This is a genomic window from Bacillus sp. 5B6, assembly GCF_000259405.1.
In the GTDB taxonomy this organism is placed as follows: Bacteria; Bacillota; Bacilli; order Bacillales; family Bacillaceae; genus Bacillus; species Bacillus velezensis.
On record NZ_AJST01000001.1, the window covers coordinates 5,001 to 235,686 of the forward strand.

The following is a 230,686-nucleotide window of genomic DNA, read 5'->3' on the forward strand; positions in this document are numbered from 1 at the left end:
TGTATGCTTACTGTTATCTAGTTTTGAGAGAACACTCTCAATGGTTTGGTGGCGATAGCGAAGAGGTCACACCCGTTCCCATGCCGAACACGGAAGTTAAGCTCTTCAGCGCCGATGGTAGTCGGGGGTTTCCCCCTGTGAGAGTAGGACGCCGCCAAGCTATCTTAACCCAGTTCATCATGAACTGGGTTTTTTATATGAAAGATCACATAGATATATATAGCAGCTAATGCCTTTCAAAGGCATTAGCTTTTTTGTTTACATTGATTTTGCTTTGCTGTTGTGATGTTGAAGATTGTTTGATTTTATTGTCTCGAGCATTCTTAAACTGAACACAATCAGCAGCATAAGGAGCATCAGTGCAGTAAACAGCCAGAACGCAGTTTGTACGGGATATTCATCTAAGCTCCAGCCGACGGCGATCGGAAGGAGTGAGCCTCCTAATCCGTTTGAAGCGAGCAGAATACTGGTAGTCGTTTCTGTCTTTCCGGGATAAAAATGATTCGTGATGATTAGGGCTATTGCAAACATGCCTGCCATGAACAGCCCTAAAAAGAAGCAAAGGGCAAAACCGAACCATACGTTTTTGCTTAATGCTAATACGGTAAGTGCAGCCAGACCGCCAATGCTTATGAGACGGAGATAACGATGATATGTCAGCTTTTCTGATACCGGGCCTGTTAATAACCTTCCGATGATCATGCCCGTCCAATACACTGTAACTGTTATCGTTGCCAAAGAGTTGGGGATATCCCATTTCTCAGCGAAGATGGAGGGGATAAAATGTACAATGGAAACTTCACTGCCGCCGTAAAAGAAGAAGTAAGCACCCGCCAAGGCAATAAACAGCAATCCGTGTGACCGATAACCGGGGCTTTCTTTTTTAGTGTCATCGGAAGAGACCTCTTTGCGGATGAGAAGCTGATCAATACTGCCGAAACTCATCTGCTTCCATGCGATTAATAGTGCAAAACTGGATAACCCTAATACTAAAAAAGCAATTGTCCACATGTGGTTGTTGATAAGAAAGCCTGAGAGCAGAGGCATGAACAGCGCACCTAATCCGTAGGCCACTTCCATCTTGCTCATGGCCACAGCCTGTCTTTCTTTAATAGCGGTGAGGATGATCGTGCCTACGCAGGATTCCACCAGTCCGGCGCCAAGCCCTGCGATGCTGACGAGAAGAAAGAGCAGCGGCCAGGGCGGCAGGAAGGTGATGAACATTTCACAGCTGATGAGGGCCAGGCCAAAGATAACGACGTTTTTGCGCCCAAGCTTTTTCACCATGTAAGGCATTCCGATGACACCGATGAGAAAGCCCATGAACTGAGAGAAGACCAGTACTCCGCCATTACTGTAGCTTTGTGAATAATGTGTGAGTAACTCAGGCAGTACGGCTCCCAGAATAACAAGTGTAAAAGCAATCGATCCATAAGAAAAACAGCTTATCCACAGCAGACGAGTTTTCATCATTTTATCTCCTTATTGGTAAAATCATATTTCTCTCTACTCGTATGACATGATGTTTTTACAAAAAATCCAAGTATTGTTACTATATCACATAACTTTTTCTCGTACATCCCTTATGGTAACGTTAACAAATTGTTAACATTTTTTACAAGAAAGAACGTTGACATTATTTTCAATTATTAATACGATAAAAAGCGAAATTCTAATAATTTCATAGGGGTGGTATTTGTGGGAACGAAGGAAATCACGAATCCAGACAGCTTGTATTACAGTGTTGACGATGTAGTAATGGAGCGCGGAGAAGGGATTTACCTGTACGATCAAGAGGGAAATGAGTACATTGATTGCGCCTCTGCCACGTTTAACTTGAATTTAGGATACGGTAACAAAGAGGTCATTGATACGGTTAAAGAACAAGCCGATAAGCTGATCCATGTAACATCATCTTTTCAAACAGACGCCGTAAATAAACTGGCAGAAAAACTAGCAGAAATCGCCCCCGATAATCTCACAAAAGTACACCCTAAAGTCAGCAGCGGTTCCGGTGCAAATGAAGGAGCTATTAAAATGGCTCAGTATTACTCCGGAAAAACCGATGTCATCTCCTTATTTCGAAGCCACCTCGGACAAACGTATATGACTTCCGCTTTGTCCGGCAACTCATTCAGAAAAGAACCTTTCCCGCCGCAAATTTCTTTTGGCCTGCAAGTCCCCGATCCCTATTGCAGCCGCTGTTTCTATAATCAGAAACCTGATTCATGCGGTATGCTGTGCGTAGAGAGAATTAATGATTTTATTGAGTATGCGAGCAATGGAAAAATTGCCGCCATGATTATTGAACCGATATCCGGAAACGGTGGAAATGTCGTTCCGCCTAAAGAGTATTTTAAACAGCTGAGAAAGCTTTGTGATGAACATGATATCGCTCTGATTTTTGATGAAATTCAGACTGGATTCGGACGGACGGGCAAAATGTTTGCCGCGGACCACTTCGATGTGAAACCTAATATGATGACGGTAGCAAAAGGGCTCGGGGGCACAGGCTTCCAAGTCGCCGCCACTCTGACGGAGGACAAGTATACCGGGCTTCCGGGGTATACGCACTCCTTCACGTACGGCTCAAATGTGATGGCCGCCGCTGCCGCGTGTAAAACCATAGATATTATGCAGCGCCCGGGATTTTTGGAAAATGTAACGACGGTCGGTCATTATATTATGGATCGCTTAGAAACGATGAAAGAGGATTTCGCTTTTATTTCTGAGGTAAGAGGCGTCGGTCTTATGATCGGTGTGGAGATTGTTAAAGAGAACAATGAACCGGATGTGGAGCTGACCAATTATATTGCTAAACGGGCAATGGATTACGGGCTGATTCTCCGGACATCCCGTTACGGATTCGGAAATGTATTTAAAATCCGTCCGCCTTTAACCATAACACTTAGTGAAGCCGAAGTGCTCTGCTACAGACTTCGCAAGCTATTGGAGGAAATCAAGTGAGAGACTATATCATTGAGCTTGGACAATTTGTTTATCAAAAGGTGAAAAATCAAAAAGGCACGCTGAAAAACCGGCTCGTAAACGGCTATTCCCCGGGAGGCGACGCCCAATTTAACATAGACGCCGCTGCTGAGGAGGCGGTGCTGGATTATATTCAAGAAAAGGGCCATCCGGTTGCTTTTTACACGGAGGATGGCGGCCTGAAGCTGATTGGAGAAGATCCGCAATATATTTTAATTGTAGATCCGATAGACGGAACGCGCCCGGCCGCCGCGGGACTTGAAATGTCGTGTATTTCGATTGCGCTTGCTTCGTATAAGCCAAACGCAAAGATTAAGGATATCGAATTTGCTTTTTTACTTGAATTGAAATCAGGCGCTTATATGTACGGTGATATATACAGCGATGCCATTCATTTTGAAGGGTATCATGGAGAATTGCCGAATTTGAGCGGAGTTCGGGATATTAAAAATATGTTTTGGAGCCTTGAATTTAACGGGCATCCGGCGCAGCTGATGACGGACGCATACGGCCATCTGATTGACCAGTCAGCCAATAATGGCGGGGTTTTTGTTTTCAACAGCGCTTCTTATTCGATTTCACGAATTATTACGGGGCAGATGGATGCTTATGTGGATATCGGCAATCGTCTGCTGAAAGATGATCCGAAGCTGCTTTCAGATTTTCAGCAGGTCGGGAACGGGCAGGTGCTGCATTTGTTTCCTTATGATATTGCCGCAAGCGTCTTTTTGGCGAAGAAGGCGGGAGTGATCATTACGGATGCATACGGCCGGTCTTTGGACGAAACACTTCTGACAGATTTAAGTTATCAGAATCAGCAATCATGTATTGCGGCATCAACGAAAGAGCTTCATCAAACATTGTTAGACCAAATCCGCTGGGGCAGAAAGGAAGAGAAATATGAAGGCGTTGGTCTGGACTCCTAATGATAAGCTTGAATATCAAGAGGTGGACGAGCCTCAAATTCGGAAATCCAATGATGTGAAAGTGAAAATTTTCGGCACTGGTATCTGCGGAACGGACTTAAATGTGCTGAAAGGAAAAATGAATGCAACCCATCATATGATTATGGGGCATGAATCGGTGGGAGCGGTCGTGGAGATCGGACCGGACGTGACAAATGTAAAAGTCGGAGACCGCGTCGTGATAGATCCTACGCAGTTTTGCGGGAAATGTCATTATTGCCGGAGAGGGCTGACGTGTTATTGCGAAACCTTCGAGGATTGGCAGCTCGGAATCGGGGCGCACGGAACGTTTGCGGAATATTACGTGGGGGAAGACAGGTTCATGTACAGAATTCCGGATTCAATGGAATGGGAGCGGGCCACATTGGTTGAGCCTCTCTCCTGTGTACTGAATGTTGTGGACAAGGCTTCGATTCAGCCGGAGGACTCGGTCTTGGTTTTGGGGTCCGGACCGATCGGACTGCTTGTGCAAATGATGGTGAAAAAACTGGCGCGATTGACGGTTGCGACTGAAATAGGCAGTTTCCGAAGCGAGGCGGCGAGCCGGATATCGGATTATGTCTATCACCCTGAAGCATTAACCGTGGATGAAGTGAAACGGATTAATCAAGGAAGAAAATTTGATGTGATTTTTGACGCCATCGGCAACCAGCTTGATTGGGCTTATCCTTTCATTGAAAAGGGAGGCAGAATCGTGCCGATGGGCTTTGATGATACGTATGAGATGACGGTCAGGCCATACCAGCTGCTGTCAAACGGCGTGACGATTGTGGGCACAGGTGAAGCCCGCCAGATCATGGAAGCCGCGTTAGCATGCGCGTCCGACCTTCCGCAGCTCTATGATCTTATTACGGAAAAGACGGAACTGAAGAATTATGAAGAAGCCATTGATCATCTCATGGGCATCGACCTGGTGACAAAAGAAAGAAAAGATATCAGCGCAATAAAAACGATTCTTGTGTCTGATCCGGAACTTTTATAAAAGCGGAAACGGCTCCAGTGAGAGCCGTTTTCTTTTCTTATTTATACGGTCTTGCACATTTCTTTAAAGTTTAATATGATACTCTTTGTTAACAATTCCTTTCCTCAATGACATTATACTCTGAGCGTGTCCTCTTTTTCCCCGTAAGCTTGCCTCATATTCCCCAGATGAAAATCAATGTTTCCAACTGATAGGGTGCGGATTTTTATAGTGAAAAGGAGTCGTTATCATTTGAAAGATTATACGTTACAGCAGCAATGGTTCGGGAATGTCCGTAAAGACATTCTGGCCGGTATTCTGGTTGCTCTCGCTCTGATCCCTGAGGCGATCGGATTTTCAATTATTGCAGGTGTCGATCCGATGGTCGGCCTTTATGCATCATTTTGTATCGCGATTATTATTTCTATCTTCGGCGGCAGACCGGGAATGATTTCAGCCGCTACGGGTTCAATGGCGGTTGTCATGGTGACATTGGTGGCTGATTACGGGCTGCAGTATTTGTTTGCGGCAACCATTTTGACAGGTATTATTCAATTTATTCTTGGTGTCAGTAAAATAGCGAAATTGATGAAATTTATTCCGCGTTCGGTCATGATCGGATTTGTGAATGCTTTGGCGATCTTGATTTTTTCTGCGCAGCTGCCGCAGTTCAAAGGAGCTTCATGGGTCATGTACGCGATGCTTGCCGGATCACTGGTTATCATATATCTATTGCCGAAGGTTACGACGGCTGTGCCGTCTCCGCTGGTGGCGATTATTGTCATGACGATCATTGCGGTGGTCTTCCATGCGGATGTCCGCACGGTCGGTGATATGGGTGGGATTACAAGTTCACTTCCGCATTTCTTGATACCGGATGTTCCGTGGACGTTTGAGACATTGCGGATTATTTTCCCATATTCTCTGGCGCTTGCATTCGTCGGATTGCTTGAGTCGTTGCTGACAGCCCAGATCATTGATGAAATGACGGATACGGATAGTGATAAGAACAAAGAAAGCCGCGGACAAGGCATCGCCAATATTGTGAACGGATTTTTCGGAGGCATGGCCGGATGCGCCATGATCGGCCAGTCTGTCATTAATACGAAAGCCGGCGGACGCGGCCGGTTATCGGCTTTTACGGCCGGAGCGTTTTTAATGTTTTTAATTGCCGTATTAAGCGGTATCGTCGTGAAAATTCCGATGGCTGCGCTGGTGGCCGTGATGGTTATGGTGTCCATCGGCACGTTCGACTGGTCATCGATTAAAGGTTTGCGGAAAGCGCCCCTTACTGATTCGATCGTTATGGTTATTACCGTCGTGACGGTCGTCCTGACAAATGATTTATCAAAGGGTGTCTTCGCGGGTGTGCTGCTAAGCGCGATCTTTTTTACGGCGAAAATTTCTAAGCTGAAGATTGTGTCACATTCCGAACAGAAAGATGTCAGAACATATAAGGTAACGGGACAGATCTTTTTTGCTTCCGTGTCTGAACTGATGAATGCCATCGTTTATGATGAAGACGTGAAGCGGATTGTCATTGATTTGACCGATGCCCATGTGTGGGATGATTCGGGAGCGGCGGCTCTTGAGAAAATTGTCACCAAATGTAAAGAATACGGAATTGAGGCTGAATTAAAGGGATTAAATCAGAAAAGCCGAGATTTAATGAAACAAATGGCATAGAATTTGTGAAGTCCGGATGAATATATCCGGGCTTTTTTTCGGTTAAATTTGCCGGGGTGCATTGTTATAATGAATGAGACTTGAAAACCGTATATAGGAGACTTGCATATGATGTGGCTTCAGAAGTTGAACCAAGTGTTGGGGAGAATCATGCCGCTTTTGACTCCGTCAAGTGTGGCGGCGGGTGTGCTGTTATCTCAGCATATCAGCTGGATGGCCGGCGCTGTGCCGTGGATATTTGCATTTATTACATTTACGGGCAGTCTGAGTGCCAATTTTCAATCGCTGAAGCGCAGTATCGAGAAGCCGCTCCCGATGATCATGGCATTGTTTGTTCTGCATATTTTCATGCCTGTTTTTGCATGGGGAAGCGGCCATCTGATTTTCAGCGGTGACCCTTTAACTGTGACGGGTCTGATTATGGGTGTGGTGATTCCGACCGGAATTACGAGTTTGATTTGGGCTGCGATGTATAAGGGAAATGTCGGATTGACGCTGTCTATTATCCTGGTTGATACCGTACTTTCTCCTTTTGTCGTACCGTTAAGCCTGTCTGTCCTGGCCGGGGCGAATGTTCAGATGGATTTGTGGGGGATGATGAAAGGGCTGGCGGAGATGGTGGTGATTCCATCCATCGCAGGGATGATAGTCAACCAGTTTTCCCCGCCGGTAAGGACTCAAGCGATAAGCCGGTCGCTGTCTCCTTTTTCAAAAATCTGTCTGATGATTGTCATTGCCATTAACAGTTCGGAAATCGCGCCGTATGTCACGCACGTGGATATCAAATTTGCGGGCATCGCAGGCATGGTATTTTTTATTGCCATGACGGGTTATGCCGTGGCTTGGCTGATCGGAAGACTGATGAAGCGGAGCCAGGATGAAATCGTGTCTCTGATTTATACAGGGGGCATGCGCAATATCAGCGCCGGAGCCGTTCTTGCCGTGTCTTTCTTTCCGTCTCAAGTGGCGGTTCCGGTCGTCATCGGAATGCTTTTTCAGCAAATCCTTGCCGCTTTGTTCGGCTATTTGCTGAGACGCTTTGAACTTAAGCCGGTCGTGATGAAGTATGAAAAAAACCGCTCAGCTACGTGAGCGGTTTTTTTCGTACAGCCAGCTTAGTGCTGATTTGAATTGTCGTTTGAATGCTTCTTGATGGTGCACGGTGCCTTCTTCAACAGTGAAAGAGAGCTGAGATTGAGAAAAGCCTTTTTGCCTCAGGCTTTCATGCACGTCTTGATTTTGTCGGATCATGGTGTTTTGGATGTTGTTTTTATGCTCAGCTTCGCGGCTGCCGACAGACATATAGATACGCCGCCGTGCCGGACGCAAAGATGCGGAGCGGACATACTCTGCTGATTTTTCATACCAGAAGGAACCGGAAATACAGCCGATTCTGCCGAATATTTCAGGCTTCTGTAACATCGCGTACACCGAAAACAGTCCGCCTAATGACGCGCCGATCAGGCCTCTCGTTTCCGAATGTGCAGAAATGTGATGCATATCTTCTAAAGTGGGAATGATGGCATCTGTCAGCTCCTCGAGAAAGAGCCTCCCTTTGCCGCCGAAATCATGAAACGCAGGGCTCAGGGAAGGCGCGGGCCACGGCGTGTACTCATCGAGCCTGTCAGCCGGTTTGATGCCGATGAAAATCAATTCGGGAAGTGTTCCGTTCGCAAATTGGGATTCAAGCTTATCCATCTGTTCTAAAAACAAAGAACCCCCGTCCAGTACGTACACACAGGGTAAAGCCCCTGTTTGAACCGAATAAGAGGGAGGAAGATACACAGTGCATTCCTTTCCGTTTATCCGGTGTTCTGTAAGGGTGCCTCTCATGCATCCAGCCCCTTCTTCTGCTTAAACAGAAGAAAAAAGAAATAAGGAACGCCGAGAATCGCAAGAATAATTCCCGCCGGCACTTCTGAAGGCTGAAAGAACAATTTGCCCGCAAAGTCGGCGGATATGACGAGGAGCATACCGACCAATCCGCTGACCGGTAATGAGTATCTGTGCTCAATCCCGGCGAGCCTGCGGGAAATATGGGGCGCGATCAGTCCGACAAATGCCATGCTGCCCGCTGCGGTTACACATGCGCTGATCAAAGCGATGCAGGCAATGAGTAAAATCGTTTTTTCTTTATTGGTTGAAACACCGAGGCTTTTCACCGTGTCCTCATCGAAACGAATGGTATCCAGCAATGACGTTTTCGCCATAAGAAGAGGAATGAACAAGATCAGCCACGGAAGGATCGCCGTAATGGTCAGCCAGTTTGCCGACCAGATGCTGCCGTTTTTCCAAACCATCGCCATCTCATAATCCTGCGGGTCCATTTTTAATGAAAGAAATAAAGACAGCGCGCTGAATCCGGAGTTCATGGCGATCCCGACGAGAATAATTCTGCCCGATTCCAGATGCCCCCGGTGCCAGGCGAAAATATAGATCAGCACGGCCGCCATCAATCCTCCGATGAGGCCGAAGACAGGCATACCCATCGCAGAGGCAAGTGCCGTCGCTTCAGATTGTCCCTGAAACAGAAGCATAAACGTGACGATTCCGGCTCCGGCTCCTGCATTTATGCCCAAAATACCGGGATCGGCAAGACCGTTTTTGGTAATGGCCTGAATAACGGCTCCGGCTATCCCCAACCCGAGTCCGATGGCAGCCGCCATGACAATGCGCGGCAGCCTCAGCTGAAACAGCAAAATGTCATATTGCGGATTCGGATGGATGCGGAAAAGCGTACTGAGCAGTTCACCCGGCTTTGCGGAAAAAGAACCGCTTGTCATGCTGAAATAGCTTACGAGCAATATGAGAGCAATCAGAATGATATAAATTCCGGCCATTTTACGCACCACGCTGATCCCCTCCTTTTCTTTTAATCAAATAAAGAAAGAAAGGAACACCGATGATAGAAGTGACAACTTCAATAGGCGTCTCAAACGGATAATTGATGAATCGGCTGGCAAGATCGCAAAGGGTCAGGAAGACGCCGCCGATGATGCACGCGCATGGGATCAGCCTGCTGTAGTCCGATCCGACGAGAAAACGTGTGATGTGCGGAACGACCAAACCGACAAAGGCAATTTTTCCGGCGAGTGCCACCGAGCTTCCGGTCAATATGACAACGGCCGCCATCGCCATGAGTTTGATGGTTCTTTTCTGCTGTCCCAGACTTTTTGAAATGTCGTCTCCTAATGATACGGCAGTGACCTTTTTGCTGAGAATCATGGCCGTGATGATTCCGATCGCAAAAAACGGGACGGCCAGTTTCAAAAAATCAGGGTTCATTTGATGCAGTCTCGCACTGTACCAAAAACTGAGATCCTGCGAAATTTGAAAATAAATCGAAAGCGCAGCCGACAGACTGCTGAGAAGCATACTGGTCACCGTTCCGATAATGGCAAGCTGCACCGGGGTAAAACCGCCGGGAAGAATGGAGGCCAGCCCGAAAACAAGAGCGGCGCCGAATGCGGAACCGATAAACGAGTATATGATCATTTCAATGGATGTCGATTGAGGGAGCAATACCATGCAAAGGGTGATGATAAAAGCGGAGCCGTCCGACACACCCATGATCGAAGGCGAGGCCAGATAGTTCCGTGTGATTCCCTGCATGAGCGCTCCGGAAACAGCAAGGGCGGCGCCGATAAACATAGCGCCGGCAGCCCTCGGGATTCTTGAATGCCATATGATCTGATGGTCGGTATTCTCCGGATTAAAGTGCAGCAATGCGGAGAACACGGTATGGAAGTCAAGCTGCTTTGCACCGTATAAAACGGAAAGCAGCAGTGACAGAACAATGGCAATCGGTGAAGCAATGATAATAATGTGTGTCCGCCGTTTTGCATACATGTGAAAAACCTACTCTTTATTAGTCTTGAGTCAATTTGTCAGCCGCAACCTGTAAGAAGCGGATTTTACTCCAAGCGGTTCCGCCTTGGGCTAATGGATCGATCGTATTGACGTATACATGGTCTTTTTTGACTGCCGTCAGGCTCTTCCAGATCGGATTTTTCTCTAAGTCTTTCAAAGCGTCCGGCTTATCTGCGTTTTCGTCATCAGAGAATTGTACAAAGATGTGGTCAGGGTTCATTTCGCTTAATTTTTCAAGAGAAATCAGTTCTTGCGCTTTCGCCGCTTTGACTTCGTCCGGCGCCTTCAGGCCTAAATCACCGTAAAGCGTGGAGTTGAAATATACTTGTTCAGGATAAATATAAATATTGCCTTGTCTGATTCTGATGACCAGCGCGTTTGACTGTTTCGCTTTGCTGTTGATCTTTGTTTTTGTCTTTTTCAGGTCCTGTTCGTAATCTGCGATGATTTCTTTCGCTTTTTTCTCTTTATCTGTAAGCTGGGCGAGCAGCATCATGTTTTCTTTCCAGTTTGATGAGATATGAGAGACAGGGATCGTTTCGGCGGTGCCGCTCAATTTTTTCAACGTTTTTTCCGGGAATTTGGTTGATGCCAGAATGACGTCCGGCTGCAGCTCAAGAATTTTTTCCGTATTCGGCTGCATTTTTTCCCCCGTTGATACGGATTTATCTGTAATATCTTTAAACAGTTCCGGGGATTTGCCGGAGAAAGAAATTGCTCCTGCCGGATGAACGTCAAGCAATTTGGCGTCTTCCATTGACTCTACGCTGCCTGTAATGGCGATTTTGTCAGTCGGCGCTTTGACTTCATATGTTTTTCCGAGGTATTCGATTTTCTTTTTATCTGAAGAAGCGTCCTTTCCTTTACTTGCTGTATCGGATGTTTCTGAGCTTCCGCAAGCCGCGGCCGTGAAAGCCAAAAGCAAAATCATGAAAGCGAATGCCAATTTCTTCATCTATTGTTCCTCCTGTTCAATTGATAACTATTATCAATTGGAATTATAGAGAAGGAACAGGGATAAGACCATGGATAATTTCCGGTATTACCATGGACGATCTTCGGATAAAATGGAAATGCTTTGCTCGATCATCCGCTGATGTCCGCTTGGAGAATATTCAATCCATGGGTCAGATGATATGGGAAACACGCATTTATTGCTGACGGCTCTAAGGTTCTGCCATATTCCGGTCTGCTGAATCCGCTGAAAATAACGAAGCGTTTCCGGTTCTTTACAAGTGAAAAGCATGATGCAGTCAGCCTGGCAATCCGCCAGCATTTCTAAGGAAATCTTTTCGTCAGGAGCAAAAGATTCCGGTTTTGCGGAGGCAAAGCCTAAATCACCGAAGAAGACATCCTCAATACTGTTGTTATGGGCGATGTACATATTTTCTTTATATACACGGATAAATAAGAACCGCTGATGCCGCACGTGTTTAAGAGCATCTTTCGCTGAATGGGCGAGACTTTGATAAGCTTTAAGCCAGTGCCGCGCTTCCTGCTCTTCATTCAAATATGCGGCTGTGCTAAGAAACTGGTCTCTCCAATTCTCTTGAGCCGGAAGGTAAAAAACTTCAGTGATGTCATTCAGGCGCTGTTTTTCTTCTTCACTGACAGAATCAAGACTGAAAATGATGTCCGGGGCAGCTTGGGAAAGCGTGTGCAAGTTCTCTTCCCAATTTGCATTATAGCGGTAAGCACTCAGGTGAACCGGAATATCGGAAGAGAATTGTTTGTAATAATAGGCCGTCCATTTCGGGTGCAGCGCCGCAGCGTAAGGCACGTGATGCAGAGGAATCAGATGCCCCATCGTTTCTTTTCCGTAAGCGGCCATTTTTGTGCGCCTTTTTTTCATATAGCTTGTAGGTGAGCTGCCGGTATGTTTTTTAAAGATGCGGCTGAAATAAAATTCGTCCTGGTAGCCGATTTGATGAGCGATTTCCCGCAGTTTGCAGTTTGCCTTGGCCATCAGTTTTTTCGCATTGGTTATGCGGATGTCTGTGATATATTCAGTTACGCTCTGCCCGTATAGTTTTTTAAAGGTTTCACTGTAATGCTTGGGACTGATTCCCGCCATATGAGCGAGCTGGGTGAGCGTGATTTTTGTGTCGGACTGAGCATGTATGAATTGTTTTGTCTGTTCGATCGCCGCTTTCGTATTATTTTGATGGCATACTTTTGCGGCATAAAGGTCGTACATCAGCTGCTGAAAGTCGGCTGTATATTTCATTTTCTGCAATGCATCCGCCGATCGCACGTTTTCAGAAAGTGACTGAAGCCGGCTTGTCAAATGATCAACCGTTTGTAAATTCATTTGCTGAAGTCCGTGGAAGATGTCTTCCCCATTATCCGGAAGCATCGCTTCATCATCTGATGAAGAGGAGAAAACACGGAGTCTGACGATATACAAATGGATGCCGCCTGACGATATAGGGGCAATATTGAATGTCTCATCACAAGGACAGATGTAGAGCGTTTCCTTCTGCAGCGGAAAGCTGTCTGTTCCGATATCAATTTGTCCCTCGCCTTTCACATGAAAGATCAATACGGGGGAATCAGTGAGCTGATGCTCTGACAGAAGGTCGGCTGTTTTTTTTACGGAGATGATATCAATGGGCTGAAAGAATAATGTGTTTTTCATGAGAAACCACCTTTTAGGAAACATTCATTTAAATGATAACTGTTATCATTTAAATTGTACCAAATAAATGAATGTTTTCCTATAAAAAGCGGAAATGTGAAATGCGTCAAAATGTTACACGTGTAACACGAATGTTGTCAGTATATGAGGTATTGTTTTCTTAGAGTTTTGAATTGGTCCAGCCGGCGTTGATATGTGTTGGTGATGTCTTCAATGGAAGCGCCTTTTTCTATTTTTTTGCGTACCCAGCCGTTACCGATCAGCTTGTCAAAAGAGCCTGTCAGCAAGAAGGAAAAGTCATTCGGATATAAGTCATGCATGGTTTTCAGAATGGAAAGCCCTGTTTTTGCCGCTTCAAATGTGTTTCTGTTTGTTACGTAGACTTGAACGCCGTGGCACAGCTTGCCCTGGTGCTTGGAGAAGCTGGGGGTAAATGATGCGGCTCTGAAGGCGACGCCCGGAAGCTTGAGACTGTTCAGGCGTTCTTCGAGCTCGGTGCTTTTCATATAAGGCGCGCCGATAAGTTCAAACGGCTTTGTCGTGCCCCTTCCTTCGGATACGTTTGTGCCTTCGATTAGTCCTGTCGCCGAATATGCGAATATGCTGTCCGGGGTCGGGATATTAGGCGAAGGGAGGACGAACGGCAGACCGGTATCTTCAATCGTCATCGTCCGCTTCCAGCGCTTCATTTTTACGACGGTGAGGTCGGCGCCAATATGAAACTCTTTATTGAATAAAAGAGCAAGCTCACCGATCGTCATGCCGTGCTTCAGCGGGATCGGATACAGTCCGACAAATGAAGCGTAATCCGGTTCAAGAACCGGGCCGTCCGGATTTCGTCCGCCTTGCGGATTCGGCCGGTCCAATACATAAAAAGGAATGCCTTTTTCTTTGGCCGCTTCCATGGCATAGGCCATTGTATAAATGTAGGTGTAGTATCGTGTTCCGACATCCTGAATATCGAAAATCAGCACATCCGTATCTTTCAGCATGTCAGGCGTCGGTTTCCTCGTTTCCCCGTACAGGCTGTAGACGGGAAGCCCTGTTTTTTCGTCTATATAGGATGTGACTTTGTCTCCGGCCTGAGCATCGCCGCGGACACCGTGCTCCGGTCCGAATAATGCCGTTAAATGGATGTCTGGTGCCTCATACAGCACGTCAACGCTGCTTTTCAATGAATTGTTCACACCGGTCGGGTTGGTGATCAGCCCGACCCTTTTTCCCTTCAGTTCCTGTTTATAATCTTTCAGCAGGCGGTCGATGCCTGTTTGGATGCTTGGTTTCTTGGCGGTATGAAGGTTTCTGTCAGAAGCCGCCGAGACTGCCGTCATAGCACTGATGACGACTAATCCGGCAAGAAGCGCAGCCGTTTGTGTTTTCATGATCTGTCCTCCTGTTTAAAGCGGTTTTCCGGTCTTCAGATTGATACCGAAACCATAAGGATAGAGTGTCGTTCCCGGATGAGTGACGGAAGGAATGTCAGCGGGCAGCCTGCCTTGCGGTTTTGTCTGTCCGAATATCGCTTCAACGCCTGCCGGAATGTTTGGCTGGAGAAATTGTCCGTCTGTAAATCCTTTAAAGCCGTAGACTGCGATAAGGGCTTCAGCTTCTTCAAAGTTCGCAGCGTCATATGGATTACGCAGGCTCATCAGCACAAAGGGTTTTTTGTTCGATTGTGCGGCTTTCATGACGGCCCGCGGAAATGCAGTCGTCCACTTGCCGGGATCTGTGACGGAATCGTCAATGACGCCGTCGTTTACGACAGGATCATTTTTTACGACATATGAGCCTGTAATCACGTAATCAGCGTCGGATACCAGCTTTTTGTGCTCATCATGAAATGTGCGCTCGGCGAAGTTCATTTTACTGATGGTTACCGGCCGGATTTTTTTCTTCTTGATGAGCTGCCGAATGGTTTGCTCCATTGACGCTGTCTGATCTTCATAAGGAGCGGCAATGAGAACGCGGCTGTTCTTTTCCGGTTTGAATGGGAGCGTGCGGTTTTTGTTTTGTAAGACGGTGACGGACCTTTCCGCGATTTGTTTTTCAGCTTTCAGGTGATTTTTGCTGCCGACGGTTTTCTTTGCTTTTGCAATCTTCTTTTTCAGATTTGGCTCTTTCGGGGCGGGATATATCCCTCGTTTTATTTTCAGGGAAATGATGCGTTCCGCTGATTTGTTAATTTGCTGCAACGGAATTTCACCTTTTTGTACCGCCTTTTTTAAAGCGGAATGAACCCGGGCAAAGCGGTTTTCCGTTTGCAGCGATGTCACTTGGGCCGGCATCAGGGCAATATCGACTCCTGCTTTTACTGCCATGACGACCGCCTCTTCCTGGCCGAAATGATCGGCAATGGCTTTCATATTTAATGCATCCGTAACGATGACACCGTTAAATCCCATTTCTTCACGGAGAAGATGAGTCATCACTTTTTTCGAGAGTGTGGCGGGTACGAGAATGTCTGAACCGTCCAGCTTGCTTTTATAGGTTGTATCGTCAAAAGCGGGAAATTGCACATGGGCTGTCATGATCATATCAGCTCCGGCCTGAATGGCCTTCCGGAACGGATAAAGTTCAATCTGACGCAGTCTTTCTTGATTGTGGGTGACAAGCGGAAGGCCGTAGTGGCTGTCGACATCCGTGTCGCCGTGTCCCGGGAAATGTTTGACGGCGGCAGCGACATCCTGCTTTTGCTGAGCCTTCATTGAGGCAAGGCCGAGTGAAGCTGTCAGATCACGGTCTGAACTGAACGACCTGACGCCGATGACAGGGTTTCCGGGATTATTATTGATATCGAGAACGGGAGCGAAATTCGTATTAATGCCCAGTGCTTTCAGTTCTTTGCCGATAATGGCGCCGGTCTGGGACGCGTAGGCTGTTTTTCTCGCGGCTCCGAGCGCCATATTGCCTGGGAAATGAGTGCCTTCACCAAGTCTAGTTACGATGCCGCCCTCCTGATCAATGCTTAATAATAGCGGAATGTCAGGGCTCGCCTTTTGAAAGGCATTTGTCAGGCGTACCGTTTGCTCAGTGTTTTTTACATTTTCTGCAAATAAGAGAACGCCGCCGAACCGGTACTTTTGAATAAGCCCTGCGACTTCATCATTCATTTGGGTAAGAGCCTCAGGTGATGACTGCCCCTTTTTTTGCCAATTACGAAAGTCAGGCATGAGCATCTGCCCTAATTTTTCATCTAATGTCATACGGGATACCGCTTGTTCCGCCTGTGACGGAATGTCCGGTTTTGTCGATGCATGATGCGTGCCGAAAACAATGAACAACAGTAATACAGCTGAGATGACAAGTTTCATGATGGTGCCCTCCTGCCGTCATAGTTTGGACAAAAGACATGGGTTGTCATTCAATGGCTTCATAAATCGTTCTTATAACGCTGCCGTAGCTTCCGGTCGGGAAAAGATCCCCTTCAAAAACATTCGGATTTTCACCGGGACTGACGACGGGGGAATGCTTTTTATTGGTCAAAAGTGCGATCCCCAGCTTATAAGCGGGATCAATAATCGTGATGGTGCCGGTCCATCCTGTATGGCCATATGCCTGCCTGCTTGCATAAGGGCCGAACATCCACTCCATATCCGGGCTGCCGTTTTTCCGCCAGCCGAGAGCGAAAGTCGGATCAGAGGATGCCGCCGTTGTGAACAAATCGGCCGTTCTTTTACTGAAGAGAGAAACGTGTTTATAACTGCCTCCGTTCAGCATGACTTGAAGAAGGACGGCCATATCATCAGCTCTGGAAAACAGCCCGGCGTGACCGGACACCCCTCCCATGGAGTAAAATGCTTTTTCATCGTGAACTTCCCCCTGCAGCGTATACGTCCTGATGTGAGGGAAATGGATGACTCCGTCACGTGTGTTGCCTAAACGTTCAGTAGCTGCGAATGCTTTTTCTTTAAAACCTTTTTGCAGCGGGTTGAACAGTGTGTGCGTCAGTTTCAGCGGTTTGTACAGTTCTTGTTCCGCATAGGTATCAAGGGTTTTTCCGGTTATGCTTTCAATGATGCAGCCGAGAAGCATGTAACCGATATCGCTGTATACGTGTTTTGTTCCCGGTTTGTATTCAAGCGGGATTTGGGTGAGAAAACGGATCGTTTTATCCCGTTCTTGTGAATATAAAGGGCCTGCGGTGTCCGGCTGATAGAAATAAAAGCTTGCCGGCAGACCGGATTGATGCTGGAGCACATCGATGACGCGAATGCGGTCTTTTTCTTGAATCGGATCGCTTTTTCTGTCTTTGAAATCAGGAAGGTAAGCCGAGACTTTTTGATACACATCAAGCTTTCCCTGGCTGACGAGTCGCTGTAATGCAAAATTGGCCGCGTACATTTTTGTATTGGAAGCTAAATCAAACATGGTTGATGTTTTCATTTTTTTCGGACGGGATAAAAGGGTGTTCCCGTCATATTTTTTGCTGTAGCCGTATGCTTTCTTTTTGATCACCCGTCCGTCCTTTACGACGACGAGGACGGCTCCGGGGAATCCTGCTGCGATGTCTTTTTCAATCATTTGATCAACCTTTCTGAGCTTTGCTGCGTCGTATAATTTGGATTGGGCTTCGGCTTTGTGCTGCGGCAGAAAAGAGAGGCTGATGACCATTGTGAGTATGGCGGCTGTCAGTGTTTTCATATTCTGATCCCTCCCGGTTTATTCAAATTCAGCAGCCATGTCATCCTTAAATCCGAACGCATAAGTGAAGACAAAGCCCGCCGCGTAAGAGATGAAGAGACCGATGATATACAAAACGATTTGAGCCGGCTGTACGAGAAACGAGAGCGGAAGGCCGGAGACACCGATTGAAAAAGTAGCCACTTGAAAATGGGCTTGAAAGGCGCCGCCGATACCCGCCCCTAAACACGCCGTCAAAAACGGCCGGCCGAGCGGGAGCGTGACGCCGAAGATAAGCGGCTCCCCGATTCCGAGCAGACCGGATGGAAGTCCGCCGCCGATCGCTCTTTTTAATGAGGCTTTTTTTGTTTTCATAAAGATGGCGAAGGCCGCCCCTACTTGACCCGCGCCTCCCATCGCGAGAATCGGAAGAAGCGGGTCATCTCCGATTGATCGGATTAATTCCAAATGTACGGGAGTCAAGCCCTGATGCAGGCCGGTGACGACAAGCGGCAGGAAGGCGGCTCCCAGTACAAACCCTGAGAGCACTCCCCCGACATTCAGCAGCGACAATAAACCTGATGTAATCAGATCAGAAATAAAACCGCCTGCAGGGATAAAAACGACATATGTCACCAGCCCGGTGATAAGTAAAGACAATGTAGGCGTGACGATAATGTCGATGGATTGATGGACGTACTTTCTGATAAACCGTTCGGTATAAGCGATAAAAACCGCAGCGAAAAGAACGCCGATTAATCCTCCCCTGCCAGGGAGCAGATTCTCTCCGAACAAACTGATATTGGCGATTTCAGGGTTAAGGATCAATATACCCGCAAGGCCGCCCATCGCGGGAGTCCCGCCGAATTCCTTCGCCGCATTGATGCCGACAAGGACGCCGAGGTATGCGAATAAGCCTGAACCGATAACCGTTAAAATAAGTGCGATTTGGGATTCTTTCGGGAGCCAGCCGGCCTGAATGACGGCTTTCGTAATACCGGTGATTAAACCTGATGCAATGAGTGCGGGAATAAGGGGAATGAAGATGCTTGATATTTTTCTCAGAAACAGTTTGATGGGTGTGGTGTTTTTTCTGTTGAGATCGGCTTTTTTTCGTGAGGCGGCTTCTTTTAAATCAATGTTTTTTCCGGATGGCATAAGTTTTGCGAAAGCGTCGGCGACATGATTGACGACACCCGTGCCGAGAATGATCTGCAGTGTTTCAGCTTCGACGACACCTATGACCCCGTCCAGCCGTTTCAGCGCTTCAATATCCGTTTTGTCCTGATCTAAAGGCGTAATCCTCAGGCGTGTCATACAGTGGGTAAAGCCTGAGATATTCGATGAACCGCCGCAATTGTCCAGGATATCTTTGGCCAGTGACTGATAAAATGCCTCTTTGCTCATGGAGATCCTCCTTTTTCCGTACGATTTTTCCCGGGGAGCTGTGCCTGAAACGCGTCCTAAAAGCGCCTGCGCCGATCATGAAAACGGCGCGGGCTCGTAAAAGCACATTATTTTTCACCAAAGAACGATCAGCGTTCTTTTTCTTTTGAAAGGTGCTGTTCAATGGCTTTATCAATGAAGCCGTCTGATTCTTTGAGCAGTGCCTTCGCGTGTGTTTCATCCGAATTCGTCTTCAGCATGACGATTGCCGTTTTGACATGGCTGCCTGCGGCCTCAAGCATTTCTTTTGCCTTGTCGTACGGAACGCCCGTGATGCTTTGGATAATGCCGATTGCGCGTTCTTTCAATTTTTCGTTGCTGACATGAACGTCCACCATTAAATTTTCGTACACTTTGCCGCTTTTGATCATCACGGCCGTGGAAATCATGTTCAGAATCATTTTATGTGCCGTCGCCGCTTTCATTCGTGTTGACCCTGTAATCACTTCGGGGCCGACGACGACTTCAATGCTGTGATCGGCATAAGTGCTGATCAACGAGTCCTTATTGCATGTGAGTGCGACGGTTTTGGCGCCGATTGTTCTTGCGTATTTCAGCGCACCGGCCGCATACGGCGTGCGCCCGCTTGCCGCGATGGCGATCACGGTGTCTTCTGCGGTAAGCCCGATCGTTTTGAGATCGAGAGCGCCGGTTTCCTCGCTGTCTTCTATACCTTCAGCCGCTTGCAAAAAGGCGTCTGCCCCTCCGGCCATCAGACCGATGACGGTGTCGGGACTTACGCTGTATGTAGGCGGGCATTCAACCGCATCCAGTACACCGAGCCTGCCGCTTGTGCCCGCTCCCGCATAAATCAGCCTGCCGTTTCGCCGTAAGGACTGATGGGCGAATTGAACGGCAATCTGAATATCGGGCAGCACCTGCTGAACGGCTTCAGCCACTTTGAAATCCTCTTGGTTAATGATGCGGAGAATTTCCATCGTGTCTGCTTGATGGATTGAAGCGGTCTGCGGATTTCTGGTTTCTGTGGTCAATCTGTGAATGTTAAGCCGGTCTGTCATGATTGTACCCTCCCAAGTCGTTAATACTTGAAGTATATGGGCTTCTGAATAGATGTTTCAAGAAAAATCGGCAGGGATGAGATGAATAATCAAGCGCTTTCACAAAAAATGATGCAGAATGTGCTGTTCGCCGATGGGGCCGATCGTGCGACGACCTTTATCAATAAAACCGGAAGACCGGTACAGGTTCTTTGCACGATGATTGCGATGGTTCACAGCAAGCACGATTTCATCACACCAAGGAAAGTAATTTGCGACAAAAGCGGGGAGCTGCAGCATCGCTTGTTTGGCATAACCTTTTCCCTGATGCGGCGCATGTAAGGACAGCGCACTCAGCAAAATGGCAGACACATTGTTCGAATACGGGGCAATGGTTTCTTTTGAGGTATGTAAAATGAAAAAACCGACGGGGCGGTCTTCTTTTAAAATGACTGTCGGGTAGCGATCCCGGATGACGAGAGCCTGCGGCAGGACATCTATCGGCAGAGCTGTGAACTTTTTATCTTCTTCACTCAGCACAAACCCGTTCAGCCCGTCTGCATGCTCCGGTTTATAAAAGGACAGGGCTACATCCATGATATCTACTCTCCTTTTTTATAATTGATCCAATTCATCTTCTGATAGAACACGGCAGCCTGCCCGTTTTAAAAGAGCGGAAGTGATGCCGTCTCCGAGTATTTTTTTTCCTGAGAAAGTGCCGTCATAGATAAAGCTGCTGCCGCAGGACGGACTGTTTTCTTTAAGGATGACCGTTGCGGCGCCTATTTCTTTTGCGTATGCTAACGTTTTTTCCGCGCCGTCCATATATAAAGCCGTAACGTCTTCGCCTGATGCCGTTACGATTCTTGCTGTTCCGTTCAGCACGTCTTCGCCCGTACCGCCGATGATTTCCGCCGGTTCGCGGGGAGTGGTGAAGCCGCCCAAAAGTTCGGGGCAGACCATAACAGCTTTCTTTTCTTCTACGAGTCTGCGGATTTTTTCCGAAGCGGCGTGAGAGCCGTTATACCTGCATTCGATACCGCCGAGACAAGAGCTGACTAAGATCATCTGTGTCCATTCCCTTCAATATTTTGATACTTTCATCATAAATGAAATAAGAGAGAAGGGATGAGTTTTTCAGTTAAAAAACGGGTAAAAAAGTTTGAAAATAAAAAAAATAATTTTTCTCTTTACAAATGGGGTGCAACCTGTATATAATAACTTTTGTCAGCTCGACGCGGACACAACGGCCCGTTGGTCAAGCGGTTAAGACACCGCCCTTTCACGGCGGTAACACGGGTTCGAATCCCGTACGGGTCATATGGAGGATTAGCTCAGCTGGGAGAGCATCTGCCTTACAAGCAGAGGGTCGGCGGTTCGAGCCCGTCATCCTCCACCATATTTGCCGGCCTAGCTCAATTGGTAGAGCAACTGACTTGTAATCAGTAGGTTGGGGGTTCAAGTCCTCTGGCCGGCACTGTTTTCCAAAAAATACGGAGGGGTAGCGAAGTGGCTAAACGCGGCGGACTGTAAATCCGCTCCCTCAGGGTTCGGCAGTTCGAATCTGCCCCCCTCCACCATTTTTGGGCTATAGCCAAGCGGTAAGGCAACGGACTTTGACTCCGTCATGCGTTGGTTCGAATCCAGCTAGCCCAGTCTCAGACACCTTTTGCATAAAGGTGTCTTTTTTTTATCAGCATTTTGTTTCAATTTCTGATTGTTCATCAGATATACTATTTTTAAGCTGCTGTTAAGGCAGTATATTCTGTATTTTCCATCTACACCCTGCCTGAAATTTGGTAAAATAAATGTAATAAAAAAATGAAACCTTTTAAAACAAACAACGTATAGATACAGACCGGTGAAGGGCAGAGGTAAGATAAAACATGGAAAACCTGATTAAAAAAAGAATCAAGCAAGTCAAAAAAGGCGATCAAAATGCGTTTGCAGAAATCGTTGACCTTTATAAAGATAAGATTTACCAGCTTTGCTACCGCATGCTCGGCAATGTTCACGAAGCGGAAGATATTGCGCAGGAAGCTTTTATCAGAGCGTATGTCAATATCGACAGTTTCGATATCAACAGAAAGTTCTCAACGTGGCTTTACAGAATTGCGACCAACCTGACCATTGACCGAATCCGCAAGAAAAAGCCTGATTACTATCTGGACGCAGAAGTAGCGGGAGCAGAAGGGCTGACGATGTATTCGCAGATCGCCGCGGACGGGGTTCTCCCTGAAGACGCCGTATTGTCATTGGAGCTGTCGGACACAATTCAGAAAAAGATTTTAAAGCTGCCTGACAAGTACAGAACGGTTATTGTATTAAAGTATATTGACGAACTCTCTTTAATTGAAATCGGGGAGATTCTGAATATCCCTGTCGGCACCGTCAAGACAAGGATACACAGAGGCAGAGAGGCTCTTAGAAAACAATTGAGGGATCTTTAAGTGGGGTGATGAAATGAGCTGTCCTGAACAGATCGTGCAGCTTATGCATAAGCATCTTGATGGAGATATCCTTCCTGAAGATGAAAACGTATTAAAACAACATTTGCAGTCATGCGGGAATTGCAAACGGCATTTTCATGAAATGGAGAAATCCGTAGCACTCGTCCGAAGCACATCGCATGTCACGGCCCCTGCTGATTTTACTGCCAAAGTTATGGCGAATCTTCCAAAAGAGAAAAAACGCGCTTCTGTAAAACGATGGATCAAAACTCATCCGATGATTGCAGCCGCAGCGGTTTTTGTGATTTTAATGGGCGGCGGTTTTTTCAACAGCTGGCATAATGACCACAATTTCAGTGTGTCCAAACAGCCGAACCTTGTCGTGCAGAATCACACGGTCACCGTCCCTGAAGGCGAGACTGTAAAGGGCGATGTCACAGTAAAAAACGGCAAGCTGTTCATTGAAGGAAAAGTCGACGGCAATGTGACCGTCGTCAACGGAGAAAAATACATGGCCTCAGCCGGACAAGTCACCGGGCAGATTGAAGAGATTAACCAATTGTTTGACTGGGTCTGGTACGAACTGAAATCGGCGGGCCAGGGCGTCGTGAGCGCTTTGGACCCGAATGAAGATGAGTAAAGCGTATAATCGCTTTACTCTTTTTTTGTGCATCGCCGCGCTGGCTCATTTCACTTGAGAAATCAAAATGTGGTATAATGAGCACGCTATATGATGTACATATTGCTCATGCAGCACAATTCATAACAGAAAAACGAAATGACTGAATTCTTGGAGGACGAGGAAATGGCTTTTGAGGACATCCCATTTTTGCAATACCTCGGCAATGCCGTTGATATTCTCCTTGTTTGGTATGTGATATATAAATTAATCATGGTCATACGCGGGACGAAGGCGGTTCAGCTTTTAAAAGGAATCGTCGTCATCGTATTGGTCCGGATGGCCAGTTCATATTTGGGACTCAGCACGCTTCAGTGGCTGATGGACCAAGCGATAACATGGGGATTTTTAGCGATCATCATTATATTCCAGCCTGAGCTGAGACGGGCGCTTGAACAGCTCGGACGGGGCCGGTTCTTTTCCAGGAGCGGAACCCCCGTGGAGGAAGCGCAGCATAAGACAATTGAAGCGATTACAAAATCGATCAGCTACATGGCGAAACGCCGCATCGGCGCACTCATCGCGATTGAGCGCGATACGGGAATGGGCGATTATATTGAGACGGGCATCCCGCTTAATGCGCAGGTCAGCTCGGAGCTTTTGATTAATATCTTCATCCCGAATACACCGCTGCATGATGGAGCGGTCATTATGAAAAATAACGAGATTGCGGCGGCTGCCTGTTATCTGCCGCTTTCTGAAAGCCCGTTTATTTCAAAGGAGCTGGGGACGCGTCACAGAGCGGCTGTCGGCATCAGTGAAGTGACGGACAGCTTAACCATTATTGTATCTGAAGAGACGGGCGCCATCAGTGTGGCCAAAAACGGAGACCTTCACAGAGAATTGACGGAAGAAGCACTGAAAGAAATGCTTGAAGCCGAGTTTAAGAAGAACGCCAGAGATACTTCTTCTAACCGCTGGTACTGGAGGGGCAAGAAAAATGGATAAATTCTTAAACAACCGCTGGGCTGTAAAGATCATTGCATTGCTCTTTGCGCTGCTGCTTTACGTTGCGGTTAACAACAACCAGGCGCCGACTCCGAAAAAACCGGGGGAATCCTTTTTTCCGACATCAACGACTGACGAGGCTACGCTTACTGATATTCCTGTAAAAGCATACTATGATGAAGCGAACTATGTCGTCACCGGCGTGCCCCAGACCGTAAATGTCACGATTAAAGGCTCGACAAGCGCGGTGAAAAAGGCGAGACAGACGAAGAATTTTGAGATATACGCCGATATGAATAAGCTGAAGACCGGGACTCATAAGGTCGAATTGAAGGCGAAAAACGTATCGGACGGACTGACGGTCTCCATTAACCCGTCAGTCACGACGGTTACGATTCAGGAAAAAACGGCTGAGAGTTTTCCCGTGGAAGTTGAATACTACAATAAAAGCAAAATGAAAAAGGGATACACCCCTCAGCAGCCGATTATCAGCCCGAAAAACGTGCAGATTACAGGTTCGAAAAATGTGATTGATAACATTTCACTTGTCAAAGCATCCGTGAACCTTGAAAATGCAAATGAGACCATTGAAAAGGAAGTGAAGGTGACCGTCTATGACAAAGACGGCAACGCACTTCCTGTTGATGTTGAACCGTCAGTCATTAAAGTGACGGTTCCCGTAGCCAGTCCGAGCAAAAAGCTTCCTTTCAAAATCGAAAGGAAGGGAAGTCTTCCGGACGGGGTGAGCGTTGCGAGCATTGACTCGAATCCGAGTGAGGTGACGGTTTACGGCCCGCAGGATGTGCTGGATTCACTTGAATTTATTGACGGCGTATCTCTTGATTTAGGCAAAATTGATAAAGATACCAATATCAATGCCGATATCCCGCTTCCTAAGGGTGTCACTAAGGTATCACCGGAAAAAATCACGCTTCATGTTAAAGTGGACAGTGAAGACAAAAAGGATTTTGACAATGTCGGAATCAAGACGGTCGGACTGGGAGGCTCACAGCAGATTGAGTTTCTCGATCCTGAATCGCAGGCGATAAATATTACGGCCAAAGGCTCTCCCGCCAACATTAAGGCGCTGAAAAAGTCGGACATTGAACTGTATGCCAATGTCTCGGACTTGGATGACGGAGAGCACTCTGTAAAGCTTGAAGTAAACGGCCCGCAAAACGTCACATGGTCCCTGTCAAAAGACACGGTTAAGATCAAGCTGACTTCTAAGAAAAACACAAGTTCAAATAAAAATAACGGCGGTTCCGCTGATTCCGGCAATAAGAACGGCACAAGCGGAGACGCAGACAAAGACAAGAACAAGAACCGGGAAGACGACACTGACAGCGATCAGAATAAAAGTCAAAACCAGGATCAAAATCAAGACCAGGATGAAGACGGATCAAGTGCTGATTCTTCTTCAACAGAATGAAAAAGGAGCGATACAAAATGGGCAAGTATTTTGGAACAGATGGTGTAAGAGGTGTTGCCAATAGCGAGCTTACGCCAGAGCTGGCCTTTAAAGTTGGGCGTTTTGGCGGTTATGTCCTGACCAAAGATAAGCAGCGCCCGAAAGTGCTGATCGGCCGTGATACACGTATCTCCGGACATATGCTGGAGGGAGCCCTTGTCGCCGGACTTTTATCGATCGGAGCTGAAGTGATGCGCCTCGGCGTTATTTCTACGCCGGGGGTATCCTATTTAACGAAAGCCATGGATGCTGAGGCGGGCGTCATGATCTCCGCTTCTCACAACCCTGTACAGGATAACGGAATTAAATTTTTCGGAGGGGACGGCTTTAAGCTTTCTGATGAGCAGGAGGCCGAGATTGAACGTCTCATGGATGAACCGGAAGATAAGCTGCCGAGACCGACAGGCGCGGACCTCGGGCTTGTGAACGATTATTTTGAAGGCGTTCAAAAGTATCTGCAATTTTTAAAGCAGACGGCGGACGAAGATTTCACAGGCATTCATGTAGCGCTTGACTGCGCCCATGGCGCGACCTCTTCCATTGCGACGCACCTTTTTGCCGATCTCGATGCTGACGTGTCTACAATGGGGACGTCTCCGAACGGATTAAACATTAATGATGGCGTCGGTTCTACACACCCGGAAGCGCTGAGTGCTTTCGTCAAAGAAAAAAACGCCGATATCGGCCTTGCGTTTGACGGAGACGGCGACCGCCTCATTGCCGTTGATGAAAAAGGAAACATCGTCGACGGTGATCAGATTATGTACATATGCGCGAAGTATTTGAAATCAGAGGGCCGTCTGAAGGATGATACCGTCGTATCGACCGTGATGAGCAACCTCGGTTTCTACAAAGCGCTTGAGAAAGAAGAAATCAAAAGCGTTCAAACGGCAGTCGGCGACCGCTATGTCGTAGAAGCGATGAAAAAAGACGGCTATAATGTCGGCGGCGAGCAGTCAGGGCACCTTATTTTCCTTGATTACAACACTACCGGCGACGGTCTCTTGTCCGCGATCATGCTTGTAAATACGCTGAAGGCGTCCGGCAAAACCCTTTCAGAACTTGCGGATGAAATGAAAAAATTCCCGCAGCTCTTAGTGAACGTGAAAGTGACGGATAAATATAAGGTAGAAGAAAACGCTAAGGTGAAGGCCGTTATTTCTGAAGTGGAAAAAGAAATGAACGGAGACGGCCGGATTTTAGTGCGCCCGTCAGGCACCGAACCGCTCGTCCGCGTGATGGCGGAAGCGAGAACAAAAGAGCTTTGTGACGAATATGTCACAAAAATCGTGGATGTCGTGCGGACAGAAATGGGAGCGGAGTAGCGAAGTTTATAAGCAGAGAGCGAACAAGACAAGTGCGATCAGCATAATATGATAGTAAACATGATGCCGGGGCGGCAAAAAATAATTGACCGTCCTTGGCACATGCTGTAAAATCAAGCTTGTTCAGCCTTTGTTTTTCACTTGCAGGAAAGGCGGGATTGTTTGCATCTTTTATAATTACAGCGCCCGAACTAAGCGCCCGAAAAACGGCTTAGTTGACGAGGATGGAGGTTATCGAATTTTCGGCGGATGCCTCCCGGCTGATTCATTTAGATCACAGCCGTAAGGATTTCTTCAAACCGGAGGGGCGACTCTCCGAACAAAGAGAAATCACATGATCTTCCAAAAAAACATGTGGGAGGGGACGATTGAAAGTCCCCTTGTAATTTGACTTTCTTCGTCTCCTTTTGCACCTTTAGGAGGAAGAAAATATGTGTGGAATTGTAGGTTATATCGGTCAGCTTGATGCGAAAGAGATTTTGTTAAAAGGATTAGAGAAGCTTGAGTACCGCGGTTATGACTCTGCCGGTATCGCTGTGGCGAATGAGCAGGGCGTGCATGTGTACAAAGAAAAAGGCCGCATCGCCGACCTTCGTGAAGTGGTGGATCACACGGTTGAATCTCAAGCGGGAATCGGCCATACACGCTGGGCGACTCACGGCGAACCAAGCTTCCTGAACGCTCACCCGCATCAAAGCGCACTCGGCCGCTTTACACTTGTTCACAACGGTGTGATCGAGAACTATGTTCAGCTGAAGCGCGAATATCTTGAAAACGTTGAACTGAAAAGCGACACGGACACTGAAGTAGTCGTTCAAATGATCGAGCAATTTGTGGCGGGAGGACTTAGCACAGAAGAAGCGTTCCGCAAAACACTGACTCTGTTAAAAGGTTCTTACGCAATTGCATTATTTGACGGTGAAAACACAGACACCATTTACGTTGCAAAAAACAAAAGCCCTCTGTTAATCGGTCTTGGAGATACGTTTAACGTCGTGGCATCTGACGCGATGGCTATGCTTCAAGTAACGAATGAATACGTTGAGCTTTTGGACAAAGAAATGGTGATCGTGACAAAAGACGAAGCCGTGATTAAAAACCTTGACGGTGAAGTCATGACACGTGCGTCTTATATCGCTGAGCTTGACGCCAGTGATATCGAAAAAGGCACATACCCTCACTACATGTTAAAAGAAACGGATGAGCAGCCGCTTGTTATGCGCAAAATCATCCAAACGTATCAGGACGAAAACGGCAGACTGGCCGTGGCCGGCGATGTCGCTGACGCCGTGGCGGAAGCGGACCGCATTTATATCGTGGCTTGCGGAACGAGCTACCATGCCGGTCTTGTCGGGAAACAATATATTGAAATGTGGGCAAACGTACCGGTTGAAGTGCATGTAGCGAGTGAATTCTCTTATAACATGCCGCTTCTGTCTAAGAAGCCGCTCTTTATCTTCCTTTCTCAAAGCGGAGAAACAGCGGACAGCCGCGCTGTGCTTGTTCAAGTCAAAGCGCTGGGTCACAAAGCGCTGACGATTACAAACGTTCCGGGATCAACGCTTTCCCGTGAAGCGGATTACACATTGCTTCTGCACGCAGGTCCTGAGATCGCGGTTGCATCAACAAAAGCGTATACGGCTCAGATTGCCGTGCTTGCGATCGTTGCGTCCGTTGCAGCAGAACGCAACGGCGTTGATATCGGTTTTGATTTGGTCAAAGAATTAGGTATTGCGGCAAACGCCATGGAAGCCCTCTGCGACCAGAAGGACGAAATGGAAATGATCGCACGTGAGTACCTGACTGTTTCAAGAAACGCTTTCTTCATCGGCCGCGGCCTTGACTACTTCGTGTGTGTCGAAGGCGCCCTGAAGCTGAAAGAGATTTCTTACATCCAGGCGGAAGGCTTCGCCGGCGGCGAGCTGAAGCATGGAACAATCGCTCTGATTGAAGAAGGAACACCGGTCTTTGCGCTTGCGACACAAGAACATGTCAACCTGAGCATCCGCGGAAACGTGAAGGAAGTCGCGGCCCGCGGCGCCAACACTTGCATCATCTCGCTGAAAGGCTTAGAAGACGCAGACGACAGATTCATCCTGCCGGAAGTCAACCCTGCGCTTGCTCCGTTGGTTTCTGTTGTGCCATTGCAGCTGATCGCTTACTATGCGGCACTGCACCGCGGCTGTGACGTTGATAAACCGCGCAACCTTGCGAAGAGTGTGACTGTGGAGTAATATATTTAACCCCCTTTGGTTATCAGCCGGAGGGGTTTTTTAATGCGGAAATTTAGAAATACATACTCTTTGCGATTGTAAAGAAATCCCCTTTTATATATTGAAAAGGATTAACACCTGCTTTATAATACGAGATGCATTCCGGTTAAAATCCATAAATGTAATCATTAGTAAATTGTTTTGTGCGTGCCTCATCGGAAAGTAATCACCTCCAGTATTTTTCATCATGAATATCCATTATATAAACGTAATCAATCGATTACACATCCACATTATGCTTAAGACTTTAAAATCCCTTTTGTATTTGCCGGCTCCTGATCCATTATGAATTCCTCAACTAGATATAAAAATCACAACATTTTTGCAATAATCCGGTTCAATCCTCAAAAAAAGTCCTGACAGCAATGATAGGAGTGGAATGATGTCAAACCTTTTAGAAATCAGAAACATCAGCAAATCTTTTGGCCATAAAGCTGTTTTAAAGGATGTTACATTCAACGTGCCTGCCGGATCAATTGTCGGTTTTATCGGTGATAACGGCGCAGGCAAGTCAACAACATTTAAAACGATATTAGGATTAATCTCTCAGGATAGAGGTAAAGTGAAAATCTTTGGTAAAGAGAATCTGGATAAACATATAAAGTTCAAAGAAGATATTGGGGTCGTATTTGATGCGATGAATCTTCCTGCGCACCTTACGATAAAGCAGCTGAATCATGTATTTAAGAAACTATTCGGTGCTTGGGACCAAGATCATTTTTACCGGTTGGTTCATTCTTTCTCTTTACCTATGGACAAAAAAGTGAATACATTCTCGCGCGGCATGTCAATGAAGTTATCCGTAGCTGTTGCTTTGTCGCATAATGCAAAATTATTACTCCTGGATGAAGCAACGGGAGGGCTTGATCCCTCTTCAAGAGATGATCTGTTAAATGAATTAAAAAGCTTTGTGAGTAAAAGCAACGGGGGTATTTTACTTTCATCGCACATTATGACTGATGTCGAGAAGATAGCCAGCCATATCATTATTATGAAAGATGGCGAAATTTTATTAAATGAAGAGAAAGATAAGGTTCTTGAAAGCTATACTGTTATAGACGTTGATGAGGGCCGATTGGCTGAGCTTGACGAAGATATCGTTCTAGCAAAAAGGAATCATGGATCTTATTGGAGTGTGCTTGTATCGGATCAACAGAAATTGCCGAATGGCGTAACGGCCAACACCCTTTCCATAGAAGAAATCAGCGTCTTTTTAACGAGGAGTGAAAACATTGAAAGGTCTGTTACTGACTAACTATTACTTGGTTTATCGAAGTTTCTTTGCATACACGGGGTTGGCCATATTGGTATCAGCAGTCATTTTTTATTTTGGGGATGCTTCAATGCATCGTTTTGTTGCAATGCTGATTATTTTGTTTGTCGTTATGCCCGCACTTGAGGTTATAAAGTATGAGAGCAAGTCTGGCTATGACAGGTATGTCCGGACTTTACCGGTCAGCAGAGCAAATATTGTTCAAAGTCACTATGTCTTTTATCTTTTGATTGTTGTGATCGGAGCTGTAATATCTTATGGTATTTTCCTTGTATACAGCCTGGGTTCTGATGAACCAATTGACGGCATATTTAATATTGTCTCTTTTGGAACGTTCATCGTTCTCTTTGCCGGTGCAATCGTTTATCCTCTTCTCTACATGATAGGCCCGGAAAAATCCGATGCTATCGTGATTGGAGGAGCAATGGGGGGACTTTTTGCTACCTTTGGATTACAAAGTGTCGTTGGGGATGCAGCAGAACAAGTACCGCTGTCAATTTTGCACATAAATCCTTCTTTATATGTCCCGATTATATATCTCATGATCGGCGTTATCTTATATATCATTTCATTTTTCATTGCCGCAGCTATATATCATAAAAAAGAATTTTAGCAGCGTGTTTAATGATTTTATGCTGTGACAACAGGATAAGGCATGGCACGGGCTCATTAATTCACTTTAACTCCAAGCAGACAGCCGCCCGCCCAATGGGCGGCTGTTCTTCTAATTAAAACTGCGTTGTCACATCGTACTCATAATCAATCTTTAATTTCACATTTTTCATAGTCGATTTTGCTGTTGCGAGTGTGTTGTATTTAAAATTCCAGATGCTTGAGACTGAGAGGTTATCATCCAGTGTGATATCGTAATTTCCTTGAGTGGAGCTGTTTGCGAGTGCGCGGTGCCACACTTTATTCTCTTCTGACATTATGCAATGTCTTGTGTTTCCTTGGCTTGGTGTTTGAGTCGCGGCGGTGTTGATTCTTTTCACTTTGGCGTCTTTTGGAATGCTTGTTTGTTTGGTTAAGTCGAGCCTGAGAACGGTTGAATCTGATCCATTCGGACTGAGGCTTGTATTTCCTTTATTTTCAGCCGTGCCGGCGCGGATAAATTACAGCTACTGAACAAGAAGCAAGATAGAAATCTTTTAGCCTTTCCACCAGTCGGCGGGATTGGAATAGTGTACAGTGATTTGGCAAAGTTAATCCAAACTCATTCCTTTTATGCACTTGATTTTATTGAAGAAAATAAGAGAATTGAACAATATGTAGAGTTAATTTTAAACACACAGGCTGAAGGGCCATATCTATTATTAGGATACTCTAGAAAAAAGATAATGATTAATTCCTTTTATATAATTGGGAAGACTTTACTGAGAGAGCAGTGCATTATTATAATGGATTCGGGGAACATGGTGAAATGCTTTCAAAGGGTTATTTATCAGGAAATACGGCATTAATTAATAATATATTTAAAAAACAGAAGAACATTCATTACCTTATAAAGGAATATAACATTTAACACAGGAGGGAATTGATTTTCTCTTCCTTCCTGTTTTATTTTTAAATAATCCTTGAGAGCATGGTGAGCTATTTTTATAAGAAGGTGAGAAATTGGATAATATATATAAATTGCTGATTATAGAAGACGATAAGGATATGGCTAAGGCGTTACAAAATTTACTTGTTAAATGGAATTTTGAAACTGTTATATGCGGAGATTTTGATAATATTTTGTCAATATATGAAAAAGAAGAGCCTCACATCATATTATTGGACATCAATATTCCTTCATTTGATGGTTTTTATTGGTGTAAGAAAATAAGAGAAGTTTCAAGTGTCCCAATTATTTTTTGCTCGTCTAGAAACAGTAATATGGATATTGTCATGGCTATTAACAATGGCGGGGATGATTATATTCAAAAACCATTTGACAGCCATGTATTGGTGGCGAAATTACAAGCAATTATAAGGAGAACTTATGAGTACATAACAGCAGAATCTCATCTAATCGAATCTAATAATGTGATATTAAACCTTAACGATGCAAAAATATACTTCCAAGATCAGAGTTTAGAGCTTACAAAGAATGAATTTAAAATTCTAAAAACGTTAATGGAAAACAAAGGGAAAGTTGTTTCGCGGGATAATTTAATGAGACAGCTTTGGAATGATGATATTTACGTAAACGAAAATACGTTGACAGTAAATATAAATAGATTAAGGAATAGATTAGAGGGGATTAATGTTGATGACTTTATTTTAACAAAAAAAGGAATGGGATATATAATTCAATGAAATTAATTGATTATGTGAAAAATCATATATTATGGATTTTATGCAGTGCACTTATTCTGGTTGTAATCAATGGGATTTTGTTTGCGAGTACCTCTATTCATCAAAGTTATATAGACATTTTTTATATGGATTTGTTGATTGTCTTTATTCTACTGATCAACATTTTCTATGGATTCATCAAGGCAAAAAAGAAATACGAAGTTGTGTTTAATAGTTCTATCGAAACTTTAGAAAAAAACAAAGTTAGAAATGATTATTTTATAGATATGCTTATAAAAGTCTCCAAAAAGCAACAAAATAAATTTTTGAAAGCAGAAGAAGATTATAAAAACGGTATTAACGAAATTCAAGACTATACTACTCAATGGGTTCATGACATAAAAGTTAATATAGCTGTGTGTGAACTGCTACTGGATGAGATCAACTCAGAAAGCAGCAGAGAGCTGCGTAATCAAATTGAACAAATTAAATTTAGGATTAATCACATTTTACATGTGACAAGAGCTAATCACTACGATCAAGACATTTTAGCGGGAGTAGTAGATGTATGTCATATTTTAAGAAGTGCAATAAAAGAAAATGCTCTTTTTTTTATTAATAAAAACATTGAGATTGAGACTAATTTAAAACCATTTAGTGTTATCAGTGATGAACGTTGGATCTATTATATTTTTGGTCAAGTTCTTAATAATAGCAGTAAATATACACCTGAGGGGGGAACGCTGACTATTACAACTAAAGAAGAGAAACAAGCCTATTATATAATGATTAAAGATAATGGAATTGGCATTTCAAAAGAGGGTTTATCTAGGATATTCGATAAAGGCTTTACAGGTAAAAATGGTAAGATAGGAACGAAATCTACAGGGATGGGTTTATATTATGCTAAAAAAATGGCTGATAGACTAAGTATAGGAATTGAGGTAGACAGCGTAGAGGGTGAATATACTGAATTTCACATTATATTTTATAAACTATCCGATTATTATAAAGTGGCAAATGAGGCAATAAATAATTAGTTAAAAACAGGGGGTAATCTAATGAGAAGAAAAGCTAAAATATTTTGTATTCCATTTGCAGTGGGTCATCGATAGTTTATTCTAAGTGAAAAAAATTCATGGATCCACTTGTTGAGGTAAATGAAGTAGAGTTGGCTGGCAGAGGAAGAAGATTGAAAGACCCTCAATAGACAATATGGAAGAAATGGTTGAGGATATATATAATTATTAAGAATAATATAACTGAACCTTTTGCTATTTTCGAACATAGTATGGGTGGATGCTTACATATGGGCTTTGTCACAAATTTCGAAATGAAGGAAATAATGCCCGCGTGCATATTTGTCTCCGTAGAAAAGCTCCTCAATTGAAGGGAAGAAAACAAATAATACACAGCTTGCCAAAAAATGAATTTATTTCTGAGATTTTAAAATTAGATGGTACAGATAATAATATTTTTAGAACAAGGAGTTAGAAGATATTTTCTTGCCGATTTTGAGAACTGAGTTTAAGTCAATAGAAACCCATGAATTTACTCCTGAAAACAATTTACCAAATTCCGATTTTTCTGTTTTTTTATGGAGTAGACGATAAGACTGTTGATTTTGAAGAATTATTTTTTTTTGGAGAAAAGTAACCCGATTGGGATGTTGGATTTTTGCATTAATAGCTGAGATTTCTTATAAATGAATATACCGAACAGGAGTAAAAAAATCAATGAGACGTTAAATAAATTAAAAAATAATGAATCAGAAAGTAACAGTGTTTAGTTATTATGAGTTGATTAAAGTCATCAATTCGTTGGGTATAATTCTGTCTGCATTTTTACCAGTATATTTTGAAAAAAAGGAACAAACAGACCAATCACTTAGTAAGTAAAACTGATTGGTGATATAAGGTAAAAATCAATCCGCCTTTTATATAAGGAGCGGTGCCGCTTCTTATATCTGCTTAAAAACCTCACATACTGATTATCCATGGTTTTGTACAAAAGTCCTCTAACCCATCACCCCAACCTAACATGAATGTCACATTCACTTTTAGAAATGTAACCTAAATCGATAGCAGCGTTTTTTGCTCTAAATTATAATACAACTATAAGAATCAATGTCCTACACATGATCAGATTTTATGGGGGTTTATAGATGAATAAGATCGTAGAGGTATCAAATGTAATAAAGGAGTATGGTGAAATTGGCAGTACCTTTCGAGCGCTTAAAGAGGTAAGCTTAAATATCAACAAAGGTGAATTTGTTGGGATAATGGGCCCTTCAGGCTCAGGTAAGACAACATTGTTAAATATTATGTCCACTATTGACAAAGCTACTTTAGGAGAAGTTTTAATCGATGGTAAAAGAATAGATTATTACAAGGATGAGGACCTTGCAAAATTCAGGAGAGACACAATCGGATTTGTCTTCCAAGCTTTTAATTTATTAGACAATATGACAATTAGAGATAACATTGCTCTGCCTCTTGCACTAAACAATGTAAAACACAAAATCATCCTAAAAAAAATTGATGAACTAACTGAGCTCTTAGGAATTTCAAATCAGTTAGATAAGTATCCATATGAATTGTCAGGCGGTCAAAAGCAAAGAGTAGCTATTTGTCGTGCGTTAATTACCTCTCCAAAGGTTATTTTTGCAGACGAACCAACAGGGGCCCTTGACTCTAAGTCATCCTCAGAGGTTCTAGAATGTTTTAAAAATATTAACAAAACCATAGGAACAACCATCATCATGGTAACCCATGATGCAAACGCAGCAAGTTATTGTAATAGGGTTATGTTCTTAAAGGACGGTAAATTACACGGAAGACTAGACAGCAGCGGAGATAAAAAGGAATTATTTAAGAAAGTGTTAAACATGCTTGCCGTAATGGGAGGATCGGAAAATGAACTCCTTTAAAATTGCGTTTAAGCTTTTGAAGAACAATTTAAAAATATATGGATTATATTTTGTGGTTTTAGTTGTAACTGTGGCAACTTACTACAATTTTACTGCTATACAGTACAATGAAGTGTTTGTCCAATTAACTGAAAGATTTCAATCAGCTGTAGTGGCAAGTGCAACATCTGGCTTTGTTCTAATTTGCACAGTGGTCTTTTTTATGTGGCATGCCAATGGATTCTTTTTAAAGCAACGTCAAAAAGAAACCGGGTTATACATGCTAATGGGAATAAGTACGTCTAAAATTGGAAGAGTATTCGCAATTGAAAGTATTCTAATAGGCAGTTTGTCTCTATTAATGGGTTTATTGATCGGGATATTATTCTCGAAATTGTTCTTAATGTTATTAAGTAAGTCCATGACACTGGGTGGTGAAATTCCTTTTAGTATATCTGCACAAGCCATCATTCAGCTTATTATTGTGTTCGGGATCATCTTTGTAATGCTGGGAATGAAAAACTATAGAGTTGTGAAAAAAACACAACTAATTAATATGTTGAATGCTTCGAAAGCAAAGCCCTCACCTCCAAAATATAATTATACAAAGGGTTTTACAGGTTTAGTATTAATTGCTGCAGGCTATATAGTTGCACTAAACTTTAAGCAATGGGATTTGGATTTATTGCTTTCTGCGATGGGAATCTTGATCTTGGTCAGCACGGGGACTTATCTGTTTTTTGGAAGTTCTCTGACTATAATTTTAGGGAAGTTAACAAATTCAAAAAAAATTATTTATAAAGATGTAAGGTTAGTCAGTATAAGCAATACTTTCTTTAGACAAAAAGTTAATTATAGAAGTTTAGCGATGACGGCTATTTTAACAGCAGCTACCGTAACTGCATTCAATGTAAGCATTTCGTTCAAACAGTTTGAAGCAAATTATGACATCACAGCCTCCCCATACAGTTTAAGTTTTGAAAGCAATTCTGAAGATGTCAAAGATAAAGTCAAAGAAGTGATTCGAGAGTCAAAGCATGACTTAATCGGAATCAATAAGATTCACTTTTTTATTGGTAATGTCCAATACGACGATAATAAGCAAAATATTGATCCGAATAACAAAGCTATTATCACTAGTTACTCACAAATAAAGAAAACATTAATATTTTTGGATTATAGTAACAAATCGAGTATTTTGAATCAAATTAAACCAGAAACTCATGAAATTTCTTTTATTCTAAATGCTGATTCAATAGCTTCACCTATTTATGTTGATGGTAATAAAGTGAGCATTAATAATAATAATTTCCTAGTTTCTAAACATACACAGCTTCCTTTTACAGGGAAAATTAAAAAATATGGTGACAAAAACATTTATGTTTTAAATGACAATGATTATAAAGAATTAAGAAAGAAAAACCAAGAGATTGTATTAAATGGTGTGCGAATTACAGATGAAAAAGAAAGTAGGGAAGTGGTTAATAGAATCAAGGAAGTTGTACCAGGTGGAGATTTGAATGTAAATGGAAAGAATCAAAGCTTTACATGGGAGTATTATGCTTTAGGTCAATTTTTCTTTTTAGGCCTGATTATGTCCCTGGTATTCATACTAGCGACCTTTAGTACAATTTACTTTAAAATTTTAAGTGATGCATTCACTGATAGGAAACAATATTCAATGTTGAAAAAAATTGGTATGAGTAAAAAGGAAGTGCAGAGGTCTGTCTATCTGCAAGTTGGAATTGCATTTTTGCTGCCTGTGATTGTGGGGGCCCTTCATAGCATTGTAGCAATGAATATGCTGGAACAGATTATGAATGTAAAATTCACCATTCCAATTCTATGCGGCATCGGATTATTTGTTCTTATAATGGTTGCTTTTTATATAGGACTCTGTAAAAACTATACCAAATTGGTATATGAAGAGCAGTAAAAAAATGAGAAGGATTGTCCAGTAAATTTATAAAGAGAGAGGAGATTTCATATGTCATGGTTAACTAAATGGTCCTTTGCTAATAAAGCTGCTATTACGTTAACATCCATTATTATAATAGCCTGGGGAGTAGTCAGTTATCTTCGTATATTAGTGAAGAAATCAGAGTCGGTCAATCTTGTTTCACAAAGCTTAGCAGTTGTTGTTATTGGAGGTTTGGCAGTAGCAACCATGCTTACCTTAATAGTGATACCATGCGTATATGAAATATTTAATTTTAAAAAATCAAAAATGCAAAGGCTTGAAAAAACATTGAAAGATGATATAACAATTTAAATAAAATTTATTGATGTTTTTGGAACAGGGATCAGAACACTTTTCGAAGTCAGCTGTCGGTGATATGACCGGCGGCTAGTTATTTAGTTAGACGTCTATAAGAAAGCGCTGCAGCACGATCCTTTGTTGAAACATACGGCGGCAGAAGCGGCTGCCCATTACGGACAGGCGCTCACGAAGCTTGCGAGAACGGGTTATGATGCCATTCCTGATTTGGTGCTGTCCATTGAGTATAAAAACGGATCTCTGCGTGATGTCGGCCAAAGCAGGCAATACGGATCTGGGGATACAGATTGGCTTTCTGAATGGAAACGGGAGCTGGGTGTGCGTATATAAAATGAGAAAAAAGCTGACGAATGATGCCGTCAGCTTTCTATATGTCTTTTCTTAAAACTCCTCATACTCCGCCGGGTCTTGGCCGTTTATGCGTCCGTCGGGGCGGGTAAGCGAATCGATAAGTTTCATGTCGTTTTCATCAAGGGAGAAATCAAAAACAGAGATGTTTTCAAGCTGGCGCTCGGGCGATGCTGACTTTGGAATCGGGATGGCGCCCAGCTGGATATGCCAGCGTAAAATGACTTGAGAAATGGTTTTGCCGTATTTGTCCGCAATCCGTCCGAGTTTTTGATCGTTCAATACTTCGCCGGCGCGGGATAACGGACTCCATGATTCTGTCACGATGCCCTGTTCTTCGTGCCATTGGCGCTGCTGCTGCTGATTAAAAGCGGGATGCAGTTCTATTTGGTTGATGCCTGGCTTTACGCCGGTTTCACGTTCGAGCCGTTCGATATGCTCAGGCAGGAAATTGCAGACGCCGATGGATCGGATCAGACCCCATTTTTTCGCATCAATCAGTGCCTGCCATGCTTCCGTGTAGCGATCTTGTTTCGGGTTCGGCCAATGGACGAGATACAGGTCATAGTAGTCAAGACCGGCGCGGTATAAAGATTCTTGGATGGTTTGTACAGCTTTGTCATAGTCATGGTAGCGCCCGGGCAGCTTGGACGTCACGTATAGCTGTTCTCTCGGAACAGAGCTTCTGCGGATGGCTTCTCCGACCGATCCTTCATTTTCATAGTTATAAGCGGTGTCAATCAGACGGTAGCCGATATCAATGGCGCTGGTAATGGCATGAACGCCATTGTTTCCGTTAAGAGCGTATGTACCGAAGCCGATCGCGGGAATGCTTGTCCCATCCAGCAGTTTCTTTTGCGGAATTGCTCCAGTCATCATTAAATCCCTCCTTGTTTTCTACTTTACCATTATTCTTACAAATGAAACATAATAATGGAAGGAAATGAGATGATCCGCACATGAAAAAAGCTGACGGAGAACCGCCAGCTTTAAATTTGAAACATCCATGCTACAACGGGGCCGAAGACCGATCCTAACACGGCGCAGAGCGTCATGGAAACAGAACTCATGGAGACCGTTAATTCTCCGTACTCCATTGCTTTTGAGGTGCCGAGCGCATGGGAAGCGCTCCCGAATGCAATTCCTTTCCCGAGTGAGCTGCGGATGCGGATCCACTTGAGAAGCAGCGGTCCTAAGATAACGCCGGAAAACCCTGCGATCATGACGAACACGACAGTCATGGAAGGGACACCGCCGATACCGGACGCAATCTGTATGGCGACAGGCGTCGTAATTGATTTTGGGATAATTGACAAAATCAAACTCCGGCTGATGCCGAACAGCTCTGCAAATAGCAGGCCGCTGACCATTCCGGAGAATAAACCGGCCAACACGCCGCCGATGATCGGAAACATATACTTGATTAACACCCGGCGCTGCTTATAAAGCGGGTATGCCAAAGCCACCACGGCGGGGCCGAGCAGTGAATTGATCCATTGTCCGCCGATCATATAGTCTTTATACGAAATATGAAAAACAAGCAGCACGGCGATAATGAAAATCGTAGTCGTCAAAACCGGTATGAGAAAGGGATATGGAAAGCGCACATATAATTTCACCATAGCCAGATAGGCGGCGGCCGTGAACAAAATTATAAGGATTGCGATACATGCTTGCTGCACTTCTTTTTCTCCTTTCTCTGATTGGCTTTGTGCTCTAACAGCTGGCTGGCGTACCCTGCGGCGATCATTGTGACGATGGTGCTCAGCACGATGATCAGAAACAGAGCAGCCCCGCTGGCGGAAAACAGTGACGGGTAATTGATGACGCCCGTCATGGCCGGAATGAATAACAGCGGAAGAAAAGACAGCAAAAATCCGGCTCCGTCTTCAATCATTTTGACGGGAATGATCTTAACCGATAAACATATGATCAGCAGGATCAAACCGATGATACTTCCGGGAATGGGCAGGTGAAAGAACTGCTGAACGGCTCCCCCGATAAAGGAAAATGCGAATAAAATAATGATTTGCAAGATGATGCGTATGACTTTCACGACAATGCTGTTCTTTGGAGAAGAGCAGCTTCCCCCTTTCTTGATGCTTCGATATGTTTCTTTACTTTTTGCGCATATATTTGTACTATACAAATATATGTATGCAAAATCTTTCTATATGTTTTCTGAGTAAATGTGCATATGTTTGTATTATACAACTAATATTGCTGTTGTCAATTGTAAGGAGTGAGGCTGTTGTCAAAACAAGATCCGATTGAATTAATTGAATATGAGCTCACCACTTTTATCAGGAGAGCTGTTTATCTTGATAACTCCGACCGTAAAATCGGACATCTGGAAAGGGCTGCGTATTTGTTATTACGGCAGCTGGATGAATTCGGACCGGCGCGTGTAAAGGAATTAGCCGAATCTTTTAAGCTGGATATTTCCACATTGTCACGCCAGGCCGCGGCCTTGGAGTCGAAAGAGCTGATCCAGCGTTTTTCCGATCCTTCTGACGGGCGGGTCAGTCTGTTTGCGATTACGAAGCTTGGCAAACAGAGGTTAAAAGCTGATAAAAAGATGCGTCTTGAGCGGTATCATCGTATGCTTGACGATTGGTCAGGCGATGAAAAAGAAATGTTCGGCCGGCTTTTGCTGCGGCTGAATGAGGCGTTTATCGATTAATGCATGATTTTTGCCGGGTTAAGCAGGATTATGGCGTATACAAGGGAGAATGGAAGAGAGTAAGGCTTTACGCCATTCTGCTTAGCAAAAATAATATTGAATAGGGGGCGGAACATGTTTCTCCAGGGACATCCTGTTTCTCGGAGGCTGCGGCATTTATTATCTCAATATTCATAATTAAACAAAAATGAAAGCGCTTTATTTTCAGTCTGTTGGTTTAGGGTGCAAGGTGTTTACCTGAAAAAAACAATTGTATTTTCCACAGAAATTTATTATGATGGAATAAGGAAATTGGAGATTAAATAACAATAGAAAGATAGAATATTTCTAATATTGCGGGAAATGAAGAGTGAGTTAGGTTCAACAGGTGCACCTTCTGCTTCATTATTTCACATATATCAGAGCTGTTAAGAGGAGGAAGCGAAGTGGCAAACAAAGAATTAAAGAGAGGCTTAAGCGCGCGTCATATACAGATGATTGCGCTGGGCGGCACGATCGGTGTCGGTTTATTCATGGGGTCATCCAGCACGATCGGATGGACAGGGCCGTCTGTCCTGCTGGCTTATGCGATCTCAGGTATCTTTATTTTTTTTATCATGCGTGCGATGGGCGAAATGCTCTATGTAGAGCCGAGTACAGGGTCGTTTGCGACATTCGGCCATAAGTATATACATCCGTTAGCCGGCTATATGACGGCGTGGAGCAACTGGTTTCAATGGGTGATCGTCGGGATGTCTGAAATTATCGCCGTCGGTTCGTATATGAAATATTGGTTTCCTGATCTGCCGGCATGGATTCCCGGCATTATCGCCATGGCCATTCTCGGTGCGGCGAATTTAATTTCGGTAAAATCTTTCGGTGAGTTTGAATTTTGGTTTGCCATGATCAAAATCGTCACCATTATTCTGATGATCGTGGCCGGAATCGGGATTATTTTCTTCGGTTTCGGTAACGGAGGGCATGCGATCGGATTATCTAATTTATGGTCGCACGGCGGTTTCTTTACGAATGGTTTTTCAGGATTTTTCTTTGCTTTGTCTTTGGTCGTTGCGGCCTATCAAGGGGTCGAGCTGATCGGGATTACGGCAGGAGAAGCGAAGGACCCGCAAAAAACGCTGCGAAGCGCGATTCAGAGTATTATTTGGCGGATTTTAATTTTCTACATCGGTGCGATTTTCGTAATCGTTACCGTATATCCGTGGAATGAGCTTCACTCACTCGGCAGTCCGTTTGTTTCGACATTTGCGAAAGTCGGGATTACGGCGGCGGCCGGTTTGATTAACTTTGTTGTGATTACCGCTGCGATGTCCGGATGCAACAGCGGGATATTCAGTGCGGGACGCATGCTTTATACATTGGGCGTGAACGGACAGGCCCCGAAATTCTTTAAGAAAGTTTCTTCGAGCGGTGTGCCGATATTCGGTACGCTTGCGGTATTAATCGGACTTGTGATCGGTGTCGTGCTGAACTACATCGCGCCTCCGAAAATTTTTGTCTATGTGTACAGCGCGAGTGTGCTGCCGGGAATGATTCCGTGGTTCGTCATTTTAATCAGCCATCTCGGTTTCAGAAGAGCGAAGGGCGCTGAGCTTGATAAGCATCCGTTTAAGATGCCTTTTGCGCCGTTTACAAACTATTTGACGATCGCTTTCTTACTCATGGTATTGATCGGCATGTGGTTTAACAAAGATACGCGGATTTCTTTGGTTGTCGGGGTGATTTTCCTGGCGATTGTGACGGTCAGCTATTATGCGTTCGGTATCGGCAAGCGCGTGCCTGGTGAAAAATCGAAAATAGAAGACGCTGTATAATTCAAAAAGACACCTCTCTTACAGGGGTGTCTTTTTCGGCTTGTCCGCGAGTGGTATACTGGTTAAAAAAAGCAGAACCGGGGGAAACATCGATGAGTCATTACCGTACGTTATTATTTGATATAGACAATACGCTGCTGGATTTTACCGCTTCAGAAAACGATGCTCTTCAAAAATTGTTTCAAGGTTCAAAGCTGGACCTGACGGCAGAGGTGGAAGCCCGTTATAAAGCGTTAAATCAAGGGCTGTGGAAGGCGTTTGAAGAGGGGGAAATGACCCGCGATGAAGTGGTGAATACACGATTTGCCCTTTTGTTTAAAGAATACGGCCTCGAAGCCGACGGCGTGCTGATGAATCAGGCGTACCGCCAATACTTAGAAGAAGGGCACCAGATGATAGACGGAGCTTATGAGCTGATTGAACGGCTGAGTCCTTTATTTGATTTATACATCGTGACGAACGGCGTCTCAAGATCACAATATAAGCGGCTGGGCGACTCCGGTCTGTATCCGTTCTTTAAAGATGTGTTTGTATCTGAGGACACGGGTTTTCAAAAGCCGATGAAGGAATACTTTGATTACGTGTTTGCGAGAATTCCCGGTTTTTCTGCCGAGGGCGGACTTATTATCGGCGATTCACTGAGCGCGGACATAAAAGGCGGCCAGATGGCGGGAATGGATACGTGCTGGTTTAATCCCGGAAAGAAAGCAAATGAGTCCGGAATCATCCCGACATACGAGATTCATTCGCTTGATGAGCTGTATGATGTGCTGAACGTGGAGCGGAAAGCCGCCGCTCATTTGTAAGGAGAATACGATGAAGATTGCACATACGAAGTTACTGATCAGGGGTTTTGCATTACTATCAATCTTTCATGCGATTCTTCAGCTTCCTCCCGGCCGGGGGGAGCTGAAGGTTTTTTTGTCTGTGCTCGTGATTATGCTGACGGCTAATGACTGCCTGCGGCCGCTGTATATGAAGAGAAGGCCGGCTGTATATCAAGGCTCTTTTCTCCTGAGCAACGTTATCGCGGGAGTTCTTTTGTACAATGTCTATAGTGTGGGGGCACAGGCCGTAATGGTGCTTTTATTGGCGGAGGTGCTTATTACTGATAAGGAGATTTCGGCTGTTTTGTTAACGATGAATGCCGCCGCATTTGCCGCAGCTTTATACGCCGGCGGAGCGGGTGTCAGTGATATCGTGCCGCCATACTTCATCATGTTTGCGGTGATTTATTTATATCGGAAAAACCTGCAGGAGAAGTCGAAGGTTGAATTGCTGAACCGAGAGCTGAAGATCGCTAATGATACACTGAAGGAATATTCAGACCGGATTGAGGAACTGGCCGTTACGAAAGAAAGAACAAGAATTGCGCAGGAGCTGCATGATTCTCTCGGTCATTATCTGGCTGCTCTGAAAATGAATTTGGAATTTGCCGGGAAGACAGCCGGGCATCAGCCGGACAAAGTGAAGCAGATCATTCATAAGGCGCATGATCTTACGAAAGAATCCATTTTAAAGCTTCGCCAGGCCGTTATGCTGCTGCAGGGCTCTTTGCCGGGGCGGGGATTTGAGCAAGAGCTCCGTGACATTTTCAGCCATTTTCAAGAGGCGGGAGGCATACGCTTCAAGCTGGAGATGGACGCGGCGATAGAAGCGGAACAGCCGGATGTGAAGCATTGTCTTTATCAATCCGTTCAGGAAACGATTACGAATGCGATAAAGCATGGACATCCTTCATATGTTTCTGTCCGGATTCAAAAAAACCGAAACATGATATTGGCGCATATTCATAATAACGGCTCAGCCTGCGGAACGATCATAAAATCAAATGGTCTGAAAGGAATTGAGAAAAGAGCAGCCGCACTTGGCGGAGAGGCTGTTTTCTCGTCTGGGAAGGAAACGGGTTTTGACGTGAAAATAAGGATTCCATGCAAGGAGGAATAATCAAGTGAATGTCATGATTGCAGACGACCAGTCCATTGTGAGAGAGGGGCTGAAAATGATTCTGAGTCTTCACGAAGGAATTCAAATATCGGGAGAGGCTTCTTGCGGCGAAGAGGTTCTCCGGCTGCTTTCTCAAACCGAAACCGATGTGATTTTGATGGATATCAGAATGCCCGGTATGGACGGAATCGAAACGACAAAAGCGGTAAAAGCGCGATATCCTTCCGTAAAAGTCATCATTCTGACAACGTTTGAAGATGATCACTATATTTTTGCCGGGCTGAAAAGCGGAGCCGACGGCTATCTCTTGAAGGATGCTGATTCAGATGAAATTATCGCCTCCCTTCAAGCCGTTTATGAAGGGAAGATGATGCTGAATCCCAAAATCACGGTTTCCGTCGTAAAAGCGCTGAACAATATGGAGATCCCTGCTGTGCAGGAAGAGCCGCAGTCAAAGCTGACGGAGATTCTCACACCGAGAGAGCTTGATGTGGCGAAACACATTATGGAAGGCAAAAGCAATAAACGCATTGCCGCAGACTTATTTCTGACTGAAGGCACTGTGAAAAACTATGTATCCAGAATCCTCGATAAACTTGAAGTGTCAAACAGAACCGAGCTTACCTTATATTTACAAAAATTTCTATAACCCCGCTTCACCCTCCTCTCTCCCTTTTTATCACTAAACATATGACGAAAGTAATACCCATATCGAGTACGAAAGTGAATAGAAAACAAGGATTGCCGAGAGTAGAATAAGTGCAGACATGACACAAGGAGTGCTGCACGAATGCTCGAATTAACGGATTTGACAAAGAAGTACGGCGATTTTACCGCTGTCAATCATATATCACTGCGCGTCGAAAAAGGAGAGATATTCGGTCTGCTGGGACCAAACGGCGCCGGTAAATCAACAACGGTGTCGATGATCAGCACCGTGCTCCCGCCGACGGGCGGAACAATCTGCATTGACGGAACCTCATTACAGGAGCAGCCTGCGGCCATAAAAAAAGTGATGGGAGTCGTCCCACAGGAAATCGCTTTATATCAAGCGTTAAGCGCAAAGGATAATTTGGCTTTTTTCGGGAGTCTGTACGGACTTTCCGGTAAGGAACTTTGTAAACGGGTTGATGAAGTGCTGGACATCATCGAATTACAGGAACAGCGAAATCAAAGGATATCTGAGTTTTCAGGCGGCATGAAAAGACGGGTGAATATCGGGGCGGCGCTAATGAATGAACCGAAACTATTCATTTTAGATGAACCGACCGTCGGAATTGATCCGCAATCCAGACACCATATTCTTGAAACCGTGAAGACGTTAAATCAAGAAAAAGGGATGACCGTTATCTACACGAGTCATTACATGGAAGAGGTCGAATACCTCTGTGAAAAAGCGGCGATCATGGATCACGGCTCAATCATTGCCTGCGGGACGAAAGACGAATTGAAGCAGTCAGCCAAAGCCTCTGATACCCTGACCGTGAATGCAGAGGGGATGAATGATGATGCCGTTAAAAAAATCCGCCGCATTCCCGGTGTTGCCGAGGCTGCTGTCAGCCAGCAGACCATTACGATGCTCGTCTCTGCGGCAGATCGCAATATCCTTGATATTGCGGATGATATCAGGAAAACCGGTATCACCATTAAGGGCATTCATTTCGAGGAAGCCAATCTGGAAAGCATTTTCCTCCGGCTCACCGGCAAAACGCTGCGGGATTCATAGGGAAGTCATGAAAATATTATTCAGGCTGATCTTATTAGATTTTCGGTTATTGGCCGGAGCAAAGTCTTTCTATATAAAACTGATTCTGTTTCCGGCACTGATGATTTTTATTTTAGGAACGGTTTTTCACGGCGATTCGAAAGTGAAGCCATTTCAGACCTCGTTTTATAATGCGGATCACGCGGAGAGTTCTTTGGGCGACGTATTAAAGAATGATGTGCTGAAACAAACTGATCTCATCCGTGTAAAAGACATAGGCAGTTACCAAGAAGGGAAACAGCTTGTCGAAAGCGGCAAAGTCTCCGTTTTTGTATACGTACCGAAAGGCTTTGCAAAAGCGGCAGAACACAATGAAAAAACAAGTATCAAAGTCATCTCGGACCAACAAGGCTCTGTAAACGGAGACATTGTGGAAATGATGGCCGATTCGTTTGTCACTAGAGTAAAAGCGGAGATCAGTGAAGAAAAAGCGGTGCTGAAGAAGTCGGGACATCTGTCAAAGGGAGATGTCAGCAAAATCATCAGCGGCCTTTCGGGTGAGCGTGGACAGGCTGTCACCATTCCGAAACAGTCGGCTGGCAATCACGCGGCCCCGATTGATGCGATGCAGTATTATTCAATCGCAATGGTCGTCATGTTCTCCATTATGACCGCGTTTGCGCTCATTCACGGGATAGTGGAAGAGAGACAGCAGCACACGTTATTCAGAATCAAATCAATGCCTGTTTTACGTATCCAGTATGTGGCGGGGAAGCTTTTGGGAATCATGCTTGCCATCCTTATGCAAATGGCTGCCGTCATCATCGCAAGCAGCATCTTGTATCAGGTAAAATGGGGCAATTTGTTTGAAATATTGCTGGTTACGATTGTTTATTCATTTGCGATCGGCAGTATCGTGCTTCTTTGGGGGTTTACTGCAAAAAACCACGAGACCGTCTCAAGCATGGCGGCTCCCATTTTATACGGATTCAGTTTTTTAGGCGGAAGCTTTATCGCAAAAGACGGCTTGCCTGACAGTTTGAAAATCGTGCAGGAGCTGATACCGAACGGCAAAGCGATCAACAGCTATGTCAGTGTCACGCAGCATGCCGGTCTGAGCGGTATTGCGGCGGATTTGGCAGAGCTTGCCGCCATCGGAGTCGTGTTTTTATGTTTGACCATCTGGGTGTTTAAACGGAAGGAGGCTGTTTCATGACGCAGCTGTTATTCATGATCAGACATCAGCTGAAACTGATGCTGCAAAATCGGGCTGCCATCTTTGCGACGATTTCCGCCCCGCTCCTTCTCACATATTTCTTTTCCTTTTCTGCGGATGGCAGTCAGCAGAAGGAAGTATATGTAGCTGATGAGGATCAGAGCGCCTATTCAGCGCAATTTATGAAAATGATTCAGACAGCCGGCCATATAAAAGTCACGAAGGTCACGGAGGACGTATTAAAAACAAAGGTTAATCATCAGGATATATCCTTTGGATTGCTGATCGGCTCTCATTTTGAAGAGAAATTATTTTCCGGAAATGAATTGAACGTTTCATTTATTCAGAATGAAGAAAAGGGTGATGCTGTTTTGACAGAGCAGCTGATTGCGCAGCAGGCGGGCGCGCTGAAAAAAATAGTCCGCGATGCAAAAGTGATATCCCGCACGCTGCACACCGACGGGAAGCAGGCGGCAGCTGATCTCTTGAAGGATATTCAGGGGCATTCCGCCGTCAATGTTGACCGCCATCACGTTTATGAAGGCGGACAGGCAGCCGACAGACTTATCGGATTTTTAGTGATGTTTATCTGGTTCGTTGCAATCCAAAGCCTGCGATCATTTATAGATGAACAAGAAAATCATACATATGACAGATTGCTGAGCACACCCGTTTCCTATACGGCATATGCAATCTCTAAGTTTGCGGCGGCGTATCTTTTCGGACTTCTCCATATTATCGTGATCCTCGCTGCCGGAACATTCATGCTGCATATCCGTTTTGCTGATCATGTTTTTGCTGCGGGAGCTGTGCTTGCGGCCTGCTCGTTTGCGCTGACTGCTGTAACGATGGCCGTGATACCGTTCATGAAGAGCCAAAAGCAATTCACGTCGCTTGCTTCCGTTTTTATAGCTGTCACGGGTTTATTGGGAGGGGCTTTCTTCACATTAGACGCAGCTCCGGAGTACATGCGGATGCTGTCGTTGTTTACCCCTGAAAAATGGGCGATCGGCGCATTTCAAAACAATGGCGGAGGCAGCATGCAGATAGTGCCGCTGAGCCTGTTTCTTGCCGCCGGTGCAGCGTCATTGGTCTTATCACTTTATATGATAAGCCGTCATATGAAAAAAAACGGTTAGAAGGGTGGCTGCTTTGTATATGGCAGAAATGATCGGAATCATAGAATTGCTCGCGGGAGCCGCAATGAACGTATGGATCGGGAGGCTCGGAAAAACCTTTTTCGGTAAAGATGACAGAAGTTCGAGAGTCGTGTTAAGAATCTGCGGCATCTTTCTCATGATCAACGGCGTTTCCAGAGCGTTTCATATCTAGTTCACAAAGTGTTCCGGACTCTTTTATAAAATGTAATCTTTTTCCTTGTAAATCGTGTAAAATAGTATAGGATTCTACGAAAAGAATAAGAGGGGGAAGAAACATGAAAAAGAGACTCGTTATGCTATTCGCGGCGGCCGTTGCTGTTTTGTTGCTTGTGAGCGGGTTGTGGGCTCCATCAGCGTCTGCGGCGCCGGCTCCTGCTTTAACACAAATCCGTATTATCGGTGTGACGTCTGACGGTCAGAGTTACCAATGGGAAAATATCGGGCCGAACCAAATCAGCGCATCAAAACCGATGAAGGGTACAACGGGTTATTTAGCCGTATATTTCCAAGGGTATCCGAACAATAACACGATCCAGGCGTTTAACAACGGAACGAATATTACAAATCTTACGTCAAAAGCGCTGGAAGATGAATATACGAAAAACGGCAATATCGTTACAGGCTATATTAAATATTACAGTGTTCCTCTTTCTTATGTCAGTTCAGGAACGTTCTCTTTCTCCGCAACGGGGCTGAACGGGCCGTACACACCGTTAAGCAGCGGATTTTTCTCCATTCAGGTACAGAGTTAAAACAGCCGCCCGGTGCTTTCATGTATAGTTTTTCTCTCTTTCCGGGAAGCTATTCCTATAGAAAAGGGAGGGCTTACATGATGGACAGGACACTCGGATATTTGCGCGAGTCGCTTTCGAACCACTTGGAGCATGACGTGTGCCGGGGGATTTATAAAAAGCTTCAGGTGAAGCATTATGCAAATGAGGGCGAGTTTGTGAAAGATCTAAATGATTTGGAAATGGATGCGCTGAATCAGGTGCTTGAAAAGGAAATCAAATATGCTGAGAACGAGCAGGATGAGAAGCGCACGATGGAATTGAATGAAGTATATGAGCTCCTGTTTTAAAAAGCCTCCCGGCGGTCGGGAGGCTTTTTATTGTTTCGGAAACAGTTTACAGTATCATCCAACCCTTAGTATAATGGATAGTTGTGAAAAACACAGACGGAGGAGAAACATGAACGAAATAAAAAAACAGACGGTTCTTGAGTTGTCATCGGTTGAAAAAGCTTTGGTTTTTCTGGTGCCGCCATTATTGGGGCTGGTCATCGGATGGTTTCTGCCGGTCATTGCGAAATGGACCGTAACATTGGATTGGCTGCCTGTTATCGGGCCGCTGGAAATGATCGCTTCTTTTCACGGATGGAAGGCTGCGGCTGTCATCGCCGTTATCGGCTTAATCGGGGGAATGTGGCTGACGCGGACTGTTTTTAAAGAATGTCTTACGGCGGTCGTGACGGACAGCGAGGTGTCCTTAACCATATATAATGAAGAAAGCGTGTTTTCGAAAGACAGCATTTCCGGTGTGTTTACGGATGAAAAGCATCTTGTCTTATTGGGGACTGAAGGGCAGGAGCTTTTTCGGGAGAAGCTTGAGCCGGCGGTTGAAAAAGCGGCTGATGCGTTTCGCGCGCATGGGTATGTCTGGCTGGGGACGGAAGATCCTTTTAAAGAGGAATATAAGCGGTGGGTGCCGGACACTCCGGATTTGGAGCCGGGGGCTAATGCTCTTTTAAAAGCGAGAGAAAAGGCGCTGAAAGAGGAAGAAAAGGCTGACGCGAAAGAGCTGAAAGCGGAAATAACCAAGCTGGGCATTACCGTTCGGGATAAAGGCTCGCGCCAATATTGGCGGTTCTATCAAACGCCGTCTGCATAAAAAAAGCTGCCGCCGTTTGATACGGCCGGGCAGCCCGGAAACAGATTATTTCTTCTTGTCATCATAATATTGAACCGGGTACATGGAGCCTTCGGATACCATTTTGTTATCTTCAATATCTTCGGGATGCGGGTTGCCTGCTTTGTTGACGGGGAATGATTCAATATCCTGCTTCCCGGAGAGCGATGTTTTCATATTGCGGATAAAGTTCATCACCTTTTGGCGGTTTGATTTATCTTTGAGCAGGTAGGAAGTCACTCCGACAGTCGACACGGCAAGTCCTGAAATGAGCAGTTTTTGTTTCACGATAAAAACTCCTTTCTATTTCTGGCTTGCAGTAGTTATTCCCGCTTGACGGCTGTTTAAACATCTGAAGGGTAATTTTGGCTTTCCGCTTTAATGCGATAAAGATTGACAAAACTATTTTCAGAATAATATTATAAATATATGATAGCGTTGGAGTCATATTTTAATTGAAAGGTGTTAACTTTATGAATCAATTACATCGCAGAATGGGAACGTTTGCACTCATGATGGTCGGACTTGGGTCGATGATTGGCTCCGGCTGGTTATTCGGAGCGTGGCGGGCGGCTCAGATTGCGGGACCTGCCGCAATTATTTCCTGGATTATCGGTATGATCGTTATTTTATTTATCGCACTTTCTTACAGTGAATTGGGTTCAATGTTCCCGGAAGCCGGGGGAATGGTAAAATATACTCAATATTCTCATGGATCATTTATTGGATTTATCGCAGGATGGGCAAACTGGATCGCGATTGTTTCCGTTATTCCGGTGGAAGCGGTTGCGTCTGTTCAATATATGAGCTCATGGCCGTGGGAATGGGCAAAATGGACAAGCAATCTCGTTCACAACGGCACTCTTACGGGAGAGGGGCTCGGCTTCGCATCCGTATTACTGATTATTTACTTTTTACTGAATTATTGGACAGTTAACTTATTTTCAAAAGCGAATTCATTGATTACCATCTTTAAAATTATTATTCCGGGGCTGACAATCGGAGCGCTGCTGTTTACCGGTTTTCACGGCGGAAACTTCACATCCGGTTCAAGCATTGCGCCGAACGGCTGGGCGAGCGTGCTGACGGCGGTGGCCACATCAGGTATCGTATTTGCGTTTAACGGGTTTCAAAGTCCGATTAACATGGCCGGAGAAGCAAAAAATCCCGGCAAATCGATTCCGATTGCGGTTGTCGGTTCGCTGCTGGTCGCAACCGTCATTTACGTCCTATTGCAAATCGCATTTATCGGTGCGGTTGAACCTTCCATGATCGTTCACGGCTGGAGTCACCTGAACTTTAACTCTCCATTTGCCGATTTGGCGATCGCATTGAATATCAACTGGCTTGTCATTATTCTTTATGCGGATGCGTTCGTATCTCCGTCAGGAACGGGTATCACTTATACCGCTACGACGTCACGCATGATTTACGGCATGGAAAAAAATAAATATATGCCGAGCATTTTCGGAAAACTTCATCCGCTGTACGGCGTGCCGCGCCAAGCGATGATTTTCAACCTGATCGTATCGTTTATCTTTCTGTTTTTATTCAGAGGATGGGGCGTGCTTGCTGAAATCATTTCCGTTGCGACGCTGATTTCTTATATCACGGGTCCCGTGACGGTGATGACGCTGCGGCGGACGGCGGGGGATTTATACCGGCCTCTCCGTCTGAAAGGCCTCAGCGTGGTTGCGCCGCTCGGCTTCGTATTCGCGTCTCTCGTGCTGTATTGGGCGCGCTGGCCGTTAACAGGGCAGGTGCTGTTTATCATTTTGATCGGCCTTCCGATTTATTTCTACTACCAAGCGAAAGCGAAGTGGAAAGGATTCCGCAGAAACTTTAAAGGCGGCGTCTGGATGGTTTTCTATCTGCTCAGCATGATGGTCATTTCATGGCTCGGAAGTGAAAAATTCGGCGGTCTGAACATCATTCCGTACGGCTGGGATATGGGGCTGATCGCAATCGTTGCCCTTGCCTTCTATGCGTGGGCGCTGAAGAGCGGCTTCAAGACTGAGTATTTGAAAGACGCCAAAGCAATCAATGATCAATTAAAAGGCGGACAGGCGGAAGCTGCTGCCGGAAAAGAATAGTGATTGATAAAAACCTTGCGGTAACGTTCCCGCAAGGTTTTTTTGATCGGGCAAAAAAATCGATACAGACGTGACGATGAATGAGCAAGCCTAACGACAGGCAACCAAGGCCAGTATTCTTTTTTTCTCATGATTTCTCCGCCTTATCAATAACTGTCTTCCATACTAAAGAATGAATGTAAAAGATATGTTGGGCGACTATTAATCTTTTATGTTTCTTTCTTCTCCGTAACTTCATCCGTTTTCCTGTACTTCAAGTCAAAGCTTTAGAGACAAAACAAATAATTAACCACAGAAAAAATACAGTACGTAAGTCGAGATTACAATAATTGTATAATAAATTAAAATATAGGAGAATAAACAAATAGCAGGAGGTAATAAGTATGAAAACGCGAAAATTAGGACTGGGCGACTACCCTAGAGACATCAGAGATTCCAATTATACAAAAACTATTAAAACATTTTGAATTATTTTCACTCCCTAAGTTTATTTAGGGAGTCATATTATTTTAAGGAGTGAGATTATATTTGAACAAGATTAAGTGGCTTATTATAATTGGGGTCATAGTATTAATAGGTATATTTATATGTATCGGAACATTTAAATATACTAATTCAGTTTCTGATGTTAAACGAACTGAAACAGAAAAAGAAAAGAATTTCTTGAATGATAAAATTGCAGCTATATATTATTCAGCAACAATAGATTACCCTAAAGATGGGAGTTACACTGTATATATTGATGAAAAAGGAGCAGCAACAGCTGTAAAAGGAGATGCTATTGAGGTTGGAACCATTGCACAAGATGAAAAAAATATAGTTAGACAGGACAAAAAAGAAGTATATATGATAGGCGATAGCTTTAAGAAATTCCCGATGCAACATCAAGTACATACAAGTTATGGGCAGTCATCGGGTCATTTAATAAAAGGAAATATCTTTTATTTTTTGAATAATCAAGAAGTCGGTAAAAACCATTATAATAGCTTAATCAGATGGGGTAACAGCAATGGGTTTCACGAAAAAATTATTCCGGGTTTCTATACAAGTACCGGTAATGACGGTGAATATATTTACGTGATAAATGAAGATTCTTCAATCAAAACACCGACTTTCCAGGATGTTAAAATAGATAAAGATAAAGTTACAGTAGGGAAAGGAACAACAATTCCTATATTAAATGAAGAAAATTGGAGTGTTTATTCACAGATAATAGTTAAAAAAAGCTCAGCCTTTTTTATACTATATAACCAAACGGATAAATCAAACAAAGTACAATTCAAAGTAGCAGAAATTGATTTAAAGCATAATAAGTTTAAAGGGGCATATCCTTTAGGCAGTTATAATATCCCTGATGAAATTTCTCAACTGGCAATTCCTCTTTCCACTAATAACTTTTTTGTGAAAAATGACACTTTATATCATTTGGCAGCTAATTCAATACTTTATACTTTTGATCTGAAAAGTATGAAGCCGAAGAAAAAACTCCCATTACATAGATCAACAAAATTTGAAAACCAAGCAAAATTCACTTATTTTGATGAGTCTGAAATTTTCTTGTTAGAAATAAGCAAGGGTGGGAAATATGTGATTAATTCTTACTCTTATAAAAACGGAAAAAAATTAAAATCTACTCCTATCAGAGGACTTGAAAAAATTATTAACAACACCCATGTTTCTGAATATGACTTTTTTATGATTAAGAAAAACAAAGAAGTATGGGGTGATTAGATATAAATGGCTAGACAGCTGAGTGAGTATACTTAAGGGGAAATTAAATTCACAAAGGAGAATAATAATGGATGAGCTAGATCTTGCTTTTGGTATTTTACCACTTTCTATTATCGTCTTATCGATTATATTCACTTATATTTTCAAAAAAGTGTATATAATGCCGCTTGTCAGTATAGTTGTTTCTGTCATACTAATGTTTACTGTTTTTAATCTATCCTTTTGGGGATGGGTTGTTGTCTATGGTTTAGTATCACTAATATTATCATATATTACAAATAGTGTAAGAATGAAAATAGATAATAGAAATAAATAATTATATCCTTTTGTTTGTAAGGTATCATAGGTAATTCAAAATTACAGTGATACCTTTAATTAATATAAAGGTGAATGTAAGCTTTAATAACATGCTCCGCCCGCTACATAACATGATGGCGTTTGCATTATCGGGCAAAAACATGGGTTCGGCATCATCTCCGAACCCATGCTGGTTTTATGATTTGTATTCTTTTTTGACCTTTTGAAATATATCCGCATAGTTGGTAAACACACCGGTTACGCCCCAATTCAGCAGACGGCGCATGTCCGCCTCGCTGTTTACGGTATAAGGGTGAAGCAGAAGGCCGTGGCTGCGAATGTTTCGGACATTTTGAGCGTTCAGCGCTTTGTAATCCGGTCCGATTCCGACGGCATATGTTTTAATGTCTGTTAAATCTGCGTCAGTCATTGACGTCATCTGTTCCGCTTCAAGCAATTGGACGGCGGGAAGTTTCGGATCGAGCTGTTTGATTTTCAGAAGGCTGTCCTTGCTGAAAGACTGAATGATAACTTGTCCAAGTTTCGCATGCTTACCTGCCAATTTGTATTTTTTCAGTGAAGCGATCAGTTTTTCTTCCATACCCGGATATGTTTCGGGCGCCTTTGTTTCAATATAATAGTTTGCATGTCTGCCGAACCGTTTTAACACGTCATCAAGTGTGGGAACGCGAAGTCCGGCGTATTGCGGTTTTGCTTTTTCCGGATAGGCCTTATTGAACCAAGAGCCGGCGTCGAGCTTTTGAATCTCGGCTAATGTATGATCCTTCACCCAGCCTTGTCCGTTTGTGGTGCGGTCCAGTTTTTCATCATGCATGACGATCAGCTTGCCGTCTTTTGTCATTTGTAAATCCAGCTCAATATAGTCAGCCTTCATTTTTTGCGCAGTTTCATAAGAAAGGATCGTGTGCTCCGGGACATACCCCGAAGCACCGCGATGGGCAATGGTCAAAATTCTGTCAGGAGACAAGAGGTTTCCTTTTCCCGCTGCCGATACAGGCGTGACGATGAATGACAATAAACCGAGTGAAAGCAATACCAAAGCAAACAATTTATGTTTCCGCATGTTTTCTTCCCCCTTAAAAATCAATATCTGTCTCTAGTGTAGAAAATCGTTGTAAATGCTGTACTGCAAAAATATTAATCTTTTATGTTGTTTTCTTACACATGCTCCGCCCGCTTGCCCGTATTCCACGTCATAGCCAAGAAGACGATGGACAGCACGCATGAGGAGATAAGCATGATAAAGCCGCCGTTCCAGTCAAAGCGGTCTACGACATAACCCATGATGGCGTTGGCGAAAGCAGAGCCTCCGATGTAGCCGAAAAACCCGGTTAAGCCGGCTGCCGTTCCCGCCGCTTTTTTAGGCGCAAGGTCAATGGCCTGAAGCCCGATCAGCATGACAGGTCCATAGATTAAGAAGCCGATGCTGATCAGCGCGATATTATCGATGAGCGGATGACCGGCAGGGTTAAGCCAGTAGACCAATACAGCGATAAATACGCCGGCCATGAACAGTACGCCTGCCGGCGCGCGGCGGCTTTTGAAAAACCGGTCGCTGATCCAGCCGCACAAAATCGTTCCCGGAATTCCCGCATATTCATAAAGGAAATAAGACCATCTGGAGTCTTCAGGCGAGAATCCTTTCGCTTCCGTCAAATAAGTCGGAGCCCAGTCAACGACTCCGTACCGCACGAAATAAACAAACACATTGGCAAATGCGATATACCACAGAAATTTATTATTCAGCACGTATTTGAAAAGAATTTCTTTGGTCGTCATCTCTTTTTCCTGGTCTTTGAACGCATGTTTCGGATAGTCATTCCGGTATTCTTCAATCGGCGGAAGCCCGCAGGATTGCGGCGTGTCCCGAACGAGAAGAACAATCACAAATGAAATGACGATGGCGATAATCGCCGGAAAGAAAAATACGCTTTTCCAAGTAACAAACATGGCGATGCCGAGAGTCACGAGCGGGGCGAGAATACCTCCGCCTATATTATGGGCGACATTCCATATCGACATTTTCGTTCCGCGTTCACTGATGGAAAACCAATGAGCCATCGTCCGTCCGCAAGGCGGCCAGCCCATTCCTTGAAACCATCCGTTAATAAACATAAAAATGAACATAATCGTCACGCTTGACGTGACCCACGGCATGGAAACAAATAAAATGTTTACGACACCTGACAAAAACAGACCTGTCGCAAGGAAATATCTCGGGTTGCAGCGGTCAGACACCATCCCCATAATAAATTTACTGAAGCCGTAAGCGATTGATACGGCCGCAAGCACCAAGCCAAGTTCCCCTTTTGAAAACCCTTGTTCCTGAAAATAAGGAATAGCGAAGGCAAAGTTTTTGCGAAGCAAATAATACCCGGCATACCCGATGAAAATCCCCAAAAATACTTGCAGCCTGAGCCGTTTATAGGCCGCATCCGTCTTTGAATCATCCAATCTCTCAATATGCGGAGCCGGCTTAAACAATTGAAACATCATATCCTCCCCTTTGCTGAACGTCTATCATGATGTATGTATGACTCCTTTCCTTGAAAATGACAAAAAGAACCAGAAATCACCCTTGTAAAAGGGCAGGGTTTCCTGGTTCTCCTCATCTCCATCCAAAAATCATTAACTTGTGTATGATAGCGCTTTCTTAAATTATCACAGTCTGACGTGAATGTAAACGCTTTAAGGAAAGTTTTCATTTTTTTGAATAAATAACCGGAGGGAATATCAGCCGGAGAGCGAAAGATTTGAAGTACTCGATTTTGTACTCAGGCATAAGATGTGTTAGGCCGAACTAAGAAAAGCGAAGGGAGTGCATCTGTTGATTGATGAATTGGATTTTGCGTTCGGTGTTCTGCCGCTTTGTATCATCATCTTGTCAGTCGCCGGAACATATTTGTTTAAAAACGCGTTCATTATGCCGGCTGCCGCTTTGGCCGTTTGCCTTATATGCACCTTTACCGTATTGAATTTCTCGTTTATCGGGTGGGCCGTTGTGTATACGCTTGTCTCTTTCGCGTTATCGCATATTACGATGGTGGTGATCAGCCAAAATAAAAAATAGGATCGGCGGCAGCCGATCCAGCTATCAAAAGCAGAGATGCGCTCTCTGCTTTGTTTTATTTATGAATGTGCAGGAATTCCTTGATGACCGCGGTCTGTTCTTCTTTCGGGTAGCTTCTGTACAGATGGCTGGCTAAGCGGACGGGGTCACCGAAGAAGTACCGCTCATATTGTGTCTGTCTTGTTCCGAAGGGGCTCATGGTCAAATCCCATGCGAGGCGGAACACTTTTACCCGGTCTTCAGCGTTCAATTCGGCCGCCTGCAAATATTGGTCAAGGTCTCCTCTGATGTCAGAACGGAACGCTTTTTCAGTCGGCAAAGTCACCATTCCGCTTGCTCCGATCAGCTGAATGATTTCCGTGAAGCGCGGGTAGATATCGGGAAAAATCGCGCTGACCACACGAAGCGGAGCGACACTCGGACGCATATAACCCCATTCATCTGTTTCCGCATCATTCTCCGACTTTTCCAAAAGGGCTTTCATCGTTTCCAGACCGGTGATGATTTCAGCCATCTTAGCCTGAATATGCTGATATTCGCCCACATCTATCGCTTCGACAAGCGTTTGGGCGAGGCCCAGGAGAAACTCCGTCTTTACAATTTGTCTCGTGATAACTTGATGAAATGCGAAGGCGTTAAAAGAGCTTTTCATATTAAAATCAAAAGCCGCCTCGTAATTATTATAAAAAAATACGCGTTCCCAAGGGACCAAAACGTGATCAAATACAACGATAGAATCCATTTCTTCATATCTTGAGCTGAGCGGATAATCAAACGCTGATTTTCCGAGTACGAAAGATTCCCTGCAGATGAATTTTACTCCCTTTGTATTGGAAGGGATTGAAAAAGCGAACGCTTCATCCGATTCAAAATACATTTTAGGCAGAGAAACCACGAGCACTTCATCCGTCAGGCCGCCTTGTGTGGCTAAAATCCGGGCGCCGTGTATGATGAGGCCTTTTTCATTTTTATCGACGACTTTTGCCGAGATAGGTGTCGGCGATACGTTTACACCCATTTGTGAACGATTCACCTGAGGGGTGATAAACGTGTGCGTAAAAGAAAGATCCTGAGCAGCAGCCCGTTCGTACAGCGCTTGAACATGTTCCGGAAAACAATGCTCGCGGTCTTTCAAAAGCGCGGCGGAGGAGGCGAAGCTCATCAGCACGGTATTCATATAATCCGGGCTTCGACCCATCATTCCGTGCGTGTGTCTGGCCCAATGTTCGAACATGTTTCTTCTTCTTTTTACGTCTTCTTTCGTTTTCGGCTGCAGGTATGAAAGCCCGGCCCGTTCTTTTTTACCGGGAAGACTGTAAGTCATTTGATCTTTCATGTCCGGTTTCGTTTGCAAATCATAAAGAGAGCGCTTCGTTTCCAGAAGGCCCTTAAATGCGGGATGTTCAGAAATCTGTCCCTCGATCTTTTCACCATCGAGCCAAATCTCATTTCCAAGCTGATTTAATCGGTCAATGAACATTTTTCCATTAATGATACCCATCATGTCGCCCTTCTTTCTTTGCAGATCCACTACCTCATTATATTGAAAACGAAATTGGGTGTTCCGGTTATTTCCAAAGGGGAAGAGCCTTTTCTGATAAGGGGGGGGAAGGGTTTGCATAATAAAAAAACCCCTTAAGCAGAGGGGTTTTTAACTGATCATGTCTTTGTATCGTTGTTCGAGGACAAAGTCTATCATTCCGGTGATACGGGTGTTTTCAGATTTTTGTCTGAAACGGTCAGACACTTGGATTTTTCTTGAAAACGGAAATACAGCAATAATCCAAACAAGGCCGGCCAGGCCGAAAACCATCTGCAGAGCCATTTCAATCAATTCATTAAAATGAGTGCTGAAAAAAAAGATATATAACGTGATGAATGTGACTGTACATACAATTTTGACAGTATGTTGGAAGGTGAGGGGCGGTTCAGTGAAACACATTTTTATTTGATTCAGTGTGAGCGAATCTTGTTTCATTAAGTATGTAAGCAGTTCTTCGTCATTTTGACTTCGCGGAATCAAATCGGTTTCTATTTTTTGAACGGTTTCCTTGTATGTCTGCATATCAATCTTCATGCGAATCCTCCTTAAAAATAACTCCAAGAATACTCATTGAGCATTCCTGGAGCAAGGAGCTGCCTGTTCAATTATAGAAATAGTGATAAAACCGTGCGGAACAAGGCTGCAGCTCCTCCTAATTCAGGTGCTAAAACGACTAAAGCACCGATCCCTACAATAACAATAATTCCTGCGCCTGCAATAGCCATGGTATTCACGACAGAATCCCAATCCGGGGAGTACACCTCTTCGGAATCCGGCAACCTGAAACTCTTTTGTTTTATTTTAAATGTAATGGTAGTTGTTAGTCCAGTTGTAGCACTGTCACCGACCGGAATATCAGGTGTATAAATTTTAAATTGAATATTCAGCGATCCCGCAGCCGGATTGACATACACTTCTAAATAACCGTTGCGGACTGACAAGCTCAGACTGTTAAGCAGGTTTTGATAGGAATCAATTTGTGATGCTGTAAAAGAGACTTGTGAATCTCCCATCAGACCGGTAATATAAGCTCCCGGTTTGCCATTTGTAATGGTAACTGTGTTGGGAGAACCTTCGCTTGGCACTGTTGCCAAAAGTGAAGTAGATAAAAGAATATCCATTTCAGGTGATGCATAAATGGTTTCTGTCTTGTCGAATTCAAACATGGCATTCGCAAGATTCGATATATTTTCTAAAGCAGGAATGGTTGTTAAAATGTCCGTCAGTGTGCGCAGTCTTGCATCATACACAGGATCAGAAGGCGGATGGACGCTGCTTACACCTGAGTCTTTTCCGGAGTATCCGTCTTTGTCAATGGCGACTTTTCCCGCTCCGCTTCCGATCGTTCCTTCATAAAATTGATCAAAAGCCCAGTTTTTCGGCATCGGGTATCCGAGGTTGCCGCTGAATCCGGTCGACATGTTAGCCGTAAAACTATATTTGGTCAGACCTGCTTCTGACGTCCGGATACAAATGTTTCTCGGTCCGTATACCCCGATTTCATATTTCGGCGCAGTTGAGAACGCCTGCATTTTCATAAAAGCTGACTTGATTTCTTGAAAGTAAGGGATGATTTTATCTGTGACTTCATAATCATACGCATCGAAATCGACGGCAAAGTAAATGGTCGTTCCTGACGGGAAGCCTAATCTTCGGGCGGCTGATGCAGCGCTGTACGCATCTCTCGTTCCTTGGTCTTTTACAAAATAAGAAGATTCATAGCCGCCGTCCTGATAAATCGGAAACACGCTTAAGCCGGCATTGAAAATAGTGGAGAGTTCTTTTGACGTCAACGCCTTCGATGTCAGTCCGCTGCTTGTCCGCACATTTCCGGTCAGATATCTTCCCACGATTTTATAGCCATTCTCACGTAAAGTTTTGGCCGTATCTGCCGTCAAAATGGCAGCGGTGTCACAAGCTGAAGCAGCCCGGGTTGTGTCGCCTGAGCTTGATAATAAAGCTTTAATCGTCGGCATGTCCGCATAACCAGTCTGCGGCAGGCACATAAACTTTTGGAAAGCTTTCACTGCCGATACAACTCCGACGCCGTATTTTCCGTCGAATTCACCGGGATCAAACGCTTCCCCATTACAGTAAAGCGCGTATTGAACAATCAAAACAAAGCCTGTCCGTGAATCGCCGGGAGTCAAGGTAGGACATAAGCTGGTCGTTCCGTTCCCGAAAAATCCATTGGCGACGCTTGTGCTCATGCCTTCTTCTTTTTGCAGGGCATAAATGAGAGCCTTGTTTGTATCGCGGGCATATAAGCCGTCACAAGGCATCAAGCCGATGTAGTCATTGTAATCCCGGTTCAGGTTCTGCTGGATTTGGCGGATTTTTTTGTCGCCTCCCGCTACTAACCGAAAAGCGCTCATATCCAGCAAGGCCTTCATAATGAGTGCCGTGACGATGCCGTCTTGCTTAGTGAGCCCGGCCGCTTTTTGAAACTCTTTTACAGCGTTTTCGGTATTTTCATAGAAAACGCCTGAAAATCCGCCGGGGTTAAAACCTTTACACCACAGCGCCCCTTGCAGAATGTAATTCATGTTTGCCGGCTTAGAATCGGGAGCCTGCTTTTTCAACGGCTTAAACAATCTTTGTGTCGTCGGGCCGAAGTTATCGGCAGGTTCTGAAATACCAAGTTCAATTTGAAGCGCCCGTGTCAGACCGTAAATGGTATCCCAGCCCGTTTTTCCGTTTTCCGGTACTTTGTTGTACCCGTGTCTGCCTTTGTACGTTTCATTCAGCCATTGTTGTGTTTCCAGGACCATTTCGTCCATTGCAATCCCTCCATTAGGTGTAGTGTGCGTTCATTCATAGGTGGCAAACGTATGACAGTTTGTCATGGGTGCAGAGGTTTATCCAAGGAGAGCCCCATCATACAGCCGCAGAACAAACGCCGAAAGAGAGGCATTGATAGGAAAAGACCTCGATATGACAATTGATACAAAAACAACAAAATGGATAGCGGTTTAAAGTAACTTTATCACTTAATCAAAAATAACAAGAATCATAAGTAGTAGTCATATAGTCATTTTAAGGGCTGTTCACATCTCTTCCTGCAGTCAAAATGGTTAGTTGGACGGATTTATGATTGGCTATATTGTCATTAACATAAATAGGGTAAATAGTTACAGGAAGGAAGGGTTTTCTGGATGAAAAGCAAAAAGATTTTTAAGTCGCTCATCATTATTTTTACTCTTTTAATAAGCGGAATTGGTTTTATGGGTTTTTCTTCTCCGCAAAAAGCAGAGGCTAAAGACTGGCTTCATACTTATAAAAGCGGGTATTTCACTAACTATGTGATCAATACATATCATCCTAAATTCACTAAAACGACAAAAAAGTACAGCTTGAGAGCCGTGACTTTTAAATCCAACAGTAAAGGGAAGGGCACGTATAAAATATACGTCCAAAAGCAAGTCAACGGCAAAGGTGCCTGGAAAACAATAAAAACCGCCAATGCAAAGAAAAACGGAACGACTTATTTTGAAACACCTTCGTTAAAAAAAGGAGATTCATACAGATTTAAATTGGTCAATCAGGGTTCGAAAAAACGTGTCAATTATAGTGCAAGATGGATTGTATTCGCTTCATAATGCCGATTTTCCGGTCTATAAAGTTTTAGCTGCTGCTGCTGCGGCAGCTTTTTATTTTCTCCGGAGCTCAACCGCCAGGGAGCCCGCGCCTGTCTCTTCGGGCGTACGTTTGTATTTCACCGCATCATTCTGGATTATGCGGAAAGGTACATCGCTTCAATGATAAGCCAGTCCCGGGTTCTTTTGATTCGTTTGAAAATGTTCTGATATAAAAAAGGCGTGCCGCGGTGTAAAATGGCTATATTGATAAATATGGAGGTTGAGATGGATCAAGATTATATGACTGAGCTTGTCTCAGTCCAGCTGAAGAAAATTCGGTCGGAGAGAGGCTACACACAGGAGAAAATGGCGGATGTGATCGGCCTTTCTAAAAAGGCGCTGGTGCAGATTGAGAAAGGGCGGGCGCTTGCGGAATGGCCGCACGTTGTGGCGGTTTGCGCGCTTTTCAGATCAAGTGAAACACTGCAATCCGTATTAGGAGATGATCCGCTGGAGGTCATTGAAACGGTTGCTCACCGCACAATTGACAGGCCGAAGGGGAAGACGATGGGCGGCAAGGTGTGGTGGAAAGCCATCGAGAAAAAAGGCGAGTTCCGCTTGCAGCAGCATTTGATTTCCCACCATTACCGCATCCTTGATTCCTATGATGATCTGTGGTTCAGCAGTTTTGAAAAGGCAGAGGCTTTGGAGCGGCTTGATGAGCTGTTCTTGGAGGCGGAAGAAGCGAAGCGCTGACGCACCTCCGGTTGATGTATTTTCTGACAAGTGGGAAAATATATATAAATTCCAGCCAAAGGAGAGATTCGAATGAAGCCTGAAGATATCGTCCGAAGCGGCCCGAACCAGTACATATGCAAGGAAGGAATCGCAAAAGAACTTCCAGGGCTGCTGGAGACATTCAGAAAACCCGTTATTGTGACCGGAATCAAATCCTATCAGGCGTTCTCCGATTACAGCGGCGGTTCTTCCTGGGATGTGATTCAGCATAAAGGATACTGTTCACCTGAGGCGGTGCGTAAGGTCTGTGAGCAGGCGGAAGACGCGGATGTGATCATCGGTATCGGAGGCGGCACGATTTTGGATTTGGCAAAAGCGGCGGCAGACCGGCTTGATATTGAAGCTGTGATGGTTCCTTCCATTGCGGGGACGTGTGCGGCAAGTACGCCGTTAAGTGTCATGTATGATGAGAGCGGCAATTTTATCAGAGTGGATTATCATAAGCGTTCAAGCTATTTGACGCTTGTTGATCCGCTGTTTTTGCTTTCCTCTCCCATTGAATATATGAAAAGCGGGATCGGTGATACGCTGGCGAAATGGTATGAGGCCGAAGCGGTCATCAGAAATACGGGGACGGCGCCGCTGATGGCTCAGGCGGGGCTGAGGCAGGCGGAATATATCCGTGATCTGTTATTGCGTTACAGTGAAGCAGCCGTCGTAAGCATGGAGAAAGGTGAGCTGTCAGTACCGTTCATCCAGACGGCGGAAACGATTATTATGCTCGCGGGAACGGTCGGCGGGTATGGGGGCCGTTTGTGCAGGATGGCAGGGGCGCATGCGGTCCACAACGGACTCAGCTTTATTCAGGAGACACATCAGGTGCTGCACGGTCAGAAGGTTGCTTACGGCATATTGGTGCAGCTTGCGCTTGAGAATCGGAGACATGAGATTGAAGAGCTGCTTCCGTTTTACCGCCGGCTCGGTTTCCCCGTCAGTCTCTGTGATCTCGGCATCCTTGACAACCATGAGGAAACCAAGCGCCGTATTGCTTCTCACGCCTGCCGGGCGGAAGAATCGTTATGCTTAATGGGACAACATCGCGAGAAGGACGTGTCAGCTGCGATTGAATCGCTCGAATCAGCGCAAAAGACAGGATAGAGCTTGTCATCTATCTTGTCTTTATTTTTTGAATATTTCCGTTATAATGAGTGGGGTATAGAAAGGGAGGGGCCAAAGGACATGTATCAGGCTAAGAAGATGTTGTTATTAGGATCAGGCGAGCTGGGGAAAGAAGTCGTCATTGAAGCGCAGCGGCTCGGGGTTGTCACTGTAGCCGTTGACAGCTATGAGCATGCTCCCGCCATGCAGGCCGCGCACAAAAGCTATGTGATTGATATGCTTGATAAAGCGCAGGTCAGAGAAGTCATTGAGAAAGAAAAACCGGACTTGATCGTGCCGGAAGTGGAAGCCATTGCGACGGATGAGCTGCTGAAGCTTGAGGAAGAAGGTTTTCACGTCATTCCGAATGCGCGTGCGGCAAAGCTGACGATGGACCGTGAAGGCATCAGACGGCTTGCGGCAGAGACGCTTCATCTTCCGACTGCCGGCTATGAATTCGCGAATACATATGAAGAATTTAAAGAAGCGGCGGAAACAATCGGCTTTCCGTGCGTGGTAAAACCGCTGATGAGCTCTTCCGGAAAAGGGCAAAGCGTGTGCCGCTCGGCTTCCGGGCTGAAAAGCTGCTGGGACATGGCGATGGAAGGCGGCCGAGTGAAAAACGGCCGGGTCATCGTTGAGGAATTCATTCCGTTTGAATCAGAAATCACTCTTCTGACAGTGCGCGCGGCGAACGGTACATCCTTTTGCGCGCCGATCGGACATGAACAAAAAGACGGTGACTATATTGAATCATGGCAGCCTCATCATATGACGGAACAGCAGATCAAAAAGGCGAAACACATTGCGAAAAGCATAACGGACGAGCTCGGCGGATACGGTTTGTTCGGGGTGGAGCTTTTCCTTACTGAAGATAAAGTATATTTCAGCGAGGTGTCTCCCCGTCCGCATGATACAGGGCTCGTTACGCTTGTGACGCAAAATTTGTCAGAGTTTGCGCTGCATGTCCGCGCGGTATTGGGATTCCCGATTCCGGAAATCACTCAGCTGTCGCCGGGGGCAAGCCGTCCGCTGAAGGCGCCAAAAGAGCTTGCTGATTATGCGGTTGAAGGTGTGGAGAAGGCTTTGGCGGTAAAAAGCACTCAGGTCCGCGTATTCGGTAAACCCGTCACGAAAGTAGGACGCCGTATGGCGGTTGCGCTTTCTGCAGCCGAGACCGTTGAAGTGGCCAGAGAAAGAGCGGCTGAAGCACTCAGTCATTTATCAATTACATAAAATGATCTTAAAAGGCGTTTTTACCGTAATGGTAAGGCGCCTTTTTTGTTTGGACAGACTATATACTGGAAAACGGGGTTGTGAGATAATGTATGAGGCCGTTTTGTGCCGGCTTTTTTAATTCTTGAAACTTTTTATGTCCGCAATCGTTATATGTAATGTTCTCATTTCACGGAGAAGGAAATAACAATACATCATACGGCTTTTCATTCATCAAGAACGGACAATCCGGATCGCAGCATGGAATATTTAAGCAGGGCAATCCGGAATAGAGGAAACCATGATTGCTTACCTTAATATGAACGGCGAAAAAACAAAAATCACCAGATTAGATTGTTCAAATAACACCAAATGCTGTATAATAAAAGAATTTGAATGATAGCATTGAAAGAATTCCATTTTATGTTTCCGTAAAATGGAGTCTTTATGCATACGCAGTCCGATTTGATATGGTTTTAATTGGAGGTTTGTGTAAACTGTGAATTATATACCTAGTATGATTACAATTGGAAATTTCATTTGCGGGCTCTTATCGATTCATTCCCTTTTGTATCATAATATACACTCTGCGGTGATCTTTATTTTCACCGGGATGTTTCTTGATTTCTTTGACGGTTTGGCCGCTCGTAAGCTGAACGCGGTATCGGAAATGGGAAGGGAGCTTGACTCTTTTGCTGATCTCGTGACGTTCGGCGTAGCGCCGTCCATGCTCGCTTACAGTGTTTCACTATATACGCTTCCGTTCATCGGAATTTTAATCGCGCTTTCCTACAGCATCTGCGGGATGATCCGTCTTTCCAGATTTAATATTGAACAAAGCAAGCTGCCGACGTTTATCGGGATGCCGATTCCGTTTGCGGGTATGTGTCTTGTCATTTTGAGCTTTATCAATAACGCTTTTCTTCTGGGGGCGGGAACGATCGCGCTCGGTTATTTAATGGTCAGCAACATTAAATTTCCGCACTTTAAAAAACAGGCGCCTGAAAACCTGGAGAGCAGAAGATGGAATTAGTTCAGCAATTAATATCCGATTACGGATATATCGCGATTTTTCTTATGCTGACACTCGGTATTATCGGATTGCCAATTCCGGATGAAGTCATGATGACGCTTGTGGGCTACTTCGCTCATTTAAACGTGCTGAATTACGGGCTCTCCATTCTGATCAGCTTTATCGGAGCGCTCCTTGGGATGATTATCAGCTACTTCATCGGCAGAAAAGCCGGCCGGCCGTTTATTAATAAGTTCGGAAAATGGGTCGGTCTGAAGGAAAAGAGGATGGAGAAAGTAGACAGGTGGATGAAGAAATACGGGCCGTACACCATTATTTTAGGTTATTTCATCCCCGGCATCAGACACGTGACCTGCTACTTTTCCGGAATCGGCAGAATGGAATTCAAAACCTACTTATGCTTCGCCGCCATCGGAGCGTTTTTATGGTGTTTTATTTTTATTACTATAGGAAAATTCATAGGAGTAATCAATGTTTAATACTGCCGCTAAAGTTCTTTACCGTTCATTGATTGAACTGACTAATAATCGATTGACGTCTTATCTCATTAAAAACTTCTGTGAATCGAAACTGAGCAAGCCGATGATTCCGCTGTTTTCCAAACACTATCGCATCAACTGGAATGAAACGGAACGCACGGCTTCTGACTTTGATTCACTGGCGTCATTTTTCATTCGTGATATTAATTTGAATCTCCGCCCCGTGGCAAAAGAGAAGAACGCCATCGTCAGCCCGGTGGACGGCGTCGTTCAGACGGTTGGCATGATTAAACCCAATCAAACTTTCATGGTAAAAGGGAAGGATTATTCGTTCGCCGAACTGACGGGGTTTAAAAGCGCCGATCACAAGTATAACGGCGGGTGTTTTGCCGTGCTTTATCTGAGCCCGAGACATTACCACCGCTTCCATTCTCCCGTCAGCTGCACGTATCAGAAGCTGGCCGAGCTGGGGAAACGCTCCTATCCCGTTAATACGATGGGATTGAAGTACGGGAAAGATGTGCTCTCAAAAAATTACCGTTATGTGTACGAGCTGACCCGTGCTGACCAGCAGATGCTCATGATTCCGGTAGGTGCGATGAATATTAACTCGATCGTTCAGACAAACACCGGAAACAGGCTTGAGACGGGGGAAGAGCTGGGCTATTTTTCATTTGGATCGACCGTTATTTTAGTATTCGAGAAAGATATGTTTACCCCTTCGGATAACCTGACTGAAGGCCGTGAATTACAGGTCGGTCAGATCATCGGTTATGCGGAGTCACAGGAGGAGGCGTCCGCTTTATAAAAGCTGCTCCTCTTTTTTATATGGTGTAAGGAAGTGAACATTATGGAAGAAAAGGATTTGGCAAAGCTGATAGAGCAGTACCAGCATACAGGGGATCAGCAAATTCTTGAAGCCGTGCGGGACGCATGCCGGCCTGTCGTTGAGGCGCTCATCTCAGAACTGGCTGAAGACAGCGCCGATCTTCTGCGGGCAAAAGGCCGTGACCGTTTTCCGTTTATTATCGGCAAGTATCAGACCGCGGCCGGCCTTTCGCTTGAGACCTTTTTGCGCAACACGTATCGGTTTTATTTTCAGCAGGTTTTAAAAGGCGAAGCGTGACTGGAAGAAAGAGTCCGGACGGAAATGTTCATCTTTCGCCCGTTTTCCTGTATGATATAGTAGAGTGTGCGATCATTAATTTAATTGAACAGGGTGTATAAATCATGGAAAAACAATATAGAGTTTTACTTTATTATAAATATGTAAAGATTGATGAGCCTGAGGAGTTCACGGCTCAGCATTTGAAGTTTTGTAAGGAGCTCGGTCTGTTAGGCCGTATTTTGATTTCTGAGGAAGGCATTAACGGTACGGTGTCCGGAACGGTTGAACAGACGGAACAATACATGAATGCGCTGAAAGCTGATCCGCGCTTTGCTGACATGCCGATCAAAATTGACGAGGCTGACGGACATGCATTCCGCAAAATGTTTGTGCGCCATAAAAAAGAATTGGTGACGCTTCGTCTCGAAGATGATGTTGATCCGAATGTCACGACGGGCAAGCATTTGAAACCGAAAGACTTTTATGAGCAAATGCAGGATCCTGACACGATCGTGATCGACGCCAGAAACGACTATGAGTATGACCTCGGTCATTTCCGCGGAGCGGTCAGACCTGATATTGAGGCGTTCCGTGAGCTGCCGGACTGGATTGAAGAGCACAAAGACATGCTTGAAGGCAAAAAAATCCTCACGTACTGCACAGGCGGCGTACGCTGTGAGAAATTTTCCGGCTGGCTGCTGAAGAAGGGCTTTGAAGACGTGTCCCAGCTTGACGGCGGTATCGTCACTTACGGTAAAGATCCTGAAGTGAAAGGGCAGCTGTGGGACGGACAGTGCTACGTGTTTGACGAAAGAATCAGCGTACCGGTCAACCGCGTAGAGCACGTTATCATCGGAAAAGATTATTTCACGGGCGAGCCGTGCGAGCGTTATGTGAACTGCGCAAATCCGGCATGTAATAAAAAAATGATCTGCACACCTGAGAATGAATACAAATACATGCGCAGCTGCAGTCACGAATGCCGTACGAACGAACGCAACATGTATGTGAAAGAGCACGAAATGACTCAGGAAGAAATCAATGAACGCCTTGCTTTGATTGAAAAAGAGGATCATGCGGCGATTGATTAATAGAAAAGACCACCAATGAGGTGGTCTTTTTTGTGTTTACATACTTTCTGTCCGGGCGGTCTGGTCTGCCGTGACGGGTCCTTTATATTTGAATGCTTTTTCCCACTTGGACACGACGATGCAGGCGACCGCATGGCCGGGCACGTTGACGCCGGTTCTCGCCATGTCCATGACGCGGTCGACACCGGCAATGATGGCGACGCCTTCCGCGGGGAGACCGACAGCATTCGCAGTCGCCAGAAGCACGACGAGTGAGCCTGACGGGACGGCGGCAATGCCTTTGCTTGTCATGACGAGCACAAGCATCATCAGAAGCTGCTGAGATAGCGGCATCTCCACATGAAACGCCTGCGCCAGGAAAATACAGGACACCGATAAATAGAGGCTTGAGCCGTCACAGTTCAGCGATAAACCTGACGGAACCACAAAGGAGACGACCCGCTTCGGACAGCCGTATTTCTCCATCCGATCCATCAGCTGAGGCAGAATGGTTTCTGTGCTTGTCGTGGAGAAAGCGATCAAAAACAGATCCCAAATCATTTTCAGCACTTCAAAGTACTTGATTTTAAAGATAAGCCCCACGATCGGAAACAGAACGAAGAGTATCAGGAACAGCCCGAGGAACACAGTGCCGATCAGCTTCAGCATCGGAAGCAAAAGCGCGATTCCGAATTGTCCGACTGAGGCGGCCATCAGGGCGAGAACGCCGATCGGAGCGGTGACCATCACCATCTGCGTCAGCTTGAACATAATATTTGCCGTGGATTCGAAGAAACTCATGACAGGCGCGGAGGCTTTGCCGATGCCGGCTGCGGCAACACCGAATAAAATCGCGAAAAAAATGACGGCGAGAAGATCGTTTTTCGCCATAACGTCAATGATATTAACGGGGATAATATCAAGAAGCATTTGTTTCAGGTCGACTACTTTTTCCGTATAGCCGGAAAGCTCGTGAATATCTTTTTTAGCAAGATGAGAAAGGTTAAGTCCGACTCCCGGCTTCAGCACGTTCGCCAAAAACAGACCGAGCGCCAGAACAAGCGTCGTAATCACTTCGAACCAAATAATCGTTTTGATGCCGAGACTGCCCATTTTTTTCATACTGCCGCTGCCGGCGGCTCCGATGACAATGGTTGAAAACACGATCGGCACGACAATCATTTTAATCAGGCGGATAAATCCGTCTCCGACGGGCCGCAGCGCCATCCCGAAATCCGGGAAGAAATGGCCGATCAATGCTCCGATGGCTAAAGCGATCAAAATCTGGAATGCGATAAATTTTTTCAAGCGAATCCCCCTTTTACTTGCGCATTTCTTACGTAATTCGTGAAGCAGGCGGCAACCACCTTCCTATCAGCCATAAATTTGTCACATTATTGACTGTGCGATAGAAAGGATTGTTTTACATTATGTAAGCGCAATCATTTAATATGACAGAAAGTCCTCATTGAAAAAAATGAAGGAGCATAAGAATAAAGAAAGATTTCTGATGAAAATATTAAAAATTTTGATAATTATCCTCTTATAAGTGGTATATTTGATATGATACGGTCAACTGCATTCTCATATATCTGTGCATACACGATTAAGGCAGAGAAAACAGGCAGCTTATAAAAGACTGAAAATTTAAACAATTACAAGAAAGGTGTGCTTTTGTTGAATCAACTGATTGAAAGACGTAAGGTCACAGCAAGAAAAGAAAAACCGGATTCCGCTTCATTGGGATTTGGCAAGTACTTCACAGATTACATGTTTGTTATGGATTACGAAGAGGAGAGAGGGTGGCATGATCCGAGAATCACCCCTTATGAACCGGTCCATCTTGATCCGTCCGCATCCGTTTTCCATTACGGGCAGGCCGTATTTGAAGGGCTGAAGGCTTATAGGTCAGAAGACGGCCGGGTGTTGATGTTCCGTCCTGACCAAAATATAAAACGGCTGAATAAATCGTTACGGCGGATGAGCATGCCGCCTCTTGACGAGAAGCTGGCGCTGGAAGCATTGATACAATTGGTGGAGCTGGAGCAGGAATGGATACCGATAGAAAAAGGAACCTCTTTATATATTCGTCCGTTTGTAATTGCGACTGAGCCTTCTTTAGGCGTCCGGCCTTCAAAACGTTACAAGTTCATGGTTGTTCTGACGCCTGTCGGTTCGTACTACGGCGATCAGCTGAAACCGATCCGTATTTATGTGGAGGATGAGTATGTGCGTGCCGTCACCGGCGGAGTGGGCGACGTCAAAACGTCCGGAAATTATGCGGCCAGCTTACAGGCTCAGCGGAAAGCCGAAGAACTGGGGTATGATCAGGTGCTTTGGCTCGACGGGGTGGAAAAGAAATATGCCGAAGAGGTAGGGAGTATGAATATCTTTTTCATCATAAACGGAGAGGCCGTAACGCCGGCATTAAACGGAAGCATTCTCGGGGGCATCACACGCGCATCTGTGATAGAGCTGTTAAAAAGCTGGGGCATCCGCGTCAGGGAAGAACAGGTCGCCATTGATGACATCTATGAGGCTGCGATGAGAGGCGAGGTGTCAGAGGTATTCGGTACGGGAACCGCGGCCGTCATCTCGCCGGTCGGCGCGCTGCACATTCACGGAGAAACGATTGAACTGAATAACGGTTTGATCGGTGAAGTGTCAGAAAGGCTCTATGAAACGATTGCCGGCATCCAAGTCGGGAAGGTGCGGGATTCGTTCAGATGGGTGGTTGAAGTATAACCAAAAAAAGAACCCTTGCGCTGCAGGGTTCTTTTTTTGGTTATTGGGATTTTACGGCTTGCACGCGGGCTCTGCTTTTCCGGTTTTTCAAGTAATAAGCGCTGTAGCAAACGGCCATAAATGCAATTCCGCAATAAAGGGCGATGGCCTGGTTCGGATCAAAAGCGATGCCGATACAGGAGGCGAGGCATAGGAGAAAGGCCGCTATCGGTACGACCGGATATCCCGGTGTCCTGTATTTCAAGTCTGAAAGCTGGTGCCCTTCTGTAAGAAACCGTCTTCGGAACAAAAATTGCGATGCGGCGATGCTCATCCACACAGCCACTACCGCAAATCCCGAGACGGAGACGAGAACAAGGTAGACTGTATCCGCTGCAAATACGCTTGACAACAACGACAGAATGCCGCCGATCATACTGAAGATCAGAGCGTTAAAAGGAATGCCTTTAGAGGTCAGCCTGGCAAAGGCGGGATGAAGCTCCCCTTCTTTAGACAGGGACCACAGCATACGTGATGACGCGTACAGCCCTGAATTGGCCGCAGACAGAAGCGCCGTTAAAATGACGAAATTCATCAGATCGGCCGCATAAGGCACGCCGACTCTGTCAAATACCGTGACAAACGGGCTTTCAATCACACCGGCTTCCTTGATGGAGATCATCCCTGACAGCACAAAAATCGTTCCGATAAAGAAAAGCGCCAGCCGCCAGACTGTGGTCTTAATGGCGCGCGGAACAGTTTTTTCCGGATCGGCGCTTTCCCCTGCGGCGATTCCGATCAATTCCGTCCCTGAAAAAGCGAAGTTTACTGAAAGCATCGTCATCAGTATCGGGAAAAAGCCATTTGGAAAAAGGCTGCCGCCATCCGTAAAGTTCGACAGCATAGGTGCGGCCTCACCGCTTTTCATCGGGACGATGCCGAACATCGCCGCTCCGCCCAATAAAATAAACAGTAAGATGGCTAAGACTTTAATGCTTGAGAACCAAAACTCCGATTCAGCAAAAAATTTCACGGAGAAGGCGTTTAATAAAAAGATGAGAAGAGCGAATACCGCACTCCACATCCAAACCGAAGTATGCGGGAACCAACGCTGCATGAAAAGCCCGGCCGCCGTGAATTCAGAGCCTAGCGCCACCGCCCACGTCAGCCAGTACAGCCATGCGACCGTAAAGCCCGTCGCGGGCCCGATATAGGTCTTCGCATAGGTGTGGAATGCGCCCGTCACCGGCATGGCCACTGACAGTTCACCGAGGCAAAGCATGACAAGATAGACGATGCCCGCGCCCAGAAGGTAAGCGAAAATGGTGCCCGCCGGACCCGCCTGATGAATGGTATACCCAGAGCTTAAAAACAGCCCTGTTCCGATCACACCTCCGAGTGATAGCATAAAGAGGTGTCTGCTTTTCATACTTCTCTGAAAATTCGTCTCGTTCTTGTTGTTCATTGTTTTCCAACTTTCTGCGAGGGCCGTCCTAATAAAAAATCTCATGCCGGCGAACGGCACGAGATTCCGGCGAACCGGCTTTTTGAATAGAATATACAAACTATTCCGATTAGTCAAGTTGTTTTTAAGGTCTTGGCCCAATCGGCAATGGCTTGGATGTCCGCGGGTTTCGTCCGGCAACAGCCTCCGATCAGGCTCACGCCGTTTTCGTACCAGCTTTGCGCGCTTTTTCCGAAATGGTTTTCGCACGCTGCGCCTTTCCAGGTTTTTGTCACTGGGTCATATTGTTCGCCAGAGTTCGGATAGGCGATAATCGGTTTGGACGTTGCCCGTTTGATTTCTTGTACCAGCTGCGGAATATGTTCGATCGGTGTGCAGTTGATGCCGATCGCTGCGATTTGGCTGCAGGAGTCGAGCAGGGCCGCGCATTCGGAAATAGGCGTGCCTTCGCTGATATGCCGTCCGTCTTTGGCGCTGAAGCTGATCCATGCATAAGTGCCGGGGAATTCCTCCAGCAGCCTTGTGATCGCTTTTGCTTCTGACAGGCACGGAATGGTCTCACAGGCCAAAAGATCGGCGCCGGATTCTATGAGAGCTTTCATCCGGGGGCGGTGAAAGCTGATCAGCTCATCCTCCGTCAGTCCGTAATGCCCGCGATATTCTGAGCCGTCAGCGAGGCTCGCGCCGTAAGGTCCGATAGAAGCGGCGACCAAAGGTTTGGGCCGGTGTAAACGGTTTTCTTCATGCGCCCAAAATTCATCGCGTGCTTGTGCGGCAAGTTCAACAGATGTCTGAATGAGACGTATCGCATCGGTTTCCAGGATGCCGCGCGCTGCAAATCCTTCGATTGTCGATTGATAACTGGCGGTGATCGCGCAATCAGCGCCGGCGGCAAAATATTCTGCATGCACCTGTTTGATCAGTTCCGGCCTCTCCAAAAGAATTTTGGCCGACCACAGATCGTCATGTAAATCACAGCCCATCCGCTCAAGCTCGGTTGCCATCGCGCCGTCTATGATCATCACCGGGTATTCATTTAATATTTGTGAAATGGGATTCATAGGCCTTCCTTTCTGACTTTACTGAAAATATATAAAAAGGGTAATGGACGCTATTCTCTTTGTCAATGAACCGGCAGAAAAAAGGTGTTCAGGACGCTGCCCGAACACCTTTTGTTTAGGAAATGTGTTTGCCTTTCGCACTTTTCGCGATGCCTGAATACTCCCAGCAGTCGATCCCGTCATCATCAGGGAGCACATCTCTGTAAAAGACGGGGTCCTTTCCGGCTTTCTTTTGCCGGACATAATCGCTCAAAGCGGCAAACGCTTTTTTCGACAGAAGGAAAATCGCGATTAAGTTCACGACCACCATTAAGCCCATGAACAAGTCAGCCATATCCCACACAAGCTGGACTTTGGAAATACAGCCGAACAGTACCATTCCGAGCACACAGATACGGTAAATGAACAGCCATTTTTTGTTCTGGCTTAAAAATCCGATATTGGTTTCTCCGTAATAATAGTTGCCCATCAGAGCGCTGAAGCCGAACAAAAGCATTAAGACAGCAAGGAAACCGGACGCCCACGCGCCGACATGATCGCTCAAGGCGGCCTGAGAAAGCGCGATGCCGCTCAGTCCCGGCTGGTGATAAGCGTCTGAAAATAAAATGATAAGCGCCGTGCTTGTACAAATGACGAGCGTATCCGTCAGGACGCCGAATGCCTGAATGAGCCCCTGTTTCACCGGGTGGCTCGTCGTAGCTGTCGCCGCCGCGTTCGGAGCGCTTCCCATACCCGCTTCATTTGAGAAAATCCCGCGTCTTACACCTTGCATCAAGGCCGCACCTAAAGCGCCGCCCGCTGCCTGATCAAAGCCGAACGCATTTTTTACGATTAGCGACAGAACGCCGGGCAATTGGGTGATGTTCGTCAGAATGACAAAGAAAGCGACACCGATATATAAAACGGCCAAAACGACTACGATGTATTCCGCCATTTTCGCAATCCGTTTGACGCCGCCGAAGATTACGCCGCCGAAAACCAAGATTAAAATAATGCCCAATGTAAGCCGGCTGGTGCCGAATGCGTTTTGAAAGGCGACGCTGATCGTATTGGATTGAACGGAATTAAAAACAACCCCGAATGACAGTGTGATTAATACGGCGAACAGCGCGCCCATCCAGCGTTTCTTCAGGCCCTTTTCCATGTAATAGGCCGGGCCCCCGCGGAATCCGTTTTCATCTTTTACTTTATAAATTTGGGCCAGCGTGCTTTCAACAAAGCTTGAAGCCGAACCGATGACTGCGATAATCCACATCCAGAAAATAGCGCCCGGACCGCCGAGTGCGATCGCAATGGCGATTCCGGTAATATTCCCGGTTCCGACACGCGCCGCCATACTGATGCAAAATGCCTGAAACGGGGAAATGCTGTTTTTTGTCCGGGCGGCCGCGCCTTCCTTCAAAACCCGGATCATTTCCTTCAGCATGCGGACTTGCAGACCCTTTGATCTGAACGTAAAAAACAGTCCCAGAGAAAGAAGCAGTACGATTAACAGTTTTGACCATAAAAAATCATTTGCCGAGCCGATTACATTTTCAAGGAATTCCTGCATCCAATCACCTCTTGGTTCGTTTGATTAAAAAATACTGAGCTCCCACTCCTGTGCGATATGTTTCAGCAGCATGCCGCCGGTCAGGCTGTTGCCGTATTCATCAATGGCCGGACCGTAAATGCCGATGCCGCAGCCGTTATGAAAAGGCTGTTCTCTTCTGGCGCTTGGGGGAACCAATGCCATAATGCCGCCGGATACCCCGCTTTTGGCCGGGACGCCGACGAAAGCCGCATATTTGCCTGACGCATTGTACATCCCGCACGTCAGCATCAGGGCTTTGGCGAGTTTCGCGACATCTTTCGGAATGACCTGTTCCCGTCGGATCGGATGGTAGCCGTCATGCGCAAGTATCAATCCGATTAAAGCGATGTCCTCGGTTGTACCCTCCATGGCGCACTGCTTTAAATACACTTCAAGCGTTTCTTCCACATCCGCCTCGAGAAAGTTCGTTTCTTTTAAATAGTAGGCGAGCGCTCGGTTCCGATGCGCGGTCTGCCATTCAGAACGGAAGACCTCCTCGTGAATGTGAGGGCGTTTTCCTATTAATTTTTCAAAAACGGAAAAGAGATATTCTAATTTATCATGCGCCGTTTCACCCGGAAGCAGCGAGGCGACGGTAATGGCGCCGGCATTGATCATCGGGTTGAAGGGCTTCCCGGGTTTATGGATTTCAAGCCGGATGATAGAATTAAACGCATCACCCGTCGGCTCCACGTCCACACGATCCAGCACGTAAGAAATGCCTCTGTTCATGCAGGCGGCAATAAAGCTGATGACTTTTGAGATGCTCTGCAATGTGAACGGGACATTCCATTCACCGGCATGAATCATTGAGCCATCCGGCTCTAATATGCAAATGCCCAGCTGAGAGTCGTTGATTTCTCCAAGGGCGGGTATATAATTTGCGCTTTTTCCATTGACGGAAAACGGTCGGTAATGCTCCACCCAATCTTGTAAAAGTGAAGCCAGTTCCTCTTTTTCAAGGCGCTCTCTGACCATATCTTTCATAACATTCCTCCTCTATTGCAAGCCTGTCCGAAGCGGAACCCGGTCTTGGAAAACGTTTTCAAAAATAGCGTGTTCCATGTTAATGTATAATGACATCTACAGAATCATACAAAATACGACAAAATCATTCTTAAAATAAGCCGATAGATTTATAAATCAGCCGGAGTGTCCCGCCATTCGGGTCTAAAGAAATTTGCGGACTGTATCGGTCTTGTTCAAAATAGACAGAAGAAGGAAGTGATTATGATTAGGCTCGACTATTTACTGAAAAAAGACGGCTATCTTTTCGCTCTTATGCTGATCACCGTGCCGCTGGCGGGGGAACTGAAATTTTACCCCCTGAATGAGGTATATCGGATCAGCTTTGGCGCCCCGGCTTTTTTCTTTTTTCTGCTGCTGCTTCGGCATGTGCCGGCAGTATTGTCAGGGCTGTTGACAGGTGCAGCCGTTGTGGCATTCCGGATCGGCCTGGCGTGCTGGGGAGGAGAGCATGCCGGCTTTACGGAGGCTTTTTTCAGCCAATATCCCAGTTTCTTTTTTTACTTTACATATGCCTGCTTGTTTTATGTGCTGAAGGTCAGGCTTTTTTGGGATCGGCCGCTGATGATCGGGTTTCTCGGCTTTCTCATTGAAATTGCGTCCGATGCCGTTGAAATGACGGTTCAGTTTTCCGGCGGCCGGCAGATTATGATGCCGGACAAGCTGGCGGATATTGCGGTTATTGCTGTTTCTCACACATTTATTGTGCTGAGTTTTTTCAACGTGATGAAGCTGCACGAATCTCAGGTCAGGGAAAAACAAACGAGAAAGCAGCATGAGCACATGCTGATGATTGTGTCTAACTTATATGAAGAAACGATTCATTTGAAAAAAACGCTGAAAACGACGGAGCATGTGACGAAAGAATCCTATCAGCTGTATCGGGAAATGAGCGGGAACGACCGGGAGCTCGGGAGCCGAATGCTGCGCCTTGCGGGAGAAATTCATGAAGTGAAAAAAGACAATCAGCGAATATTCGCCGGCCTGTCGAAGCTGATTTCCAATGAGCGATTCCGGGATTACATGAATGCCGCCGCTCTGGTCGGCATCGTCATCCGAATCAATGAAAAATACGCTGAATCTTTAGGCAAGGACATTCAATTCCGGAGCGTGATTGAAGGAGAACATCCCGATTATCACGTCTTTACCGTCCTGTCGATCTTAAATAACCTGACCGCCAATGCCGTCGAAGCCATGGGTGACAGGGGTGAGATCCGCCTCGCGCTGCGCAGGGCGGAAGGAGAAAAGGCTGAATTTCAGGCGGAAGATGACGGTCCCGGCATTCCGGAAAAAATCGGAGAGGTCGTTTATGATCCCGGGTTTACATCCAAATACGATGAATTCGGCACACCTTCAACGGGCATCGGGCTTACTTACGTGAAGGAAATCGTAACTGAACTTGACGGAGACATTTCCTTTCACAACAAGCCAAAAGGCGTCATATTTACGATTAAACTGCCGGTGAAGCATTTGATTGCAGAAAGGATGAACTCATAATATGCGTTTTTTTATAGCTGATGATGACCGGGCGATCCGTTCCATTTTAAAACAGATGATCGAGGACGAGGACTTAGGCGAAGTCGTCGGTGAGGCAGAGGACGGAAGCCAGATTGAAGGGCATTATCTCCATTTTAAACAAGTCGATATTTTATTAATTGATCTGCTGATGCCGGGGCGGGACGGGATTGAGACGATCCGGCATCTTCAGGGGTCTTACAACGGAAAAGCGGTGATGATATCGCAGGTGGAGGCAAAGGAAATGGTGGGAGAAGCTTATTCTCTCGGCATCGAATACTTTATCCACAAACCGATCAACAAAATCGAGATCGTCACCGTTTTGCGAAAAGTAAAAGAGCGGATTGAACTGGAAACCTCGATCGGCGACATCCAACACTCGTTAAGCCGTCTTATTCAGCGGAATGAGCCGAAAAAAAGCGGGCCTGGGGGGATGCACGAGAAATCAATCAAAGAAACAGGAAAATTTCTTTTATCGGAATTAGGCATCGTGGGAGAAAGCGGGGCGCATGACCTCATGGCCGTCCTTCACTATTTATTTGAGGATGAACAGGCGGAAAGAAACATCCCGTCTTTAAAGCAGATGTTTACAAACGTCGCGATCCGGAAGCTGGGGCCTGCGGCGGCACAAGCCGAGGTTAACAGGGAAATCAAAGCCTCGGAACAGCGGATCAGAAGGGCCGTCATTCATTCGTTAAACCATTTCGCTTCATTGGGCACAACTGATTTTTCAAACCCCAAATTTGAATATTACGCCTCGAAATTCTTTGATTTCCCCGCTGTCAGCAAGAGAATGAAAGAAATGCAGGCTAAGGAAACCGTGCCGCTTTCTCCGGTTAAAGTGAATATGAAAAAATTCATTCACGTCTTTTTTTTGGAGGCGAAAGATTTACGCGAAGGATCAAAATTTGTCAGCGGAGGCAGCCGGTAAGCTGATAAATAGGGTTTACATATATAAGGCTTTTGTGTAATATAATGTTAACCAAGAAAGAACGGAGGGGTCCTGATGGCAAGTCAAAATCCGGTTTTCGCACTAATAAAATAGTGTCAATGTCTCTGCCTCGAGCGCGGGGAAACCGGGATTGTCTGCCTGAATAAAGGAACCTGAAGTAATAGTGAGGGGGCGGCAATTATGCCGCCCTCTTTTTGGCGTCTTCTCATATCTCTTTCTCCTCCGCCTCAGGCGAAGCTCTGTGTCAGTAAATAAGGGAAATGGGGAAACGAAGTGACAAAACAAAGGGAAATAGAAACCGTTCTGAACATCGCAAAGGAAAATGGCTTACGGTTAAAGTATGAAGGGGCGGACATAAATGAAACGGGTATGGACTTCCAAGTCGTATTTGCTGAAGATGACAGCGGCGTGACATGGGTGCTCCGAAAGCCGCGCCGTCCCGATGTTATCGAAAGAGCGGCTGCAGAAAGCGGCGTTCTCGCGTTTCTCCGCAGTCATGCCGCGGTATCAGTGCCCGATTGGCGGATTCATACACCGGACCTGATCGCTTATCCGAAACTGGACGGAATACCCGCTGCCGCAATTGATCTGGATAAGAAACAGTATGTCTGGAATATGGAACACGAGCCGCCTTCAGACGGTTTTGTCGGCTCGCTTGCTGCGGCATTAGCCGAGCTGCACGGGGCAGACCCGGATGCGGCCTCCAGATCCGGAATTGAAATCATAAAACCGGATGACGTCAGGCAAAGGGCGGCGGAATCAATGGATCACATAAAAAAAGAAATCGGGGTCTCAGAGCCGCTTTGGAAAAGATGGCAAACGTGGATAAATGACAGTTCGTACTGGCCTGATTTTTCCGCGCTGATCCATGGCGACTTGCATCCTCCGCATATTTTGATCGGCGAAAATCAGCGTGTGACGGGTCTCCTCGATTGGACGGAGGCAAAGGTTGCCGATCCGGCCAAGGATTTTGTCCTTTATCAAGTGATATTAGGAGAAAAAGAAACAAAACGGCTGATGAAGAGCTACGAAGCTGAAGGCGGGCGCGTCTGGCCGAAAATGCAGGAGCATGTGACAGAATGGCAGGCCGCTTACCCTGTGGAAACGGCGAAGTTCGCGCTTCAGACGGGGCAAGAGGAGCATATGGAAATGGCGCGGGACATGCTCGGCCTGTCCGATCCGAAAGGTTATTGACTTCCGCCGGATGACAGCGTATGATACATTTTAAAATAAAAGAACGGATGAACAATGCTGAGGAAGAGCAAGTACGCATCAGCGCGCGGGGTTCAGAGAGTCGGTGGCCGCTGTGAACCGATCCCCGTCCGGTGCCGAATGGGCTTCTGAATTGCTGCGCTGAAATGACAGTAGGCGGTGCCGGGATTCTTTCCCCGTTATCAAGAAAGGAGTATTGCAACCGTGTGTTTCTGTACTTTTTGAGAGAATGGCTTTTCAGCCGTTAATAAAGGTGGCACCGCGAAAACCTCGTCCTTTGATGGACGGGGTTTTTTTGTGTTGTTAAGGAGGTGATGGCCATGGAAAGTGACTGGAGACGGACAGACAATCAAAAAAGGAGGGATATTCATGGTGATCGCAACCGACGATCTTGAGCTCACGTGTCCGCATTGTGAAGGAACCGGCGAGGAGAAGGAAGGGACGCCCTGTCCGAAGTGCGGCGCGAAGGGCGTCATATTGACCGCTCAAGGAAACACGCTGCTGCATTTTATCAGAAAGCATATTGATCAGTGAAATCAAACGAAAAAGGCCGTTATCCGGCCTTCAGGCTGTCGAGAAAATCTCGACAGCCTTTATTTTTCCCTTAAAATATCCATTCCCCTGTCATAAAATAAAAGAAAGACAGAAAAAATGGCTTTCTCATGTTCCACACAAGAAATTTTTCTCAAAACACAGCCGAATTCGTTCTGTTTGACCAACTCGTCGAAGAGGATCACCTTCTTCGAAAAATTGATAAATACATAGACTTCTCTTTCATCGTGGAAAAGGTCAAACCTTACTGCAGCGCTCACTTGATCCGCTGATCTTATTCAAAATGATGTTGAAGATTGCCACATACCCAGCCAAGCAAGGCTAGGCATGTGGGAGTGCTTTTTCTGCACCTGAAATCAAATGAATATGTAAAGAAACAGCACAAAACAAAAAAGCTTGCAGAAAAAACATCATTTTCTCTACAAGCTGCTTTTTCATTCTTCAAAATAAGGATTCACATGGATGAGCACTTCTTCAACATCTGAAAAGTGTCTTTGGATTTCATTTCGGATTTCGCGGGCAATATCGTGTCCCTGCTTAATCGTCAAATCATGATCCAAAGATAACCGGACATCAAGCAATTTATAGTGGCCGTGTTCTCTTGCTCGGATTTTATCGAGCCGTTTGACTTGAGGGCAATGCAAAATAACCGCTTTATATTCCTCTATCAGTTCGGGATCAACACTTTTTTCCATGAGAACGTCAACAGACGGCCTGATTAATTCCATTGAAATCTTAAAAATGAGGTACGCCACGATGACACTGGCAATTGCATCCGCGTACAACAGAAAGGACCATCCGCGGGTGTTCCCGATAATCGCCAATAGGACGCCGATAAAAGCGGCAAGAGAGGCAACGATATCGCCTTTATGATCGTATGCAATCGCTATAATCGCTTTACTGTTCCATTTTTCCCCTTGTTTGATCGAATAACGATATAAGATCTGCTTAGCCACGTAGGATATCAGGGCCGCAAACAATGCGCTGTATTGCGGGATGCTTGGGCCTTCAACAAAGGACGAAATCGCTTCTATTAGAATATACACGGAAACGAGCACTAATATGATTCCTACAATCGCTTCGCTGATGACCTCAGCTTTGCCATGCCCGAAAGGATGGTCTTGATCGGGCGGCTTATTAGAAATGCCGATGACGGCCAGGACAGCAATTGAAGCCACGACATCCGCTGCAGAATGTATACCGTCGGCAAAAACTGCTTCACTATCGCCTATCAGTCCAAAAAAGATCTTTCCTGCCATTAAGATCAGATTGGCTATCAATGCAATCAAAGCAACTTTTTTGCTTATTTGTTCTCTTTCACTTGTCATTTTTTCCTCCTATAAAACTGCACAAAAAAAATAGGGGCGCTTTTGATTCGCTCTCCGTATCCTTTCTTGTGTAATCACTTTGCTTATCGTACCAATTCAGTTTCGAGTGGGTCTATAGCAAGGTTGTTTCCTGTTTACTAATAAATAAGGTGACAGAAAAAAAGTTGGATCAGGGCTAAACAGTACACAGACAAAATGGCGCTGAATTTAAAAATGAACTGTTGACATTTGAGTATTTATCTTTTATTATTATCTCGAATTCAAGATTTTTTAATTCAAGATAATTTAATTAGAGTGCAGGATAAGAACCTGCCGATCGTTTGATTCACGAAAAGATCAGTGAAGAGAACGTTTCGTTTTTTAATCATACGTTATTTGATTTTTTATACTATAATATCTCGAATTCGAGATAAAAGGGGTACGAGAAAAATGGCTGAATTTGTACAGCTAGTGAATGAAAGAAGATCTGCAAGCAACTTTCTTCCAGAACATCCAATCACAAGAGATGAGCTCAACGAAATGTTTGAATTGGTTGCGTTGGCTCCATCAGCTTTTAATTTGCAGCATACAAAATATGTGACGGTTCTTGACCCGGATGTAAAAGAGAAGCTGAAGCAGGCTGCAAACGGACAATATAAAGTGTTTAGCTCATCAGCGGTTCTGTTGGTTTTAGGGGATAAGCAGGCATATCAGCAAGCGGCTGACATCTATGAAGGATTAAAGCTGCTTGGGGTATTAAATAAACAAGAGTATGATCACATGGTTCAAGACACCGTTTCGTTTTATGAAAACAAGGGAGAACCATTTAAGAGAGATGAGGCGATAAGAAATGCTTCACTTTCTGCGATGATGTTTATGCTGAGTGCTAAGGAAAAAGGCTGGGACACCTGTCCGATGATAGGGTTTGATACTGAAGCCGTGAAACAGATTTTGAAGATAGATGATCAATTTGAGGTTGTCATGATGATTACAATCGGTAAAGAAAAAATAGAAAGCAGAAGGCCGCGCGGCTACCGAAAGCCTGTGAATGAGTTTGTGGAGTATATTTAAATATTTGTAAGGGAGCGGATAAAAATGGCTAAAAAAACGACGGGAATCCATCATATTACAGCAATTGTCGGTCACCCTCAAGAGAATGCTGATTTCTACGCTGGAGTGCTGGGGCTGCGATTGGTCAAGCAAACGGTCAATTTTGATGATCCGGGTACGTATCACCTTTATTTTGGGGATGAAGGCGGGAAGCCGGGAACAATCATCACATTCTTTCCGTGGGCGGACGCCCGTCAAGGCATCATTGGAGACGGACAGGTTGGCGTGACATCTTACGTCGTGCCGAGAGGTGCTATGGCATTTTGGGAAAAGAGACTTGAAAAGTTCAACGTGCCATACACAAAAATCGAGCGTTTTGGAGAACAATATATAGAATTTGATGACCCGCATGGCCTGCATTTAGAAATTGTGGAAAGAGAAGCAGGGGACGCCAATACGTGGACTTTCGGAGATGTAACCCCGGATGTTGCCATTAAAGGCTTTGGCGGTGCAACCCTGTTATCAGCACAGCCTGAAAAAACAGGTGAATTGCTGGAAAACCTCATGGGGCTTGAGCGAGTCGGCAAAGAAGGAGACTTCGTTCGTTATCGTTCTGCCGGTGATATCGGAAATGTGATTGATCTTAAATTAACGCCTATCGGCCGCGGACAAATGGGTGTCGGCACGGTCCATCACATCGCTTGGCGGGCTCAGGATGACGAAGATCAATTAGATTGGCAAAGATTCATTGCTGCGAACGGATATGGTGTGACTCCTGTTCAGGATAGAAACTATTTTAATGCGGTTTACTTCAGAGAACACGGGGAAATCTTATTTGAGATCGCAACTGATCCGCCGGGCTTTGCCCATGATGAGTCACAAGAAACAATGGGCGGAAAATTGATGCTCCCTGAGCAGTATGAACCGCACCGGGCTCATATTGAACAAGGGCTGCTGCCGTTTGAAGTGAGAGAATTAGATTGATTGATAGATGAACGTGAAGCATGAAGAAAAATAATAAGACATACATTTAACAGATGTTTGCTGGAAGCGACTGTTGGTAAACAAGCTGCCTTGCAGCACATTATATAATATGAAAAATAAGGAGAGATAAAAATGGAAGATGCAGGACTATTACTTATTCGAATCATGATTGGTGTGGTGTTTCTGTTTTATGGATCACAAAAATTATTCGGCTGGTTTGGCGGATACGGGATTAAAGGAACCGGACAATGGTTCGAGTCAATTGGAGTTAAACCAGGCAATGCCGCGGCCGCTTTATCAGGTCTCGGGGAACTCGCAAGCGGAATTTTATTTATTTTAGGTGTATTCCTCCCGCTTGGAGCTGCTATTATAACGATCATTATGTTAGGTGCCATTGTAAAAGTTCATGGAGCGAAAGGGTTTGCGAACGGTGCCGGCGGTTTTGAATATAACTTGGTGCTGATTGCAGTCTCCATCGGAGTTGCACTCATCGGTTCAGGGGCGTACGCTTTGCATTTTTAATATAAGTATCTAAGAACAGTTACTGAAAAGCGGTAACTGTTCTTTTATTTTTCAAGCACAACGTTAAGGTGCTCTGAATAGCAAAAAAGCGGATATGATCAATATAAATGTGTATAGTGAATGTACGAGTATTGATGAGCTTGGTCATGAAAGACGAGCCGATTTGAAGGAGGATTTTGATGAAAGAGCTGACAGACTTACATTCATTAGATTCTATCGAGAATTTTATTAAGCAGCATCAATTCAGTTTTATCTGCATTTCAAGACCCGCCTGTACAGTATGTCACGCTGTTCTGCCGCAGCTCAGAAAAGTATTGGATCAGTTTCCGAATATCAAATTGGGGCATACCAACGCTGACGAGGTAGAAGAGATTGCCGGCAGATTTTCAGTCTTCACTGTCCCCGTGCTTCTTTTGTTCATTGATGGGACTGAGTTTCTGAGAGAAGCCCGCTTTGTTCATTTTGAACAGCTCGAAGAAAGGCTGAAAAGGGTTTATCAGTTATATCAAGATGTATAAAGTGTTTATACTTTACAAATAAAAAGCCTCTTTATAGGGCTCAGGCTGTCGAGAAAACCTCGACAGCCTTTATTTTTCCCTTAAAATATCCATTCCCCTGTCAAAAAATAAAAGAAGGACAGAAAAAATGGCTTTCTCATGTTCCACACAAGAAATTTTTCTCAAAACACAGCCGAATTCGTTCTGTTTGACCAACTCGTCGAAGAGGATCACCTTCTTCGAAAAGTTGATAAATACATAGACTTCTCTTTCATCGTTGAAAAGGTCAAACCTTACTGCAGCGCTCACTTGATCCGCTGATCTTATTCAAAATGATGAAGAAGGTTGCCACATACCTAGCCAAGCAAGGCTAGGCATGTGGGAGTGCTTTTTCTGCACCTGAAATCAAATGAATATGTAAAGAAACAGCATAAAACAAAAAAGCTTGCAGAAAAAACATCATTTTTTCTACAAGCTGAAGGCTGTTATCCGGCCTTTTTTACGTTATTCGGACCGGGGTTCTAAAAAACGGGACCCGCCCAAGTCTTTTCTCATCAGATAAATATGGAAAAAATATTCTCCGACGGCGATGATGACGGCGGAAATAAGAGCGGCAAACGCCAGTCTTCCTCCGGAAATGCCCATGGACAGCGGCATTCCCATCAGCCAGACAACAAGAAACGCGATTCCGAAATCAGCGGACGCCGCCGTGATATTATTCCATCTCGGAAGCACGTACAGGTCGCCCGTAAAGTAGGAAACGGCTCCCAGCACAATGGTCATCAGCAGCACGTCGCCGAATGTAAAGCGAAAACCTAAGCCGAGTATCAGATACAGAATAATGATGGTCATAATGCCTTTAATGGCAAGCGCTTTAATGTGTTCCATGCGAATTCCTCCTTATGGAAATCATGTTAGTATGTTTCCTCATAACGAGAAATATAAACCCTTTTTTCGTGAACATTTGTTTTCTGGCTTTTGGCTGTCATCACTGGGCCGCTGCTGAATATGATGAAAGGAGAAAATACGGGAGGTGTCATGATGGCAGTCGTAAAAGCATCGAGCGCCGATTTGGATCTAATGGCAAGGCTGCTCAGGGCGGAAGCGGAAGGCGAAGGGAAGCAGGGAATGCTTTTGGTCGGCAATGTGGGAATCAATAGGGTGCGGGCGAATTGTTCTGATTTTAAAGGTCTGCGCACCATCAGGCAGATGGTGTTTCAGCCGCACGCGTTTGAAGCGGTGACTCACGGATATTTTTATCAAAGACCGCGCGAATCAGAGCGGAGGCTTGCCCGCCGGACGATTAACGGAGAGCGGTTTTGGCCGGCTAAATTCAGCCTGTGGTATTTTAAGCCGCCGGGCAACTGCCCGCAGACTTGGTATGGCCAGCCGTTTGTCGCCAGATTCAGATCCCACTGCTTCTATCAGCCGACAGGTGAGACGTGCGAAAACGTGTACAATACATTTTAATCCCGGGCGCACCGTTCTTAGAATGAACGGTGTTTTTTTAATTTTTTGTGAAGAAAAATAGGAAAAAAGTGCGCTTGACGGATGACAAGCCAAAAAGAAACAGAGGGGGTTTTCTCCCGGCGGGGCAAGGTTTGTCGAAACAATGTGAAAAATGTCTCCCGCCGTCCATTTTTCAGCCTTACAAACCCTTCACACTTCTTCATAGCGGTTTAACATTTCTTTTTTATAATAAGGGCGATCAATGAGACGAAAGGGGAACTGACATGACACATGACGGCCGTTTAGATGAATGGATCAAGGAATTGGAGAACAAAAGCTTTCAGAACAATACGTTTGACCGCCGCGCATTTATACAGGGCGCCGGGAAAATCGCCGGTCTTTCCCTCGGGTTAGCGATCGCGCAATCCATCGGCGCGTTTGAAGTGAATGCCGCTCCGAAATTTTCAAACTATCCGTTCACCCTCGGCGTAGCCTCCGGCGACCCGCTGTCTGACAGCGTCATTCTCTGGACGCGTCTTGCCCCTGACCCGCTGAATGGGGGCGGCATGCCGAAGCAGGCCGTGCCGGTAAAATGGGAAATCGCCGCTGATGAACATTTCCGTCACATCGTCAAACGCGGAACGGAAATGGCCAAGCCGAATCTCGGACACTCCGTCCATGTCGAGGCGGACGGGCTCAAGCCCAATAAAGTGTACTATTACCGGTTTAAAAGCGGGCATGAGCTCAGTCCCGTCGGCCGGACGAAAACGCTGCCCGCTCCCGGCGCTGACGTATCCGCCATGACGTTTGCATTTGCCTCATGCCAGCAGTATGAACACGGCTATTATACGGCGTATAAACATATGGCGAGGGAAAAGCTTGATCTCGTGTTCCATCTCGGAGATTACATTTATGAATACGGACCGAACGAATATGTGTCAAAAACGGGAAATGTCAGGACGCACAGCAGCGCTGAAGTGTATACACTGTCAGATTACCGCAACCGTCATGCTCAATACCGCTCTGATGCCAATCTGAAAGCCGCCCACGCCGCATTTCCGTGGGTCGTGACGTGGGACGATCATGAGGTGGAAAACAATTATGCCAATATTATCCCTGAAAAAGGCCAATCCGTTGAAGCGTTTGTGCTCAGGAGGGCCGCAGCTTACCAGGCTTATTATGAACACATGCCGCTCAGGCGCATGTCATTGCCGAACGGTCCTGATATGCGGCTGTACAGGCAATTTTCTTATGGCAATTTGGCATCGTTCAATGTGCTTGATACAAGACAGTACAGAGATGATCAGGCCAACGGCGACGGGAATAAGCCGCCTTCTGATGAGTGGAGAGATCCGAAGCGCACATTGATGGGGACAGAACAGGAGCAATGGCTGTTCGGAAATTTAGCCGCCTCAAAAGCGAAGTGGAATGTGCTGGCGCAGCAAATCTTTTTCGCGCAATGGAATTTCGGAACAACCGCCAATCCGATATACAGCATGGATTCATGGGACGGCTACCCGGCTCAGCGGGAGCGGGTCATCAATTTTATAAAAAGCAAAAACCTGAACAATGTCATCGTGCTGACGGGTGATGTTCACGCAAGCTGGGCGTCAAACCTGCATACCGATTTTAATCAAACGAATTCAAAGATTTTCGGAGCCGAATTCGTCGGGACTTCCATTACATCTGGAGGAAACGGGGCGGATAAACGGGCCGATACGGATCAGATCTTAAAACAAAACCCGCACATTAAGTTTTTCAACGATTACCGCGGCTATGTCCGCTGTACCGTGACTCCTGCCCAATGGAGAGCGGATTACAGAGTGGTGCCGTACGTGACGGAGCCGGGGGCTGAGGTATCCACGCGGGCTTCCTTCATTTATCAGAAAGACCAGACGGGGATTCGGAAGGTCTCTCAAGCTGCGGTTGCAGGCGGTTTAAAGCAGTCAAACGAGGTGGAAGAGGATCGTTTCTTCGCCCATAACAATGCGCATGAAAAGCAAATGAGAAAGAAACGGGCCAAACTCTCACAATAAGGAGGCACACTCATGTTTTCAAATATCGGCATTCCCGGGTTGATCCTGATCTTCGTCATCGCTCTCATCATTTTCGGACCTTCAAAGCTTCCGGAAATCGGCCGTGCCGCCGGCCGCACGCTGCTTGAATTTAAAAGCGCCGCAAAAACATTGGTCTCAAATGAAGAGCCGGACAAGCAGACAGCTGAGAAAGACAAAACGGCAGGCTGAATCCTGACATGGGGGCAGACGAATCCGCTTCTGCCTCTTTCTCTATAAGGAGGATGTACGATTGGATAAAAAAGAAACCCACTTGATCGGGCATTTAGAGGAAGTCCGGCAGCGTCTCATTAAAACCGTTATCGCCTTTCTTCTATTATTTATCGGCGCCTGCTGGTTTGTGCAGGACATTTATGACTGGCTGATCAAGGATTTGGATGGAAGGCTGGCCGTTTTAGGGCCGAGCGAGATTTTATGGGTGTATATGATGATTGCGGGAATATGCGCCCTTACGGCAACGATTCCGGTTGCCGCTTTTCAGCTCTGGCGTTTTACGGCGCCGGCTTTGACCCCGTTTGAACGCCGCGCCGCTTTGCTTTACATTCCGGGGCTTTCGGTTTTGTTTATTATCGGAATTTCCTTCGGGTATTTTGTGCTGTTTCCGATTGTGCTCGGATTTTTAACACAATTATCCGCCGGCCATTTTGACATGGTATTTACGGCGGACAAGTATTTTACCTTTATGCTGAATCTTACATTGCCGTTCGGATTTTTGTTTGAAATGCCTCTGGCCGTCATGTTTTTGACACGGCTCGGAATCGTGAATCCAACCCGGCTGGCAAAGGCGCGGAAGCTTTCGTATTTTGTGCTGATCGTCGTCTCGGTGCTGATTACGCCTCCGGATTTTATGTCTGACTTTCTCGTCATGATTCCGCTGCTCGTCCTCTATGAAATCAGTGTGACGCTGTCCCGCATCGTTTACCGGAAGAAATGGGCCGAGGCGCCGTCTGCAGCTTAGTGAAGTTCGCCTCCGCCGGTCTCAATATCGTCCTCATGCGCCGCGGCGGTCACCGCGGCGATTTTGAGCGCTTTTGTCACGAGATCCAGGCTTAGGCTCGGCGCAGACTTCTGCAAAGTTTGCTCCGGAATGTACGGGATGTGTATAAACCCGCCGCGGATGTGCGGATGGCGGCAGGCGATTTCATCCATCAGGCCGTAAAAGAGGTGATTGCATACAAACGTCCCCGCCGTGTAGGATACAGCCGCGGGAATGCCTTCCTTTTTGATTTCCTCAACGATCCGTTTGATCGGAAGGCCGGTCCAATAGGCCGCGGGACCGTCTTGAGAAATGTTTTCCCCGACAGGCTGGTTTCCTTCGTTATCCGGTATGCGCGCCTCATTGAGATTGATCGCGACCCGTTCCGGCGTGATCTGCATTCTGCCGCCTGCCTGTCCGACACAGATGATAATGTCAGGCTGATGCTTTTTGATCGCCTCGCGCAGCACGGCAAGAGACTTATAAAAAACGGTCGGCACTTGTTCAGATACGATAGAGGCGGGGCCTTCAGCGGCACCGTTCAGCCGTTTGACCGCTTCCCATGAAGGATTGACCGTTTCCCCGCCGAAGGGGTCAAAGCCTGTCAGCAATACTTTTTTCTCCATATAAAACCCTCCTTTTCTTTTTACCATACTCTATAATGGACATATATTCCTGCCGAAGGGGGAAACACGTCTTGAATTCGCCTCTGGTGCAATACCGATCTTTATTTCCGGCGCTCCGCACACATACGATGCTCGCCAGCTGCTCTCAAAGCGCTCTTGCCCTGCCGGTTTCAAAAGCGATCAATGACTATCAGGAAAGCCTGCTTCAGCATGGCGGAAACTGGGAAGAAGCCATTAGGCGAACGGAGCAGGCAAGGTGTGAATTTGCGAAATTGATCGGCGCCCATCCTGAAGAAATTGCCGTTTTACCTTCAGTAACGGCTGCTGTCTCTGCCGTCGTTTCCGCTTTACCGGATTGCCGAAAGAAACAGGCGGTGTATACGGAATTGGATTTTCCGGCGATCGCCCACCTTTTGAAGGCACAGACTGAGATGGAGCTTTCAGTCGTGCCGTCTGAAGATGGAATGATCCCGTTAGAGCGGTATGAGACGTACATATCGGAACAGACGCTTTTCACCTGTGTGCCCCATGTGTCATATACGTCCGGTTTTGTCCAGGATATGAAGCGCATTGCCGAGATATCCGCAAAGAAGGGATCGCTTATTTTTGTCGATGCTTATCAATCGGCGGGGCACATCCCGATTGATGTAAAAGAATGGGGAGTTGATATGCTGGCCGCGGGTGCGAGAAAGTATATGCTCGGCATACCGGGAACGGCGTTTCTTTATGTCAGAAAGGAACTTGCCGAACGGCTGAAGCCGAAAGTCACCGGGTGGTTCGGGCAGCAGCGGGCGTCGATGCTGGATTTAACCCGTTTTTCTTATGCGGACGGAGCCAAACGCTTTGAGACCGGAACCCCGGCATTTATCAGCATATATGCGGCACAGGCGGCTTTATCTCTAGTAAACGATGCCGGCACAGACCGCATTCACAGGGAAGTAAAAAAACTCAGCGCATTTGCGTATGAATACGCTTCTGAAAAAGGACTGAATCTCACAGGGCCGCCGTCTGCCGATGACAGACCCGGCATGATTTCCATACGGGATGAAAAAGCGGCGGAAACGGCTGCGCTGTTGAGGCGGAAAAACATCGTATGCGCACCCAGCGGACAAATCATCCGGCTGGCGCCTCATTTCTATAACACGGCCGATGATCTGATCTATGCGATTGATGAACTGGCTGAAGCGCGCGGTATATAAAAAATAGCAGACTCACGGGGAGTCTGCTGTTTTCTTATGAGTGATTCACTTTGACCCGTTTCATAAAGAAGGCGCTGATCAAGCCGATAACGGCGACAATCATCGCGAAGATAAAGGCGTGCTGGACGCCCGCAATCAGCGCGTGAGAGTATGCGGAAGGATCATTCGGGTTTTTCGCGGTGCTCATATAATTCTTCTGGCCGGCAGCCATGATGCTGACCGCCACCGCAGTGCCGATTGCGCCGGCCATCTGCTGGAGCGTATTCATAATGGCTGTTCCGTCCGGATAAAATTCCGGCGGCAGCTGGTTTAAGCCATTCGTTTGCGCCGGCATCATGATCATGGAAATGCCGATCATCAGGCATGTATGAAGCGCGACAATCAGAAGCGCCGTTGAAGCGCCGTTAATGTTTGAGAAAAACGAAAGCACAGTTGCCGTGATGACAAACCCGGGAATGACAAGCCACTTCGGTCCGTATTTATCAAACAGGCGCCCCGTCACCGGAGACATAAAGCCGTTTAAAATACCGCCCGGCAGCAGGATGAGCCCGGACGTAAACGCCGTCAGCATCAGTCCGCTTTGTAAATACATAGGTAATAGAAGCATTGTCGATAAGATAACCATCATACAGATAAATACAATCACGACACCGAGAACAAACATCGGATAGCGGAAAGCGCGCAGATTCATCATCGGCTGCTTCATTGTCAGCTGCCTGATGGAAAATAAGATGAGCGCGATCGCACCGACAGTGAGCGAACCGATAACCGTCGGGCTTGACCAGCCGTCTGATCCTTCGCCCGCATTGCTGAAGCCGAATACGATGCCTCCGAACCCGATCGTAGACAGAATAATAGAAAGCACGTCAATTTTCGGTTTTGTAATGTCAGACACGTTCTGCATGTAGGCGATGCCGAATAAAAGAGCCAACACAAGAAACGGCAGGGAAATCCAGAAAATCCAATGCCAGTTCAAATGCTCTAACACAAGCCCTGAAAATGTCGGACCGATCGCAGGAGCGAACATGATGACAAGCCCGATCGTCCCCATCGCCGCTCCGCGCTTATGCGGCGGGAAGATGACGAGGATTGTATTAAACATCAGCGGCAGCAGCAGCCCGGTTCCTAAAGCCTGCACGATTCTTGCCGCCAAAAGAAACGGAAAGCTCGGCGCAAGCGCTGCAATCAGCGTGCCGATAATGGAAAAAGCAAGTGAAACGATAAACAGCTGTCTTGTCGTAAACCATTGCAAAAGCAGACCTGATACCGGGACAAGAATACCGAGAACGAGCAGATAGCCCGTCGTCAGCCACTGGACGGTCGCAGGAGTGATATGTAACTCCTTCATCAGGTCAGTCAGGGCGATATTCAGCGCCGTTTCACTGAACATGCCGATAAACCCTGCCGTCAGTAAAGAAATCATGATCGGCATGACTTTATATTGTTTGGAAGGCTGAGCGTTTTCCAAAATCATTCTCCTCTCTTTCTATACGTACAATGTCTCTCGTATTTTATGTCTTCAGCAGGTTCGGGATTTGTTTAGAAATATGGAGGATCGGCATTTTGTCTTTTTTGGCTAAGGACACAATGATGCCGCCTTCTATCATGGCATTTAAGACAGTGCTGATTTCCGCCGCTCTCTCATCAGAAAAACCGGCTGATCTCAATTTGCCCGCGAACAGATTCTCCCATTCCTGATAAGCGCTTTGACAGGCCTGCCGGAGCTTTTCGCTCTTTAAAGCCGTCTCGGCAGCCAGTAAACCGACAGGAAACCCTTCAAAGTTCTCCGGACATGTGAATTGGCTTGATAAGTCCTGTAAAAACGCTTGAATGCTTTCCGCAGGATCAGGATGGGCATCAAGGCTTTCTTTTATTTTCATACGGATATAATGGCTCATTTCATTTACAGCCTCAATGGCGAGCTGCTCTTTGCCGTCCGGAAAATGATAGTAAAGAGAACCTTTCGGCGCACCGCTTTCTTTAATAATCTGATTCAGCCCCGTGCCGTAATACCCCTGAAGCTGAAACAGCCTGGTTGCCGCGGCGAGGATTTTTTCACGAGAATCTCCATAGCTCATAATGTTCCCACCTTACTGATTTTTGACAAATTTAAAATATAGTGACTGGTCTATTATCTTGATTTCACATGACGGTGTCAAGGTTTTTTAACGGTTATTTTCTTCGGAAGGTTGCCTGACAAGCGCGTTGACCGGTGAGAGGAAAATCTTCATAAATAAAGAAAAGGAGAGAAAAGAATGAAAAAACAATTCATGCCCTTCATTACATTTATCACGGCTCTGCTCTTCATTGCGGCCGGCTGCTCCCAATCTCCTCAAGCGAAAGAAACACCGCCCCGGATGGCAGCCGCAGCCTCAGCGAAAAAAGACGGACTTCCGAATATTAAAATTCTTGCCACCGGCGGCACAATTGCAGGCGCTGCTCCTTCAAAGACGTCCGCTACGGCGTACACGGCGGGGGCAATCGGAGTTGATGCCCTGATTCAGGCCGTTCCGGAGATAAAAGAGGTCGCGCATGTGAGCGGAGAACAGGTTGTGAATATCGGCAGCCAGAATATGAATAACGAGACACTGCTGAAACTTGCAAAACGGGTAAACAAGCTGCTCAAGTCTGATGATACAGACGGCATTGTCATTACACATGGAACAGACACACTTGAGGAAACCGCCTACTTTCTCAATCTGACGGTCAAAAGTGACAAGCCCGTTGTTGTCGCCGGGTCAATGAGGCCGTCCACGGCGATCGGAGCGGACGGGCCGTCCAACTTATATAGCGCGGTAAAAACAGCGGCTGCACCCGATGCGAAAGGCAAGGGGACGCTTGTCGTATTAAATGACAGAATCGCTTCGGCGCGTTATGTGACAAAAACCAATACAACCGCGACCGACACTTTCAAATCGGAAGAAATGGGTTATATCGGAACAATTGCTGATGACGTCTATTTTAATAACGTCATCACCCGAAAGCATACGAAGGATACAGATTTCCAGATAGATAAACTTGATAAACTGCCGCAGGTCGATATTATATACGGCTATCAAAATGACGGAAGCTATCTCTTTGAAGCCGCCGTAAAATCAGGAGCGCAAGGCATTATTTTTGCAGGCTCGGGAAACGGCTCAATGTCTGATGAGGCGCAAAAAGGCGCCGTAAAGTCGGTCAAAAGCGGGCTGGCGGTCGTCCGCTCCACAAGGACGGGAAACGGAACGGTAACACCTAATCGAGAGTATGAAAAAGACCATTTGACAGCTTCAAACTCTCTCAACCCTCAAAAAGCGCGGATTCTTCTGATGCTTGCGCTGACAAAAACGCATGACCCTAAGCGGATTCAAACCTATTTCAATGAGTACTAGGAGAAGAGAACCGGGTGTTCTCTCCTTTTTTGGTATGCCGTATTAAAGCATAAGCGTGCTTTCGGGATAGGGGCGTCTTTCTCATTTTTCCGCTCTTTTTAAATTGTTGAAAACAGTAAAAAATACACTATTTTTTCCTTTTCTCCTCTAATAGAATGAAAACTGCAAAAATATTACATAGCAGGAGGAAAGTTCATGAAACAAATAAAAAACAAAATTCTAGTTGTCCTTACAGTTTGTATGCTGTCCGTCGTTTCCGTATTTGCCTTCCAGCCGACCGTATCGAAAGCCTCCTCAGGGCATAACCCTGTTGTCATGGTCCACGGAATCGGCGGGGCGTCCTTTAACTTCGCGGGAATCAAAACATACTTGGCATCCCAAGGCTGGTCAAGAAAAGAGATGTACGCCATTGATTTCTTAGACAAAACCGGAAACAACAGACATAATGCGCCGAGACTGTCCAATTACGTGAAAAAAGTGCTCAGCGAAACAGGTGCGAAAAAAGTCGATATCGTCGCGCACAGCATGGGCGGAGCCAACACGCTCTATTACATTAAAAATCTTGACGGCGGAGACAAAATCGCAAACGTCGTCACACTCGGCGGAGCGAACGGCCTTGTGACCAACCGGGCGCTTCCGGGGACTGATCCGAACCAAAAGATTTTATATACATCGATTTACAGCTCAGCGGACTTAATCGTCCTGAACCCGCTGTCACGACTGATCGGCGGGAAAAACGTGCAGATTCACGGTGTCGGACACATCGGACTTTTGATGAACAGCCAAGTAAACGGGCTGATTAAAGAAGGTCTGAACGGCGGCGGACAAAATACAAATTAACAGTTTCAAAGCCCCGGAGAATGAGAATATTCCGGGGTCTTTTTTTTCTTCCATATTCTTTTTTCGCCGTAAACCAAGCCCTCTGAAGTTATTTTTGTTAAAATAATAAAGTTATATCAGAATTCGGAGGGTTTATTGTGGGAAAAGTGAAAAGAAATGCCCCTTGCCCATGCGGCAGCGGGAAGAAATATAAAAAATGCTGCGGAAGCAAAGAAGCTGCCATTCCGGCAGACATCGCGGCAAAAGAAGCGAAACAGATTCAGGAAAGCCTAATGGAGTACGCCTTTACAGCACATAGAGACGGCATATCATCATTTATTAACCAGCACGCGTTCATTACGGAGCTGGACAGACAGACAAAAGACATCGGAGTCTTCAACCTCGGCATCTGGGGAATTTTCTTCCGTCCGCTGGCAGGCGGCAAGACGATTTTTGAAGAATATCTTCAGAAAAAAGCCGGCGGCATCAACCGCCCGAAAACACGGGAAATCGTTGAATCATGGAAAAGCATGACACCTGCCGTTATGGTTCTTGAAGATGTGAAAGAAGGAATGATTCACTTTGAAGATGTGATGACGAAAAAACAATTCAAAGTGGAAATGGACGTCAGCCAGCAGGATCTTCCGCCGGCGGGAAGCCTGATTCTCGGCTATCCGATCCACGAAGCGGAAAAAGCGGAGTTCTTCATGCAATTTACGATCTTCCCTGTGAAGCGGACCGAAGCTTTGATCAGCAAAGTGAAAAAGGCGGCGGCCCCGGCCCTTGCGGAAGGAAAATCGCCTGAGCGCTTTATGCAGGAGGACTTCGACACTGTGCTGGCCGCTCTTTTAGGATCGGCGGAAGAGCCTGAGCAGGCTGCTGAAGAAAAACAGACAGAGTGGGCGAACGACATGGAGAAGGAAACGGCGGACGCTATTGAAAAAGGCCTGAGCGGGGATGAATACCCGGCTGAGCTGGTTCCGGCCGTAATTGATCTGTGGAAAACGTTCTGTGTCAAAAAAACACCGACGATCAGAAAGCCTGAAGCTTTCGCGGCGGCGGTCGAATATTACGTGAACAGCATTTCTCTGAACGGCGCGTCCGTTTCTCAAGCGAAGCTGGCGAAGAAGTACGGCGTCAGCGCCTCAACGATTTCCAGCCGCTATAAGGAAATAGAGGGTGCTCTCACGGATGAAGCCGAACGCTTCGCCGCAGCTCTGACATCTTAATACACAGCAAAAAAACCTTGAAGGGCAAACGCTTTTCAAGGTTTTTTCTATAGATAGGCTCTCAGGCAGGATAATTCTTACCGTCTATCTAATACTAAACAGAGCGATAAAAGGAAGGGAGCCTGAGCTATGGATGAGACACGTACGCTGGGCAGGACGGATTTACGGGTAAAGCGTATCGGCTTTGGCGCTAATGCGGTCGGAGGACATAATCTGTTTCCGAATCTTAATGATGAAACGGGAAAAGAACTCATCCGCACAGCGTTGGACGGCGGCGTCAATTTTATTGATACGGCGTTTATATACGGTTTGGGACGTTCCGAAGAGTTAATCGGTGAAGTTGTCGCAGAGCGCGGTGTGCGGGACAGCCTCGTGATTGCGTCAAAAGGCGCGCACAAAGAGGTCAACGGACAAATCGAGCTGGACAACAGCCGTGAATTTCTCCGGAGTGAGGCGGAAAACAGCCTGAAGCGGCTGAAAACAGACGTGATTGATTTGTATTACGTCCACTTCCCTGACGGCAAAACACCGCTCTCCGAAGTGGCGGGCACGCTAAAAGAACTGAAGGACGAAGGGAAAATCAGAGCAATCGGCGCGTCCAATCTCAGCTTCCGACAACTGCAGGAGTTTAACGCCGACGGCTATTTAGAGGTTTTTCAATCGGAATATTCACTGATTCAGCGTGAGGCGGAGCATGATCTGCTGCCTTATTGTGAAAAGAACGGCATTTCCTTTATTCCTTATTTTCCGCTTGCTTCCGGCTTGCTGACGGGAAAGTTTACAAAAGACACAGTCTTTGAGGACAGCCGAAAGAACAGGCCGCCGTTTCAGGGAGAAGCTTTTCGCCAAAATCTGGAGCGAGTGGATAAGCTTCGGGCCGTTGCGGAGGAAAAAGGGGCGCAGACAGCGCATATCGCACTCGCATGGCTTCTGTCGCAGCCGGCGGTGGATGCGATCATTCCCGGAGCCAAACGCCCCGACCAGCTGAAACACAATCTGGACGCGCTTCATGTGCAGTTAACCGAGGATGAGGTTCAATATATCAGTGACATCTTTAAGTGAAAATAAAAAAAGGAAATAGCCTGCGCTATTTCCTTTCTTGTTGTCAGGAAGTTTTCAAAAACGCTTCTGTCAATCCTTCCAGATCGGCGTCTGTATCCAGATACCACTGGCCGCGGGCGTTCTTCTTCATCTCGATTTCTCTTGTAACGGAAGAAGAAGCCGGTTTCAGGCGCATAAACTCTTCCGGATAGACAGAAAGCAGGTGGCTGACAATTTCGTTTTCATCCGCATCGGGGTGCTTTCCGGCATAGTCTTGCACGCGGTCTTGCAGCTGTCCCGCAAGCGGAGACATATCAAGCGGGGTCACTTTTGCTTCAAGGACGGCTTTTTTGCCTGACATGGATTTGGTATGCACCTTGAGCTCTGTGTTATCCCGCAGCGCTGATGACATGGCGTCAATAATAGCGGAAATGGCTTTTGGATCCGCCTGTTCTTGTGAAATGCCTGCTGAAGTGATAAAGCTGGCTTTCGCCGATTCCTGATATGCGGCGGCCGTCATTTTTTCATTTACCCCGGTCAGGCGGGTGAAATCTTTATTGTGTTTGCCGTACAGCATCACATCAATGTAGGCGGATAATGCGTCCGCCGGGTCAGGTTTTGCGTTTGAGGCTGTGCCTTTGACTTTCAGTTTATAAGATAAAGGCTTCGCGTCTTTTGCCTGCGGCTGATATACCAATTCATATGATTTGCCTTCGTCAGCCGTGAAGTACAGATTGCCCGTCACTGTCTTACCCGCATGAAGCGTGCCGTTCTGCATCAAGTCTTCCTTATCGGCCTTGGCTGTTTTCGCGTCATCCTGATAAAGCGAGAAGTCGCTGCTTTTGACGGTAAGCGGGTCTTTGCCCGTATTTTTGACGGTGACCGTTACTTTCAGCGCGGCCGGATGTTCAGTATCGTCTGAAGCGGCCCATGCCGTATCTTTTATTTTTACTTTCGCCGTGCTGCTTTCCTGGCCGCCGCTCGTTTCGCTGCTGCATGCGGCGGTAAATGCCGTGAGAAGCAGAATGAAAAACACGGCGCTCATTTTTTTGATGGACATCTGGTTTACCCCCTGTTGTTAATGGTTAATTCGATAGTCATGAAGATGGACAGGTTAATTATACTAGTTTTGTATAAAAGAGTCTTGGTAATCATCAATCTTTTTGGAAGAAAAGGAAGTGTTATGATGAAAAAAGAAGAGTTGAAACAGCTGGCTCTCCGAATGGGAAACGTACCTGCCCGCTACGAGACTAATGTGGAAGAATACCAGGAAGATGAGGTTCTGTTTTGGTGGGAAGATAAGAATGATCCGGAAGCCGGCATCATGGTCGAATTAGACCGGGACGGAAAACTGAAATACTTATCCCGTCCGGCTTTCCGGACTGATCTGCCGCCTCTTTCGGAATCGGACATAGAAAAATGGATGCGGGCGTTTTTAGAAACCCATCGTCCTGGGGCATTGGCTGAGTTCGAATTGGAAAACAGCGGCTCCGCAAATGATGGCGATGTGAGATATTCCTATGTTCAGATGGCTGACGGTCTGCCGCTTCCGCTGACCGGGTTTTACGTCGACCTGTCTTTGACAGGGGAAGTAACCGGTTTTTCTTACCATGGGAAGGCCGATGATCTTGTAAGGCCCGGGACAATTGCGGACAAGCGGGAAGCATTGGCTCACTTTGTCAAACATATAGAAGCAGAGCTGTTGTTCACCGTCCTGCATCAGTCCGTCTATATGCAGGGGGATGACAAGCCCCATCTCGTCTATGAAATCGTGTCTCCGACGCGGCCGATATCGGCCGACCTCAAGGAAGAGAATGCAGAATTAGACGAATATGAAGAACTGGAAAACGACACACGGCCGTATGTCCCGATTTCACGCCCTGCACCTGAAGCGGAAAAGATGAGCATCAATGACATGATCGGGCTGCACGACGGTTTTTATAAAGAGAGGGAAAGCGATCTTGGAGAGGGCTGTATCGGCATTGCCTGGCGTCCTGAAAAAACAAAATCCGTACGGGAAGATAAAAGCTTTGAAAGTTTGTTTAAAGAACGGAATGAACACGTATTGAAAACAAGGTATGATAAAGAATCGGGCCGGCTCACCGGGGTGATGTCATTTATACATAGTGAAGGCGAACCGGAGTTTTCCGAGGAAGAATGCCATCACATGGCCATCCGCTTTTTATTCGCCATGTTTCCGGAAGCGGATCAGTATTTCCGGGTTCAATATGATGAACCGGATGATGAAGGAGAAAACGCAGGGCTTACATTTAAGGCTTGTTCGGGCGGTGTTGATTTGCGATTCGGAGAGGGGAGAATCTGTGTCAGCAAAAAGACGGGTCTTGTCACTGTATATATGCCGCCGGAAATTGATCCGAAAGAGCTCCAGGAAATCGATCCCGTTCCTTCATTGACAATGGAAGAGGCGAAGGATGCGATCCGCCTGGCCATCAAAGCAGAGCTCGCTTGGGATCGTTGTTACGATGACGATAGCTCCGGGAAAGTGTACAGGCTCGTATACAAACCGGTTTTCCCGCGGTTTATTGAGGCTCATACGGGAGAAGCGATCACGAGTTTAATAGGCTGAAGGTCATGGGCGTTCGTCCCGGGGCTTTCACGGGGAGTGTGACATTTGTATGAAAAAGAGCCGCTCTGAATACGGCTCTTTTCCCTCTTTGCTAAAAATAGACACATAAAAGGCACTTTCTTCCCTTTAAAAGGATAAGGGCGTTTTTATATAATAAAAAACAGTTCTTTTTTATACACTCTTCTGAAAGGATGACCCCATTGCTGAAAGAACATCTGAGAAAAAAAGCGCTGGAAATCGGGAACATACTGCCGCACTATGAGCTTGAAATAGAAGATTATGATGAAAAACAAAAAACGAAAGCCTATTATATATGGAAAAATCGTAACCAGCCGGATAAAACGGTCACGATTGAGCTGGGCGACGACGGATCTTTGCTTACTTATTCACGCAACGACTGTCCGAGTTCAGACATACAGCTGTCAGAAGCCGAATTAAAGCTGACGGCTCTTCGGTTTGCGGCAAGACACCGCCCGCTTACTTTTATGAATTTCATCTTTCAGGCGAGAGAAGAACGCAATGGGTGCATCCGATTTATCTATACAAAAAAAGTGCTCGGCCGGCCGCTTCCCGATTCAGGTTTTTTCGTTGATGTAACCAGGAGCGGCTTCGTCGTGCAGTTTATCTATTACGGGGATAAGGGTGAAGCGCCCGTTCCGGAAACATTCGTCGATCGGGAAAAAGTGGTCTCGCATTATATGAGTGTGCTGACATTCAGTCTCGTCTATGATGTGGTCAATTTTGAGAAAATACCGCGTCTCGTCTATGAACCGATTCTGCCGGCTTACAGCTATCCGGCCGGTGAAGATGATATCGTGCCGGATCAGCAGCTTTGCGAAGACAGGAATGAGCCGGCAAAACCGCTTCCCGCGTTTGAACATAAACGGGAAATCAGCCTGGATGAATTAATGGGGTTTACCGCGGATATGGTTCAGACGCGCCGGCGTGATCTCGGGGATGAGATCGGAACGACATGGCGGAAAGGGTCGGTTCCGGAACGGAAAGATTTGAGTATCGAAAGCTATTTTGAAAGCAGCAACAAAAATACAATGAAGATGAAAACGGACAAAAAGACAGGGAAAATGACAGCCTTTAAATCTTTTATTGAGCATCAGGGCCCGGCCTTTTATTCTGCGGAAGAGTGTGAGGCCGTCGCGCTTCAATTTTTATACAAGCTTTATCCGAGAGCGGACGAGTTTTTTAAAATGAACCCGCTGAAAACGGACGGAAGGGGCAGGTTCCGCTTCCATTTTTCCATATGGCATCAGGATATTCCGCTGCGGTTCGGCGCTGCGAGAATACTTGTCAGTCCCGTAACGGGGCTTGTGGAAGCTTACATGGCGCCTGACATTGACCCGGAGCAGCTGGAGAAGATCAATCCGGTGCCGGCCGTTACTCCCGAAGAAGCAAAGGCCGCTTTTTTATCCGATTTCCATCTGCGGCTCGAGTGGCAGCGCGATTTTACGCCGTCCGGCAATGAAGGATATAAGCTTGTGTACAGGCCTGTCTATCCTCCGTACATTGATGCGCAAAAGCGAAAAAAGAAAAGGTTTTATTAGCCAGGGATCATTTGTAAATGAGGATAATCTTTAAAGCCTCTCCAATCGCCTCCCCAATCAAAACCGAGCGTTTTGGCAATCGATACGACCTCAAGCCAATCGGGCGTGCCGTTTCGGTTTCCGTCGTACGTCATATCCCAAATCAGGCTTCCATCCTTTTTTTGCAGGGCGAAGTCGATCGCAAGGCCGTAATTGTGGTAAGATTCCCCGCCTTTTGCGTAGGTGATGATATTTCCTTTTTTTGAACGTCCTTGACGGTACAATTCGTTTTGTTCCTCAATTGATCTGAAACCCTCTGTGATAACGACGGTGATGCCTTTTTTCAGAGCGGCCGTCTGCAATAGCTCCGCATTCTGCCTCACGAGCGGATGAAGAGCGCTTGGAATGGCTCTATCTTGTAATGCCGTCTGCGGCCTCAATTCTTTTTGCACATAGGAAAAACATAGGTCTGCGGTAAAGAAGAGGATCAAAAGCAGCGCAATTCTGACTGGTCGTTTCATGGTGAATTCTCTCTTTCTTTAATTGATTAAAATCTTTGTTTGCTCACTGCCATAAATTTGCTATGATAAAATATAACATAATTAGTAGCCGGAGGAAGGAGGCAAATCTATGAAATCCAAGATTCCATCTGAAGAAGTGGCCGTAAAGATGAATGAATGGTATAAGCTGATCCGCGCGTTTGAAGCCGATAAAGCTGAAGCGCTGAAGCGGGAGATTCAATATGAACTCGAAGATATGGAAGAGAACCAGGATTTATTGTTGTATTTTTCATTGATGGAATTTCGGCACCGCATCATGCTGGATAAATTAAAACCCATGAAAGACGGCGACTGCCAGCCTCCGTTCTCTGAAATGCTCACTGAGATTGAGATGAACCAGCAAAAGCTGACCGGCTTACTGGAATATTATTTTTACTATTTCAGGGGAATGTATGAATTTAAGCAGAAAAACTTCATCTCAGCGATTTCTCATTATAAGCGGGCTGAGGAAAAGCTTGAATATGTGGAAGATGACATAGAGAAAGCCGAGTTTCTGTATAAAATTTCTGAGGTGTACTATCATATCAAGCAGACTTTCTTTTCGATGAATTACGCGGGGCAGGCGCTTGATATTTACAAGAAATATGAATTATACGGAATGAGAAGGGTGCAGTGCAAATTTATCATTGCCGGAAATCTGATGGACGCCCAGCAGCATAAAAAAGCGCTGGAATACCTCGAATGCGCCTTGGAACACGCGGAGCGGCTTGATGATCAATATATGATTGCTGCGGCCTATTATAATATCGGGCACTGTATGTACAGTCTGGGTGACTTTTGCAAGGCGGCGGAGGATTTTGAACGGGCGGCTGCCGGATTTGAAGCACACAGCTTCCGGCAGGTCATCCAGGCTGTTTTTTCACTCACGCATATCTACTTTAAAACGGAAAAATACAGTGAAGCCGCCGCCAGCTGCGCGCGGGGCATGAGAAGCGCGGCGGAATGGGAAGATGAGATCTATATGACGAAATTCCGTCTGATTAAAGAGCTTTATCAGGGGGAAGGCGGACAGGATTCGCTCAAAGAGTATTTTGACATTCTGGAATCAAAAGAGCTGCTGGCTGACACGGAGGAACTGCTTCAGGACGCAGCTCATTTCTTTCATAAACGGGAGAACTACAAAGCGGCATCTTATTTTTTCAGCAGGCTTGTCGGCGTGCAAAAAAGGCTGCAAATGAACAACTACGCATAATGAAAAAAAGAACGAGGGAGCTTCGGTTTCATCGTTCTTTTTATGATCTCTTTTGTTTTCAGCTGATTAAAACCGGGTACATGCTCTGTATTAACATCAGGGAGGAAAAGAGACAATGTATCAGGATTTACAGGGAAAAACAGCAATCGTAACAGGTTCTTCGAAAGGAATCGGAAAGGCCATTGCCGAACGCTTCGGCAAGGAGCGGATGAATGTGGTTGTGAATTACCTCGGTGATTCCTCCGGAGCGGAAGAAGCGGCGGACATCATTGAGAAAGCGGGAGGCAGAGCCGTCACCGTAAAAGCCGATGTGTCCTCAGAAGAAGGGATTCAGGCGCTGTTTCATGCCGCGCAGGAGCATTTCGGGGGTGTGGACGTGATGGTCAACAATTCCGGCTTTAACGGGACCGAAGCGATGCCCCATGAAATGAGCCTGGAGGATTGGCAAAGGGTCATCGACGTCAACGTGACCGGCACCTTTTTGGGGGCGAAAGCGGCACTGAAACATATGCTCGAGTACGGCAAAAAAGGAACGGTTTTAAACATATCGAGCGTTCATCAGCAAATACCGCGTCCTGAAAACGTGCAGTACTCGGCATCCAAAGGCGGGATCAAAATGATGGCGGAAACGATGGCGCTCAATTACGCAGACAAAGGCATCCGGGTGAATGCCATCGCTCCCGGCACGATCGCCACGGAGTCCAATAAGGATCTGGAAGATGAAACACATAAGCAAGCCCAGCTGAAAAAAATTCCGATGAACGCCTTCGGCAAACCGGAAGAAGTCGCCGCGGCCGCCGCATGGATGGCGTCGGAAGAAGCGAGTTACGTGACCGGAACGACACTTTTCGTCGACGGAGGCATGACGCTTTATCCGTCTCAGCTGGATAGATAAAAGAGGAGGGGAAACCTTCTCTTTTTTGTTTAGAGCAGGGTCATAAAGGAAATGGTTCTCTAAAAAAACAGGGGGAGCGCAAGATGGCGAATGACTGGTGGAAAGACGCCGTTGTCTATCAAATCTATCCGCGAAGCTTTCAAGATACGAACGGCGACGGCATAGGCGACCTGCGGGGGATTATCGCGCGTCTCGATTATATAAAAGAACTTGGCGCTGATGTGATATGGATCTGCCCGATTTACCCGTCGCCAAACGTCGATAACGGCTACGATGTGACGGATCATCAAGCAATTATGGAATCTTACGGAACGATGGAGGACTTTCACGATCTGCTTACAGAATGCCGCAGCCGCGGATTAAAGCTTGTGATGGATTTCGTCTTAAATCATACCTCCACGGAGCATCCTTGGTTCAAAGAGGCGGAAATGAATCCGGACAGCAAATACCGCGATTATTATATTTGGCGGCCGGGCACCGGGGACGGCCCGCCGACCGATTGGGTGTCGGATTACGGACAATCCGTCTGGCAGTACGAAGAACATACGGGCGAATATTACCTGCATATGAACGCCGTCAAACAAGCCGATCTGAATTGGGAAAATCCCGAGGTTCGGCAATCAGTATACGAGATGATGAGATTTTGGCTCGATAAAGGCGTGGACGGATTGCGTATAGACCAGCTCCATCTCCTGTCAAAAAAAGAATATTTGCCGCCATATGAAGATTACATCGCCCGCCGGGCCGATCCGAAGCCTTTCCGGCCAAACGGGGCACGGATACATGATTACTTAAAAGAAATGACGAAAGAGGTATTTTCCAAATATGACGTGATGTCGGTCGGCGAGGCCGGATCAGTGACGCCTGAGGAAGGGCTGGTCTACACGGGAACCGATGAGCATGAACTGAATATGATTTTTCATTTTCAGCATATGGAGCTTGATCAAAAGCCGGGCCAAGAGCATTGGGATGTAAAACCGCTTGAGCTGTCCGATTTGAAGAAAGTGCTCACAGACTGGCAGGAAAAACTGGAACATCGAGGCTGGAATACGCTGTATTGGTGCAATCATGACCAGCCTCGGATCGTATCACGTTTCGGAGATGAAGGCACATACCGCAAAGCATCCGCCAAAATGCTTGCCGCCCTGCTTTATTTCATGAAAGGCACGCCGTACATTTACCAGGGGGAAGAAATCGGCATGACAAACGCTCCGTTTGACAGAATAGAGGATTATCAAGATATTCAGACCGTCAATATGTATCATAAAAGGGTATTTGAAATGGGCCGCAACAGGGAAGAAGTCATGGCGTCCATTATGGCGAAAAGCCGGGACCATGCCCGTACACCGATGCAGTGGGACGGCAGCAAGAATGCCGGATTTACGGAGGGCGAACCGTGGCTGAAGGTCAATCCCAATTACAAGACCGTCAATGCGGCCGAGGCTCAGGATGATCCCGATTCTATATTGAACTTTTACAAAAAACTGATCCGCCTGCGAAAACAGTATGCTGATATCATAAAAGGCAGCTACATGCTGCTGCTTCCTGATGACCCGCAGATGTTTGTGTATGAAAGACAGGCAAACGGACAAAAACTCATGTCCATCAGCAACGTATCGGAAGAAGAAGCCGTCTTTTATTGGCCGGATGGCTCCGAACTTGAAAGGGCCGAGCTGCTTCTCAGCAACTATGAAAATGACGGGAGCACGGATTCCCGCATCACATTCCGCCCATACGAAACAAGAGTTTATCTGCTTGCCTGATATGTGATATGAAGCCCTCGTCCATACATGGCGGGGGTTTTTTAGGTAAATCGGATATCAATTTAGAAAAAAATATCTTGCAAAACGTAATTACTTCGTTTTATTATGGTATAGGTAACAAATGAACGAGAAAGTACGCTTTGGAAATCGTCATCATTCTGATTTACAGAACAGGGGGAAACGGCTTGTTTAAAAAATGGAGCGGAATCATTGTCATTGCGGCATGCTTTTTAATCGCGGCGGGCTGCGGCAATTCATCTTCAAAAGGTTCGTCAGGTTCTTCAAAAAGCGGCAAACTGCACGTCGTGACGACCTTTTATCCTATGTACGAATTCACGAAACAAATTGTCAAAGACAAAGGCGATGTAGACATTCTCATCCCGTCTTCGGTCGAACCCCATGATTGGGAGCCGACGCCGAAGGATATCGCCGGCATTCAAAACGCCGATCTTTTCGTATACAACAGCGAATATATGGAGACATGGGTTCCTTCAGCGGAAAAAAGCATGAGCTCTGATCATGCGAAGTTTGTAAAGGCGTCAAAAGGAATTGACTTACTCGAAGGTTCGGATGAAGAGGAAGAGGAACATGGACACGGCGGTCATGACCACAGCCGCAGCATGGACCCTCACGTGTGGCTCAGCCCGGTTCTTGCGCAAAAAGAGGTCAAAACCATTACGGCGCAGATCGTAAAACAGGACCCGAAGAATAAAGCATACTATGAGAAAAATAGTAAAGAATATATTGCAAAACTGCAGGATCTTGATAAACTATACCGTACAACATTAAATAATGCGGCGAAAAAAGAACTGATCACACAGCACGCGGCATTCAGCTATCTCGCCAAAGAATACGGCTTAAAACAAGTCGCGATTGCAGGCCTTTCTCCTGAAGAAGAGCCGAGTGCGGCCAAACTGGCGGATCTCAAAACGTTTGCCAAAAAGCATGATGTGAAGATCATCTACTTTGAAGAAGTTGCATCGCCTAAAGTTGCAGATACACTTGCCGGTGAAATCGGCGCGAAAACGGAAGTGCTCAATACACTGGAAGGTTTAAGCCAAAAAGAACGGGATAAAGGCATCGGTTATATCGATATTATGGAGAAAAACCTTGATGCACTGAAAGATTCGCTATTGGTTAAATAACATAGTGTGCGCCGCGGGGTGCACACTATTTCTATGCGGGAAAGGAAGGTCAGCATGAATCTCGTTACATTAAAAGATATCGTTTTTGGTTATTCGCATACACCCGTGCTTGACGGCGTGTCGCTGGAAATCAAAAGCGGCGAATTCGTCGGCATTACAGGACCGAACGGCGCGTCAAAATCGACGCTCATGAAAGTCATGCTCGGCATGCTCAGACCTTGGGAAGGAACGGCCGAGATCAGTAAAAAAAACGCAGCCGGAAAACGCCTGACAATCGGCTATGTTCCCCAGCAGATTTCTTCATTTAACGCAGGATTCCCAAGCACGGTTCTGGAGCTTGTGCAATCAGGCCGTTATACGAAAGGAAAATGGTTTAAACGATTGAACGAAACGGATCACCACGAGGTGGAAAACGCGCTGAAGATGGTAGAAATGTGGGATTTCCGCCATCGGAAAATCGGCGACTTATCCGGCGGACAGAAGCAGAAAATCTGCATTGCGAGAATGCTTGCGAGCAATCCGGATCTGCTGATGCTTGATGAGCCGACAACCGCGGTTGATTATGAAAGCAGACAGGGTTTCTACGAATTTATGCACCATCAGGTGAAAAATCACAACCGCACCGTCGTCATGGTGACACACGAACAAAACGAAGTACAGCAGTATCTGGATAAAGTCATACGGCTTGAGAGGGGGGAAAAAGGCGGATGGAAATGTTTGACTTGGAATTCATGCGACGAGCTTTTCTAGCGGGAAGCATGATCGGAATTATGGCGCCGATATTAGGCGTATATCTCGTGCTGAGAAGACAGGCGCTGATGGCGGATACGCTGTCTCATATTTCATTGTCGGGCGTGGCCATCGGTTTTTTTCTCAGTACCAATATTACGGCGGCGAGCATCGTTGTCGTCACGATCGGAGCGATCGGCATTGAATACATGCGGCGGGCATACCGTACATATTCAGAGGTATCTATCGCAATTTTAATGGCGGCCGGGCTGTCGTTTGCGATGTTTCTGATCAGCCTGTCAAAAGGCGGCGCGTCGATGAGCATCGATCAATATTTATTTGGATCGCTTGTCACGGTCAGCCAGCAGCAGGTCTATATTATCGGAGGTATTACCCTGCTGATTCTGCTTTATTTCATTATATTGAACAGACCGCTCTATCTGCTTACCTTTGACGAGGCGACGGCGAAGACATCAGGCATTAACACAAACCTGCTGTCAATGTCATTCAGCATCGTGACGGGGCTGGCGATTTCGGTCATTATTCCGATTATCGGCGTGCTGCTCGTTTCCGCGCTCCTCGTACTGCCCGCGGCTTTTGCAATCCGTATCGCCAAAGGGTTTAAATGGGTGTTTGCGGCAGCCATTATTATTTCTCTTTTCAGTGTGTTTATGGGGCTGACGTCTTCGTACCAGCTCGGAACGCCTCCGGGGCCGTCAATCACTTTACTGTTAATCATTCTGCTTCTGCTCGGGTTTACGCTGCAGGGGATTTGGAATGCGTTTAAAAAAGGAAAAGAACGAAAAAACCGCCGTTAAGCGGTGCAGCAGTCTCATCTGCTGCTCCGTTTGACGGCTTTTTTTACAGAAATATATCAGCAAGACGCTCATATGACTCTTTTTTTGCTTCGAAATCAAAGACGTTGCACAGCACCATCATCTCTTTTGTCTGATACCGCTCGGAAAGTTCAAGCAGACGGCGTTTCACTGCGGCAGGAGAGCCGATCACCATCCGCTTCCTGTTTTCTTCTATCTGTTTACGATCCTCCGGCGAATACGGATAAGCCTTCGCTTCTTCCACACTCGGCACGCGGCTGTCGGCGCCTTTTCCGACACGAAGAAGCCATAAATCCTGGCTTAAGGCGAGTTCTTCCGCTTTCTCATCCGTAGCCGCGCATATGACGAAAATGGCACAGAGCGAGGCGGGAGCGGAAAAATGGGCGGAGGCCCGGAAATGGTTCCGATAGATCTGAAACGCTTTTTCCCCGCGTTCCGGATTAATGAAATGGCCGAAGACATAGCCCGCACCTTGAAGAGCGGCGCGTCTGGCGCTGTTTTCCCCGAGGCCGAGCACCCAAAGCTGCGGGGCTGTTTCAATCAAGGGCGCTGTTTTTATTCCGGCATAAGCATGGTCCGAGGGAACTGAATCTGTCAGAAAGGATGATAAATCCTGAAGCTGCCTGTTAAACTCGGTCATGCTTTTCTTTACCCCGTCTGTGAGGGCGAGCCGGATTTTCGTTGTACCGCCCGGTGAGCGTCCGACCCCAAGGTCAATCCGGTTCGGGTGCAGCGCCTCAAGCTGACGGAAAGTTTCCGCGACTTTATAGGGGCTGTACTGCGGCAGCAGCACGCCGCCTGATCCGACACGGATGGATGTTGTAGCTGCGGCGGTATGAGCGATCATAATTTCCGGCGAAACGCTTGCGAGCCCTCTTGTGCCGTGATGCTCGGCAAACCAGTACCGCTTATAGCCCCATCCTTCACTGAGGCGGGCGAGCTCCGCTGAACGGCGGAGCGTCTCGTGCGGCCCGTTTCCTTTGGATACGGGCGCCTGATCAAGTATGCTTAAATCAATCACTCGTCTGCCCCTTTCCTGACATGTATTGATACAAGGATAGGAAAAATGTTCAGTCTCCGTCAATTTCTTTGTTTTCTCTATTCTCTCCGGAACGAAGGAGAATATAGGAAGTGATTTTTCGCCGTTTTTCGCCAAAAATTCTTATGTTTTATGAAACTTTGATATAATAAAAGACGTATATCTTAATAAACACCGGGATTCTTGTCCCGGAATTTAGTAAAAATGCGCACTTGCGGCGTGCTTAGCGGCACCCTTACAGAATAGGAGTGAATCATATGGCGATCTCTTTACAAAAAGGACAGCGGATTGATTTAACAAAAGGAAAAGCCGGCCTGTCAAAACTGCTGGTCGGACTCGGCTGGGACCCTGTATCATCCGGGGGCTTTTTCGGAAAGCTGTTCGGCGGAGGCGGTGCCAATATCGACTGTGACGCTTCCGTACTGATGCTTGAAAATGATAAAATGACAGACAGCAAAAACGTCATCTATTTCGGCAATCTGAAAAGCCGGTGCGGCGGTGTCGTACATACGGGTGACAACCTGACGGGTGAAGGCGACGGCGATGATGAACAAATTCTCATCGATTTGGCGAAAGTGCCCGCTCAGATTAATAAACTTGTGTTTGTCGTCAATATTTACGACTGCGTCAGACGAAAACAGGACTTCGGCATGATTCAAAACGCGTTCATCCGCGTTGTTGATCAGGCTAATCGCGAAGAACTGGTGACTTACAATTTAAGAGATAACTATTCAGGCAGAACGAGCCTGATCGCGGCTGAAATCTACCGCGAGGACGGCGAGTGGAAATTCGCCGCAGTAGGAGAAGGCACAAACGATACAAAAATCGGCGATATCGTTAACCGATACGCCTAAACGATAAAAAGGAGAGTGCTCACATGGCAATTTCATTGGCAAAAGGACAAAAAGTAGATTTGACTAAAACAAATCCGGGTCTTTCTAAAGTCGTTGTCGGCCTTGGCTGGGATACAAACAAATACGATGGCGGACATGATTTTGATTTAGATTCCAGCGTCTTTCTATTAAATGAAGCAGGAAGATGCGCGTCGCCCGATGATTTCATTTTCTATAATCAGCTTGAAGGCGGAAACGGCTCTGTCGCACATTCAGGCGACAACCTGACAGGCCAGGGCGAGGGCGATGACGAAAGCGTAAGAGTCAACCTGAGCGCGGTGCCTGCCGCTATTGACAAAATCTCATTCGTCATCACGATTCATGAAGCGGAAGCGCGCGGCCAAAACTTCGGACAAGTTTCCAACGCGTTCGTGCGCATTGTCAATGAAGAGACAAATGAAGAGCTGATCCGCTACGATCTGGCTGAAGATTTCTCAATTGAAACAGCCATTATCGCAGGGGAGCTTTACAGACATAACGGCGAATGGAAATTTTCCGCGATCGGCTCAGGCTACCAAGGCGGACTGGCCCGTATTGCGACAGATTACGGCCTGCAAATCGGCTGAACCATATCAAACACAGAAGGGAGAGACGGCACATGGCTATTCAATTGGCGAAAGGACAGCGTGTTGATCTGACAAAAACGAACCCCGGCCTTACAAAAGCGGTGATCGGCTTAGGGTGGGATACGAACAAGTACTCCGGAGGGCATGACTTTGACCTTGACGCGTCGGCTTTTCTTGTCGATGCCCATGACAACTGTGTAAATGATCTTGATTTTGTTTTCTACAATAACCTGGAACACCCAAGCGGGGGCGTCATCCATACGGGAGACAACCGGACGGGCGAGGGCGAGGGAGACGATGAACAAATTATCGTCGACTTCTCAAAAATACCCGCAAATATTGAAAAGATCGGCATCACCGTCACGATTCATGATGCGGAAGCGCGCGGCCAAAATTTCGGACAAGTGTCTAACGCGTTCGTGCGCGTCGTCGATGAAAACAGCCAGAATGAACTGCTTCGTTTCGATTTAGGGGAAGACTTCTCGATTGAAACGGCGGTTGTCGTTTGTGAGCTTTACCGCCATGGGGCTGAGTGGAAGTTTAACGCCATCGGCAGCGGGTTTTCCGGCGGTCTGGCATCACTTTGCCGGAATTACGGCTTGCAGGTGTAAGCAGGAAATTACCGTTTTACTAAATAGGAGGAAAAAACTTGGATTTTCTACATCATATTATGTCTACCTACGCTTCCTTTTTTGATTGGAAAATGTGGGGTGAGGTGCTGACTGACCCTGTATCATGGGGGCTGATCGGTTCCTTGGTTCTGCTGGAAGGGCTGCTGTCGGCCGACAATGCGTTAGTGCTTGCGGTTATGGTAAGGCATCTGCCTGAAAAACAGCGGAAGAAAGCATTAACATACGGATTGTTCGGGGCATATATTTTCCGTTTTATCTTTATCGGGATCGGAATGCTGCTCATTAAGTTCTGGTGGATCAAAGTGCTTGGCGCGCTGTACCTGGCTTGGCTCGTCATTAAGCATTTCTGGATCGGAGAAGGTGATGACGATACGGAAGGCATGAAGAAAAATTCATGGATGGTCCGTACGTTCGGAATTTTCTGGGCCACTGTCGTTTCAGTTGAGTTAATGGATCTGGCCTTCTCTGTTGACAGCATTTTGGCCGCGTTTGCGGTATCGGAAAAAGTGTGGGTGCTCTTGATCGGCGGTATGCTTGGCATTCTCATGATGCGTACAGTCGCAAAAGTATTCCTTGTTTTAATTGATAGAATCCCTGAGCTTGAAAATACAGCTTTTGTGCTGATCGGGATTATCGCCGTGAAAATGGCGGCGAGCGCCTTTGATTATGAAATGCCGCACGTTGTGTTCTTCGGAATCATCATCGCTGCGTTTGTGGTAACGTTTATTATCCACTATTTCAACAAACAAAAGCAGGTTCAGGAGCAAACGGCTGCATCTAAAGAAGAATAAAACAAAAAAGGAGGGAGAGTTCATTTCCTTCCTTTTTTGTACCGATCATCATGAAGAGAAAGGAGGAAGATGATGAGGCAGGAAGAATTGGTGATCCGAAAGGCCGAGCCGGAAAACGATGACTGGGAAACGTTTCTGATGCGGCCGCTGCCGGAACGTCCCGGTTACGAGCGGGAAAACGGGCTGGCGTTTACCCGGCTTGGCGTCCGGATTTTGGGGACTCCTTATGATGAGACGGAGTATTACAATAAGCTTTTCGAGCTGTCTTCTCATGAAAACATCCATGTGTTAAGCGAGACGCTGGATAAGACAATCGCGCCTGAAACGTTTCAGGCGCTCCAGCACATCCATTCGGTCAATCAAAAAGAGAAAGGGCTTTCGGTTTCCAGATTTGTCGCGTTTCTCGATGGGGGCAGGCTGCTTGCCAAACATGCTGATCCGCTTATGCACCGCCGGCTGAGAACCGCGTTTATGACGCTTTTGGAAACCTTTGCGGACCGGCATGAAAACGGGCTGAATCATCCCGATTTCCGGCGTGTGCTCTTGGATGTGTCAAAGTTTTCGCTGAACCACCTGAATCCATGGCTCGAACAAGCCGATATAGAGCGTGAGATGCCAAAGGTGGTGTGGTATGGAGACGCTACCAAAAGCCAGCTCTATTTTCTCTATTATCTCATGCTGATCGGCTGTGACGTCCTATTGTTTCATCCGGCTGCGGAAGATCCGTTCAGCTTGATTGATCCGGATGAGGAACTCAGCTTTGTGATAAAGCTCCCCGCAGCAGGCGGCCTTGAGCCATTCCCGAAAGAAAAGCCGGACAGAACGTCCACGACGGCCTACCGGTCAACGAAAGAAATTGAGCATGTGCTGAACCATGAGGAATCCATGATGTATAAACCTTGGCAGTTCAGGGATCATACCCCGCAGTCCGTGACATTAAAAACGACGTATGATGAGTTATTTCTCATTGCGAAGGAGCGGGCGTTTATCCGGCCGCAATTTAAAGCGGACAGGGAGCGGGTGGCCGTTCCGAACCTTTTTGCGAAAGTGATGGGGGTTTCCAAAGATACGAAAGAATATTGGAACAGACTCCATACCGCCGCGGACTATCAGGAGACACACATGATCCGCAGTTTTCCGTTTACGGAAGAGCTGAAAGCCAACTACCAGTATCACTACACTCAGGTTTTGAACGAAGAAGGAGCGATTGACGCGGACAGGCTGAAAAGAAGCAACACCTGGCAGTACAAGCATCTGCCTTCAGGTGTGCAGAACGCCATCGCCAATGTGATTTCTGACATGTGCAGAAACCCAGGGCTGAAGGCTTTGCCCGGCGAGCAGGAAAGGGATTCCGCAATCTATTTGTTCCGCCAGGCGACGAACCTGCCCGCTTCGCTGCTGCAATTGATTCAGACGTTTGATTACGCCCAAACCGTTCCGAAACTCGTTTTATATCATACGGAACAAAATGGCGAACTCACACGTTCGGACGCCGCCGCTCTTTTGTTTTTAAATAAATTCGGCGTCGATATCATCTTGTATAATCCGCCGGGGCATCAAGATATTGAGCACTATATTGAAGAAAGCCAATTTGATGTCCATTGGCTGGAGGACATGGTATTTCGGCAGGAATATAAGGAGCCGTCACTCGTAAGAAAGCTGTTTAGAACCATTACGCAAAAGCAGGGAGAGTAAATAAACATGACAGAAAATCAAAATCCGCTTGTTCTTGATAAAAATGAAGAGATTTCTGAACAAAAAGCAGATGACATCAGAGTGCAGCTGCGCCAAGACCCTGAGGTGCAGCGCATTTCGCAGCAGATTGACGTGAAAAACCAAATGGAGCTGCTGGAGTACGGAAAAGAACCGGCAGTTGAAATCTCGAAGTTCTCCGACCGCATCTTAAATATGATGAAAACAACAAGTGTCACAGATTCAGGCACAATGCTGACACAGCTCGGAAAAATCATGGATCGTTTCGACAAAAATGATTTCGATGAACCAAAAGGATTTCTCGCTAAAATGTTCAAACGCGGCAACAGCATGATTGAAAAGATTTTTCAAAAGTACCGCACCCTGGGCGGAGAAATTGAAAAAATCCACGTCGAAATTTCAAAATACAAAGATGAAATGGCAAAGACGAACCATACGCTTGAAGAGATGTATGAAAACAATATTAACTATTACATGGAGCTTGAAAAGTATGTCGTTGCCGGGCAGATGAAGCTTGAGGAAATGCAGGCGCTCATTCCTTCTTATGAAGAAAAAGCGGCCGGCGGAAACCAGCTTGCGCAAATGCAGCTTGATACGCTGCGTGACGGGCTTCAGGCGCTTGAGGAGCGTGTGTATGATTTAGATATGGCGCGGATGGTGGCGCTGCAAACGGCGCCTCAGATCCGCCTCCTTCAGCGCGGGAATACGAAGCTCATCGGGAAAATCAATTCCGCTTTCGTCATTACGATTCCGATTTTCAAAAACGGCATCATTCAGGCTGTCACAGTCAAACGGCAAAAGCTTGTGGCTGATTCAATGAGCGAGCTGGACCGCCGCACGAATGAAATGCTGAAGCGCAACGCTGAAAACATCTCAAACCAAAGCGTGGAGATTGCCCGTATGGCAGGCCGTCCGAGCATTGATATTGAGACGATTGAAACGTCTTGGAATACGATTGTCAGCGGGATGCAGGAAACGAAACAGATCGAGGAAGAGAACAGACGTATCAGAGAAGACGGCGCGAAACGGATTCAACAGCTTCAGGATAATATTAAAAACGCAGTCTTAAAGAATTAACACACACCCCGCTTGCTTACGGCAAGCGGGATTTTTTTGCGAAAAAGGTAATGACAATCTGTAAAGACAGGTGTAAACTTATACGGTAATCATTTTCGATTTGAGGTGCTGCTTATGAACAAACAACCTGCCGTCACTCCGCGAAAACTTCTGGCGATTGCCGGAATGGGCTGGCTGTTTGATGCGATGGATGTCGGAATTTTATCGTTTATTATCGCCGCGCTTCACACTGATTGGAATTTAACACCCGATCAAATGAAATGGATCGGGAGCGTCAATTCCATCGGTATGGCAGCGGGCGCCTTTGTATTCGGAATGCTGGCCGACAGGATCGGCCGGAAAAAAGTGTTTATGATCACGCTGTTATTCTTTTCTGTCGGAAGCGGCATATCCGCTTTCGCAACGGGATTGACGGTTTTTCTCATATTGCGTTTTCTGATCGGAATGGGGCTTGGCGGGGAACTGCCTGTCGCCTCAACGCTCGTGTCAGAAGCGTCCCCTCCCGAAAAGCGGGGACGGATCATCGTGCTGCTTGAGAGCTTTTGGGCCGCGGGCTGGCTTCTTGCGGCGGTGATTTCCTACTTTGTCATACCGTCATTCGGCTGGCAGGCCGCGCTGCTCTTAACGGCGCTGGCCGCGTTTTATGCGCTGTACTTGCGGAAAAGCCTTCCGGAATCACCGGCGCATCAGGCATTGCCGCAGAAAAAAAGCATACGCGGGCAGGCGGGAAGTGTCTGGACGAAACCGTATATTCGGCCGACGGTGCTGCTGTCTGTCGTTTGGTTCTGCGTCGTCTTTTCTTATTACGGCATGTTTTTATGGCTGCCGAGCGTGATGCTGATGAAAGGCTACAGCATGATTGAGAGCTTCGAATACGTCCTTCTGATGACACTTGCCCAGCTTCCCGGATATTTCTCTGCGGCGTGGCTGATCGAAAAAGCGGGGCGGAAGACCGTCTTAGTCATCTATTTGCTCGGAACGGCGGGCAGCGCTTATTTCTTCGGTGCCGCGGATTCATTGGCCATGCTGCTCACAGCGGGCATGCTTCTGTCCTTCTTCAATCTCGGCGCATGGGGCGTGCTTTACGCCTATACACCGGAGCAGTATCCTGCGTCAATCCGTGCGACCGGTTCCGGCACAACGGCGGCCGTCGGCAGAATCGGCGGCATTTTCGGCCCTCTTCTCGTTGGATCGCTTGCAGCCCGGAACGTTTCGTTTACAGTGATTTTCGCCGTCTTTTGTGCGGCCATCCTGATTGCCGTCATCACCATTCTTATTCTCGGAAAAGAAACGAAACAGACAGAGCTTGCGCAATGAGCACCCTTTTGGGGTGCTTTTTCAGTGAGCTGTCTGTTGACAGACCTATATTTTTCCTTAATATTCCTTATTTTCGGGAGGCGAAAACTTCTTTTTCCGGGACAATGTCGCAAAAAAATTCTTGTATTTGTAAAAAAAGGATAGGAAATCAGTTTGCAGCACATTCGATGGAAACGTTCTCAAGCCTGATAAAAGCCCGATTTCCTTTATAATTTATCCTCAATAAGGAGGATTAGAGAGTATTTAGAAGCATACCAGAGGAAAATAAGACACAGGGATGTTTTTAAAGTAATGATACAAAATAAAAAGGGATTATGATGTTTGTTTGACTTATTACAAACGTGTTACGGTATTAAAGATTGCTTATTATGGAGGGAAAATATGAATTTGGATGAGAAACCAATTAAGATAAAAGTCGAAAATGTATCTAAGGTTTTCGGAAAACAGACAAAAAAAGCCATTCAGATGCTGTCCAGCGGAAAAAACAAAAAAGAGATCCTGAAAGCGACCGGATCAACCGTTGGTGTCAATCAAGCAAACTTTGATGTATATGATGGGGAGATATTTGTCATCATGGGTCTATCGGGGAGCGGTAAATCAACTTTAGTTCGGCTGTTAAACCGGCTTATTGAACCGACTGCCGGGAATATTTATATTGATGGTGACATGATAACAAATATGTCAAAAGACCAGCTCCGGGAAGTGCGCCGGAAAAAAATCAGCATGGTCTTTCAAAAATTTGCACTGTTTCCGCACAGAACGATTCTTGAAAATACGGAATACGGTTTAGAGCTCCAAGGCGTCGACAAAAAAGAGCGTGAGCAAAAAGCGCTTGATTCGCTTAAACTTGTCGGTCTTGAAGGCTTTGAACACCAATTCCCAGATCAGCTCAGCGGAGGAATGCAGCAGCGTGTCGGACTTGCGCGCGCATTGACGAATGATCCTGATATTCTTCTGATGGATGAAGCTTTCAGTGCGCTTGATCCGCTGATCCGCAAAGATATGCAGGATGAACTTTTAGACCTGCATGACTCTGTCGGCAAGACGATCATCTTCATCACGCATGATCTTGATGAAGCATTGCGCATCGGCGACAGAATCGTGCTGATGAAAGACGGTAACATCGTTCAGATCGGGACGCCTGAAGAAATTCTGATGAGCCCGTCCAATGAATACGTTGAGAAATTCGTTGAGGACGTTGATTTATCCAAAGTTCTGACAGCGGGCCACATCATGAAGCGCGCTGAAACCGTGCGGATTGACAAAGGGCCTCGTGTAGCGCTGCAGCTCATGAAGAATCTCGGTATTTCTTCTATTTACGCCGTTGATAAACAGAAACAGCTTCTCGGCGTCATTCACGCGGCGGATGCGAAAAAAGCGGTGGAATCCGACTTATCGCTTCAGGATATTCTAAATACTGAATTTACGACTGTGCATGAAAGCACGTACTTGACGGAAATTTTCGATGTCGTGTCTGATGCGAATATTCCGATCGCCGTCACGGACGATAAGGACCGCATGAAAGGCATTGTCGTGAAAGGCGCATTAATCGGCGCGCTTTCAGGAAATAACGATTATATAAATGTTGAAGATTCTGCTGAACAAGCTCAGGATTCTTCTGTTCAGGGGGTGAAGTAAATGGACAGATTGCCTAGAATTCCGTTAGCAGATATCGTTGACCGGTTTGTTGACTGGCTTACCATGACGTTCGGAGGTTTCTTTGACGGAATCTCAAACGGTTTGGCCGCTTTCGTAAACGCGATTGTGAGCGGTTTGGGTTTCATCCCGTCTATTTTATTGACTGTTATTTTTGCAGCTCTCGCTTGGTGGATCAGTACGAGAGGAATTGCACTCTTTACGTTAATCGGATTCCTTGTTATTGATTATTTGGGTTATTGGTCGCCGATGCTGCAAACGTTGGCGCTTGTCGTCACATCTGTTTTGATTTCCATTATTATCGGGGTTCCGATCGGCATATGGGCGTCTCAGAAAGAAACGGTCCGCCGAATTGTTACACCGATTCTGGATTTAATGCAGACCATGCCGGCTTTCGTATATCTGCTGCCTGCAATTTTCTTCTTTAATATCGGGGTTGTGCCAGGCGTCGTGGCATCTGTTATTTTCGCGATGCCTCCGACGATCCGCATGACGGTTCTCGGTATTAAACAGGTTCCGGCTGATCTGATTGAAGCGACGGAAGCATTCGGTTCAACGACGTCTCAGCGTCTGTTCAAGGTGCAGCTTCCGCTTGCCACAAAAACAATTCTTGCCGGTATTAACCAAAGTATCATGCTTGCTTTGTCAATGGTCGTTATCGCGGCCATGGTCGGTGCGCCGGGCCTCGGTTCTGAAGTATACAGCGCCGTGACACAGTTGAAAACCGGTGTCGGAGTGGAAGCGGGTATCGCGATCGTCATCGTAGCGATTACACTCGACCGTATCACGCAAAACATTAAAGTGAAGAAGAAGAGCAGGGGGAATGCCTGATGCTTAAGAAAATCATCGGTGTCGGCGTTACCGCTGCGCTGGCTCTTTCTTTGGCTGCCTGCGGTTCGCAGACTGATGGTAAGGCAACGGCTGCGGACCAGGTGAACAAAACCATTATCGGTATTGATCCGGGATCGGGGATCATGGCCCTGACGGATGAGGCCGTGAAGGATTACGGGTTGAAAGACTGGAATGTCGTCACGGCGTCAAGTGCTGCCATGACGGCGACATTGAAGAAATCATATGACCGGAAAAAGCCGATCATCGTAACGGGCTGGACGCCGCACTGGATGTTCTCCAGATACAAGCTGAAGTTCCTTGATGATCCGAAAAAAACGTACGGAACTGCCGAGCAGATTCATACGATTACAAGAACCGGCTTCAGTAAGGAACAGCCTAACGCGGCCAAAGTTCTCAGCCAGTTCAAATGGACGCAGGACGATATGGGAGAAGTCATGATTGCCGTTGAGGAAGGCGAAAAGCCGGCCAAAGCCGCTGCTGAATATGTGAAAAAACACAAAGACCAAGTGGCTCAATGGACAAAAGGCGCCCATAAAGTTAAAGGGGATAAAATCAACCTGGCTTATGTGGCATGGGACAGTGAAATTGCAAGTACGAATGTAATCGGAAAAGTATTTCAAGACCTCGGCTATGACGTGAAGCTGACGCAAGTGGAGGCAGGACCGATGTGGACTGCGATTGCGACAGGCAGCGCGGATGCGTCATTGTCTGCTTGGCTTCCGAATACCCATAAGGCATATGCGTCTAAATATAAAGGCAAATATGAAGATGTAGGAACGAGTCTGACAGGCGTCAAGATGGGTCTGGTCGTTCCTCAGTACATGAAAAACGTCAATTCAATTGAAGATCTGAAGAAGTAATGAAGAAAAGCAGCCCTGTAACGGGCTGCTTTTTTTATGCTTCAAACGATCTGAGGACGGCGGCCGTTAATATCTCAACGCCAGTAAAGATGGCGCTTCGGTCAAATGTCATTTGGGGATGGTGAAGTCCCGGCTCCAGACCGCATCCTAGGCCGAGCATCGTCGTTTTCAAGTTCGGCACCTTTAACCCGTAAAAATGAAAATCCTCTCCTCCGGTTGTCACAAGAGGTTCATCCACATGTTCTTCTCCGAGAATGCTGCTGATCGCAGATGCCATGATGGCTTCCGCCTCCTTGTTTCGCTCGGCTGCCGGGAGGCTGTGTTCTTTTTGCAGTTCGATTTTTGCGCCGAATGCGGCAGCCGCCGCTTCACAGGCTCTTTCGGTTTCGGCGGTTAATTTCTCCATGGCGGCATTGGTTTGTGCGCGGAGATCAAGGCTGAACGATGCTTTTCCCGGAATGATATTGGAACTCTCTCCGCCTGCCTGAAGCTTTGTCATCTTCACGGAATGCGGGATGCCGGGATCAAGATGAATGAAGCTGAGTTTTTGGACGAGAAGAGCGGCGATTTCGATACTGTTAAGGCCGAGATGCGGTCTCGCGCCGTGGGCTTCTTCTCCGATAATCAGTCCTTCTATATGCTGGCTTGAGCCATGCAGAATGGACGGTGCGCATCGGCCGTTTGCCGTTTCCTGTACGGGGCGCACGTGCACGCCGTATAAGAAGTCAACATCATCCAGTACGCCTTTTTCAATCATTTTCAGCGCTCCGCCGCCTTTTTCTTCAGCCGGCTGAAAAATAAAGCGGATGGTGCCCTTCGGAAGTTTCGGCTGACTCTTTAAAAGCATCATCGTACCGAGCGCCATCGTCATATGTGAATCATGTCCGCATGAATGGTTCGCCTGAAAGACACCGTCCACTTCCTGCCACAGCGCGTCAATATCCGCCCGGACAGCCACAACGGGCGAGCCTTCTCCGATTTCGCCGACAACACCGGTACAATCATCAAACGTGCGGGTCCGGCAGCCGGCCTCTTTCAGTTTTTCAGTCAGATATTCAGTTGTTTGATATTCTTTCCAGCTTACTTCGGGATTGGCGTGCAGGTGGTCAAAAATATCCATAATGTCTTGCTTTTCATGCGCTGTGAGTCTGTTCATGCCGTAAGTCCTCCTTCAAAAGCTGTCTGTTTTTTATTTTTGATATTGAAAACAGGCAATCGGTCTGTATATAATATAGCACATATCTGTATTTTCTGAATAGTTTATAAATTTAAAGCGGGATGGTGATGGTATGGCTGTACCGAAGGCCGAACCTGTATTGAAAAAGAAGAAATTGTTTGTGATGCCTGATGCTTATGTGCTGCTGTTCATTGTCGCTTTACTATGCGCGATAGCGTCGTACATCGTTCCCGCGGGAGAATTTGACAGGGTGACAAAGGGCAGTGTGACGTCCGCCGTCCCGGGAAGCTATCATTCTTTAGACCAGTCTCCTGTCAGCCCGATCGCTTTTTTCACCGCGATTCAGGAAGGGATGACAAGTTCCGCGCCGATCATTTTTTTAATCCTGTTTACGGGCGGCACCATTGCGATTTTGGAGAAAACGGGCGCCATCAATGGATTGATCAGTAATGTCATCAGTACGTTCCGAACAAAACAGCTGCTGTTTATTGCGATTGTCGGATCTCTATTTTCGATCCTCGGCACAACCGGCATCGTCGTTAATTCTGTGATCGGTTTTATTCCGATCGGCCTGATCGTCGCCCGCTCGCTGAAATGGGACGCCGTGGCCGGAGCGGCCGTCATTTATATCGGCTGCTATGCCGGGTTTAACGCGACGATTTTATCACCTTCACCGCTCGGGTTATCACAAAGCATCGCGGAGCTGCCGCTGTTTTCCGGTATCGGCCTGCGGATTGCCGTCTACATTTGTTTTCTGTTATCATCTATTTTATATATTTATCGGTATACGAGAAAACTCAGAAAAGCAAAGGACGCCAGTCTGCTTGGGAACGATTGGTTTCCGGCGGCAGGTTCACTCCCGCAGGTTTCTGAGCCGGAGGACAAGCATGTCCCGTTTACCGTCCGCCATAAATTGATTCTGGCTGTTGCGGCTTTGTCGCTTGCCGGCTTTTTATACGGCGCGCTTACTCTTGGCTGGTCTGATTCAGAGATGGCCGCCGTGTTCATTTTTATCTCAATCGTGTCCGGCCTGATTGCGGGAATGGCGGCAAATGATATCGCAAAAACGTTTATTACAGGCTGTCAGGGGCTCGTTTATGGTGCGCTGATCGTCGGAATGGCGAGAAGCATTTCCGTTATCCTGGAACACGGAAAGCTGCTTGATACGGTAGTCAATGGCCTTGCGTCACTGCTGCACGGTTTCAGCCCGATGGCAGGCGCCATCGGAATGTATATTTCCAGCGCCCTGCTTCATTTTCTGATTTCATCGGGCTCAGGGGAGGCGGTCGTATTTATTCCGATCTTGGCGCCGCTTGCCGATCTGATGGGTATCACGAGACAGGTCGCGGTTGAAGCGGTTATGCTTGGGGAAGGCGTCGTAAACTGTGTCAATCCGACTTCCGGCGTGCTGATGGCCGTACTGGCTGCCAGCGGCATTCCGTACGTAAAGTGGCTTCGCTTCATGATTCCGCTGGCGCTGATTTGGTTTGTCATCGGCCTTGTGTTTATCTGCATAGGCGTCCTGATCAATTGGGGTCCTTATTAACATTTTTGTCAATGATATTTCGGTTTATCATTATGAATCGGCAAGATATAATGGGAGTTGTAAGCCATTCTTAATAGTACGGGAGGAAGTCATGAATCAGCGTCGGAACAGACTTTCAAACGTGAATGGAAAGAGTGAGAGTGTGAAAGAGAAAGAACGAATGATTTGGTCAGAAGTCGGAATGCTTGTGGGCACACTGTCTTTGCTTGACATCATCGTACGCGGACTTGTTCTGAACTGTCCGTTTAGGGAATGGGCCGGTAGCTTGGCGGTTTTCTTCATTATAATTGTTTATTATTGTATCAGGGCGGGAGCGTCGGGAATGCTCATGCCGAGAATAGACACCAAAGAAGAACTGCAAAAGCGGGTGAAGCAGCAGCGGATAGATTCAATTGCGGTCACTTTTGCGGTAGCGGCGCTTACGATGTACGACAGGGGGTTTCCCCATACATTCTTTGCTTGGCTGAAAATGATCTTTCTTTTTATCGTCTGCGGAGGCATTCTGTTTCTGCTTCGGTATGTCATTGTGAAGCTGTCTTACAGAAGAGCGATAAAAGAAATAAAAAAGAAATCATCTTGACAGGTGGTTTCTTTTTTTGTTTGAAAGCGGGAAGTCTTTTTAATTGATAGGAATATAGATTTGAATTCACTCTGTCACGTTGCTTTGATAGAGAGAGTGTGATAAGTTGAAATGTAAGCGTTAACAGAATTCTCCAGTCTTCACAACAGTTGAAAGGAGCTGAAGAAAGAGTAAGAGGAATTTTTGACTCCGCAGTCAGTCTTCAAAAATGAAATAAGGAGTGTCAAAAATGTTTGAAAAACGATTCAAAACCTCTTTACTGCCGTTATTCGCCGGATTTTTATTGCTGTTTCATTTGGTTTTGTCAGGCCCGGCGGCTGCAAACGCTGAAACTGCAAACAAATCGAATGAGGTGGCCGCGTCATCGGTCAAAAACGGGACCATCCTTCATGCTTGGAATTGGTCGTTCAATACGTTAACACAAAATATGAAAGAGATTCGTGATACGGGCTATGCAGCCATTCAGACGTCCCCGATTAACCAAGTAAAGGAAGGGAACCAAGGAGATAAAAGCATGAGGAACTGGTACTGGCTGTATCAGCCGACATCGTACCAAATCGGCAACCGTTACTTAGGCACTGAACAAGAATTTAAGAACATGTGTGCAGCCGCGGAAAAGTATGGCGTAAAAGTCATTGTTGATGCGGTTATCAATCATACCACCAGCGATTATGCCGCGATTTCTGACGAGATTAAGCGTATTCCAAACTGGACCCACGGGAACACACAAATTAAAAATTGGTCGGATCGATGGGACGTCACTCAAAATTCATTGCTTGGGCTGTATGATTGGAATACACAGAACACTGAGGTGCAGGCCTATCTGAAACGTTTCTTGGAAAGAGCATTGAATGACGGAGCAGACGGGTTCCGCTATGATGCCGCCAAACATATAGAGCTTCCGGATGATGGGAATTACGGCAGCCAATTTTGGCCGAATATCACAAATACATCGGCGGAGTTCCAATACGGAGAAATCCTGCAAGACAGCGCGTCCAGAGATACTGCTTATGCGAATTATATGAATGTGACGGCTTCTAACTATGGGCATTCCATCAGATCCGCTTTAAAGAACCGTAATCTGAGTGTGTCGAATATCTCCCATTATGCATCTGACGTGTCTGCGGACAAGTTAGTCACATGGGTGGAATCACATGATACGTATGCCAATGATGATGAAGAGTCCACATGGATGAGTGATGACGATATTCGTTTAGGCTGGGCAGTGATTGGTTCCCGCTCAGGAAGCACGCCTCTTTTCTTTTCCAGACCTGAGGGCGGAGGAAATGGTGTAAGATTTCCCGGAAAAAGTCAAATAGGAGATCGCGGGAGCGCCTTATTTAAAGATCAGGCGATCACTGCGGTCAATCAATTTCACAATGAAATGGCCGGGCAGCCCGAGGAACTCTCGAATCCGAATGGGAACAATCAAATATTTATGAATCAGCGCGGCTCAAAAGGCGTTGTGCTGGCAAATGCAGGCTCGTCTTCTGTCACCATCAATACTTCAACGAAATTACCTGACGGCAGGTATGATAATAGGGCCGGCGCCGGTTCATTTCAAGTAGCGAACGGCAAACTGACAGGTACGATCAATGCCAGATCCGCGGCTGTTCTTTATCCTGACGACATTGGAAATGCGCCTCATGTCTTCCTTGAGAATTACCAAACGGGGGCAGTCCATTCTTTCAATGATCAGCTGACGGTCACCCTGCGTGCAAATGCGAAAACAACAAAAGCCGTTTACCAAATCAATAATGGGCAGCAGACAGCATTTAAGGATGGGGACCGATTAACGATCGGGAAAGGAGATCCAATCGGCACGACATACAACATCAAGTTAACCGGAACGAACGGCGAGGGTGCAGCGAGAACCCAAGAATACACGTTTGTCAAAAAAGACCCGTCCCAAACCAACATCATTGGCTATCAAAATCCGGATCATTGGGGCCAGGTAAATGCTTATATCTATAAACATGATGGAGGCAGGGCGATAGAATTAACCGGATCGTGGCCGGGGAAAGCCATGACTAAGAATGCAGATGGAATGTACACGCTGACGCTGCCTGAGAATGCGGATACGGCCAACGCCAAAGTGATTTTTAACAATGGCAGCGCCCAAGTGCCCGGACAGAACCAGCCCGGCTTTGATTATGTGCAGAATGGTTTGTATAACAACTCCGGTTTGAATGGTTATCTTCCGCATTAATGGATAGGGCCATCATCACATCAGCGTGCCGGCAAACCCCGCTTCTGGGAAAGGGACAGCGCGTCTTCAATCACGCTGAAAAGATGACAACATCCTAAAACGGTTCCGTTTTAGGATGTTGTCAACAATCTGGAAACCATCACCGATATTTTTTTATCCAAAAATCAAACTTTTCTCTTGCAAAAGTTTGTGAAGTATTGCACAATATAAATGTGAAATACTTCACAAGTTGAAAACAGACACCACGAAACACTGGAGGATGAGCATACATGATGAACGAACGAGTGAACAAAGTAGCATTAATCGGAGCAGGTTTTGTTGGAAGCAGTTATGCATTTGCGTTAATTAACCAAGGGATCACAGATGAGCTTGTGATCATTGATGTAAATAGAGAAAAAGCCATGGGAGATGTCATGGATTTAAATCACGGAAAGGCATTTGCGCCTCATCCGGTCAAAACGTCTTACGGCACATATGAGGATTGCAAGGATGCCGATATCGTGTGCATCTGTGCAGGGGCCAATCAAAAACCGGGCGAAACGAGACTTGAGCTGGTCGAAAAAAATCTCGCCATTTTTAAAAGTATTGTCGGTGAAGTAATGGCAAGCGGATTTGACGGCATCTTCCTCGTTGCCACAAACCCGGTCGACATTCTCACTTATGCGACTTGGACATTCAGCGGCTTGCCGAAAGAACGCGTCATCGGCAGCGGCACGACACTGGATTCTGCGCGATTCCGTTATATGCTGAGCGAATACTTCGGAGCCGCTCCGCAAAACGTACACGCCCACATTATCGGCGAGCACGGCGATACCGAGCTTCCTGTATGGAGTCACGCCAATATCGGCGGAGTGCCGGTGCAGCAATTGCTGGAGAAAAATGCAGCTTACAAACAGGACGAGCTGGATCAGATCGTTGATGATGTGAAAAACGCGGCCTACCATATTATCGAGAAAAAAGGCGCGACATATTACGGAGTGGCGATGAGCCTCGCCCGCATCACAAAAGCGATTTTGCGTAATGAAAACAGCATTTTAACCGTCAGCACATATCTGGACGGCCAATACGGTGTAAACGACGTCTTTATCGGCGTTCCGGCCGTCGTCAATCGGAACGGTATCGCAGGTGTGACGGAACTTGAGCTGAATGAAACAGAACAGGCTCAATTCAGCCGCAGCGCAAACGTGCTGAAAGATATTCTCGCTCCGCATTTCGCTGGGTAAATAAAAAAGCAGTACATGACAAACGCCATGTACTGCTTTTTTTAATTCGCTTTTTTCGCCATTTCCTGAGAGGTTTTTACTCTCGCTTTTCCCATAAACAAAATGGTAACGGCCGCAATGACGATCGGCGCCAGCGCAAGCGTAAATACATATGTGATGCTTTGCGACATGGCGTCAATAATGCGATCCAGAATGTGCGGCGGAATATGAGCGCGCGTGCCGGCCTGGAAAATGTCCTGCGGATTTCCGATGTTCTGCATCGCGCCGCCCGCTCCTTTCATGCCGCTGAATGAATCTGTGAGCTTATTGGTAAACACATTCGTCTGGATGGTGCCGAAAATCGTCACACCGAGCGTCATACCGAATGATCTCAAAAACGAGTTTGTTGAGTTGGCGCTTCCGCGATAACGCGGCTCCAGATCGTTCATGGACGCGGCCGGCAGCAGTGAGAAGTTGAAGCCGACGCCGAATCCTGAGATCAGCATGAATACCGTCAGCATTGTACGCGCCGTATCCGGTGTCATATTGGAAAGCAGCAGCATTCCGATAAAGAAAGCGACCACGGAAATCAGCATTAAATTGCGGAACTGTACTTTCGTCTGGAAAATTCCGCCGATCATACTTCCGATAACAGAACCGATCATCATCGGCGTCAAAATAAAGCCTGCGCTTGTCGCGGTGCTTCCGTACACAGCCTGAACGAAGATCGGGATAAACACCGCTAAAATGACGAACGTGGCTCCGTAAAGGAACGCCAGAATCTGTGCCGTGGCAAATAAACGGTTTTTAAACATCCAAAATGAGATAATCGGTTCTTCCGCTTTTCTTTCCACAATAAAAAAGGCGATAAAGAACACGGCGAACACAGCGAACAGACCGATGATCTGCACGGAGTTCCAATCATACGTTTTTCCGCCGAGCTCAAGAGCGAACATCAGACCGACAATGGAAACCACCAGCGTAATCGCGCCGGCCCAGTCGATTTTCTGCTTCCTGTGTTCAAGGGATTCTTTATAATAACGAAGAATGAAAAACAATGATAAAATACCGATCGGCACGTTGATGTAAAACACCCAGTGCCAGCTGATGGAGTCGGTAATGAGCGCGCCTAAAAGCGGTCCGAGAACGCTGGACAGGCCGAAAACGGCACCGAACATGCCCGACATTTTTCCGCGTTTTTCCGGCGGAAATAAATCAAAAATGATCGTGAAGGCGATCGGCATCAGCGCGCCTCCGCCGATTCCCTGAATGACGCGGTAAATAATGAGCTGATCCATTGTTTGGGCGATTCCGCATAATGCAGATCCGATTAAGAAAAGAATAAGACCGAATAAAAAGAAACGTTTGCGTCCGTACATATCGGACAGTTTTCCGTAAATCGGCATACCGGCCATAACGGCTACCATATATGATGCCGTCACCCACGCGAACTTATCGAAACTTCCGAGGTCCGCCACGATATTTCCCATCGCAGTGGCAACGATTGTATTATCCATAGCCGACATTAAAATGCCCAGTAAAAGACCGATGACGACAAACTTCGTCGAGGCGTCCTTCGCGGCTGTTTGTTCCATGCTTTTTCCTCCCATACTTACTTTTGATCATTAAATTTGCTATGATCATATTAGATTTGCCGAAAATTATCTTGATCGTCAAGATAAATTGATTTTATAGGGAGGCCTGTCAGTTGTCAACAAGAAATACCAGAAGCGAGACGGAGGAAACCGCGATACAGTTATTCCGGAAGATGGCCACAAGGACGATCCTTTTTCATCAGGCGGCCGCTCAATCTCTCGGTCTGTTTCCGACCGATTTAAAATCAGCTGATATCTTAAATGAAGCAGGCCCGATGACCGCAGGCGAGCTGGGGAAAAAAACCGGCCTCAGCACAGGTTCGGTAACGGCGCTCATTGACCGGCTCGAAAAAGCGGGATATGTCATGAGGAAAAAAGACCCCGAAGACAAACGGCGGGTGATCATCGTGCCGCTGACAGCCGGAAAAGCGAATGTGAAGCAATTGTTCAGCTCCTTATCCCAGTCCACGATCAGCCTTTGCCGGCAATATAAAGAAGAAGAACTGCGGCTGATATTCGATTTTTTAGGAAAAGCGACGGACATGATGGAAGACGAGCTTGAGAAATTAAAATAATATATCATAGCACGGCCCATTCATGAATAACTTGTACAAGTTGCATGAATGAGGGGGAAGCCAATGAACATCTTTTTAAGCTACATCGTTCTCGGGCTGTCATTGTCAGCACCTGTCGGCCCGGTCAATGCGGCGCAAATTGACAAAGGCATCAAAAACGGCTTTTGGCATGCATGGATTTTCGGTCTTGGCGCCATGGCCGCGGACGGGCTGTATATGATTCTGATCTATTTCGGGCTGTCTCAATTTTTGACCGCTCCTTTTGTAAAAACGTTTTTGTGGCTCTTCGGTTTTTTCGTGCTGACCTATACGGGAGTCGAAACGTTAAAAAATATAAGGGAAGCGATGAATGTCAGAAGCGGAAAAGGAAAACCGGCTTTTTACAAAACATTCGGCGCGGGATTTTTTATTTCTCTTTCCAATCCGCTGAGCATTTTATTCTGGCTCGGCATATACGGGAGCATTCTCGCCAAAACCGCTGAATCCTTCGATGCAAATCAGCTTTTGATTTACAGCTCCGGCATTCTTCTCGGCATTTTGATCTGGGATTTCTGCATGGCGGTCGCCGCGAGCACTTTCAGAAATCTCCTTCATGAAACAGCGCTCCGCTGGCTGACGGGAGCGGCGGGTGTGTCTTTGATCGTTTTCGGGTTTTATTTCGGATGGCAGGGGATTCAAATGCTCATCTCATAAATAGAAGAGTCACCCATCGCCTATCTCCATCATAACGTATCATGACGATACTGGAGGTGGGCCGATGGCAAGCGGGCTGTACACAAAAAGTTGCCTTGAGGAAAAGGTGTTGGATCTGCCAAATTGGCAGAGAATCGCTTTTGAGCTTCTATCAGAAAAAGTAGGCGATAAAGCGGATACGTTTCCGTGCATTCCCGGACGTCAGGGATTTTTGACAGATCAGCTCCGTATATCCTTTGCGGGTGATCCCCGCGAAGACGGAACCCCGGAGGAAGTGGGGGTGCTGCTGTCCGAGTACGGAAAGATCTCAAGGGATACCGGAAGATACGCGTCGCTGCTTGTGATTTTTGATACGCCTGAGGATTTAGCTGAGCATTATTCCATTGAGGCGTATGAAGAGCTGTTCTGGTCTTTTTTAAACCGGCTGAGCGCCTGCGACCCGAATGACTGGCCGGAAGACATGCCGGAAGACCCTGAACATTATAAATGGGAGTTCTGCTTTGACGGCGAGCCGTATTTTATTCTGTGCGCGACGCCTGCGCATGAAGCGAGACAAAGCAGAAGCTTCCCGTTTTTTATGCTGGCGTTTCAGCCGAGATGGGTTTTCGAAGGATTAAATGATTCAACCGCGTTCGGACGAAACATGAGCCGGCTGATCAGAAAACGCTTAGAGGCGTATGATGAAGCCCCTCTTCATCCCCGATTGGGGTGGTACGGAGGAAAAGACAATTTAGAATGGAAGCAATATTTCCTCCGTGATGATGAGACGCAAGTGTCAAAGTGTCCCTTTTCTTATTTGAAGAGACTGTTTAAACCGACGAAATAAGCTATGATCCGGCAGGGCTGTGTCCCTGCTTTTTTTGTACGATCCATGTCACGATCGCAATGACGGCGAGAAAACAAAGGCTGACCAGAAAACCGGGCCGGCTCGATTTCTCAAACAGCGTCCCGGAGACGGCCGCGACAATCAGCACAAGGGCGATAAAAATCTGTGCGGTTCCCATCTTTGTCGTTTCGAGCAGTTTCTTGCCCGAGAACAAAATGAACAGCCACGTATAAAGAAGCATGAGGCCCGCCGCGGTTGTCATGTGTTCATATATATTTTTCGGCAGCACCAATGACAGGATGATGGAGACGATGAGTCCGGCAAACGTCAATCCGAGCGCAGGCCAGCAGATTTTTTTGTTTTCCTTTAACCTGAAGCATTTCGGCGCATCCCCGTCATCGGCCATTGTACAAAGCAATGTCGTCACGGCAAACAGCGAGGCGACGAGCGTGGAAAATCCCGCAATAATAAAAATACCGTTAAAAATATCAAGAATGATATCTAAATGAAAACCCTTCAGCGATGTAATAAACGGGCTGTCCTGCTCGGTGAATTTGCCCAGCGGCACTAACAGCAGCGCCAGGCCGAGAGAAATGACGTAAATCACCGCAAGTACGGCAAGCATCAGCCGGCCTGATTTTGAGGCTTCCTCCGGTTTTTTCAAGTGTACGGTCATCAGCCCCAAGACTTCAATTCCTCCGAAGGCGTAAAACGCATAAATCAGCCCCGTCCATAACCCCATCGCTCCGTGCGGGAACAAATCCTTTGATTCGTTCGGCACCTGCACATCCGGTTTATGAGAAAATATACCGCACAGCGCCAATATGGCGATCACGATAAACATAAAAATCGCCGCCGTCTTGACAACAGCGAGCACATTTTCCGTTTTTTGAAAAACGGACAGCCCCGTAAATATAATCAAAAGACCGAGCACCGCATAGATGGAGGCGAAAATCCACAGCGGCACATTCGGAAACCAATGCTTCGTAAACAGCGAGATCGCTGTCAGCTGGCTTCCCGTGATCAGCATCTCGGACGACCAGTACACCCATCCGTTGCTGAAACCGGCCCAAGTGCCGAAAGCCTTTCTCGCATAAGCGCAAAAAGACCCCTTTTCGGGCTGTTTAGCCGAAAGCTTCGCGAGCTGCTCAAAGACAAAATAGGTGCCAAGCCCGGCAATAAGAAATGAGATCAGCGCGGAATATCCGCTTTTGACAATAGCGATACTGGACCCGAGAAAAAAGCCCGTCCCGATTGTGCAGCCGACGCCGATTAAGGAGAGCTGCCACCAAGCGAGATTTCCTTTAGGCTGGTCCTGTGATTTACCCATGAAGTTCAACCCCTTTATCAAAGCTTAGATTGCGGCCGTCAGAAGGGGAATATACATCCAATAAATTGCTTTACATGAAACAAACGGCCGGAGTTCATAATAGAAGAAAAAAAGGAGCAGTCTGATGACACAGCAATTTATCGTACCGCCGAAAAAAGGGCTCGGCCTGAAGGTTCACAAAGGGCAGATTATAAAAGTAGTCGATGTGGAAGGGCAGCAGGTGGCTGACTTCACGGCGTACCATGCCAAGGACTTTTATGAACATCTTGATCAGGGCGCGACGATTGATGCCAACCAGTCCATTCATGTAAAAACGGGTGATCATATTTATTCGAATTTATACAAGCCGATGCTGACGCTGATTGAGGATACAGTCGGCAAGCATGACCTGCTGCTTCCCGCCTGCCGTCCGGATATGAACAGGCTTTTATACGGAAAGCATAAAGACGAGCTCCAGGATACGTGCTATGACAATATGAGCGGGGCGCTTAAACCGTTCGGGGTGCCGCGGCCGCATATGCATTACCCATTCGCCATCTTTATGAACACGGTGCTCGATGAGAGAGGGAACTTATCAGTCGAAACGCCTCTTTCTGACGCGGGTGATTATGTACGGCTCCGTGCGGAAATGGATCTCGTCGTCGCGTTTTCATCCTGTCCGATCGAAAAAGGAAAATGCAACGGCGACAGCATCACGGCGCTGCGGGTGGAAATCAGCTGATCCCGGTGTATTTGATTCACTTAAAATCCGCACCTGTGCTATATTTAACAAAGAGTCTTACATAGTGGCATGATTCATTTTCAGCATGAACGGGAAATGGATCATAAAGAAACAATGCAGGAGGAGTGATTGGGATGAGCATCCAGAAACAAATTATGAATGATCTCCATGTAAAGCCCTCAATTGATCCGAAACAAGAAATTGAGGACAGAGTGAACTTTCTGAAACAATATTTGAAAAAAACAGGTGCCAAAGGCTTTGTGCTCGGCATCAGCGGGGGGCAGGATTCCACGCTTGCGGGACGCCTCGCCCAATTGGCGGCTGAGAGCATCAGAGAAGAAGGCGGAAATGCGGAATTTATCGCCGTCCGGCTTCCGCACGGCACACAGCAGGATGAGGATGACGCCCAATTGGCGCTCAAATTCATTAAACCTGATAAATCATGGACATTTGATATTAAGTCCGCTGTCAGCGCGTTCGCCGATCAGTACAAAAAAGACACGGGCGATCAGCTGTCTGACTTTAACAAAGGAAATGTAAAGGCCAGAATGAGAATGATCGCTCAATATGCCATCGGCGGACAAGAGGGGCTGCTTGTCATCGGAACCGACCATGCGGCCGAGGCGGTGACCGGTTTCTTCACGAAATACGGTGACGGCGGAGCTGATCTGCTGCCGCTGACCGGATTAACGAAACGCCAGGGCAGACGTTTATTAGAAGAGCTCGGCGCGGCGGAACGCCTGTATTTGAAATTACCGACGGCCGATCTGCTCGATGAAAAACCGCAGCAGACTGATGAGACCGAACTCGGCATCACATACAATGACATTGATGATTATTTAGAAGGCAAGGACGTTTCTTCCGAAGTGATTGAGGCGCTGGAAAAACGCTACCTCAGTACGGAGCACAAGCGCCAGGTGCCGGCATCGATGTTTGATGATTGGTGGAAATAGAATGAAAAAAACCTCCCTTTTGAAAGGGAGGTTTTTTGTTTATCGCATTTTTATTTATCTACACTTTCATAAATCCCTACCCAATACCCTTTGCTGCTGTCATAGTATTTGCTTTTGAAAATCCACTTTGTTCCATCTAAAACGAAAGAAGCAGCGAAGTTGCCGTTAGGACTTTGAACGAGCTTGATGGCATTAATGCCGGCATCTGCTTTCGTTGAGATTGGGCTATTTTCCACGGATGCTGTTGGTGATGCGGCAAAGGCAGGAGCGGCAGACATCAGTAAGGCAAGAGACAGCGCAGAACCGGTTAACACTTTTTTAAATTTCATTTCGAGCACTCCCTTTTCAAATGAAATGTATTACACTGTTAATAATTATACAATTATCCATAAAATTCCTCCAGTGTTTCTAAAATTTTTTTCTTAATTTGAAAAAACATCCCTTCTGAAGGGATGTTTTTTATTTCTTAAAGCAGTGCCTGATCTCATTCAGAGATTCTTTCATATGCGCTTCAGCATGATGACCGAAGTATTCGAGTGACACGAATCCGCCGTAGTGCCTGTTCAACAGTTCTTTCAGAAAGGGTTCCTGCCGTAAATCGCCTTGCAGAACAGACACCGGCTTGCTGAGATACCAGTTGTCAAAATTCCAGTGATAGTTTTTCAGATGAATGTGGCTGACGGTATGATACAGTTTTTCTAAAGCGGACATTTGGTCAACGTGATTGACGTGTAGGTTGGAGCCGTCAAAAATGGTGCGGACCCGCGGATGTCCGACATCCTCCAAAAATGCCAGCGCCGCCTCTGGTGTATCCGCGTACGTATCGTAATGAATCTCAAGCCCGATATCGACTTCATAGTCATCTGCGAGCCGTGCCGCCTGCTGAAATTGATCAACCGCACGCTGCCACTTTTCCGGTGATGTCCGATGCGAAGGAAGATTGCCGGCAAAGACTCTGATCAAGGGACTGTGCAGCTGTCGTGCCGCGCTTAATGCCCTTTGAACATCCTTTAACGCCTGCCTTTCATCCTGAGTGGCGAAGTCAGTGTACAAACTGACGGCAGGCACCCCGATGCCTTCCTCCTGAAGCTGCTGATCAAGCCTGTCGAGCGGGCCGATTTCCTCTATATATTGTTTAGCGTGTCCGTACCACAGTTCGATTCCGTTAAAGGAGTGCTCCTTCGCGAAAGAAATGACGTCGAAAATATGCTTTTTTTTAAACCCTGTCGTGCAAAAACTCAGTTTCATCGGTAATCCTCCCGTAACTGTCTATCATATGTGTACTTTTTCCCCGGGTGCGATACGGATAAACAGGTGAAAAGGGCAGACACTTTTTTATAAGCGGGGTGTGTCTGCATCAGGTCAGTGCAGCACACAAATTGTTTAGCGCTTTTTTGCGTCAAAGTATTAAATAATTGACCGAAGTGTTGTACAATTAATTTCATTCGAGTAAGGGGGAGAAGCCATTGAAAAATGAAACGGAGCTGACGGACTTCAGTCCCGTCCGCAATAAACCGACTCGCGCTCGTTATGTGATACTGATTCTTTTGTTTTTTATCACTGCGATTAATTATATAGACCGTGCCAGTGTATCCATCGCCGCCCCGTCCATTCAGACATCGCTGAACATAAGCCCCGCGCTTTTGGGCGTCGTCTTTTCCGCATTCAGCTGGACCTATACGGGAATGCAGATTCCCGGCGGGCTCATTTTGGACAAATTCGGGTCAAAACGGACGTACGGCGTTTCTTTATTGATCTGGTCGGTTTTCACCGGAGTGCAGGCTTTTGCGGCCAGTTTCGGATTTTTATTCGGCTGCCGCCTGATTATCGGGCTGGCTGAATCGCCTGCGTTTCCGGCAAACAACCGGATTGTCACGACATGGTTTCCAAGGCGGGAACGCGCCTTTGCGACGGGTGCTTATACGGCGGGGGAATATGTGGGGCTGGCGTTCGCCACACCGGTTTTATTCTGGGTGTTAACGGCATTTGACTGGCGCGCCGTCTTTATTTCCTCAGGGGTGCTCGGGCTTGTTTTCTCCATTTTCTGGTTCAAAATGTATCACGAGCCGAATCGGTGCCGGAAAGTGAACCGGGAGGAGCTTGATTATATTAGAGAAGGCGGCGGACTGACAGAGGTGTCAGAATCAGCCGGCAGGATCACGTGGCCGGATTTCGTCCAGCTTCTTAAATACCGCAAGCTTGTCGGCTTGTATATCGGCCAGTTCGCCGTAGCCTCCACGCTGTTCTTCTTTTTGACATGGTTTCCGACTTATCTGGCGGAGGCAAAGCACATGGCTTTTTTAAAAGTCGGCTTCGCCGCATCAATTCCGTATATCGCCGCCTTTTTCGGCGTATTGTTCGGCGGATATTGGTCTGACGGAATGATGAAACGGGGCGTGTCGGTGAACGTTGCCCGGAAAACGCCCGTCATCCTCGGTCTTCTGCTGACAGGCTCCATCGTGCTCGCGAATGTTACGGATTCTGCTCCTGCGGTTTTGACGATCTTATCCATTGCTTCTTTTGCGCAGGGCATGTCCAATATTTCCTGGACGATGCTGAGTGAGGTGGCGCCAAGCGAGACAATCGGATTGGCAGGAGGCGTGTTTAACTTTTTCGCCAATATGGCCGGTATTATCACCCCGCTTATCATCGGGTTTATCGTTTCTGCGACCGGTTCATATAACGGAGCGATTCTGTTTGTCGGCGCTGTCGCATTTATCGGGGCATTTTCTTATATTTTCATTGTCGGAAAGGTGGAACGCATTACGCTCCGATAGAAAGAAAAACTCATCTCTTCTTAATAAAGGATGGGTTTTCTTTCATTGCATTATCTCTATATTTCAATATTGAGTTATCATATAATAAACATAACTTTTTCATTTCTTAGGAGGATTTCGCCGAAGATGAACGCAAAACGTGCCATTCCCGTAAGAGAAAGAAATATCGTACTGATCGGATTCATGGGTGTCGGAAAGACAACAATCGGCCAGCTGGTCGCTAAGAAATTATACAGAGACTTCATTGATATTGACCTGCAGATTGAGAAAGATTTCAATATGTCCATCCCTGAAATGTTTGAGAAAAAAGGTGAAGCCTTTTTCCGTCAGACCGAAAAGGATTATATATTAGATATCTGCCGCAATACGAAATTCAAGATCGTGTCTCTTGGGGGCGGTTCGTTTAAACAAGAGGAAATCAGGCAGTGCTGCCTTGAAAACTGTCTCGTGCTCCATCTTGATTTATCATGGGAGAATTGGAAGCAGCGGGCTGATCTGCTGATTGAAAGCCGTCCCGTTCTGCATAACCGTTCCATGGATGAAATGCAGCAGCTCTTTAACGAGCGCCAAAGCATCTATGATAAACATAATTCAAAAGTGGCGACGGATAATCTGGAACCAGAAGAAATAGCCGATTATATCGTAGAAACGTTAAAAATCGGCTGGGACCTGTATCAGCCGATGTAAAAAGAGCCGTGACGCTGTGAGCGCACGGCTTTTTTGTTTTTAAACAAACGTTTATTAAAATGTTTAGAAAATGAGTGTAAAATCGTGTTAAGATAGAGTCAGAAAATTAAATCTTATAAAACAAAGGAGAATAATCGGATATGCAATTATACGACTTGCCGCTCGACCAACTGCAAACCTATAAACCAAATAAAACCGCTCCTCATGACTTTTCGGATTTTTGGGCATCATCATTACATGAGCTTGCAAAGGAAGAGGCAAAGCCTGAATTGAAGGCTGAAAGCTACCCGGCTGACGGCGTGAAAGTATTCCGGCTGACATACCGAAGCTTCGGCAAGGCGGAAATTGAGGGATGGTACGCCGTTCCTGACCGGCAAGGACCGCATCCGGCCATCGTGAAATATCACGGCTATAACGCGAGCTATGACGGGGATATACATGACATCGTAAATTGGGCGCTACACGGATATGCCGCATTCGGCATGCTTGTCCGCGGTCAGCACAGCAGCACAGATACAGGCGTCTCACCGCACGGACACGTTCCCGGCTGGATGACGAAAGGGATTTTAGATAAAGATACATATTATTACCGCGGTGTGTACTTAGACGCCGTCCGGGCTTTGGAAGTCATCAGCGGCTTTAATGAAGTGGATGAAACGAGGATCGCCGTCATCGGCGGGAGCCAGGGAGGCGGACTTTCAATCGCCGCGGCGGCACTATCTGACATTCCGAGAGCGGTTGCGGCTGATTATCCTTATTTAAGCAATTTTGAGCGGGCCATTGATGTCGCTCTTGATGAGCCGTATCTTGAGATTAACTCCTTTTTCAGAAAGAACGGCAGCCCTGAAACGGAGAAGGCCGCGATGAATACACTGGCCTATTTTGATATCATGAATCTGGCGGACCGCGTAAAAGTTCCGGTGCTCATGTCCATCGGGCTGATTGACCGCGTGACTCCGCCGTCGACGGTGTTTGCCGCTTACAATCATCTGGAAACGGAAAAAGAATTGAAGGTTTACCGGTATTTCGGACATGAATACATACCTTCTTTCCATACGGAAAAGCTGGCCTTTCTGAAAGCGCATCTGAAAGGCTGACGATAGCGAAAAGCCCAAGTACTTGGGCTTTTTTCAGGTATCATCACGGAAAAGGACGGATACAGATGGAACAAAGGATCATCGAAGAATTAAAACGAATTGAAGCACAGCACGGCGTCAAGGTGCTTTATGCCGTAGAATCAGGGAGCCGCGCATGGGGATTTCCGTCAAGCGACAGCGACTACGATGTACGGTTTCTCTATGTGCCGAAAAAAGAATGGTACTTTTCGATCGAACCGCATAGGGATGTCATAGAAGAGCCGATTCATGACATGCTTGACATCAGCGGCTGGGAACTGAGAAAAGCGCTTAGGCTTTTTAAAAAATCAAATCCGCCTCTTTTGGAATGGCTCTCTTCTGAGATGATCTATTATGAAGCTTTCTCAGCGGCTGAAAAGCTTCGAAAACTGAAAAACCGCGCCTTTTCGCCTGAAGCCGGCATCTATCATTATCTCAATATGGCAAAACGGAATGAAAAAACGGAATTGCGGGGCAGTGAAGTGAAGATTAAAAAGTATTTTTATGTTCTGCGTCCTCTCCTTGCCTGCAGATGGATTGAAACGTTCGGCTCCGTACCGCCGATGTCATTTCCCGTACTGGCCGATGCCTTATTGACGGATGAAGCGCTCATTTCTGAAATCAATACACTGCTTACAAGGAAAAAAAGCGGTCAGGAGCTGGCTCCGGAACCGAGAAATACGATCATTCATGCATTTATAGAAGAAGAAATAGAACGCATCGGGCACTATGTCAAAACGATCAAAACGCCGAAACCTGACATAACGGAGGAACTGAATCAGCTATTGATTCAGATCGTCGAAGAGGCGTGGGGGTAAAAAGGCGGAAATTGACGATTGCCGTCATTTCCGTCCGCCATTTTTCGGCATAATCCGCCTGCTATCTAAGAAGCTGATTGTGGTAAAACCACAAAAATTTATCAGAATCTTTGTATTTTTAGAATATTGTGAGAGGATGTTTTGTCCATTTACAATAGACTCATACAAATACTTCTTAGATTGCGGGGTGTTAAGGTTGGAAGTGATTACAAGAGATTTTTTCTTATTTTTATCCAAGAGCAGCTTTCTCAATAAGATGGCGCGAAGCTGGGGAAGCCGTGTGGCAGCCGGCAAAATCATCGGAGGAATGGATTTCCGCAGTTCTATCCCGACAATCCGACATTTGAACAGCCAAGGGCTGTCAGTTACTGTCGATCATTTGGGGGAATTTGTAAACAGCGGTGATGTCGCGAAAGAACGCACCGAGGAGTGCATGCAGACCATCGCCTTAATCGCTGATGAACAGCTGAATTCCCAAGTGTCATTAAAAATGACGTCTTTAGGTCTTGATATAGATCTCGATCTTGTCTATGAAAATATGACGAAAATCCTCCAGACGGCTGAAAAACATAAAGTCATGGTGACGATTGACATGGAAGATGAAACGAGATGCCAGAAGACGCTGGATATCTTTAAAGACTTCCGGAGCCGGTATGAATATGTAAGCACCGTGGTGCAGGCTTATCTGTACAGAACGGAGAAGGATCTTGATGACCTCAGCCCGCTGAATCCGTTTCTGCGGCTTGTCAAAGGGGCCTATAAAGAATCGGAAAAGGTGGCCTATCCTGAAAAAAGCGACGTCGATGAAAATTATAAAAGACTCATCCGCAAACAGCTTTTAAAAGGACATTATACGGCAGTTGCCACGCATGATGACAAAATGATCGAGTTTACAAAACAGCTTGCCAAAGAGCACGGCATTCCAAACGACCGTTTTGAGTTTCAGATGCTGTACGGCATGCGCTCGCAAACCCAGCTCAGCCTGGTGGAAGAAGGTTACCGCATGAGAGTCTACCTGCCCTACGGGGATGACTGGTACGGCTATTTCATGAGACGGCTCGCCGAACGCCCCTCAAACATCGCATTCGCCTTTAAAGGGATGACTAAGAAGTAAAAAAGGGAGAGATGACAATGACTACACCTTATAAACACGAACCATTCACGAATTTCCAAGATCAATCGAACGTTGAAGAATTTAAGAAAGCGCTTGCGACGGTAAATGAGTATCTGGGAAAAGATTATCCGCTCGTCATCAACGGTGAAAAGGTAGAGACGGAAGCGAAAATCGTTTCAATCAATCCGGCTGATAAAGAAGAAGTCGTCGGAAAAGTGTCAAAGGCGTCCCAGGAGCACGCTGAGCAAGCGATTGAAGCAGCTGCGAAAGCGTTCGAAGAGTGGAGATACACATCCCCTGAAGAAAGAGCGGCCGTTTTGTTCCGCGCAGCTGCCAAAGTCCGCCGCAGAAAGCACGAATTCTCCGCCCTGCTCGTCAAGGAAGCGGGAAAACCTTGGAACGAAGCTGATGCAGATACGGCTGAAGCAATTGACTTCATGGAGTATTATGCACGCCAAATGATCGAACTGGCAAAAGGCAAACCGGTCAACAGCCGCGAAGGCGAGAAGAACCAATATGTGTACACGCCGACTGGAGTGACAGTTGTTATTCCGCCGTGGAACTTCTTGTTTGCGATCATGGCAGGAACAACAGTGGCGCCGATCGTTACTGGAAACACAGTGGTTCTAAAACCTGCGAGTGCTACACCTGTTATTGCAGCAAAATTTGTTGAGGTGCTTGAAGAGTCCGGATTGCCAAAAGGCGTAGTCAACTTTGTGCCGGGAAGCGGAGCAGAAGTAGGCGATTATCTTGTTGACCATCCGAAAACAAGCCTTATCACATTTACAGGATCACGTGAAGTCGGTACGAGAATTTTCGAACGCGCGGCGAAAGTGCAGCCGGGCCAGCAGCATTTAAAACGTGTCATTGCTGAAATGGGCGGTAAAGATACGGTTGTTGTCGACGAGGATGCGGACATTGAATTAGCGGCTCAATCGATCTTCACATCTGCATTCGGCTTTGCCGGACAAAAATGTTCTGCAGGTTCACGTGCAGTTGTCCATGAAAAAGTGTATGATCAAGTATTAGAGCGTGTCATTGAAATTACGGAATCAAAAGTAACTGCTAAACCTGACAGTGCAGATGTTTATATGGGGCCTGTCATCGACCAAGGTTCTTACGACAAGATCATGAGCTACATTGAAATCGGAAAAGAAGAAGGCCGTTTAGTAAGCGGCGGCACCGGAGATGATTCAAAAGGCTACTTTATCAAGCCGACGATCTTCGCTGACCTTGATCCGAAAGCAAGACTCATGCAGGAAGAAATTTTCGGACCTGTCGTGGCGTTTTCTAAAGTGTCAAACTTTGATGAAGCTTTAGAAGTGGCCAACAATACTGAATATGGTTTGACAGGCGCGGTCATTACAAATAACCGCAAACATATTGAACGGGCGAAACAGGAATTCCATGTCGGCAACCTGTACTTCAACCGCAATTGTACGGGAGCGATTGTCGGCTACCATCCGTTCGGAGGCTTCAAAATGTCCGGCACTGATTCAAAAGCGGGCGGCCCGGATTATTTGGCCCTCCACATGCAGGCGAAAACAATCAGTGAAATGTTTTAAGAGGGACTGAATGGGCATCCTCCTCGCGGGGGGTGTCCATTTCACCATAAACATATAAAGCGGAGGAGGAAATGCCATAGCAAACATTCAGTTGATTATTTCCATTTGTATTTATATGGCGGGTATGCTGTTTATCGGTTATTTCGCCTACAGACGGACGTCAAATCTGACGGATTACATGCTCGGGGGGCGTTCTTTAGGCCCTGCCGTCACAGCGCTCAGCGCGGGAGCGGCGGATATGAGCGGATGGCTCTTGATGGGGCTTCCGGGTGCTATGTTCTCGACAGGATTAAGCGGCGCTTGGATTGTGCTCGGGCTTGTGCTCGGGGCGTGGGCGAACTGGCTTTTCGTGGCGCCGAGACTGAGAACGTATACCGAAAAAGCGGGGAATTCCATCACCATTCCGGGTTTCCTTGAAAACCGTTTCGGTGATCATACGAAGCTTCTCAGACTGTTTTCGGGTCTTGTCATTCTCGTCTTTTTCACATTTTACGTATCATCCGGCATGGTCTCAGGAGGCGTCTTATTCAACAGCATTTTAGGGTTGAATTACCACACGGGACTGTGGGTCGTGACAGGCGTCGTTGTCGCCTACACCTTGTTCGGAGGCTTTTTGGCGGTAAGCTGGACGGACTTTGTTCAAGGGATCATTATGTTTGTGGCGCTTATTCTCGTGCCGATTGTGACGATTTTCCATACGGGCGGCCCGGGGGAAACCGTTGCCGATATCCGTTCCGTCAACCCGGAACTGTTTAACATGTTCAAAGGGACGACCGTCCTTGGCATTATTTCTTTATTTGCGTGGGGGCTCGGCTATTTCGGGCAGCCGCATATTATTGTGCGCTTTATGGCGATCACATCTGTGAAAGAAATCAAACGCGCCAGACGGATCGGAATGGGATGGATGATTTTGTCTGCACTAGGCGCGCTGTTTACGGGTCTTGCGGGAATCGCGTATTACCACCAGCACGGACTGAAGCTGGCTGATCCGGAAACCATTTTTATTCAGCTCGGCAACATTCTGTTCCACCCGATTATTACGGGATTTCTCATTTCTGCGATTTTAGCGGCCATTATGAGTACGATTTCGTCTCAGCTGCTCGTTACGTCCAGTTCTTTAGTAGAGGATTTGTATAAGTCCATGTTCAGGCGTTCGGCTTCTGATAAGGAACTCGTATTTCTGGGGAGAATGGCAGTGCTTGCGGTGTCAATCATCGCTTTGGTGCTCGCTTGGGAGAAAAACAACACGATACTTGGTCTTGTCAGCTATGCATGGGCGGGATTCGGCGCGTCATTCGGGCCGGTCGTACTGCTCAGTTTATTTTGGAAACGGATGACGAAATGGGGGGCACTCGCCGGCATGATTGCGGGAGCGATTACCGTAATCATTTGGGCGAATGCCGGTCTTTCAGACTTTTTGTACGAAATCATTCCGGGCTTTGCTGTAAGCCTTGCCGCTGTATTTGTCGTCAGCTTATTGACACAGGCTCCGTCAAAAGATGTCACAGATCAGTTTCATGATTACCGTGATACACTTTCTCAATAAAAGCAAGGAACGAGAGGAAGAAGGGACCGCCCTTTTTCCTCTTTTCACGATACAGGCTTTCGGATCATGCCGTTTTGGGAATATGTGAATTTTTTTCTATACAAAAAGTCACCCCGCAGAGTATGATAAAGATAAAAAGAGCATAGGAGAAATAGGTATGGAAGAGCTTTTAGAGAGAGTTTTTTCATTTACGGACATTGATAAATTAATTGATTTCATCAGTTATGAATTGCAGAAGCCCGTTATTCTGGAAAGCGCGGATTTCTTTTTGCTTGCCTATAATTCTTACTACATTAATCACTTCGACTCCGCCAACCAGCAGACGATATTTTCGAAAAAATGCCCCGTGCAGATTTTTGAAAGGTTTCTGAAGGACGGGGTGATCGAAAAGCTGAAAACCGTTCCTGAACCGTTCCGTGTCGAAAAAATAGACAGTATCGGACTGAATCAGAGAGTGGTTGTAAGCGCAAAACATAAAGGGGAAGTGATGGGCTACATCTGGATTCAGGAGCTCGACCGAAACTTGACGGACGAGGAGCTCGATTTTTTATATGAAACTTCATTCCATGTCGGAAAAATCATCTATAAAACGAACCGGCTGAAACAGGAAAAAGAAGAGAGAGCGGAAGACCTGGTGAAACGGGCGATCTTTCAGCAATTCTCCTCTGAAAAGGAGTTCAGGCGGGAAGCGGAAAAGATGAACGCCGTGCTGCCGTCGGTTTTTTCAGTGGTCGTCCTGCACGCCGCAAATGGGGATGGGGAGGCAGTCGAAGATGTGAAGGAAAATATCAAATCGTACTTGAACTTGCGGGATAAAGTCAGTCACGTCTTAACCATTGATTCCAATATTGTCATCGTCGTCGCAAGCTTCTCGCAAAAAAGCTCCGGCACTTCGGCAGCATCTGAATTTATCCACAAACTGCTGACTCATTTTCACTTTCAGAAGATCCCCACTCCCATCTATATCGGAATCGGCAATGAATACAGCAGCATCCTGAAGCTTGGCAAAAGTTATATAGAGGCCCTTGAAGTCATAAAGGCCGCCGAAATTACCGGAAACCAGGAAAATATCCCGTACGAATACAGTAAGCTCGGGATTTACCGCTATCTTGAAAGCATCGAAGAAAAAAACGCCTCACTGGAATATGTAAACGATGATTTAGCGTTATTAAAAGCCAAAGACAGAGAAAGCAGTACCGAACTGCTGAAAACGTTAGAAATCTATCTCCTCAATAACTGCAAAACAAAACCAGCCGCAGAACAGCTTTTTATTCATCAAAACACATTGAACTACCGTATTAAACAGATTCTTGACATGACATCAATTAATTTAAACGACTTCAGGACAAGGTGCCAGCTGTATCTCGATATCATGCTGATGAAAAAGAGATAAAAAAGAAACCAGTCGCCGTACTGGTTTCAGTTTTAATACCTTCCCGCTTATCAATCTCAGAACCTCACTTCTGAATCACTCCTTTTCCGCAAGAGAGAAATGAATAAACACTTCTCCTCAATATGTGTTATACTTTCATTGATATTGATTCTCAATTAAAAATGTTTGAAGTATAGATATAAACGGGAGGCAGAACGATGGCGGAAAATCATGAGGTGTATGACGTCACGATTATAGGCGGAGGCCCGATCGGCCTGTTTGCGGCTTTTTATTGCGGAATGCGTGAGCTGAAAACGAAAGTGATCGAGTTTTTGCCGCGGCTCGGAGGGAAAGTGTCTATGTTTTTCCCTGAAAAAATCATCCGTGATATCGGCGGAATACCCGGGATTGCCGGAGAACAGCTGATTAGGCAGCTGAAGGAACAGGCTGCGACATTTAAGCCGGATATCGTGTTGAATCAGCGGGTGACCGGATTTGAACGGCTGGAAGACGGAACCATTGTGCTGGAAAGTTCCAAAGGGGAAAAACACTATACGCGCACGGTGATTTTGGCCGTCGGCATGGGGACGCTTGAGGTCAATGAACTTGACAGCGCGGATGCGAGCCGTTATTCGGGAAAGAACCTTCATTATAAGGTGGAGAAGCTTGATGCGTTTCGAGATAAGCATGTCGTGATTTCCGGAGGGGGAGATACCGCGGTTGACTGGGCGAATGAGCTGGAACCGATTGCGGCGTCTGTTACCGTCTTGCACCGCAGGGAGGAGTTCGGCGGTTTGGAAAGCAGCGTCGCGAAAATGAAGCGGTCTTCCGTGCGGGTGCTTGCGCCGTATTGTCTGAAGCATCTCAATGGCACCGGAGAACGGATCGAGAGCGTCACCGTTTGCCAAACTGAGTCCGGACTTTCTGAAGTCATCAAGCTTGATGAGCTCATTATCAACCACGGGTTTAAAATTGATCTCGGTCCGATGAAGGACTGGGGGCTTGAGATTGAAGAAGGCAGGATTAAAGCTGACAGACATATGCGGACGAATCTTCCGGGCGTGTTTGTCGCCGGTGACGCCGCCCATTATGAAAGCAAGCTCAGATTGATTGCAGGCGGTTTCACGGAGGGGCCGACCGCCGTGAACAGCGCCAAAGCCTATTTGGACCCGCAGGCGGATCAGATGGCGATGTATTCGACTCACCATAAAAAATTGGTGACACAATAAAAAAGGCTGACCCCCGATGTTGAGTCTGGGGGGTCAGAAAAGCATTCCGGCGTATCAGCTGTGAACGAGCATGTCTTTCATTTCATTTCGTATAAACGCAAATAACTGTTCCTGATTTTTCACGGCGGTAAACCCGCAGCCGGCGGGGACGTCTTCGCCCATGCAGATGACGGGAGGGCGGTTTGCTGACGGATCCGGTGATATGCCGATTTGTTTTCCGGCGCTGATCAAATGCTGAGCGGATTCTTTGCCCGTACAGATAATCATTTGCAGAGGAGACTCACTGATCGTGCGTTCGATCATGGAAGTGAACCGCTCATCCGCGATATGTTCATGGGTGATATAAAACGAGCATGATTTTGAGTCTGACAAGTTTTCTGCTGCTTGACGGCTTCCTACAATGAGTGAATGCAGAGAATCAATTTGACATTCGGATAGGAGAAAGCCCCGTTTTGTCAGTTCCGTCTTTGCGGCCTCAGTCGCTGCATTCAGGCTTGCGGTCACCCGGCGGATGTCGATCTGCTTGAAAGCCAGTGTGTCAAAGAATTCGCATACCGCAAGGCGTGATGTGAAAGATATATGTTCAAAGGTGCTGATCTGTTTCAGGATGTTTTCGTTTGCGGGCATTTTTTTAACGATCCGCTTCGGCCATTCAATAACATCGGCGCCATACTCGCGCAGCTTGTCTGTCAATGTATGTTCTTCATCGCCATGAGTGACAACCATGATATGCCGCCCGATGAACGGTTTGCTTTCAAACCAGCTGTGTGTTTGAAAATTGACAATATCACCGATGACGATAATGGCAGGGTTGGTGATGTTTTGGCTTTCAACTTTTTCATGGATATCCTGAAGCGTTCCTTTAACGCTCCGCTGCCGCCCCCACGTCCCCCATTGAATGACGAGTACGGGAACGGAAGGGGATTTTCCGTACTCCATAAGCTGCCGGCATATAAACGACAGATTTTTAACGCCCATGTAAAACACAAGCGTTTGAACGCTTCGGGCAAGCCCTTCCCAGTCGAGATTCGGCCTGCCTTGCAATGATGTATCATGAGCGGTGATCATCGCGAAGGACGAAGCGAAATCACGATGGGTGACGGGGACTCCCGCATACAGCGGCGCTGCGATTCCCGAGGTGATGCCGGGCACCATTTCGTAGCGGATGCCGTGCTGATGAAGCGCCTCCGCTTCTTCGCCGACTCTGCCGAACACACTTGGGTCTCCGCCTTTCAAGCGGACGACGGTGCAGCCCTCCGCCGCTTTTTCAATCAGCAGGGCATTTATCTCAGACTGTTTCATAAAATGACGGTCGGGCAGCTTTCCGCAATAAATGAACCGGCAGTCCGGTGAGGCATATTCAAGAAACTTTGGGTTTGCGAGCCGGTCATACAAAATGATATCCGCTTTCTCCAGAGCCTGTTTTCCTTTTACGGTGATCAGCCCCGGGTCTCCTGGTCCGGCACCGACAAAATATACGATTCCGTTTTTCATGATGGCGTCATCCCTTCAGCAATTTAAAAAATGAAGGACCACTTGAAAAAGTGATCCGGTCTTTGCTCAATACAGGAGGTATACATTCTCTCCTTCAATCAGTGTTTCGTATGTTTTGACACAGCCATGATCCGGCTCTTGGACTTTTCCGTCTTCTAAGGAGATTTTCCAGTCATGCATCGGGCAGAAGACGTATTCTCCGCTGACGATGCCTTCAGCCAGGACGCCCCCTTTATGGGGACAGCGATTTTCGACGGCGCGGACGCTCCCGTCAGAAAGCTTAAATACGGCAAGCTCTTTATCTTCTATATATACGGTTTTTCCTAACTCCTCGGGTAATTCGTTTACTTTGCCTATGCAAACCTTTGTCATATCTTTATTAACCATGTCCGTTCCCCCTTACTGTTTTATGAAGTCGTGACGACATTTTCGAATAGATCTTTAGATGCTTTTTTATCTTTAAGGAAGTATTGCCACGGATCTTTGTGGACAGAGAGTGTCTCATTCATTCTGTCGTTGAGCTCCTGCCGTTTTTCCGGATCGTTTAATACGGATTGGACATGAGATAAACCGACGCGCTCAAGCCATGCGGATGTCCGCTCCAGATAGTTTGCCGTTTCTCTGTAGTACTGAAGGTAAGCCCCTGCATATTCTAAGACTTCTTCATTCGTTTTTACTTTCATCAGCAAATCACCGGCGCGCAAATGGGTTCCGCCGTTTCCGCCGACATAAAGCTCCCAGCCTCCGTCGATGCCGACAACGCCAAGGTCCTTAATGCCTGATTCCGCACAGTTCCGAGGGCAGGCGGACACGGCCATTTTAACCTTATGAGGCGTATTGAGCCCTTCGAATTTTTTCTCAAGCGCAATGCCCAGTGCCATGGAGTCTTGCGTGCCGAAGCGGCAGAATTGTTCGCCTACGCACGTTTTTACCGTGCGGAGTGTTTTTCCGTACGCGTAGCCTGACGGCATATCAAGCTCGGCCCATACTTTCGGCAGGTCTTCTTTTTTGACGCCGATGAGATCAATCCGCTGGCCGCCTGTCATTTTAACAAGCGGGATCTCATATTTGTCGACGACATCGGCGATCTTGCGGAGATCCTGAGAGTTGGTCACGCCGCCGTACATCCGCGGCACGACTGAGTATGTTCCGTCTTTTTGAATATTGGCGTGCATTCGTTCGTTCACAAAACGGGATGTTCTGTCATCCTCGTATGTAGCCGGATTAATCATGCCTAAGTAGTAGTTGAGGGCAGGACGGCATTTGGAGCAGCCCTCCGGCGTTTTCCAGCCGAGCACGTTCATGATTTCTCTTGTATGGGACAGCCCTTTGGCTTTGATTTCTTCTACGACTTCATCTCTCGACAGTGATGTGCATCCGCAAATCGCTTCTTTTTGCGCGGACGCGTCAAATTCTGAGCCCAGTGTATATTGAAGAATGTCTTCCACGAGCGGTTTACAGCCTCCGCAGGAACGGGATGCCCCGGTGCATGCTTTGATTTCGTCCGTTGATGTGCAGCCTTTTTCCTGAATGGCTTGAATAATCGCACCTTTTGAAACGCCGTTGCAGCCGCAGATGATTTCATCGTCGCTCATCGCCGCGGTCATGCTTGCGCCTGCTTCCTGGTCAAGAGGCTGTAAGATTGATATTTTGGAAGTTTCGGAGATATCGGCTTCTTTTTGAATCATAGAAAACAGGCGGCCGCCCTCGCTGCTGTCGCCGAACAAAACAGCGCCGACAATTTGATTGCCCCTCAGGACGATTTTTTTATAAATGCCGTCCTGTTCATCGAACACTTTAATCGCTTTTTTGTCCTCTGATTCGTTAAAGTCACCGGCAGAGAAGACTTCGACGCCTGATACCTTTAATTGAGTGGAGAGAACGGAGCCTTCATACGGTTTTGTGTCAATGCCGCAAATATGTTTGGCCAGCACTTTCGCCTGTTCATAGAGCGGCGCCACAAGACCGTATGCGATTCCGCGGTGCTCGGCACATTCACCGACCGCGTAAATGTGCGGAATGTCAGTCTGCATATAATCATTGACAATGATTCCGCGGTTTACCGGAATGCCGCTTTCTGTGCCAAGCTGTGTATTCGGGCGGATGCCGACCGCCATGACGACCAGGTCAGCTTCGATGCTTGTGCCGTCTTTGAAGCGTACGCCTTCGACACGGTCAGTACCGAGAATTTCTTCGGTTTGCTTTTCAAGGAAAAAGGTCATGCCTTGTTTTTCTAATTCGTTTTGCAGCAGGCGTCCCGCCGCTGCGTCAAGCTGGCGCTCCATCAGGAATGGGGCGAGGTGGATGACAGACACGTCCATTCCGAGATTCAGCAGTCCGCGTGCGGCTTCCAATCCCAGCAGTCCTCCGCCGATGACGGCTGCTTTTTTATATTGTTTTGACGCGGCGAGCATCGTGTCGGTATCTTTTATGTCCCGGAATGCCGTGACGCCTTGTTTGTCTGCGCCCGGAATCGGAAGGATAAAAGGGACAGAGCCTGTCGCCAGGATGAGTTCATCGTAAGGCTGGATTCTGTCTGCATCTGTGATGATGGTTTTGTTTTCCGTGTCGACTTTGATGACTGTTTCACCGGTATACAGCTGAATGTTGTTTTCTTTGTACCAGTTCCAATCGTTTAATGTAATGTCTTGAATGTCGGTATCGCCTTGCAGCACTTTTGACAGAAGGATTCGGTTATAGTTGGGATGAGGTTCGGCCCCGAATATTGTAATTTCGAATTCGTCTTTTGAAACACGCAGTATTTCTTCAATCGCTCTTACCCCGGCCATTCCATTTCCAACAAGGACTAGCTGTTTTTTTCCCATCAGATGATCCGCTCCTTATCTATGTTTTCTTTAGCGTAGCACAGCAAAAACAAATATTTAAGGTGCATGTTATGAAATGTAACAAAAAATACTAAAAAATCTAAAAATTTTATGAAAAATTATATAGGGCTGATTCGTACTGTGCACATCTTAAAACCGGGCATTTTACAGTCCGGATCCAAGGCTTCACCAATTAAATCGTTGACGTTTTGCGTGTCAGACCAATGGATGGGGACAAACAACGTGTCTTTTCGTACGTTCTCCGACCATCTGCTCCGGACCGTGATGCTGCCCCGGGGGGATTCTATCTTCACGAGAACACGGTCTTCGATATGATAGTCGGCCGCCGTTTTTGGGTGGATTTCCACAAAGGATTCGAAATGTCTTGCAGCCAAGGCAGAGCTTTTTCTCGTTTGGACACCCGTTAAGTAGTGAGACATCACCCTTCCTGTGGTTAAATAAAGCGGATAGCCGGTGCTCGGTTTCTCTTTCGGGAAGGCCGGTTCATTTGGAATCACGCTTAATTCAGCTCTGTGATCGGGATGGGCAAATGAATGCTCAAACAATCGCCCGGTTCCGGGGTGATCCGCTTCAGGACATGGCCACTGAATACCGCCTTCCCGCCTGAGCCTGTCATAGGTGATGCCAGAGTAATCAGCAATTCCGCCGCGGCTCGCTTCTCTCAGTTCGTTAAAGATTTCCTCCGCCGACGTATAGGGAAAATAATGCCCTTTACCAAGAGCCGAGGCAATGTCACAGATGATCTGCCAATCATGTTTCGCTTCTCCGGGGCAGGTGCGGCTCGCTTCTCTTAATGTCACGCGGCCTTCTACATTTGTCATCGTGCCTTCGTCTTCCAAATAAGAGGAGGCGGGTAAAATCACATCTGCGAATGCCGCGGTCTCAGAAATAAATAAATCAACTGCGACAAAGAATCTCAGTTTCTTGATTGCTTGTTTGACGAAATTCGCATTTGGGCCGGAAACAGCCGGATTGGAACACATGAGAAACAGTCCTTTGATGTCGCCGCTATCTATTTTTTCTATCATTTCATAGGCTGAGACGCCTTTTCGCGGCAGCTCATCCTGATGAATCCCCCACACCTTCGCAATATACGCCCGGTGTTCTTCAATTTCGATAGAACGGTAGCCCGGAAGCTGATCCGCTTTTTGGCCGTGTTCTCTCGCGCCTTGTCCGTTGCCTTGACCGGTAATCGCCCCGTAACCTGAGAAGGGCTTGCCGATTTTTCCCGTGATCAGCACCATATTTAAGAAAGCCTTCACCGCCGCGGTACCGTCAGTCTGCTGTTCGATTCCCCGCGCTGTAAACAGCATGCCGGATGTTTCCTTGGCAAACTTCACGGCGGCCTTTCGCATATGCTCCAAAGGAACACTTGTCTGCTCGGAAATCTCTTTCAGATCCAAAGCGTCGGTATGCCGTTTGAGCTTATCGAATCCGTTTGTGCGTGTGCGGATAAAGTCTTTGTCTGTAAGCTGTTCGTCAATGCAGATTTTGACGAGTCCGTTTGCCAGGGCGGCGTCTGTGCCGGGCTTGATTTTCAGGTGAAGATCGGCTTTTTTGGTCGTCGCCGTTTCCCGGGGATCAATGGCGATAATGTAAGCCCCGTTTTCTTTCGCTTTATCAAAATACGGCATGATCGTCGGCTGGCATTCCGCGATATTGGTGCCTGCCAGGATGATGACGCGTGTATGCGGAATGTCCGATAATGGATTCGTCAGGCCCCTGTCCGCACCGAATGTCTGGCCGGCCGCCGTTGCTGCGGCAGACATACAGAGCCGCCCGTTGTAATCGATGTATTTCGTCTGTAAGCCGACCCGTGCGAACTTTCCAAGCAGATAGGCTTCTTCATTTGTAATTGAGGCGCTCCCGTAGACGGCCATCGCATCATTGCCGTGTTCGGTTTGGATCAGATTGATTTGTTCCTTAATGCGATTCAGTGCTTCAGCCCAAGAGACAGGCACAAATTCACCGTTTTTTTTAAGCAGGGGGCGTGTAATGCGGGAAGAGTGCACGGCATGCTGATGGGCATTCATGCCTTTTGTACATAAACGGCCATTTGTCGTCGGATTATCAATGCCGATTGCAGTGTATTTCTTCCGTGCCGCGAAGGTTTGTTCCGTAAGCTGCATTTTGCATTGCATGCTGCAGAACGGGCATTGAGTCTCATATGTTTTTTCCGATTGAATATCTTGCAGTTTGTCACGGAAATAACGGAGCATCGGTTCAGTCAAAAAGCTTCATCCTTTCGTATGGCGTTTTCCCGGCAGACAGGTTTTGCAGCAGGGATATGTCTGAACGGAGATTTTTCAGAAGCTGTGTCCGCATATCTTCTTCAAACAGCATTTCTCTGATATGGACGAGGCCGAGTCTGTCAACCCATTGGTAAATCGCTTCGTTGTAGTGAGCCGTTTCGCGATAATACTGAATAAGGCCTTTCATCATAGCGGCGGTACTGTCTTCGTTATTCGTCACACAAAAAAGGCTGCCGGCGCGAGCTTGTTTTCCGCGGGCGCCCCCGATATAAATCTCCCAGCAAGTTTGTGTCTGAAGCGCGCCGATATCCTGAATGTAAGCATCGGTGCAATTGTTTTCACATGACAAGCTGACGGATACGTAAGCGGGGAGGGCAAGCATGTCGGTATCTCGTTCAATCCTGCTTGCCAGCTCTTGAAAGGAGCGATGCTGTCCGCACGTACATGATCTGATTTGAATCGTCCAGCGGTGCCGGGGGGAGAAAACCGGCATGTTCAGTGCTTTTCTGATGCTTGCAAGGTCATTTGGCCTGATTCCGGAAAGCCTCAGCCGGTGACTGTCAGTCATCGAAACGCCGGGGATGCCGTATGCTTCAATGACGTTTGCGATGTTTTTGAGCTCTGCGGCACTTGTCAGTCCGCCGTACATTTGCGGAATCAGGGTGCATGTCTCTTCTGCCGATATTTCATTGAACTGCATAAAATCAGGCCGCGTCCTTTCCATGTAGTAGTGAAGCGCCGGAATACAAATGCGGCAGCCGTTTTCTGTTTTCCAGCCGATCTCTTTCATTACCTCGGCGGCATCAGTGAACGGACGGCGCCGAAGTTCCGCGATGACTTCTTCTTCCGTCAAATCGGTGCAGCCGCAAAACGAAGGCTGGCGGGAGGGTTTTGTGTAATCATCGCTCGCCATATACTTCAGCAAGTCTTCAACGAGAGGCCTGCATCCTCCGCAAGACCCGGACGCTTTTGTCATGTGCTTTACTTCCTCCGCGGTTTTTAAGCCATATTTGTTCACCGCTTCTTCAATGGAGCCCTTGGTCACTGAGCTGCATTGGCAAATGGTTTCATGGGGAGGCATGGATTCAAAGGATATACCGCCTTGATCCGGTTCCATGAGCTGTTTTTTCACGATGGAAATATCTCTTTGCTTCACAAGACTGTCGAGAAGCCGCTGTTTACCGCGCGTGTCCCCGAATAAAATAAAGCCGGCCGGTTTATCGTCCTCAAAGAGCGCTTTTTTGTAGATGCCTGCATGCTCATCATGGAACAATATGCCGGCTGTGTGCTCATCCTCGTGCACCTTTCCTGCCGACCATACATCAATACCGGCTATTTTTAAGGCTGCAGATTGTGTAAAGCCTTGAAACCCTTCGCACGGGACGCCGCATAGATGCTGCGCGAGCACTTTTCCCTGTTCATAAAGCGGCGCCGCCAATCCGTATACAATCCCGTCATGCTCCGCGCATTCACCGACGGCATACACATTCGGTTTGTTCGTCTGCATGAATTGATTGACGATGATTCCTCGGTTCACTGAAAGTCCGGCAGATGCAGCCAATCGGATATTGGGCCTCACACCAACGGCCATGACAATCAGGTCTGCTTCTATGGAAGAACCGTCTTTGAAACGGATGCCTTCCGCCCGTGAGTTTCCTGTAATGGATACCGTGTCTTTCTCTAAAAGAAAGACTAAGCCTTTTCGCTCCAGCTCTTTCTGCAGCAGGCGTGATGCCGTTTGATCAAGCTGTTTTTGCATAATGGCGGAAGAGTGGTGAATGACGCTGACGTCCATGCCGAGCTGCCGTAAGCCGACGGCCGCTTCAAGACCTAATAAACCGGCGCCGATGACCGCCGCCTTTTGATACCGGCCGGCCGCATTGATAAGGGATTGGCAGTCCTCTATTGTCCGAAAGCTGTACACACCTTCTTTATCTGCTCCGGGTATGGGGAGAATATAAGGAGAGGAGCCCGTTGCAAGGATGATTTGATCGTAAGTCATGCTGCGCTTCCGATCCGTTGTGACAACCTGCCGTTCTGTATCAATGTGTACAACCGCTTCTCCCGTGTAAAGCGTAATTCCGTTTTTCTCGTACCATTCGCGGCTATTCAGCGTAATGTCATCAAGCGAAACCTCACCTTGTAAAACGGAGGATAAGAGAATGCGATTGTAATTGGGATGAGGTTCGCTTCCGAAAATGACAATCTCAAACATGTCACGGTTCATCTTTAAAATGTGTTCAATACAGCGGATTCCGGCCATTCCGTTTCCTGCTGCAATTAATCGTTGTTTCTTCATTCGCCAAACCTCCTTTGCAGCTGCCTGTAAGATTGCTTCTCTATGAGAAATTATGGCACATTGCCTGATTAACGCATTAAATGTGTCGCATTATCTTACACATGTCTTTTCCGGTGAATGCCGGTCATATATTCTTGATTCAGCAATTTGAAATGATAGAAGACCGGAAAGGAGAATGTTATGAAGCTGTCGGAATTAAAAACAAGCGGCCATCCGCTCACTCTGCTCTGTTCCTTCTTATATTTTGATGTGAGTTTTATGATTTGGGTAATGCTGGGAGCTCTCGGCGTTTATATTTCTCAGGATTTCGGGTTATCTTCTTTTGAAAAAGGGTTTGTCGTGGCTCTGCCGATCTTATCAGGATCTGTGTTTCGGATCATTTTAGGTGTGTTAACGGACAGGATCGGGCCGAAGAAAACAGCCGTGATCGGGATGCTGTTCACGATGATCCCGCTGCTTTGGGGGGCATTCGGGGGCCGTTCTTTGACTGAGCTGTATGCGATCGGCATTCTGCTGGGCGTAGCAGGCGCAAGTTTTGCTGTTGCGCTCCCGATGGCGAGCCGGTGGTATCCGCCTCACTTGCAGGGGCTTGCAATGGGGATAGCAGGTGCCGGCAACAGCGGCACTTTGTTTGCGACATTGTTCGGTCCCCGCCTTGCGGAACAGTTTGGGTGGCACAGTGTAATGGGAATTGCGCTTCTTCCGTTGATGATCGTTTTTATACTGTTTATGGTCATGGCGAAGGACTCTCCTGCACAGCCCGCACCGCAGCCGCTTAAAAACTACCTTCACGTTTTCAGGCAGAAGGAGACATGGTGTTTCTGTCTTTTGTACGGCGTCACTTTCGGAGGTTTTGTGGGACTATCAAGTTTTTTGGCGATTTTTTTCGTTGATCAATATCAATTGTCAAAAATCCATGCCGGTGATTTCGTCACAATATGTGTCGCAGCGGGCAGTTTTTTTCGCCCTGCAGGAGGCTGGATTTCAGACCGTGCGGGAGGCGCGAAAGTTCTCGCTGTACTGTTTGTCATCGCGGCTCTGTGTATGGCGGGAGTCAGCAGCCTGCCTCCGCTTTCAACGGTTGTCGTTCTGCTGTTTATCGGAATGATGGCGCTCGGTATGGGCAACGGAGCGGTATTTCAGCTTGTCCCTCAGCACTTTGCAAAAGAAATCGGAATGGTGACGGGGATCGTCGGAGCAGCCGGCGGCATAGGAGGTTTTTTCCTTCCGAATATTTTAGGATCATTGAAGCAGATGACGGGAACTTATGCGATCGGTTTTATCTCTTTTTCATGTATCGCATTGCTCGCGTTTGTGCTTGTTCTGGCCGCAGGCTATTTTTGGAGAAAGAGCTATGGCACTGAAAACAGTCCTGCGGATGTTTAAGTTTGGGCGGAAGACACGTATGACAGCGTGTCTTTTTTATGATTGATTATTTTCCACTTGATTTTAAACGGAGAATATATCAGAATAAATAGTAACGATTACGATTTATAACAATGTACATCATGATGAAAATAAGGCAGGCGCGGGATATAAATCGTAATCATTCTATTTTGTCAGGAGGCTATTTTATGAAAAAAATTCCGGTTACAGTATTGAGCGGCTATCTTGGTGCCGGTAAGACGACCGTTTTGAATCATATTTTACAAAACCGCAACGGTTTAAAAATTGCCGTCATCGTCAATGACATGAGCGAAGTAAATATAGACGCGGGCTTGGTGAAGCAGGGAGGCGGCTTGTCAAGGACGGATGAGAAACTCGTAGAATTATCTAACGGCTGTATCTGCTGCACGCTGCGTGAAGATTTATTAGTCGAAGTTGAGAAACTCGCGAAAGACGGCAGATTTGATTATATAGTGATTGAATCAACAGGGATCAGCGAACCGATTCCCGTTGCCCAGACATTTTCTTATATAGATGAAGAAATGGGTATTGATCTGACATCATTCTGCAGGCTGGACACAATGGTGACCGTGGTGGATGCAAACCGCTTCTGGCATGATTTCCAGTCCGGTGACAGCCTTCTTGACCGGAAGGAAGCGGCGGGAGAAGAGGATGAACGGGAGATTGCCGATTTATTAATTGACCAAATCGAGTTTTGTGATGTGCTCATTTTAAATAAGTGTGACATGGTGGGCGAAAAAGAGCTTGAACAGCTGGAAACGGTTCTGCGCGCATTACAGCCCCGTGCCAGACTGATCCGGTCCGTCCGCGGAGAAGTGCCCGCCGAATACATATTGAATACCGGTTTATTTGAGTTTGAGGAAGCGAGTTCATCAGCAGGATGGATAAAGGAGCTGACGGCAGGTCATGAAGCGCACACTCCGGAAACGGAAGAGTACGGCATCACTTCGTTTGTGTACTCGCGGCGTCTGCCGTTTCATACCGCTCGTTTTGACAGCTGGCTGCATCAATCAATGCCTGACAACATTGTGCGCGCAAAAGGAATTGCTTGGTGCGCAACCCGCAACAGCCTTGCGCTGCTGATGTCTCAGGCGGGTCCGGCAGTTTCGATTGAGCCTGTTTCTTATTGGGTGGCGGCAATGCCGAAACTTGAGCAGGAGCAGATCAAACAGCAGGAACCGGAGATTCTGGAAGATTGGGACGACCAATTCGGAGACCGTCATACGAACCTGGTGTTTATCGGAACAGATTTAGATGAAGCAGCCATTACAAAGGAATTGGATCAGTGCCTGCTCACGCCGTCTGAGTTCGATTCCGATTGGTCGCAGCTTGAAGATCCTTTTCAATGGGATATTCAGCGGGCCGAATAACATACCGGCCAAGTTTAGAAGCAGGTGAAAAGGGAAGGAGTGATGAAAAAGGAGCTGACCAAGTGTGAAAGCACTGACATACCAAGGAAAAGAACATATGGAAGTGAAAGAAGTCCCGGCACCCGCCATTCAAGATGAGAGAGATGTCATCGTTCGAATCACCGCAACCGGGATATGCGGTTCAGACCTTCATTTATATAAAAACGGAATACCCGCCGATCCGGGTTATATCGTCGGGCACGAGCCGATGGGAATCGTTGAAGAAACGGGCAGTCAAGTCAAAAAGCTGAAAAAAGGCGACCGGGTCGTGATTCCTTTTAATATCGGATGCGGAGAATGTCATTATTGCAAGCATCAGATGGAAAGCCAGTGTGATGAATCAAATCCAAACCCTCATACAGATGCCGGCGGCTTATTCGGTTTTTCGGAGTTTAACGGTAATTATCCCGGCGGGCAGGCTGAATATTTACGTGTTCCTTATGCTGATTTCTCTTCTTTCCTGGTCCCGGCAGACAGTGAGCTTGAAGATGAGCAGGTGCTGCTTCTGTCAGATGTCATGCCGACCGCCTTTTGGAGCGTCCAGCACAGCGGAGTGAAAAAAGGAGATACTGTCGTGATTCTGGGATCAGGTCCGATCGGATTAATGGCGCAAAAATTCGCGTGGAAAAAAGGAGCAAAGCGGGTTATCGCAGTCGATCAAGTCCCGCATCGCCTTGAACATGCGAGACGCATAAACGGAGCAGAGACCTTCAATTTTTCAGAACATGATGAGATCGGGAAACTGCTGCATGAACAAACGTCAGGGGGCGCGGATGTAGTGATTGATTGTGTCGGAATGGACGGCACGCCGCTTTCAAAAGAAAAAACAGAGCAAAAACCGAATCAGTTCGGAACGATCAGTCCGATTCTTACAGCATCAGAAGCCGTTAAGAAGTTCGGAACCGTGCAGCTCACGGGCGCATACATTTCTGAAGCGGACGGCTTTCCGCTCGGTGATTTTTTCACACGCAACGTTTCTTTAAAAATGGGCCAGGCACCCGTTATTCATCTGATGCCGATGCTATATCAAATGATCGAACAAAATGAAATTGATCCGACGGATATCATTACACACAAAATGAGTCTTGCGGAAGCTCCTGCTGCATATGATATATTTGACAAAAAAGAAGATGGCAACATTAAAGTGATTTTAAAGCCATAGCGAGGAGAAACACGATGAATATTTACAGACCGGCGGGATTTTGGATCAGATTGGGAGCCGTGGTACTCGACTATTTAATTACTTCAGTGCCTTTGGCGATTATTTTTATGCTGGCAACAGGAAAAGATCCGAATGAGAGCACAATGATCAGCATCATTTTGTCTCTTTACGGTATTTTGCTCCCTGTATACTGGAACGGTTATGTTATCGGCAAAAAGATCTGCGGTATCCGCATCGTCAAAAAAGACGGAACTCAGGTAGGCTTTCTCACTATGATTTTGAGAGTGCTTGTGGGCGGCCTGATATATGGGGTGACGTTTGGAATCGGTGTGATCGTGAGCGCATTCATGGTCGGAATGAGAGAAGACAAACGGTCAATCCACGATTTTGTAGCGGGAACGTATGTCACATACGCGCTGCCGGACGAATCGATTGAAAAGAGCGAATAATTTCGCTCTTTTTTTTGCATAAAAAATAGATGAGGGAGAAACATATAACAAACGTTAAAGGAGGAAAGAGTCATGAAAAAAGCTGCATTGTCTTTAGCTGCGTTTTTCATTACAGCAATGGTTTTCACAATGCCGACACACGCCGCCGGAACAAAAATGCCTTCAACAATGTCACTCACGGAACAGCAGAAAAAAGAAATTGAATCACTCGAAAAAGAAGTGCTCGAAAAACGAAAACATGTCATATCCAAATATGTTGAGTACGGGGTCCTGCCGAAAGAAAAAGCAGAACATATTAAACAGCATATGGACAGGCGCTTTAACATGATGAAACAAAATGGGTTTGTCCCGAAGCCTCCGCCTCATAAATTGGAAAAGCGGCATCATCATTCTTAAGCATCCGGCAAGCCGGATGCTTTTTTGTTTTTATCGGGATTGCTCTGAACGGATCAGGAAAAAAAGTTTTTATTGGTACGGAATGTAATTGAAACAAACAGTAAAAGTTTATAAAAGTTCCCTGAGAGAAATATGATTCTCTCAGGGATTTCTTTTACATTGCGGCTGCATCAATAATATATGTATCCGCATGAAGATCGGATATTTCGGCAGGCACTGAATAACAGGTAAGGCTGTATCGGCCTTTCGGAATATGAAAGAAAAGCCGCTTGGACATCACGCTTTCAATCTCTATTCCATCTTTTACAGCCTCAAAGGGAACAGTCGCTTTTTTCTCATAGGATGGTACCGGTTCACTTGTGTTAAGCCTGAGAACGATAAATGCCCTCGTATTTCTCCTTGCCTCAAATGAAACAGCTCCGTCAGCTTCCGCATATCCTTTTTCAATGGCTTCATCGGTCCAATCGATAACAGGCGGTTCTGAATCTTTTTGGAAGATTGTAAATTGATGATAAGAAATGGCCAGTTCTTGCGGTTTCCATGATTTAATCAATGCGCTGTTCCTCCTGTTTTTTACTTAATTTTAAATAATACTCTTGTTCCGTCGGGATCATTGGTAAGCTGGTGTCCGACCCATGAGCCGGCTCCGCGGTTGTCTGCCGGAGAAATATATTCTACGGAGGCATTATTTCCGCCCTGTTGACAAACCGCCATCGGCCATTCATCCCTATCGTATCCCGTTTTTACAGGTACATGTTTAAGAGATTGCTCACGACGCTTATGTACTCCGTCTCTGTCAATGGTGCATATGCTGGAATGCCCTTCTTTTATCGCGTCCTTAATATGCTTTGCTGTTTCCGGATATCGATCGGACGGAAATAGGATTACCTTGTCGTAATCACTCTTCTGAACGGTTTGCTCGTTATCTGAGAAAAGATCACCCTTGATCAGGGCCGCGACTGCTCCGGCAATGATGATAAGAACAAGCAGCAGTGCTTTTAATGTTTTCAAGAGTATCAATCACCTCCAGTTTTAATTGCTGTAAAGCTGGTCCAAGAATAAAGCAGAATCGGCCGGCTGTAAAGCTGTTAAAATATATTTCTCAGCCGCAATTCAGCTGAATATCTGTAAAACCATCCGCACAAATCAACTTTATTCATTAAAAATTCGATCAGAAAGTGTTTTTTGCCGTTTCCCTATTCAGAAATGAATGGTTGCGGCCGTATCGTCAATTGACTTATTATAGCGATAAGCTCACCGGCAGGATATCTTCGTCTGCGAGTGTCCGACCCGAAAACCTTGGCCTGCATGACCGGGCGCAACAAGACGATAAAAAGACGGCCATCTGATAAGAAGGCCGTCAGCAAATCATTCCAGATTCGCATGCTTTGTAAACATGTCTGCTGAATTCAATTCTTTTTTCTCCATGATTTTTAGAATAACCGCATCGTAAAACAGCAGAAGAGTTTGTTCGAATAAAGAACCCATCGGCTGAATCGTCTTTCTGTCTCCGCCGGTCTCTTCCTTAGGAGAGCCGGGAATCGTTATTGTAAGATCCGCAAGTTTGCCGAGACTTGAGTCGGGGTTAATCGTTAATGCAGTGATGATGCCGTTAAGGCTTTTGGCTTTTTCAGCCGTATGAAGCAGACTTTTTGTTTCGCCTGAGCCTGAGCTGATGATGACGAGACCGCCTTCTTGGAGGGGAGGGGTAAGCGTCTCACCGACGATGTAAGCGTTCAGGCCGATGTGCATCATCCTCATGGCGAACGCTTTAGCCATAAACCCGGAACGCCCCGCTCCGGACGTGAAGATTTGATCTGCCGATAAAATCTGATCCGCAAGCTTGTCAGCTTCACTGTCGGATATTAATGCTGCGGTGCGGGATATTTCATTTAGTATTTCATGTAAGTATTCAGTCGTTTTCATGATCCTTGTGTGATCAGCTGTTTCATTTTAGCAGCAGCATCCGCTTTATTGTCAGCTCCCGTAATGCCTCCGCCGACAATGATTAAATCTGGGTTTTGTTTGATGGCTTCAGGAAGCGTATCAAGTTTAATGCCTCCGGCAATTGCGGTTTTAGCGCTCTTGACCGCTTTTTTAATCGCCGTCAGCTCCTCGAATGAATTTTTCCCTTCTGCTTGAAGATCATAACCTGTGTGAACACAAATATAATCAACACCGAGTTGGTCAATTTCTTTTGCCCGTGTTTCAAGGTTTTTTACGTTAATCATGTCGACGAGGATTTTTTTCTGCTGTTTTTTTGCTTCGGCAACCGCCCCTTTGATCGTTGAGTCGTCTGTCGCTCCTAAAACGGTGATGATGTCGGCTCCCGCTTCTGCCGCTTTCATAATCTCGTAACCGCCTGCATCCATGATTTTAAGATCGGCAAGCACTTTCAAGTGAGGAAAGGCTGTTTTCATTTCCTGCACGGCTTTCAGTCCTTCATTAATGACAACGGGAGTGCCGATTTCTACAACATCTATATATTGTTCGACCTCTTTCACAAGTTCAATTGCTTCCGGGATATTTACTAAGTCTAATGCCAGCTGTAATTCCACTTTATATCCACTCCTCTTTTTCATGTATTTCCATTCTATAGAGTGCCCCGCATGTTGAGAAGTACGCACTTTGAAGTCTAATAGTTACTTTGAGGATACTGTCCCCGCAGGCAATGCGCTTTGTTTCAGCAAAACTGCGTGGTAGTATAAACTGATGAAAGTTGTGTGAAAAAGTAAGCGTGTATGAATAGATGATGACCGTACAAAAAGTAAGAGGAAGGAGAATTGTCCGTGAGCCGAATGGATGAGAAAACGTTTAATTGCGAAAAGGAATTGACGCTTGCCGTGATAGGCGGGAAGTGGAAAATGCTGATTATGTGGCACTTGGGAAAAGAAGGGACGAAGCGGTTTAATGAGCTGAAAGCTTTAATTCCGGATATTACGCACAAAATTCTTGTGAATCAGCTCAGGGAGCTGGAGCAGGATCTGATCGTTCACAGGGAAGTTTACCCTGTCGTCCCTCCGAAAGTGGAGTATTCTTTAACGGCGCAAGGAGAAAGCCTTATGCCGATTCTGGACGCCATGTATAAGTGGGGAAAAGATTATATGGAATTAATCAACATTGATAAAACTGCAATAAAGGAATCTTTTTGAAGTGCTCTATATAAAATAGAGTGCTTTTTTTGCGGTTTAATGAAATCATATTGAGAACATTCGGACTGTCTGTTTCGGTTCTTGCGCTGTTTTTTCCGGGTCAGCTTACGTACGTAAATTTTTTTCATTCTGCCATAACTGGATATTCGACAGGTTTTCATTATAGTTTAAAGATTTTTAATTTTACGTAAATAATATTTTTGAAAATAAATTGCGGGATGCCGCAAAATACCCTCTGGATTTGTCGGATTTTTTTTCGGTGTGCCGCATGAAACTTTTCACCCATTTTTCGGTGATAAAAACAATATTTTCATATAAAGTGAACGTAAGTAGATATATAGAAATACATGAAGAAATAGGTAAACCTTTCGTGCTTACAATCAATGGCTTTTTGTCTTGATTTCTCATAAATTTGATGCCGTATTTCGGACTGCGCGGGTGAACGGTTGACGGATTTCGGCGGTGATTGAATCGGGATCGTTTTTGGAGGTAAGTGGTTCTTTTGGCTTGAGAATGAGTTAGGGACATAGAGGGAGGCTGTTTCTAAGGGAGAATTGACAACTTTATCTTAAAAAGGGGAGGCGCACACATATGGAAATAACTTTTTATCCTTTAACAAATGCTCAAAAACGTATCTGGTATACAGAAAAATTCTATCCGAACACAAGTATTTCAAATCTTGCCGGGTTCGGGAAACTCATTTCTGAAGACGGCGTACAGGCTCATTACGTTGAGAAAGCGATACAGGAATTCGTCCGGCGGTATGAGTCGATGAGAATCCGTCTGCGGCTTGATGATGAGGGGGAGCCCGTTCAATATGTGAGCGAATACCGTCCGCTCTCCATCGGGCACACGGATATCAGGCAAGCCGGCTGCTCTGCGGACGAGCTGTCAAAATGGGGGCGTGAAGAAGCTGGCAAGCCTCTGGCGTTATATGATCAGGATCTATTCCGTTTTTCCGTGCACACGATCAGTGAAAATGAGGTCTGGTTTTACGCTAATGTGCATCACATTATTTCAGACGGGATTTCCATGACGATTCTGGGCAATGCGATTACTGATATATATTTGGAGCTTTCAGGCGGGACAAGTGAGGAACAGACGGAGATTCCTTCTTTTATCGAGCACGTGCTGACAGAGCAGGAATATGTGCAGTCGAAGCGGTTTAAGAAGGATCGGGACTTTTGGAACGGGCAGTTTGAGACCGTGCCGGAGCTTGTGTCCCTGAAACGGAGCCGGGCAGATGCGGGTCTTGATGCGAAACGGTTTTCTCAAGAAATTCCTCACGACTTATATGGCCGCATTCATTCATTCTGCGAGGAGCATAAAGTCAGCGTACTGTCTCTGTTCCAGTCAGCTCTGATCACTTATCTCTACAAAGTGACCGGCCGGGATGACGTTGTCACGGGTACGTTTATGGGAAACCGGACGAATGCGAAAGAAAAGCAGATGCTCGGGATGTTCGTATCTACGGTGCCTGTGCGGACAAGCGTTGACGGAGGACAGTCGTTCTTGGAATTCGTTAAAGGCCGGATGAAGGATCTGATGAAAATTCTCCGCCACCAAAAGTATCCGTATAACCTGCTTGTCAATGATTTGCGCGCTTCGAAAAGTTCACTGAGCAGATTGTTTACGGTGGCTCTGGAGTACCAGGTGATGCAGTGGCAGAAAAAAGAGAATCTGTCCTTCCTGACAGACCCTATTTTCAGCGGAAGCGGTACAAATGATATTTCGATTCATGTGAAGGAACGATGGGACACCGGGAAATTGACGATTGATTTTGACTATCGCAGCGACATTTTCAAGGGGGAAGAGATTGAATCTGTTTCTGAACGTTTGATCACGCTGATTGAAGATGCGATTTCATCTCCTGATCGCATAATTGATGAACTTACTCTTCTTTCTGAATCAGAGAAAGAGCGGCTGCTGAAACGGGCCTCCGGCAATCCGGTGAATTACCGCAAGGAGATGACGATACCGGGGCTGTTTGAAGAGAAAGTGAAGTCACTGTCTGACAAACCCGCAGTTGTGTATGAAGGCCGAACATTGTCCTATCGCACATTGCATGAACAGTCAGGCCGTATTGCCGGACGCCTTCTTAAAGCCGGGATATCAGCCGATTCTCCTGTCGCGGTGCTGCTTGGCCGTTCTGAGCGTGTCATTGCGGCAATATTGGGAATTTTGAAAGCGGGCGGCGCCTATGTGCCGATAGATCCTGACTTTCCGGCGGATCGGATTCAGTACATTTTAGAGGACAGCGGAGCGAAGGCTGTTCTGACGGAGGCCGGAATACAGGTGCCTGCAGCGGATGCCGAACGGATTGATTTTGACGAGGCTGTTCAGTTTGAAACGGCTGCGGACGGTGTCAGCACACAATCAGACCGGCTGGCTTACATCATCTACACGTCAGGTACAACGGGGCGGCCGAAAGGCGTGATGATTGAGCACCGGCAAGTTCATCATCTGGTGCAATCACTGCAGCAGGAGATTTATCAATGCGGTGAGCAGACGTTAAGAATGGCGCTTTTGGCTCCGTTTCATTTTGATGCGTCCGTCAAACAGATTTTTGCCTCGCTTCTTTTGGGACAGACGCTTTATATCGTGCCGAAAACGACTGTGACGAATGGCTCGGCACTGCTGGACTATTATCGTCAAAACCGGATTGAAGCCACTGACGGAACGCCTGCGCATCTGCAGATGATGGTTGCGGCGGGAGATGTCAGCGGAATTGAATTGCGCCACATGCTCATTGGGGGAGAGGGCCTGTCCGCGGCTGTTGCCGAGCAGCTGATGACGCTCTTTCATCAATCGGGCAGGGCGCCGCGTCTGACGAATGTCTACGGGCCGACAGAAACGTGCGTAGATGCGTCTGTGCATCAGGTGTCAGCCGATAACGGAATGAATCAACAGGCGGCGTACGTTCCGATCGGAAAACCGCTCGGCAACGCCCGTCTGTATATATTGGATAAGCACCAGCGGCTTCAGCCCGACGGCACGGCCGGTGAGCTGTATATCGCGGGTGACGGTGTAGGACGCGGCTATTTAAATCTGCCGGATTTGACCGCAGAGAAGTTTTTGCAGGATCCGTTTAACGGAAGCGGCCGCATGTACCGCACGGGTGATATGGCGCGCTGGCTGCCGGATGGGACGATCGAATATATCGGCCGTGAAGATGATCAGGTGAAAGTCCGCGGCTACCGCATTGAGCTGGGAGAAATTGAAACGGTGCTCAGAAAAGCTCCGGGCGCGGCGCAGGCCGTCGTGCTGGCACGGCCGGATCAGCAGGGCAGCTTAGATGTCTGCGCATATATCGTTCAGGAAAAAGGAACCGAGTTTCACCCTGCCGAGTACAGAGAGTATGTGTCAAAGCACCTTCCTGATTATATGGTGCCCGCTTACTTTACAAAAACGGACGAAATTCCGCTCACGCCGAGCGGGAAGGCGGACCGCAAAAAGCTGTTTGCGCTTGATGTGCAGGCTGTCAGCTCATCCGAATATGCCGCGCCGAGAAATGAAACGGAGGAAACGCTCACCGTCATCTGGCAGGAAGTCCTCGGAATGGACAAGGCGGGCATTTATGATCATTTCTTCGAGTCAGGCGGTCATTCATTAAAGGCCATGACGCTTCTGACGAAAATTCATAAGCAAATGGGCGTCGAAATTCCGCTGCAATACTTGTTTGAGCATCCGACGATTGCGGCGCTTGCCGATTATGCGGAAAACCGAAACGAAGGACCGGCATTCAGTGCGATTGAGCCGGCTGAGAAGCAGGCGAGCTATCCGCTTTCGCTCGCTCAGCAGCGGACTTATATCGCGAGCCAATTTGAAGACGCGGGAGTCGGATATAACATGCCGGCTGCGGCCATGATTGAGGGCGCTTTAGACCGTGAAAAGCTTGAGCGTGCATTTTCTGCCTTAATCAGCAGGCATGAAGCGCTCAGAACATCGTTTCAATCAGAGGACGGCACGCCGAGACAGGTGATTCACGAACATGTTCCGTTTCATATTGAAATGATCGAAGCGCGCGGAAGAACGAATGAACAGGTCATGAAGGACTTTGTGCGCCGTTTTGATTTATCTGAGGCGCCGCTGTTCAGAATCGGCCTGCAAACGCTCGATCACAATCGCCATATGCTGCTGTTTGATATGCATCACCTGATTTCTGACGGGGTGTCTATTTCCATCATGCTGAAGGAACTGGCTGACATCTACGGCGGAAATCAGCTGCCTGAATTGCGCATTCAATATAAAGATTATGCCGTATGGCAGGCGGAACGGGCGAAAGAAGGCTACAAGAAGGAGCGGGCGTACTGGAAAGAAGTCTTCAGCGGCGAACTGCCGGTGCTTCAGCTGCTCCCTGATTATCCGCGGCCGCAGGTGCAAAGCTTTGAAGGTGACCGCGTGTCCGCCAAGCTGCCGAAAATGCTGCGGGAACGGCTGCAGAAGCTTGCCGAGAAAAACGGAGCCACCCTTTACATGGTGCTGTTATCAGCTTACTATACGCTGCTTTCTAAGTATTCAGGACAGGAAGACATCATCGTGGGAACACCGTCAGCGGGAAGAAATCACTCTGATACTGAGGGGCTTATCGGGATGTTTGTCAACACGCTCGCGCTGCGAAGCTCCGTGAAGCAGGATCAGACATTTGCCGGCTTGTTAGGTCATGTGCGCAAGCAGGTGCTGGATGCGTTTTCTCACCAGGACTATCCGTTTGAGTGGCTGACCGAGGAACTGAACGTGCCCCGGGATATGAGCAGGCATCCGATATTTGACACGATGTTCAGTCTCCAAAATGCTTCGGACGGTATTCCGGAGATTGGTAATCTGACGCTGTCTCTTCATGAAACAAACTTCAATATCGCCAAATTCGACCTGACCATGCAGGCCCGGGAAACAGCGGAAGGCCTTGCGCTTGATTTGGATTATTGCACGAAGCTGTTTAAGCGCTCAACTGCGGATCGCATGCTTGCGCACTATGTCCGTCTGCTGGAGAGCGCGGCAGCTCAGCCGGATGCGAAAATCAGCGAATATGATCTGCTTTCTGAACGGGAGGCTTTGACTCAATTACAGCGGTTCAATCCGGAGCGCACGGCGTACCCGAAAGAGCAAACGATCGTGCAGATCTTTGAAGAACAGGCCCGAAAGAACCCTGACCGGACGGCTCTTCAGTTCGAAGGGGAAACCCTGTCTTATCAGCAGCTGAATGAACGCGCCAACAGGCTTGCGCGGCATATTCTTTCAGTCGGAGGCGGCGGAAAAACCGCGGCTGTTCTGTGTGAACGGTCAATGGATATGATTGTTTCCATTATGGCTGTGTTAAAAGCGGGGTCCGCCTATGTGCCGATTGATCCTGAGCATCCGGTTCAGCGGATTCAGCATTTCTTCCGCGACAGCGGGGCGAATGTGCTCATGACTCAGCAAAGTCTCAAGCCGCTTGCGGAAAAGGCCGGTTTTCAAGGCGTCATTGTGCTTGCTGATGATGAGGCGAGCTATGAAAAGGACTCTTGCAATCCAGCATTGCCGTTTGATTCCAAAACGATTGCCAATCTCACTTATACATCAGGCACGACGGGAACGCCGAAAGGAAACATCGTCACACATGCCAACATTTTGCGGACGGTAAAGAACACGAACTATTTGACCGTTTCTGAGAAAGACACAGTGCTCGGTCTGTCAAACTACGTCTTTGACGCTTTTATGTTTGATATGTTCGGTTCGCTGTTAAACGGTGCAAAGCTTGTGATCGTCCCGAAAGATACGGTGCTGGACATGTCGCGCCTGTCCCGTGTGATCAAACGGGAGAACGTCAGCATTCTGATGATTACGACGGCCCTGTTCCACCTGCTTGTTGATATGGAGCCGTCCTGTCTGACGACGCTTCGGAAAATCATGTTCGGGGGCGAAAGAGCGTCTGTAGAACATGTCAAAAAGGCGCTTGCGGCAGTCGGAAAAGGAAGACTGCTTCATATGTACGGCCCGTCGGAAAGCACGGTGTTTGCGACATACCATCCGGTGGATGCCATTGAAGAGGATACGCTCTCCGTTCCGATCGGTAAACCGGTCAGCAATACGGAAGTCTTTATCATGAACTCAGCCGGACGCATTCAGCCGGCGGGTATCGCGGGAGAGCTGTGCGTCAGCGGGGAAGGTCTCGTAGAAGGCTACTACAACCGTCCTGAACTGACGGAAGAAAAATTTGTAAAGCATCCGTTTAAGGAAGGTGAACGGATGTATAAAACGGGCGACTTGGCCAGATGGCTTCCGAATGGCGATATCGAGTTTATCGGACGTATCGACCATCAGGTGAAAATCCGCGGTCAGCGGATTGAGCTTGGCGAAATTGAGCATCAGCTTCAAAGTCATCACCAGATTCAGGAATGCATTGTGCTCGCTGTGGATCAGGGCGCGGGTGACAAACTTCTTTGCGCGTATGTTGTCGGCCTCAGGGAAATATCTTCCCGGGAGCTGAGGGAGCATACGGCGAAGGATCTTCCGGCTTATATGATTCCGTCCGTCTTTATTCAATTGGATGAACTGCCTCTTACAGGGAACGGAAAAATCGACAGGCGGGCGCTGCCGATGCCGGATGTGACCGCAGCGAATGCCGTGTCATATACGGCGCCGCGCAATGAAACAGAACAAAAACTGGCGGATATTTGGGCTGAGGTGCTGCAAATGGAGCGGGTCGGCGTCCATGATCAGTTCTTTGAGATCGGGGGCCACTCGTTAGCGGGGATGAAACTGCTGGCCCTTATCCAAAAGACATTCGGCGTGCAGCTTACCTTAAAGGATCTGTTCACTTCTCCGACGGCTGCGGGGCTGGCGCAGCTGATTGAAGGGGCTGAGCGGAAACCGGCAGAGAGCATCGCACCGGCTGCCGAGCGGGAAACGTATCCGGTTTCTTCACCGCAGAAGCGGATGTTTGTGCTTCAGCAGCTGGAAGGCGCTGAAACAAGCTATAACATGCCGTCTGTGCTCCGCTTAAAAGGAAAGCTTGATGCAGAAAAGCTGAAATCCGTCATGAAACAGCTGACAGAACGCCATGAAGCCTTCAGAACGACATTTGACATAAAGGATGGAGAAACGGTTCAGCGCATATGGGCGAAAGCTGATATCGACATGGAATATTATGAAGCCTCTGAAGAAGATGCTGAACGGATTATTCAGAGCTTTATCCGGCCGTTCCGCCTGGATCAGCTTCCTCTCGTCAGAACGGGACTGGTCAAGCTGGCTGAACATGACCACCTGCTGCTGTTTGATATGCACCATATCATTTCGGACGGCGCTTCGGTCGGCGTGCTGATAGATGAACTGTCCCGCTTGTATGGCGGCGAAACGCTTGAGCCGCTGCGGATTCATTATAAAGACTATGCGGTATGGCAGCAGAAATTTATTCAATCAGAGCAGTACCGCAAGCAGGAGGAGCATTGGCTTCGGGAGCTTGACGGCGAGCTTCCGGTATTGACGCTGCCGGCTGATTACAGCCGTCCGGCCGTGCAAACCTTTGAAGGAGACAAGCTGGTCTTTTCTCTGACTGGGGAACAGACGTCGGCTCTTCGCAGTCTTGCGAAACAAACGGATTCTACCATGTACATGGTGCTGCTGGCGTCATACAGCGCCTTTCTCTCAAAACTGAGCGGACAGCATGACATCATTGTCGGTTCGCCGGTTGCGGGACGGTCACATGCGGATCTCGCAAACGTTATCGGTGTTTTTGTGAATACACTCGCGCTTCGTACGTATCCGGAAGCGGACAAAACGTTCACGGACTATCTTAAAGAAGTGAAACAAACCGCTTTACATGCATTTGACGCGCAGGATTATCCGCTTGAAGACCTTCTGCAAAAGGTTGAGGTGCAGCGTGATACGAGCAGAAATCCGCTGTTTGATGCGGTATTTTCAATGCAAAATGCAAATGCGGAAGACCTGGTCATGGAAGGAATTGAGCTGAAGCACCATCCGTTTGACAGAAAAACAGCCAAGTTTGACCTGACAATGACGGCTGAGGACACAGACGAAGGCTTAACGTTTGTGCTTGAATATAACACCGCGCTGTTTAAACCGGAAACGGCAGAGACATGGAAGCATTACTGGCTTCAACTGTTAGAAGCCGCAGCGGAAAATCCGGCTGCGAAGCTTTCTGAGCTTTCATTGGTGAATAAAACAGAAAAACAAGCCCTCCTTGACGCATGGAAAGGAAAAACAATTTCTGTGCCGCGGGACAAAACAGTTCACCGTCTCTTTGAGGAAACGGCCGCCCGCTACGCGAACCGGCCGGCCGCGGCATACAACGGCGCGAAGTGGACGTACGGCGAGCTGAACGCAAGGGCGAATCGCATCGCGCGTATTCTCATGGACTGCGGCGTCACGGCTGACGAACGTGTCGGCATTTTGACGAAACCGTCCTTGGAAATGGCCGCGGGCGTACTAGGCGTCTTGAAAGCGGGCGCGGCATTTGTGCCGATTGACCCCGAATACCCGGAAGAGCGGATCAGCTACATTCTGCAGGACAGCGGCGCCAAGCTTCTTCTCACACAGGAAGCGCTCGACGTGCCGGAAAGCTACAACGGAGAAACGATTCTGCTTGACGGCCGCCGCTCCATTCTGAGCCTGCCGCTTGATGAAAACGATGAAGCGAACCCGCAGACGGAAACAACGGCGGATCATCTCGCTTATATGATTTACACGTCAGGAACGACCGGACAGCCGAAGGGTGTCATGGTCGAACACCATGCGCTGGTGAACCTGTGCTTCTGGCATCACGACGCATTCGCCATGACGGCGGATGATAAAAGCGCCAAATACGCGGGCTTCGGTTTTGATGCCTCCATCTGGGAAATGTTCCCGACATGGACCATCGGCGCGGAGCTTCACGTCATTGACGAAGCGATCCGGCTGGATATCACCCGCTTAAATCACTATTTCGAGGAGAACGGCGTGACCATCACCTTCCTGCCTACGCAGCTGGCCGAACAATTTATGGAGCTGGAAAATACCTCTCTCCGCATGCTTCTCGTCGGCGGCGACAAGCTGAAGCGGGCGGTGAAACAGCCGTACACGATCGTCAACAACTACGGCCCGACGGAAAACACCGTCGTCGCGACAAGCGGCGTCATCAATCCGGAGGAAGGATCGCTTTCGATCGGACGGGCGATTGCCAATACGAGAGTTTATATTCTCGGCGACGGCGATCAGGTGCAGCCGGAAGGCATTGCCGGTGAATTGTGTGTGGCCGGCCGCGGTCTGGCGCGCGGATACCTGAACCGTGAGGAAGAAACGGCGAAGCGGTTTACCGCAGATCCGTTCGTGCCCGGCGAGCGCATGTACCGGACCGGCGACCTCGTCAAGTGGAACGCGCAGTGCGGCATCGAATACATCGGGCGTATTGACCAGCAGGTCAAAGTGCGGGGCTACCGGATCGAGCTTTCAGAAATCGAAGTCCGCCTCGCCCAGCTTGCGGACATTCATGACGCAGCGGTGACGGCGGTGGAAGACAAAGCGGGTAATACCACGCTTTGCGCCTATGTCGCACCTCAGCAGGACGATATTGAAGCGCTCAAATCCGCGCTGAAAGACACGCTGCCTGACTACATGGTGCCGGCGTTCTGGGTGGAGATGGACGAGCTTCCGGTCACCGCAAACGGCAAGATTGACAAAAAAGCCCTGCCGGAACCGGACATTGAAGCGGGAAGCGCCGTATACAAAGCGCCGGAAACGGAGGTGGAGACGCTGCTTTCCGACATTTGGCAGGAAGTGCTTGGTCTTGATCAGATCGGCGTAAGCGACAATTTCTTCACGCTCGGCGGCGATTCGATCAAAGGCATCCAAATGGCGAGCCGCCTGAACCAGCATGGCTACAAGCTGGAGATGAAGGATCTCTTCCAGCATCCGACCATCGAAGAGCTCGTCTCTTATGTGGAGCGGACGGAAGGCAAGCAGGCCGACCAGGGACCTGTCGAAGGCGAAGCGGCCTTAACGCCGATTCAGCGCTGGTTCTTTGAACGAAACTTTACCGACAAACACCACTGGAACCAATCCGTCATGCTTCACGCGAAAGACGGCTTTGATCCGGAGATAACAGAAAAAACATTACATGTCCTGACGGTGCACCATGATGCGCTCCGGATGATTTATCGTGAACAAAAACCGTATTACAGAGGGCTTGAGGATGCGTCTGTTGAACTGAACGTCTTTGAGCTGAACGGACCTGCTGAAGACCATGAGGACCGTATCGAAAGGGAAGCAGACCGTCTTCAAAGCAGTATTTCACTGGAAACAGGACATCTCTTGAAGGCCGGGCTCTTCCGGGCTGAAGATGGAGACCACCTTCTTCTCGCAATCCATCACTTAGTCGTGGATGGTGTATCTTGGCGGATTTTACTGGAGGACTTCACGTCCGTTTATACGCAGCTGAAGCAAGGCAATGAACCGGCGCTGCCGCCGAAAACACATTCATTCGCCGAATTTGCTGAGAGAATCAAAGAATACGCAAATACGAAGGCGTTTCTGAAAGAAGCGGATTACTGGAGAGAGCTTGAGGAAAAAGAGGTATGCACTCAGCTTCCGAAAGACAGGCAGTCTGGTGATCAGCGCATGAGACATACGAGAACGGTCAGCTTCTCTCTGACGCCTGAACAAACTGAACAGCTGACGACAAACGTACATGAAGCCTATCACACCGAAATGAACGACATCCTGCTCACGGCGCTCGGACTGGCGCTGAAAGAGTGGACGGGTGAAGACACGATCGGTGTTCATTTGGAAGGCCACGGGCGCGAAGACATTCTTGACGGCCTGAATATCACCCGGACGGTCGGATGGTTTACGAGCATGTATCCGATGATCCTTGAGATGAAGCACGCCGACGATCTTTCATATCAGCTGAAACAAATGAAAGAAGACATCAGACACATCCCGAACAAAGGAGTCGGCTACGGCATTCTGCGCTATGTAACGGCGCCTGAGCATAAAGAGAATCTTTCGTTTGAGATTGATCCGGATATCAGCTTTAACTACTTAGGCCAGTTTAATGAGATGTCGGATTCCGGCTTATTTACAAGATCCGGGATGCCGTCAGGACAATCGCTGAGCCCTGACACAGAGAAGCCGAACGCGCTTGATATTGTCGGATTTATAGAAAATGGGCAGATGACGATGACGTTTGCCTATCATTCTCTCGAATTTCATGAAAAAACCATTCAATCGTTCAGTGACAGCTTTAAAGGGCACCTCTTGAAAATCATAGATCACTGCCTGGCCCAAGACGGACCTGAGCTTACGCCTAGCGATCTTGGCGATGATGATCTGACGCTTGATGAACTTGATAAATTAATGGAAATTCTCTAACAGAAAAGACAGAGGTGACATATGAGCAAAAAATCGATTCAAAAGGTGTATGCACTCACACCGATGCAGGAGGGAATGCTGTATCATGCGCTGCTTGATCCGCATTCTTCCTCCTACTTCACACAATTAGAGCTTAGGATTCACGGAAGCTTTCAGCTGGAGCTTTTTGAAAAAAGCGTCAATGAGCTGATCCGGACATATGACATCCTGCGTACGGTATTCGTGCACCAACAGCTTCAAAAACCGCGCCAAGTCGTATTGGCGGAGCGGAAGACGAAGGTGCACTATGAAGATATCAGTCAATTAGATGAAGCGCGCCAAACTGAGTATATCGAACGCTATAAACGCGGCGTGCAGCAGCAGGGCTTTCATCTGGCGAAGGATATTCTCTTTAAAGCGGCGGTGTTCAGACTCAGTGAGAAGGAGCTGTATCTCGTCTGGAGCAATCATCATATCGTCATGGACGGCTGGAGTATGGGCGTTTTGATGAAAAGCCTGTTTCAAAACTATGAAGCGCTTCGTGCCGGCCGGCCCGCCGGGGGAAGCCAGGGCAAACCTTACTCTGACTATATCAAATGGCTCGGAGGCCGGGATTATGAGGAAGCGGAACAATATTGGAGCAGCCGCCTGGCGGATTTCGAACAGCCGAGCCTGCTCCCGGGCCGTCTGGCAGCAGAAAAGAAAGACTACCAAAATGAAGAATATTCTTTTGTCTGGGATGAAGAGCTGGTCGCGCAGATTCAGCAGACCGCCAACCGGCATCAAGTCACGGGGCCTAACCTGTTTCAGGCCGTTTGGGGTGCGGTGCTCAGCAAATACAACTATACAGACGATGTGGTGTTCGGCACCGTCGTATCAGGCCGTCCTTCAGAAATCAACGGCATAGAAACGATGGCGGGGCTGTTCATCAATACGATTCCCGTCAGAATCAAGATTGACAAAGATGCAGCCTTTTCGGACGTGATGGCGGCAGTTCAGAAAAACGCCGTAGAAGCCGAGCGCTATGATTATGTGCCGCTCTATGACATTCAAAAGCGCTCCGCCCTGGACGGCAGCCTCTTAAATCATTTGGTCGCGTTTGAAAACTATCCGCTGGACAAAGAGCTGGAAAACGGGGGCATGGAGGAAAGACTCGGCTTTTCCATTAAAGTGGAACATGCTTTTGAGCAGACGAGCTTTGATTTCAATCTTATCGTGTATCCGGGAAAAACGTGGACTGTCAAAATCAAATACAACGGAGCGGCTTTCGCTCATGATGCCATCGAACGAACGGCGCACCATCTGACCCGCATGATGAAAGCGGCGGTCGGAACGCCTGACGCGCCCGTACGGGAACTCGGCCTTGTTTCAGGCGAAGAAGAGCGGCAGATTGTTGAGGTATTCAATGATACGAAAACGGCGCTTCCGGAAGAGGAGGCCGTTCACCGTTTGTTTGAAGCACAGGCAAACCGGACGCCTGCAAGTGTCGCGATAAAAGAAGCGGGACGCGAATGGACCTACCGTGAAGTGAACGAAGCGGCCAACCGCCTGGCGAGACACCTTGTGAAGAGCGGGTTGGAAAAAGGCCGGACCGTCGCTATTATGAACGACCGGTCTGCGGAAACCGTTGTCGGAATGCTTGCCGTCTTAAAAGCAGGCGGCGCATATGTGCCGATTGATCCGGCTTTTCCGGAGGACCGTCTCCGCTTTATGGCGGAAGACAGCTCGATTCGGCTCGTGCTGACAGTTCAGGACTATCAAGAACAAGCGGGCGCATTGCAAGTCCCGGTCGTCATGCTGGATGAAAGCGCGGATGAAACGGTAAGCGGAACAGACTTGAATCTTCCGGCCGGCGGCAACGACTTGGCGTATATCATGTATACATCCGGATCGACCGGCAAACCGAAAGGCGTCATGATTGAACACAGAAATATCATCAGGCTCGTCAAACATTCGAATTACGTGCCGGTTCATGAAGAAGACCGGATGGCGCAAACGGGAGCCGTCAGCTTTGATGCCGGAACCTTCGAAGTCTTCGGCGCATTGCTGAACGGAGCGTCATTGCACCCGGTGAAAAAAGAGACGCTGCTTGACGCCGGACAATTCGCCCAATTTCTGAAAGAGCAGCGGATCACGACCATGTGGCTGACGTCTCCGCTGTTTAATCAGCTTGCCCAAAAGGATGCCGGCATGTTTAACACGCTCCGGCACCTCATCATCGGCGGTGACGCGCTTGTGCCGCATATCGTCAGCAAAGTGAGAAAGGCATCACCGGAGCTGTCGCTTTGGAACGGCTACGGGCCGACGGAGAATACGACGTTTTCGACGAGTTTTCTCATTGATCAGGACTACGACGGCTCGATCCCGATCGGGAAGCCGATCGGAAATTCCACTGCGTACATTATGGATGAAAACCGCAACCTCCAGCCGATCGGCGCGCCCGGTGAGCTGTGCGTCGGCGGAAGCGGAGTGGCAAGAGGCTATGTGAATCTGCCTGAATTAACGGAGAAGCAGTTTGTCCGCGATCCGTTCAGACCGGATGAAATGATATACCGGACGGGGGACTTGGCGAAGTGGCTTCCGGACGGCACGATCGAGTTTCTCGGCAGAATTGACAACCAAGTAAAGGTCCGCGGTTTCAGAATCGAGCTCGGCGAAATCGAGGCGAAAATCAGCCAGGCGGAGAATGTGACCGAATCTGCGGCTGTGATCCGGAAAAATAAAGCGGATGAAAATGAAATCTGCGCTTACTTTACCGCAGACCAAGCCCTTTCGGCGGAAGACCTGCGCAAAACGCTTTCGGAATCACTTCCGGAATATATGATTCCCGCGCACTTCATCCAGATGAATCAGTTTCCGCTGACGGCGAACGGAAAGATTGATAAAAAAGCGCTGCCTGAGCCTCAGGCTGAAGCCGTTCAAAAAGAATACGAAGCGCCGAAAACGGAAGCGGAGCAGAAACTCGCGGACATTTGGGAAGGTATTCTCGGTGTAAAAGCGGGTGTGACTGACAATTTCTTCACGATTGGCGGACATTCTTTAAAAGCCATGATGATGACCGCTAAAATCCAGGAGCACTTTCAAAAAGAAGTGCCGATTAAAGTGTTATTTGAAAAGCCGACCATTCAGGAGCTTGCGCATTATTTGGAGCATGAGAGCGAGGAGGAACAGCAGTTTGAACCGATCCGACAAGCGCCTTATCAGAAGCATTATCCTGTTTCCTCAGCACAGCGCAGGATGTATATCCTTAATCAGCTCGGACAGGCCAGCACGAGCTACAACGTCCCTGCTGTACTTCTGCTGGAAGGATCAGTAGACAAAAAGCGTCTTGAGGAGGCCATGCAGGCATTAATCAACCGTCATGAGACACTGCGTACGTCGTTTGACATGGCAGATGGAGAAGTTGTGCAGACCATTCATAAAAATGTGTCGTTTGAGCTTGAAACCGCCGAGGGCCGGGAAGAAGATGCAGAAGAGCTGACAAAAGCCTTTATCAGGCCGTTTGCGCTCAACCGCGCGCCGCTTGTCCGTTCGAAGCTGATCCGGCTTGAAGAAGACCGGTATCTTCTGCTGATTGACATGCACCACATTATTACGGACGGAAGCTCAATGGGCATTTTCATCGGTGATCTTGCGAAGCTTTATCAAGGCACGGAGCTTGCGCTGCCAAAGATTCATTATAAGGATTTTTCAATCTGGCAGCGTGAAAAAGCAAATCTCGATCAGCACGAAGCCTACTGGCTTGATACGTTCAAAGGCGATCTGCCGGTGTTGGATCTGCCGCTTGATTTCCCGCGTCCTGCCGAGCGCAGTTTTGAAGGGGAACGCGTCATCTTCGGGCTTGATAAACAGGTGACGGCGCAGATTAAGAAGCTGCTGGCTGATACGGATACGACGATGTACATGTTCTTGTTAGCCGCTTTTCAAGTGCTGCTGTCCAAATATTCGGGTCAGGAAGACATCATAGTCGGGTCTCCGGCGGCCGGTAGACAGCATCCTGATCTCCAAGAAGTGCCGGGCATGTTTGTCAACACAGTTGCGCTTCGATCGCATCCTGCCGGCAAAAAAACGTTCAAACAATTTCTGGATGAGGTGAAAACGGCGAGCCTTCAAGCTTTTGAGCATCAAAGCTATCCGCTTGAAGAATTAATTGAAAAACTGCCGTTAACGAGGGACACAAGCCGGAGTCCGCTGTTCAGCGTGTTATTTAATATGCAGAACATGGAGATCCCGGCCCTGCGGCTCGGAGATTTGGAGATTTCTTCATACTCCATGCATCATCATGTCGCTAAATTTGATCTTTCCTTAGAAGCGGCTGAGCGCGGAGAAGAGGTCGGATTGAGCTTTGATTATGCGAAAGCCTTATTTGCGGACGAAACCATCCGCCGCTGGAGTGCTCATTTTGTCAATCTGATTAAAGCCTGCGCCGAAAATCCGGATATTCAGCTGTCCGACGCAAGCCTGCTGTCCGCTCCTGAATGGGAAGCGCTCCTTTCTGATGAAAAACGTACGGAAGCGGATCTGCCTGAGGGCACTTTTGTTTCGCTGTTTGAACGGCAAGCGCAAAAAACGCCTGATCTCACGGCGGTTGCGGGCGGAACAAGCCTGACATATCGTGAGCTTGATGAACGCTCGAACCGGTTTGCCCGCCACCTTCAGGCTTGCGGAACGGGCAGTGAGGACATCGTGGCCATTATGATGGATCGTTCGGCCGACTTGATTACCGCGATTCTCGGCGTCATGAAAGCCGGAGCGGCATTTCTCCCGATTGATCCGGAGACTCCTGAAGAGAGAATCCGCTACTCTCTTGAAGACAGCGGAACGAAGCTTCTGGTCGTCAATGAGAGAAACATGACCGCGGCCGCCGTTTATAAAGGAAAAACGGTCGTAATGGAAGACGGAGAATGGCAGAACGAAAGCGCCGATCGGCTTGAAACGGAGCCCGGCGCTGATCAGCTTGCCTATATCATTTATACTTCGGGAACAACGGGCAAACCGAAAGGCGTCCAGCTGGAGCACCGCAATCTAATCAATTATGTCACATGGTTCAGCCGTGAAGCCGGTTTGACCGAAGCTGACAAATCCGTGCTGCTGTCTTCTTACGCATTTGATCTCGGCTATACGGCTATATTCCCTATTCTTCAGGCGGGCGGCGAGCTGCACATTGTGCCGAAAGAGACGTACACCGCGCCTGATCAGCTTGGTGAGTATATACAGAAAAACGGCATTACGTATGTGAAACTGACGCCGTCATTGTTCCATATGATCGTCAATACAGCCCGTTTTGCGGCAGAACGCCGTTTCAGCCCGCTTCGTTTAGTGGTGCTCGGCGGAGAAAAGATCATCACGTCCGATGTCCGCAAGTTTCATGACGTATACGCCCATACCGACTTCATCAATCACTACGGGCCGACGGAAACGACGATCGGCGCCATTGCCGGGCGGATCAATATGGAGCGCCTTGATCAATATGAGCAGCGTCCCGTCATCGGCCGCCCGATCGCGAATACCGGCGCGCTTGTATTGGACGGAGCAATGCAGCTCGTTCCTCCGGGCGCAAGCGGCGAGCTTTATATTACCGGGAAGGGGCTTGCCAGAGGATATCTTCACCGTCCGCAGCTGACGGCGGAGAAATTTCTCTCAAATCCTTTTTCACCGGACAGCCTGATGTACAAAACGGGAGATGTCGTCCGCAGGCTTCCTGACGGGACGATTGAATTTATCGGCCGTGCGGATGATCAGGTGAAAATCCGGGGCTACCGCATTGAATTAAAAGAGGTTGAAACCGTGCTGTTAAGCATAAACGGCATTCAGGAGGCGGTCGTTCTCGCAGTCAGCGAAGGCGGGCTGCCGGAACTGTGCGCATACTATAAAGCCGGCAGCGAGCTGAAAGGCTCTGAGCTTCGCAAACGGCTTTCCGAAACATTGCCGTCTCATATGCTTCCGGCTTATTTCGTGCAAGTAGACCGCATTCCGCTCACAGCCAACGGAAAAACCGATAAAAACGCCCTCCCGAAACCGGGCGTCAGCCAAACGGCGCAAACAGTTTCAGCCTTGCCGGAAACGGAATTGGAGGAAAAGCTGTGCCGCATTTGGAAACAGACACTCGGTACGGATACGCTCGGCATCGACGATAATTTCTTCGATTACGGCGGGCACTCTTTAAAAGGCATGATGCTCCTCGCCAATATTCAGGCTGAACTGGACAAAACGGTTCCGTTAAAAGCGCTGTTCGAACAGCCGACTGTCCGCCTGCTTGCCGCATATATCGAAAAATCGGCGGTATCTGAGGGATATCGGATGATCACGCCGGCCGACAGTGCAAACGCGTACCCGTTATCATCCGCCCAAAAACGGATGTACGTCCTGAACCAGCTTGACCGGGAGACAATCAGCTATAATATGCCGTCCGTTCTTCTGATGGAGGGAGAAGTCAATATTTCAAGGCTTCAGGAAGCGCTCAATCATATGATCAATCGCCACGAGTCTTTGCGGACGTCCTTTATCGATCAAAACGGCCGCCCGATGCAGCAGATCGCAGAACAGGCTGACATTGACCTGCATATCTTTGAAGCAGCGGACGAGGAGAAAGCAAATCTCATCATTCAGGCATTCATTAAGCCATTTGATCTGAGCGAGGCTCCGCTCATTCGGGCCGCTCTTGTCAGACTGAATGAAAAGAAACACCTGCTGCTGCTGGATATGCATCATATTATTGCCGACGGCGTGTCCAGAAGCATGCTGGTCAAAGAGCTCGCTCACCTTTATAAAGGGGGAAGTCTGCCGTCGCCGAACCTGCACTATAAAGACTTCGCCGTCTGGCAGAATGAACCTGAGCAGGCCGAACGGATGAAAGACCATGAGCGTTATTGGCTCTCCGCATTTTCCGGCGAGCTTCCTGAATTGAATCTGCCGACTGATTTTCCCCGTCCGCCGGTCCAAAGTTTTAAAGGACAATCCGTCCGACTCAGAGCGGGGCGTGAAACGGAAAAAGCGGTGCGTGAATTAATGGAATCATCGGGAGCGACTCTTCATATGGTGCTTCACGCCGCGTTCCATGTCTTTTTGAGCAAAATCACGGGGCAGCGCGATATCATTATCGGCTCGGTGACCGCCGGAAGAACGAGCGCCGAAGTTCAGGAAATGCCGGGGATGTTTGTCAATACGCTTGCGCTTCGCAATGAAACGCGCAAAGAGCAAACCTTCGCCGGGCTGCTCGAACGGGTGAAACAAACCAATCTGGACGCGTTGGAGCATCAGGATTATCCGTTTGAGGATCTGATCGAAAAGCTTGACCTGCCGAGAGACATGAGTCGTAACCCATTGTTCCAGGTGATGGTGACGACAGAAGATCCGGATAAAGAAACACTGGAACTGGAGAACCTGCGCATCACTCCGTATGAGTCGAACCAAGGCACGGCGAAATTCGATCTGACACTCGGCGGCTTTACGGATCAAGAAGGCCTCGGCCTTCAGTTTGAATATGCGACTGATCTGTTTAAAAAAGAAACAATTGAAAAGTGGAGCGCCGGGTTCTTGCGGATTCTGAAGCAAGCGGCAGAAAGTCCGGACAGAAAGCTGCCTGAGATTTCACTGATCAGCGATGCTGAAAAACAAGCCCTCCTTGACGCATGGAAAGGAAAAACAATTTCTGTGCCGCGGGACAAAACAGTTCACCGTCTCTTTGAGGAAACGGCCGCCCGCCACGCGAACCGGCCGGCCGCGGCATACAACGGCGCGAAATGGACGTACGGCGAGCTGAACGCAAGGGCGAACCGCATCGCGCGTATTCTCATGGACTGCGGCGTCACTGCTGACGAACGTGTCGGCATTTTGACGAAACCGTCCTTGGAAATGGCCGCGGGCGTACTAGGCGTCTTGAAAGCGGGCGCGGCATTTGTGCCGATTGACCCCGAATACCCGGAAGAGCGGATCAGCTACATTCTGCAGGACAGCGGCGCCAAGCTTCTTCTCACACAGGAAGCGCTCGACGTGCCGGAAAGCTACAACGGAGAAACGATTCTGCTTGACGGCCGCCGCTCCATTCTGAGCCTGCCGCTTGATGAAAACGATGAAGCGAACCCGCAGACGGAAACAACGGCGGATCATCTCGCTTATATGATTTACACGTCAGGAACGACCGGACAGCCGAAGGGTGTCATGGTCGAACACCATGCGCTGGTGAACCTGTGCTTCTGGCATCACGACGCATTCGCCATGACGGCGGATGATAAAAGCGCCAAATACGCGGGCTTCGGTTTTGATGCCTCCATCTGGGAAATGTTCCCGACATGGACCATCGGCGCGGAGCTTCACGTCATTGACGAAGCGATCCGGCTGGATATCACCCGCTTAAATCACTATTTCGAGGAGAACGGCGTGACCATCACCTTCCTGCCTACGCAGCTGGCCGAACAATTTATGGAGCTGGAAAATACCTCTCTCCGCATGCTTCTCGTCGGCGGTGACAAGCTGAAGCGGGCGGTGAAACAGCCGTACACGATCGTCAACAACTACGGCCCGACGGAAAACACCGTCGTCGCGACAAGCGGCGTCATCAATCCGGAGGAAGGATCGCTTTCGATCGGACGGGCGATTGCCAATACGAGAGTTTATATTCTCGGCGACGGCGATCAGGTGCAGCCGGAAGGCATTGCCGGTGAATTGTGCGTGGCCGGCCGCGGTCTGGCGCGCGGATACCTGAACCGTGAAGAAGAAACGGCGAAGCGGTTTACCGCAGATCCGTTCGTGCCCGGCGAGCGCATGTACCGGACCGGCGACCTCGTCAAATGGAACGCGCAGTGCGGCATTGAATACATCGGCCGTATCGACCAGCAGGTCAAAGTGCGGGGCTACCGGATCGAGCTTTCAGAAATCGAAGTCCGCCTCGCCCAGCTTGCGGACGTTCATGACGCAGCGGTGACGGCGGTGGAAGACAAAGCGGGCAATACCGCGCTTTGCGCCTATGTCGCGCCTCAGCAGGACGATATTGAAGCGCTCAAATCCGCGCTGAAAGACACGCTGCCTGACTACATGGTGCCGGCGTTCTGGGTGGAGATGGACGAGCTTCCGGTCACCGCAAACGGCAAGATTGACAAAAAAGCCCTGCCGGAACCGGACATTGAAGCGGGAAGCGCCGCTTACAAAGCGCCGGAAACGGAGATGGAGACGCTGCTTTCAGACATTTGGCAGGAAGTGCTCGGTCTTGACCAGATCGGCGTAAGCGACAATTTCTTCACGCTCGGCGGCGACTCGATCAAAGGCATCCAAATGGCGAGCCGTCTGAACCAGCACGGCTACAAGCTGGAGATGAAGGATCTCTTCCAGCATCCGACCATCGAAGAGCTCGTCTCCTACGTGGAGCGGACGGAAGGCAAGCAGGCCGACCAGGGACCTGTCGAAGGCGAAGCGGAGTTAACGCCGATCCAGCGCTGGTTCTTTGAACGAAACTTTACCGACAAACACCACTGGAACCAATCCGTCATGCTTCACGCGAAAGACGGCTTTGATCCGGACCTGGTGGAAAAAACCCTGCAAGCATTGATTGAACACCATGATGCGCTCCGCATGGTTTACCGTGAAGAAAGGGAAGGCATCATTCAGACATACCTCCCTGTCACAGAATGCAAGGCAAGCTTTGACATCGTTGATCTGTACGGAACTGACGAGGATATGCTGAAAAGCCAGATTCAGCGGCTTGCCGATCATCTTCAGGGAAGTCTGGATCTGGAGAACGGTCCGCTGTTAAAAGCGGAGCAATACCGGACAGAACTAGGCGATCATCTGTTAATCGCGATTCACCATCTCGTCGTGGACGGGGTTTCATGGAGAATTCTGCTTGAGGATTTCGCTTCAGGTTATAAACAGGCGCAGCAGCAAAACAGCATCGTCTTCCCGCAGAAAACCCACTCCTTTAAAGATTGGGCGGAGGCGCTGAACACATTTGCGCAATCAGAAGAGCTGAAAAAGCAGGCGGATTATTGGGCGCAGGCAGATGCGGAAGAACTCCAGCCGCTGCCGAAAGACCATGATCCGAACAAACGGCTAGTCAAACATACGGCGGCCGTGAAATGTGAATTGACTGAGGAAGAAACGGCACAGCTGCTCACAGATGTTCATCATCCGTACGGAACGGAAATCAACGACATTCTGCTCAGCGCGCTCGGCTTAACGATCGGTGAATGGGCGGAAAGCGGCAAAGTCGGCATCAACTTAGAAGGACACGGCCGGGAAGAAATCATACCGAATGTCAATATTTCACGGACGGTCGGCTGGTTTACGGCCCAATATCCGTTGATTCTGCAGATCAGCAAGGAAGAAGGCGTCTCTTCCGTTATTAAAACGGTAAAAGAGACGGTGCGGCGCGTTCCTGATAAAGGTGTAGGATACGGGATTCTCCGGTATCTGTCATCCGATAAAACAGAAAAAGGCGTCACGCCTGAAATCAGTTTTAACTACTTGGGGCAGTTTGACAATGAAGTGAAAACGGAATGGTTTGAGCCGTCTCCATATGATATGGGACGTCAAGTCAGCGAAGAGTCAGAGGCGTTATACGCACTGAGCTTCAGCGGGATGGTTACAGGCGGCCGCTTCGTCATTTCCTGCTCATACAATCAGGAAGAATATGAAAGAAGCACCGTCGAAACACAGATGCAGCGGTTTAAAGACAATCTCTTAATGATCATCCGCCATTGCACGGCCAAAGAGGAGAAAGAATTTACGCCGAGCGATTTCAGCGCGCAGGATCTTGAGATGGATGAAATGGGAGACATCTTTGACATGCTTGAGGAGAATTTAACGTGACAAAAACAGATCACAGAAGGGGGGAGCGGAGCAGATGAGCCAGTTCAAAAAAGATCAAGTTCAGGACATGTATTATTTGTCGCCGATGCAGGAGGGAATGCTGTTTCATACTCTCCTGAATCCCGGCCAAAGTTTTTACATCGAACAAATGACAATGAAAGTAAAAGGCAGCTTGAATATCAAATGCCTTGAAGAAAGCATGAATGTGATCATGGACCGGTACGATGTATTTCGTACCGTGTTCATTCACGAAAAAGTAAAAAGGCCGGTCCAAGTCGTATTGAAAAAACGGCAGTTTCAGATAGAAGAAATCGATCTGACACATGTAACGGACAGCGAGCAAACAGCCAAAATCAATGAATACAAAGAACAGGATAAGATCAAGGGCTTTGATTTGACGCGGGATATTCCGATGCGGGCAGCCATTTTTAAAAAATCGGAAGAAAGCTTTGAATGGGTGTGGAGCTACCACCACATCATTTTGGACGGCTGGTGCTTCGGCATCGTCGTGCAGGATCTGTTTAAGGTATACAATGCCCTGCGCGAACAAAAGCCGTACAGCCTGCCGCCGGTCAAACCGTATAAAGACTATATCAAGTGGCTTGAAAAGCAGGATAAACAAGCATCACTGCATTACTGGCGCGGGTACTTAGAAGATTTTGAAGGACAAACGACGTTTGCGGAGCAAAGAAAGAAACAAAAGGACGGCTATGAGCCGAAAGAGTTGCTCTTCTCACTGCCGGAGGAGGAAACAAAAGCATTTACCGAGCTTGCAAAATCGCAGCATACCACTTTGAGTACGGCGCTGCAGGCGGTTTGGAGTGTATTAATCAGCCGCTACCAGCAGTCCGGCGATTTGATCTTCGGCACAGTCGTTTCCGGGCGTCCCGCAGAAATCAAAGGCGTTGAACATATGGTCGGGCTGTTTATCAATGCTGTTCCGAGGCGGGTGAAGCTGTCTGAGGATACCACATTTAACGGCTTGCTCAAGCAGCTGCAGGAGCAATCGCTGCAGTCTGAGCCGCATCAATATGTGCCGCTCTATGACATCCAAAGCCAGGCCGATCAGCCAAAGCTGATTGACCACATCATTGTGTTTGAAAATTATCCGCTTCAGGATGCAAAAAATGAAGAGAACAGTGAAAACGGCTTTGATATGGAGGATGTACACGTTTTTGAGAAATCGAATTATAATCTCAACCTGATGGCTTCTCCAGGTGATGAAATGCTGATTAAGCTTGCCTATAACGGGAATGTGTTTGATGAGGCGTTTATCCTGCGCTTAAAATCTCAGCTTCTCACAGCGATTCAGCAGCTCATCCAGAAGCCGGATCAGCCTGTCAATACGATCAGACTTGTTGATGAAAAGGAAAGAGAGCTTCTGCTTACCGGCTTAAACCCGCCGGCTCAGACTCATCAGGCGAAGCCTCTGACGGATTGGTTCAAGGAAGCGGTGAATGTAAATCCTGATGCGCCGGCGCTTACGTATTCCGGCCAGACTCTTTCCTATCGTGAATTAGATGAGGAAGCGAACCGTCTTGCGCGCCGTTTGCAAAAGCAAGGTGCGGGCAAAGGCTCCGTTGTCGCGTTGTACACGAAGCGCTCGCTTGAACTGGTGATCGGCATTCTCGGCGTATTAAAAGCAGGAGCGGCTTATCTGCCGGTTGATCCGAAGCTGCCGGAAGACCGAATCTCGTACATGCTGGCTGACAGTGCGGCAGCCTGTCTGCTGACACATCAGGAGATGAAAGAAAAAGCGGCTCAGCTGCCGTATACAGGAACAACACTCATCATCGATGATCAAGCACGGTTTGAGGAACAGGCAAGCGATCCTGCAGCCGCAATTGATCCCGATGATCCGGCGTATATTATGTATACGTCCGGCACAACCGGAAAGCCGAAGGGCAATATCACCACTCATGCCAATATTCAAGGGTTGGTCAAGCATGTAGATTACATGGCATTTTCTGAAAAAGATACGTTCTTATCTGTTTCCAATTACGCCTTTGACGCATTTACCTTTGATTTCTACGCATCAATACTGAATGCGGCACGGCTCATTATCGCAGATGAACATACACTGCTTGATACAGAACGGCTCACTGATCTGATCCGGCAGGAGAATGTCAATGTCATGTTTGCGACAACCGCACTTTTTAATCTTCTCACCGATGCGGGAGAGGAGTGGCTGAAGGAGCTTCGCTGTGTGTTATTCGGGGGTGAGCGCGCGTCAGTGCCTCACGTCAGAAAGGCGTTTGAGATCATGGGGCCTGGCAAGCTGATTAATTGCTACGGGCCGACTGAGGGCACGGTGTTTGCGACAGCTCACGTCGTGCATGATATACCGGATTCCATTTCCTCATTGCCGATCGGAAAGCCGATCAGCAATGCAAGTGTTTATATTCTTAACGGGCAAAATCAGCTTCAGCCATTTGGGGCTGTCGGTGAACTGTGCATCAGCGGAATGGGTGTATCAAAAGGGTATCTGAACCGTCATGACCTGACGAAGCAAACGTTTATTCCAAATCCGTTCAAGCCGGGAGAAACGCTTTACCGCACAGGGGATTTAGCACGCTGGCTGCCGGATGGAACAATTGAATACGCCGGGCGTATTGACGACCAGGTCAAAATACGCGGACACCGGATTGAGCTTGAAGAAATCGAAAAGCAGCTGCAGGAATACCCGGGTGTGAAAGATGCGGTCGTTGTTGCGGACCTTCATGAGTCCGGAGATGCATCAATCAACGCCTACCTCGTGAACCGGACGCCGCTTTCAGCTGAAGACGTAAAGAGGCACTTGAAAAAACAGCTTCCTGCTTACATGGTGCCGCAAACCTTTACTTTCTTAGAGGAGCTTCCGTTAACGACAAACGGGAAGGTCAATAAACGGCAGCTGCCGAAACCGGATCAGGCTCAGGCGGCGAAAGAATGGATCGGGCCTCGAAACGCGACGGAAGAAACAATTGCACACATCTGGTCCGACATCCTCGGCAGACAGCAGATTGGGATTCATGATGATTTCTTTGCGCTCGGAGGCCATTCCTTAAAAGCGATGACGGCAGCGTCGCGCATTAAAAAAGAGCTCGGTACGGACATTCCGGTGCAGCTGTTATTCGAAGCGACGACAATCGCAGACATTGCCGGTTATCTGCTTCACGGTGAAGAAAAAGGAATGAAAGATCTCACCATCATGAATAAAAATCAGTCTGACACACTGTTTGCGTTCCCGCCGGTTCTCGGTTACGGGCTGATGTACCAGCCGCTGGCAAAACAGCTGTCCGGCTATAGAATCTGTGCGTTTGATTTTATCGAGGAAGACAACCGCATCGAACGCTACACAGAGCTGATCAATCAGCTCCAGCCGGAAGGACCGGTCAAGATGTTCGGATACTCGGCAGGCTGCACGCTCGCCTTTGAAACGGCCAAACGGCTTGAAGCCGAAGGACGTAAAGTGGAGCGGCTGATCATGGTTGATTCTTATAGAAAACAAGGCATCAGCGACTTAGAAGGCCGCACCGTAGAAAGTGATGTCCAGGCGCTGATGAAGGTAAACCGGGACAATGAAGCGCTGAATAACGAAGCCGTCAAAGAAGGGCTCGCCAAAAAAACAAACGCGTTTTATTCTTATTTCGTGCATACCGTCAGCACCGGCACGGTCAAAGCGGATATAGATCTATTAACGTCAGAACCGGACTTTGCGATGCCGCCGTGGCTCGCTTCGTGGGAGGAAGCCACGACAGGTGAATACCGTGTGAAAAAAGGCTGCGGCACGCACGCAGAAATGCTTCAGGGAGAATGTCTCGAAAGGAATGCGGCATATTTGCTCGAATTCCTAAGGAAGGAACATCTGAAGCTGACAACTTCACGATAGAAAAGGAGGAAGCCCGCCAATGGTCCAGCTCTTTAAATCGTTCGATACCACGGAAAAAACGCAGCTTATCTGTTTTCCGTTCGCAGGAGGCTATTCCGCATCATTCCGCCCGCTCCACACCTATCTTCAAGGTGAGTGTGAGATGCTTGCCGCGGAACCGCCGGGACACGGAACAAATCAAATGTCCCCCGTTGAGGATTTTGAACAGCTTGTCAGTTTATACAAGCAGGAGTTGAATCTCCATCCTGACCGCCCGTTTGTGCTGTTCGGCCACAGTATGGGAGGCATGGTCGCTTTCAGGCTGGCGCAAAAGCTGGAGCGGGAGGGTATTTACCCGCAGGCCGTGATCATCTCAGCCATTCAGCCGCCGCACGTGGAAAGGAAAAAAGTGTCTCATCTTGATGATGAAAAATTTCTCGCCCATATTATCGAGCTTGGCGGAATGCCGCAGGAGTTAGTGGAGAATAAGGAGGTCATGTCATTTTTCCTGCCTTCTTTCAGATCCGACTACCGCGCGCTTGAAAGCTTCCGTCCGTCTGATTCTCACATGATTCAATCACCCGTCCATATTTTTAACGGGCGGAAAGATAAAAAATGTATCAAAGATGCGGACGGATGGAAAAAATGGGCCGACAATCCCGTATTTCATGAGTTTTCGGACGGCCACATGTTCATATTAAGTGAAACTGAAAAAGTGGCGGAACGAATCTATGAGATTATTAACAGGAGCACTGCAGGCCAATTGTTATAGGATATGACAGACAGCATTCGCTGTCTGTTTTTTGTAACAAAATCCGCCCGCGCGTTTTCTCATTTATCAAAAATTTTATGTTATGATTTGATGGAATATAATTTTGAAGGGATTGTCGTACATGAATGATGCAGCAAAAGAGCTGAACAGAACATTATCTGAAGAAAACCCGCACGTGCTTCATATGCTTTCTGATTTGGGCAGAGAGTTGTTTTATCCGAAAGGGGTGCTGACACAATCGGCGGAAGCGAAAGCCAAGGCCGGAAAGTATAATGCCACGATCGGGATTGCCACCTCACAAGGCGAGTCCATGCACTTTTCCCATATTCAAGAGACACTGTCCGCCTATAACCCCGATGATATCTACGATTATGCTCCGCCGCAGGGAAAAGAGCCGCTCAGACAGGAATGGCTGAAAAAAATGCGTCTCGAAAACCCTTCATTAGCCGGCAAAGACATCAGCACGCCGATCGTGACAAACGCTTTAACACACGGGCTGAGCATCGCCGCCGACTTGTTCGTCAATGAAGGGGATACACTGCTTCTGCCTGATAAATATTGGGGAAATTACAATTTCATTTTCGGTGTCCGGCGCAAGGCGTCCATTGAGACGTACCCGCTTTTTCAGCAGGATGGGCGTTTTAATGCGGCGGGGCTGTCCGAGCTGCTGAAAAAGCAGAAAGAAAAGGCGATTGTCGTGCTGAATTTCCCGAATAATCCGACAGGCTACACGCCGGGGGAAGAGGAAGCGGCAGAAATCGTCAGCGTGATCCTGGAGGCGGCAGAAGCCGGCAAAGAGATTGTCGTGCTCGTAGACGATGCGTATTACAATCTGTTTTACGATGAAACGGCCATTCAGGAATCCATCTTCAGCAAACTCGCCCAAGTGCACGACCGGGTGCTTTGCGTGAAAATAGACGGCGCGACGAAGGAAAATTACGCGTGGGGCTTCCGCGTCGGTTTTATTACGTACAGCACAAAAAGCGAAAAAGCGCTGCGCGTGCTCGAGGAAAAAACAAAAGGGATTATCAGGGGAACGATTTCAAGCGCCCCGCACCCGTCCCAAACGTTTATGCTGCGGGCGATGCAGTCACCGGAATACGAGAAAGAAAAATCGCTGAAATATAACATCATGAAAAAACGGGCTGACAAAGTGAAAGCCGTTCTTGCAGAAAACAAGCACTATGAAGACGTATGGACGCCTTACCCGTTTAACTCGGGCTACTTCATGTGTGTCCGGCTGAAAGACATAAACGCCGGCGAATTGAGAGTGTCGTTGCTTGAAAAGAGAGGAATCGGGACGATATCCATTAATGAAACCGATTTGCGAATCGCATTTTCATGTGTTGAAGAGGAACACATCGCGGATCTGTTCGAAGAAATTTATCAAGAAGCAAAGCAGCTGCAGAAACAGGCGGAAATATCAGGCTGACAAAAAAGGAGGGGGACACCCTCCTTTTTGTCTTTTATTCTGTTACATTTACTTTCCCATTCACATTTTCCCGGAGCATTTGCCTGAAAACGGCGATATCTTTTTGCGAATAGAAAAGTCGTTTCGGCAGCAGAAGTGTTCCGTAACCCGATGTTTGTAATCGAAACATATCTTTGTGCTCCCTAGCCGAGAGCAGTTCATCCCATTCAAAAAGAATGCTTGCGTTTTTTTGTTTTTGGCTGATTCCGAGCTGATGAATCGTAATACTTCTGGCAGATTTCAGCCGCTGATTCGTTTTGTATGTTCTGTAAAGACGGAAGAATGAGATTGCCGTTGTGATCACCGTGACTGCCAAAGAGAGAATCACAGCTGCAAGGAAATTCAGGAGAGCTCTGACGCCCCATGTGCCGCCTGTAACCGGGCCGTTCATTTCAAAACAGATGGCAGAAGCCAGCAGCATAATCAAAAAACAGACAGCCGCGGATTTTCCTTGATGATAAGCAAAGTGTTTTCTTACATCGGCAAATGTTAAGCAGCCCGCGAGATAGATATTTTCATTTCGTGTGTTGATCATATTCCGTCTTCGTTTCCTTTCATTTTTTCCCTATGTCGTAATATGCTTTTTTTCCGCCGTCCTGAAGCATTGCTTCCCAAGACTCCGATGACGATACAGACGGCGCCGGCGATATGATACCAGCGGAGTGACTCATGGAGAACGAGGACACCCGCAAGCATCGTCACGATGACGGACAAATTGTTAAAGGCGCTCATCTTAAACGCTTCAATCTTGGACAGCGCGTAGTTTGACATCAATGATGTAATGAGAGAAGACAAAATGCCTAAATACAGAATCGCTGCGATAAAACCGGGATCGCGGAAGGGCAGAAAATACTGCCCGATCGTTCCTTCCGCTCCGTGCCGGAAGAGAGCGATGCAGTTGAAGGAAGCAAAGCCGATCGCAGACATGCACCAGGTCAGCTCACCCAATGAAAAACGCTGGGTCATGCGTCTCGCTGCCGTATTGTAAAGGGCGGAGGACAGCGCGGACAACAGGATCAGGAAAGCACCTTTAAAACTCGCCGATTCCGCGGACACCCCTTTCATTGTGAAAATAAATACCACCCCGGCCACTGACAGGCATGTGAATCCCTTTTGCGCCCATGTCGGACGTTCCTTTAAAAAGTAAGACGAAAACAGCATCGTAAAAATCGGGATGGCGGCTTGAATGATACCGGCTTCCGATGATGAAGAATACAAAAGGCCGAACGCCTGAAAACTGAAAAACAAAGCCGGATATAAAAGGGCCAAAGGCAAGATCGCCAGCAAATTCTTCCAGCTGACGGACAGTTTGATCCAGCCGAATAAAACAGGAAGCATTGCACAGATGAAGGCCGCTGTGAACCGATGAGCCAATATATCAAACGGATTGGCGGATTGAAGCGCAATCTTGACAAATATAAAGGAAAAACCGATAATCAGCGCATTTAAAATGGCAGCGAGGTAAGCAGCAGCCAAACGGTTTTGATTAATCATCTTTACGAACTCCTTTAATGAGATCGAGCGCCGGCCGCTCCCTTTTATTGTATGGGAAGGGAAGAAGCAGTACAATGAGAATAATGATAAACTGTACCGGTACAGATGGAGGTTCAGCATGGAAAAGTATATGAACGTGATGATAGAAGTGGAGAGTCTCATTGAAGGCGGCACTTTTCAGGAAGGGGCGCGGCTGCCTTCTATCAGGCAGCTGGCCGAGCGTTTTCACGTCAGTAAAAGCACCGTCATCCGTGCGCTTCAGGAGCTTGAAAAACGGCACATTATTTATGCCGTGCCGAAAAGCGGCTACTATCTTATTAAAAATGACAAAAAGCAGGAGCGAGAACAAACAGGTATCATTGATTTTGCAGCCTCGGCGCCGGACCCTGATATTTTTCCGTACCGCGACTTTCAGCATTGCATCAACAAAGCCATTGATATGTATAAAAATGATTTGTTCATTTACGGCACGCCGCAGGGGCTTCCGTCTTTAATCCGGGTGCTTCAGACGCTGTTATCCGATTATCAGGTATTTGCAAAAGAGCGGAACATTTTTATCACCTCGGGTGTGCAGCAGGCGTTATCCCTGCTGTCTCTGATGCCGTTTCCGAACGGAAAAAAGAAGATTTTAATCGAACAGCCGGGCTATCATCTGATGGTGGAGCAGCTTGAAGCGCTGCGCCTTCCCGCCTGCGGCATTAAACGGACGGCTGAGGGGCTTGATATGGCGGAAGTCGAGCGGCTGTTTCAGACGGAGGAAATTAAGTTTTTTTACACGATGCCCCGATTTCATAATCCGCTCGGCAGCTCTCTGACAGAATGGCAAAAACGAGAGCTTGTCCGATTAGCGGAGGCGTATGACGTTTATTTGGTTGAGGATGATTTCCTAGGAGATTTAGAGGACAATCAGAAGGCAGACCCGCTGTACGCCTACGATCTGTCTTCCCGCGTGATTTATTTGAAAAGCTTTTCGAAAATGATTTTTCCGGGGCTGCGTGTTGGAGCGGCTGTGCTCCCGGATTCGCTGGCCCCGGTTTTCCATACGTATAAAAAGCTGAGCGATATCGACTGTTCGATGATATCCCAAGCGGCCCTTGAAGTGTATATCAAAAGCGGCATGTTCAAAAGGCATAAAGAAAAAATCCGGGCCTCTTACAGAGCACGTTCCGAGCTGCTCCAAAACGCGCTGCAGGAGTACGACGGTTTTTCTGTAAAGCAAACGTCGATCCATACCCATCTCGTGCTGGAGAAAAGCCTTTCCGCTTCAAGAGTTGTGCAACGTCTGAAAGCGCAAGGCGTGCTGGTGGAGCCGATTGACAGCCATTACCTATCGGATTTTCCGAAAGAAAATATCATCAAACTCAACGTGTCCAACGTCAAGACAGGGGATATCACGCGAGGCATCAAAATGCTGACGGATTGCTTATAACAGCTCTTCATACGTTTTCATCTCAATCCCGTCACAAAAATCGGGATGCGCCGCACAAACGGCCAGCTTATACTCCTCGTCCGCCTCATATGTGCGGATGAAACAAGGTTCATGTCCGTCCGGGAGCTCAATGGACACATGGCCGTCGTCTTTGAGGCGGACGCTGAATGAATCAAGCGGCAGGGAAAGCCCTTTTCCGGCCTGTTTGATAAAGCTTTCTTTCATCGACCACAGGTGGTAAAAATAATCGGTCTGCTGATCGGGGTGTTTCGCTTGCAGATCACTGTATTCCCTCGGCGAAAAAAACCGTTTGGCGATATCAATCGTGCCGGGCTTCATTTTTTCAATATCAATGCCGATCGGTTTTGAATCAACGGCGCACACGATCCAGCGACCGGAGTGGGAAATATTAAAGTGCATGTCCGGAAGCGCGGGGATGTACGGCTTTCCGTATTCCTGAACGCTGAATGAAATCCCGGCCGGATCAAGTCCGTTAGCCTTCGCCGCAGCGGTGCGGATCAGCATGTCGCCGATCAAGGTGCGGTGAGCATCCTCCTTATGGTAAAAGCGCCGGCATTTTTCCCGCTTTTCGGCGGACACGGCCGCCATCATCCGATCCTCTTCCCCTGCAGAAAGCGGGCGGTCCATATATACTCCGTAAATCTTCATGTCCAGCTCCTCCGTCTGAAAATATTGTCAAAACCATCCTATCATATCAGACGAAAGCTGTCCGAAAATAAAAAACAAAACCGTTTCGGCTTTGTTTTTAATGAACGGACGTTGCCCGCCCGGAGATCGCGTATGTTAACAGTTTAGAGGACTGCGGCAAAGAAAAACGCAGAATCAGCCCCGTCAAAACAGCCGTAATAATGGTTCCGGCGCCGATCGGTCCGCCCATCATCCAGGCTGCGGCAAGAATCGTCAGCTCAATGCCGTTCCGCACCCATTGCACGTTCCAGCCCGTTTTTTCAGATATCAGCATCATCAGAGAGTCCCGGGGGCCCGCGCCGAGCCCTGCTGATACGTAAATACCGACGCCGCAGCCGATCAGCAGCAATCCGATAGAAAAACACACGGCCGCTAAGGAAAAAGCGTGCGTCTCAGGAAGCAGAAACGAAAAGAAATCAATAAACATTCCCATCAGCACCATGTTTAAGATAGCGCCGATTTTCGGGAGTGTCCTCGTGAACAGGCAGGTTAAAGCCACAATGACCGCGCCGACCACGATGGACCATTGGCCGACAGAAAGCCCGAAATGCTGAAAAAGCCCATAATGAAAGGCATCCCAAGGGCTGATGCCGAGAGCTTTTCCTTTAATGGTTAACGATACCCCGAAAGACAAAATCAACAGACCGGCAAAATAAAACGTCCAGCGCATCAAGAATTCCCGCTTCAAAGAGGTCCCTTCTTTCATAAAATTTCATTAATTGTCATTGTAGCATAACCGCCAAAAAAAAGAAGAAGCGAAATCAGTGTTTCGCTTCTTCTCCCGCTCCTACAAAGGATTCAGTATACGATTTAAAAACCGCTGCGTGCGTTCTTCTTTCGGCGCGGAAAAAATGTGGGCCGGCGGTCCTTGTTCCACAATGACGCCGCCGTCAATGAAGATGACTTCATCGGCCACTTCCTGCGCGAATTTGATTTCATGGGTGACGACGACCATCGTCCAGCCTTCGTTCGCCAGATCCTTAATCACTTTGAGCACCTCGCCGACCAGCTCCGGATCAAGCGCTGACGTCGGTTCGTCAAACAGCATCAGCTCGGGCTGAATCGCAAGCGCGCGGGCGATTCCGACACGCTGCTGCTGACCGCCGGAAAGCTGGAACGGATATAAATCCATTTTGTCTTTCAGTCCGACTTTTTCCAGAAGCTCTATCGCTTCTTTTCTCACTTGCTCCTTGTCGCGCTTTTGCACTTGAACGGGTCCTTCCATGACGTTTTCAAGCGCCGTGCGGTGAGGAAACAGATGATACGCCTGAAAGACCATGCCTGATTTGCGGCGGAGGCGAAGAATATCAGCCTGCTTCACTTTTTTGGAGAAATCTATTGAAAAATCGGAGAATGCCAGCTCGCCGCGATTGGGAATCTCAAGCGCGTTCAGACAGCGCAGAAGCGTCGTTTTTCCTGAACCGGACGGCCCCAGAATGGCGATGACTTTCCCTTTTTCTATCTCCATATCTATCTTTTTTAAAATTTCATTCTGTCCGAATGATTTATTTAATCCTTTGACGGAAAGCATATCGAAACCTCCTTATTTGGCCACATAACGGTCGAGACGCCGTTCGATCACGTGCTGTACGATTGACAGCAAGAAGCAGATGATCCAATAAATAAAGGCGGCTTCAATATAGATGACCAAGATTTGATCAAGGTTTTGCGCGCCGATTTCCTGCGCTTTTCTGAAAAGCTCCGCGACGAGAATCTGTGACGCGAGAGATGTATCCTTGATCAGGCTGATAAATGTATTTGATAATGGCGGAATGGACACGCGAAACGCCTGCGGCAGGATCACGCGGAACAATGTCTTGCGATAGGTCATGCCGATCGTATAACCGGCTTCCCATTGCCCTTTCGGCACGGATGAAATAGATGCCCGGATGATTTCAGAAGCGTAGGCGCCCACGTTTAATGAAAACGCGATGACTGCGCTTGGGAAAGGGTCCAGCGTAATATTAAATGTCGGGAACAGATAAAAAATGATGAACAATTGAACGAGAAGAGGAGTGCCGCGCACCGCTGATACGTATACGCTGAACACCCATCTCAATGGTTTCATATTTGACATTCTGGCGAGCGCCGTAATCAGCGCGATGATCATTCCGAAAATAAAGGAAAGAATGGTAAGGGGAATCGAGTAATAGATTCCCCCGGAAAGAATCGGCCAGAATGACTGCTGCACCAGATCCCATGGAATGGCTGTTGCAATCACGGGCTCCGGCAAGTTACTTAGAAACATCTTCGCCGAACCATTTTTTAGCTATTTTAGAAAGAGTCCCGTCCTCTTTCATTTCTTTTAACGCCTTGTTGACGTGAGTCACAAGTTCGCCGCTTCCTTTTCGGAATGCGAAATACGTCTGCTGCGGCTGGCCTGCTTCAAACGCGATTTTCACGTTTTTATTGCCGGACGTTTTTAAGTAGTTCAGTACGGCAAGCTTATCGTTGTAAGTCAGATCAGCGCGGCCCTGCTGAATGAGCTGAAGGGATTGCGCCATGCCTTCAACGCCTTCAATTTTTGCGCCGGCTTCTTTCGCTAATTTATTGTAATTGCTTGTTAATGACTGAGCCGCTGTTTTTCCTTTGACATCAGCCTCTTTCGCAATCGTGCTGTCTTTTTTCGTCACGACGACTGCATTTGACGTTGTGTATTTATCAGAAAAATCATATTGGTTCTCACGGCCTGTTTTGCCGACTTGGTTGGCGACGACGTCAAACCGTTTCGCGTTTAAACCGGCAAACATGCTGTCCCATTGTGTTTCTTTAAAGTCAGCTTTCAGACCGAGGCGTTTCGCGACTTCTTGAATCACTTCAACATCATATCCGGTCAGTTTGTCAGTCTTTTTATCATGGAAGGTAAACGGTTCGTACGTTCCTTCTGTGCCGACGGTCAGTACGCCTTTTTTCTTGACAGAAGCCCAAAGATCGCCGTCTTTTGACTTAGATCCGCTGTCCTGTGAGTTTCCGCAGGCTGCAAGCATTGCGATGCTGACCATCATGAACAAAGCGAATAATGCTTTTTTCATCTTCTTTATTCCCCACTTTTCTGAGTAGTTTTATTGAGAAAAAATAGCTCCCAATTGTAAAGGATAACTTTTTTTTAGTATGAGTCAAGTAATTGGTTTTCATGAGCGGGAATTCTTCGTGTTCCGGGATCAAAATAATTCCAAAAACTGTATGACAGGCTTCGGCAGGTAGCTGTCTTTCCTCCAGATGACGGCCGGTGTCATGACAAACGGGTTGTCTTCGATGATAACCGTTTTGACATGCGAGCGCATATGGACGGGAATCATCGTCAAAGGCAGAATTGTGGCGCCGAACCCTGATGATACGAGGCTCAAGAGCGTCGCGGAGTCATGGCATTCACAGACAACCTGGAGGTCGAGACCGTACTGTTCACAAACTTGGAGGACTTGGTCATACACACCTCTTCCATTGACGGTGCGCAAAAGGATCAGAGGCAAAGAGGCGATGTCATTCAGTTTAATCGTTTCTCCGCACATTCGTTTTGAATGCTCGGACAGCACCAATACACACGGAATGTCTTCAAGCTCCTTCGATTCAATGCCGTCGTTTTTAATCAAGGTGGTGGTGACGGCGGCGTCAATCTGCCGGGTTTCCAGAAGCTCAAGCAGTGAGACGGGTTCATCTTCCCAAATGTTAAAGGTGAGATGCGGAAACCGCTCTTTCATCTGTGACACTTTCTCAAGCATGAGCGCTGCGCAGTAAATGGTTGACCCGACGGCAAGTGTGCCGGCCACTTCTTCCTTCAGCTCTTGTACCTCGATAATGGCATCCTCAAACTTGTGAAGAATCTCTTTCGCTCTTTTCAAAAAGACATTTCCTTCATATGTAAGGGTCATTTGTTTCTTTTTATTGCGGTCAAACAGAATGACGCCCAATTCTTCTTCGAGCTGTTTCAGCTGTCTGCTTAAAGGCGGCTGTGCCATATGAAGCTTTTTGGCGGCCGTCGTGATTTTCTGCTCTTGGGCAATGGTGATGAAATAACGCAATTGCCGGATATCCATGAGAACGCTCGCTCCTTTCTTTTATACCTTTAAGGTATGATACATAGATTTAACGAATATTTTTCATATGGATATATCAGGAGTATGATGGTTTTGACACCACATTTCAAGCGTAAAGGAGGGGTCAATATGAAGCTCGTCATCGGAATGACCGGGGCAACGGGAGCCATATTCGGGATCAGGCTTTTAGAATATTTAAAAGCCGCGGAGATCGAAACCCATCTTGTCGTGTCTCCTTGGGCAAATGTCACCATTACCCATGAAACCGATTATACGTTAAAAGATGTCGAGAAACTCGCATCCTATACGTATTCTCACAAAGACCAGGCAGCGGCGATTTCAAGCGGTTCGTTTGAAACGGACGGGATGATCATCGCTCCGTGCAGCATGAAATCACTGGCAAGCATCCGCACCGGAATGGCTGACAATCTGCTGACAAGGTCGGCTGACGTCATTCTGAAGGAGCGGAAAAAACTTGTGCTGCTGACAAGAGAAACGCCGCTCAGCCAAATTCATTTAGAAAATATGCTAGCGCTTACAAAAATGGGTTCCGTCATTCTTCCGCCGATGCCGGCATTCTATAACAAGCCGGCTGACATGGATGAATTGATCGACCATATTGTGTTCCGGACGCTCGATCAGTTCGGCATCCGTCTACCGAAAGCGAAACGGTGGTACGGAATTGAAAAACAAAAAGGAGGAATCTGATAATGGCCTATCAGGATTTTAGGGAATTTCTCGCCGCTCTTGAAAAAGAAGGGCAGCTCTTAACAGTCAACGAAGAAGTAAAACCGGAGCCGGATCTGGGCGCCGCCGCGCGTGCAGCCAGCAATCTCGGGGATAAAACCCCTGCGCTTTTGTTTAACAATATTTACGGACATCACCATGCGCAGGTGGCTCTGAATGTCATCGGCTCGTGGCCGAATCACGCGATGATGCTCGGCATGCCGAAAGATACGCCTGTAAAAGAACAATTCTTTGAGTTTGCCAAACGGTACGATGCATTTCCGGTGCCGGTCAAACGGGAAGAAACCGCGCCGTTTCATGAAAATGAAATAACGGAAGATATCAATCTATTTGACATCCTTCCGCTATTCAGAATCAACCAGGGGGACGGCGGCTACTATTTGGATAAAGCGTGTGTCATTTCCCGCGATCTTGAAGATCCGGACAATTTCGGCAAGCAGAATGTCGGCATTTACAGAATGCAGGTAAAGGGAAAAGACCGCCTCGGCATTCAGCCCGTGCCTCAGCATGATATTGCGATTCATCTTCGCCAAGCTGAAGAACGCGGCGTGAATCTTCCCGTTACGATCGCGCTCGGCTGTGAGCCGGTGATTACGACGGCTGCGTCAACTCCGCTGTTATACGATCAATCCGAGTATGAAATGGCCGGCGCGATTCAAGGGGAGCCCTACAGAATCGTCAAATCTAAATTGTCTGATTTAGACATCCCTTGGGGCGCTGAAGTCGTTCTGGAAGGAGAGATCCTTGCGGGAAAACGGGAATACGAAGGACCTTTCGGTGAGTTCACGGGCCATTATTCCGGCGGCCGCAGCATGCCGGTGATCAAAATCAAACGGGTATATCATAGAAACAATCCGATCTTTGAACATTTATACTTAGGCATGCCGTGGACGGAGTGCGATTATATGATCGGCATTAATACGTGCGTGCCGCTTTACCAGCAGCTCAAGGAAGCTTATCCGAACGAAATTGTCGCCGTGAATGCGATGTATACGCACGGGCTGATCGCCATTATTTCCACGAAAACGCGCTACGGCGGATTTGCCAAGGCGGTCGGCATGCGCGCCCTGACGACGCCGCACGGACTCGGTTACTGCAAAATGGTCATTGTCGTGGATGAAGATGTCGATCCGTTTAACCTGCCGCAAGTCATGTGGGCGCTCTCAACGAAAATGCATCCGAAACACGATGCAGTCATCATTCCTGACCTGTCCGTCCTTCCGCTTGATCCGGGGTCTGATCCGGCAGGGATGACACACAAAATGATTCTTGACGCCACAACGCCTGTCGCGCCGGAAACAAGAGGCCATTATTCGCAGCCGCTTGATTCTCCGCTGACAACGAAAGAGTGGGAACAAAAACTGATGGACTTAATGAATCAATAAGAAAGGATGAGGTTGCAATGAAAACATGCCCGCGCTGTGAATCGAAAAAAGGAGAAACCGTCAGCCAATCGCCGGTCAAAGGCGCTTGGGAAATATACCAATGCCAAACCTGCTTTTTCACATGGAGATCCTGTGAACCGGAAAGCATCACGAATCCGGCGGCATTCAACCCGGCATTTAAAATTGATCCGAAAGAAACGGAGACGGCCGCACATGTTCCCGCTGTCCCGGAAAGAAAAGCGTAATGCTGACGGAGCACTTGCCGGAGGCGCTTTACAGACTTTTAGACGGGACGGAGCTTGAAAAAAAGCAGCACGACGCGTTTGTGCTGCAATCTGTGACAAAAGAAGGCCGTCCGCACGCGGCTATGATCAGCGCCGGTGAAATCGTGGCCGTGAGCAGCACAAATCTCCGGCTCGCCTTATGGAAAAACACGACGACCGTAAAAAGCCTGCTGCATTCGGGACAAGCTCTTTTCATCGCCTGGCACGGAGGAGCCGCATATTACGTCACATTGGAATGTGAGGCGCTTCCGCCGCTGAAAGAGGCAAAACACGAGCGGGAACGGTTCAGCTGCCGCGTGATCACCGTCAAGGAAGATCGGGCGAAATACGCGGATCTGACATCCGGACCGGCCATCCAGCTCGACGAACCGGAAGATGTCTTGAAGAGATGGAGAGAAACACTTGAGGAGTTAAAACGATAGACGCATAAAAAAAGCCTGCGGACGATTCCGCAGGCTTTTCTTTTATTGTACGCCTTTCATCGCCCGTTTAATAACGGGAGACAGAAGAATCAAAATAATACCAAGAATGATCGAAATAAGACCGATTGAGCCGAAGTAGGCCGCTTCAGAAATCTTATCAAACAAACCGACTACTTTTGCGTTCAGGGCTTGACCGCAGGCGTTTGTTAAAAACCACATGCTCATCGTCTGCGCTGAGAAAGCGGCAGGCGCAAGTTTCGTTGTGACGGATAAACCGACCGGTGAAAGGCAAAGCTCACCAAGCACAACCAAAAGGAAGCTGAGCACAAGCCAAAGCGGGCTCACAAGCTCGCCGCTTCCGCCCATAACCGGAAGCACCATGACTAAAAATGATAATCCGGCAAGGATAATGCCGATCGCGAATTTAATCGGTGTTGAAGGCTGGCGTTTGCCGAGCTTCATCCAGATCCACGCGAACACCGGCGCGAAAATAACGATGAATAACGGGTTCAGAGACTGGAACCATGAAGACTCAAGATGCATGCCCGCAAAGGAAAGTCTCGTGCGCTGATCCGCATATAAAGCAAGAATCGTCGCGCCCTGCTCCTGAATCGCCCAGAACATTGCCGCTGCAATAAACAGCGGAACATAAGCCGCAAGCCGTGATTTTTCCGTTTTCGTCGCTTTTTTGCTTGTGAACATCACGATAAAGTAAATAACCGGAATGACAATGCCGAGGATACTGACGGTGTCAATCACACGCTGGATCGTCAGCCAGCCGGTTTGAATCAGAACAATAATAACGGCTGCTGCGATGACCACTCCGATTCCCGTGCCGATCACTGATGATTTAGAAATCGGATTCGGTACATTGGAGCCTGCTTTGCCGAGGTATTTCTTTCTCGTAAGAGCGAAAACAATCAGTCCGAGGAACATACCGGCCGCGGCGCATCCGAAGCCTAAGTGGTAGTTGTACTTCTGTCCGAGTGTTCCGACAATTAGCGGCGCAAGCAATCCGCCGAGGTTGATCCCCATGTAAAAGATGCTGAAACCTGAGTCGCGGCGCTCGTCTTCCTTCGTATATAAATCTCCGACAACGCTGGATACGTTTGGTTTAAGCAGGCCGGTTCCGATAATGATCAGAGCCATGCTGGTAAAAAACGCCGCCGTGCTGCCAGGGAAGGCAAGAGCGATGTGCCCGAACATAATTAAAATTCCGCCGTAAAATACGGTGTTTGCCGTGCCGAATACCCGGTCGGCCAGCCATCCGCCGATGACGCTCGACATGTATACGAGAGACCCGTATATGGACATGATGGCAACTGCGGTCGTTTTATCAAAGCCGAGACCGCCATGAGCGACTTCCGTGTATAAATAGTAAAGCAATATGGCTCTCATACCATAGTAGGAGAAACGCTCCCAAAATTCGGTGAAAAACAGTGTAAACAAGCCGCGGGGATGACCGAAAAAGCCTCTTTGCGGCACAGTTTCTGTTATAGAGTCCTTATCAATAGATGCCACCTGAGCCAACCCTTTCTTAAAAAAGTGTATTACAAAAATCATATTCTTATATAATACTTGTGTCAATATAATTTATACTGAATTCAAAAAATTCCAGAATGAAAAGATATTAAAACGTTGAATATAGACGAATCTTCCTAATTCCAATGACTTATTTTGTTATATTATCTGACGAAACTATCTTTATAAACTTTTTTAATAAAATTTAAAGTATGTACAGGCGGAGCGGGATAGAGCGGAATAAGATGACAATAAGAGAGGAAGGAGGAGATTATTACTTGCCGAATCGTATATTGGATATTACGGATTGCGGTGTGGCGGCAGACGGAAAAACCGACGTGACGGTCGCCATCAATCAATGCTTGGCCAGGGCCGTAAGCGAAGGCTGTCATACGGTGTTTTTTCCGCCCGGAACGTATAAAATCAACGGCACGCTTGGCGGGGACAGAAGCCAGCCGTTTCGGAACGCCGGGATTAACGTGCCGAGCCATCTCACCATCGTTTTAGATCCGGAATGCACGATTAAAGTGGCGCCGAACAGCTCCTGGGGCTACTCGGCTTTCTATATAGGCAGGCGTGAAAATGTCACCATCACCGGCGGCCGGATCATCGGGGAACGGGATGAACACACGTATACCAATGTCCCTTTGCGGTCGACCCATGAATGGGGGTTTGGAATCTGTATTGAAGGCAGCAGCAATGTGCTGATCGAAAATGTGAAGATTTCGGATTTTACGGGAGACGGCATAATTGTCAGCCCGCTCGGGTTAAAAACAAACAGTGATTACGAAACTTCAGAACAGGTGACCATCCGCCGCTGTGAGATCAGGCAGTCAAGGCGGAACAACATTTCAATCACCGGCTGCAATACCGTTACGGTGGAAGAATGCGTGATTGAAGACGCCGGGCAAGGGAACGGAACGGCTCCGAAATTCGGAATCGATATTGAATCGTACGGAGAACGCGATATTGATTATGAGGAAGCTCTTCATATTACGGTCCGCAACAACTTCTTTTCCGGAAACGCCGCAAGCTCAGTCACCAATTTTAACGGATATAATGTGTTAATTGAAGGAAATCATTCCGATAACACAATCAGCTACGGGTATGGGGCACATACCGTCATTTCGGGGAATGTCTTCTTTCGGTCAGACGGCGGCTCAAGAACCGCAGTCGCCGGACAAGGTGTGTCACAAGGACAGGACAGCAGCAATGCCGTCATTTCCAACAATCTGATTACCGGGTTTTCCACCGGAATAGATGTAAGGGGAAAAAGCGTCCTCGTCACCCACAACAAAATCAATCAATTTGAAAATACGGGCATCTCCGTCTATCAGGCAGAAGATGTGACCGTTGACGGCAATGTCATTGAAAATGGACGTTCCGAAACGAGACGAAGCACGGGGATGCGGGCGACGCTGTCGGAAAACGCCGTCTTTACGAATAACACTCTGAATCAGGTGACAGACGGAATCAGCATGTCGGCCGGCAATATCACCGTAAAACAAAATGTGCTGACATCGTTCAGCCGGGGCATATGGGTCACAGGCGGAAATGCCGTTATTGAAGGAAATACGCTCATTCCGAATGCGTATCAGGGCGCCGCGGAGTCCTATGCCGTATCTGTGACAAATGACGCCAGGGCTGTCATCAAAGGCAATCTCTTTAAGAACTATAAAAACTATCCCGTATTCAGTTCAACATCCTCGGGAACCTCTGTCATCAGCAATCGCTTTGAATCATCACCGCTTATCGTTACCGTGTATCTGAACTCAGGCACGCATGAAGTCATAGACAATACGCTCACGATCAACCGAACGGCGGGCAGCCCGATCGGCATCTATCTGAACGGAGCCTCCAATTCCCTCGTGTCGGGCAATACCATCAACAACCTTTCCGCCGCTTCTGCTTCCGCCATCCAAACCAATTCCTCCGCAAGCACCAAAATCATCGGCAACCGCATTATCAAAGGCGTCATTGTGAAACACACGACAGATACGGAAAGCGGAAATATCGTCATCTGAAAACAATCTGCGCCGGAAAAATAAAAAGAACACATGAACTCCGAGAGAAGGAGGGATGTGTTCTTTTTTGACACAATACAGCCGTGCGCCTGTCAGGCATCTTTTTTACCTGATTTATATAAAGCGATCATTTCTCTGATTAAAAAGAGGACGAATAAAAACAGCATCAGCCATTCTGAGAAGGTGGTCAATTTAAAAGCGGACAGGTTGTTTTGGACCGCTCCATAGAAACTGAAACCTTGCAGCATATCCATCGCGAGTGAAATCACCAGCAAGGCGGCCAGCAAAAAAAATGAAACTCCCAATATTTTCATGAGCAACACTCTCCCTTTTTATCCTTTTCGATTACGCAAAACTTATACAGACTTTCCGCCGTGCATAATCTTTTGCCGTACAGGAAGAATATGAAAAAAACGAGGAAAGGTTTTTTGCGATATGCCGCCATTTTTCAAGCAGAAGAAACAAAAAAAAGCCGATCAAAACGACCGTGACAATGAAGACAGAAAAGAAGCGGACAGCCAGCCGTACAAAGAGCGGGATGAGCTGATCTCCCTCAGCTTAAAAGAAAATATGAAGAAGCTGTCTGAGAGATTCGGCAACAGTGCCGATGTCGTCATCCGCCGGCTGAAAATCGGAAAAGAAGAGCTTCCGGCCGCAATTGTGTATATCGCCGGTTTGGTAGACGAACAGCTTGTCAGCCAATCCCTTCTGGAGGATTTAATCGACATCCCGTCCGTTCAGCCGGAACAAGCGGTCTGCCTGATATACGATAAAACGCTTGCGATCGGCGGGGTGAAAGAGGAAGAGAAGTGGAAAAGTCTTTATGCCGGGCTGGTGGCGGGCAGCACGCTTATTTTTGTCGACGGGGCTGACAAGGCGCTGATCGCCAGCACGGAAGGGGGAGAGCATCGGTCCATTCAAGAGCCGAGCACTCAGGTCTCTTTCCGCGGCCCGCGGCAGGGATTCACTGAATCTCTGCAAACCAATATTTCCATGATCCGCAGGTATGTAAAAACGCCTGATGTATGGGTTGAAAAAATGGAGATCGGACACGAAACGAATACGGATGTCGCGCTGATGTATATTAACGGAATTTGCGATAAAAAGCTGATTAAGGAAGTCCGCAAACGGCTGAAGCACATTGACATCGACAGCATTTTGGAATCCGGCTACATTGAACAGCTCATTGAAGACGCGCCGTTTTCCGTGTTTCCCACCGTATATCATACGGAGCGGCCGGACGTTGTGGCGGGGAATCTGCTGGAAGGACGATTTGCGATTATCGTGGACGGAACGCCGTTCGTTCTCCTCGCGCCGGCCTTATTTATTCAATTTTTTCAATCGGTTGAGGATTATTATTCACGATTTGATATCGCCACCAGCATCAGGGTGCTGCGGGTTTTGATCTTCTTCATTTCACTGGTGGCGCCGGGGATTTATGTGGCGGCGACGACCTTTCACCAGGAAATGATTCCGACGCAGCTGCTGATTGTCATCGCGGCCCAGCGGGAGACGGTGCCGTTCCCGGCCGTGATTGAAGCGCTGACGATGGAAGTGGCCTTTGAGATTCTCAGGGAGGCGGGTGTCCGGCTTCCGAGAGTTGTCGGCTCCGCCGTTTCCATAGTCGGAGCGCTTGTCATCGGCCAGGCCGCCGTGCAGGCCGGCATTGTTTCCCCGGCCATGGTTATCGTCGTCGCCCTGACGGCGATTGCTAGCTTTGCGACCCCGGCTTTTGACATGGCGATATCTGCGCGGCTGATCCGGTTTCTCTTTATTCTGTCGGCGGCGGTCATGGGATTTTACGGGCTGATTCTGGGCATTATCATGATGTTTGTCCATCTGTGCGGCCTGCGTTCATTCGGATTTCCGTATATGTCCCCGCTCGCTCCTTTAACCCCGGGCGGACTGAAGGATTCCCTCCTCCGCGCCCCTTTATGGGCGGATGAAAAAAGGCCGGGACTGCTCGTACAGGAAAACAACAGGCGCCAAGGGGAACATCAAAGACCGAAACCGGAGACATCCAGAGGAATGGTTAATAAAGATGTAGAAGAGGGCGACGGTAATGAAAAGACGTAAATGGATGCTTATCCTTTGTACGATGGTTTCCCTTATGTTTGTATCCGGATGCTGGGATAAAAGGGAGCTGACCGATTTAGCGGTGATCTCCGCTATCGGTATTGACCGGACCGAAACGGGAAAGTACGTCCTTCACTTTCAAATTATCAATCCGGGAAACGTGGCCGGCGGTCTGCAGGGCGGCGGAGCGGGAGACCGGCCTCCGGTTTCCGTCTATTCGGTGTCCGGAGACAATTTGACGGAAGCTTTGAGAAAAGGCTCGATGAAAGTGTCCAGAAGGCTCTATTTTGCGCATACGAATCTCGTGGTGTTCAGTGAAAAACTGGCGAAAGAGGAAGGGCTCAGTTTTATTCTGGACAATCTTGACCGCGACACCGAATTCAGGACGACCGCAACCGTTGTGATCGCGCATAATTCCAAGGCGGAAGACATTATTAAAGTGCTGACGCCGATTGATAAAATCCCTTCCAATAAAGTGAACAAGACGCTCAGCTTCACGCAGGAACAATACGGCAGAGTCATTAAAACCAGCCTTCAGGACGTTCTGATTGATCTCGCTTCTCCGACCGGGTCGCCGTTTATTCCTGGTTATGAAATGCACGGAGACGATAAAGCCGGTCCTACGATGGAAAATACGCAGACAACTGAACCGAAAGCAGTGCTGTCAGCGGACGGACTGGCGGTGTTCAAAAAGGATGGGAGGCTGGATTACTGGATTGAGGATGACGACAGTGTGGGAGCTGTATGGCTGCTCAATAGGATCAAGCATACGTTCATCAATGCGGATTGGAAGAACGTGAAGCATGCAATCAGTCTGCAGGTCACCCGCCAGAATACAAAGGTGACGGCCACTTTTCCGAACGGAAAACCGCATATTCACGTGCATGCTCAGGTCGAGGGGCTGGTGGACGCTGTCAGATACCCTTTCCATCTGTCTGATCCGCAAGTGCTGATGACGCTGCAAAAGGCGCTCAGCGTACAGCTTGAGAAAGATATCACCAAATCGATTGAAGATATAAAAGCCCATAAGAATGACTTCGTCGGCTTCGGAGACCTGATCTATCGGAAGCATCCGGACAAATGGAAAAAGTTCAAAGGGAAGTGGGATGAAGAATATTTCCCCAATCTCCCCGTAGATGTCAAAACGGAAGTCATTATCAGAAGAACGGGCTTGCGGAATAATCCTCTCTCAGACAAGCTTGAGCATGATTGATTTGAGGAGAAAGGAGCGAAGCGTATGGAAAATGCGAAAATCGGCACGCGTCAGCTGTTTATTATGATCATTTTGTTTGAATTGGGCAGTTCGTTATTGATCCCGCCGGGAACGATGGCCGGGCGGGATGCGTGGCTGTCCGTGCTTCTCGGGTGCGTTACCGGTCTCGGACTTTTCTACGTTTATCAGGCGCTGTATCAATTTTTTCCTGAGTCTTCTCCGAGAGATTACATGAACGAACTGATCGGCAGACATCTGAGCTGGGCGGTCTCCCTTCTTTATATTCTCTATTTTGCTTATATCGCGGCCCGCGTATTGCGGGATTTTGGCGAAATGCTTGTCACCTTCGCCTACCAGGACACGCCAATTTTAATTGTGAATGCCATGCTGATGATCGCCGCGATATTTGCGGTTAGAAAGGGAATTGAAGTGATAGCGAGAGCCGGCGAGCTGCTGTTTGGCATTATGTATTTCCTGACAGCCGTCGGGCTGATCCTCATTATCAGCTCAGGCACGATAAACCTCAGATTTCTCCAGCCCGTTTTAGCGGAGGGTCTAGGAACGGTCATTTATTCCGTGTTTAAACAGACGATGTTCATCCCGTTCGGTGAATTAATCGTGTTTGTCATGATTTTCCCTTATTTAAAAGATCGGAAAAAGGTGAAGAAAACCGGATTTCTGGCGATTATCATCAGCGGCCTGTTTTTGGCAATGTCAGTGGCGATTAATATTTGTGTGCTGGACGTCAACTTAATGCTCCGCTCTCAATTTCCGCTGCTGAGCACCATACAGACAATTAAAGTCGAAGAGTTTTTAGACCGGCTAGATGTCTTTTTCATGCTCGTGCTCGTCATCGGCGGTTTTTTCAAAGTCAGCCTTTTTACATATGCGGTTGTCGTGGGCGTGTCCACGCTGTTTAAAGAAAAAAATCCGTCCCAGCTGGCCTTCCCGGTCGGATTGGGGGTGCTGATTCTCTCCATCAGCATCGCAAGCAATTTTTCGGAACACATGAATGAAGGCTTAAACATTGTGCCGATCTATATTCATCTTCCGTTTCAAGTGCTGTTCCCCGTTTTGCTGCTTATCATTGCCGTTATTAAGAAAAAGGTCAAAGGGACCGTCTATACAGTTTCGAAGAAATAACCCGGCCGGTGCGCCGGGTTTTTTTAAAAATCATGATTTTTGTCTTAATGCATTGACAAACTTGCCTGACAATTGTACATTTTGATTTATTCTTATAAAATTACTAGGAAATATAGGTTTAGTCGTGTTAATATTTTCCGAACCGTATTTCAGAATAGAAGGAGATCCATCATGACAAAGAAAAAAGAAATCAAACTCGGTGTGTTTCTCGCGGGCACCGGCCATCATGTCGCTTCTTGGAGACATCCTCAGGCACCGGCGGACGCGAGCATGAATTTGGATTATTTCAAAGAACTGGCGAAAACGGCTGAGCGGGGGAAATTGGACATGCTGTTTTTGGCGGACAGTTTATCAATAGACGGCAAATCACATCCGAATGTGCTGACGCGCTTTGAGCCGTTTACGCTGCTGTCGGCGCTCGCTCAGGTCACATCCCGCATCGGTCTGACGGCGACCGCATCGACCACATACAGCGAACCGTTCCATATCGCGAGACAATTTGCATCGCTTGATCATCTTTCCAACGGCCGCGCGGGCTGGAATGTCGTCACATCTTCGATTGAATCGACCGCGCTTAATTTCAGCGGCGAAAAGCATCTTGAGCACCATCTCAGATATCAGCGCGCGGAAGAATTCGTTGAAGTCGTCAAAGGATTATGGGATTCGTGGGAGGAAGACGCCTTTATCCGTGACAAAGAATCAGGAGCATTTTTCGATAAAGACAAAATGCATGAATTGAACCATAAAGGAACATATTTCTCCGTGAGAGGGCCGTTAAATGTCGCCCGCACACCTCAAGGGCGCCCGGTCATTATTCAGGCCGGATCATCAGGAGACGGAAAAGCGCTGGCAGCCAAAACGGCGGAGGTCATTTTCACCGCGCAAAATCATTTGGAGTCCGCGCAGGAATTCTATCAATCTATTAAAGAACAAGCGGCTTCTTTCGGCCGTGATCCTGAAAAAATCGCGATCATGCCGGGAATTTTTCCCGTTATTGCCGATACCGAAGAAGAAGCGCAGGCAAAATATGAAGAGCTCCAAGACCTCATCATTCCGTCTGTCGGCCTGAACATTCTGCAAAACTATCTGGGCGGCGTCGACCTTTCCGCCTGCCCGCTTGACGGCCCGCTGCCTGAATTGGATGCGGATGCGTCGAATGCCGTTAAAAGCCGGTTCAAGCTCGTTCAGGAGATGGCCAAACGCGATAACATGACCATTCGCGAGCTGTACAAATATGTGGCGGGTTCAAGAGGCCATCATATCTTTGTCGGAACGCCAGAACAGCTTGCCGATAAAATGGAAGAATGGGTCGGAAAACAAGCTTGTGACGGTTTCAACATCATGCCGCCGCTTTTGCCTGAAGGTCTCACTCTTTTTGTAGACAAAGTGATTCCGATTTTACAAGAACGGGGCGTGTTCAGAAAAGAGTATGAAGGAACGACGCTCAGAGAACATTTCGGACTGGAAAAACCGGCAAACCGATATGCCGACTAAAGGAGGGCTCATCATGTCAAGACAATACCGGCTCGCAACGGAGGCAGACGCTGATGAGCTGCTTTCACTGACACTGCGCGCGTATGAACCGATCCGCAAGCTCGGCATCAACTTTGCCGCAGCAACGGCGGATAAGGAGCTCGTTTTAAATAACATACAAAAAAACGCCTGTTACGTTTTGGAAGAAGACGGACGGATTCTGGCGACGATTTCTCTGCGGATGCCGTGGGGGCCGAATCCCGGGCCGTACGGTGTCCCTCATATTTGGTGGTTCGCCGTCGATCCTGAAACCGGAAAAAAAGGGACAGGCTCGGACATGCTGGAGTGGCTGGAGAATACAGTGCTCCGCGATACATTAAAAGCGCCTTTCGTGTCACTGGGCACAGCGGACAAGCATCCATGGCTGATCGGCATGTACGAGCGGAAAGGCTACGTCCGTGCAGGCGAAAAGGATTTAGGAAAAGGGCACATCACCATTTATTTAAAAAAACAATTGCAGGATTAACATTTTAATAGGAAAAGGCGGGATTTCAATGAAGAAGAAAACATGGGCTTTGCTGCTGTCTGCCGCGCTTTTGGCGGTCTTAACAGCATGCGGAAACGGAAAAGAAAGCGAAGGCGGCGATAACGTACTGCATGTAGGCGCCACCGGACAAAGCTATCCGTTCGCATATAAAGAAAACGGCAAGCTGACCGGCTTTGACGTGGATGTCATGGAAGCCGTCGCGAAAAAAATCAACATGAAACTGGACTGGAAGCTGCTTGAATTCAGCGGTCTGATGGGAGAGCTCCAGACCGGCAAACTCGATACCATCTCTAACCAGGTCGCTGTCACGGACGAACGCAAGAAAACGTATAACTTCACAGAACCGTATTCGTATGCGGGCACTCAAATCGTCGTCAAAAACGATAACAAAGACATCAAATCAGTCAACGATCTAAAAGGAAAAACAGTGGCGGCCGTTCTGGGCTCAAACCACGCGAAAAACCTTGAGAGCAAGGACCCGGATAAAAAAATCAACATTAAAACATATGAAACACAAGAAGGTACGCTGAAAGACGTGGCTTACGGACGGGTTGACGCTTATGTGAACAGCCGCAGCGTCCTGATCGCCCAGATCAAAAAGACAGGTCTGCCTCTGAAATTAGCAGGAGACCCGATTGTCTATGAAAAAGTCGCTTTCCCGTTTGCGAAAGATGCGGCTCACGATAAAATCCGCAAAAAAGTAAACAAAGCCATTGAAGACCTGCGAAAAGACGGCACGCTGAAAAAGCTGTCTGAAAAGTATTTTAAAGAAGACATCACAACGGAAGCAAAGCATTAAGAAACGGCGGTGAAAATCGAGAATGAACAGCATTGATTGGGGATTTATGTTTTCAGCTTTTCCCGCGTTAATCGAAGCCTTGCCGATCACATTACTAATGGCCGTCGCGGCTATGGTATTTGCCGTGATCGGCGGCCTTATATTAGCGCTTATCACAAAAAATCGTGTTCCTGTGCTTCACCAGCTGTCAAAGGTGTATATTTCATTTTTCCGGGGCGTGCCGACGCTCGTGCAGCTTTTCTTAATTTATTACGGCCTGCCCCAGCTCTTTCCCGGAATGAGCAAGATGACGGCGTTAACTGCGGCGATTATCGGGTTAAGCCTGAAGAATGCCGCCTACTTGGCTGAAATCTTCCGCGCGGCGCTCAACTCAGTCGATGAGGGGCAGCTTGAAGCCTGTCTGTCTGTCGGAATGACAAAATCCCAGGCGTACAGACGGATCATTTTCCCGCAAGCCGTCAGAAACGCGCTTCCCGCGACAGGAAATACGTTTATCGGCCTGTTAAAAGAAACATCGCTCGCCTTTACATTAGGAGTGATGGAAATGTTCGCCCAAGGAAAAATGTACGCATCAGGCAACCTCAAATATTTTGAGACGTATTTAGCCGTCGCGGTCATGTACTGGATTCTTACGATTATTTACAGTGTGCTGCAGGATCTGCTCGAACGGGCGATCAGCAAGCCTTATCGCACATAGGAGGAGGCTCAGGATGATACAAGTCAGACATATTCGAAAAGCATTTAAAGACCTTACCGTACTTGACGGGATCGATCTTGAGATCAAAAGCGGCGAAGTCACGGCCATCATCGGCCCGTCAGGCTCAGGAAAATCAACGCTCCTCCGTTGTTTGAATCTGCTGGAGCGCCCGGATGACGGCATCATTGAAATCGGTGATGCAAAACTGAATGCAGTGTCCTATTCGCGCAAAGACGTTCATAAGCTTCGCCAGCAGACGGCGATGGTGTTTCAGAATTACAACCTGTTCAAAAACAAAACCGCCCTGCAAAATGTGACAGAGGCGCTGATCACCGCGCAAAAGAAACCGAAAAAAGAAGCGGAACAGATCGGTATGGATCTGCTGCGGCAAGTCGGTTTAGAACACAAAGCGGACAGCTACCCGATTACGATGTCGGGCGGGCAGCAGCAGCGGATCGGGATTGCGCGCGCCTTGGCCGTTGATCCTCACGCGATTTTACTGGATGAACCGACTTCGGCCCTTGACCCTGAGCTTGTAGCCGGGGTGCTCCAAGTCATCAAATCAATTGCCGAAAAACAGACAACCATGATCATCGTCACGCATGAGATGGCTTTTGCTCGTGAAGTGGCCGACAAAGTTATTTTTATGGCGGACGGACGCATCATCGAACAGGGAACGCCGGAAGAGCTGTTTGACAATCCGCAGAACGAACGGACGAAAAAATTCATTAAGCAAGTGGGAGAGCCCGCCGAACTTGTCTAAGAAGGGAAGAAGAAGAAATGGCAAATGAAACGTATGAATCATTAAACAAACGTTTAATCAATATCCGCCGCGACCTTCATCAACACCCTGAGCTGTCAGGCGAGGAATACGAAACGACGAATAAAATCCGCCGCTGGCTGGAGGAAGAAGAAATCACGGTTCTTGATATGCCGAAACTTCAAACCGGAGTGATCGCTGAAATCAAAGGAGACAAAAGCGACCCCGTCATCGCCGTCAGAGCGGACATCGACGCATTGCCGATCGAAGAGAAAACAAACCTTCCGTTTGCTTCGCGCAACAGCGGCGTGATGCACGCCTGCGGCCATGATTTCCATACGGCATCTATCCTCGGCACGGCTTTTTTATTAAATGAGAGAAAGCATGAGCTGAAAGGAACGGTGCGGTTTATTTTTCAGCCCGCGGAAGAAATCGCCGCCGGAGCAATACAGGTCATTGAAGCCGGCGCGCTTGACGGTGTATCGGCGATATTCGGCATGCATAACAAACCTGACCTCCCCGTCGGCACGGTCGGTCTGAAAGAAGGCCCGCTGATGGCGAGTGTCGACCGCTTTGAAATCACCGTTAAAGGAAAAGGCGGCCACGCCGGAATCCCTGATAACAGCATTGATCCGATTCAGGCGGCAGGGCAGATTATCGGCGGCCTGCAATCGGTTGTCAGCAGAAATATCAGCTCGCTTCACAATGCCGTCGTCAGCATCACAAGAGTTCAAGGCGGCAGCTCTTGGAATGTCATCCCGGATCATGTTGAAATGGAAGGCACCGTCCGGACGTTTCAAAAAGAAGCGCGTGACGCTGTGCCGAAACATATGAAGCGGGTTGCCGAAGGAATCGCGGCCGGGTTCGGGGCAGAAGCCGAATTCCGCTGGTATCCTTACCTTCCGTCAGTGATGAACGACGCCCGTTTCATACAGGCGGCGGAACAAACGGCTGAAGATCTTGGGCTTCAAACCGTTCGGGCAGAACAGTCGCCCGGCGGCGAAGACTTCGCGTTATATCAAGAAAAAATCCCCGGCTTTTTCGTCTGGATGGGAACAAACGGAACAGAAGAATGGCACCATCCCGCCTTCACACTCGACGAAAAAGCGCTCCCGGCAGCGGCTGAGTTTTTCGCCCGGCTTGCCGTCAATGTATTGGAGCAGACGGAATGAATACAGAAAATCTGACGGCCGGGCTTGCTCAGGCCGTCATGTCGTCTGTGCCGGAAACATCCGCTGAAGCGATGAAAGAAGCGCGCAAAGGACTGCTTGATTTTACAGCGGCAGCTTTTGCGGGGAGACGGGATAAAGGAGTTGAAAAGCTGGTAAAACTGGCCGAAGAAGAAGGCGGGGTGCCGATAGCGCCGCTTATCGGCAGAAATCAAAAAACCACGCCTTCCCAATCCGCGCTCATTAACGGATTCATTGCCCATGCGCTTGATTTTGACGATGTTCATTCTGATGTAAGAGGACATCCGAGCGCAGTCATCCTTCCGGCTTTGATTGCAGCCGCATCAGCCGGCCGTATAGACAAGAGCCGCTTTCTCGGTGCTTATGTGACGGGAATCGAAGTGATGGCGCGGCTCGGCGAGTCAGCTGGAAGGCATCATTACGAGAAAGGTTGGCACAATACAGGAACGTTAGGTGCCATTGCGGCCGCATGCGCCGTCGGATTCGCGGAGAATCTGAATCAAACCCAATTGCAGAAAGCAATCGGGTTTGCGGCCGCCCGTTCCGGAGGCATGAGAGTGCAATTCGGGACAGAAATGAAGCCGCTCCACGCCGGACTGGCCGCTCAAGCCGGGGTGTTCGCCGTAAAGCTTGCAAAGGCCGGTTTCGGCGGCTCAGTTCATGCGCTCGACGGGGAGAAAGGTTTTTTCGGACTGTACGGCGATCTTGAACGGGCAGAAACCCTGCTTGTAAACAGGTGGGGAAACCCTTGGCGGATTGTGAGCCCGGGACTTTGGTTTAAGGTTTATCCGTTTTGCTCGGCGGCTCATCATGCGGCGGACGCCATTCTCAAGCTGAAGGCCGAACATGGCCTCACTTTCGGCCAAACGGAACGGATCGACGTGATTTTTCCGCCGGGCGGGGACGCCGCATTGACAGAACGGCGTCCGAAAACAGGCGAAGCGGGAAGATTCAGCGTGGAATATGTGATCACCTTAGCTTTGCACGGTAAGGATTTTTCAGTTGAACATTTCACATCTGAGCCGATCCCGGAATCCCTTCAAAAAGGATTTGAGCGGATTCACCGCAGCTGCGATGATCAAATTCAGCCGGCTGACAACGCCGTTCCGAAGGGCCGTTTTACAATTGTACGGGTCACGGCTTCCGGCGGTCATGTCTATCAAACACGTATCGACTGTCCGAAGGGAGCGCCGGGAAACGGTCTTTCTGAAAAAGACATTGAAGACAAACTCCGGCTCGCTTTGCCGGGGGAAGAGGAAAAGGCGGAAGAATTGATCAAAGCAGCCGGACAATCAAATATTGACCGTTATTTACAGCTGATATAAATAAAAAGAGCGAGGGGATGCAGCCCTCGCTCTTTTTACGTTCACTTCTATTGAATAGGGGGATATAGGGTGCGCCCCTGTCTGCGCTGGCAGGGGCGCGGTATCAGGAAACGGCCGTGCCGTTTTCTTTGACCGTGAAACTTCCTCTTGATAAGCGGATGTTGATATCCGAAACTTTGGCAATTTGTTCGTCGTGCGTAACCATGATGACGCATTTGCCGTCTTTATGTGCCAAGTCCTGAAAGAGCCGGACGATTTCCTTTGACGTATCCTCGTCGAGATTTCCCGTCGGCTCGTCCGCGCAAATCAAATCCGTGTCACAGCAGAAAGCCCGCGCAATTGAAACGCGCTGCTGCTGTCCGCCGCTTAATGTCAGCACCCGCTGACGGGCCTGCTGTTCGGTGATGCCGACTTTTTTCAGCATGCTGAGCGCGAACGCATCTTTGTTGTTCTCCTTAGAGCCGGTGATCTCCATTGCCGTTGTGACATTCTGGAGCGCCGTCATATACGGGATCAGATGATAAGATTGAAATACGATAGAGACATATTGATTTCTGAATTTGGTTAATCCGATTTTGGAGATGTCTTCTCCGTTATAAAGGATGCTTCCCTCTTTAGGTGTATCAAGGCCGCCCGCCAGAGACAGAAACGTTGTTTTCCCCGTCCCGGAGGCGCCGAGAATTGTATAAAACTTCCCTTTTTCAAAGCTGATCGTTATATCCTGAAACAGCGGCTGTGATTTGTCTTGGTACCAGTAGCCGGTCTGTTGAAAGGTTAATAGGCTCATTATGCTGCCTCCTCTTATTCCTGCTTGGTCAGGATCGTTTTAGGGTGAAGCCGCATGACTGATACAGACGGCAGTAATGTGGCGATGACGGCAATTGCGACGCCGATCCCGCCAAGAATCAGAAGGTCATTCAGCGAGACGTTTACCTGCATTGTACTGATGACATCCGCGCCGGATGAATGCTGACCGAACAAGCTGCCTCCCCCCGGCATTTCTCCGCCGCCCCAGCCGCTTGTTTGCTGCTGTGAATCATCGGCTGAGCTGACCTGCTGGGAAAGAAGCTGATTTCCGAGCTGATTCGCCACAAGGCTGCCCGTGACGGATGCGATCCCGATGGCAATAACGGCGACAACCAGAATTTCCGTTAAGAATTGTCCGATGAGCTTCCAGCGCTTTTCGCCGATCGCCATCAAGATACCCATTTCATACTTGCGTTCCCTGATCGACATCATCACGATCAACCCGAGAATGACCGCGCCCGCGATGGATACAAGGTATACCACGTTTTTAGAAAATGACGCGACATTTTCAATCGGGCCGGCCATTTGCTGATACACCTGATCATTTGTCGTCAGCGAGTAGGTTTTATCATCTATGGATGTTTTTTTCGCAGCCGCAACGAATGAGTCAATATATTTTGCATCATCCATATAATAAACGGCTGAGCTGATTTTGTTTTTGTAATCAGACCCTTTTAACGCCGCCGCGGCGGTGTAAGGCGTATAGATTTTATTGTCAGGATTTAAGAATGAAAAATGCTGTGCCTGATCGTCTCCTGATGATGTTGTTTTATAGATTCCCACAATTTTAAGCTTTGTTTTCACAGAATCATCCGCTGCTGAGGAAACGGTAATGGAACCGCCGACCTTCAGCTTGTTTTGATCTGCCAGCGTTTCATTAATCACGGCGACTTTTGCGTCCGCATCTGTTTTTGTGATGGCGCGGCCGTCAGTGATTTTTGAACTCCCGCCTGTGAAATCATCAAGCAATGCCGTAGAGAGCACGCCTTCGATCGAGATATCCGCTGAAATCATCTGTCTTCCGCCGCCTTGAAAATGGCCGGCGCCGGAACTGTTATCGGCTGATTCGCCTGAGCTTTTTATCGCATCAAAGCTTTCTGCATTTGCTGACGCTGTCGTGAGGAAGTTGTAATTTTTAACATGCTGTAAAGATGTAAGCTTCTTGGCATCTGAGACGGAAATCGGCGTTGATTCAAACGTCCTCTTTTCACCGTCTTTTTGCTGCTGCGCCATTTGCTTTTGGCGGTCAGCCTGGAGTGTGACGCTCCCGCCGAGCTGCTGCCTTGCCAGTTCGCTTGATTTCTTTGCCGCTGACTGGATCGTAAGACCGGACAGGACAAAAATGCAAATCACTGAAAACACAACCAGCTGCAAAAATGTTTTTCCCTTTTTTTCCTTCATGCTCCAAAAGGCTCTTTTTATAAAGTTCATGTCTGTTCCTCCGTGTGGGTGTCAGATCTTGTAAAACCGGCCTTCTTTAGCACCGGTCATCCGATATGTATATAGTAGGGGAAATGTATGAAAAAAATATGAACAAACTATTTCCGGGTGATGAAATAAAAACTAACAATTGTGAAACCCGAAAACATCCGAGTAAAATGGTGCTATTATAAGAAAAAGCGTCAAGATAAGCGGAGGAACCAATGAAGATATTAATGATAGAAGACAATATAAGCGTATGCACCATGACGGAAATGTTCTTTTTTAAAGAAGGGTTTGAAGCCGAATTTGTCCATGACGGAGTGGAAGGCTATCAGCGGTTCACGGAAGAGGACTGGGATTTGGTCATTCTGGACATTATGCTTCCATCCATGGACGGAGTGACGATCTGCCGGAAAATAAGAGAGACGAGCAGTGTGCCGATTATTATGCTGACCGCAAAGGACACGGAGTCCGATCAGGTGATCGGGTTTGAAATGGGGGCCGACGATTATGTCACCAAGCCGTTCAGCCCGCTGACACTAGTAGCGCGGATTAAAGCGGTGATCAGAAGATACCGGGCGACGGGGCAGGCCGTAAAAAGCGACGACTTGATCGAAACGTCGTGTTTTTCAATCAATAAGAAGACACGGGAAGTGTTTCTGCACGGAAAACCTGTCGAGAATCTGACGCCGAAGGAATTCGATCTGCTCTTTTATCTCGCACAAAACCCGCGCCAGGTCTTTTCGAGAGAGCAGCTGCTTGAGCAGGTGTGGGGCTATCAATTTTACGGCGATGAACGTACGGTTGATGTTCATATTAAACGGCTGCGCAAAAAACTGTCCAGTGACGAAAAACCGTTTTTATACACGGTGTGGGGGGTAGGATACAAATTTGATGAGGATTAAATACTTATATCAGCTGCTGTTAAGCCATGTCAGCATTTTGATTTTGGCCTTTTTCATCATCATTTCCCTGTTTTCGCACTTTGTGAAAGATTTTGCGTATCAAAATAAAGTGGATGAGCTGTCATCTTACGCGCAGCAGATCACAAGTGAGCTGAACGGCCGCGATCTTGATCTGCGCCGACTGTATCCGTATCAGGACATGTTAAAAACGCGCGAGACCAGGTTTATTATTTTTGATGAACATCAGCGGCCTTACTTTTTTCCTGACGATATGCCGCCGCGCGAGAAGCTGAAAAGTAAAGAGTGGCACATGCTGAAGCAAGGGAAAACCGTTCAGATCAGAGCGGAGATGAACCGTTTTAATACGGAAGGCTTGGAAGTATCGCTTGTCGCAAAACCGCTTTTTATCAACGATCAATTTAAAGGCGTGGTGCTGCTCGTGTCTCCCGTCAGAGGTGTCGAGCAGATGATCAGCCAGGTCAACTGCTATATGATTTACGCGGTCATCAGCACCCTTATCATCACGATTCTGCTGAGCTGGCTTTTATCTAAATTTCACGTCAAGCGGATTCAGACATTGAGGGATGCGACCGGAAAAGTGGCATCAGGTGATTACGATATTTCGCTCAAGAACAGCGGCGGCGATGAAATCGGCATGCTGGCGTCCGATTTCAACATCATGGCCAAAAATCTGAAGCAATCGAGAGAGCAGATTGACCGCCTTGAAAAGCGGAGGCGCCAATTTATCGCCGATGTCTCCCATGAGCTGAGAACGCCTTTGACGACCATTAACGGACTTGTGGAGGGGCTTAACAGCAACACCATCCCGGAAAAAGATAAAGAGAAATGCTTCTCGCTGATCAGCGAAGAAACGAAGCGGATGCTCAGGCTCGTGAAAGAAAACCTGGATTATGAAAAAATCAGATCCCAGCAAATCAAACTGGACAAGCTCAGTCTGCCGCTCATCGAGGTGTTTGAAATTATTAAAGAGCATCTCAATCAGCAGGCGGAGGAAAAACAAAATCAGCTGCGGATTCAAGTGGAGGACGGCGTCAAAGTATTCGCCGATTATGACAGGCTGATCCAGATTCTCGTCAACATCACGAAAAACAGCATTCAATTTACGCAAAACGGAGACATCACGCTGCGCGGGTATGAAGGCTACAAAGAAACGGTGATTGAAATCGAAGACACCGGGATCGGCATCTCCAAAGAGGAAATTGAGCATATATGGGAGCGGTTTTATAAGGCGGATGTGTCCCGGACGAATACGGCATACGGCGAATACGGACTTGGCCTTTCCATCGTCAGGCAGCTCGTCGAAATGCACAAGGGCACGATAGATATTGACAGCGAAAAAGGAAAAGGCACGACCTTTACAATCCGCCTTCCGCTGAATACGAAAAATGAATCATCTTGAAACCGGCGGTCCCGTCTGGCCGCCGTCTGTTTTAACTCCACTCGGAAAATTGCGCTCTGCCGAAACAAAGTTTGCGTGTTTTTCGGGATGGAAAGAGACGGAAACGTGATAAAATAACTGGTAAACAGGTCTTGGATGGGGAGGGTGAAGGAATGAAGAGCGGGTTAATTCCTTCTTCAGCAGTCGGGCAGAAAATTAACGAGTGGTATCGATACATCAGAACATTCAGCGTGCCGGATGCGGAGATCTTGAAGGCCGAGATCAAACAAGAGCTTGACCATATGGAGCCTGATTCGAACTTAGTGCTTTATTATTCCCTCATGGAATTTCGCCATCAGCTGATGCTGGACTACTTGGAGCCGCTGGAAAAACTGAAGATAGAAGACCAGCCGACCCTGTCGGAAATTCTTGATAACATTGATAACAGCCAGGCCGGCCTCAAAGGGCTTCTCGATTATTACGTCAATTTTTTCAAAGGCATGTTTGAATTTGATAAAAGAGAATTTATCTCAGCGATTACATATTATAAACAAGCTGAGAAAAAACTGGCCTTCGTATCGGACCATGTGGAACGGGCGGAGTTTTATTTTAAAGTGGCCGAAGCTTATTATCATATGAAACAAACGTATTTTTCTTTGATACATATAAAAAACGCTTATGAAATTTACGTAGAGCAGGACACATATAACGTCCGGATCATTCAATGCCATTTTGTATTCGGCGTCAATTTAATGGATGAAAGGCGCTTTGAACAGGCGGCCAAACATTTTCAGCACGCTCTGCAAATGGCCGAAAAAGAACAAAAAGCGCAGCTTGTCGGGAGGGCGCTGTATAACCTCGGACTGTGCTACTACAATCAGGACCGCATCGGCGAAGCGATTCCGTACTTTGAACGGGCGGTCGATACATTTGAATCACAAAGAATCGTCAATTCTCTTCCTCAAGCATATTTTCTAATCACACTCATTTACTTTAAACTCGGAAAAAAAGAAAAAGCGTCGGAATATCACAAGCGGGGATATGAATATGCTAAAGAAACAGACGATCCCGTTTACACGGTAAAATTCGAATGGCTGCAGGCTCTGTATCAGGCGAAACCGGATGAGGAAACAATCAGCGCGTGTTTCAGTTACCTGGAAGATAAAAATTTATACGCCGATATAGAGGATTTAGCACTAGAAGCAGCTAAATATTACTATGAACAAAATTGCTTTAAGATTTCTTCTGACTATTTTCTGAAAGTCGAAGAGGCAAGGAAACAAATACAAAGGAGTGAGGGTTTGTATGAAATTGAAATCTAAATGGTTTGTTATTTGTTTAGCAGCCGCCGCGATTTTTACAGTGACAGGAGCAGGCCAGACAGATCAGGCTGAATTCCATGTAGCTGAAAGAGGAATGACGTGAGAAGAAAATAGCCTGAACAAAGGAAAAGACTGCATGGGAATGTTCCCGGCAGTCTTTTTTTGCGCGTCCGGACTCGGACAGCGGCGGAAAACAAAAGAAAACGCCGCAGGTCAAAACCCGCAGCGTCCTCATATAGACGGAGCGATGCTTAGAAACCGCCAACATAGGCAGTACCTACAATAACCAACAGGATAAATAAAACAACGATCAAAGCGAAAGAGCTGATTCCAGAATATCCTGACATGAGCTTCACCTCCATATTGTCTATACCATACAATATGTAAAAGAAGCTGCTTTGTAAGGGATATTAGTGGACAAGAGAAAAAAGAGGCGGTGTCCTATGAGAGTAAGACTCCGGCAAAAAATTCGTCATACAGTGCCCGCACCGCGTGTCTTTCCTGCTCTTCTTTCACTCCGAACATCATGCTGACTTCCGAGGACCCTTGATTGATCATCTCGATGTTGACGCCGGCTTCCGACAGTGCTTTGGATGCTCTGGCGGTTGTGCCGACATTATGGCGCATCGCTTCCCCGACGACCATAATCAGCGCCAGATTATGCCTGACTGTGACTTCATCGGCTTGAAGTTCCTGCTTCAGACGGGTGACGAGCCTGTGTTCCAGTTCTGAGTCCATCTGATTGTGCCGAAGGATGATCGTGATGTCGTCAATGCCGGATGGAACGTGTTCATACGTCAATCCTTCTTCCTCCAAAATGTGAAGGGCTTTGCGGCCGAAGCCGATTTCCCGGTTCATTAAATATTTGCTTATGTAAATGCTGCAAAAGCCCGTGTCGCTTGCGATGCCGATGACTGGCCCGTTCGTATTGTCACGGCTGCTGACGACGCGTGTTCCTTTCGCATCCGGATTATTCGTATTCTTAATCTGAACGGGGATGCCGGCCCGAAATGCGGGAATCAGCGCTTCATCATGAAAAACGGAAAATCCGGCATAGGAGAGCTCACGCATTTCCCGATACGTCAGTTCGTTAATTTCTTTCGGATGCCGCACGATTGACGGGTTGACGGAATAGACGGCGTCCACATCAGTAAAGTTTTCGTACAGGTCGGCTTTTAAGCCGCTGGCGAGAATGGAGCCGGTAATATCAGAACCGCTCCGGGAAAACGTCACAATCTCATGCTCCTTCGTGTAACCGAAAAATCCCGGAAAAATGATCAAGCCTTCACGGTTTCTCAGGCGGTACAAATGATCATAAGACTCAGGGAGCACCTGCGCGCTTCCGGGTTCATTCGTCACAAACAGCCCCGCTTCTTTCGGACTTACATATTCCGCTTTCACGCCCTGCCGCCGGAAGTAGGCTGCGATCAGCTTCGCGTTGTTGTCCTCGCCGCTCGCTTTCACCGCATCCATATATTGTTCGGGATTGGTTTTACAGCTGTTTAAGAGAGCGAATAGGTCACTGCGGATTCTCTCTATAATAGAGAAATCCAGGTTTAGCTCACGCGCGATGGCTGCGTACCGTTCAATGACCGTTTCGGCAAGCTCGGGCGCTGCACCTTTTTGCAAATAATGCTCCGCACAGCGGATTAACAGATCCGTCACCTTTGTATCGTCCGAGAAGCGTTTTCCCGGTGCCGATACGACGACGGCTTTCCGCGCGGGATCAGCCGTCACGATTTGAAACACTTTCTCAAGCTGGGCTCCTGACGCAAGAGAGCTGCCTCCGAATTTTACAACTTTCATGATTTACATCCCCTAATATTTAAATTTTCTCACAAATTTAATTTTTATTATCTCTCTTTCAAACATGTAAATCAAGGATTTTTTCTACGTGGGGAGAACATTTGTATTTTCATGGAGGAATTTTTCCGCTGTTTGTCAGATTTGTTTCCCTCAAGCGTGTCATCATGTGCAAAAAATGATAAGCAGCCAAATGAAGGTTATAGAAAATCCTGCAAATTCTTGATAGACTGATTGTAAGACAATTTAGTGTACGGCCCGCGGATGACCGCTTTTGAAAGCAAAACTGTATTGACTGCGCTTGGAAAGATGATAAGATTATAATTGTCGTTGATAATGATAATCATTACGAGTGGGATATATGGGAGTTGTTTGGCAATCAGTCATACCGTTTGTGATGGGTGCAGGGAGGCAGCATGAAGCTACGTTACTTACTTTTGCTACTGGCGGTTTTGGCGTGTACTTCTATATTTATCGGTGTAGAAGATTTGTCGCCGCTGGATATTTTTCATTTAAATAAAGAACAGGCAGGTACATTGTTTGACAGCCGGCTGCCGCGTTTGGTGAGCATTATCATCGCCGGCATGAGCCTGAGCATCTGCGGATTAATCATGCAGCAGATCAGCCGGAATAAATTTGTATCGCCGACGACTGCGGGAACGATGGACTGGGCAAGGCTCGGAATTTTGATTTCATTAATGCTTTTTACGTCAGCCAGTCCGCTTGTGAAAATGTCTATCGCTTTCGTTTTCGCGTTGGCGGGAAATTTCCTGTTCATGAAAATTCTCGAGAGGATCAAGTTTAATGATGCGATTTTTATTCCTCTCGTCGGTTTAATGCTTGGGAACATCGTCAGCTCAGTCGCCACGTTTATCGCATATAAATACGACCTGATCCAAAACCTGTCGTCCTGGCTGCAGGGGGATTTCTCACTGGTCGTCAAAGGCCGGTATGAGCTTTTATATCTGAGTATCCCGCTGGTGATCATCGCTTATGTGTATGCGGATAAATTTACGGTGGCGGGAATGGGAGAGAGCTTTTCCATCAATCTCGGCCTGAAATACAAACGCGTCGTCAATATCGGTCTGATTATCGTGTCGCTTATCGCTTCACTGGTGATCCTGACCGTCGGGATGCTGCCGTTTCTCGGTTTGATCATTCCCAATATGGTGTCGATTTACAAAGGAGACAACCTGAGGAGCAGCCTGCCTCACACCGCTCTGCTGGGCGCTGTTTTTGTGCTGTTTTGCGACATTTTGGGAAGGGTGATCATCTTCCCGTACGAAATTTCCATCGGCCTGATGGTCGGTGTTATCGGCAGCGGCATCTTCCTGTATATGCTGTTAAGGAGAAAAGCATATGAGTCATAATAAAAAAATTACGCTGCTGGCGGCGCTCGCCATAATATGTATCGGATTCTTCCTGTTCTACGGACTGGGCAATTGGGAATACTCCCTGCCGAGACGATGCTTCAAAGTGCTTGCCATGATGCTCACCGGAGGAGCGATCGCGTTTTCAACGGTCATCTTCCAGACGATTACAAATAACCGCATACTGACACCGGGCATTTTAGGCCTCGATTCCCTGTATATGCTCATTCAGACCGTCATCGTGTTCCTGTTCGGTTCAATGAATATCGTCATGATGAACAAAAATCTTAATTTCGTCATCTCCGTCGGGCTGATGGTGCTCTTGTCACTCGTTTTGTATCAGCTCATGTTTAAAGGCGAGGGGCGGAACGTGTTTTTCCTTCTGCTTGTCGGCGTCGTGTTCGGCACGCTGTTCAACAGTCTGTCATCCTTTATGCAGATGCTGATTGATCCGAATGAGTTCCAGGTTGTTCAGGACAAAATGTTTGCCAGCTTTAACAATATCAACACCGATCTTTTAGGATTTGCCGGTGCTGTCTTTCTTCTGACGGGCATTTATGTCTGGCGGTTCACGCGGTTTTTTGACGTACTGTCGCTCGGCAGGGAGCACGCCGTCAACCTGGGGATTGATTACGATAAGCTTGTGAAACAGATGCTCATTGTCGTCGCCATTCTTGTGTCTGTCTCTACGGCTCTTGTCGGGCCGATTATGTTTTTAGGACTGCTTGTCGTCAATCTGGCGAGAGAGTTTTTAAAAACCTACAGGCACACGTATTTAATTGCGGGTTCTGTCCTGATCAGCATCGTCGCGCTCGTCGGGGGCCAGTTCGTCGTGGAGAAAGTGTTCACGTTTTCCACGACGCTGAGCGTCATCATTAATTTTGCCGGCGGGATTTATTTTATCTATCTGCTGTTAAAGGAGAATAAATCATGGTAGAGGTCAGAAATGTAAGCAAACAATACGGAGGGAAAACTGTCCTTGAGAAAACGTCTCTATCCATTCAAAAGGGCAGGCTCACCTCATTTATCGGTCCGAACGGCGCGGGAAAAAGCACGCTGCTGTCTATCATGAGCCGGCTGATTAAGACGGATTCCGGGGAAATCACGGTCGACGGGCAAGAGATCGGGGCCTGCAAAAGCAACGATCTGGCAAAAAAAATCAGCATCTTGAAGCAGACGAACCAAATCAATATCAGACTGACAATTAAAGACCTGGTCAGCTTCGGCAGATTTCCGTATTCCCAAGGGAAACTGACGGATGAAGATTGGGTGCATATCAACCAGGCCCTCAGTTATATGAAGCTGGATGATTTAAAGGATAAATACCTCGATCAGCTCAGCGGAGGCCAGTGTCAGAGGGCGTTTATCGCGATGATCATCGCTCAGGATACGGACTATATTTTTCTCGATGAGCCGCTGAACAATTTAGATATGAAGCATTCCGTTGAAATGATGAAGCTGTTGAAGCGGCTTGTGGAAGACTTCGGAAAAACGGTCGTCGTAGTGATTCACGATATCAACTTCGCATCCGTATATTCAGACCATATCGTCGCACTGAAAAACGGACGGATCGTCAAAGAAGGGCCGGCGGAGGAGATCATTGAAACCTCCGTGCTTGAAGATATTTATGATATGACCATCCCGATTCAAGAGATTGACAGTCAGCGGATCGGTGTGTACTTTTCTTAAAAACCAGATGAGGTGAAAATCATGAAAAAATTCGCATTGCTATTCATTGCGCTCGTTACGATTTTTGTTGTTTCTGCATGCGGAAACGGGGACAAAACATCAGGCAAATCAAAAGAAACAATCACAATCAAAGATGATCTGAACAAAGAAGGAGTCAAAGTGCCGAAGAATCCGAAAAAAGTCGTCGTATTCAACTTCGGAATGCTGGACACGATGGATGAACTCGGTTTACAGGATCACGTGGCGGGACTTCCTAAACAAAACCTTCCAAAATACTTATCTTCATATAAAAGTGATAAATACGCCAATACAGGCGGTTTAAAAGAACCGGATTTTGAAAAAGTCGCGGATATTGATCCGGATTTAATCATTATCGCCCACAGACAATCTGATTCTTATAAAGAGTTCTCAAAAATCGCGCCGACGATTTATCTTGATGATGACTATACAAACTACGTTGACAGATTCAAGCAAAACACCGAAGTGATCGGCAAAATCTTCAACAAAGAAAATGAAGTGAAAGATAAGCTTGCGAAAATTGACAAATCCATTGCCGATCTGAAGAAAAAGACAAGCAGCACGGATAAAAACGGGTTAGTGGTGATGGCGAACGACGGCAAAATCAGCGCGTTCGGATCTAAATCAAGATACGGCTTCATTCATGATGTGTTCGGCGTCAAACCGGCTGACAAAAACATCGAAGCCTCACTGCACGGACAAAGCATTTCCTATGAATATATCGCCAAAACAAACCCTGATTACATGTTTGTCGTTGACCGCGGAACAGCGATCGGCACAAAATCTTCAACAAAACAAGTGGTTGAAAATGATTATGTAAAATCGGTGAAAGCCGTGAAAAACAACCATGTTGTCTACCTTGATTCAGCTACATGGTATTTATCAGGAGGCGGCCTGGAATCCATGGCTCAGATGGTGAAAGAAGTAAAAGACGGAATCGAGAAGTAAAAAAAGAACCCGGTCACATACGTGATCGGGTTCTTTTTGGTTTACCGCGTCACGGCCTGCTGCTGCTCGGGCTGACGCGGTTTTTTCTTTAATGTAAAAGATAAGAGGAAGCCGGCCAGCGCGATGCAGGCGGCTACGACAAATGCCGCATTCATACCGTGCAGGGCGGCGTTTCCCGGAGTTGACGCATTGGCGTGTGCGGCCTGGCTGCTCATCACGGAAACTAAAAGCGCCGTACCGATAGAACCGCCGACTTGGCGGACGGTATTGTTCATGGCTGTGCCGTGCGGAATTAAGTGGCGCGGCAGGGCGTTGATTCCCGCTGTCGTCACCGGCATCATAATCATGGCTGTTCCCAAAAGCCGCGCGGTATAAACGACGACAATCCAAATGAGAGACGTCGAGTCTGTCAGATTCATAAACGGAAGGGACGTGAGCAGGATGATGAAGAATCCGGTCATCGCAAGGCCTTTTCCGCCGATTCTGTCAAATACCCGGCCGATAAACGGAGACATCATTCCCATCACAATCGCGCCCGGTAAAAGCATTAATCCGGTATCAAACGCGGATACGCCCCGGACTTTTTGCGTGTAAAGCGGGAGAATGGTTTCCGTTCCGATCAGCAGCGCGAAAACAAGCGTTCCGAGCAGGGTGGTCAGGCTGAAAATCCCGAAAGAAAACACGCGGAATTCCAGCATCGGTTTTTTGAGCTTCATCTGTCTTGCGATAAAGAAAATCAGCGCGACCGCTCCGACAAGCAGCGAAGTCAGCACTTCAGCACTGGTCCATCCTGATGAGCCGGCGCTTGAGAAGCCGTAAAGCAGACCGCCGAATCCGAGGGTCGATAAGATCACGGATAAAATATCAATCTGTGTTTCTCTTAATGTCGTGACGTTTTTCATCAGAATAATCGCTAAAAGCAAATCGATGACCGCGATCGGAAAGATGATATAAAACAACGAACGCCAAGAGAATGCTTCGACCGCCCATCCGGAAAGCGTCGGGCCGATTGCCGGCGCGAACGAGATAACCAAGCCGACCATTCCCATGGCGCGGCCGCGCTTTTCCATCGGGAAAATCGTGAGAAATACCGTCTGCATGAGAGGCAGCATAATTCCGGCGCCGGCCGCCTGGATAATCCGGGCCGTTAAGAGCACCGGAAAGTTCGGGGCGAATGCGCCGAC

197 protein-coding genes, 5 tRNA genes, 1 rRNA gene, 4 pseudogenes and 1 other annotated feature (1 of these 208 running past the window's edge) are annotated in these 230,686 nt (G+C 47.4%); of the genes and pseudogenes, 142 read left to right on the plus strand and 65 right to left on the minus strand.

From position 1 onward, the window contains the following. Positions 1-44: 44 nt before the first annotated feature. Positions 45-160 (plus strand): 5S ribosomal RNA (gene rrf, locus MY7_RS00015). A 98-nt stretch (positions 161-258) separates the two neighbouring features. Here the strand turns inward: rrf and MY7_RS00020 are convergent. Then, positions 259-1,470, minus strand: a complete 1,212-nt coding sequence (locus MY7_RS00020) for an MFS transporter (protein WP_029326113.1) — start codon at positions 1,468-1,470, stop codon at positions 259-261. Between the two features lie 228 nt (positions 1,471-1,698). On the opposite strand from MY7_RS00020, the gene MY7_RS00025 reads away from it, so the two are divergent. The 5 genes from MY7_RS00025 (at position 1,699) to MY7_RS00045 (ending at position 7,692) form a co-directional block, all read left to right on the plus strand. Further along, complete coding sequence (locus MY7_RS00025; protein ID WP_029326112.1) at positions 1,699-2,967, plus strand: aspartate aminotransferase family protein; 1,269 nt, start codon at positions 1,699-1,701, stop codon at positions 2,965-2,967. Beyond that, positions 2,964-3,914, plus strand: coding sequence for an inositol monophosphatase family protein (locus MY7_RS00030; protein WP_007609037.1), 951 nt, complete (start codon positions 2,964-2,966; stop codon positions 3,912-3,914). The genes MY7_RS00025 and MY7_RS00030 overlap by 4 nt, the downstream gene beginning before the upstream one ends. Beyond that, positions 3,889-4,935, plus strand: coding sequence for a zinc-dependent alcohol dehydrogenase (locus tag MY7_RS00035; protein ID WP_007609039.1), 1,047 nt, complete (start codon positions 3,889-3,891; stop codon positions 4,933-4,935). The genes MY7_RS00030 and MY7_RS00035 overlap by 26 nt, the downstream gene beginning before the upstream one ends. A 231-nt stretch (positions 4,936-5,166) precedes the next feature. After that, positions 5,167-6,600, plus strand: a complete 1,434-nt coding sequence (locus MY7_RS00040; RefSeq protein ID WP_029326111.1) for a SulP family inorganic anion transporter — start codon at positions 5,167-5,169, stop codon at positions 6,598-6,600. A 150-nt stretch (positions 6,601-6,750) separates the two neighbouring features. Then, the gene (locus MY7_RS00045) at positions 6,751-7,692 is read left to right on the plus strand and encodes a bile acid:sodium symporter family protein (RefSeq protein ID WP_152529880.1); all 942 of its coding nucleotides are present in this window, start codon (positions 6,751-6,753) and stop codon (positions 7,690-7,692) included. Here the strand turns inward: MY7_RS00045 and MY7_RS00050 are convergent. The 12 genes from MY7_RS00050 to MY7_RS00105 all read right to left on the minus strand — a co-directional run bounded on the left by MY7_RS00050 (position 7,681) and on the right by MY7_RS00105 (position 21,240). Next, on the minus strand, positions 7,681-8,433 hold the full coding sequence (locus MY7_RS00050) for an alpha/beta hydrolase (RefSeq protein ID WP_029326109.1): 753 nt from the start codon (positions 8,431-8,433) through the stop codon (positions 7,681-7,683). The genes MY7_RS00045 and MY7_RS00050 overlap by 12 nt on opposite strands. Then, positions 8,430-9,440 carry an iron ABC transporter permease FeuC gene (feuC, locus tag MY7_RS00055; RefSeq protein ID WP_007609050.1) on the minus strand — a complete coding sequence of 337 codons (1,011 nt, stop codon included), beginning with the start codon at positions 9,438-9,440 and terminating at the stop codon, positions 8,430-8,432. The genes MY7_RS00050 and feuC overlap by 4 nt, the downstream gene beginning before the upstream one ends. A 1-nt stretch (position 9,441) precedes the next feature. Next, entirely contained in the window at positions 9,442-10,449 is a 1,008-nt protein-coding gene (locus MY7_RS00060) for a FecCD family ABC transporter permease (RefSeq protein ID WP_007609051.1), read from the minus strand. Positions 10,450-10,468: 19 nt separating this feature from the next. Continuing rightward, positions 10,469-11,425 carry an iron-hydroxamate ABC transporter substrate-binding protein gene (locus tag MY7_RS00065; protein ID WP_007609052.1) on the minus strand — a complete coding sequence of 319 codons (957 nt, stop codon included), beginning with the start codon at positions 11,423-11,425 and terminating at the stop codon, positions 10,469-10,471. An 87-nt stretch (positions 11,426-11,512) separates the two neighbouring features. Then, entirely contained in the window at positions 11,513-13,108 is a 1,596-nt protein-coding gene (gene btr / locus MY7_RS00070) for a bacillibactin transport transcriptional regulator Btr (RefSeq protein ID WP_007609053.1), read from the minus strand. A gap of 137 nt (positions 13,109-13,245) precedes the next feature. Then, entirely contained in the window at positions 13,246-14,490 is a 1,245-nt protein-coding gene (locus MY7_RS00075) for an exo-beta-N-acetylmuramidase NamZ family protein (protein WP_007609055.1), read from the minus strand. 15 nt (positions 14,491-14,505) lie between these two features. Then, the gene (locus tag MY7_RS00080; protein WP_007609056.1) at positions 14,506-16,419 is read right to left on the minus strand and encodes a glycoside hydrolase family 3 protein; all 1,914 of its coding nucleotides are present in this window, start codon (positions 16,417-16,419) and stop codon (positions 14,506-14,508) included. Between the two features lie 46 nt (positions 16,420-16,465). Continuing rightward, on the minus strand, positions 16,466-17,749 hold the full coding sequence (pbp4b, locus tag MY7_RS00085; protein ID WP_007609057.1) for a penicillin binding protein PBP4B: 1,284 nt from the start codon (positions 17,747-17,749) through the stop codon (positions 16,466-16,468). An 18-nt stretch (positions 17,750-17,767) separates the two neighbouring features. Further along, positions 17,768-19,135, minus strand: a complete 1,368-nt coding sequence (locus tag MY7_RS00090) for a PTS transporter subunit EIIC (RefSeq protein WP_007609058.1) — start codon at positions 19,133-19,135, stop codon at positions 17,768-17,770. Positions 19,136-19,263: 128 nt separating this feature from the next. Beyond that, on the minus strand, positions 19,264-20,193 hold the full coding sequence (gene murQ, locus MY7_RS00095) for an N-acetylmuramic acid 6-phosphate etherase (protein WP_007609059.1): 930 nt from the start codon (positions 20,191-20,193) through the stop codon (positions 19,264-19,266). A gap of 99 nt (positions 20,194-20,292) precedes the next feature. Further along, positions 20,293-20,769: a GNAT family N-acetyltransferase gene (locus MY7_RS00100; RefSeq protein WP_007609070.1), complete on the minus strand. Its 477-nt coding sequence runs from the start codon at positions 20,767-20,769 to the stop codon at positions 20,293-20,295. An 18-nt stretch (positions 20,770-20,787) separates the two neighbouring features. Further along, positions 20,788-21,240, minus strand: a complete 453-nt coding sequence (locus tag MY7_RS00105) for a DUF523 domain-containing protein (protein WP_003156767.1) — start codon at positions 21,238-21,240, stop codon at positions 20,788-20,790. Positions 21,241-21,420: 180 nt separating this feature from the next. On the opposite strand from MY7_RS00105, the gene MY7_RS00110 reads away from it, so the two are divergent. The 13 genes from MY7_RS00110 to MY7_RS00170 all read left to right on the plus strand — a co-directional run bounded on the left by MY7_RS00110 (position 21,421) and on the right by MY7_RS00170 (position 31,204). Then, positions 21,421-21,492, plus strand: a tRNA-Glu gene (locus tag MY7_RS00110). Between the two features lie 3 nt (positions 21,493-21,495). Further along, positions 21,496-21,571: transfer RNA gene (locus tag MY7_RS00115), tRNA-Val, on the plus strand. A gap of 5 nt (positions 21,572-21,576) precedes the next feature. Continuing rightward, positions 21,577-21,649, plus strand: a tRNA-Thr gene (locus MY7_RS00120). Between the two features lie 18 nt (positions 21,650-21,667). Beyond that, positions 21,668-21,752, plus strand: a tRNA-Tyr gene (locus MY7_RS00125). Between the two features lie 4 nt (positions 21,753-21,756). Next, positions 21,757-21,828: transfer RNA gene (locus MY7_RS00130), tRNA-Gln, on the plus strand. Positions 21,829-22,058: 230 nt separating this feature from the next. Beyond that, positions 22,059-22,622 carry an RNA polymerase sigma factor SigW gene (sigW, locus tag MY7_RS00135; protein WP_003156766.1) on the plus strand — a complete coding sequence of 188 codons (564 nt, stop codon included), beginning with the start codon at positions 22,059-22,061 and terminating at the stop codon, positions 22,620-22,622. 13 nt (positions 22,623-22,635) lie between these two features. Beyond that, entirely contained in the window at positions 22,636-23,262 is a 627-nt protein-coding gene (gene rsiW / locus MY7_RS00140) for an anti-sigma-W factor RsiW (RefSeq protein WP_003156765.1), read from the plus strand. A 165-nt stretch (positions 23,263-23,427) separates the two neighbouring features. Further along, positions 23,428-24,249 carry a diadenylate cyclase CdaA gene (cdaA, locus tag MY7_RS00145; protein ID WP_003156763.1) on the plus strand — a complete coding sequence of 274 codons (822 nt, stop codon included), beginning with the start codon at positions 23,428-23,430 and terminating at the stop codon, positions 24,247-24,249. After that, the gene (locus MY7_RS00150; protein WP_007609072.1) at positions 24,242-25,681 is read left to right on the plus strand and encodes a CdaR family protein; all 1,440 of its coding nucleotides are present in this window, start codon (positions 24,242-24,244) and stop codon (positions 25,679-25,681) included. The genes cdaA and MY7_RS00150 overlap by 8 nt, the downstream gene beginning before the upstream one ends. A gap of 17 nt (positions 25,682-25,698) precedes the next feature. After that, entirely contained in the window at positions 25,699-27,045 is a 1,347-nt protein-coding gene (gene glmM / locus MY7_RS00155) for a phosphoglucosamine mutase (RefSeq protein ID WP_007408011.1), read from the plus strand. A 431-nt stretch (positions 27,046-27,476) separates the two neighbouring features. Next, positions 27,477-29,279, plus strand: a complete 1,803-nt coding sequence (glmS, locus tag MY7_RS00160) for a glutamine--fructose-6-phosphate transaminase (isomerizing) (RefSeq protein ID WP_007609074.1) — start codon at positions 27,477-27,479, stop codon at positions 29,277-29,279. A gap of 421 nt (positions 29,280-29,700) precedes the next feature. Next, positions 29,701-30,573: an ABC transporter ATP-binding protein gene (locus MY7_RS00165; RefSeq protein ID WP_029326108.1), complete on the plus strand. Its 873-nt coding sequence runs from the start codon at positions 29,701-29,703 to the stop codon at positions 30,571-30,573. Continuing rightward, positions 30,551-31,204 (plus strand): ABC-2 transporter permease, encoded by a 654-nt coding sequence (locus MY7_RS00170; protein WP_007609076.1) that lies wholly within the window; start codon positions 30,551-30,553, stop codon positions 31,202-31,204. The genes MY7_RS00165 and MY7_RS00170 overlap by 23 nt, the downstream gene beginning before the upstream one ends. Before the next feature lie 115 nt (positions 31,205-31,319). On the opposite strand, the pseudogene MY7_RS00175 reads toward MY7_RS00170, so the two are convergent. After that, positions 31,320-31,694, minus strand: a pseudogene (locus MY7_RS00175) (hypothetical protein); the annotation flags it as partial. Positions 31,695-31,712: 18 nt separating this feature from the next. Between MY7_RS00175 and MY7_RS20085 the strand changes: the two are divergent. From MY7_RS20085 to MY7_RS00210, 7 genes and pseudogenes are all read left to right on the plus strand, one after another. Beyond that, entirely contained in the window at positions 31,713-32,051 is a 339-nt protein-coding gene (locus MY7_RS20085; protein ID WP_354267257.1) for a thioesterase domain-containing protein, read from the plus strand. A 154-nt stretch (positions 32,052-32,205) separates the two neighbouring features. Continuing rightward, on the plus strand, positions 32,206-32,889 hold the full coding sequence (locus MY7_RS00185) for a response regulator transcription factor (protein ID WP_007609089.1): 684 nt from the start codon (positions 32,206-32,208) through the stop codon (positions 32,887-32,889). Continuing rightward, complete coding sequence (locus MY7_RS00190; RefSeq protein WP_007609090.1) at positions 32,886-33,908, plus strand: ATP-binding protein; 1,023 nt, start codon at positions 32,886-32,888, stop codon at positions 33,906-33,908. The genes MY7_RS00185 and MY7_RS00190 overlap by 4 nt, the downstream gene beginning before the upstream one ends. A gap of 1,124 nt (positions 33,909-35,032) precedes the next feature. Next, positions 35,033-35,797, plus strand: a complete 765-nt coding sequence (locus tag MY7_RS00195; RefSeq protein WP_007408973.1) for an ABC transporter ATP-binding protein — start codon at positions 35,033-35,035, stop codon at positions 35,795-35,797. Next, positions 35,784-37,712 carry an FtsX-like permease family protein gene (locus MY7_RS00200; RefSeq protein WP_007609093.1) on the plus strand — a complete coding sequence of 643 codons (1,929 nt, stop codon included), beginning with the start codon at positions 35,784-35,786 and terminating at the stop codon, positions 37,710-37,712. The genes MY7_RS00195 and MY7_RS00200 overlap by 14 nt, the downstream gene beginning before the upstream one ends. A 51-nt stretch (positions 37,713-37,763) precedes the next feature. Continuing rightward, positions 37,764-38,048: a hypothetical protein gene (locus MY7_RS00205; protein ID WP_007609094.1), complete on the plus strand. Its 285-nt coding sequence runs from the start codon at positions 37,764-37,766 to the stop codon at positions 38,046-38,048. 87 nt (positions 38,049-38,135) lie between these two features. Further along, a pseudogene (locus tag MY7_RS00210) lies at positions 38,136-38,384 on the plus strand (DUF4885 family protein); the annotation flags it as partial. A gap of 51 nt (positions 38,385-38,435) precedes the next feature. Here MY7_RS00210 and MY7_RS00215 read toward each other — a convergent pair. The 3 genes from MY7_RS00215 to MY7_RS00225 form a co-directional block, all read right to left on the minus strand. Beyond that, positions 38,436-39,281 (minus strand): aldo/keto reductase, encoded by an 846-nt coding sequence (locus MY7_RS00215; protein ID WP_007609098.1) that lies wholly within the window; start codon positions 39,279-39,281, stop codon positions 38,436-38,438. Between the two features lie 110 nt (positions 39,282-39,391). Next, positions 39,392-40,084, minus strand: a complete 693-nt coding sequence (locus tag MY7_RS00220) for an LrgB family protein (RefSeq protein WP_007408978.1) — start codon at positions 40,082-40,084, stop codon at positions 39,392-39,394. Further along, complete coding sequence (locus tag MY7_RS00225) at positions 40,054-40,458, minus strand: CidA/LrgA family holin-like protein (RefSeq protein ID WP_003156751.1); 405 nt, start codon at positions 40,456-40,458, stop codon at positions 40,054-40,056. The genes MY7_RS00220 and MY7_RS00225 overlap by 31 nt, the downstream gene beginning before the upstream one ends. A gap of 195 nt (positions 40,459-40,653) precedes the next feature. On the opposite strand from MY7_RS00225, the gene MY7_RS00230 reads away from it, so the two are divergent. From MY7_RS00230 to MY7_RS00285, 12 genes are all read left to right on the plus strand, one after another. After that, a complete protein-coding gene (locus MY7_RS00230; RefSeq protein ID WP_003156749.1) occupies positions 40,654-41,085 on the plus strand; it encodes a MarR family winged helix-turn-helix transcriptional regulator in 432 nt (143 codons plus the stop codon). 425 nt (positions 41,086-41,510) lie between these two features. Then, on the plus strand, positions 41,511-42,896 hold the full coding sequence (locus MY7_RS00235; RefSeq protein WP_007609103.1) for an amino acid permease: 1,386 nt from the start codon (positions 41,511-41,513) through the stop codon (positions 42,894-42,896). Positions 42,897-42,988: 92 nt separating this feature from the next. Further along, positions 42,989-43,702, plus strand: a complete 714-nt coding sequence (locus MY7_RS00240; protein ID WP_007609105.1) for a YjjG family noncanonical pyrimidine nucleotidase — start codon at positions 42,989-42,991, stop codon at positions 43,700-43,702. Between the two features lie 10 nt (positions 43,703-43,712). Then, a complete protein-coding gene (locus tag MY7_RS00245) occupies positions 43,713-44,843 on the plus strand; it encodes a sensor histidine kinase (RefSeq protein WP_007609107.1) in 1,131 nt (376 codons plus the stop codon). A 4-nt stretch (positions 44,844-44,847) separates the two neighbouring features. Continuing rightward, complete coding sequence (locus tag MY7_RS00250; protein ID WP_007609110.1) at positions 44,848-45,492, plus strand: response regulator; 645 nt, start codon at positions 44,848-44,850, stop codon at positions 45,490-45,492. Positions 45,493-45,633: 141 nt separating this feature from the next. Further along, positions 45,634-46,569, plus strand: coding sequence for an ABC transporter ATP-binding protein (locus tag MY7_RS00255; protein WP_007609112.1), 936 nt, complete (start codon positions 45,634-45,636; stop codon positions 46,567-46,569). 7 nt (positions 46,570-46,576) lie between these two features. Further along, positions 46,577-47,764 (plus strand): ABC transporter permease, encoded by a 1,188-nt coding sequence (locus MY7_RS00260; protein ID WP_007609114.1) that lies wholly within the window; start codon positions 46,577-46,579, stop codon positions 47,762-47,764. Next, the gene (locus MY7_RS00265; RefSeq protein WP_007609116.1) at positions 47,761-48,903 is read left to right on the plus strand and encodes an ABC transporter permease; all 1,143 of its coding nucleotides are present in this window, start codon (positions 47,761-47,763) and stop codon (positions 48,901-48,903) included. Before MY7_RS00260 ends, MY7_RS00265 begins: the two co-directional genes overlap by 4 nt. A 13-nt stretch (positions 48,904-48,916) precedes the next feature. Further along, positions 48,917-49,096 carry a hypothetical protein gene (locus tag MY7_RS00270; protein ID WP_011996242.1) on the plus strand — a complete coding sequence of 60 codons (180 nt, stop codon included), beginning with the start codon at positions 48,917-48,919 and terminating at the stop codon, positions 49,094-49,096. 103 nt (positions 49,097-49,199) lie between these two features. Then, entirely contained in the window at positions 49,200-49,676 is a 477-nt protein-coding gene (locus MY7_RS00275; RefSeq protein WP_007609120.1) for a DUF4879 domain-containing protein, read from the plus strand. Between the two features lie 80 nt (positions 49,677-49,756). Continuing rightward, a complete protein-coding gene (locus tag MY7_RS00280) occupies positions 49,757-50,005 on the plus strand; it encodes a sigma-G-dependent sporulation-specific acid-soluble spore protein CsgA (RefSeq protein WP_007408989.1) in 249 nt (82 codons plus the stop codon). 109 nt (positions 50,006-50,114) lie between these two features. Beyond that, entirely contained in the window at positions 50,115-50,813 is a 699-nt protein-coding gene (locus tag MY7_RS00285; protein ID WP_007609123.1) for a YqeB family protein, read from the plus strand. A 45-nt stretch (positions 50,814-50,858) separates the two neighbouring features. On the opposite strand, the gene MY7_RS00290 is transcribed toward MY7_RS00285, so the two are convergent. After that, positions 50,859-51,119, minus strand: coding sequence for a hypothetical protein (locus MY7_RS00290; RefSeq protein WP_003156732.1), 261 nt, complete (start codon positions 51,117-51,119; stop codon positions 50,859-50,861). A gap of 185 nt (positions 51,120-51,304) precedes the next feature. Between MY7_RS00290 and MY7_RS00295 the strand changes: the two genes are divergently transcribed. The 3 genes from MY7_RS00295 (at position 51,305) to MY7_RS00305 (ending at position 54,971) form a co-directional block, all read left to right on the plus strand. Further along, positions 51,305-52,924 (plus strand): APC family permease, encoded by a 1,620-nt coding sequence (locus MY7_RS00295; RefSeq protein WP_007609126.1) that lies wholly within the window; start codon positions 51,305-51,307, stop codon positions 52,922-52,924. 528 nt (positions 52,925-53,452) lie between these two features. Then, entirely contained in the window at positions 53,453-54,655 is a 1,203-nt protein-coding gene (locus MY7_RS00300) for a hypothetical protein (RefSeq protein ID WP_029326103.1), read from the plus strand. Positions 54,656-54,722: 67 nt separating this feature from the next. Then, positions 54,723-54,971: a DUF2651 family protein gene (locus MY7_RS00305; protein WP_007609130.1), complete on the plus strand. Its 249-nt coding sequence runs from the start codon at positions 54,723-54,725 to the stop codon at positions 54,969-54,971. A gap of 177 nt (positions 54,972-55,148) precedes the next feature. Here MY7_RS00305 and MY7_RS00310 read toward each other — a convergent pair whose 3' ends face one another. Together MY7_RS00310 and glpT are read right to left on the minus strand one after the other, a co-directional pair. Next, on the minus strand, positions 55,149-56,036 hold the full coding sequence (locus MY7_RS00310) for a glycerophosphodiester phosphodiesterase (protein WP_007609133.1): 888 nt from the start codon (positions 56,034-56,036) through the stop codon (positions 55,149-55,151). Between the two features lie 95 nt (positions 56,037-56,131). After that, the gene (glpT, locus tag MY7_RS00315) at positions 56,132-57,466 is read right to left on the minus strand and encodes a glycerol-3-phosphate transporter (RefSeq protein ID WP_003156725.1); all 1,335 of its coding nucleotides are present in this window, start codon (positions 57,464-57,466) and stop codon (positions 56,132-56,134) included. Positions 57,467-57,800: 334 nt separating this feature from the next. On the opposite strand from glpT, the gene MY7_RS00320 reads away from it, so the two are divergent. Further along, positions 57,801-58,043: a DUF2651 family protein gene (locus MY7_RS00320; protein WP_007408994.1), complete on the plus strand. Its 243-nt coding sequence runs from the start codon at positions 57,801-57,803 to the stop codon at positions 58,041-58,043. Positions 58,044-58,098: 55 nt separating this feature from the next. Here MY7_RS00320 and hpaB read toward each other — a convergent pair whose 3' ends face one another. The 3 genes from hpaB to MY7_RS00335 form a co-directional block, all read right to left on the minus strand. Further along, entirely contained in the window at positions 58,099-59,544 is a 1,446-nt protein-coding gene (gene hpaB, locus MY7_RS00325) for a 4-hydroxyphenylacetate 3-monooxygenase, oxygenase component (protein ID WP_029326101.1), read from the minus strand. Between the two features lie 150 nt (positions 59,545-59,694). Further along, positions 59,695-60,120 (minus strand): hypothetical protein, encoded by a 426-nt coding sequence (locus MY7_RS00330; RefSeq protein ID WP_007609143.1) that lies wholly within the window; start codon positions 60,118-60,120, stop codon positions 59,695-59,697. 71 nt (positions 60,121-60,191) lie between these two features. Further along, positions 60,192-62,366 (minus strand): glycoside hydrolase domain-containing protein, encoded by a 2,175-nt coding sequence (locus tag MY7_RS00335; protein WP_007609146.1) that lies wholly within the window; start codon positions 62,364-62,366, stop codon positions 60,192-60,194. A 375-nt stretch (positions 62,367-62,741) separates the two neighbouring features. On the opposite strand from MY7_RS00335, the gene MY7_RS00340 reads away from it, so the two are divergent. The 9 genes from MY7_RS00340 (at position 62,742) to trhO (ending at position 69,986) form a co-directional block, all read left to right on the plus strand. After that, positions 62,742-63,185: a hypothetical protein gene (locus tag MY7_RS00340; RefSeq protein ID WP_007609154.1), complete on the plus strand. Its 444-nt coding sequence runs from the start codon at positions 62,742-62,744 to the stop codon at positions 63,183-63,185. Positions 63,186-63,449: 264 nt separating this feature from the next. Beyond that, on the plus strand, positions 63,450-63,920 hold the full coding sequence (locus MY7_RS00345; protein WP_029326100.1) for a helix-turn-helix transcriptional regulator: 471 nt from the start codon (positions 63,450-63,452) through the stop codon (positions 63,918-63,920). 72 nt (positions 63,921-63,992) lie between these two features. Next, positions 63,993-65,060: an iron-containing alcohol dehydrogenase family protein gene (locus tag MY7_RS00350; RefSeq protein ID WP_007609158.1), complete on the plus strand. Its 1,068-nt coding sequence runs from the start codon at positions 63,993-63,995 to the stop codon at positions 65,058-65,060. 81 nt (positions 65,061-65,141) lie between these two features. After that, positions 65,142-66,296: a phosphoribosylglycinamide formyltransferase 2 gene (gene purT / locus MY7_RS00355; protein WP_029326099.1), complete on the plus strand. Its 1,155-nt coding sequence runs from the start codon at positions 65,142-65,144 to the stop codon at positions 66,294-66,296. A gap of 478 nt (positions 66,297-66,774) precedes the next feature. Next, complete coding sequence (gene pssA, locus MY7_RS00360; protein WP_003156712.1) at positions 66,775-67,308, plus strand: CDP-diacylglycerol--serine O-phosphatidyltransferase; 534 nt, start codon at positions 66,775-66,777, stop codon at positions 67,306-67,308. Continuing rightward, a complete protein-coding gene (locus tag MY7_RS00365; protein ID WP_003156711.1) occupies positions 67,299-67,787 on the plus strand; it encodes a DedA family protein in 489 nt (162 codons plus the stop codon). The genes pssA and MY7_RS00365 overlap by 10 nt, the downstream gene beginning before the upstream one ends. Further along, positions 67,780-68,595 (plus strand): phosphatidylserine decarboxylase, encoded by an 816-nt coding sequence (locus MY7_RS00370; RefSeq protein WP_007409003.1) that lies wholly within the window; start codon positions 67,780-67,782, stop codon positions 68,593-68,595. The genes MY7_RS00365 and MY7_RS00370 overlap by 8 nt, the downstream gene beginning before the upstream one ends. Before the next feature lie 42 nt (positions 68,596-68,637). Next, a complete protein-coding gene (locus MY7_RS00375; RefSeq protein ID WP_007409004.1) occupies positions 68,638-68,913 on the plus strand; it encodes a hypothetical protein in 276 nt (91 codons plus the stop codon). 104 nt (positions 68,914-69,017) lie between these two features. Continuing rightward, on the plus strand, positions 69,018-69,986 hold the full coding sequence (trhO, locus tag MY7_RS00380; protein WP_007609165.1) for an oxygen-dependent tRNA uridine(34) hydroxylase TrhO: 969 nt from the start codon (positions 69,018-69,020) through the stop codon (positions 69,984-69,986). Positions 69,987-70,022: 36 nt separating this feature from the next. Here the strand turns inward: trhO and gltP are convergent, their stop codons facing one another. Next, a complete protein-coding gene (gene gltP, locus MY7_RS00385) occupies positions 70,023-71,273 on the minus strand; it encodes a glutamate-aspartate/proton symporter GltP (protein ID WP_007609166.1) in 1,251 nt (416 codons plus the stop codon). A gap of 369 nt (positions 71,274-71,642) precedes the next feature. Between gltP and MY7_RS00390 the strand changes: the two genes are divergently transcribed. Beyond that, entirely contained in the window at positions 71,643-72,710 is a 1,068-nt protein-coding gene (locus MY7_RS00390) for a branched-chain amino acid aminotransferase (RefSeq protein WP_015416722.1), read from the plus strand. A 40-nt stretch (positions 72,711-72,750) separates the two neighbouring features. Here MY7_RS00390 and MY7_RS00395 read toward each other — a convergent pair whose 3' ends face one another. The 4 genes from MY7_RS00395 to MY7_RS00410 form a co-directional block, all read right to left on the minus strand. Beyond that, on the minus strand, positions 72,751-74,154 hold the full coding sequence (locus MY7_RS00395) for an amino acid permease (RefSeq protein ID WP_161631119.1): 1,404 nt from the start codon (positions 74,152-74,154) through the stop codon (positions 72,751-72,753). Positions 74,155-74,267: 113 nt separating this feature from the next. Next, on the minus strand, positions 74,268-75,215 hold the full coding sequence (gene mmuM / locus MY7_RS00400) for a homocysteine S-methyltransferase (RefSeq protein WP_007609171.1): 948 nt from the start codon (positions 75,213-75,215) through the stop codon (positions 74,268-74,270). A gap of 115 nt (positions 75,216-75,330) precedes the next feature. Next, on the minus strand, positions 75,331-76,767 hold the full coding sequence (locus MY7_RS00405; RefSeq protein WP_007609173.1) for an alanine/glycine:cation symporter family protein: 1,437 nt from the start codon (positions 76,765-76,767) through the stop codon (positions 75,331-75,333). 24 nt (positions 76,768-76,791) lie between these two features. Continuing rightward, entirely contained in the window at positions 76,792-77,775 is a 984-nt protein-coding gene (locus MY7_RS00410) for a glutaminase (protein WP_007409011.1), read from the minus strand. Positions 77,776-78,018: 243 nt separating this feature from the next. Between MY7_RS00410 and MY7_RS00415 the strand changes: the two genes are divergently transcribed. From MY7_RS00415 to MY7_RS18920, 5 genes and pseudogenes are all read left to right on the plus strand, one after another. Next, complete coding sequence (locus MY7_RS00415; RefSeq protein ID WP_029326097.1) at positions 78,019-79,311, plus strand: sensor histidine kinase; 1,293 nt, start codon at positions 78,019-78,021, stop codon at positions 79,309-79,311. A 1-nt stretch (position 79,312) separates the two neighbouring features. Continuing rightward, positions 79,313-80,260 (plus strand): DNA-binding domain-containing protein, encoded by a 948-nt coding sequence (locus tag MY7_RS00420; RefSeq protein ID WP_007409014.1) that lies wholly within the window; start codon positions 79,313-79,315, stop codon positions 80,258-80,260. 294 nt (positions 80,261-80,554) lie between these two features. Beyond that, positions 80,555-81,475 (plus strand): macrolide 2'-phosphotransferase, encoded by a 921-nt coding sequence (locus MY7_RS00425; protein ID WP_007609179.1) that lies wholly within the window; start codon positions 80,555-80,557, stop codon positions 81,473-81,475. A gap of 48 nt (positions 81,476-81,523) precedes the next feature. Next, positions 81,524-81,774, plus strand: a binding site (T-box leader). A gap of 88 nt (positions 81,775-81,862) precedes the next feature. After that, on the plus strand, positions 81,863-82,027 hold the full coding sequence (locus MY7_RS00430) for a tryptophan RNA-binding attenuator protein inhibitory protein (protein WP_007409016.1): 165 nt from the start codon (positions 81,863-81,865) through the stop codon (positions 82,025-82,027). A gap of 128 nt (positions 82,028-82,155) precedes the next feature. Then, a pseudogene (locus MY7_RS18920) lies at positions 82,156-82,334 on the plus strand (IS5/IS1182 family transposase); the annotation flags it as partial. A 145-nt stretch (positions 82,335-82,479) separates the two neighbouring features. Here MY7_RS18920 and MY7_RS00435 read toward each other — a convergent pair. Next, positions 82,480-83,373: a cation diffusion facilitator family transporter gene (locus MY7_RS00435; RefSeq protein ID WP_007609192.1), complete on the minus strand. Its 894-nt coding sequence runs from the start codon at positions 83,371-83,373 to the stop codon at positions 82,480-82,482. A gap of 429 nt (positions 83,374-83,802) precedes the next feature. Here MY7_RS00435 and MY7_RS00440 point away from each other — a divergent pair, with 429 nt between their 5' ends. From MY7_RS00440 to MY7_RS18925, 5 genes and pseudogenes are all read left to right on the plus strand, one after another. Further along, on the plus strand, positions 83,803-84,423 hold the full coding sequence (locus MY7_RS00440; RefSeq protein ID WP_007609193.1) for a nitroreductase family protein: 621 nt from the start codon (positions 83,803-83,805) through the stop codon (positions 84,421-84,423). Between the two features lie 24 nt (positions 84,424-84,447). Beyond that, a complete protein-coding gene (locus MY7_RS00445; RefSeq protein WP_007609194.1) occupies positions 84,448-85,386 on the plus strand; it encodes a ring-cleaving dioxygenase in 939 nt (312 codons plus the stop codon). Positions 85,387-85,518: 132 nt separating this feature from the next. Then, a complete protein-coding gene (locus MY7_RS00450; protein ID WP_007609195.1) occupies positions 85,519-85,908 on the plus strand; it encodes a DoxX family protein in 390 nt (129 codons plus the stop codon). 179 nt (positions 85,909-86,087) lie between these two features. Continuing rightward, complete coding sequence (locus MY7_RS00455) at positions 86,088-86,426, plus strand: thioredoxin family protein (RefSeq protein ID WP_007609196.1); 339 nt, start codon at positions 86,088-86,090, stop codon at positions 86,424-86,426. A gap of 138 nt (positions 86,427-86,564) precedes the next feature. Next, positions 86,565-86,743: pseudogene (locus tag MY7_RS18925) on the plus strand (IS5/IS1182 family transposase); the annotation flags it as partial. 166 nt (positions 86,744-86,909) lie between these two features. Here MY7_RS18925 and MY7_RS00465 read toward each other — a convergent pair. After that, entirely contained in the window at positions 86,910-87,293 is a 384-nt protein-coding gene (locus MY7_RS00465; RefSeq protein ID WP_003156684.1) for a DUF2512 family protein, read from the minus strand. Positions 87,294-87,446: 153 nt separating this feature from the next. Between MY7_RS00465 and MY7_RS00470 the strand changes: the two genes are divergently transcribed. The 4 genes from MY7_RS00470 (at position 87,447) to tatC (ending at position 90,887) form a co-directional block, all read left to right on the plus strand. Continuing rightward, a complete protein-coding gene (locus tag MY7_RS00470; protein WP_029325708.1) occupies positions 87,447-87,875 on the plus strand; it encodes a cell wall hydrolase in 429 nt (142 codons plus the stop codon). 263 nt (positions 87,876-88,138) lie between these two features. After that, the gene (locus MY7_RS00475; RefSeq protein WP_007609213.1) at positions 88,139-89,890 is read left to right on the plus strand and encodes an alkaline phosphatase D family protein; all 1,752 of its coding nucleotides are present in this window, start codon (positions 88,139-88,141) and stop codon (positions 89,888-89,890) included. A 12-nt stretch (positions 89,891-89,902) separates the two neighbouring features. After that, positions 89,903-90,100, plus strand: a complete 198-nt coding sequence (locus tag MY7_RS00480; RefSeq protein WP_003156681.1) for a twin-arginine translocase TatA/TatE family subunit — start codon at positions 89,903-89,905, stop codon at positions 90,098-90,100. A 61-nt stretch (positions 90,101-90,161) separates the two neighbouring features. Beyond that, entirely contained in the window at positions 90,162-90,887 is a 726-nt protein-coding gene (gene tatC / locus MY7_RS00485; protein ID WP_007609214.1) for a twin-arginine translocase subunit TatC, read from the plus strand. Here tatC and pcp read toward each other — a convergent pair. Beyond that, entirely contained in the window at positions 90,884-91,531 is a 648-nt protein-coding gene (pcp, locus tag MY7_RS00490; protein WP_029325709.1) for a pyroglutamyl-peptidase I, read from the minus strand. The genes tatC and pcp overlap by 4 nt on opposite strands. Positions 91,532-91,602: 71 nt before the next feature. On the opposite strand from pcp, the gene MY7_RS00495 reads away from it, so the two are divergent. Further along, positions 91,603-92,730 (plus strand): aminotransferase class V-fold PLP-dependent enzyme, encoded by a 1,128-nt coding sequence (locus MY7_RS00495; protein WP_007609216.1) that lies wholly within the window; start codon positions 91,603-91,605, stop codon positions 92,728-92,730. Positions 92,731-92,764: 34 nt separating this feature from the next. Here the strand turns inward: MY7_RS00495 and lmr(B) are convergent, their stop codons facing one another. Together lmr(B) and MY7_RS00505 are read right to left on the minus strand one after the other, a co-directional pair. Continuing rightward, on the minus strand, positions 92,765-94,204 hold the full coding sequence (gene lmr(B), locus MY7_RS00500) for a lincomycin efflux MFS transporter Lmr(B) (protein WP_007609218.1): 1,440 nt from the start codon (positions 94,202-94,204) through the stop codon (positions 92,765-92,767). Between the two features lie 37 nt (positions 94,205-94,241). Next, a complete protein-coding gene (locus MY7_RS00505) occupies positions 94,242-94,808 on the minus strand; it encodes a TetR/AcrR family transcriptional regulator (RefSeq protein WP_007609222.1) in 567 nt (188 codons plus the stop codon). A gap of 177 nt (positions 94,809-94,985) precedes the next feature. Here MY7_RS00505 and MY7_RS00510 point away from each other — a divergent pair, with 177 nt between their 5' ends. The 4 genes from MY7_RS00510 to MY7_RS00525 all read left to right on the plus strand — a co-directional run bounded on the left by MY7_RS00510 (position 94,986) and on the right by MY7_RS00525 (position 99,211). Next, the gene (locus MY7_RS00510) at positions 94,986-96,101 is read left to right on the plus strand and encodes a type II asparaginase (RefSeq protein ID WP_007609223.1); all 1,116 of its coding nucleotides are present in this window, start codon (positions 94,986-94,988) and stop codon (positions 96,099-96,101) included. A gap of 195 nt (positions 96,102-96,296) precedes the next feature. Beyond that, positions 96,297-96,941, plus strand: a complete 645-nt coding sequence (locus MY7_RS00515; protein ID WP_007609224.1) for an esterase/lipase family protein — start codon at positions 96,297-96,299, stop codon at positions 96,939-96,941. A gap of 137 nt (positions 96,942-97,078) precedes the next feature. After that, positions 97,079-98,149: a helix-turn-helix domain-containing protein gene (locus MY7_RS00520; RefSeq protein WP_007609225.1), complete on the plus strand. Its 1,071-nt coding sequence runs from the start codon at positions 97,079-97,081 to the stop codon at positions 98,147-98,149. A gap of 129 nt (positions 98,150-98,278) precedes the next feature. Then, positions 98,279-99,211: an aldo/keto reductase gene (locus tag MY7_RS00525; RefSeq protein WP_007609226.1), complete on the plus strand. Its 933-nt coding sequence runs from the start codon at positions 98,279-98,281 to the stop codon at positions 99,209-99,211. Between the two features lie 43 nt (positions 99,212-99,254). Here the strand turns inward: MY7_RS00525 and MY7_RS00530 are convergent, their stop codons facing one another. Next, complete coding sequence (locus MY7_RS00530) at positions 99,255-100,250, minus strand: DUF5105 domain-containing protein (RefSeq protein ID WP_007609227.1); 996 nt, start codon at positions 100,248-100,250, stop codon at positions 99,255-99,257. 126 nt (positions 100,251-100,376) lie between these two features. Between MY7_RS00530 and MY7_RS00535 the strand changes: the two genes are divergently transcribed. Together MY7_RS00535 and MY7_RS00540 are read left to right on the plus strand one after the other, a co-directional pair. Then, positions 100,377-101,777 (plus strand): YcdB/YcdC domain-containing protein, encoded by a 1,401-nt coding sequence (locus MY7_RS00535; RefSeq protein ID WP_029325710.1) that lies wholly within the window; start codon positions 100,377-100,379, stop codon positions 101,775-101,777. Between the two features lie 200 nt (positions 101,778-101,977). Further along, positions 101,978-103,336 (plus strand): YcdB/YcdC domain-containing protein, encoded by a 1,359-nt coding sequence (locus MY7_RS00540; protein WP_029325711.1) that lies wholly within the window; start codon positions 101,978-101,980, stop codon positions 103,334-103,336. Here MY7_RS00540 and MY7_RS00545 read toward each other — a convergent pair. After that, complete coding sequence (locus MY7_RS00545; protein WP_007609230.1) at positions 103,333-103,836, minus strand: M15 family metallopeptidase; 504 nt, start codon at positions 103,834-103,836, stop codon at positions 103,333-103,335. The genes MY7_RS00540 and MY7_RS00545 overlap by 4 nt on opposite strands. Positions 103,837-103,945: 109 nt before the next feature. Between MY7_RS00545 and MY7_RS00550 the strand changes: the two genes are divergently transcribed. The 6 genes from MY7_RS00550 to MY7_RS00575 all read left to right on the plus strand — a co-directional run bounded on the left by MY7_RS00550 (position 103,946) and on the right by MY7_RS00575 (position 110,417). After that, positions 103,946-105,067, plus strand: a complete 1,122-nt coding sequence (locus MY7_RS00550; RefSeq protein ID WP_003156660.1) for a response regulator aspartate phosphatase — start codon at positions 103,946-103,948, stop codon at positions 105,065-105,067. 115 nt (positions 105,068-105,182) lie between these two features. Beyond that, a complete protein-coding gene (locus tag MY7_RS00555) occupies positions 105,183-105,962 on the plus strand; it encodes a glucose 1-dehydrogenase (RefSeq protein WP_007609235.1) in 780 nt (259 codons plus the stop codon). Positions 105,963-106,045: 83 nt separating this feature from the next. Continuing rightward, the gene (locus MY7_RS00560) at positions 106,046-107,725 is read left to right on the plus strand and encodes a glycoside hydrolase family 13 protein (protein WP_007609237.1); all 1,680 of its coding nucleotides are present in this window, start codon (positions 106,046-106,048) and stop codon (positions 107,723-107,725) included. Positions 107,726-107,910: 185 nt separating this feature from the next. Next, the gene (locus MY7_RS00565) at positions 107,911-108,870 is read left to right on the plus strand and encodes a metal ABC transporter substrate-binding protein (RefSeq protein ID WP_029325712.1); all 960 of its coding nucleotides are present in this window, start codon (positions 107,911-107,913) and stop codon (positions 108,868-108,870) included. A 54-nt stretch (positions 108,871-108,924) separates the two neighbouring features. Next, a complete protein-coding gene (locus MY7_RS00570) occupies positions 108,925-109,620 on the plus strand; it encodes a metal ABC transporter ATP-binding protein (protein WP_021495283.1) in 696 nt (231 codons plus the stop codon). Beyond that, positions 109,578-110,417, plus strand: coding sequence for a metal ABC transporter permease (locus tag MY7_RS00575; RefSeq protein WP_007409044.1), 840 nt, complete (start codon positions 109,578-109,580; stop codon positions 110,415-110,417). The genes MY7_RS00570 and MY7_RS00575 overlap by 43 nt, the downstream gene beginning before the upstream one ends. 43 nt (positions 110,418-110,460) lie before the next feature. Here the strand turns inward: MY7_RS00575 and MY7_RS00580 are convergent, their stop codons facing one another. Continuing rightward, entirely contained in the window at positions 110,461-111,456 is a 996-nt protein-coding gene (locus MY7_RS00580) for an LLM class flavin-dependent oxidoreductase (RefSeq protein ID WP_029325713.1), read from the minus strand. A 275-nt stretch (positions 111,457-111,731) separates the two neighbouring features. Between MY7_RS00580 and MY7_RS00585 the strand changes: the two genes are divergently transcribed. From MY7_RS00585 to MY7_RS00630, 10 genes are all read left to right on the plus strand, one after another. Further along, on the plus strand, positions 111,732-112,328 hold the full coding sequence (locus MY7_RS00585; RefSeq protein ID WP_003156649.1) for a TerD family protein: 597 nt from the start codon (positions 111,732-111,734) through the stop codon (positions 112,326-112,328). Positions 112,329-112,351: 23 nt separating this feature from the next. Then, entirely contained in the window at positions 112,352-112,933 is a 582-nt protein-coding gene (locus tag MY7_RS00590) for a TerD family protein (protein WP_003156648.1), read from the plus strand. A gap of 32 nt (positions 112,934-112,965) precedes the next feature. After that, positions 112,966-113,544, plus strand: coding sequence for a TerD family protein (locus tag MY7_RS00595; protein WP_003156645.1), 579 nt, complete (start codon positions 112,966-112,968; stop codon positions 113,542-113,544). Between the two features lie 38 nt (positions 113,545-113,582). Next, positions 113,583-114,356: a TerC family protein gene (locus MY7_RS00600; RefSeq protein WP_007609244.1), complete on the plus strand. Its 774-nt coding sequence runs from the start codon at positions 113,583-113,585 to the stop codon at positions 114,354-114,356. A 72-nt stretch (positions 114,357-114,428) separates the two neighbouring features. Then, positions 114,429-116,051 (plus strand): YceG family protein, encoded by a 1,623-nt coding sequence (locus MY7_RS00605; RefSeq protein ID WP_029325714.1) that lies wholly within the window; start codon positions 114,429-114,431, stop codon positions 116,049-116,051. Between the two features lie 6 nt (positions 116,052-116,057). Then, positions 116,058-117,146 carry a toxic anion resistance protein gene (locus MY7_RS00610; protein ID WP_007609246.1) on the plus strand — a complete coding sequence of 363 codons (1,089 nt, stop codon included), beginning with the start codon at positions 116,058-116,060 and terminating at the stop codon, positions 117,144-117,146. 114 nt (positions 117,147-117,260) lie between these two features. Beyond that, complete coding sequence (locus MY7_RS00615) at positions 117,261-118,463, plus strand: MFS transporter (RefSeq protein WP_007609248.1); 1,203 nt, start codon at positions 117,261-117,263, stop codon at positions 118,461-118,463. A 381-nt stretch (positions 118,464-118,844) separates the two neighbouring features. After that, entirely contained in the window at positions 118,845-120,101 is a 1,257-nt protein-coding gene (opuAA, locus tag MY7_RS00620; RefSeq protein WP_003156640.1) for a glycine/proline betaine ABC transporter ATP-binding protein OpuAA, read from the plus strand. Next, complete coding sequence (opuAB, locus tag MY7_RS00625; protein WP_003156639.1) at positions 120,102-120,950, plus strand: glycine/proline betaine ABC transporter permease subunit OpuAB; 849 nt, start codon at positions 120,102-120,104, stop codon at positions 120,948-120,950. Then, a complete protein-coding gene (locus MY7_RS00630) occupies positions 120,950-121,831 on the plus strand; it encodes a glycine betaine ABC transporter substrate-binding protein (protein ID WP_007409051.1) in 882 nt (293 codons plus the stop codon). Before opuAB ends, MY7_RS00630 begins: the two co-directional genes overlap by 1 nt. 34 nt (positions 121,832-121,865) lie before the next feature. Here the strand turns inward: MY7_RS00630 and MY7_RS00635 are convergent, their stop codons facing one another. Then, positions 121,866-122,987: a M20 peptidase aminoacylase family protein gene (locus MY7_RS00635; protein ID WP_007609249.1), complete on the minus strand. Its 1,122-nt coding sequence runs from the start codon at positions 122,985-122,987 to the stop codon at positions 121,866-121,868. Positions 122,988-123,120: 133 nt separating this feature from the next. On the opposite strand from MY7_RS00635, the gene MY7_RS00640 reads away from it, so the two are divergent. From MY7_RS00640 to MY7_RS00655, 4 genes are all read left to right on the plus strand, one after another. Then, positions 123,121-124,554, plus strand: coding sequence for a YfcC family protein (locus MY7_RS00640; protein ID WP_007609251.1), 1,434 nt, complete (start codon positions 123,121-123,123; stop codon positions 124,552-124,554). Positions 124,555-124,645: 91 nt separating this feature from the next. Beyond that, entirely contained in the window at positions 124,646-125,134 is a 489-nt protein-coding gene (locus MY7_RS00645; RefSeq protein ID WP_007609253.1) for a DUF6773 family protein, read from the plus strand. Positions 125,135-125,363: 229 nt separating this feature from the next. Next, a complete protein-coding gene (amyE, locus tag MY7_RS00650; RefSeq protein ID WP_007609255.1) occupies positions 125,364-127,343 on the plus strand; it encodes an alpha-amylase in 1,980 nt (659 codons plus the stop codon). A 269-nt stretch (positions 127,344-127,612) separates the two neighbouring features. Then, positions 127,613-128,566 (plus strand): L-lactate dehydrogenase, encoded by a 954-nt coding sequence (locus tag MY7_RS00655; RefSeq protein ID WP_007609256.1) that lies wholly within the window; start codon positions 127,613-127,615, stop codon positions 128,564-128,566. A 41-nt stretch (positions 128,567-128,607) separates the two neighbouring features. Here MY7_RS00655 and MY7_RS00660 read toward each other — a convergent pair whose 3' ends face one another. After that, on the minus strand, positions 128,608-130,140 hold the full coding sequence (locus MY7_RS00660; RefSeq protein ID WP_029325715.1) for an MDR family MFS transporter: 1,533 nt from the start codon (positions 130,138-130,140) through the stop codon (positions 128,608-128,610). A gap of 113 nt (positions 130,141-130,253) precedes the next feature. Between MY7_RS00660 and MY7_RS00665 the strand changes: the two genes are divergently transcribed. The 3 genes from MY7_RS00665 to MY7_RS00675 all read left to right on the plus strand — a co-directional run bounded on the left by MY7_RS00665 (position 130,254) and on the right by MY7_RS00675 (position 132,234). Then, positions 130,254-130,715 (plus strand): MarR family transcriptional regulator, encoded by a 462-nt coding sequence (locus MY7_RS00665; protein ID WP_003156626.1) that lies wholly within the window; start codon positions 130,254-130,256, stop codon positions 130,713-130,715. A gap of 63 nt (positions 130,716-130,778) precedes the next feature. After that, positions 130,779-131,408: a LysE family translocator gene (locus MY7_RS00670; RefSeq protein WP_003156625.1), complete on the plus strand. Its 630-nt coding sequence runs from the start codon at positions 130,779-130,781 to the stop codon at positions 131,406-131,408. A gap of 64 nt (positions 131,409-131,472) precedes the next feature. Then, positions 131,473-132,234, plus strand: coding sequence for a YqcI/YcgG family protein (locus MY7_RS00675; protein WP_007609260.1), 762 nt, complete (start codon positions 131,473-131,475; stop codon positions 132,232-132,234). A gap of 1 nt (position 132,235) precedes the next feature. On the opposite strand, the gene MY7_RS00680 is transcribed toward MY7_RS00675, so the two are convergent. After that, a complete protein-coding gene (locus tag MY7_RS00680; protein WP_007609261.1) occupies positions 132,236-133,564 on the minus strand; it encodes an amino acid permease in 1,329 nt (442 codons plus the stop codon). Between the two features lie 124 nt (positions 133,565-133,688). Here MY7_RS00680 and MY7_RS00685 point away from each other — a divergent pair, with 124 nt between their 5' ends. Both MY7_RS00685 and nadE read left to right on the plus strand, forming a co-directional pair. After that, complete coding sequence (locus tag MY7_RS00685; protein WP_007609267.1) at positions 133,689-134,285, plus strand: DUF1989 domain-containing protein; 597 nt, start codon at positions 133,689-133,691, stop codon at positions 134,283-134,285. 134 nt (positions 134,286-134,419) lie between these two features. Next, positions 134,420-135,238: an ammonia-dependent NAD(+) synthetase gene (gene nadE / locus MY7_RS00690; protein WP_007609268.1), complete on the plus strand. Its 819-nt coding sequence runs from the start codon at positions 134,420-134,422 to the stop codon at positions 135,236-135,238. A gap of 50 nt (positions 135,239-135,288) precedes the next feature. Here nadE and MY7_RS00695 read toward each other — a convergent pair whose 3' ends face one another. Further along, positions 135,289-135,567, minus strand: coding sequence for an antimicrobial peptide LCI (locus tag MY7_RS00695; protein ID WP_007609269.1), 279 nt, complete (start codon positions 135,565-135,567; stop codon positions 135,289-135,291). A gap of 130 nt (positions 135,568-135,697) precedes the next feature. Further along, positions 135,698-136,486 (minus strand): sugar phosphate isomerase/epimerase family protein, encoded by a 789-nt coding sequence (locus MY7_RS00700; RefSeq protein ID WP_007609270.1) that lies wholly within the window; start codon positions 136,484-136,486, stop codon positions 135,698-135,700. Positions 136,487-136,704: 218 nt separating this feature from the next. Between MY7_RS00700 and MY7_RS00705 the strand changes: the two genes are divergently transcribed. From MY7_RS00705 to MY7_RS00745, 9 genes are all read left to right on the plus strand, one after another. Next, a complete protein-coding gene (locus MY7_RS00705; protein ID WP_007609271.1) occupies positions 136,705-138,015 on the plus strand; it encodes an MFS transporter in 1,311 nt (436 codons plus the stop codon). A 126-nt stretch (positions 138,016-138,141) separates the two neighbouring features. Continuing rightward, a complete protein-coding gene (locus MY7_RS00710; protein WP_003156609.1) occupies positions 138,142-138,702 on the plus strand; it encodes a shikimate kinase in 561 nt (186 codons plus the stop codon). Positions 138,703-138,842: 140 nt separating this feature from the next. Further along, positions 138,843-139,799 (plus strand): cephalosporin C deacetylase, encoded by a 957-nt coding sequence (gene cah, locus MY7_RS00715; protein WP_007609272.1) that lies wholly within the window; start codon positions 138,843-138,845, stop codon positions 139,797-139,799. 65 nt (positions 139,800-139,864) lie between these two features. Then, positions 139,865-140,635 (plus strand): nucleotidyltransferase domain-containing protein, encoded by a 771-nt coding sequence (locus MY7_RS00720; RefSeq protein WP_007609273.1) that lies wholly within the window; start codon positions 139,865-139,867, stop codon positions 140,633-140,635. A gap of 202 nt (positions 140,636-140,837) precedes the next feature. Further along, the gene (locus MY7_RS00725; RefSeq protein WP_087920787.1) at positions 140,838-141,749 is read left to right on the plus strand and encodes a proline dehydrogenase family protein; all 912 of its coding nucleotides are present in this window, start codon (positions 140,838-140,840) and stop codon (positions 141,747-141,749) included. A 17-nt stretch (positions 141,750-141,766) separates the two neighbouring features. Next, complete coding sequence (gene pruA / locus MY7_RS00730; RefSeq protein ID WP_011996302.1) at positions 141,767-143,314, plus strand: L-glutamate gamma-semialdehyde dehydrogenase; 1,548 nt, start codon at positions 141,767-141,769, stop codon at positions 143,312-143,314. Between the two features lie 91 nt (positions 143,315-143,405). Then, a complete protein-coding gene (putP, locus tag MY7_RS00735; RefSeq protein WP_007609276.1) occupies positions 143,406-144,860 on the plus strand; it encodes a sodium/proline symporter PutP in 1,455 nt (484 codons plus the stop codon). A gap of 157 nt (positions 144,861-145,017) precedes the next feature. Beyond that, positions 145,018-146,253: a PucR family transcriptional regulator gene (locus MY7_RS00740; RefSeq protein WP_003156600.1), complete on the plus strand. Its 1,236-nt coding sequence runs from the start codon at positions 145,018-145,020 to the stop codon at positions 146,251-146,253. 197 nt (positions 146,254-146,450) lie between these two features. Beyond that, positions 146,451-147,461, plus strand: a complete 1,011-nt coding sequence (locus MY7_RS00745; protein WP_007609277.1) for an NAD(P)/FAD-dependent oxidoreductase — start codon at positions 146,451-146,453, stop codon at positions 147,459-147,461. A 54-nt stretch (positions 147,462-147,515) separates the two neighbouring features. On the opposite strand, the gene cobA is transcribed toward MY7_RS00745, so the two are convergent. From cobA to nirB, 5 genes are all read right to left on the minus strand, one after another. Then, on the minus strand, positions 147,516-148,955 hold the full coding sequence (gene cobA, locus MY7_RS00750) for a uroporphyrinogen-III C-methyltransferase (protein ID WP_007609278.1): 1,440 nt from the start codon (positions 148,953-148,955) through the stop codon (positions 147,516-147,518). Between the two features lie 66 nt (positions 148,956-149,021). Then, the gene (nirD, locus tag MY7_RS00755) at positions 149,022-149,342 is read right to left on the minus strand and encodes a nitrite reductase small subunit NirD (protein ID WP_007409365.1); all 321 of its coding nucleotides are present in this window, start codon (positions 149,340-149,342) and stop codon (positions 149,022-149,024) included. Between the two features lie 20 nt (positions 149,343-149,362). Beyond that, the gene (gene nasD, locus MY7_RS00760) at positions 149,363-151,780 is read right to left on the minus strand and encodes an NADPH-nitrite reductase (RefSeq protein WP_007609279.1); all 2,418 of its coding nucleotides are present in this window, start codon (positions 151,778-151,780) and stop codon (positions 149,363-149,365) included. 119 nt (positions 151,781-151,899) lie between these two features. After that, a complete protein-coding gene (nasC, locus tag MY7_RS00765) occupies positions 151,900-154,032 on the minus strand; it encodes an assimilatory nitrate reductase catalytic subunit NasC (protein ID WP_029325716.1) in 2,133 nt (710 codons plus the stop codon). After that, positions 154,025-156,352: a nitrite reductase large subunit NirB gene (gene nirB, locus MY7_RS00770; protein ID WP_007609283.1), complete on the minus strand. Its 2,328-nt coding sequence runs from the start codon at positions 156,350-156,352 to the stop codon at positions 154,025-154,027. The genes nasC and nirB overlap by 8 nt, the downstream gene beginning before the upstream one ends. Before the next feature lie 180 nt (positions 156,353-156,532). On the opposite strand from nirB, the gene MY7_RS00775 reads away from it, so the two are divergent. The 5 genes from MY7_RS00775 (at position 156,533) to MY7_RS00795 (ending at position 161,175) form a co-directional block, all read left to right on the plus strand. Further along, positions 156,533-157,738, plus strand: a complete 1,206-nt coding sequence (locus MY7_RS00775; RefSeq protein WP_007609284.1) for an MFS transporter — start codon at positions 156,533-156,535, stop codon at positions 157,736-157,738. Between the two features lie 188 nt (positions 157,739-157,926). Next, complete coding sequence (locus MY7_RS00780) at positions 157,927-159,129, plus strand: GTP-binding protein (RefSeq protein WP_029325717.1); 1,203 nt, start codon at positions 157,927-157,929, stop codon at positions 159,127-159,129. Between the two features lie 64 nt (positions 159,130-159,193). After that, entirely contained in the window at positions 159,194-160,330 is a 1,137-nt protein-coding gene (locus MY7_RS00785) for a zinc-dependent alcohol dehydrogenase (RefSeq protein ID WP_007609290.1), read from the plus strand. Positions 160,331-160,344: 14 nt separating this feature from the next. Further along, positions 160,345-160,779, plus strand: coding sequence for an RDD family protein (locus MY7_RS00790; protein WP_007609296.1), 435 nt, complete (start codon positions 160,345-160,347; stop codon positions 160,777-160,779). A 117-nt stretch (positions 160,780-160,896) separates the two neighbouring features. Continuing rightward, complete coding sequence (locus MY7_RS00795; protein ID WP_373271686.1) at positions 160,897-161,175, plus strand: YckD family protein; 279 nt, start codon at positions 160,897-160,899, stop codon at positions 161,173-161,175. Positions 161,176-161,329: 154 nt separating this feature from the next. Here MY7_RS00795 and comJ read toward each other — a convergent pair whose 3' ends face one another. The 4 genes from comJ to hxlA all read right to left on the minus strand — a co-directional run bounded on the left by comJ (position 161,330) and on the right by hxlA (position 163,733). Continuing rightward, a complete protein-coding gene (gene comJ, locus MY7_RS00800; protein WP_007609299.1) occupies positions 161,330-161,728 on the minus strand; it encodes a competence protein ComJ in 399 nt (132 codons plus the stop codon). Between the two features lie 20 nt (positions 161,729-161,748). Then, on the minus strand, positions 161,749-162,186 hold the full coding sequence (locus MY7_RS00805) for a NucA/NucB deoxyribonuclease domain-containing protein (protein WP_029325718.1): 438 nt from the start codon (positions 162,184-162,186) through the stop codon (positions 161,749-161,751). Between the two features lie 357 nt (positions 162,187-162,543). Then, complete coding sequence (gene hxlB, locus MY7_RS00810; RefSeq protein WP_007609301.1) at positions 162,544-163,101, minus strand: 6-phospho-3-hexuloisomerase; 558 nt, start codon at positions 163,099-163,101, stop codon at positions 162,544-162,546. Further along, a complete protein-coding gene (gene hxlA, locus MY7_RS00815; RefSeq protein WP_014416875.1) occupies positions 163,098-163,733 on the minus strand; it encodes a 3-hexulose-6-phosphate synthase in 636 nt (211 codons plus the stop codon). Before hxlA ends, hxlB begins: the two co-directional genes overlap by 4 nt. Positions 163,734-163,964: 231 nt before the next feature. On the opposite strand from hxlA, the gene MY7_RS00820 reads away from it, so the two are divergent. The 6 genes from MY7_RS00820 to MY7_RS00850 all read left to right on the plus strand — a co-directional run bounded on the left by MY7_RS00820 (position 163,965) and on the right by MY7_RS00850 (position 192,509). Beyond that, positions 163,965-164,327: a winged helix-turn-helix transcriptional regulator gene (locus MY7_RS00820; RefSeq protein ID WP_007409352.1), complete on the plus strand. Its 363-nt coding sequence runs from the start codon at positions 163,965-163,967 to the stop codon at positions 164,325-164,327. A 591-nt stretch (positions 164,328-164,918) separates the two neighbouring features. Continuing rightward, positions 164,919-175,673: a surfactin non-ribosomal peptide synthetase SrfAA gene (srfAA, locus tag MY7_RS00830; RefSeq protein WP_007609304.1), complete on the plus strand. Its 10,755-nt coding sequence runs from the start codon at positions 164,919-164,921 to the stop codon at positions 175,671-175,673. A 21-nt stretch (positions 175,674-175,694) separates the two neighbouring features. Further along, positions 175,695-186,455, plus strand: coding sequence for a surfactin non-ribosomal peptide synthetase SrfAB (srfAB, locus tag MY7_RS19815; protein ID WP_007609305.1), 10,761 nt, complete (start codon positions 175,695-175,697; stop codon positions 186,453-186,455). A 34-nt stretch (positions 186,456-186,489) separates the two neighbouring features. Continuing rightward, positions 186,490-190,326 (plus strand): surfactin non-ribosomal peptide synthetase SrfAC, encoded by a 3,837-nt coding sequence (gene srfAC / locus MY7_RS00840; RefSeq protein WP_007609308.1) that lies wholly within the window; start codon positions 186,490-186,492, stop codon positions 190,324-190,326. A 19-nt stretch (positions 190,327-190,345) separates the two neighbouring features. Beyond that, positions 190,346-191,077, plus strand: a complete 732-nt coding sequence (gene srfAD / locus MY7_RS00845) for a surfactin biosynthesis thioesterase SrfAD (RefSeq protein ID WP_007609310.1) — start codon at positions 190,346-190,348, stop codon at positions 191,075-191,077. 121 nt (positions 191,078-191,198) lie between these two features. Then, complete coding sequence (locus tag MY7_RS00850) at positions 191,199-192,509, plus strand: aminotransferase class I/II-fold pyridoxal phosphate-dependent enzyme (protein WP_007609314.1); 1,311 nt, start codon at positions 191,199-191,201, stop codon at positions 192,507-192,509. A 34-nt stretch (positions 192,510-192,543) separates the two neighbouring features. On the opposite strand, the gene MY7_RS00855 is transcribed toward MY7_RS00850, so the two are convergent. Both MY7_RS00855 and MY7_RS00860 read right to left on the minus strand, forming a co-directional pair. After that, a complete protein-coding gene (locus MY7_RS00855) occupies positions 192,544-193,083 on the minus strand; it encodes a YcxB family protein (protein WP_007609320.1) in 540 nt (179 codons plus the stop codon). Continuing rightward, positions 193,080-194,042 (minus strand): DMT family transporter, encoded by a 963-nt coding sequence (locus tag MY7_RS00860; protein ID WP_007609324.1) that lies wholly within the window; start codon positions 194,040-194,042, stop codon positions 193,080-193,082. The genes MY7_RS00855 and MY7_RS00860 overlap by 4 nt, the downstream gene beginning before the upstream one ends. Positions 194,043-194,160: 118 nt before the next feature. Between MY7_RS00860 and MY7_RS00865 the strand changes: the two genes are divergently transcribed. Further along, positions 194,161-195,471 (plus strand): aminotransferase-like domain-containing protein, encoded by a 1,311-nt coding sequence (locus MY7_RS00865; RefSeq protein ID WP_007609335.1) that lies wholly within the window; start codon positions 194,161-194,163, stop codon positions 195,469-195,471. On the opposite strand, the gene MY7_RS00870 is transcribed toward MY7_RS00865, so the two are convergent. From MY7_RS00870 to MY7_RS00895, 6 genes are all read right to left on the minus strand, one after another. Next, complete coding sequence (locus MY7_RS00870) at positions 195,466-196,140, minus strand: 4'-phosphopantetheinyl transferase family protein (protein WP_007609336.1); 675 nt, start codon at positions 196,138-196,140, stop codon at positions 195,466-195,468. The genes MY7_RS00865 and MY7_RS00870 overlap by 6 nt on opposite strands. Positions 196,141-196,237: 97 nt before the next feature. Continuing rightward, positions 196,238-196,849, minus strand: a complete 612-nt coding sequence (locus MY7_RS00875) for a YczE/YyaS/YitT family protein (RefSeq protein ID WP_023356699.1) — start codon at positions 196,847-196,849, stop codon at positions 196,238-196,240. 117 nt (positions 196,850-196,966) lie between these two features. Next, on the minus strand, positions 196,967-197,710 hold the full coding sequence (gene tcyC, locus MY7_RS00880) for a cystine ABC transporter ATP-binding protein TcyC (protein WP_007609342.1): 744 nt from the start codon (positions 197,708-197,710) through the stop codon (positions 196,967-196,969). 12 nt (positions 197,711-197,722) lie between these two features. Beyond that, positions 197,723-198,427, minus strand: a complete 705-nt coding sequence (locus MY7_RS00885; RefSeq protein WP_007609343.1) for an amino acid ABC transporter permease — start codon at positions 198,425-198,427, stop codon at positions 197,723-197,725. Next, positions 198,414-199,211, minus strand: coding sequence for a cystine ABC transporter substrate-binding lipoprotein TcyA (gene tcyA, locus MY7_RS00890; RefSeq protein ID WP_003156373.1), 798 nt, complete (start codon positions 199,209-199,211; stop codon positions 198,414-198,416). Before tcyA ends, MY7_RS00885 begins: the two co-directional genes overlap by 14 nt. Positions 199,212-199,340: 129 nt before the next feature. After that, positions 199,341-200,213 carry a LysR family transcriptional regulator gene (locus MY7_RS00895; RefSeq protein WP_007609344.1) on the minus strand — a complete coding sequence of 291 codons (873 nt, stop codon included), beginning with the start codon at positions 200,211-200,213 and terminating at the stop codon, positions 199,341-199,343. Between the two features lie 93 nt (positions 200,214-200,306). On the opposite strand from MY7_RS00895, the gene MY7_RS00900 reads away from it, so the two are divergent. Genes MY7_RS00900 through MY7_RS00915 form a run of 4 tightly spaced genes read left to right on the plus strand, consistent with a single transcriptional unit; the run spans position 200,307 to position 203,051 of the window. Further along, positions 200,307-200,921, plus strand: coding sequence for a non-oxidative hydroxyarylic acid decarboxylases subunit B (locus MY7_RS00900; protein WP_139325686.1), 615 nt, complete (start codon positions 200,307-200,309; stop codon positions 200,919-200,921). A gap of 2 nt (positions 200,922-200,923) precedes the next feature. Beyond that, the gene (bsdC, locus tag MY7_RS00905; protein WP_007609358.1) at positions 200,924-202,345 is read left to right on the plus strand and encodes a phenolic acid decarboxylase BsdC; all 1,422 of its coding nucleotides are present in this window, start codon (positions 200,924-200,926) and stop codon (positions 202,343-202,345) included. 17 nt (positions 202,346-202,362) lie between these two features. Beyond that, positions 202,363-202,590 carry a non-oxidative hydroxyarylic acid decarboxylases subunit D gene (locus tag MY7_RS00910; protein WP_007410250.1) on the plus strand — a complete coding sequence of 76 codons (228 nt, stop codon included), beginning with the start codon at positions 202,363-202,365 and terminating at the stop codon, positions 202,588-202,590. Next, the gene (locus MY7_RS00915) at positions 202,590-203,051 is read left to right on the plus strand and encodes a hypothetical protein (protein ID WP_007609360.1); all 462 of its coding nucleotides are present in this window, start codon (positions 202,590-202,592) and stop codon (positions 203,049-203,051) included. Before MY7_RS00910 ends, MY7_RS00915 begins: the two co-directional genes overlap by 1 nt. Before the next feature lie 42 nt (positions 203,052-203,093). Here the strand turns inward: MY7_RS00915 and MY7_RS00920 are convergent, their stop codons facing one another. Continuing rightward, entirely contained in the window at positions 203,094-204,572 is a 1,479-nt protein-coding gene (locus MY7_RS00920) for a peptide MFS transporter (protein WP_029326232.1), read from the minus strand. A gap of 278 nt (positions 204,573-204,850) precedes the next feature. Between MY7_RS00920 and MY7_RS00925 the strand changes: the two genes are divergently transcribed. After that, positions 204,851-206,596, plus strand: coding sequence for a right-handed parallel beta-helix repeat-containing protein (locus MY7_RS00925; RefSeq protein ID WP_029326231.1), 1,746 nt, complete (start codon positions 204,851-204,853; stop codon positions 206,594-206,596). Between the two features lie 92 nt (positions 206,597-206,688). Here the strand turns inward: MY7_RS00925 and MY7_RS00930 are convergent, their stop codons facing one another. After that, on the minus strand, positions 206,689-206,910 hold the full coding sequence (locus MY7_RS00930) for a hypothetical protein (protein WP_007609365.1): 222 nt from the start codon (positions 206,908-206,910) through the stop codon (positions 206,689-206,691). Positions 206,911-207,031: 121 nt separating this feature from the next. Here MY7_RS00930 and gerKA point away from each other — a divergent pair, with 121 nt between their 5' ends. The 10 genes from gerKA (at position 207,032) to MY7_RS00980 (ending at position 217,819) form a co-directional block, all read left to right on the plus strand. Continuing rightward, positions 207,032-208,672 (plus strand): spore germination protein GerKA, encoded by a 1,641-nt coding sequence (gerKA, locus tag MY7_RS00935; RefSeq protein ID WP_007609367.1) that lies wholly within the window; start codon positions 207,032-207,034, stop codon positions 208,670-208,672. Further along, positions 208,659-209,885, plus strand: coding sequence for a Ger(x)C family spore germination protein (locus MY7_RS00940; protein WP_007609371.1), 1,227 nt, complete (start codon positions 208,659-208,661; stop codon positions 209,883-209,885). Before gerKA ends, MY7_RS00940 begins: the two co-directional genes overlap by 14 nt. 24 nt (positions 209,886-209,909) lie before the next feature. After that, positions 209,910-211,028, plus strand: a complete 1,119-nt coding sequence (locus MY7_RS00945) for a GerAB/ArcD/ProY family transporter (RefSeq protein ID WP_007609373.1) — start codon at positions 209,910-209,912, stop codon at positions 211,026-211,028. A gap of 168 nt (positions 211,029-211,196) precedes the next feature. After that, positions 211,197-212,522, plus strand: coding sequence for an LLM class flavin-dependent oxidoreductase (locus MY7_RS00950; protein WP_029326230.1), 1,326 nt, complete (start codon positions 211,197-211,199; stop codon positions 212,520-212,522). A 13-nt stretch (positions 212,523-212,535) separates the two neighbouring features. Continuing rightward, complete coding sequence (locus MY7_RS00955; RefSeq protein WP_003156352.1) at positions 212,536-213,027, plus strand: GNAT family N-acetyltransferase; 492 nt, start codon at positions 212,536-212,538, stop codon at positions 213,025-213,027. A gap of 28 nt (positions 213,028-213,055) precedes the next feature. Next, complete coding sequence (locus MY7_RS00960; protein ID WP_007609375.1) at positions 213,056-213,847, plus strand: amino acid ABC transporter substrate-binding protein; 792 nt, start codon at positions 213,056-213,058, stop codon at positions 213,845-213,847. A gap of 22 nt (positions 213,848-213,869) precedes the next feature. Continuing rightward, positions 213,870-214,544 (plus strand): amino acid ABC transporter permease, encoded by a 675-nt coding sequence (locus MY7_RS00965; protein ID WP_007410261.1) that lies wholly within the window; start codon positions 213,870-213,872, stop codon positions 214,542-214,544. Between the two features lie 13 nt (positions 214,545-214,557). Beyond that, on the plus strand, positions 214,558-215,307 hold the full coding sequence (locus MY7_RS00970; protein WP_007609376.1) for an amino acid ABC transporter ATP-binding protein: 750 nt from the start codon (positions 214,558-214,560) through the stop codon (positions 215,305-215,307). A gap of 17 nt (positions 215,308-215,324) precedes the next feature. Continuing rightward, positions 215,325-216,476: a M20 peptidase aminoacylase family protein gene (locus MY7_RS00975; protein WP_007609378.1), complete on the plus strand. Its 1,152-nt coding sequence runs from the start codon at positions 215,325-215,327 to the stop codon at positions 216,474-216,476. Next, the gene (locus tag MY7_RS00980) at positions 216,473-217,819 is read left to right on the plus strand and encodes an MmgE/PrpD family protein (RefSeq protein ID WP_007609380.1); all 1,347 of its coding nucleotides are present in this window, start codon (positions 216,473-216,475) and stop codon (positions 217,817-217,819) included. The genes MY7_RS00975 and MY7_RS00980 overlap by 4 nt, the downstream gene beginning before the upstream one ends. 103 nt (positions 217,820-217,922) lie before the next feature. On the opposite strand, the gene MY7_RS00985 is transcribed toward MY7_RS00980, so the two are convergent. Both MY7_RS00985 and MY7_RS00990 read right to left on the minus strand, forming a co-directional pair. Further along, a complete protein-coding gene (locus tag MY7_RS00985) occupies positions 217,923-218,606 on the minus strand; it encodes an ABC transporter ATP-binding protein (RefSeq protein ID WP_007609382.1) in 684 nt (227 codons plus the stop codon). 14 nt (positions 218,607-218,620) lie between these two features. Beyond that, complete coding sequence (locus tag MY7_RS00990) at positions 218,621-220,057, minus strand: ABC transporter permease (RefSeq protein ID WP_007609384.1); 1,437 nt, start codon at positions 220,055-220,057, stop codon at positions 218,621-218,623. Between the two features lie 212 nt (positions 220,058-220,269). Between MY7_RS00990 and MY7_RS00995 the strand changes: the two genes are divergently transcribed. The 4 genes from MY7_RS00995 (at position 220,270) to MY7_RS01010 (ending at position 223,777) form a co-directional block, all read left to right on the plus strand. Then, on the plus strand, positions 220,270-220,953 hold the full coding sequence (locus tag MY7_RS00995; protein WP_007609386.1) for a response regulator transcription factor: 684 nt from the start codon (positions 220,270-220,272) through the stop codon (positions 220,951-220,953). Next, positions 220,940-222,373, plus strand: coding sequence for a sensor histidine kinase (locus tag MY7_RS01000; protein ID WP_161631122.1), 1,434 nt, complete (start codon positions 220,940-220,942; stop codon positions 222,371-222,373). Before MY7_RS00995 ends, MY7_RS01000 begins: the two co-directional genes overlap by 14 nt. A 152-nt stretch (positions 222,374-222,525) precedes the next feature. After that, positions 222,526-223,674 (plus strand): Rap family tetratricopeptide repeat protein, encoded by a 1,149-nt coding sequence (locus tag MY7_RS01005; protein WP_029326229.1) that lies wholly within the window; start codon positions 222,526-222,528, stop codon positions 223,672-223,674. After that, positions 223,658-223,777: a PhrC/PhrF family phosphatase-inhibitory pheromone gene (locus MY7_RS01010; protein WP_003156334.1), complete on the plus strand. Its 120-nt coding sequence runs from the start codon at positions 223,658-223,660 to the stop codon at positions 223,775-223,777. Before MY7_RS01005 ends, MY7_RS01010 begins: the two co-directional genes overlap by 17 nt. A 148-nt stretch (positions 223,778-223,925) precedes the next feature. Here MY7_RS01010 and MY7_RS18940 read toward each other — a convergent pair whose 3' ends face one another. After that, positions 223,926-224,036 (minus strand): YjcZ family sporulation protein, encoded by a 111-nt coding sequence (locus MY7_RS18940; protein ID WP_369719092.1) that lies wholly within the window; start codon positions 224,034-224,036, stop codon positions 223,926-223,928. Between the two features lie 79 nt (positions 224,037-224,115). Further along, on the minus strand, positions 224,116-225,480 hold the full coding sequence (locus MY7_RS01015; protein ID WP_007609394.1) for an aspartate kinase: 1,365 nt from the start codon (positions 225,478-225,480) through the stop codon (positions 224,116-224,118). 413 nt (positions 225,481-225,893) lie between these two features. Between MY7_RS01015 and MY7_RS01020 the strand changes: the two genes are divergently transcribed. The 4 genes from MY7_RS01020 to MY7_RS01035 are packed head-to-tail and all read left to right on the plus strand — an operon-like array spanning position 225,894 to position 229,502. Further along, positions 225,894-226,847, plus strand: coding sequence for an ABC transporter permease (locus MY7_RS01020; RefSeq protein WP_007609397.1), 954 nt, complete (start codon positions 225,894-225,896; stop codon positions 226,845-226,847). Then, a complete protein-coding gene (locus MY7_RS01025) occupies positions 226,837-227,784 on the plus strand; it encodes an iron chelate uptake ABC transporter family permease subunit (protein WP_003156331.1) in 948 nt (315 codons plus the stop codon). Before MY7_RS01020 ends, MY7_RS01025 begins: the two co-directional genes overlap by 11 nt. Beyond that, positions 227,778-228,536 carry an iron ABC transporter ATP-binding protein gene (locus MY7_RS01030; RefSeq protein WP_007609404.1) on the plus strand — a complete coding sequence of 253 codons (759 nt, stop codon included), beginning with the start codon at positions 227,778-227,780 and terminating at the stop codon, positions 228,534-228,536. The genes MY7_RS01025 and MY7_RS01030 overlap by 7 nt, the downstream gene beginning before the upstream one ends. A gap of 21 nt (positions 228,537-228,557) precedes the next feature. Further along, on the plus strand, positions 228,558-229,502 hold the full coding sequence (locus tag MY7_RS01035; protein ID WP_007609406.1) for a siderophore ABC transporter substrate-binding protein: 945 nt from the start codon (positions 228,558-228,560) through the stop codon (positions 229,500-229,502). A 41-nt stretch (positions 229,503-229,543) separates the two neighbouring features. Here MY7_RS01035 and MY7_RS01040 read toward each other — a convergent pair whose 3' ends face one another. Further along, positions 229,544-230,686, minus strand: partial view of an MDR family MFS transporter gene (locus tag MY7_RS01040; protein WP_007609408.1) — the 3' portion only. 282 nt of this gene lie beyond the right edge of the window; 1,143 of the gene's 1,425 nt are visible here — the last part of the coding sequence; its start codon lies off the right edge, out of view; it ends in the stop codon at positions 229,544-229,546.

What these genes read in the sequence shown, in the direction of transcription:
- MY7_RS00020 (WP_029326113.1), bottom strand. Translation starts at nt 1,470, where the DNA reads ATGAAAACTCGTCTGCTGTGGATAAGCTGTTTTTCTTATGGATCGATT.
- MY7_RS00035 (WP_007609039.1), top strand. Translation starts at nt 3,889, where the DNA reads ATGAAGGCGTTGGTCTGGACTCCTAATGATAAGCTTGAATATCAAGAG.
- MY7_RS00045 (WP_152529880.1), top strand. Translation starts at nt 6,751, where the DNA reads ATGCCGCTTTTGACTCCGTCAAGTGTGGCGGCGGGTGTGCTGTTATCT.
- MY7_RS00050 (WP_029326109.1), bottom strand. Translation starts at nt 8,433, where the DNA reads ATGAGAGGCACCCTTACAGAACACCGGATAAACGGAAAGGAATGCACT.
- feuC (WP_007609050.1), bottom strand. Translation starts at nt 9,440, where the DNA reads ATGGCCGGAATTTATATCATTCTGATTGCTCTCATATTGCTCGTAAGC.
- MY7_RS00060 (WP_007609051.1), bottom strand. Translation starts at nt 10,449, where the DNA reads ATGTATGCAAAACGGCGGACACACATTATTATCATTGCTTCACCGATT.
- MY7_RS00065 (WP_007609052.1), bottom strand. Translation starts at nt 11,425, where the DNA reads ATGAAGAAATTGGCATTCGCTTTCATGATTTTGCTTTTGGCTTTCACG.
- btr (WP_007609053.1), bottom strand. Translation starts at nt 13,108, where the DNA reads ATGAAAAACACATTATTCTTTCAGCCCATTGATATCATCTCCGTAAAA.
- MY7_RS00075 (WP_007609055.1), bottom strand. Translation starts at nt 14,490, where the DNA reads ATGAAAACACAAACGGCTGCGCTTCTTGCCGGATTAGTCGTCATCAGT.
- MY7_RS00080 (WP_007609056.1), bottom strand. Translation starts at nt 16,419, where the DNA reads ATGAAACTTGTCATCTCAGCTGTATTACTGTTGTTCATTGTTTTCGGC.
- pbp4b (WP_007609057.1), bottom strand. Translation starts at nt 17,749, where the DNA reads ATGAAAACACTGACAGCCGCCATACTCACAATGGTCATCAGCCTCTCT.
- MY7_RS00090 (WP_007609058.1), bottom strand. Translation starts at nt 19,135, where the DNA reads ATGAGCAAAGAGGCATTTTATCAGTCACTGGCCAAAGATATCCTGGAC.
- murQ (WP_007609059.1), bottom strand. Translation starts at nt 20,193, where the DNA reads ATGACAGACCGGCTTAACATTCACAGATTGACCACAGAAACCAGAAAT.
- MY7_RS00100 (WP_007609070.1), bottom strand. Translation starts at nt 20,769, where the DNA reads ATGGATGTAGCCCTGTCCTTTTATAAACCGGAGCATGCAGACGGGCTG.
- MY7_RS00105 (WP_003156767.1), bottom strand. Translation starts at nt 21,240, where the DNA reads ATGATCTTAGTCAGCTCTTGTCTCGGCGGTATCGAATGCAGGTATAAC.
- sigW (WP_003156766.1), top strand. Translation starts at nt 22,059, where the DNA reads ATGGAAAACCTGATTAAAAAAAGAATCAAGCAAGTCAAAAAAGGCGAT.
- rsiW (WP_003156765.1), top strand. Translation starts at nt 22,636, where the DNA reads ATGAGCTGTCCTGAACAGATCGTGCAGCTTATGCATAAGCATCTTGAT.
- cdaA (WP_003156763.1), top strand. Translation starts at nt 23,428, where the DNA reads ATGGCTTTTGAGGACATCCCATTTTTGCAATACCTCGGCAATGCCGTT.
- MY7_RS00150 (WP_007609072.1), top strand. Translation starts at nt 24,242, where the DNA reads ATGGATAAATTCTTAAACAACCGCTGGGCTGTAAAGATCATTGCATTG.
- glmM (WP_007408011.1), top strand. Translation starts at nt 25,699, where the DNA reads ATGGGCAAGTATTTTGGAACAGATGGTGTAAGAGGTGTTGCCAATAGC.
- glmS (WP_007609074.1), top strand. Translation starts at nt 27,477, where the DNA reads ATGTGTGGAATTGTAGGTTATATCGGTCAGCTTGATGCGAAAGAGATT.
- MY7_RS00165 (WP_029326108.1), top strand. Translation starts at nt 29,701, where the DNA reads ATGTCAAACCTTTTAGAAATCAGAAACATCAGCAAATCTTTTGGCCAT.
- MY7_RS00190 (WP_007609090.1), top strand. Translation starts at nt 32,886, where the DNA reads ATGAAATTAATTGATTATGTGAAAAATCATATATTATGGATTTTATGC.
- MY7_RS00195 (WP_007408973.1), top strand. Translation starts at nt 35,033, where the DNA reads ATGAATAAGATCGTAGAGGTATCAAATGTAATAAAGGAGTATGGTGAA.
- MY7_RS00200 (WP_007609093.1), top strand. Translation starts at nt 35,784, where the DNA reads ATGAACTCCTTTAAAATTGCGTTTAAGCTTTTGAAGAACAATTTAAAA.
- MY7_RS00205 (WP_007609094.1), top strand. Translation starts at nt 37,764, where the DNA reads ATGTCATGGTTAACTAAATGGTCCTTTGCTAATAAAGCTGCTATTACG.
- MY7_RS00215 (WP_007609098.1), bottom strand. Translation starts at nt 39,281, where the DNA reads ATGATGACTGGAGCAATTCCGCAAAAGAAACTGCTGGATGGGACAAGC.
- MY7_RS00240 (WP_007609105.1), top strand. Translation starts at nt 42,989, where the DNA reads ATGAGTCATTACCGTACGTTATTATTTGATATAGACAATACGCTGCTG.
- MY7_RS00245 (WP_007609107.1), top strand. Translation starts at nt 43,713, where the DNA reads ATGAAGATTGCACATACGAAGTTACTGATCAGGGGTTTTGCATTACTA.
- MY7_RS00255 (WP_007609112.1), top strand. Translation starts at nt 45,634, where the DNA reads ATGCTCGAATTAACGGATTTGACAAAGAAGTACGGCGATTTTACCGCT.
- MY7_RS00260 (WP_007609114.1), top strand. Translation starts at nt 46,577, where the DNA reads ATGAAAATATTATTCAGGCTGATCTTATTAGATTTTCGGTTATTGGCC.
- MY7_RS00265 (WP_007609116.1), top strand. Translation starts at nt 47,761, where the DNA reads ATGACGCAGCTGTTATTCATGATCAGACATCAGCTGAAACTGATGCTG.
- MY7_RS00275 (WP_007609120.1), top strand. Translation starts at nt 49,200, where the DNA reads ATGAAAAAGAGACTCGTTATGCTATTCGCGGCGGCCGTTGCTGTTTTG.
- MY7_RS00280 (WP_007408989.1), top strand. Translation starts at nt 49,757, where the DNA reads ATGGACAGGACACTCGGATATTTGCGCGAGTCGCTTTCGAACCACTTG.
- MY7_RS00285 (WP_007609123.1), top strand. Translation starts at nt 50,115, where the DNA reads ATGAACGAAATAAAAAAACAGACGGTTCTTGAGTTGTCATCGGTTGAA.
- MY7_RS00295 (WP_007609126.1), top strand. Translation starts at nt 51,305, where the DNA reads ATGAATCAATTACATCGCAGAATGGGAACGTTTGCACTCATGATGGTC.
- MY7_RS00305 (WP_007609130.1), top strand. Translation starts at nt 54,723, where the DNA reads ATGGATGAGCTAGATCTTGCTTTTGGTATTTTACCACTTTCTATTATC.
- MY7_RS00310 (WP_007609133.1), bottom strand. Translation starts at nt 56,036, where the DNA reads ATGCGGAAACATAAATTGTTTGCTTTGGTATTGCTTTCACTCGGTTTA.
- glpT (WP_003156725.1), bottom strand. Translation starts at nt 57,466, where the DNA reads ATGTTTCAATTGTTTAAGCCGGCTCCGCATATTGAGAGATTGGATGAT.
- hpaB (WP_029326101.1), bottom strand. Translation starts at nt 59,544, where the DNA reads ATGGGTATCATTAATGGAAAAATGTTCATTGACCGATTAAATCAGCTT.
- MY7_RS00330 (WP_007609143.1), bottom strand. Translation starts at nt 60,120, where the DNA reads ATGAAGATTGATATGCAGACATACAAGGAAACCGTTCAAAAAATAGAA.
- MY7_RS00335 (WP_007609146.1), bottom strand. Translation starts at nt 62,366, where the DNA reads ATGGACGAAATGGTCCTGGAAACACAACAATGGCTGAATGAAACGTAC.
- MY7_RS00340 (WP_007609154.1), top strand. Translation starts at nt 62,742, where the DNA reads ATGAAAAGCAAAAAGATTTTTAAGTCGCTCATCATTATTTTTACTCTT.
- MY7_RS00345 (WP_029326100.1), top strand. Translation starts at nt 63,450, where the DNA reads ATGGATCAAGATTATATGACTGAGCTTGTCTCAGTCCAGCTGAAGAAA.
- MY7_RS00350 (WP_007609158.1), top strand. Translation starts at nt 63,993, where the DNA reads ATGAAGCCTGAAGATATCGTCCGAAGCGGCCCGAACCAGTACATATGC.
- purT (WP_029326099.1), top strand. Translation starts at nt 65,142, where the DNA reads ATGTATCAGGCTAAGAAGATGTTGTTATTAGGATCAGGCGAGCTGGGG.
- MY7_RS00365 (WP_003156711.1), top strand. Translation starts at nt 67,299, where the DNA reads ATGGAATTAGTTCAGCAATTAATATCCGATTACGGATATATCGCGATT.
- MY7_RS00370 (WP_007409003.1), top strand. Translation starts at nt 67,780, where the DNA reads ATGTTTAATACTGCCGCTAAAGTTCTTTACCGTTCATTGATTGAACTG.
- MY7_RS00375 (WP_007409004.1), top strand. Translation starts at nt 68,638, where the DNA reads ATGGAAGAAAAGGATTTGGCAAAGCTGATAGAGCAGTACCAGCATACA.
- trhO (WP_007609165.1), top strand. Translation starts at nt 69,018, where the DNA reads ATGGAAAAACAATATAGAGTTTTACTTTATTATAAATATGTAAAGATT.
- MY7_RS00395 (WP_161631119.1), bottom strand. Translation starts at nt 74,154, where the DNA reads ATGAACAACAAGAACGAGACGAATTTTCAGAGAAGTATGAAAAGCAGA.
- mmuM (WP_007609171.1), bottom strand. Translation starts at nt 75,215, where the DNA reads ATGAATCCCATTTCACAAATATTAAATGAATACCCGGTGATGATCATA.
- MY7_RS00405 (WP_007609173.1), bottom strand. Translation starts at nt 76,767, where the DNA reads ATGCAGGAATTCCTTGAAAATGTAATCGGCTCGGCAAATGATTTTTTA.
- MY7_RS00410 (WP_007409011.1), bottom strand. Translation starts at nt 77,775, where the DNA reads ATGAAAGATATGGTCAGAGAGCGCCTTGAAAAAGAGGAACTGGCTTCA.
- MY7_RS00415 (WP_029326097.1), top strand. Translation starts at nt 78,019, where the DNA reads ATGATTAGGCTCGACTATTTACTGAAAAAAGACGGCTATCTTTTCGCT.
- MY7_RS00420 (WP_007409014.1), top strand. Translation starts at nt 79,313, where the DNA reads ATGCGTTTTTTTATAGCTGATGATGACCGGGCGATCCGTTCCATTTTA.
- MY7_RS00430 (WP_007409016.1), top strand. Translation starts at nt 81,863, where the DNA reads ATGGTGATCGCAACCGACGATCTTGAGCTCACGTGTCCGCATTGTGAA.
- MY7_RS00435 (WP_007609192.1), bottom strand. Translation starts at nt 83,373, where the DNA reads ATGACAAGTGAAAGAGAACAAATAAGCAAAAAAGTTGCTTTGATTGCA.
- MY7_RS00440 (WP_007609193.1), top strand. Translation starts at nt 83,803, where the DNA reads ATGGCTGAATTTGTACAGCTAGTGAATGAAAGAAGATCTGCAAGCAAC.
- MY7_RS00445 (WP_007609194.1), top strand. Translation starts at nt 84,448, where the DNA reads ATGGCTAAAAAAACGACGGGAATCCATCATATTACAGCAATTGTCGGT.
- MY7_RS00450 (WP_007609195.1), top strand. Translation starts at nt 85,519, where the DNA reads ATGGAAGATGCAGGACTATTACTTATTCGAATCATGATTGGTGTGGTG.
- MY7_RS00455 (WP_007609196.1), top strand. Translation starts at nt 86,088, where the DNA reads ATGAAAGAGCTGACAGACTTACATTCATTAGATTCTATCGAGAATTTT.
- MY7_RS00465 (WP_003156684.1), bottom strand. Translation starts at nt 87,293, where the DNA reads ATGGAACACATTAAAGCGCTTGCCATTAAAGGCATTATGACCATCATT.
- MY7_RS00470 (WP_029325708.1), top strand. Translation starts at nt 87,447, where the DNA reads ATGGCAGTCGTAAAAGCATCGAGCGCCGATTTGGATCTAATGGCAAGG.
- MY7_RS00475 (WP_007609213.1), top strand. Translation starts at nt 88,139, where the DNA reads ATGACACATGACGGCCGTTTAGATGAATGGATCAAGGAATTGGAGAAC.
- MY7_RS00480 (WP_003156681.1), top strand. Translation starts at nt 89,903, where the DNA reads ATGTTTTCAAATATCGGCATTCCCGGGTTGATCCTGATCTTCGTCATC.
- pcp (WP_029325709.1), bottom strand. Translation starts at nt 91,531, where the DNA reads ATGGAGAAAAAAGTATTGCTGACAGGCTTTGACCCCTTCGGCGGGGAA.
- MY7_RS00505 (WP_007609222.1), bottom strand. Translation starts at nt 94,808, where the DNA reads ATGAGCTATGGAGATTCTCGTGAAAAAATCCTCGCCGCGGCAACCAGG.
- MY7_RS00510 (WP_007609223.1), top strand. Translation starts at nt 94,986, where the DNA reads ATGAAAAAACAATTCATGCCCTTCATTACATTTATCACGGCTCTGCTC.
- MY7_RS00515 (WP_007609224.1), top strand. Translation starts at nt 96,297, where the DNA reads ATGAAACAAATAAAAAACAAAATTCTAGTTGTCCTTACAGTTTGTATG.
- MY7_RS00525 (WP_007609226.1), top strand. Translation starts at nt 98,279, where the DNA reads ATGGATGAGACACGTACGCTGGGCAGGACGGATTTACGGGTAAAGCGT.
- MY7_RS00530 (WP_007609227.1), bottom strand. Translation starts at nt 100,250, where the DNA reads ATGTCCATCAAAAAAATGAGCGCCGTGTTTTTCATTCTGCTTCTCACG.
- MY7_RS00535 (WP_029325710.1), top strand. Translation starts at nt 100,377, where the DNA reads ATGAAAAAAGAAGAGTTGAAACAGCTGGCTCTCCGAATGGGAAACGTA.
- MY7_RS00545 (WP_007609230.1), bottom strand. Translation starts at nt 103,836, where the DNA reads ATGAAACGACCAGTCAGAATTGCGCTGCTTTTGATCCTCTTCTTTACC.
- MY7_RS00550 (WP_003156660.1), top strand. Translation starts at nt 103,946, where the DNA reads ATGAAATCCAAGATTCCATCTGAAGAAGTGGCCGTAAAGATGAATGAA.
- MY7_RS00555 (WP_007609235.1), top strand. Translation starts at nt 105,183, where the DNA reads ATGTATCAGGATTTACAGGGAAAAACAGCAATCGTAACAGGTTCTTCG.
- MY7_RS00560 (WP_007609237.1), top strand. Translation starts at nt 106,046, where the DNA reads ATGGCGAATGACTGGTGGAAAGACGCCGTTGTCTATCAAATCTATCCG.
- MY7_RS00570 (WP_021495283.1), top strand. Translation starts at nt 108,925, where the DNA reads ATGAATCTCGTTACATTAAAAGATATCGTTTTTGGTTATTCGCATACA.
- MY7_RS00575 (WP_007409044.1), top strand. Translation starts at nt 109,578, where the DNA reads ATGGAAATGTTTGACTTGGAATTCATGCGACGAGCTTTTCTAGCGGGA.
- MY7_RS00585 (WP_003156649.1), top strand. Translation starts at nt 111,732, where the DNA reads ATGGCGATCTCTTTACAAAAAGGACAGCGGATTGATTTAACAAAAGGA.
- MY7_RS00590 (WP_003156648.1), top strand. Translation starts at nt 112,352, where the DNA reads ATGGCAATTTCATTGGCAAAAGGACAAAAAGTAGATTTGACTAAAACA.
- MY7_RS00595 (WP_003156645.1), top strand. Translation starts at nt 112,966, where the DNA reads ATGGCTATTCAATTGGCGAAAGGACAGCGTGTTGATCTGACAAAAACG.
- MY7_RS00605 (WP_029325714.1), top strand. Translation starts at nt 114,429, where the DNA reads ATGAGGCAGGAAGAATTGGTGATCCGAAAGGCCGAGCCGGAAAACGAT.
- MY7_RS00610 (WP_007609246.1), top strand. Translation starts at nt 116,058, where the DNA reads ATGACAGAAAATCAAAATCCGCTTGTTCTTGATAAAAATGAAGAGATT.
- MY7_RS00615 (WP_007609248.1), top strand. Translation starts at nt 117,261, where the DNA reads ATGAACAAACAACCTGCCGTCACTCCGCGAAAACTTCTGGCGATTGCC.
- opuAA (WP_003156640.1), top strand. Translation starts at nt 118,845, where the DNA reads ATGAATTTGGATGAGAAACCAATTAAGATAAAAGTCGAAAATGTATCT.
- opuAB (WP_003156639.1), top strand. Translation starts at nt 120,102, where the DNA reads ATGGACAGATTGCCTAGAATTCCGTTAGCAGATATCGTTGACCGGTTT.
- MY7_RS00630 (WP_007409051.1), top strand. Translation starts at nt 120,950, where the DNA reads ATGCTTAAGAAAATCATCGGTGTCGGCGTTACCGCTGCGCTGGCTCTT.
- MY7_RS00635 (WP_007609249.1), bottom strand. Translation starts at nt 122,987, where the DNA reads ATGAACAGACTCACAGCGCATGAAAAGCAAGACATTATGGATATTTTT.
- MY7_RS00640 (WP_007609251.1), top strand. Translation starts at nt 123,121, where the DNA reads ATGGCTGTACCGAAGGCCGAACCTGTATTGAAAAAGAAGAAATTGTTT.
- MY7_RS00645 (WP_007609253.1), top strand. Translation starts at nt 124,646, where the DNA reads ATGAATCAGCGTCGGAACAGACTTTCAAACGTGAATGGAAAGAGTGAG.
- amyE (WP_007609255.1), top strand. Translation starts at nt 125,364, where the DNA reads ATGTTTGAAAAACGATTCAAAACCTCTTTACTGCCGTTATTCGCCGGA.
- MY7_RS00655 (WP_007609256.1), top strand. Translation starts at nt 127,613, where the DNA reads ATGATGAACGAACGAGTGAACAAAGTAGCATTAATCGGAGCAGGTTTT.
- MY7_RS00660 (WP_029325715.1), bottom strand. Translation starts at nt 130,140, where the DNA reads ATGGAACAAACAGCCGCGAAGGACGCCTCGACGAAGTTTGTCGTCATC.
- MY7_RS00670 (WP_003156625.1), top strand. Translation starts at nt 130,779, where the DNA reads ATGAACATCTTTTTAAGCTACATCGTTCTCGGGCTGTCATTGTCAGCA.
- MY7_RS00675 (WP_007609260.1), top strand. Translation starts at nt 131,473, where the DNA reads ATGGCAAGCGGGCTGTACACAAAAAGTTGCCTTGAGGAAAAGGTGTTG.
- MY7_RS00680 (WP_007609261.1), bottom strand. Translation starts at nt 133,564, where the DNA reads ATGGGTAAATCACAGGACCAGCCTAAAGGAAATCTCGCTTGGTGGCAG.
- MY7_RS00685 (WP_007609267.1), top strand. Translation starts at nt 133,689, where the DNA reads ATGACACAGCAATTTATCGTACCGCCGAAAAAAGGGCTCGGCCTGAAG.
- nadE (WP_007609268.1), top strand. Translation starts at nt 134,420, where the DNA reads ATGAGCATCCAGAAACAAATTATGAATGATCTCCATGTAAAGCCCTCA.
- MY7_RS00695 (WP_007609269.1), bottom strand. Translation starts at nt 135,567, where the DNA reads ATGAAATTTAAAAAAGTGTTAACCGGTTCTGCGCTGTCTCTTGCCTTA.
- MY7_RS00700 (WP_007609270.1), bottom strand. Translation starts at nt 136,486, where the DNA reads ATGAAACTGAGTTTTTGCACGACAGGGTTTAAAAAAAAGCATATTTTC.
- MY7_RS00710 (WP_003156609.1), top strand. Translation starts at nt 138,142, where the DNA reads ATGAACGCAAAACGTGCCATTCCCGTAAGAGAAAGAAATATCGTACTG.
- cah (WP_007609272.1), top strand. Translation starts at nt 138,843, where the DNA reads ATGCAATTATACGACTTGCCGCTCGACCAACTGCAAACCTATAAACCA.
- MY7_RS00720 (WP_007609273.1), top strand. Translation starts at nt 139,865, where the DNA reads ATGGAACAAAGGATCATCGAAGAATTAAAACGAATTGAAGCACAGCAC.
- pruA (WP_011996302.1), top strand. Translation starts at nt 141,767, where the DNA reads ATGACTACACCTTATAAACACGAACCATTCACGAATTTCCAAGATCAA.
- MY7_RS00740 (WP_003156600.1), top strand. Translation starts at nt 145,018, where the DNA reads ATGGAAGAGCTTTTAGAGAGAGTTTTTTCATTTACGGACATTGATAAA.
- MY7_RS00745 (WP_007609277.1), top strand. Translation starts at nt 146,451, where the DNA reads ATGGCGGAAAATCATGAGGTGTATGACGTCACGATTATAGGCGGAGGC.
- cobA (WP_007609278.1), bottom strand. Translation starts at nt 148,955, where the DNA reads ATGAAAAACGGAATCGTATATTTTGTCGGTGCCGGACCAGGAGACCCG.
- nirD (WP_007409365.1), bottom strand. Translation starts at nt 149,342, where the DNA reads ATGGTTAATAAAGATATGACAAAGGTTTGCATAGGCAAAGTAAACGAA.
- nasD (WP_007609279.1), bottom strand. Translation starts at nt 151,780, where the DNA reads ATGGGAAAAAAACAGCTAGTCCTTGTTGGAAATGGAATGGCCGGGGTA.
- nirB (WP_007609283.1), bottom strand. Translation starts at nt 156,352, where the DNA reads ATGAAGAAACAACGATTAATTGCAGCAGGAAACGGAATGGCCGGAATC.
- MY7_RS00775 (WP_007609284.1), top strand. Translation starts at nt 156,533, where the DNA reads ATGAAGCTGTCGGAATTAAAAACAAGCGGCCATCCGCTCACTCTGCTC.
- MY7_RS00780 (WP_029325717.1), top strand. Translation starts at nt 157,927, where the DNA reads ATGAAAAAAATTCCGGTTACAGTATTGAGCGGCTATCTTGGTGCCGGT.
- MY7_RS00790 (WP_007609296.1), top strand. Translation starts at nt 160,345, where the DNA reads ATGAATATTTACAGACCGGCGGGATTTTGGATCAGATTGGGAGCCGTG.
- MY7_RS00795 (WP_373271686.1), top strand. Translation starts at nt 160,897, where the DNA reads ATGGTTTTCACAATGCCGACACACGCCGCCGGAACAAAAATGCCTTCA.
- hxlB (WP_007609301.1), bottom strand. Translation starts at nt 163,101, where the DNA reads ATGAAAACGACTGAATACTTACATGAAATACTAAATGAAATATCCCGC.
- srfAA (WP_007609304.1), top strand. Translation starts at nt 164,919, where the DNA reads ATGGAAATAACTTTTTATCCTTTAACAAATGCTCAAAAACGTATCTGG.
- srfAB (WP_007609305.1), top strand. Translation starts at nt 175,695, where the DNA reads ATGAGCAAAAAATCGATTCAAAAGGTGTATGCACTCACACCGATGCAG.
- srfAC (WP_007609308.1), top strand. Translation starts at nt 186,490, where the DNA reads ATGAGCCAGTTCAAAAAAGATCAAGTTCAGGACATGTATTATTTGTCG.
- srfAD (WP_007609310.1), top strand. Translation starts at nt 190,346, where the DNA reads ATGGTCCAGCTCTTTAAATCGTTCGATACCACGGAAAAAACGCAGCTT.
- MY7_RS00850 (WP_007609314.1), top strand. Translation starts at nt 191,199, where the DNA reads ATGAATGATGCAGCAAAAGAGCTGAACAGAACATTATCTGAAGAAAAC.
- MY7_RS00855 (WP_007609320.1), bottom strand. Translation starts at nt 193,083, where the DNA reads ATGATCAACACACGAAATGAAAATATCTATCTCGCGGGCTGCTTAACA.
- MY7_RS00860 (WP_007609324.1), bottom strand. Translation starts at nt 194,042, where the DNA reads ATGATTAATCAAAACCGTTTGGCTGCTGCTTACCTCGCTGCCATTTTA.
- MY7_RS00865 (WP_007609335.1), top strand. Translation starts at nt 194,161, where the DNA reads ATGGAAAAGTATATGAACGTGATGATAGAAGTGGAGAGTCTCATTGAA.
- MY7_RS00870 (WP_007609336.1), bottom strand. Translation starts at nt 196,140, where the DNA reads ATGAAGATTTACGGAGTATATATGGACCGCCCGCTTTCTGCAGGGGAA.
- MY7_RS00875 (WP_023356699.1), bottom strand. Translation starts at nt 196,849, where the DNA reads ATGCGCTGGACGTTTTATTTTGCCGGTCTGTTGATTTTGTCTTTCGGG.
- tcyC (WP_007609342.1), bottom strand. Translation starts at nt 197,710, where the DNA reads ATGCTTTCCGTCAAAGGATTAAATAAATCATTCGGACAGAATGAAATT.
- MY7_RS00885 (WP_007609343.1), bottom strand. Translation starts at nt 198,427, where the DNA reads ATGTTTCTAAGTAACTTGCCGGAGCCCGTGATTGCAACAGCCATTCCA.
- tcyA (WP_003156373.1), bottom strand. Translation starts at nt 199,211, where the DNA reads ATGAAAAAAGCATTATTCGCTTTGTTCATGATGGTCAGCATCGCAATG.
- MY7_RS00895 (WP_007609344.1), bottom strand. Translation starts at nt 200,213, where the DNA reads ATGGATATCCGGCAATTGCGTTATTTCATCACCATTGCCCAAGAGCAG.
- bsdC (WP_007609358.1), top strand. Translation starts at nt 200,924, where the DNA reads ATGGCCTATCAGGATTTTAGGGAATTTCTCGCCGCTCTTGAAAAAGAA.
- MY7_RS00910 (WP_007410250.1), top strand. Translation starts at nt 202,363, where the DNA reads ATGAAAACATGCCCGCGCTGTGAATCGAAAAAAGGAGAAACCGTCAGC.
- MY7_RS00915 (WP_007609360.1), top strand. Translation starts at nt 202,590, where the DNA reads ATGCTGACGGAGCACTTGCCGGAGGCGCTTTACAGACTTTTAGACGGG.
- MY7_RS00930 (WP_007609365.1), bottom strand. Translation starts at nt 206,910, where the DNA reads ATGAAAATATTGGGAGTTTCATTTTTTTTGCTGGCCGCCTTGCTGGTG.
- gerKA (WP_007609367.1), top strand. Translation starts at nt 207,032, where the DNA reads ATGCCGCCATTTTTCAAGCAGAAGAAACAAAAAAAAGCCGATCAAAAC.
- MY7_RS00940 (WP_007609371.1), top strand. Translation starts at nt 208,659, where the DNA reads ATGAAAAGACGTAAATGGATGCTTATCCTTTGTACGATGGTTTCCCTT.
- MY7_RS00945 (WP_007609373.1), top strand. Translation starts at nt 209,910, where the DNA reads ATGGAAAATGCGAAAATCGGCACGCGTCAGCTGTTTATTATGATCATT.
- MY7_RS00955 (WP_003156352.1), top strand. Translation starts at nt 212,536, where the DNA reads ATGTCAAGACAATACCGGCTCGCAACGGAGGCAGACGCTGATGAGCTG.
- MY7_RS00960 (WP_007609375.1), top strand. Translation starts at nt 213,056, where the DNA reads ATGAAGAAGAAAACATGGGCTTTGCTGCTGTCTGCCGCGCTTTTGGCG.
- MY7_RS00965 (WP_007410261.1), top strand. Translation starts at nt 213,870, where the DNA reads ATGAACAGCATTGATTGGGGATTTATGTTTTCAGCTTTTCCCGCGTTA.
- MY7_RS00970 (WP_007609376.1), top strand. Translation starts at nt 214,558, where the DNA reads ATGATACAAGTCAGACATATTCGAAAAGCATTTAAAGACCTTACCGTA.
- MY7_RS00975 (WP_007609378.1), top strand. Translation starts at nt 215,325, where the DNA reads ATGGCAAATGAAACGTATGAATCATTAAACAAACGTTTAATCAATATC.
- MY7_RS00980 (WP_007609380.1), top strand. Translation starts at nt 216,473, where the DNA reads ATGAATACAGAAAATCTGACGGCCGGGCTTGCTCAGGCCGTCATGTCG.
- MY7_RS00985 (WP_007609382.1), bottom strand. Translation starts at nt 218,606, where the DNA reads ATGAGCCTATTAACCTTTCAACAGACCGGCTACTGGTACCAAGACAAA.
- MY7_RS00990 (WP_007609384.1), bottom strand. Translation starts at nt 220,057, where the DNA reads ATGAACTTTATAAAAAGAGCCTTTTGGAGCATGAAGGAAAAAAAGGGA.
- MY7_RS00995 (WP_007609386.1), top strand. Translation starts at nt 220,270, where the DNA reads ATGAAGATATTAATGATAGAAGACAATATAAGCGTATGCACCATGACG.
- MY7_RS01005 (WP_029326229.1), top strand. Translation starts at nt 222,526, where the DNA reads ATGAAGAGCGGGTTAATTCCTTCTTCAGCAGTCGGGCAGAAAATTAAC.
- MY7_RS01010 (WP_003156334.1), top strand. Translation starts at nt 223,658, where the DNA reads ATGAAATTGAAATCTAAATGGTTTGTTATTTGTTTAGCAGCCGCCGCG.
- MY7_RS18940 (WP_369719092.1), bottom strand. Translation starts at nt 224,036, where the DNA reads ATGGAGGTGAAGCTCATGTCAGGATATTCTGGAATCAGCTCTTTCGCT.
- MY7_RS01015 (WP_007609394.1), bottom strand. Translation starts at nt 225,480, where the DNA reads ATGAAAGTTGTAAAATTCGGAGGCAGCTCTCTTGCGTCAGGAGCCCAG.
- MY7_RS01020 (WP_007609397.1), top strand. Translation starts at nt 225,894, where the DNA reads ATGAAGCTACGTTACTTACTTTTGCTACTGGCGGTTTTGGCGTGTACT.
- MY7_RS01025 (WP_003156331.1), top strand. Translation starts at nt 226,837, where the DNA reads ATGAGTCATAATAAAAAAATTACGCTGCTGGCGGCGCTCGCCATAATA.
- MY7_RS01030 (WP_007609404.1), top strand. Translation starts at nt 227,778, where the DNA reads ATGGTAGAGGTCAGAAATGTAAGCAAACAATACGGAGGGAAAACTGTC.
- MY7_RS01035 (WP_007609406.1), top strand. Translation starts at nt 228,558, where the DNA reads ATGAAAAAATTCGCATTGCTATTCATTGCGCTCGTTACGATTTTTGTT.